This window comes from Herbaspirillum sp. AP02 (genome assembly GCF_015767275.1).
Lineage (GTDB): Bacteria > Pseudomonadota > Gammaproteobacteria > Burkholderiales > Burkholderiaceae_D > Herbaspirillum.
The window spans coordinates 285,472-513,495 of record NZ_JADWMY010000002.1 but is presented as its reverse complement, the minus strand read 5'-3'; the positions used below and the strand labels follow the sequence as shown (position 1 = coordinate 513,495).

Below are 228,024 nucleotides of genomic sequence, written 5' to 3'. Positions count from 1 at the left end.
CCAGACCATGTAACAGTTCGCTCATGAAGGCCGAGACCAGCCCCGAGGCCACGCGCGGGCGCGCCACGATGCCCGGCAGCCGCAAGGACCGACCATCGAGCCGGCCACGGCGCGTGGCGTCGGCCAGCAGGATTTCACAGGCACGCTTGTGGGCGCCGTAGACCAGCGCCGGCCGCGTGGGCGTGGACGGGCTGACCGGGTCGGGCAAGGTGCCATAGACGGCGATGGTGCTGGCGTACACCACCACCGGCGCAGCGGCCGCCGGCCGGGCCGCCAGCACCTCGAACAGATCCAGCGTGGCATCCAGGTTGACGCGACGGCTCAATGCGGGATCCGCCTCGGCCGCCCCGCCGGGCACAGCGGCCAGGTGAAAGCAGAGATCGGCGCCGAAGCGGGCGATGCGCTCCTGCACCGCGGCGTCCTGCAGTTCGCCTTCGATGCACACGATCTCATCGGACCAGGGCGGCAACTGCCGGTCCATGGCGGCCAGCTGGGTGATGCGCTGCGTGCCGATCTGCCCCACCTGCTGCAGCAGTTGCATCAGGGTCGCGCCGATGAAGCCGCCGGCACCAGTCACCAATACCTTCATGGCGCCGGCACCACGCGCTGCTGCAGGATGCCGAAGGGACCTTCACGGCCGTCGGCGTAGCGGGCCTGCATGCGCACCTCGTCACCGAAACGCATGAAACCGGTGCGGATCTCGCCCAGGTCGATCTTTTCGATCACGCGGCGCTCGGCGATGCAGGCTGAACCTGCGGCGCGTGCCACATTGGAGACGGTACCGGAACCGATGATGCAGCCTGCCGTGAGGCGACGGCTATGGGCAGCATGCGCGATCAGCTGGCCGAAAGAGAAGTTCATTTCGCCGCCATGCGGCTCGCCAAACCGCTCACCATTCCACTGCACCTGCAGGCGCATCTGCACCCTGCCATCGCGCCAGGCCTCGCCCAGTTCGTCGGGAGTGACTGCAATCGGCGCAAAGGCGGTGGAAGGCTTGGCCTGCAGGAAGCCGAAGCCGGTCTTCATCTCATGCGGGCCAAGCGCGCGCAGGCTCCAGTCGTTGAGCTGCAGTACCAGCCGCACGGCCTGCAGCGCCTGTTCCGCGCTGGCGCCCATGGCCACCGGACCGACCACCACACCGAACTCGCCTTCGAAATCGATGCCTTCGGATTCCGTACACAGGGGTACATCCTGATGCGGGCCAAGGAAGTCATCGCTGGCGCCCTGGTACATCACCGGCACCGTATCGAAATGCGGAATCGGGGGCGTCTTGAAGGCTTCTTCCATCAGCCTGCCGTGGTTGAGGAAGGCCGAGGCGTCCAGCCATTGCGGCGCGCGCGGCAGCGGCGCCATGCACTGGCGGGGGTCGAAGGCAATGACACCCGCGGCATGGCCTTCGTTGAGGGCCCGATAGCACGCTTCCAGGGGCGCACGCACTTCTTCCCAGCGCGCCATGGCATCGATCAGGGTGGGGGCGATCTGCGGCACTGGCAGGGCACTGCGCGCATCCCGCGCCACCAGGACCAGGGTGCCATCGGCGCTGCCGTCCTGCAGGGTGGCAAACTTCATGGCTGATCCCCCCGACCGAGTTGCGCAGCGATGGCCGGGTCATACCGGCCATCCACCAGGATGAAGAGCATGCGGCAAGGCTTGCCCGAGCGATTGGCCCAGGCATGGTTGGTGCCACGCTGCACGACCACGCTGCCGGGCTTGAGGTCGACTTCGCCACGCTCCAGCACCAGGGTCATCTCTCCTTCGATGACGATGCCGTAATCCACCGATTCGGTCCGGTGCATCAGTGGATGGGGGGAGTCGGCCTGCACGGTGGAGGCAGCGGCTTCGCCGATCTGGCTGAAGGCATCGTGCATCCTGCTGCTGGCACTGGCCAGGAATTCTTCGGTGTCGGGCGGGATATCGACGAAGCGCATGCGCGTGCCATGCGCCGGGGGCGAGAGCGCCAGAGCGCCCAGGGTGGGATCAGGGCCGTTGTCCACGGGCACGGGCGTGGCGCCGGTACTCCACACTTCGTGGAACAGCGTGCCGGGAATGGCAGCCACTTCCACCACCGTGGGCAGCGGTCCCTCGCTGTTGACGATGGAATGGCCTTGCGCATCGTGGCCGGTGACCACGCGGTAGATGGGAGGAAAATTCATCCGGGTTCCTTCAGGAGGCGTCAAAGATCGCCACCGCCCGCGTCCAGCCGGCGCTGGCGCCCCGGATCTTGTGCGGGAAGCAGCTGATGGTGAAACCGTGTGGCGGCAGGGCTTCCAGGTTGTGCAGCTTTTCCAGATGGCAGTAGCCGATGTCGCGTCCGGCCTTGTGGCCTTCCCAGATCAGGGACTTGTCGCCGGTCTCGGCCACCCGCTGGGCGGTGTAGGAAAACGGCGCATCCCAGCTCCAGGCATCGGTGCCGGTCAGGCGCACGCCACGTTCGAGCAGGTACATGGTGGCTTCATAGCCCATGCCGCAACCGGCGCCGAGATAGTCGCGTTGACCATAGCGCGAACCGGCGCGGGTGTTGACCACCACGATATCCAGCGGCTGCAGCACATGACCGATGCGCTTGAGTTCGGCTTCCACATCGGCGGCGCTGGCGACGTAGCCATCCGGGAAGTGCCGGAAGTCCAGCTTCACGCCCGGCTGGAAGCACCATTCCAGCGGCACTTCATCGATGGTGATCGAAGGACGGGCACCACCATTCTTGGCATCCTGGGTGGAATGGAAATGCCAGGGCGCATCCAGGTGGGTGCCGTTGTGGGTGGTCAGCGTGACCCATTCGGCAGCAGCCGCCTCGCCGTCGGGATAATCCTCGGGCCGGGTGCCGGGCAGCATGGCCATGAATTCGGGCAAGGTGTCGGCATGCTTCTGGTAGGTGATCTTGGGCGCCAGCGGCGGCGGATCGGAGAGCACGTCGTTTTCGAGGTAGATGGACAGGTCGACGAAACGATGTCGGCGACGCGGCTGCAGGGATGCGGTCATGCCAGGGCCTCCTGGGGTTGGATGGCGGCTGCGCGCGGCAGCCGCGAGAAACAGAACGAGGCGCTCACGCCCAGCACCACCGCCACCGGGCCCAGGCTGGCGTAGCTCCAGCCCTGCACCAGCGTGCCGCCGAGGATGGGACCGATGGCCGCGCCCGTCATCAGCATGGCGGGCGTGGCGGCCATGGCGCGGCCACTGCGGTCCAGCCGGGCCATGAGGCCGAAGGCGAAGGTGTGGGTAAAGATCATCACGGCGGCAAACACCGAGGCGGCAGCGGCGTAGGGCAGGAAGCGCGCAGACGACATGATCACCACCACCAGCAGCGCCTGGACCAGCGGACCGGCCATCAGCACGCTGCGGGCGGGCAGGCGCTTCTCCAGCAGGGCCGCCAGCGGCGCCGGCAAGAGATTGACGAAGCCCAGCGCGATGAGCACGCCGGTCACCGCCTGCAAGCCGAAGCCGCGATCACTGCCGACGCGTTCCAGAAAACTGAAGGTCATCGATTGCACCAGCCCCATGCAGGCAATGCCGGCAATGCCATACCAGACCTGGCGCGGTACGGGAATACGGGGAGCGGCGACGCGCGCCGTGCCATCGGTTTCGGCACGCGGAAAAGCCAGGGCACAGGCCAGCGCGCCCACGGCCATCACGCCGGCGAAGAGATAGAACAGCGCAGGACCACCCAGGCTGGCGATGATCGGCGGCGCACTGCCCAGGAACACGATGGCGAACACGCCCAGCGCGATGCCGACCAGTGCAAAGCCGCGATGCGGGTTGCTGCCTCGCGCGAGGGTGCCATGCGTGACACTCAAGGACAGCCCGGTCGTGATGCCGCACACCGCATGCAGCAAGGCCAGCAGCAGATAGTGCTGGGTCTGCGCGGCCACGGTGAACAGCAGCGCCGAGAGCGCGAAGCCGATGGCCGCCTTCCAGCGTGCCGTGTCCGGATCAAAGCGCGGTGCCAGCCAGGCGCTGGCCAACACGGCGCCGCCCAGGAACAACGAGGCCAGCAGGCCGGCCTGGCGGGCATCGAAGTGGTAATGCGCCACCAGCGTGCCGACCCAGACCGGCAGCGCGACCAGGTCGATCATGCCGGCGCAGTGTGCCAGCATCAGCGCAGCCAGGGCGCGCTTGGAATAGGTCGTGATCATCTTGTCTCCTCGCGTCGTACGCGGATTGCAAAGCCGTTCATGGTTTCTATTTTTTTGGTGATGGTGGCATTCAGATGGGTTGCACCAGTGCCGCGTGCGATTCGCGCATGATGCGGGAGTGCTCGTCCTTGTCGCCGCCCTCCACCTCGATCTCGCCCAGCCGTGCCGAGTTCTCCACCACCATGCGGCAGCGTTCCCAGCGACGCTCTTCGAAGGCCGACAAGGCCAGCGGCACGCTGACGTTGCGCGCCAGTTCGTCGGCCAGCACCAGGGCATCCTCGATGCCGATGCAGGCGCCCGAGGCCAGGTGCGGCGTGGTGGCATGCACGGCATCGCCGATCAGCACCACGCGGCCCTGATACCAGGGACGCGGAAGCAGCAGGCCTTCCAGCGGACGGAAGATGATGCGGGCGCGGTCATCGAGCTGGTCGCGGATGGTCTTGAGGGCCGGGGCGCTGAAGTCTTCCAGCAAGCCGCGCAGGCGCGCCACGAAAGTGGATGGATCGATGTGGTCGTTGACCGGACGGGGCTCGGTCACGAAAAGGTACATCTCGTCCCGGGAGACCGGATTGACGCCGGGCTTGATACGCGGGCCCATCCACATGGTGCAGGTATCGATCTCGGCCGGACGTGGCAGGATGGCACGCCACACGGCCTGGCCGCTGTAGCGCGGCTTGGGCGCGTTGGGGAAGAGCTGGGCGCGCAGTTTGGAGTACAGGCCATCGGCGCCGATCACCAGGTCGTAGCGGCGGGTCTGGCCATCGGTGAACTCCACCTCGACCTGGTCGCCCTGCTCACGCAGGGCGGTGAAGGTGCAACCCAGGCGGACATCGGCACCCGCCGCGCGGGTGGCATCGGCCAGGATGCGCGCCAGTACCGGGCGCAGGATGGCACCGCCACCCGGCACATCGGGTGCTGCCAGGCGCGGCGTGGGCAGTTCGGCGATCTGCGGGCCGTGCGGCAGGCACAGGCGTACGCCGTCACCGGCCGCGCCTTCACGCAGGAAGGCCTCCAGTACGCCCAGTTGCTTGAGTGCACGCAGGGTGGCCGGGCCCAGGCTGATGCCGGCGCCGTAGTTGCGCCACTGGGCATCGAGTTCCACCAGATCGACCTGGGCGCCACGGCGGCACAGATCGATGGCGGCGGACATGCCGGAAAAGCCGCCGCCGATGATGAGGATGCGTTGGGCTGCGAGTGTCATGGTGTCTCCTGAATCTTTTTCTTGATGAGTTAAACGTGATCGTCGCCGGCCAGGTGCAGGCCACCGTCGTCATCGATACGCAGCGCGACCGGTGTGAGCGTGTCGCCCAGGCAGGGGCCGAGCGTGCACAGTCCGGTGAGCGGATCGAACAGGGCGCCATGGGCGGCACAGACGACGTGCTGCCCGCTGGCGTCGAGATAGGCGTCGCGCCGCCACGGCAGCGGTGTGCCGTGGTGCGGACAGCGGTCGCGCCAGGCGCGCACCTGCTCGCCCCGGCGCAGCAGGAAGATGGTGGCCTGCCCTGCCCCGTCGGTATCGAAACCGCGTGCGCCGTCCTCGGGCAATTGCGTGACGTGACACAGGTACATGGCCGTCTCTCCCGGTGGGGTCAGCGTGCGGCGCCCGGCGGCGGCGGACCGCTGGGTGCCCATTTCTCGCGATACTGGAACAGGAACAGTTGCGAGGCATCCGCGCCCATCGGCACTTCGCGGGCGGCCCAGGCCTCATCATGCAGGTCCATGTCAGCGTCGTATTCGACGTGGCAGCCCAGCGGCGAATTGAAGTACCAGAACCAGTTGCTGCCGAAACGATGGCGGCCAGGCCCCCAGAAGCTCTGGTAACCCTTTTCGACGAAGCGGGTGCCGGCCAGCAGCACTTCGGTCGGGCCGCCCATGTGGAAGGTGAAGTGTTCGCAGCCTTTCATGAAGGGCGGGGTCTGGATCATGAAGAGGGTATGGTGGTCCTGGGTGCCGGCCGGGCGCAGGAAGGGCCCCACGCCGGTGAAGCGGTCGGTGCAGACGAAGCCCAGGCGCTGGTAGAAGGCCTCGGCCCGGGCGGCGTCCGGCACGAAATACACCACGTGCGAGAGCGTACGCGGCAGGGCCGGCAGTTCCGGCGGCAGGCCCAGCTGATTGGGCGCGCGCTGCGGGTCGCCCGGACCGTTGACGCGTTCGGCGGGCATGACCAGAGGGCGGCGTACGGTCAGCTGGAAGGCCAGCGCAAAGCCCATGTCGTCCACGCTGCGCACCACGCCGTCATGACGACTGACTTCGCGGTCGCGGCGCAATTCGGTTTCGATGGCATCCAGGGAGGCGGCATCGGCCACCCCGTAGACGGTTTCGCGCAGCAGGCTGGCGGTGCCCATGGCCGGCGGGAGGGTAGCGTCGTCGCGGGCACGCAGCGCGATGGCAGAGCCATCCAGGGCTTCGAAACGGTCGCCGCCGGCGTCGCTCAGGCCATAGTCGAGCAGGTACTGGCGGCAGGCGGGCAGATCGTCCACGCCAAAGACCAGGGCATCGGGTCCAATGATGTTCATGCGGATTTCCTTATGATTCAGTCTGTGTGTCATCGGTGATCGTTCTGCCTCAGCCCCGGGTGCGACCACCCAGGGTCTCGGCCACCCAGTCGGCAATGACGTGGCCGGCATTGATGGAGTTGTCGAAGCTGGCGTGTTGCACGCCGCCTTCGCGGTCGGTGAAGATCTTCAATTCGCGCTTGGGGCTGTTGACCAGTTGTTCGTAGGTGCGATGCGCCCACTTGAGCGGAATCTGGCTGTCCTTTTCGCCGTGGGTGACCAGGAAGGGCACGCGGATCTTTTCGACCACGCCATCCAGGTGCACGTCTTCGGCGATGCGCATGAAGTCGTCGACGTCCTTGGCGCCCCACACCCAGCACACGTGCTGCCAGTAATGCGGCACGGGGAAATCGCCCTCCTTTTCCAGGCGACGCTTCTGCACATCGCGCCAGTCGTGATTGGCGCCCCACACCACGCCGCAGGCAAAGCGCGGCTCCATGGCCACCACGCGCGGGCAGTAGTAGCCGCCCAGCGAGACGCCTTCGCAACCGATGCGTTGGGGATCCACGTCATCGCGCTGCTCCAGCCAGTCGACCACGTGAGCTGCCCAGTGCTCGGCATCGAAGCGCGCGGTCATGCCATGCAGGCGCAGCGCTTCGCCGGTGCCGGGCTGGTCAATCACCAATGAAGACACGCCGCGCTCGGCCAGCCAGCCGGGCAGGCCGACCAGGTATTTCATTTCCTTGGTCGAATCCAGGCCGTTGAGCTGGACCAGCACCGGTGCCGGTCCCTGCACACCGATGGCGCGGGTATAGAGGCCCGAGATCACCCGGCCTTCATAGGGGATCTCGACGCGCTGGCAGTTGTCGCCGGCCAGGGCGATGCCGCGCTGGAACACTTCCAGGAAGCGCCGGTACAGTGCCAGCCGGCCCGGCGCACCGTGGCCCTGCAGGCGTTCGCAGGTCAGCAGATAGCTGGCGGCGCGCTTGTATTTGGTGCCGGCCGAGAGCAGCCGGCCGCGCACTTCGTCCTCGGCGGCCAGGCTGCACAGCTTTTCCGCCATGTCCGCCCAGGTGGCGCGAAAGGCGGCCGTGCCTTCGGCGTCAGGCTGCTTGGCCGCCTCCTGCAGAGGTGCGCACATGGCTTCGATCTCGCCGATGCGCGCCCCCATCTCGATGGCAAGGTCGACGGATAGATTCCAGACATAATTCGTCGGGAAGTAACGGAACATGGTGAAACTCCTTTGATGATGAGTGATGCTTGGGGTGGACCGGACCCAGGTCCTCAGTGCGGGCCGCCCAGCCACAACGGCATGGCGAAGTTGATCCAGATGGCATCGCTCTTGGCCGTGTTGGCGGCGTACAGACCGCGCTGGACATTCATGTTGATGCTGAAGGGACCGGCGTTATAGGCGACGGTCGGGCCCATGGCGAAGCTGCGCATGCGATTGCCAGGGATGTCGCTGCCGTTCTGGCGGTCGTCGGTGAACTGGTTCAGGTAGGAGCCGGTCACGCCGACCTTCCACTTCCCGAAGTTCCAGCCGCCGATGAAATCGGCCACGTAGGCGGTGCCGGAGCGGTAATTGGTATCGCTGTTCTTGTCGTTGAAGAGCAGGCGGTTGGAGATGCCCAGGTCCAGCCCGTCAGGATCGTTGTGGCGTATCGCCAGCACCGGCTGGTACGAGGTATAGCCCGCTGCCACGCTGGGGCGGGCGGGATTGTAGGAGCCGGTCTTGAGCGCGAAGTCGAACCCGAACGTGACATTGGTATGGGCCGCCACATCCCAGCGCAGCAGCAGCGGCGTGACGGTGACGTTGGACAGGCCGTTGTGGTTCTCACCGTGGCCAGCCACTTCGGTATGCAGCGACACCACCGGCAGCACCAGTTGCGAATACACCTTGGCGCCGAACCATTCCACGCCATAGGAGGCCAGCAGGCGCGTGGTGGCGGAGAAGGCTTGGGACTTGAAGGGAATGGGCAGCTTGTTGCCCTTGTTGTCGTACAGACCGTCGGCACTGCTGTAGTTGAATTGCTCCACCGCAAACAGGCCCGGGATCGGGGGCAGCGCGGCAATGTATTCACTGGTGGACCCGGTGGGGAATGGCGAGACGCCCCCTTCAAAAGCCTGCGCAGACTGCATGCCGGCCATGCCCAGCATGCCCAGAACGGTGCATGCGGCCAGCCGCTGGACTGGTACGTATCCTCTCTTCACTTCGGTCTCCTTGTCTCCTACCCTGCCTGGCTTGTTGTCTCGCCATCGCGGCGTCTTTTCGGGGCCAGGCCGAAAGCAGCGCGCAGATGGCGCCGCCGGCTTGCCGTGCCGGCCCTTTTTCTGATTTGCGAGGCCGTGCAGCGGATGAGGGAAGCTTAAGTTCGAGGTTGATATTGATCAAATGGATTGTTTTGATTCATGATATGGACAGCATCAATACATGACCGCGCCCGCACGCCCTGCGTACAGAAGGCCGGCACACCCGAACAACGGAGACACGCCCATGCGCTTCAACAAACTCGACCTCAATCTGCTGGTCGCCCTGGATGCCTTGCTGACCGAACTGAGCATCAGCCGCGCCGCCGAGAAGATTCACCTGAGCCAGTCGGCCATGAGCAATGCGCTGGCACGCCTGCGCGAATATTTCGACGATGAATTGCTGATCCAGGTCGGGCGCCGTATGGAGGCCACGCCACGGGCCGAAGTGCTGCGCGATGCGGTCAATGATGTCCTGCGGCGCATCGAGGGGTCGATCGCCGCCAAGCCGGCTTTCGTGCCGGCGCAATCACAACGGGAATTCCGCATCTCGGTCTCGGACTTCAGCCTGAGCGTGCTGGTGCCGCGGGTGATGGCGCGTGCCTACGCCGAGGGGCCAGGCATCCGCTTTGCGCTGATGCCGCAGGTGCAGGACCCGCCCCGTTCACTGGACCGTGCCGAGGTGGATCTGCTGATATTGCCGCAGGAATTCTGCACACCCGACCATCCCGCCGAAGAAGTCTTTCGCGAACGCCACGTGTGCGTGGTCTGGCGCGACAGCCCGCTGGCCGACGGCGAACTGACGCTGGAACGCTACATGAACGCGGGCCACGTGGTGATGGTGCCGCCGGGCGCCAATGCCTCGTCGGTGGAAGCGTGGATGACCAACAAGCTGGGCTTTGCCAGGCGGGTGGAAGTCACCAGCTTCAGCTTTGCCTCTGCGGTGGCGCTGGTACAGGGCACGGACCGGATTGCCACCGTGCACGGCCGGCTGGCGCGCAAGCTGGCGCCGCAATGGCCGGTGGTGATCAAGGAGAGCCCGTTGGCGCTGGGCGAGATGCATCAGATGATGCAGTGGCACCGCTATCGCACCAATGATCCGGGCATCGAGTGGCTGCGGCGGATATTCCTGGAGAGCGCGCGGGAGATGGATGCGGCACCGGCCTGATGCGCCTCAGTGTTGAACGGCCCTGATCCCGCAGAAGATGGCATCGATATAAATCGTATAAAAAATATTTTCCATCGGACCAGAACAGGCGCAAGAAAAAAGCCCTGCCGCCGGGGGGCGACAGAGCTTTTCTGCAGGCTTGGACGCTGCGCCTGACGGCGCAAGCGGGTGAGGTCAGAAATCGACCTGCGCCGACAGCACCAGCGTGCGGCCGGACGAGGTACCCACATACCCGTTCTGCATCAGCCAGTAGTTCTTGTCGAACAGGTTTTCGATATTGGCGCGATAGGTCACGACCTGCCCTGCCGCCTTGGTGATGTAGCGGGCACCGATATCAACGCGGGTCCAGCCCGGCACCTTGAGCGTGTTTTCATTGCTGTACCACATCGAACCGGTGCGGGTCACGCGGGTATTGAGCGCCAGACCTTGCAGCCAGGGCGCGTCCCAGTCCAGTCCGAGGTTGAAGTTGCTGCTGGGGATGGCGCCGACGTCCTTGCCGTCGTTGGTGCCATTGTCGGTGTGGTATTGCTTGGCATCGAAGAAGGTGCCGCTGGCATTGAAGCGCAGGCCCCGCTGCAGTTCGCCATAGGCCGCCAGCTCCAGTCCGCGCACGCGGTTGCGGCCATCCTGGGTGGTGGTGGTGATGCCGTTGACGAGGGTGGTGCTGGAATTGGCCTGCTCGATCTGGAACACGGCGGCAGTGGTGGTCACGCGGCCCCAGTCGATCTTGGCCCCGGTCTCGATCTGCTTGGACTTGTAGGGCGGGAACAGCTGGTTCGGGTTGCCGTCGCTGGCCGAGGTGAAGCCGCCCGCGCTGAGCGCGGCCGTGTAGTTGGCGTAGAGGGAGACATTCTCCAGCGGCTTGACCACCACGCCCAGCACCGGGGAAATGGCGGTCTTGTTGGAGGTCTGAGAATCATCCACCAGGCTGTGCGAATAGACCTGCTGGCGGCGCAATCCGCCGATCAGGCGCAGGCGGTCATCGGCCAGCGACAGGGTATCGGTCAGGGCCACGCTGGTCAGGCGTACCTGGCTTTGCGGCGTGGGCTGGCCGCGGCTGCCGGTGACGGTGGGCAAGGCTACCGGGTTATACAGGTTCGAGGTGACGCTGCTGGCTTCGGAGAGATAGAAATAATCGGTCTGCTGGTCCAGCATGTTCACACCCAGCATCAGGGTGTGCTTGATGCCGCCGGTATTGAAGCGCGCCCGCATGCCGACATCGGCGGAGGTGGAGGTCACCTTCTGGTCGTAATAGCCGTTGTACAGGGAGGCCGTATCGCCACGCGCATTGAGGATGGTGGCACCGGGCCAGGTCTGGGCGGAGCTGGCAACGTGGTAGCCGACTGCACCATAGGCAGTGAGCTGGTCGTTGATGTCATATTCCAGGCGGGTGGTGGCGGCCTTGTCGTCCGATTGCAGCGTGGTACCGGGATACAGATTGGTCTTGCCCGAGGGCGCGTCCGGCATGACCAGGCTGCTGATGCTGAATTGCGGGCGGAAGTTGCGGGCATCTTCGTGCTGGGTGTAGGCGTCCAGACTCCAGCGCACGCGGCCGCCGTTGTAGTCCAGTCCAACCGAACCCATGCTCTGCTGTTGATTGCTGCCGGACAGGCCGGTATTGCCGTCGGCGTAGAGCGCATTGACGCGCACACCCCATTCCTGGTTCTCACCGAAGCGGCGGCCGAGGTCGGCCTTCAGACCGAACTGCGAATTGGAGAGATAGGTGGCCGTCACGCTGGAAATCGGGTCTTCATGCGCGCGCTTGGGAATCAGGTTGACCGCGCCGCCGACGCCGCCGGCCGGCCCCATGCCATACATGAGTGTGCCCGGGCCCTTGAGCACTTCGATGCGCTCGACCATCGAGATGGGCATGCGGGTCAGCGGCACCATGCCATACAGGCCATTGAAGGCCACATCGTTGGCCGACATGGTGAAGCCGCGAATCTGGTAGCTATCGCCAAAGCCACCGTTGCCATTGGTGTTGCGCACCGAGGCGTCATTGGCGATGACGTCGCCGATGGCACGCGCCTGCACGTCTTCGATGCCTTGCGACGTGTAGTTGGTGGTGCTGAACGGGGTATCCATGACACTGGCGGTGCCGAGCACGCCAAGGCTGCCGCCCCGCGCCACCAGGCCGCCGGCATAGGGGGCGGTGGGGTCGGCGCTTTCGGTGATGGTCACGGTGGGCAGGACGGCATTGGCGTTGCTGCCCACGGACGGTGCCAGCAGCGTGTAGCCACCGTCGGCATTCTTGACGGCCTGCAGGCTGGAGCCGCTCAACAGGGCGGCGAAGCCCTCGTCCACGGTATAGCGCCCGGACAGGCCGGCACTCTGGCGCTCGCGGGTCACGGCGGGGTCGAACGAGAGCAGCACGCCGGCGCGGCGAGCAAAGCTGTTCAGGACCTGGTTCAGGGGGCCGGCAGGCAGCTCATAGGCCTGGCGCTGGGCGTCGCTGGCCTGCGCCTGGACGGTGGCCATGGGCGCTGCCAGGGCAGCCAGTACGGCCAGCCTGGAGAGGGTGGGACGGGAGGGAAAGCGGGTCGAATTTGTCATGTCGGTTTTACGGTGATTGGCGAGCTTGCTATCAGGTAAACCGAACGAGCCGCACAAAACTGCAGAGGCTGGCCGAAAAATCTTTACGTCGTGCTGCGTGGGGCTGCTGCCCGTGGACGCAGGGTGATCCAGTAGGCAGTCCAGGTATCGATCTGCACCGGCAAGGTACGCGCGATGGCGGCCAGGATGCGCGCCGGCTGGTCCAGCGGGAACACGCCCGAGATGGGCAGCGACGCAACAGCCGGATCGCAACGCAGCCGGCCGGGCAGGTAGCGGTCCAGCTCGGCCACCAGTTCTCCCAGCGGCATGCGGTCGGCGACGATGACGCCGTCGACCCAGCCCAGTGTTTGCTCATTGGCGGGCGACAGCCTGCCGACCAGGCCTTGACGGTCGAACAGGCCTTGCTGCCCGGCGTCGACCCGCACAGCATCGGCTGCACGGGCGGCGCCCGCTGCCTCGAAGGCCACCGCGCCTTGGTAGACGGCCAGTCGCATGCCGGCCGCGCTATCGCGCAACTGGAAGCGGGTGCCCAGCGCACGTGCCTGGCCCACACGGGTGTGGACCATGAATGGGCGATAGGGGCGACCCTCTTCGCCGGCGGTGGTGATGAGCACTTCGCCGCGATGCAGCTTGATCAGGCGGCGCTGGTCGTCGTAGGCGGCGTCGATGGCGGTGGCGCTGTTGAGTTCCAGGACGGTGCCGTCGGCCAGCAGCACACGCCGCCGCTCGCCCACCCGGGTGGAATATTCGGCCATCAACGCCGGCCAGGGGGTGGCCATGCCGGCGCCGGTGGCCACCAGCCCTACCCCTGCGACCAGGCACAGGGCTTTGATGGCGAACCGGCGGTTGTGACGGCTGCGGGTTTCACCATCGCCGATGCTGCCATGCGCCAGGGTGCGCGGCAGCGTAGCGACACGCTCGCTCAGCGTCTGCAGCCGCTGCCAGGCCAGTTCGTGCTGCGGCTGTTCGGCGCGCCAGCGGCGGCAGGCTTCGTGTTCCTGGGCGGTGGCGGCACCCGATTGCAGCCGCACCATCCAGTCGATGGCGGTCCTGACGATGTCGTCGGCGGGAGCGGTGACGTCAGCCGCCATACTGGACGCTGTAACAGGCGGCGAAGGCACGCTTCATGTATTGCTGTACCGAACTGAGCGAAACCTGCAGGCGCTCGGCGATCTCGGCATAGCCCAGGCCGTCCAGTTGTGACAGCAGGAAGGCACTGCGCACCTTTGCCGGCAATGCGGCCAGCATGGCATCGATTTCGTTGAGTGTTTCCAGCACCAGCAGTTGGGCCTCGGGTGATGGCAGGTGCTCCGGCGGCAGTTGCGCCAGCATCTCCAGGAAGCTGGCTTCCAGCGCGCAACGCCGGAAATGATCGATCACCAGACCGCGCGCGATGGTCGCCAGCAGGGCACGCACTTCCTCCAGATAGAAGCTGCGACGCGACACCATGACCCGCACGAAAGTGTCCTGGGCCAGGTCGGCGGCCAGCTCCGCGTTGTTGGTGCGACGACGCAACCATCCCAGCAGCCATTGGTGATGGCCGGTGTAGAGGCCGGCGATGTCTGGGTGACGCGGAGCGGGATGGACGACGTCGGTCATGACGGCGAAAAATAATGAGAACTGTTCTCATTATAATCCGTAAAGGCCGGTCCGCCAACAAACCTTCATTTGTGGATGCTACCTTGTGAAGTAAATAGATGGGAAAAACGACAAAGCCCCGGCGCACGGCCGGGGCTTTGACTAGGCTTGTGCCGCCCTGGCATCCTGCCGGCCACCGTAACAGTGGCCGGCAAGAGCAGAACTGCAGCTTCCCTGTTTACTTGACCACGCTCAGCAGCGAGCGCTTGCCACCCTTGTAGGTGTACAGGGTCAGGGTACCGTTGAGGATGTCACCCTTGGCATCGAAGGCGATTTCGCCGGTCACGCCCTTGTGGTGGATCTTCGCCAGTTCCGGCAGGTAGACCTTGGGATCGGACGAACCGGCCTTCTGCATGGCATCGGCCAGGGTCATCAGCGCATCGTAGGTGTACGGGGCGTAGATCACGACGTCCTGGTTGAACTTCTTCTTGTAGGCAGCCTTGAAGTCTTCCAGCGGCTTCTTGCCGGCTTCGGTCACGCCACCTGCTTCGGCGCAGACCACTTCGCCGTCCTTCAAGCCAGCGCCGGCCAGGTTGGGCAACTCGGTGGTGCAGATACCGTCACCGCCCATGAACTTGGCAGCCACGCCCAGCTGATCCATCTGACGCAGCATCGGGCCGGCCACGGCGTCCATGCCGCCGAAGAAGACCAGGTCAGGCTTCTTGGACTTGACCGAGGTCAGGATGGCGTTGAAGTCGGTGGCCTTGTCGGTGGTGTACTGGGTCGCCACCACGGTGGCACCGGCAGCCAGCGCGCTCTTGCGGAATTCCTCGGCTACGCCCTGACCGTAGGCGGTACGGTCGTCGATGACGGCGACGTTCTTGCCCTTGAGTTCATTGACGGCGTAGCGACCCAGCACGCCACCCAGCTGACCATCGTTGGCCACCACGCGGAAGGCGGTGTTGAAGCCTTGTTGGGTGTACTTGGGGTTGGTGGCCGACGGCGAGATTTGCGGGATGCCGGCATCGAAGTAGATCTTGGAAGCGGGGATGGTGGTACCCGAGTTCATGTGGCCAACCACACCCTTGACCTTGGCATCGACCAGGGCCTGGGCCACGGTGGTCGCTTGCTTCGGATCGGAAGCGTCATCCTGGGGAACCAGCTGGAAAGTCACTTTCTTGCCGCCGATCATGAAGCCCTTGGCATTGAGTTCGTCCACGGCCATACGGGCGCCATTTTCATTGTCCTTGCCGATGTGGGCGTTGGGACCGGTCAGGGGAGCGACGTGACCGATCTTGATGACCTCTTGTGCCTGCGCAGCCCCTGCGAATGCGAACGCTGCCACGATGGCGGTGGCGACAGGAATCCCTTTAATTTTTTGCATGAAATGCTCCTATTACTTCCGATAGAGTGATTGAAAACGCAGTTCGTTGTGCCATTTGTTATATGCGCTGACCAACCCTGACATCCGCGAACGAAGGCCCGGACGATCAACACCGCAGCACCCCCAGTTGCTGACTGGATGTTGCTTGCGGACTCTGCTACTGCAAAAAACGAGCCATGCCCCACAGCATCACGACTCGGGAGCCCTCCTCATGGTGTTTCCCGCTTAAAAAGGGACGGAGCCAGCTCAGGTAAGCGGCCCGGACGAAACGCCAGGCCAGGCGGGGCATTTCCTACGACGTGACCCACCCCGCTGGGCAGAATACACCGTAATGGTGCGGCTGGGAGCGGCGTATGGAGACCAGTACAGTTCTTCAGACAGATCGCACGTTTTATGCACTTTTTTAATACGCGGCACTGGGTTTCGCACCAAATGGGAACGCGAAACCGAAAAAAACTGCACGCTCGCACAAGGGGTCGCAGGGGGAGCGCATTTCTCACCAAAGCATCCATCCCGCAAAATGAGAAAATCGGTTTGTCCGCAGCCACCCCGCCCCCACGCTGCCTCGCGTTTGAAGGTGTAAGCACGACTTGCGCCAGTCAATTGACGCCTTGAAAAATCCAAAGCCCATCCCTATACTTAGCACTCGTCTCGGTAGAGTGCTAACAGCCCGCTGGACGCAATCCCCCTTTTTCATGCGGTGAGGTTCGCTGCATTTGGAAGAAAAACGTTGCAGGCTTTGCCGCAATCAATGCTAACTAATTGAAAATTAAGGAGTTCTCATGAATCTTCGCCCTTTGCACGATCGCGTCATCGTCAAGCGCCTCGACCAGGAAACCAAGACCGCTTCCGGTATCGTTCTGCCTGATGCAGCGACCGAAAAGCCGGACCAAGGCGAAGTCCTGGCCGTCGGCAATGGCAAGATCCTGGAAGATGGCAAGGTCCGCCCACTGGCCGTGAAGGTCGGCGACCGCGTTCTGTTCGGCAAGTACTCCGGCCAGGCCGTGAAGGTCGATGGCCAGGAACTGCTGGTCATGCGCGAAGAAGACCTGTTCGCCGTCGTCGAGAAGTAATTCGGCATCCGGCCTGACTATATCTTCATCTATATAACAGGCCATCGGCAGCAAGAATCCCGCCGGAATGCTCACTTCTGAGCCCGGCGACATGAACTGAACCGAATTCTGGAGAATCCAACATGGCAGCAAAGCAAGTTATTTTCGGCGATGAAGCACGTGCCAAGATCGTCAATGGCGTCAACATCCTGGCCAATGCAGTCAAGGTCACCCTGGGTCCCAAGGGCCGCAACGTGGTCCTGGAACGCAGCTTCGGCGCCCCGACCGTGACCAAGGACGGCGTGTCCGTCGCCAAGGAAATCGAACTGAAGGACAAGCTGGAAAACATGGGTGCCCAGCTGGTCAAGGAAGTCGCTTCCAAGACCTCCGACAACGCCGGTGACGGTACCACCACCGCTACCGTGCTGGCACAAGCCATCGTGCGCGAAGGCTTCAAGTACGTCGCCGCCGGTTTCAACCCGACCGACCTGAAGCGCGGCATCGACAAGGCTGTCACCGCCATCGTCGGTGAAGTCAAGAACCTGTCCAAGCCCACCACCACCTCCAAGGAAATCGCCCAGGTCGGCTCGATCTCGGCCAACTCCGACGCGGACATCGGCGACATCATCGCCAAGGCCATGGAAAAGGTCGGCAAGGAAGGCGTGATCACCGTCGAAGACGGCAAGTCGCTGGAAAACGAACTGGACATCGTCGAAGGTATGCAATTCGACCGTGGCTACCTGTCGCCGTACTTCATCAACAACCAAGAGAAGCAGATCGTCGCCCTGGACAATCCCTTCATCCTGCTGTTCGACAAGAAGATCTCCAACATCCGTGACCTGCTGCCGGTGCTGGAACAAGTCGCCAAGGCTGGCCGTCCGCTGCTGATCGTGGCTGAAGACGTCGAAGGCGAAGCCCTGGCCACCCTGGTGGTCAACAACATCCGTGGCATCCTGAAGACCGCTGCCGTCAAGGCCCCTGGCTTCGGCGACCGCCGCAAGGCCATGCTGGAAGACATCGCCATCCTGACCGGCGGCCAAGTGATCGCCGAAGAAGTCGGCCTGACCCTGGAAAAGGCTTCCCTGGCTGAACTGGGTCAAGCCAAGCGCGTTGAAATCGGCAAGGAAAACACCACCATCATCGACGGCAACGGCGATGCTGCTGGAATCGAAGCCCGCGTGACCATGATCCGCACCCAGATCGGCGAAGCCACTTCCGACTACGATCGTGAAAAGCTGCAAGAGCGCGTGGCCAAGCTGGCCGGCGGCGTTGCACTGATCAAGGTTGGCGCTGCCACCGAAGTCGAAATGAAGGAAAAGAAGGCTCGCGTCGAAGATGCTCTGCACGCTACCCGCGCTGCAGTTGAAGAAGGCGTCGTGCCTGGCGGTGGCGTTGCCCTGCTGCGCGCTCGCGCCAACGTCAAGGACCTGAAGGGCGACAACCCCGACCAGGAAGCCGGTATCAAGATCGTGCTGCGCGCCATCGAAGAGCCGCTGCGCCAGATCGTCTTCAACGCCGGCGATGAGCCGTCGGTGGTGGTGAACAAGGTGCTGGAAGGTACGGGCAACTTTGGCTACAACGCTTCCAACGGCACCTACGGTGACCTGGTGGAACTGGGTGTGCTGGATCCGGCCAAGGTGACCCGTTCGGCACTGCAGAACGCTGCCTCCGTGGCCAGCCTGATCTTGACCACCGACGCCCTGGTGGCCGAAGTGACCGAAGACAAGCCGGCCGGCATGCCTGGCGGCATGGGTGGTATGGGCGGCATGGGTGGCATGGACGGCATGATGTAATTTGCCTCCTGCTGCGGGCCATGGATGACATGGTCCGTGCTGCAAGAAAAAAACCCGCATCGGCGACGATGCGGGTTTTTTATTGCGCCTGCGCTGCTCAATGTGGCTGGGTCATTGCAAAGACCCGCATCCTTGTGGAATGCGGGTCCTCGAACATGGCGCCCTTGCGGGCGCGGCGTTGCCCGTCTTAGAAGCTGTGGACCAGACCGGTATTCAGACCGGTCTGGCTACGATTGGCGCCCGGGATACGGTCGCCGGCCAGACCGACGTTGTACATGTCGTTCGAACGCAGGTTACGTACGACCGCATAGGTCGTGGTGCGCTTGGACAGGTCGTACTTGGCACCCAGGTTCAACTGCATCAGGCGACCGTTGGCGCCCTTGACGAACTTGGCACTGGTGAGCTGCACGCTGCTGATCAGCGACAGGGCGGGCATTACCTTGTAGTTCACGCCCACGTCCAGGGTCTGACTGGAATCATGATTGGTTCCTCCGATGGTGTAGTCGGCATGCTTGCCTGCATCGTAGACCGGGCTTCGCTTGGGATCGATCATGGAGGCAAAGGTGTAGGTCTTCGGGTCCATGCCGGCCTTGAACTTCGCCAGCGGCAACTTCACGTGCGAATACGAACCGTAGACCTTGGCCGGGCCGAATTGATAGGACGCGGCCAGGGTCCAGGTCTTCAGGCAGGTATCGCCACTCTTGCCCATGCCATTGCAGGCCGCGGCCATGTTGACGTCGCTGGCCTTCTTTTCTTCACCCTGTTTGCTTTGAAAATAACCCAGTCCGATATTGAGCGGGCCATTGGCGTACATGCCGCCCAGGCCAAAGGATTGGCCAGAGCCGGTCTTGCCGGCTTCTTCGCCAAATCCGTAGATCAGACTGCCGGTGAAGCCATTGAAATTGGGGGAGTTGTAGCGGATGGAGTTGTTGACGCGCTCGCCGTTGGTGCGATCAAGGTCCAGCGAGTGCACACGGCCTACCGCGCCGCCGAAGTCGCCAGCCGAAGCGATGCCGCCAATATCGTTGAGGACGTCATTCTGGCGACCTGCCAGCAGGGTACCGAAACTGCCGGACAAGCCAACGGTGGCATGGCGCCCCCACAACAGGCCGTCCTGCGCAGCTTCGCCAGTGTCAAGCTTGAAGCCGTTCTCGATATTGAAGACGGCCTTCAGGCCACCGCCCAGGTCTTCGACACCCTTGACACCCAGGCGCGAGCCCTTGCTCGCGCCAGAATCGAGTGCCATCTGAGCGCCAGTTTCCTTGCCGGAAGTGATGATCTTGTTGGTGTAGGACAGGCTTGCATCGACTGCACCATAGACGGTGACGGTGCTTTGCGCGTACGCCGCGCCGGCAAAGGTAGCCAGCACGGCCAGGGCCAGGATGGACTTTTTCATAGAGTACTCCGTAGTGGTTTGATTGCTGTTGATTGGCGGGTGCCGGTCGCGATCTCGCGTGGCCACCCCCACACTTCCAGGGAACAACTTCAAGAAGTCACGGCAAATCTAAACGTTATTTATTTTCTCAATATATTCATAATTTGAATTTCACTCATTTATAAGACTATTCCGTCTCTTTATCACAACCAAAATGGCAAAAAGGAACGCTGCTCCATCGACGAGTCAGTAATGAAATCGACACTGATGCACGACGACGAACCCTGACATCCGCTCGATCACGATGCGGTGTTCCCCGCGCAGCCGGAAAGACCACAGGCCCGGCGGGCACAGCGGCAATCGGGTCAGGCGCAGCGTCGGCAACGGGGTGTCATCCTGCAACCGTCGCAGCAGGCCCAGCACCTCACGGGCTGTGCCACGGTCGTGGCGACGCCACCAGGCCAGGTCCTGCCTGGCCAGCGGGGTCAGCCAGAGTCTGTTCACGCAGAGGATTGTCCGGACGACAACCCGGCCCGCATCTGTTGCAGACTGCACAGGAGGCGTTCGGCGTTGATGTCGTTGCCCAGCAGATGCAGGGCTTCCTGGACGCCTCGCCAGACCGATTCCCGGACCAGCACCAGGCTCTCGGCACTCTCGCGGGTGAGGATGACTTCGTCGATATCGGCCAGCTCCAGCAACTCGTCGAGTCGCTGGATCAGTTCGTTGGCGGGATAGGCATACATGGGGAGGAGGTGTTCGCAGAGGCAGACGCCAATGCGCAGCATCGGATCGGGAAAACGCGAAAAGATATGTCGGACCGACATGGCCGCGCAGATCCGTGCAGAAAATCCGGTGACAGCCCGCACTTATTCGAAAACTTCCTCAAACAAACACGGAAACCAGCGCGCCGAGACAGCCCAGGCCCTCCCCGCAAGCCAGTCTCCAGGCGGCTTCCCGTCGCATGCTAAGACGCGATGGTTATATGCATAGGCGAAAATTTGTTTTCCCTATATAACCTTGCCGCCTTAAAATAGCGGCTTCTTATAAAAAATATCAATGGCAGTGGAGACCTGTGATCCGGCGACCGCCCGCGCGTCTCCCTGAGGGGCTGTGCCGGGATGCCGGCACCCGGGGTGCCCGCTGCCATTTCCGTTCCCATCATGATCGAAATACAAGCTGTCACCCAGCGATTCGGCAATGTCGAAGCGGTGCGCAACGTCGAACTGTCGATCCGCAAAGGCGAGGTGTTCGGCATCATCGGCCGCAGCGGCGCCGGCAAGAGCACGCTGGTACGCACCCTGAACCTGCTGAACCGCCCCACCTCCGGACGCATCATTCTGGACGGCCAGGACCTGACCACCTTGTCCTCGTCCCAATTGCGCGAAGCCCGCCGTGGCATCGGCATGATCTTCCAGCACTTCAACCTGCTGTCCTCGCGCAGCGTCTACGACAACATCGCCCTGCCGCTGGAACTGGCCGGCAAGAGCAAGTCCGAGATCGCCGCCAAGGTCGAACCGCTGCTGGACCTGGTGGGCCTGACTGCCCTGCGCGACCGTTTCCCGGCCCAGATCTCGGGTGGCCAGAAACAGCGCGTGGGCATCGCCCGCGCACTGGCCAATGATCCCAAGGTCTTGCTCTCGGACGAGGCCACCTCGGCGCTGGACCCGGAAACCACCCGCTCCATCCTCGAACTGCTGCACAAGATCAACAAGGAACTGGGCCTGACCATCGTCCTGATCACCCACCAGATGGAAGTCATCAAGGACATCTGCGACCGCGTGGCCGTGATGGAAGCCGGCCAGGTGATCGAACAGGGCGAGGTGCTGGAGGTGTTCCGCCAGCCGCGCCATGAAGTCACCCGCGCACTGATCGGCGACGTCATCGCCCACGAACTGCCCAAGGGCGTGCTGGCGCGCCTGCGCGAGCGCCTGGCCCGCGCCGACGCCGGCCAGGGCACCGACCACCTGTTCCGCTTCGCCTTCACCGGCAATGACGTGGACCAGCCGCATCTGTCGGAAGCGGTGCGCCGTTTCAACCTGAATTTCAACATCCTGCACGGCCAGATCGACGAGATCCAGGGCCAGGCCTTCGGCTCGCTGGCGATCCTCGCCAACGGTTCGCAGGAGAACATCAACCAAGCCATGCACTACCTGCGCGAGCAGGGCGTCGTCGTCGAGGAGCTCAACCATGTCATCTGAACTGATCGATCTGTTCGTCAGCTCCTTCGGTGAGACGCTGATGATGGTGGTGATCTCCGGCGTGGTGGGTTCGCTGCTGGGCATCCCGCTGGGCATTGCCCTGCACATCACCGAAGACAAGGGCGTGCTGCCCAATGCGGTGTTCAACCGCATCGCCGGCCTGCTGGTCAACGCGGTGCGCTCCACGCCCTTCATCATCCTGCTGGTGGCGGTGATCCCGATGACGCGCTTCTTCGTCGGCACCTCCATCGGTACTGCCGCCGCCATCGTGCCGCTGACCATCGCCGCCGCGCCCTTCATCGCCCGCCTGGTCGAGACGGCGCTGCGTGAAGTCGATCACGGCCTGGTCGAAGCCGCGCAAGCCATGGGCGCCACCACCTGGCAAATCATTTACAAAGTATTGGTACCGGAGGCATTTGCTGGTATCGTCGCCGGTCTCACGATCACCTTCGTCAGCCTGGTCGGCTACTCGGCCATGGCCGGTGCGATCGGTGGCGGCGGCCTGGGTGACCTGGGCATCCGCTACGGCTATCAGCGCTTCCTGCCGGAAGTGATGCTGGCCGTGGTCCTGATCCTGATCGTATTCGTGCAGTTGGTGCAATCCCTGGGAGACCTGCTGGTGCGCAAGCTCAGTCATCGCTGAGCACGCCAAGAGCGCCACGCGCAACCGGCATCGATAACACCGCGCAGCTATCCGCTGTGCATTTCAAAAAAGCTTGAAAGGAAAGTCATGAAGCGTCGTCAGTTGATTCAATTCATCGCAGGCCTGGGCCTGGCCGCCGGCCTGGTGTCGGCCCCCGCATTCGCCGAAGACCAGATCAAGGTGGGCGTGACCGCAGGTCCGCACGCCGAGATCATGGAACAGGTCAAGAAGCTGCTGGAAAAAGACGGCGTGCAGATGAAGGTCATCGAATTCACCGACTACATCCAGCCCAACGCAGCCCTGGCCGCTGGCGATCTGGACGCCAACTCCTACCAGCACCAGCCCTACCTGGATGCGCAGATCAAGGACCGCGGCTACAAGTTCATCAGCGTGGGCAGCACCATCACCTTCCCGATGGGTGTGTACTCCAAGAAGATCAAGTCGCTCAACGACCTGAAGCAAGGCGCCCGCGTCGGCGTGCCCAATGACCCGACCAACGGCGGCCGTGCGCTGCTGGTACTGCAGGCCAAGGGCGTGATCAAGCTCAAGGCCGATGCCGGTCTGAAGGCAACCCCGCTGGACATCGTCGAGAACCCCAAGAAGGTCAAGATCATCGAACTGGATGCGGCCCAGCTGCCGCGTTCGCTGGATGACTTCGACGCCGCCGTCATCAACGGCAACTACGCTGAATCGGCCGGCCTGTCGCCGACCAAGGACGCCATTGCCGTGGAAGCTTCCACCGGCCCCTACGCCAACGTGATCGCCATCCGCGCTGCCGACAAGGACAAGCCCTGGGTCGCCAAGCTGGTCAAGGCCTACCACAGCCCGGAAGTGAAGAAGTTCGTGCTGGAGAAGTACAAGGGTTCGGTGATCACCTCCTGGTAATCCGCACTCCTGCAAGATCCTTGCAGCAAACGAAAAGGCCAGCTTCGCGCTGGCCTTTTTGCTTTTCCGGAGAGGAAAATCACTGATACGATTTAGCCACACCGGATGGAACCGACAGGCATGTAAAAGCGCACAGGCGCACTCAGTCCCTGCGCTCCCGGTGATCCGGCGCATTGCGCCAGTCATCGTCCTCTTCCTCGTCTTCCTCATCCTCGGCCTGGAGGGCATCGGGATTGTCGGTAGACCGGTAGGTCGCCAGCAACTCGGCGCGCGATGCCGGGGTTTCCAGCGAGATGCGGCCCAGCGCGCCACTGCGGTAATCCTGCAGGAAGACATGCGCGGCCTTCTCGAAATCGTAGTCCCCGCCCTTGAGACGGAAACCGCGCTTGGCCGCCACGCCCTCCACCACGGCCACGCCATCCATGCCCTCGGTATCGAAGCCATAGCGCGCCTTGAGCAGGTGCGCATAACGCTGCAGCAGCAGGTCCGCCAGGAAGGTAGCCACCTCTTCCTCGATCAGCGCATTGCTGCCCACCGCATGGCTGGCGGCCAGCATCAGACCATCGCTGGGATGCTCGATCTTGGGCCACAGCATGCCGGGGGTATCGGTCAAGACCATGTTGTTGCCCAGGTAGAGCCGCTGCTGGGTCTTGGTCACGGCCGGCTCGTCGCCCACTGCCGCCACGCGCTTTTTCAGCAGCGCATTCATCAAGGTCGACTTGCCCACATTGGGAATGCCCATGATCATCATGCGCAGCGGTTTCAAGACCGTGCCGCGATGCGGCGCCACCTGGATCGCCAGCTTGGGCACACGCGCCACGTCCGACGGTTTCTTGCACGACAGCGCTACGGCGGTGACGCCCTTCTGGCTGTTGTAGTAGTCGATCCAGGCTTGCGTGGCCACCGGGTCGGCCATGTCGGTCTTGTTGAGGATCTTCAGGCAGGGACGCTGACGCGCATTGCGCAACTGCTCGATCATCGGATTGCAGCTGGCCTGCGGCAGGCGGGCATCGACCACTTCGATGACCATATCGACTTTTTCCATGCTCTCCGCTGCCTTGCGGCGGGCGGAGTTCATGTGACCGGGGAACCATTGGATGGACATGCGGGATTTCTTTCTGGTGCGTATTTCGTTGAAGGCGCTATTTTACGGCCCTGCCCCGCCAATCCCCAACAAATCCCCAATAAAACAGCCTGCCGCGCACAAGTCGGGGCAGGCTGTTGGACGAGGAACAACACCGCTCAGGCGCGCCGCGTCACCCATTGCTCCTTGACAACACCCACGAAGCGCCACACCAGCCACAGCGCCAGCCCATAAGCGGCGGCCATGACGCCAAAGGCCAGCCCATTGCGCAGGCCCCAGCCATCGACGCTGTGCAGGATGGCTCCCATCAAGGCCACGCCGACCAGGGCGCCGATCTGGCGATTGGCGTTCAGGGCAGCGGCCGCGCTGTTGGCGTGCGTCTTGCCGGCCACCTGCATCACCACCGTGGTCATGGCCGGAATGGCAGTGCTGATGCCCAGATTGGCTGCGGCACAGACCACGGCCAGTATCCAGTAGGGCGTTTCCGGGCGGAAGCTCATCGCCACGGCAGTAAATACCGTACCCACCGACAAACCCAGCAACAGCGGCACGCGCGGCCCCCAGTGCGCGGCCATGCGGCCCGACATCAGGTTGCCGAAGAACACCACGGCCATCATCGGCACCAGTTGCAGGCCGGTCTGCAGGGCATCGGCACCGCGCCCCTGCTGCAGGAACAGCGCCAGGTAGAACAAGTTGCCGTAGATCCCGAAGTTGATCATGAAGCCGATGCCATTGGCGGCCGCAAACTGCGGCGTGGCGAACAGGGCCTTGGGCAGCAGCGGCGCCACGCCGCGCAGTTCATGGCGCACCAGGGCCACGGCGGCCAGCACGGCCACCGCCAGGCCGGCCAGGATACGCGGCGAGCTCCAGCCGTAGACCGGCCCCTGGATCAGCACGAAGGACAGCCCGGCCAGCATCACCACCCCCGCCAGGTGGCTGTACAGATGCAGGGCACGGGCCTGCCCGGCCACCTGCGGGATGAGCTTCCTGGCCATCAACAGGCCCACCAGCCCGACCGGCACGTTGATGAGGAAGATACTGCGCCAGCCCAGCCAGTGGATCAGCACGCCGCCCACCAGCGGGCCAACGGCGGCGGCCAGGCCGACGGTGGCCGACCACACGCCCAGCATGCGGGCGCGTACGCGATCATCTTCGTAGACGTGACTGAGCAGGCTCAGCGAACTGGGCATGAAGAAGGCCGCGCCCAGCCCCTGCAGCAGGCGCGCCGCCACCAGGAGCGGGCCGCTGGGCGCAGCGCCGCACTGCAACGAGGCCAGCACGAACAGGAACAGACCGGCCAGATACAGCTTGCGCGCACCGAAGCGGTCGGCCAGCGCGCCGCCCACCAGCAGCATGGCGGCGAAGGTCAGCGTGTAGCCATCCACGATCCAGACCAGGGTGGACAGCGGCGCATCGAGACTGGTGGCGATATTGGAGAGACCGACGTTGACCACCGTCACATCCAGCATGGCCATGACGAAACCGATGGCCAGCGCTACCAGCGGCAGCAAGCCAGCCCGATGGGGTAAAGCGGTGACAGGGGGATGGCCGGCGGGTGCCGGGCCAAGGGGACGAGGAACGGAAGACATGACATTCTTTCTGCGCGAACGGCGCAAGGGAGAGCGGCAGACCCGCTGCCGGTACCCCCGGGGCGAGTGACGATGGATGGATTCTAGGCGTTCGCTGTAATGCAATAAAGAGGTATAAAATCAGCGGGCTGATGCAAATCTGCATCAGCTCATCTTCCAGGAAAGCACATCCTCATGGACTGGGACAACGCCCGCATCTTTCTCGCCATCTACCGCGTAGGTACCCTGCGCGGTGCAGCCGAGCACCTGGAGATCGACCAGGCCACGGTCGGCCGGCGCCTGGTCGCGCTGGAAAAATCGCTGGGCGCGCGCCTGTTCCTGCGCACCCCGGGTGGCTACGTCCCCACGCCGGCCGGCGAACTGGCCGCCACCGCCGCCGGCCAGATGGAGCAAGGCGCCGAGCAACTGCAGCGGCAGATGCAGGGAATCGACGAGCGCCTGTGCGGCGTGGTGCGGCTGGCCGCCACCGACATCACGGCGCGCCATTTCCTGTTGCCGGCCCTGAAGCGACTGCGGGAATCCCATCCCACCATCAAGGTAGTGCTCACCACCTCCACCCAGTTGAGCAACCTGACCAAGCGCGAAGCCGACATCGCCGTGCGCACGGTGCGCCCGGACGCGCCGGACCTGATCACGCGCCATCTCAAGCGGCTGCACAAAGGCATGTATGCGTCCAGGGCCTATGTAAAAAAGCGGGGGCGGCCCGAATCCGGCAGCGGTTTGAAGGGGCATGACGTCGTGATCTACCCGTACAGCGTCTCGCCGAACAAGTCCGAACAGATCTGTGGTGAATCCATCGTCCATGCCAACGTGGCCATGGAAGTCAGTACCGGGCTGGTGATGTACGACTGCCTGCAGGCGGGATTCGGGATCGGCGAACTGCCCATCCATGTGGGCGACGGTGCCAGCGGGCTGGTGCGCATCTGGCCGGAACGGGCCACGCCCTACGACATGTGGTTGGTCCTGCACAGCGACCTGAACCGTACCGCCCGGGTGCGGGCGGTGGCCGATGCGATCATTGCGGCCTACGAGGCCTATGAGCCCCATGAGGTCCATAAGGCCCAGGAGGCCCGACGGGCCTAGCGCAACACCACCTTCACTCCAGATCGGCCAGCACCTTCAGATGCGCCACCACGCTACGCCCCAGCGCCGAGAGGCTATAACCGCCCTCCAGGCAACTGACGATGCGCCCCTGGGCGTACTGGTCGGCGATCTTCATGATCTGCCGGGTGATCCAGGCGTAATCCGCCTCGACCAGCCCCATCTGGCCCATGTCGTCTTCGCGATGGGCATCGAAACCGGCCGAGATGAAGATCATCTGCGGCTGGTGCGCATGCAGCGCCGGCAGCCATTTCTCGGTCACCACCTGGCGCACCGCATTACCGTCCGAATAGGCCGGCACCGGTACGTTGACGATGTGCGACTCGGTCGGAGCATCGCCGGAAAAGGGATAGAAAGGATGCTGGAAGAAACTCGCCATCAACACCCGCGGGTCATGGGCAAAGATGTCTTCGGTGCCATTGCCGTGATGCACGTCGAAATCGATCACCGCCACCCGCTGCAGCCCGTGCACGTCGATGGCATGCCGGGCCGCCACGGCCACGTTGTTGAACAGGCAGAAGCCCATGGCCTTGGTGCGCGTGGCGTGATGCCCGGGCGGCCGGACGGCGCAAAAGGCGTTGTCCAGTTCACCGGCCAGCACCGCATCGGTCGCCGCCACGGCCGCACCGGCGGCGCGCAGGGCGGCCTTCCAGCTGTGCTTGTTGATCAGGGTATCGCCGTCGATGGAGTGATAGTGCTCGCCCGACAGGCTCAGGGCATGACTATGCTCGCGCACGTAATCGACAGCGGCGGCCGTATGCACCCGCTCCAGCTCGACGGGATCGGCCAGCGGCGCTTCGCGGCGGTCAAGGAATTGATCGATGCGGCTCAGGATCAACTGGTCTTCGATGGCCTCCAGACGTGCGGGAGCCTCGGGATGCCAGTCGCCCATTTCGTGGCGCTGACAGTCGGCGTGCGTATAGATGGCGGTGGTCATTATTGCTCTTGTTACTAACAGGCAAGCCGTGGCCGGCCGGGTTGTCTCATCGGGCTAGTGTACATCCGCTGTCGCGTATCGTGTACGGGACGCAGCACCCAGCATGCACCAGCACGGGGCAAGGGGGCCGATGCGGTATACTTGCAGGCTTGTCCTGCCCCCTGCTCCGCTGACCAGATCGCTTCACCGCTTGCCGCTCATGCCCATCTCCCTGCCTCGCCTGACCTCGTCCCTCTCCACCCTGTTGCTCGCCGGCCTGTGCGCTCTGGCGCCGGCAGCGCATGCGCAGGACGGCAAGCCTGTGGAAAAGAAAACCCAGAAGAAGCCGGCAGATAAAAAAGCCGGCAGCGACAAAGCCAAGCCCAAGGCCAAGCCGCCAGCAAAGTCGGCAGCGAAGAAGAAAGTCGTGGCAGACGACCAGGGCGAGTTCGTCAACTTCAATGACTGGAAGGATGTCGGCCGCTTCATCGACGAGATGGTCGAGCGCAACCAGTTCCAGCGCGGCGACCTCAACGATCTCTTCGCCAAGACCCGTTATGTGGACAGCGCCATCCAGCTGATCAAGCCGGCCCCCAGCACCAAGCCCAAGAACTGGGGCGCCTACCGTGCCCGCTTCGTGGAACCGGTGCGCATCAATGCCGGGGTCGAGTTCTGGAATACCTATGGCGTGGCGCTGGCGCGGGCCGAAGCGCAATACGGCGTGCCGATGGAAATCATCGTCGGCATCATCGGCGTGGAAACGGTCTACGGCCGCAACACCGGCAACTTCCGCGTCATGGATGCGCTCACCACGCTGGCCTTCGATTACCCCAACACGCCCAATCGCGACGCCCGCATGGCCTTCTTCCGCGGCGAGCTGGAAAACACTCTGCTGCTGGCACGCGAGGCCGGCATCGATCCGCTCTCGCTGCGCGGCTCCTATGCCGGCGCCATCGGCTGGCCGCAATTCATGCCCGGCAGCATCCGCGAATATGCGGTCGACTTCGATGGCGATGGCAAGATCGACCTGCGCAACTCGCCGGTGGACGCCATCGGCAGCGTGGCCCACTACCTGTCCGTGCATGGCTGGCAGCGTGGCGAACCGGTGGCCTTCCCGGTGACCGTCTCGGCCGACAACCTCCAGTGGCAGGCCATGCTCAACCAGGGCCTGGAAGCCAAGTACAGCGAAGACCAGTTGCACGCGGCCGGCGTCTCCACCCCGGCGCTGCCGGCCGGCCAGCGCTTCGGCCTGGTCGACCTGCAGAACGGCACCGGTCCCACCGAGTACTGGATCGCCACCAATAACTTCTACGCCATCACACAGTACAATCGCAGCTACTTCTATGCGATGTCGGTGGCCGACCTCGGCCGCGCCGTGGCTGTTGCCCGCAATCGCTGAGCCGGCGACCACGCTGGCCGATACGACGGAGCGCCCGGCGCTCCGGCTCTCCTACCCTCCACGATCAGAACCACCATGAAACGCATTGCACCCCTGGCCTCCACGCTGATGCTGACGCTGGCCGGCACCTCCCTGGGCCTGTCGGCCACTGCCCGCGCCGCCGATGTCGGCGACGACAAGGGCGAAGCGCTGCCCACGGTCAACGTCACCGCCAGCGGTGCTGCCAGGGATGAAACGCGCGCACGCTCGGCCGCCGTGGCCGGCTTCGACGATGCGCCGCTGCTGGACACCCCGGCCTCGGTGGCGGTGGTCACGGCCGCGCAGATGCGCGACCAGCAATCGCGCCTGCTCTCGGACGTGGTCAAGAACGATGCCGCCATCAACGAGAACTACGCTCCGGTCGGTTACTACGAGAACTTCAGCATCCGCGGCGTGACGCTCGACCCGGCCAGCGCCTATCGCATCGATGGCCTGACGGTGACCGGCGAACAGAATATCGCGCTGGAAAACAAGGAACGCGTCGAATTCCTCAAGGGCGTGGCCGGCCTGCAGGCCGGTGTCAGCAGCGCTGGCGGCATCGTCAATTACGTGACCAAGCGCCCGGCCGATGTGCGCTCGATCACCCTGGGTACCGATTCCTACGGCTCGCGCTACCTGGCCACCGACCTGGGCGTGCTCTTCGGCGAACAGAAACAGTTCGGCCTGCGCATCAACGCCGCCCATGAAGACATCCATTCCTACGTCGACCACGGCGATGGCTGGCGCGACTTCGCTTCGCTGTCGGCGACCTGGGCGCTGTCCTCCAAGACCCTGGTGCAGTTCGATGCCGAATACCAGCAGAAGGCACAGCACTCGGTGGCCGGCTACCAGTTGCTGGGTGGCACCACCCTGCCCTCGGGCGTCTCGCCCAAGACCATGCTGACGCCGCAATCGTGGGCGCAACCGGTGCGCGACAGTTCGCTGAACTACCGCTTGCGTGTGGATACCGAATTCAATGCCGACTGGCGCGGCTACGTGCAGGCCGGTCGCAGCCGGGCGGTGATCGATGATTACCTGGCCTTCCCGTATGGCAGCGGCAGCTTTGCCTCCACCACCTTCGGCGCCAATGGCGACTTCGATGTCTATGACTATCGCGTCCCCAATGACGAGCGCCGCAACGACGAAGCGCAGGCGGTCATGATCGGCAAGTTTGCCACCGGCTGGCTGCGCCATGAGTTGACGCTGGGCCTGGCGATGTCGCGCCGTACCGTGGACAAGCCCGATGGCATCAGCGTGCTGGTCGGTAGCGGCAATATCTACACCGGCACGCCCGAGCTGGCACCGGCCACCGATGTGCCCGGCCCGGCCTATCGCAACCTGGACAGCCGCCAGAAGGCGATGTTCTTCAGCGACCGTCTGCAGTTCTCCGAGCGCTGGCAAGCCATCGCCGGCGGTCGCCAGGTGTGGTTGAACGAGCAGGCCTTCGGCGCCGATGGCAACGCCACGCGCACCACCTCGCGCAACCTGTTCCTGCCGCAACTGGCACTGATCTTCAAGCCGCTGCAGAACCTCTCGGTCTATGGCAGCTATGCCGAGACGCTGACCCTGGGCAGCTCCGCGCCGTTCTGGGTCAGCAACTTCCCGACTACCTTGCCGCCCTCGGTGGCACGCCAGCTGGAAATCGGCGTGAAATGGGATGTCTCGCCTGACCTGGCACTGACGGCCGCCCTGTTCCGTATCCGCAAGGCCTACGAATACCAGCAGCCTGATTCCAGCGCCAGCGGCTTTACCTACGTCCAGCAGGGCCGTCAGACCAACACCGGCATCGAGCTGGGCGCCAGCGGCAAGCTCAGCCCGCGCCTGGCCGTTGGTGCCAGCGTGGCCGCCACCCGCGCACGCGCCAGCGATACCGGCACCGCCGCCTACGATGGCCAGCAGGTGGTCAACGTGCCGCGCCTGCGCAGCAGCGTCTATGCCGATTACGCGCTACCCGGCGTGGAAGGCCTGAACCTGATGGGCAACTGGCTCTACAGCAGCAGCAAGCCGGCCACCCGCGATGGCAGCGTCAACCTGCCGGCGGTACATGTCTTCAATGCCGGTCTGCGCTACCGCATGCGCATGGGCGGCCATACCGCCACCCTGCGCGCCAACATCGACAACCTCTTCGACAAGCGCTACTGGAAGGATGCCGGCCAGTACCTGGGCGACGGTTATGTGCACCTGGGGGCGCCGCGCACGGCGCGCCTGTCGCTGCAGTACGATTTCTGATCGATTGCCGCGATCATGCAAGCCGCGTCACACCATCTCACCCGCGTCATCAGCCATGGCATGGGCGCCGAGCCGGTCATCTCCGACTGGCCGGCGCTGACCTCCGCCGAAGTGGCGCGGGTGCTGCGCCATTATCCCGAGGTCGGCCAGCCGCTGCGGCTGGAGTGGCATAGCCCGCGCCCATTCTCGGCGGCCTGCGTGATGCAGACCGCCAGCGGCCCCGTCATCGTCAAGCGCCATCACGCGCGGGTACGCGACGTCGTCGCGCTGGCCGAGGAACATCGCTTCGTGGCGCACCTGCAGGCGAACGGATTGCCGGTCAGCCCGGCGCTGGCCACCGCCGACGGCCCGACCGCGCTGGCCGACGAATACTGGACCTACGAAGTGTTCCCGTTGGCACCGGGGGTCGACCTGTACCGCGAGGCGATGTCATGGACGCCCTTCAGCAGCAGCCACCATGCGCATTCGGCAGGCCGGATGCTGGCGCGACTGCACCAGGCCTCGGCCGGCTACGACGCTCCGGCGCGCCCGGCACGTCCGCTGGTGTCGAGCTTCACCATCTTCTCGCAGGAAGATCCGGTACGGCCCTTGCAAGCCTTTATCGAACAGCGTCCAGCCATCGCCGACTACCTGCAAGAGCGTCCGTGGCGGGGCGAGGTAGCGCAACATCTGCTGCCCTGGCACGCCGGATTGAAACCGTATCTGGATGAATTTACGCCGCTGTGGACCCACAACGACTGGCATGCCTCCAACCTGCTGTGGAGCGATGCCACGGGCCAGGCGCAGGTGCAGACGGTGCTGGACTTCGGCCTGTGCGACCGCACCTGCGCGCTGCACGACCTGGCTACCGCCATCGAGCGCAACATTGTCGAATGGCTGGCCATCCCGCAACGCCAGGTGCAGCTGGTGCATCTGGATCTGCTGGATGCGATGCTGGACGGATATGCCTCGGTGCTACCACTGAACGCGCGCCAGACACGTGCACTGGCGGCGCTGCTGCCGCTGGTGCATGCCGAGTTCGCGCTGGCCGAGCTGGATTACTTCCACGGCGTGACGCAGTCGCCGCAGAATGCCTCGCTGGCCTATGACACCTATTTCCTGGGCCACGCGGCGTGGTTCCACACCAGCGAAGGACAGCGCCTGCTGACGCATCTGCAGCATCGTGCCGATGCGCTGGAGCACAAGCCGGATAGCGCTTCCGCTGCGGTCAATCAGGCTGCGCGCTGAGGCACAGGCGTCTCGCAGCAGAAACCCGGTGGAGAATCAGGCAAAATCCTTGATCGTCTCCGGCTCGATCAACACCATGTTTTCATTGGCGCCCAGCCAGATCTGGCCATCCTGGATCGTGCATTGCAATTGCATGGAGCGCTGGGCCAACGCCGCCAGCGCCTGGCTGGCCTCGGCCGGGATATTGACCACCTTGAGGTTCTTGGCACGCTCCACGCGGCTGCCGGTCTGGTTCCACCAGATGTTGGAGACGCTGCTGTAGCTGTACACCAGCACCCGGTCGGCACGGCCGCAGGCCTTGAGGATGGCGCGGTCATCGGGCTGGCCGACTTCGACCCACAGTTCGATGGCGCCGGTCAGGTCCTTCTGCCACAGGTCCGGCTCGTCGGTATCGGAGAGTCCCTTGCCGAAGGCCAATGCCTCGCTGGCGTTGAGGGCGAAGGCCAGCACCCGGATCATCATGCGCTCGTCAGTCTCGGAGGGATGACGGGCAATGGTCAGTGCGTGTTGCTGGTAGTAATGCCGATCCATGTCGGAGATCTGCAGGTCAGCCTTGAAGATGGTGGATTTGAGCGCCATGGGATGTGTTCTTGCAAAGGAAACGCGGACCGGCCGTGCATGGCCGCCGCCAAAGGTTGGCAAGCATAGCCGATCTGGCCGGCGCGTGGGCATTTGTGGCGGCCAGGGCTGACCCGCAGCTGCCTGTGCCCGCCTGCCCATGCGACAATGCCGCCCCATGAACTCCACCTCACCCGCCGCTCCTGCCGCCGAGCCCCCCTTCAGCGACGACGAAGTCATCGCCCTCACCCGTGCCTGGTTGGAACAGGCCGTCATCGGGCTCAATCTTTGTCCGTTTGCCAAGTCGGTGCATGTGAAAGACCAGATCCGTTACCACGTCAGCCAGGGGCAGGACTGGGACAGCCTGGCCGCCGATCTGGAACAGGAACTGGTCCTGCTGGCAGACACCGACCCGGAACAGGTGGATACCACCCTCTTCATCATCCCGCTCGCATTAGCGGAGTTCCTGGAATACAACGACTTCCTGGACTGGGCCGAGCGCATCCTGGAAAGACTGGAACTGGATGGCATGCTGCAGATCGCCAGTTTCCATCCAGCCTACCAGTTTGCCGATGCGCAACCCGACGATATCGAGAACTACAGCAATCGCTCGCCTTTCCCCATACTCCATCTGTTGCGAGAAAACAGCATCGACAGGGCGGTCCAGGCCTACCCGGATGCCGCTGCGATCTTTGAGAAAAACATGGCTAGCTTGAGACAACTGGGCCTAACGGGCTGGAACATGCTGCCATTTGTCGTATCAAAACGGCAACGCTAGCAATTCTTCGAGGAATCCTGTTAATATCTGTTACAAATTCGGGCATGAGTTTCTGCAACTATTGTGGAATAGAATTTTCTGACTGCATGAAAAATGTGCAATTATTTCTATATAGACATAGAATTATTGTTGTGCTGCCTCAAGCGCACTTGGTCAGAGAACAGAGAACTTGATAAGCGTTGTTTTGAAGTCGTTCTTTGATAGGGCTTTCGTTATCCTGCAGAAAAAGGCATCGCCTTGGTCCTCAGATACCGTCAGTCGCGTTTTGCAGTTTTACAAACAATTAATGCATAGGCGCAAAGCCTTCCACAAACATCTGCATAATGGAACGTCCCGATCATGACTACCAACGATACTGCTGAAACCAACTCCATTTCCGATCATGTCAACTACGATCCGAACCATCTGCTGGATGCGTTGATCGAGAAGCTGCACCTGAAGAACGATGCAGCCCTGTCACGCGCTCTGGAAGTGGCGCCGCCGGTGATCAGCAAGATCCGCCACCGCCGTCTGCCGGTGGGTGCGTCGCTACTGATCCGCATGCATGAAGTGAGCGAGCTGTCCATTCGCGAGCTGCGCGAGCTGATGGGTGATCGCCGCGAAAAATTCCGTATCAGCGACAAGCAGTTCAAGCCGAAGCCAGGCGCCGCCCCTGGCGCCGCGCCGACCGCCGGCTCGCCCGAGTAAGTGCTGCACCGGGACCCTGGTCCGGGCTGCACGACAAAAACAAAACGGAGCCGTCGGCTCCGTTTTGCATTGTGCGTCATGCGCCGGCCGACAGGGCCCGGCACTCCTGCCTGGCGTCAGGCCGGGAACACGCCGGTGGATAGATAACGGTCACCGCGATCGCAGACGATGAAGACGATGGTCGCGTTCTCCAGCTGGTGCGACAGTCGCACCGCCACCTCACAGGCGCCTGCGGCCGAGATGCCGCAGAACAGGCCCTCGGTCACGGCCAGCTTGCGGGCCATGTTCTCGGCATCGGCCTGGCTGACCGACTCGGTCTGGTCCACGCGGGAGCGATCGAAAATCTTGGGCAGGTAGGCCTCGGGCCATTTGCGGATGCCGGGGATGGAGGAGCCTTCTTCCGGCTGGGCGCCGACGATCTGCACCTGCGGGTTCTTTTCCTTCAGGTATTGCCCCACCCCCATGATGGTTCCGGTCGTGCCCATGGCACTGACGAAGTGGGTGATGCTGCCCTTGGTATCGCGCCAGATTTCGGGCCCGGTGGTCTCGTAATGGGCCAGCGGATTGTCCGGATTGGCGAACTGGTCCAGGATCAGGCCCTCGCCGTTCTTCTGCATCTGTTCGGCCAGGTCACGGGCATATTCCATGCCGCCGCTCTTGGGGGTCAGCACGATCCGGGCGCCATAGGCCGCCATGCTCTGGCGGCGCTCCTCGGAGAGGTTCTCCGGCATCAGCAGCACCATCTTGTAGCCACGCATGGCCGCCACCATCGCCAGCGCAATACCCGTATTGCCGCTGGTGGCTTCGATCAGGGTGTCACCCGGCTTGATCTGGCCGCGTGCCTCGGCACGGGTGATCATGGAATAGGCGGCGCGATCCTTGACCGAACCGGCCGGATTGTTGCCTTCGAGCTTGCCGAGGATGATGTTGTTGCGGCGCCGTGCTTCGTCGCCGCCGATGCGCGGCAACTGGATCAGCGGGGTATTGCCGATGGTGGATTCGATGGTCGGATAAGACATCTGCTTGGCTTCCTTGCGCAGCCGTGCACACGCACGGGGCGATCTTTGTCGAAAAGGGCATTCTAATATGACTGCAGCGCATGTGCCGGCAGGGCTACCTAACAAGATGCTTATAAGGATATAGCCAAAACATCGAAGGGAGGCCCATGCACAGTCCCGGCGGAGGCACGCCGCAGGCAAGCAAATGCGCCCGCACCGGTTCCCAAGTCCGGCAAATACGCGCACACTGGCACGCATCGAAGTGCACAAAAAAGACGGCGGTCCACCGCCATCACAACATCTGTGCGCGCTTTCGGAGACGCCATGCACACCCACGAGATCCTCAACCAGGTCCCGGACCTGCGTGACTACAACCTCTACCGCAGCGACGCTGCGCTGGTCGAGGCCGTCCAGCGCGAAGGCGCGCACTGGCACGACTGCACGCTGGCCAGCCAGGGCGAAGCCCTGGGCAGTGGCGAGATGATACAGCTGGCCGAACTGGCCAACCGACACACGCCGGTGCTGCAAACCCACGACCGCACCGGCCATCGCATCGACGTGGTCGAGTTCCACCCGGCCTGGCACACCTTGCTGGACCAACTGCGCCGCGCCGGCCTGCATGCCCTGCCCTGGATGCAGCCGGGCGACGGCGCCCACGCGGCACGCGCCGCCGGCTACTTCCTGCATGCGCAGATCGAGGCCGGTTCGCTCTGCCCGACCACCATGACCTTCGCCGCGATTCCGGTCCTGCAGCAGGAACCGGCCCTGTTCGAACAGTTGCGCACGCGCCTGTTCTCGCGCGAGCACGATGCCCGCGACCTGCCGATCACGCACAAGCGCTCCATCCTGATCGGCATGGGCATGACCGAGAAACAGGGCGGCTCCGACGTGCGCAGCAATACCGCCATCGCCATGCCGGCCGATCCGCTCAACGACGGCCGGGGCGCGGCCTATCTGCTATCCGGACACAAGTGGTTCTTCTCGGCCCCGATGTGCGATGCACACCTCATGCTGGCGCGCACCGAGAACGGCCTGTCCTGTTTCTTCGTACCGCGCTGGCTGCCCGATGGCACACGCAACCCCATCCTCATCCAGCGTCTCAAGGACAAGCTCGGCAATCGCTCCAACAGCAGCAGCGAAGTCGAGTTCGAGGAAGCCATGGGCATCATGGTCGGCGCCGAGGGGCGCGGCATCACCACCATCATCGAGATGGCCAACCATACCCGCCTGGATTGCGTCATCGGCAGCGCCGCGCTGATGCGCCAGGCCCTGGTGCAGGCAATCCACCACACCCGCCATCGCAGCGCCTTCGGCCGCCTGCTGGCCGAGCAGCCGCTCATGCGCAACGTGCTTAGCGACCTGGCCCTGGAAAGCGAAGCCGCCACCATGCTCATGCTGCGCCTGGCGCATGCCTTCGATGCCCCGGACGACCCGCTGCAGCGGGCCTGGAAACGCATCGTCACGCCCGCTGCCAAGTTCTGGATCTGCAAGCGCGCCCTGGAATTCAGCGGCGAATGCATGGAAGTCTGGGGTGGCAACGGCTACGTCGAAACCGGGCCGATGGCGCGCCTGTACCGGGAGGCGCCGGTCAATTCGATCTGGGAAGGGTCGGGCAATGTGATGTGCCTGGATGTGCTGCGCGCCATCGGCCGCGAGACGCAAGGCTTCCAGCTGCTGTTGCAGGAACTGGAGGATGCGGCCAGGGGGCATGCCGGGCTGGCGCAGCGCGTGGACGCCCTCAAGCAGATGCTGATGGCCCCCGAGGAAGAACGCGAAGCCTGCGCCCGGCGGCTGGTGCAGCAACTGGTGCTGGCCCTGCAGGGCATGCTGATGCTGCGCCACGCCCCTTCAAGCTCGTCCGATGTCTTCCTCGCCAGCCGTGGCGAGGGCGATGGCGGTCGCGTCTACGGCACGCTTGCGGGCCACAGCATCGTGGCCCAGCAAGCCATCCTGCAGCGTGCCTGGCCGGGCTGACAGCGGTGCCGCCGTGCGTGGGCGTCAGCCCGGCACGGAAGGCAACGAGGGCATCAGGGGACTGCGTTCCCCCCAGGCCACGAACAGCTTGCCGCGCCGGGTGCGCACGCGGCGCTGCTTCATCGCCGAATAGACCAGCTCGGACAAAGTGCGCTGCTCGGCCACACTCATCGTCAGCGACATGCGGTACATGCGCAGCAGCAGCAGGGCATTGTTCATGAAGGCGTTATCGGCGGCATCGCTACGCGCCAGCGCCGCCATCTGCGCTGCCAGGGTCAGGGTGCGGGCACTGTCGCCGGCCAACGCAGGCAAGGATTGCCGCGTCGACGGCGCATCCTGCAGGGCGATGCGTTCCAGCACCATCCGGTAGCTGGCTTCCAGTTCGCTGCTGGCCCCGGCACTCTCGCCCAGCGTCACGCCAGCCAAGCCGGCCAACAGTTTTTCGAGGGCGCTGAAACCGGTCGCATGACCGCTCAGGTCACCGTCGCGCCAGCCACCGCCGGCCGGATCGAGCAACCAGGCCAGGAAGCCATGATCGAGCCGGGTCACGCTGGCGGCGCGGCTGGTCAACAGGCGCTGGGCGATGGCGGCTTCTTCGCTGCTCATGCGGGCCGCGTGCGCCAATGGCGCCGCGCCAGCCTGCACTGCGGACCCGCCGACGTAGGAGGCCAGGCCACCCGCGCGCGCCTGCCGATAGGTCGCCAGATCCTGCGCCAGTGCATCCACCTCTTCCGGCGCCATCCCGTTGGCCTGGGCATAGGCATAGGCCTCGGCCAGCAGGCGCCGGTCGCCATAGGCCAGGAAATCGCGGCTGGTCACCCCCGCCACCGTGGCACGCCGCACCGGGGTGGGTTCGTCCTCGCGCCGCATCACCCCGAAGACCCGTTGCAGCAAGACCAGATAGGCGCTGTCCTGCACGCTGTGGGCAGCATTGTTGACCTGTATCAGGTCCGCCAGGCGCGGAGCGGCGGCAATCAGTTCGGCCAGCGATGGCCCCAGGCGCGGCAGCATCAGGCCACGGATGACACCGCCGGCCAGCGCCAGCGGTCCCATTGGCAGCACCAGTGTTTCCAGCATGCGCGCCAGGTCGATCTGCTGTTGCGGCGGCAGCGGCGCTTGCGGCTGCAACTGGTAGAGGTCCAGGTATTGCTGCAGCAACTGGGCGTAATTGTCGGGATAGGCGGTCTGCTCCAGGGCCGACAGGCTGGCATAGAACACCAGCGCGGCAGTGATGACCGGCTTCCAGTCGCCGCTGTCGAGGGCGCGCTGGAACACCGGCGCCCAAAACCGCTGGTCCAGCTCGGTGCGCTGGTTGGCGGCGGCATAGCGTTCGTTGATGGTGTAGGTGCCGCTCTCGTCATAGACAATCGCCGACAGCTCGGCCCGTGACCAGCCTGCAAACGGGTTGGGGGCGCGACCGTACAACGCTTCGGTGGCCTGGCGCGCCTGGCTCAGGCGACGTGGATCGGACGATGGCGGCAGCTCGGCATCAGCCGCCGCAATCGCATCGGCCCCGCGCCGCGCCGCCACCAGTCTTGCTTCGATGGCGAAGAGCGTATTGCGGGTGATCGGCAGCGTGGCGTCCAGCATCGCCTTCACCGCTGCCGGTGCACTGGCAGCGGCGCCCTGCGCCGCTTCGGTAGAGTCCACCGCCGCCGTGGTGACATGGTCGACCGCCGTGGCCAGCGCGGCCATGAGCTTGCCCTGCGCCGACAGTGTCAGCGTCACGCCCTCATCGGGCGGCGCCAGCAGTACCGTGGCGCTGGCAGCCGTGCTCGCCGGTGGCGTGTCGCCCCGGGGATGTTGCTGCGTGGTCAGTTGCGCGACGGCTTCGCGCGCCATGATGGCCAGATCCGTTTCCATCGCCATGTCCGCTCTCCTGGTTCGGAGTTCTCATGACTTGGTTACGGTAGAAAATCGACAATCTTTACACTTGCAAAGCGGCATCATCCAGGCGGGACGCGGCGTCTCGGTCGATCACGGTGGGGATGGGGAGGCTTCGGCGAAGGGCAAGGCCTGCTCATCCTGCCCTTCGGCCCGCATGCCGAAGGTGTTGAGCGTCATCGCCACCAGGGCGTAATACCCCAGCAGGCCGACCAGGTTCACCACCACCTGCAAGCCGAACATCTCACAGGCCTTTGCATAGGTATCGTCGGCGACCCGCTTGTCGCGATACAGCGCGCTGGCGAAACGCCAGACCAAGGCTTCGTCGGCGGCCACGAAGGACGGTGTCGCCCCGAGGCGGATCTGCTCGGCCAGTTCTGGCGCAATGCCGGCCTCGATGGCGATGGGCAGGTGGATGAACCACTCCGCCTGGGATTGCCAGCATGCCGCCGTGACCAGGATCGCCAGTTCCGACAGGCGCAGGGGCAGCCCCGTTTCGTATCGGCAGAACGCCCCCAGGCGCTGCGCCAGCTCGCCCAATGGCGGGCTGTGAATCCAGGCCACGAAGGGGCCGTTGAGATTCTTGCGCGGACCGGCCAGGATGGCGTCGAGCATGCTGATCTGGTCAGGCCGCATCTGTTGGCGGGTGATGGGGGGCAAGCGGTTGGGGGTGGTCATGCGCGTTCCTGTCGTAATGGCAAGTCAGAGATAAGGCCCCCAGTGTGCCTGCATTCCAGTACCGACGGGCGTACCCGTTCAGGATTTCTCCGATGCACTGGACGGGCGGCAAGCGCTACAGTCATTGCGACAGGAGAATTCCATGAACAAGACCAGGACCTACCCCCTCATCGCCATGATGACGCTCATGCTGGTGCTGCAGACCCAGCGCAGCGAAACGGCAACGGCGGCCAACGTCGCCGCGCTCGATATTTCGGTGGTGGTGGCGGAGAAATGCCGGATCGATTTTTCCGAGGGCAGCGCCGACTTCTTCCAGGTCTGTTCGGTGGGTCCCGACGCGGACAGCGAGCGGAGGCAACAGGTCACTGGCGCCGCCATCGCGCTGGCGCCGCAAGATGACCCCTATTTCCTGGAACGCGACCCTGAGCAGTCACAACGGCAAGCCGGCGCATCGGCCAGTCCGACGGGGGCAAGCACATCAGCACAGGCCCGACGCGGGCCGCGTGTGGTCGTCATTCCCTATTGAGCATTGGTGTGCGCTCTGTCTCGGGCAGGGGGATGCGCCGCCTTTCCTGGCGCGGCTGATAATGATTGGGTGAGCTGCGCAGGGCCTTGCGGAACATGTTGGAGAAGGCACTCTGGCTGCGATACCCCAAGGCCTGCGCCACCAGCCCCACGGCATCGCCACGCGCCAGGCGCACCAGTGCTTCGCTCAGATGCACCTGTTGCACCCAGTGCCGGAACTGCAGACCGGTTTCCCGCGGAAACAGGCGGATCACCGTACGTACGCTGGCCCCACCCAACCCGGCCCAGTCGGCCAGCGCGAACTGCCGGCCGGGATCGGCCAGGATGGCTTCGCAGATGGCTTGCAGGCGGCGGTCCTGCGGCCAGGGGATGGCCACCGGAATGGACGGTGCCCGCGCCAGCTCCGACATGATCAGGGCCGCTACATGACCGGCGCGACTCTCCGGTTCATATTCCCTGGGCTCGGCCAGCGAAGCCAGGATCAGTTCGCGCAGCAACACCGAGACCTCCAGCAGCCGACACCGCTCGCCAATTTCGCGCCCCTCGGCCTGGCCGATGTAGAGGGTGCGCATGCTGACCTTGCTCAGCATGCGGATCTCGTGCTCCACCATCGGCGGCACCCACAAGGCGCGTTGCGGCGGCACCAGCCACACTCCCTGCGGCGTGCGTACCTGCATCACGCCCTCCACGGCGTAGAGCAACTGGCCGCGCTCGTGCGAGTGGGCCGTCAGCAGGTCGCGATAGGCCAGTTCACGGGCGAAGGCCACCACTGCACTGCGTGCATGCTGGAAGGCATGGACTTCGGCACTGGGACTGACAGGCTTGAGCTGGGCAACCATGGCACTTAATCGCTAACTATTGGCATCATCATCAATAGATGCCAATGATACGCTTCGCTCCTCCCTTTTGTTCACTCCACCTGCTCATGTCATGACAAGTGCTACCGATCCCAATACGTCAGCCGCCTCCACCGCGGCCCCTGCGTCCGCCGCCATCACCGCCCCGCCACTGGTGATGAGCATCCTGCTGGCCTGCGGCGGCGCGCACCTGATCAACGACATGATCCAGGCTCTGCTGCCCTCGATCTATCCCATGCTCAAGACCGGCTACGGGCTCAGCTTCACCCAGGTCGGACTGATCACCCTGACCTTCCAGGTCACTGCTTCGCTGCTGCAGCCCTGGATCGGCATGTATACCGACCGCCATCCGCAACCCTGGCTGCTGCCCAGCGGAGCGGTGGCAACCCTGATCGGCATCGTGCTGCTGGCGCTGGCCGGCAGCTTCAGCGCCTTCCTGGTGGCGGCAGCGCTGATCGGCATCGGCTCCTCCACCTTCCATCCGGAAGCCTCGCGCATTGCCCGCATGGCCTCGGGTGGCCGCTTCGGCCTGGCGCAATCGACCTTCCAGGTCGGCGGCAATGCCGGCTCGGCCTTCGGCCCGCTGCTGGCCGCCGCCATCGTGGTGCCCTACGGGCAAACCCACGTGGCCTGGTTCGTGCTGCTCTCGGTGCTGGCCATCCTGGTGCTGTCGCGGGTCTCGGCCTGGTATCGCAGCCACCTGGCCGCCGGCAAGGGCAAAGGCAAGGTCCTGGCGCGCCACCAGTTGCCGGCCTCCACCGTGCGCCGCGCCCTGGTGGTACTGGCCCTGCTGGTGTTCTCCAAGTACTTCTACATGGCCAGCTTCACCAGTTATTTCACCTTCTACCTGATCGACCGCTTCCAGATGTCGGTGGCGTCCTCGCAGCTCTACCTGTTCCTGTTCCTGGGGGCGGTGGCGGTGGGCACCTTCGTCGGCGGCCCCATCGGCGACCGCATCGGCCGCAAGCGGGTGATCTGGATTTCCATCCTCGGCGCGGCGCCGTTCGCCCTGATGCTGCCGCATGCCAACCTGTTCTGGACGGCGGTGCTGTCGGTGGTGATCGGCCTGATCATTTCCTCGGCCTTCTCGGCCATCGTGGTGTACGCCCAGGAACTGGTGCCAGGCAAGGTGGGCATGATCGCCGGGGTGTTCTTCGGCCTCATGTTCGGCTTCGGCGGCATCGGCGCGGCGCTGCTGGGCCACCTGGCCGACCTGTACGGCATCGCCTGGGTCTACGGCCTGTGCGCCTTCCTGCCGCTGGCCGGGCTGCTGACGGTGTTGCTGCCGGACGTGCGGGAGCACTGAAGCCCAGGCTGTTTACCGGTCCCCGACTGAAGAGGCGCTGGCCCCCAAAACCAGCGCTTTTTTCATCATTTAAGTCTCGCTTAATTTTCGGCGCCTACAGTGTGCACATCGGGATCTCCTCTTTCCCCTTGTCCGCTGCGACGACATCCAGCGGATCTTTCAGGCCCGTCCATCCCCCGGACGGGCCTTTTTTTGTCGACAATTTCCTCCCCCGCAGTGTGGCATCTTTGCCCATTGCCAGCTCCAGACGGATGTGCAGCGAGCTCAACCGTTCACTTATGGCCTTCCATATGAGATGATTAACAACCGGCAATCCTGACCAGCGCTGCGCGGCAAGGCAATACAGCAGCGCTTGGACAGGGGCGGCCAAGCTAACCTGTTCCCCCGGCGCGCCGGAGAGAAGTACGAGAAATGTTAAAAAAAATCAAAACGGAGGATCTGGTCCTCGGCATGTACTTCTGTGGCTTCGAGGCTGCATGGCTGGACCATCCGTTCTGGAAGAACAAGTTCCTGCTCAAGAACGAGAGCGAGCTCAAGCAGGCCCATGCCAGCGGCATCGCCTACTGCTGGATCGATATTTCACGCGGCCTGGATATGGCCGAATCGGCGTCAGGGAATGAGAACGACCAGGACAGCGATGGCCAGGACCCGGCCGAACCCGCGCCGCCAGCGCATGAGCCGCCGGCAGCCCCGGCCATCGATACCACGCTGATGGATGCCATGGCCCTGCGCGAGACGGCCAAGAAAGCCACCAAGGCCATGTTCAGCGAAGCCCGCATGGGCAAGGTGCTGGACATGGAGCGCTGCGTATCGTTGGTGGAAGAGATCGCCAGCTCGGTGGTCAAGAGCCCCAGCGGCATGCTCAGTGTGCTGCGTCTGAAACTGGTCGATGAATATACCTACCTGCACTCGGTGGCGGTGTGCGCCCTGATGGTGGCGCTGGGTCGCACCCTGGGCCTGGACGAGGCAGCCTGTCGCGAAGCGGGGCTGGGCGGCTTCCTGCATGACGTGGGTAAGGCCTTCATCCCGCATGAACTGCTCAACAAGCCCGGCAAGCTCACCGACGAAGAATTCACCCAGATCAAGAAGCATCCCGAACTGGGCTACAAATACCTGAGCCAGGACCCCAACGTTCCCGACTACGCGCGTGACGTCTGCCTGCACCACCACGAAAAGATGGACGGCAACGGTTACCCGCAAGCCCTGCGTAGCGGTTCCATCAGCCTGTATTCGCGCATGGCGGCGATCTGCGACGTCTACGACGCCCTCACCTCGGACCGCCCCTACAAGCGCGCCTGGGACCCGGCCGAAGCCATCTCCACCATGGCCACCTGGACCGGCCACTTCGACCGCGCCATGTTCCTGGCCTTCGTCAAGACCCTGGGCATCTACCCGGTGGGTTCCATCGTCAAGCTGGAATCGGGCCGCTCCGGCTTCGTGATCCGGCAGAACGCCCAGGATCTGACGCGTCCGGTGTTGAAGGTGTTCCGCTACAACGACGACATGGAAATGAGCGATACCGAGATTCTCGACCTGATGGCCACGCCCGAGGCCGACACCATCGTCGCCCGAGGCGGCGAGGAATGGGCGCGCCTGAGTCATCTCGATTCCATGCAGTTGCTCAGCACGGGTGCGCCCGGCTGATACCTTCCTTCTCGGCTCAGGCCATGCCCAGTGCTGCCATGAAATGGCGGCCGTGGGCCTCATGCGAGGCATCGGGCACGCCGATATCGCAGGCCATCACCAGGGTGGAGGCGGCATCGAAAAGGCCAGTGGCGAGGTGCATGACGTCCAGCAGGATGGCTTCCATGATCATTCTCCTTGAGAAGCCCGGTACCTGATTGCACCGGGCTTGAGAACATCATGCAAGGCCATCGTATCGATTCGATGTCAGATGGCGGGGCCTGGATTTCAATTGCAACATTCCCCGCCCCGCCCTCTCCGTCATCCGGTCACGCCGCGCTGACCTGGCGGATCGCCGCTTCCCAGGCGTGGATTCTTTCCTGCGCCTGCTCACGCGTGAAGCGCGGCTCGAAGGTGCGCTCCATGCGCCACTGCGCAGACAACTCCGACAGATCCCGATACACCCCGGTGGCCACGCCGGCCAGATAGGCCGCACCCAGCGCCGTGGTCTCGGTGACCTGCGGGCGGATCACGGGAATGCCCAGCAGATCGGCCTGGAACTGCAGCAGCAGGTTGTTGGCCGCGGCCCCGCCATCGACGCGCAGTTCGGTGATGGGCGAGACCGCATCCCGCACCATCGCATTGAGCAGGGCCGTGCTCTGGAAGGCGATCGACTCCAGCGCCGCGCGGGCGATATGCGCCACCGTACTGCCCCGGCTCAGGCCCACGATGGCACCCTTGGCCGACGGGTTCCAGTAGGGTGCACCCAGTCCGGTGAAGGACGGCACGAACACCACGCCGCCCGAATCCTCCACCGAGCAGGCCAGTCCTTCGACATCGGTGGAGGTCTTGATGGCTTTCAAGCCATCGCGCAACCACTGCACCACGGCGCCACCGATGAAGACGCTGCCTTCCAGCGCATATTGTTTCCTCTCATCGACCTGGCAGGCGGCGGTGCTGATCAGGCCATTGTGCGAGGTCGCGCACTGGTCGCCGGTATGCAGCAACATGAAGCAACCGGTGCCATAGGTATTCTTGGCCATGCCGGGACGCACGCAGGCCTGCCCGAACAGGGCCGACTGCTGGTCACCGGCGATGCCGCCGATCTTGACCGCTGCGCCCAGGTGTTGCGCATCGATCTCGCCATAGACATGGGCCGAGGCATGCACCTGCGGCAGCATCGATGCCGGGATGCCGAGCCACTGCAGCAGTTCCTCGTCCCAGGTACCGGTATGGATGTTCCACAGCATGGTGCGCGAAGCATTGGAAACATCGCTCACATGCAGGCGGCCGCCGGTCAGGTTCCACACCAGCCAGGAGTCGACCGTGCCGAACAACAGTTCGCCACGCTCGGCGCGCTCGCGCAGGCCGGCCACGTTATCGAGGATCCAGCGCAGCTTGGTGCCCGAGAAATAAGGGTCGAGCACCAGTCCAGTCTTCTTCTGGATGGCTTCGCCCAGGCCGCGTTCGCGCAGCGCCGCGCACACTACCTCGGCGCGCCGGTCCTGCCACACCACGGCGTTGTAGACCGGCTTGCCGGTGGCGCGCTCCCACACCACGGTGGTTTCGCGCTGGTTGGTGATACCCAGGGCAGTCAGTTCACTGGCCTTGATGCCACTTTGCGCCAGCACCTTCTGCGCCGTCTGCAACTGGCTTTGCCACAGGTCCATGGGGTCGTGTTCGACCCAGCCCGGCTGGGGAAAGATCTGCGGGAATTCCTGCTGGGCGGTGGCCACGATGGTGCCGCTCTGGTCGAAGATGATGCTGCGCGAGCTGGAGGTTCCCTGGTCGAGGGCGAGCAGATAGGCCATGCTGGTTCCTTGCTGACGTACTGAAAACGGCGGGTTGAAAATGAAGCCTTGAAAACGGAAAAACTGAATCAGACAAGCTGAAAAAACGGGACGCCAGAAACACGAAGACGCCATCCCGACACAAGCCGGGATGGCGTCATCCTACGCGTGATGCGGATCAGATTGCACGATCAGACTGCATCAGCGTACGCGGCCATCCTTCCAGGCCTGCAGCAGCTTGTCGTAGGGGATGGTCTCGCCCTTGGGCTTTTCGTTGGCCAGCTTGGCCCACGGCGCCCCCTTGTCGGACAGCCAGGAGGCCGGGTCCTTCTTCGGGTTCAGCTTGGGCGCGCACTGCTTCATGCCGGCGCGTTGCAGGCGGGCCATGATACCGTCCATCTCGTCGGCCAGGTTGTCCATCGCACCTTGCGGGGTCTTCTCGCCGGAGATGGCCGAGGAGATGTTCTTCCACCAGAGCTGCGCCATCTTCGGATAGTCGGGCACGTTGGTCCCGGTCGGGGTCCAAGCCACCCGCGCCGGGCTGCGATAGAACTCGATCAGGCCGCCGTACTTGGCCGCGTTCTTGGTGAAGTAGTCGGAGCGGATGTCGGAGTCACGGATGAAGGTCACGCCGACGATGGACTTCTTCAGCGAGACGGTCTTGGCCGTGGTGAATTGTGCATACAGCCAGGCCGCAGCCATCTGGTCCGGTGGAGTGCTCTTGAGGAAGGTCCACGAGCCTACGTCCTGGTAACCGTTCTGCATGCCATCCTTCCAGTACGGGCCATGCGGGCCGGGGGCCATGCGCCACTTGGGCGAGCCATCGGTGTTGACCACCGGCAGGCCCTGCTTGGTCATGCTGGCGGTAAAGGCGCTGTACCAGAAGATCTGTTGCGCGATGTGACCTTGCGCGGGCACCGGACCGGCTTCGGAGAAGGTCATGCCCAGCGCTTCAGGCGGGGCATACTTCTTCATCCAGTCCAGGTACTTGGTCAGGGCATAGACCGCTGCCGGCGAGTTGGTCGCGCCGCCGCGTGCCACCGATGCGCCCACCGGGGTGCACTTGTCATCCGCCACGCGGATGCCCCACTCGTCCACCGGCAAGCCGTTGGGCAGGCCCTTGTCGGCGGCGCCGGCCATCGACAGCCAGGCATCGGTGAAGCGCCAGCCCAGCGAGGGGTCCTTCTTGCCGTAGTCCATGTGACCGTAGATCTTCTTGCCATCGAGTTCCTTCACGTCGTTGGTGAAGAAGGCCGCGATGTCTTCATAGGCCGACCAGTTCTGCGGCACGCCCAGTTCATAGCCGTACTTGGCCTTGAACTTGTCCTGCAGGTCCTTGCGCGCGAACCAGTCGGCACGGAACCAGTACAGGTTGGCGAACTGCTGGTCGGGCAACTGGTAGAGCTTGCCGTCCGGCGCGGTGGTGAAGCTGGTACCGATGAAATCCTTCAGGTCCAGGCCGGGGTTGGTGTATTCCTTGCCGGGGCCGGCCATGTAGTCGGTCAGCACCACGGTCTGGCCGTTGCGGTAGTGGGTGCCGATCAGGTCGGAGTCGTTGACCCAGCCGTCGTAGATGGACTTGCCGGATTGCAGCGAGGTCTGCATCTTCTCGACCACGTCGCCTTCCTGGATCACGTCGTGGATGACCTTGATGCCGGTGATTTCCTCGAAGGCCTTGGCCAGGGTCTTGGATTCATAGGCGTGGGTGTCCAGGGTCTCGGAGACCACGTGGATTTCCTTGACGCCCTTGGCCTTGAGCTTGGCGGCAGCGTCGATGAACCATTGCATCTCGCTGACCTGCTGCTGGCGCGACAGCGTGCTGGGCTGGAATTCCGAATCCACCCACTTCTCGGCCGCCTTGATGTCGGCCCAGGCATTGCCGGCGATACCGGCCATCGCCATGGCGGCCACCAGCACGGTTAATTTGATTTTCCGCATGTTCTGCATCATGTCTCCTCGTCACCTTCCCCTGAATTGGCGTGCCGGGTAGGGAAGGAGTATCCCCGGACGTCCGTTCCGATTACAGATCTGTTGCCTGCTGCTTTCTGGAAAACCTGGCTCAGCCCTTGCGCATGATCAGCACCAGGGCAAGCAGACCCAACACTGCCGCGTACCACTGGTCCAGGTCGGTCAGTGCGACCCAGGCCAGGTTGATGTAGGCCGCGGCCAGCAGACCGATGAAGAGGCGGTCGCCCCGGGTCGTGCGCATGGGCAGGAAACCCTTGCGCTCGATGGTGGGGGAACGTACTTCCCACACCGTCATGCCCACCAGCATGAGCGCCACGCAAGCGAAGAAGATCGCCACCGGTGGCGTCCACGACATCCACGAAAATGCATTTACCATGATCACACTCTCCCCATCGCGAAGCCCTTGGCGATGTGGTTGCGCACGAACCAGATCACCAGGGCGCCAGGAACAATCGTCAACACGCCGGCCGCCGCCAGGATGCCCCAGTCCATGCCCGCCGCCGAGGCGGTGCGGGTCATGATGGCGCTGATCGGCTTGGCGTTGACCGAGGTCAGGGTACGGGCCAGCAGCAACTCCACCCAGCTGAACATGAAGCAGAAGAAGGCCGTCACGCCCACGCCGGACTTGATCAGCGGCAGGAAGATGCGCAGGAAGAAGCGCGGGAAGGAGAAGCCGTCGATATAGGCGGTCTCGTCGATCTCGCGCGGCACGCCCGACATGAAACCCTCCAGGATCCACACCGCCAGCGGCACGTTGAAGAGCATGTGCGCCAGCGCCACCGCGATGTGGGTGTCGGACAGGCCGATGGTGGAATAGAGCTGGAAGAACGGCAGCAGGAACACCGCCGGCGGCGTCATGCGGTTGGTCAGCAACCAGAAGAACATGTGCTTGTCGCCCAGGAAGCGATAGCGCGAGAAGGCATATGCCGCCGGCAAGGCCACCAGCAGCGACATGACCGTGTTCATGGCCACGTAGATGATGGAGTTGATGTAACCCGAATACCACGAGGGATCGGTGAAGATCACCTTGTAGTTGTCCAGAGTGGGCGCGTTGGGCCAGAGGGTGAACACCGACAGGGTTTCCTCGTTGGTCTTCAGCGAGGTATTCAGCAGCCAGTACAGCGGGATCAGCGTGAAGGCGATGTAGACCAGCATCACCAGCACGCGGGTGAAGGTCTTGTCCTGGTTTTTTCCCTGGATTTTATTCATGTTGGCCACCCGAAGCATTGGCGTTGTTGCCGGCGCTCTGCATCCAGTTGTAGAGCACGAAGGACAACAGCAGGATGATGAGGAAGTAGATCAGCGAGAAGGCGGCGGCCGGACCGAGGTCGAACTGGCCCACGGCTTTCTGCGTGAGGTACTGGCTCAGGAACGTGGTGGAGTTGCCGGGGCCGCCACCGGTGAGCACAAAGGGCTCGGTATAGATCATGAAACTGTCCATGAAGCGCAGCAGCACCGCGATTACCAGCACACCACGCATCTTGGGCAGCTGGATGAAGCGGAACACCGCCCAGCGGCTGGCGCCATCGATCTGCGCGGCCTGGTAGTAGGCATCCGGAATCGAGCGCAGACCGGCAAAGGCCAGCAGCGCCACCAGCGGTGTCCAGTGCCAGACGTCCATCACCAGCACGGTCAGCCAGGCATCCAGCGGATTGGAGGCGTAGTTGTAGCCGATGCCCAGCAGGTTGAGCACGTAGCCACCCAGGCCGATGTCGGCGCGGCCGAAGATCTGCCAGATGGTACCGACCACGTTCCATGGGATGAGCAGCGGCATGGCCAGGATCACCAGCGTGGCCGAGGATTTCCAGCCCTTGTGCGGCATCGCCAGCGCCAGGCCGATGCCCAGCGGAATCTGTACCAGCAGCACGCAGAAGGAAAAAATCAGCTGGCGCAGCAGGGCCGCATGCAGCTCGCTGTCGCGCATGACGTCCTTGAACCATTCCAGGCCGACGAAGACCTTCTGCTCGGGGCTGATGATGTCCTGCACCGAGTAGTTGACCACCGTCATCAGCGGGATGATGGCCGAGAAGGCCACCGTCAGGAAGACCGGAAGGATGAAGAACCAGGCCTTGTTGTTGTAGGGCTTGTTCATGGGCTTAGCGTCCTATTCTCTCGTCATTGCTGAAGTAGATCGTCTCCGGCTTGGCCAGTCGCAGCCATTGCGGTCCGGTGACAATCTTCATCTCCGGCGCCACGCGCGCCTTCACGCTCATGCCCTCGAACTGCGCCGTCACCAGCTGGCTGGTGCCCAGATGCTGGACCTGGGTGACCTCGGCGCTGATGGCACCGGCCGTGCCGGGGGTTGCCAGTTCGACGAACTCGGGACGGATGCCCAGCTTCAGCTCGCCACTGCTGTTCTTCAGCGCCTGCAACTGCGCCGCATCCACCTGCACTTGCTGCCGGCCCAGCAGCACGGCGTCGCCTTCGATGCGCAGCGGGCAGAAGTTCATGCCGGGGCTGCCGATGAAGTAACCCACGAAGGTGTGGTCCGGACGCAGGAACAGCGCTTCCGGCTTGCCCTGTTGCACCACCTTGCCTTCGGTCATGACCACCACTTCATCGGCGAAGGTCAGCGCCTCGACCTGGTCGTGGGTGACGTAGATGAGTGTCAACTTCAGCTGGTGATGGATTTCCTTCAGTTTCTGGCGCAGTTCCCACTTCATGTGCGGATCGATCACCGTCAGCGGTTCATCGAACAGGATGGCGGCCACGTCCTTGCGCACCAGGCCGCGACCCAGCGAAATCTTCTGCTTGGCATCGGCCGACAGGCCGGCAGCGCGCTGCTTGAGGTCGCGGGTGAGGTCGAGCATCTCGGCGATCTCGCGCACACGCGCCTGCACTTCGCGCTCAGGCATCTTGCGGTTGCGCAGCGGGAAGGCCAGGTTGTCGAACACGCTCATGGTGTCGTAGAGCACCGGGAACTGGAACACCTGGGCGATGTTGCGATCGCGGGTCGCCATGCGGGTCATGTCGACGTCGTCGAACAGTACCTGTCCTTCGGAAGGCTGCAACAGCCCCGAGATGATGTTGAGCAGGGTGGACTTGCCGCAGCCGGAGGGCCCCAGCAAGGCATAGGCGCCGCCGTCCTCCCACACCATGTTCATCGGTTGCAGGGCGTAGTCCTTGAGGCTGGCAGGCTTGCCGCCGTAGGCATGGCCCAGGTTCTTGAATTCGATGCGGGCCATGTCAGTGCGTCTCCAACGGGGCGCTCAACAGGCGACCCTCTGTGTCGAACAGGAAAGCCTTGGCGGCGGCGATGCTGACCTGCACCGTGCTGCCGATGGCAATGTCGTGCACCCCCGAGAGCTGCGCCACCAGTGGCACCTCGCCATGGCGCAGGTGCAGGTAGGTCTCGGAACCGGACAGCTCGGCCAGGGTGACGCTGCAGCCCAGGCTCACGCCCGGCGCGGCCAATGCCTGCAGGCGCACGTCGTTGCAGCGGATGCCCAGCTTGCAGCGCTGACCATCGGCCAGCGTCAGCGCGCGACCGGCAATCTCCAGCAGGCTGCCATCATTCATGCGGATGGCGGCCACGCCATTGGCCGAGGCCACGGCCGTGGCATCCAGCAGGTTCATCGGCGGATCATTGAAGATCGCCGCCACCTGGGTGGAGGCCGGCGAATTGAACAGTTCCAGGGTCGGCGCGAATTGCAGCAACCGGCCTTCGTGCATCACCGCGGTATGGCCGCCCAGCAGCAGCGCTTCCTGCGGCTCGGTGGTGGCATAGACCACAGTGGTGTCGCCGGTGGCGAAGAGCGAGATCAGTTCGCTGCGCAATTCCTCGCGCAGCTTGTAGTCCAGGTTCACCAGCGGCTCGTCCAGCAGCACCAGCGGGGCGCGCTTGATCAGCGCGCGCGCCAGCGCAGTGCGCTGCTGCTGGCCGCCGGAGAGTTCGCCCGGCAGGCGTTGCAGCAGATGGGCGATGTGCAGCTTGTCGGCGATCTCGTTGACGCGCCGGGTAATTTCCTGCTCGCCCTGCTTTTGCAGACGCAGCGGCGCGGCGATGTTCTCGAACACCGTCAGGCCGGGATAGTTGATGAATTGCTGATAGACCATCGCCAGGTTGCGCTCGCGCACGCCCACGCCAGTAACGTCCTGGCCATCGACCAGCACGCGGCCGGCGGTGGGCTTGTCGAGCCCGGCGATGATGCGCATCAGCGAGGTCTTGCCGGCCTGGGTGGGGCCGAGCAGGACGTTGATGCCGCCTTTGGCGAGATTCAGGTCAAGCGGATAGAGGTGCGTTTCGGCACCGACCGTCTTGGCCACTTGTTTCAGTTCCAGGGTCACGCTGTCTCCTCACTGCATTTTTTTGATTGATGGTGGACGTCGACCTGGGATCAGCTGGCGGCGTGATCGGGCAGACTCGCCAACCACGCCTCCAGGCGTCCTCTGTGCTGTGGCCCGCAATGCAGGCCCAGCTTGCTGCGGCGCCACAGGATATCGTCGGCGCTACGCGCCCATTCGTGTTGCACCAGGTAGTGCGCCTCGGCCGCGTACAGGCCCGGGGTCAGCTCCTCGCCCAGCGCGGCCAGGCTGTCGGCCTGTCCGATGATCTGCTCTACGCGCGAACCATAGCTGCGTGCATAGCGATGCGCAAGCGCGGCCGGCAGCCAGGGATGACGTGTCTGGAACTGGCGCAGGAATGCCTCGAAGTCATAACGCGCCACCATCTTGCCGGGCTGTTCCAGGTCACCGCCGGGCAACGGCGCACCGGCCGTCCAGGCCTGCGTCGAAGCGCCCAGGTGCGGCGCCAGCATCGCCAGCGCCTCTTCGGCCAGCTTGCGATAGGTGGTGATCTTGCCGCCCCAGACATTCAACATGGGCGCGCCGGCATCGTCGCATTCCAGCAGGTAGTCGCGGGTGATGGCCGAGGCGTTCTCGGCGCTGTCGTCCAGCAATGGACGCACGCCCGAATAGGTCCAGACCACGTCGTCACGGCCGATCTGGCGCTTGAAGTAGCGGTTGGCCATTTCGCACAGGTAATCGATCTCTTCGGCATCGATCTCGACCTTGCCGGCGTCGCCGTGGTATTCGAGGTCGGTAGTGCCGATGAGGGTGAATTCTTCCTGGTAGGGAATGGCGAAGATGATGCGCTTGTCGGGGTTCTGGAAGATGTAGGCGTAGGGATGGTCGAACAGGCGCTTGACCACGATGTGGCTGCCCTTGATCAGGCGCAGGCTGCGCCCGGTCCGGGCCTGCGGCACCGCCTGGGCGAAGCGCGCGGCCCACGGGCCGGCGGCGTTGACGATGGCGCGGGCGCGTACTTCTTCCTGCTGCACGCCATTGGCATGCTGATGTTCCAGCACCGCATGCCAGATATCGCCTTCGCGCCGGGCGCTGATGCACTTGGTGCGGGTGAGGATGCGGGCGCCGCGCTCTTGCGCGTCCATCGCGTTCAACACCACCAGGCGCGCATCGTCGACCCAGCCATCGGAATAGACGAAGCCACGACGATAGTCGCCCTTCAAGGGCTGGCCGGCGACGTGGCGGGTCAGGTTGGCACCCTCGGAAGCAGGCAATATCTCGCGCTTGGCCAGGTAGTCATACATGAACAGGCCGGCGCGGATCATCCAGGCCGGACGCTGGTTGGCATCGTGCGGCATGACGAAACGCAGGGGCCAGATGATGTGCGGCGCCGAGCGCAACAGTACTTCACGCTCCTGCAATGCCTTGCGCACCAGCTTGAATTCGTAATATTCCAGATAGCGCAGGCCGCCATGGATCAGCTTGGTACTGGACGAGGACGTATGCTGGGCCAGGTCATGCTGTTCGCACAGCAGCACCCGCAGGCCGCGCCCGGCCGCATCCCGCGCAATGCCTGCGCCGTTGATGCCACCGCCTACCACCAAGAGATCGTATTCGAGCGCCATTCGCCTCTTCTCCAATTTTTCCGCTTTTCCGCATTTTGCTGCGTTTGCTGCACCCAATCCCGTATTCCCGGGAGTTGGCAATGCACAGTAAGATAAGCGACATCCCGAAAGTAAATCAACAATTATTTGTTGTTTTAAGTTCGTTTATGTTTTTTAATGTTCATATCTGATCAATACCATTACGCATTTTTCAACGACACCATGCTCAATCCCAGGCAACAAACGCTGCTGGAATGCGTGCGCAAGCACGGCACGATCTCGGTGGAGGAGCTGGCGCAACAGCTCAACGTGACCACCCAGACCGTGCGGCGCGACGTCAAGGCGATGGTCGACGACAGCCTGCTGGCGCGCTACCACGGTGGCGTCGGCCTGCTGTCCTCGACCGAGAACATCGCCTATCCGCAGCGCCAGGTCATGCATGCCGAGGCCAAGCGCCGCATCGGCCGCACGGTGGCCGCCCGCGTGCCGGACGGTTGCTCCCTGATCCTGAACCTGGGTACCACCACGGAAGAGGTTGCGCGCGCCTTGCAGCAGCACAAGAACCTGCATGTGGTCACCAATAACCTGAATGTCGCCAGTTCGCTGGCCAGCAACCCCGAACTGGAAGTGATCATCGCCGGCGGCGTAGTGCGGGCACGTGACCACGGCATCGTGGGTGAAGCCACCATCGATTTCATCCGCCAGTTCAAGGTGGACATCGGCATCATCGGCATTTCCAGCATCGAGATGGACGGCGTGCTGCGCGACTTCGACGCCCGCGAGGTCAAGGTCGCCCAGACCATCATCGAACAGTCACGCCAGGTCTGGCTGGTGGCCGACGCCAGCAAGTTCGGCCGACAGGCGCTGGTGAAGATGGCGCACCTGTCGCAGATCGATGTGCTCTTCACCGATGCACCACCACCGCCGGAACTGGCCAAGTTGCTGGCCGAGACCGATGTCGAAGTGGTGATCGCGAAGTAAGTGCAAAGAGTGGCGATCCGGAAACTCCTGTGGCCGGTGAGGCTGAGCTGGCGCCCGCAGGGACGGACTAAAGCCCCTCCTTTCTGCGCAAAAAGTTGGTCGATGCGGCTGCGGAAATTGCCCAACGATCTTCTTTCAACCGCATCAAGCGGGTCATCGTGAGTACGACCTTGCCTCATATATCAGGGAATTGATCCAAACAAGAATCTAGCCGCTGCGGTATTGCTGGAGAAAGCAGTCGCTCTATTCCAGCTTGAGTTTTTGGTTTGAATTGTTCTTCGTGGGGCGTCCCTGCTCCAGAGACGCTCGTGCCACTCACTTAGCCGGACCTGGTTGGAATGTCTGCATTTGGAGGGCTTAGAACTGCGGCGTTCTACGAGCTTCTGGCGACGGCTGGTACCAAGTATTTCCTCTCCTTTTCCGATCAGAAAGCTGTGCTCATTATTGGCTTTCGGGTCGCATCCGCCGTTGCGTTGTGGTTGGCACCTAAGATGCCGAACATTTGCGGTATATTCCAAGAAATATTAAATCAAAGCGGTGACCCGCTGCCCGTCGATTGTGATGGCGACTACCGCGGATGCATTGGCGAAATCGAGGCTGACAGGAGGGAGCGTTATGGCATTAGAAAAGATGAGGCGAGAATCTTTTCTAGGGCGCCGACCTTAGTGGCAAGAACCGATAATTCAGAAAACCGTTCTTGGCAATGTCCAGAATAAGCCGGAGTCGCTCCCTCAAGACACACTAGAAAATATGGATGAAACCCATGGTAAAAATAATGAACAAAAACCTGATCTTCCTTTTACTCATTTCCCTTAGCGCATTTCCTCTGACAGCCACAGCAGACTGGTTCCTTTCTGAAGAAACCAAGGCACTGATCGTCAAAGCCGAAGCGGGCGATGCTGAAGCGCAGATTCAGGTTGCCCTGGCTTACGATACCGGCAAAGGTGCGCCGCAAGATAGAAGTAACGCGATGAAGTGGTATCGCGTGGCTGCCGAAGGGGGTAATGTCGAAGCGCAGAACAGTCTGGGAAGCATGTTTCAGGAGGGAAAAGAGTACAGGGATGCACTTTTCTGGTACGAGAAAGCAGCATTGCAAGGGCATGCCCAGGCAACAAATAGCGCAGCTTATCTTTACGATATGGGGCTCGGCGTTCCGCAAGACAGAAATAAAGGTTTTGAACTCTATTCCAGAGCTGCAGACCTAGGCTGGGCCGAGGCAATGTGGAACATCGCCAATATGTACGGTGCTGGACAACTTGGAACGATAGATGCGCGCATGGCTTGCGTATGGATTGTCCGAGCGTCGCGATTTGCTGGGCCAAGAGAGAGACGGCTTTCGGTCCATTTGGCTAACATCCTGCCAAGACTGGAGCGCTCCATGACACCAGACGATCTCGCTTCGTGCCGGGATCAGGGCAACGCCTGGTCCCCAGCATCGATTGCCAAAGCCCAATGAACTGACATCAATTGGCAACGTACCGGTCGAACCTGCGCATAAGAAATGCTCAAGGTTCTAACTGGAGACCGCAGCGGATCCGGGATATCTTGACCAATGCGGCTGGGAGCGGACTTACTCTACCCATGAGCCGGTGGAAAACCTTCAAAGAATAATAGGTGTCCCGTCAATGAAATATCTAAGAACTTTTCATTCTTGGCATCTCCCTTTGCCCTTGCCCATCCTAGGCTCTCCCACATGCTTGAATCTCTTGTAGAACTTGGTATTTTCTTGGGAATGCCAGCTATTTTGGTCGGTATTTCTGCTTCAGTTGCGTGGTCTCAGTTAACGAGGCCCTGGCTGTTTCTTGTTGTATGTTTGCTCGTACTTTATGCGCTCTATCTCGCAATGTTTTACTTCGCCGCTCCAGCCAGTGTCATCTCGATGGATTCGATTGTCCGGACCGATAATCTGCAGGCCAGCGGCCACAGTACCATCACTGTTGAATTGCATTGAAATCTGACCCACTTTCTCAGGAATTTTGCATCCTAAGTTGACCCATGTTTAGACCACAATCCTGCTCATGACAGCGAGCGGGAGAACGGAGTGATAAACGTGGCCCTACTTGGAATTATTCGACGCTGGTACATCAGAGACCATATCTCAATCCGGGAAATCGCCCGCCGCCTGGACATCTCCCGCAATACGGTTCGCCGTTATATCCGGTCGGACGCGATCGAACCAGCATACCCAGCAAGGCATTCGCCTAGCTCTCTTGATGAGTTTGCTCCCAGGCTCTCCGCTTGGCTGAGCTCTGAATCCGTTAAATCTCGCAAGCAACGACGAACCCTGAAACAGATGTTCCTGGATCTAAAAGAACTGGGATATGAAGGGTCGTACGACCGTGTGGCCGCCTTTGGTAGACGGTGGAAGGTGGGTCAAATGGAGAGGGTCAAATCTGCGAGCAAATCAACAGCCCGTCCATCACGACACTGATTCTCTCTGCGTTCATACTTTTTTCATCTGCCTACGCACAGAATTTTCCAATAAAACCAGCAGCCTTTAATGGCAGATTTGAAGGATATCCAAATGCCTGTGTTTCCTTTGAGCGCCAGCGGATAGAGGCCGAAATACAAGTTCTTGCCACAAATCATGAACCGGCGCTTGCCTCTCGTCTGGCGCATGAAATGCTATGCGGAGACAATTATCAATCCTACGAGTACGTAATTTCGCATACTGCCGAAACAATCCGTAGTGTAGACACTGAAAGATATGATGAGCATGGGCACTTTGCAGCGGTTCAGGTGGCCGGAGCCGCTATTGTTCTTGCGAGGAGAAAAGCTTGGAATGTTCATGTCTCAGGTCTATACGCAGGAGGAATTGGGATTGAATTCTCCGATGGTGGACCGTGCATTTCCAACTTTGAGATAGGTAGACCGTCAACGCATTGGGTAATTGTCGCTGCTGGCGTTATATGCGATTAGGTCCATATTTACAGGCAGCCATGTCTGCTACCGGCCGAGGCTGTGTAAAAACGTAAACATTGGAAAATTCATGGGTAGGGAGACCCTTCCCGACATCGAGAAAATTGAATGCAGGCCGATCTGAGAGGTCAATTTTTCGATTGATTAAGAATTCCTACGTTTTTACACAGCCTCGGCCAGAAGCAGAATTCCTATATCCATGAGCCGGTAGAAAACCTAAAAAAACAGTAGGGGACTCGTCGGGATCTTGTCGAAATCGGGACCCAGAATGGGTTGGCGTATGCGCAGTACACACGCCATCACAAGCATCAAGGGGCTCTACTAAGGGTATTTAGCGAGATCTTCACTACTCGGCCGGAGAATTTCCCGGAACGCGTAAAGCTCGATCCCATGCGGCTTGCACCACCGACCCTCCAAATTTTTCAACGATGAGCGACTTGGATCAACCCATGTCCAATCATTGATTGTCGTCCCCGTGTGCCCGGAGGATAGTGGCCTCTGCAGGCAGGCACAACAGTTGGCCAACGCAGCAGAACGGCCATCACCCTGCCCTCGCATCCCGTTGATCCCCCCGAGGAGTGCATATGACGCAAATGATGAAAGCGGCCGTCGTCCGCGAATTCGGCAAGCCCCTGTCCATCGAGGAAGTCCCCGTTCCCACACCCGGCCCAGGTCAGATCCTGGTCAAGTTCGAGGCCAGCGGCGTCTGCCACACCGATCTGCACGCCGCCCATGGCGACTGGCCCGTCAAGCCCACCCCACCCTTCATCCCCGGCCACGAAGGTACCGGCTATGTCGCTGCGCTGGGCGCCGGCGTCAAGCGTGTCAAGGAAGGTGACCGCGTCGGCGTGCCCTGGCTGCATACGGCCTGCGGCTGCTGTTCGCCCTGCCGTACCGGCTGGGAAACCCTGTGCGCCGAACAGCAGAACACCGGCTATTCCGTCAATGGCAGCTTCGCGCAATATGGTCTGGCTGATCCCGATTTCGTCGGCCACCTGCCGGCCGGCCTGGAGTTCGGCCCGGCCGCTCCGGTGCTGTGCGCGGGCGTGACCGTCTACAAGGGCTTGAAGGAAACCGAGGTGCGCCCCGGTGAATGGGTGGTGATCTCCGGCATCGGCGGCCTGGGCCACATGGCGGTGCAATACGCCAAGGCCATGGGCATGCACGTGGTCGCCGCCGACATCCACGAAGACAAGCTGGCGCTGGCCAAGAAGCTGGGCGCGGACCTCACCGTCGATGGGCGCGACATCAATGCGGTGGCCGACGTCCAGCGCATCATCGGCGGCGCCCATGGTGCCCTGGTGACGGCGGTCTCGCCCAAGGCGATGGAACAGGCCTTCGGCTTCCTGCGCGCACGCGGCACCATGGCCCTGGTCGGTCTGCCACCGGGCGACATCAGCCTGCCGGTGTTCAACACGGTCTTGAAGCGCATCACCGTGCGGGGCTCCATCGTCGGCACCCGCCAGGACCTGGAAGAGTCACTGGTCTTCGCCGCCGAAGGCAAGGTCGCCGCGCACTTCACCTGGGACAAGTTGGATAACATCAATGCCATCTTCGCCCGTATGGAAGAAGGCAAGATCGATGGTCGCATCGTGCTGGACCTGAAGTAGTCATACACGTGGCAGACAAGAAAATGGCGACGCACATCAGTGCGTCGCCATTTTCATGGGCGCCCTCCAGATTCAGGCGGAGGGTTCTTCCCTGGGCTGCCACTGCCGGATGCCGGCTTGCCGCTATCCTACCAATACCCCAACACCTTCCACCATGCCGTCCCGACGGTCGCGAACACCAGCAGTTCCACCACCGCCATCACCAGCCCCACGCCCCACCACTTGCCCATGGAAACATAGCCACTGCCGAAGATGATGGGCGAGGTGCCGGTGGCGTAGTGGGTCAGCGTCATCATGATGGCCGAGCCAGCGGTCATCATCAGCATGAAGGGCAGCACGTACTGCTGCGGCAGCAGTTGCGCACCCACCATCAGGAAGGCCAGCAGCATGGCGCTGATGTGGGCGGTGGTGCTGGCAAAGAAATAGTGCGACAGCACGAACACCAGCAGCAGCACCGCCGCCACCGCGAACCAGCCCATGCCACTGGCGACGATGGCCGCTTTCATGCCCTCCGAGAACCAGGCCACCACGCCGGTCTTGTTCAACTGCTCGGCCAGCATCACCAGTGCGCCGAACCAGACCAGGGTATCCCAGGCGCTCTTTTCGGAAAGCACATCATCCCAGTCGATGGTGCCGGTGATGATCAGCACGAACAGGCCGACGAAGGCCACCACCGTGGGGTCCAGCGTGAAGGCCGCACCCAGCAGCATGGCCGGCACATTGGCCCACAGCAGCAGCAACAGGGCGAAGGTCCCCAGCATGACCTTTTCACTGGCGCCCAGGCGGCCCATCTTGTCCAGCTCGCTGCGGGCGTAGTCCACCGCATTGGGCGTGGACTTCAGCTCCGGCGGCGAGACCAGGTAGATCACCATGGGCATGATCAGCAGGCATACCAGGCCGGGCAGCAGCATGCACAGCGCCCAGGTGGTCCAGGACAGTTGCAGCGCCTGGCCAGTCGCCTTGGCGACGTAGTTGACCACCAGCGGATTGGGCGCGGTGGCGGTGAGGAACATGGCAGAGGTGATCGGATTGGCGTGATAGTTGACCAGCGCCAGGTAGCTGCCGACCTTGTTCTGCGTGCCCTTGGCGGGGTCGGAGTCGAAGGCGTTGGCGATCGACTTCATGATGGGGTGGACGATGCCGCCGCCGCGCGCGGTGTTGCTGGGCGTGAAGGGTGCCAGCACCAGTTCGCAGATGGCCAGCCCGTAGCCGATGCCGATGGTGCGCCGGCCCAGCAGGGCGATGAACATCAGGCCTACGCGCCGTCCCAGTCCGGTCTTCTTCAGGCCACGCGAGATCAGGATCGCCACCACGATGAGCCAGATCAGCGGATTGGAGAAGCTGGCCAGCGCATCTGCAATGGCCCCCTTGGACGAAGTCGAGGTGACCTGCGAGAGCGAGACGATGACGATGGCCATCATCGCCATCACGCCGATGGGCATGACTTTGAGGATGATGGCCACGATGGTGGTGAGGAAGATCGCCACCAGTGCCCAGGCCTTGGGTTGCAAGCCGGGGGGACAGGGCGCGAGCAGCAGCAGGATCAGGACCGCCGTGGCGATCAGCGCGGGCAGCAGCCTGAAGGGAACGGCATCGTTGAAGTACTTGAAGGTGGCTTTGAGTTGATTGAACATCGCATCATCCTGGAAAACTGAACTGGAAAAGCACGATGGCCGCACAGCCTGTTGCCGTGCGGCCATCCTTGCGCCAAGTATAGTCATCCCGGCCGGCGCGTAGCTGCGATCATTGCCGATGGTTTGATCTGGGCCAGCAAAGCGCCGGTTTTATTGCCCTTCAGTGGAAGATCTCGGCCACCAGCGTGGCACCAATGAAGGTGCCTGCATTGGCTGCGAAGGACACCAGCACGATGCGCCAGCCCAGGCGGCGGAAGGCCGGGATATCCTTGGCCAGCGACAGGCCGGCGAAGGTCAGCATCACCGGGGTCACCGAGAGGAAATTGATCTTGCCGGTCAGCGCCACCAGCTGCGCGGCCCAGGGACAGATCGGCGAGGTCAGTGCCATGGCCACGATGGAGACCCAGCACACCGCCGGAACCTTGCGCCCCGTCAAGCGGCACAGCAGGTCGCCCACGGCCACCGCCGCCACGATCACCAGCATGCCCGGCAAGGTCTCCATGGGCTTGCTGCCATACAGGATCCAGTCGCTCACCAGGGTCAGCACCGCCGCCACGCCCCACGCGCCCCACTTCTGCAGCTGGCCCAGTTCCGGCACCTCGGCATGATCACCGGCACTGACCTGGCTCTGCTCGGTGGAAGCGCGGGTGGTGCGGCCCAGGATGGGTTCCAGTATCCGATAGCCATACACCGCCAGCGGCAGCGAGATGAACAGCGTGAAGTAGGTCCCCAGCGTGGTGGTGATCAGGTTGCTGGCGGCGGCGAAGGTCATCACATCCTTGGCCACTTCGGCTGTCTGCTGGGCAGCGATGGCGCCGGAGGCTGCGGCCATCATGCTGCCCGATCCCACGCCCGCCCCCATGGCCAGGGCATAGGGATGGAAGATGTTGAGGCTGGCCAGGAAACCCGCCAGGATGGCGATGAACACGGCGCCGAACAGGGTGCCGGTCAGGTACTCGGCCAGCACGCCGCGTCCCTCTGGAGAATCCATGCCATAGCGCTCGCCGATGATGGCCAGGCTGGGTTCGCGTCCGACCGAGAAGGTGGCGCCGATGGCTTCGCGCTTGATGCCCAGCAGCAGCGCCAGCGGCAGGCCGATCAGGATGGTGCCCACGAAGTGGCCCAGTTCCTGGAACGCCAGTGCCCAGCCGGCAGCAGCCAGCTTGGGCAGCGAGCTGCCCACCATCAGGCCGAGCTTGGCGATGAACAGCAGCAGCGCCGGCTGCAGTACCGAGGCGGCGCGAAACTGCATGGCCGTATCCAGCCGCAGGGGCGCCGGCATGGACTTGTGCAGCAGACCCAGCATCCCGCCCATGATGATGGCCCACACCATGGGCAGCAACACCACCTTGCCCGGACCGACATTGAGCGTGACCGAACCGATCCAGTCGGCCAGCAGCATCACGATGGCCGTCAGGAAGTACAGCTTCAGGAAGGGAAAGCGGGTCCGCTCTCCCTGTGGTTGCGCGACATGACTGGCATAGCTTGTTTGCATCTTGCTTCTCCCTCGAGACGTGGGCCGCCTCGCCCCGGCGAGGCGGCCTCTTGTGATGGTGGATCGGTCAGCCTGGTGTTGCGTGGAACCCTGCCCTTCAGCCGGCGTAGCCGAAGGGAGTGGCCGGGCTGGCCGAGGTCTCGACCCACACGCTCTTGGTCTGCGTATAGTCGTAGAGCGCTTCCATGCCGCTGGAGCGCCCGTAGCCGCTGCGGTTGAAACCACCGAAGGGCGAGGCCACATTGATGGTCTTGTAGCTGTTGACCCAGAAGGTCCCGGCATTGACGCCGGCGGCGACCCGATGCGCCCGCGCCACGTCACGCGTCCAGACGGCACCGGCCAGGCCGAATTCGCTGTCATTGGCAATGGCGATGGCCTCGGCCTCATCCTCGAAGGGAATGGCAACGGCCACCGGACCGAAGATCTCCGAACGCGCCACCTCCATCGCATTGTCGGCATGCGCCAGCAGCGTCGGCCGCACGAAGTAGCCTTCCTCGCCATAGTTCGACTGGCCCGCCGCCAGGGTCGCGCCTGCTTGCAGGCCACTGGCCACCATGCGCTGGATATGTTCATACTGCCGGCGGTTGTTGATGGGACCGACTTCGGTACTGTCTTCCAGCGGGGCACCCAGTTTGATCTTCTCCGCGCCCGCGGCGACCGATTCGACGAACTGGTCATAGACCTTGCGCTGGACCAGCAGGCGCGAACCCGCCACGCAGCTCTGCCCGGCGCCGGAGAAGATGGCCGCCTGCGCGCCGAAGGCCGCCAGGCGCAGATCGGCGTCATCGAAGATGATGTTGGCCGACTTGCCGCCCAGCTCCAGTACGCAAGGCATCACGCGTTCGGCAGCGGCCTTGGCGATGAGCGCGCCGGTGGCGGGTGAACCGACGAAGATCACCTTCTTCACCGACCACGTCGCCATGGCCTGCGGCACCATGCTCTGGCCCAGTCCGGCCAGCACGTTGACCAGGCCGACCGGCAGGCCGGCTTGCTCGCCCAGGCGGGCAATGGCCAGCGAAGAGAACGGCGTCAGTTCGGAGGGCTTGAGCAGCACCGCGTTGCCGGTGGCCAGTGCCGGGCCGAGCTGCCAGCCGCAGGTGAAGGCCGGTGCGTTCCAGGGCGTCATCTGCAGCACGGTGCCGTAGGGCTCACGGCGGGTGTAGTTCAGGTGCGCGCTGGGGACGGGAATGACTTCGCCGTAGAATTTGTCGGCCCATCCTGCGTAATACTCGAACATCTCGGCGACCTTCTGCATCTCGGCACGGCAATCGCGGATGGGCTTGCCGGACGAGATCGCCTCCAGCCGCGCCAGCGCCTCGGCCTCGGCACGGATGACGGCACCCACCGCATACAGGGCACGGCCACGCGCGGCGTGACTCAAGGCCCACCACTGGCGTTGCGCTCGCTGGGCCGCCGCGGCCGCCGCTTCCACCGCGGCGGCACCGCCGTCGCGGTAGCTCAGCGAAGCACGGCCGGTGGCCGGGTTGTAGAGCTGGATGTGTTCGCCCTCGCCGGCGATCAGTTCGCCGTTGATCCAGGAACCGACCTCCTTGGCACCGGGGAAGAAATGGCCAAAGGCCAGCATCAGATTGTCTGCGTCATGAAGTTGCATGAGGTGCTCCGGAAATCAGTGTTCGGAAGGGTCGATGTAGGTCACGATGCGGTTGAAATCTTCCGCATCGGCCAGGCGCTCCACGCTCCTGGCCCAGAGCCGGCCGGCTTCCTTGGCCAGGGGGGTGGTGCTCTCGGTCTGTTCGATCAGGTTCATGGCCAGGCGCAGGTCCTTGCGCATGAGTTTCATGGTGAAGCCGGAATCGAAGGCTTCATTGAAGATCCAGGTGGGATAGAAGGTGTCGATCACCTTGCTGTTGGCCGAGCCGGCGGCCAGCCCCTGGAAGATCTGGCGCGCATCCAGTCCGGCTGCGGCAGCGACGCGCGCGGCCTCGCCGGCGATGAGCAGATGCGTGCCCGTGACCAGATTGTTGAGCAGCTTGGCCACGTGCCCGGCGCCGACCGGGCCGACATGCACGCGCTTGGCGCTCATCACCGCCAGGACCGGTTCGATGCGCGCCACGATCTCGGCGCTGCCGCCGATGACCATGCCCATGGTGGCCGTGGCCGCGCCCTTGGGACCGCCGCTGACTGGTGCATCCACCAGTTGCATGCCCGCAGCCTGCAATTCGGCGGCCAGGCGCCGGGTACTGTTGGGGTCGGCGGTCGTGGTATCCACAATCACCAGTCCGTCAGTACCGCACTGCAACAGACCGCCCTCCCCCAGCACCACCTGCTCCACGATGTCCGATGTCGGCAGCGACAACACCACCATGTCCACCGTCCCCGCCAGGGCGGCAATCGCATCCACGCAATGCAGCCCCTTCTGCCTCAGGTCCGTGCGGGTCGCCTCCAGGGCGTCATATCCCACGACCTCATAGCCCCCGCGCTGCAGGGAAAACGCCATGCCACGGCCCATGTTGCCCAGGCCGATCACTCCGATCTTCTTCATCCTTGTCCTCTGTGTTCTCTGACGATCCACGCATGTTCACCAAATAGAGGCAGCCCTGCGCCAGCTTGATGCGCACTCCGCACCGATTTTGCGCATCGCAGCAAAATAACGGATATACTGCACAAGATGCATGGCGTTCGCCGCGTGATGAACGAACTTGCCTCTGATGAGCGTTGAGTTTGGCGGCTTTGATCACTACAATCAATCCGCACAGATCATGTTTATTGTTCTAATTTCGAGAACACGGAGATTGCATGGGCGAGACCCTCAATGACCACCGCATTGCCTATCTGTATGAAGCGGTGCGCAGCGGCAGCGTACGCGCGGCCGCCGATGCGCTCGACATCGCGCCCTCAGCGGTGAGCCGCCAGATCAGCCTGCTGGAGCAGGAACTGGCGGTCCCGCTGATCGAACGCCACAAGCGTGGCGTCAGTCCGACCGAAGCCGGCGCCCTGCTGCTGGAGTATTACCGCGAGCAGCGCTCGCACCAGTCCGATGTGCTGGCCAAGCTGCAGGAGATCCGTGGCCTCAAGCGCGGATCGATCAACATCATCATGGGGGAAGGGTTCATCTCGGATATGGTGAGCGGGCCCATCAAGCAGTTCTGCAAGAAGTATCCGGAGATCTCACTGGTGCTGGACCTGGCCGGCACCAACGAAGTGGTCAGTGCGGTGGCGGCCGACGAGGCCGAGATCGGACTGGTCTTCAATCCGCCGGTGGAGGCCAAGATCGTCAGCCGCGCCGTCGCGCGCCAGCCCATGTATGCCATCGTGGGACGGCAGTTTCCCTTGCTGGGCAAGGTGGAATCGGTGACCCTGCGCGAACTGGCCGCCTATCCGATGGCCTTGACGCACCTGGCCTATGGCACGCGGCAACTGGTGGAAGCGGCAACCTTGATCGAGAAGACCCGCCTGACGCCCACCATCACCACCAATTCGATTGCCATCCTCAAACATTTCGTGAAGTCCGAGCTGGGCTTCACGCTCTTGCCGCTCTTTGCGGTGACCACCGAGCTGGCGGCCCGCGAACTGTTTGCGATCCCGGTGCGCAATACGCTGCTGGCACGCTCCGAGGCGCATCTCATCACGCGCACCGGGCGGCAGCTCTCCACCGCAGCCAACCGCCTGCTGCAACACCTGAGTACGCGCATGAAAGCCTTCCAGGACTGACGATCATTGCGCACGTCAGGCTGCATGCGCGACCCGGCCCTCGCCAAAATAGAAGGATCGGATATCGGCACGCTCGCGCAATGTCTGCGCCTGGTCGCTCAACACACTGTGCCCATGCTCCAGCACCGTAGCCCGATGCGCATACTGCAGCGCCACCGCAGAATTCTGCTCGGCCACCAGCAAGGCCACGCCCTCTTCGCGATTGAGTCGGCTCAGTTGCGCAAAGATATCCGTCACCACTTTCGGCGCCAGCCCCATCGAAGGCTCATCCAGCACCAGCAGGCGTGGCCGCGAAATCAGCGCGCGCCCGATGGCCAGCATCTGCTGCTCGCCGCCCGAACATAATCCGGCCAGACTGCGGCGCCGCTGATGCAGCAGCGGGAAGAAGACATAGATGCGCTCCAGTGCCTCCCGCAGCACGGCAGGCCGCGTGAAATGCGCGGGCCAGCCGGTGAGCAGGTTTTCTTCAACAGTGAGCGAAGCGAAGCAATGCCGACCTTCCAGCACCTGCGCCAATCCCCGTCGCACCAGTTCAGCGGGACTGCTGCGTGAAACATCCCGTCCATCGAAGAGAATGCGCCCCGCCCGCACCTGCCCGCGCTGCGCCGGCAGCAGATTGGAGACGGCCTTGAGCGTGGTCGACTTGCCCGCGCCATTGGCGCCCAGCAGCGCGTGGATCTCGCCGGGCTGCACCGCCAGGCTGACATCCTGCAAGGCCAGCAGCGCGCCCTGGTAGCGCACTTCAATGGAGGCAATCTCCAACAGCGGCGCGCTCACATCAGCTCCAGGCGTGGAAAGGCGGCTTCACGCCGTTGAGGTAGTAGTTGCCGACGATGGCGTACTTCCAGCGCACCGGGTCGTGCAGGGTGTGGGTGCGCGCATTGCGCCAATGGCGATCCAGGTTGTACTGGCCCAGGGTGGAGCGCGTGCCCGCCAGTTCGAAGAGCTTGTTGGTGGCATGGATGGCGATCTCGGTGGAGAGCACCTTGGCTTCGGCGGTGAGGATCTGCGCCCGCGCCACGCTCTCGGCATCGGGTGCGGCCACCGCCGCATCGATAGCGCGACCGGCGCGTTCCAGCAGGGCTTCGCTGGCATGCAGGCGGATCTGCAGGTCGCCCACGGCCTGGATGGAATACGGATCCTCCCAGGCATGGTCGCGCCCGCTGTCGATCCACGGACGCGACTTGGTGCGCACGAAATCCTGGGTATCGGCGATGGCGGCGCGGCCGATGCCTATGTCCACGGCGGCCTGGATGATCTGGAAGATGGCGCCATCGGCGGAGGGCTCCAGATAGCCCTTGTAGGCCGGGATCAGATGTGTCTTGGGCACTTTCACCTGGTCGATGATGACGGTGCCGCTCAGGGTAGTACGCTGACCGAAGGCAGACCAGTCATCGATGACGGTGAGACCCGGCGCATTGCGCTCGGCCACCACGTACCAGGTACGGTTCTCTTCGTCATTGGCGACGATGGGTACGTAGTGCGCCAGCAGTGCGCCGGTGGAATAGAACTTCTTGCCGGTCACGATGACATGCTCGCCTGCATCGACGAAGCGTGTCTCGAAATCCGCCGCCCGCTTGGATCCCGACTCGGAGAATGCATTTCCCCAGCGCACCCCGCGCAGGAAATCGGCAAAGAAACGTTGCTGCTGCTCCGGATCGGACACGGTGCGCACCGCCGCCACGAAGCCCAGATGGTTCTGCGTGATCTGCCCCAGCGACGGATCGGCGGCGGAAATGATGGAGATCACTTCGGCCAGCGTGGCATAGGAGACTTCGGCTCCGCCGAAGGCACGCGGCACGTTGATGGCCCACAGGCCGCTCTGCGAATAGGCTTCGATCTCTTCCACCGGCCAGCGGCGCAGCTGGTCACGTTCGGAGGCGCCCTGCGCCAGGCGCCTGGCCAGCGCGTGCGCCACGGCGATGGCTTCGGCGTCATCACGGATCACGTGGGCCGGTTGCGCAGCGCGCGGCAGGCCGGGCACCGGGCCCGTGGCGGGAGAATAGGAAGGGGCAGAGGAAGCGAGCACGGCAGACATGGTCAGGTCTTTCAAAAAATGAGGAAGTCAATAGAGAACGCCAGCGGTCCCGCATCAAAGCGGGACCGCCCGGCCATCAGTCATCGATGCTCTTGCGCACCTTGATGTTCTTTTCCTTGGCATAGGCCAGGGCGGACTTTTCGATGATGGGGCGCAGCAGCTTCCAGTCCGGTGCGATCCAGTCGGAGACCACGTTCCACTGCTTGCCATCCCATTGCTGGAAGGCCACCAGGCCGTCGCCTTCGTGGTTGTCCCACGTGACGTGGATGGAGTGGAACAGGCCCTTGGCACCGAGGGCGGCCGTACGTGCCTGGTCGATGTTGAGGTTTTCCAGACCCCAACGGATTTCATCACCGGTCAAGGTGCGCTTGCCGAACTTCGCCTGGGCGATGCGGATCGCTTCCACGTTGAGGATGCCGTTGAGTACGCCCAGGTTGTGGTAGACGCTGCCGATACGTTTGGGGTCCTGCAGGTTGCCCTTGCCGGCGCCATAGACGGTCTTCTGGATTTCCTGCAGCACCGGATACTGCGCACCTGCCGCTACCGTGGTGATGGCCACATAACCCTTGGCGGCATCGCCTGCGGGAATCACGTCCTCTTCCGAATTGGACCAGACATTGCCGATGATGTGGTCCGCCGGGAAGCCCGATTTCTGCGCTGTCTTCAAGGCCACCGGATTCATCACCCCCCAGCCGCGCAGCACCACGTAATCCGGCTTGGCGCGGCGGATCGCGAGCCACTGGGCCTGCTGATCATTGCCGGGGTGCGGCACCTCGATCTGCTGCAGCGAGAAACCATATTTTTCCGACAGCAGCTTGTAGATGGGGATGGTCTCCTTGCCATAGGGCGAACCGTGATAGAGCACCACGATCTTCTTGCCCTTGAGCTTGTCGCTCCCGCCTTCCTTGCTGGCGATGTAGTTGACGATGCCCGAGGTCTCGCTGTAGGGGTTCAGCAGCAGCGGGAAGATGTACTTGAAGACGCGGCCATCGGTGGTATCGGTGCGGCCATGGTTGATGGTCAGGAGCGGCACCTTGTCGGCCGTCACGCGGTCCAGCAGGGCGTAGGCGATGCCGACTGACAGCGGATTCCAGGTGGCGATGTTGGGACGCTGCTTCAGGCGCTCGTAGACTTCCACGCCGCGCTCCACTTCGTACTGGGTCTCGCCCTCTTCCCAGGTCAGCTTGACGCCGCCCACGCCGCCATCGCGCAGGTTGACCAGATTCAGGTAATCGATGAAACCGCCAAAGAAACCGGTTCCGCCTGCAGCGTAGGGACCGACCCGGTAACTCTGCAGAGGGAAGAATTGTTCATCGGCACGGGCATGTTGCAGGCCTGCAGACAACAAGGCCGTTGCGAGGATGAAGGTTCTTATTAATTTTGTATGCAGCATGGTGAGCGAGCTTCTCCGTAGTGAGGGTGGAAGTGAAGGTAAGAAGTTATGGTGCGGACCGGCGCGTATGAAGGCGGCGCCATGTGCGTTCCCACAGCGCGGCCAACCCCTGCGGCTCGACGATGAGGAAGAAGATGATCAGCGCGCCCAGCACGATGCGCTGGCTCATCTCCAGCACGCCCGAGTCGAACCACCGTCCCAGCAGCAGGCTGCCCAGGCGCGACAGCAGCAGCGGAAACACGACGATGAGCGCCGCGCCCAGGAAGGCCCCGCGTATCGTCGCCAGGCCGCCGAGGATGACGATGAAGAGGATCTGCAGCGAGCGATCCAGGTTGAAGCCCGCCGGTTCCACCGTGCGCAGGTAGACGAAGCCCCACAGCACGCCAGCCACGCCGATGACGAAGGAGGAGATGGCGAAGGCCAGCAGCTTGGTGCGCAGCACTGGTACGCCGATCACGCGGGCGGCCTGTTCGTTGTCGCGCACGGCGATGAAGTGATGACCGGTCTGGCTCTGCACCAGGCGCCAGCACAGGAAGGTCAGCACGGTGACGATGGCCAGCGCGAACAGGTAGCGTCCCGCCGGCGTATCGAAGGCGATGCCACCCACCACCAGCGCCGGTGCATCGATCACGCCGGAGGGATTGTCATTGCTGAACCAGCTGAACCTGACCAGCACCCACTGCACGAAGAACTGCGCCGCCAGCGTGGAGACCGCGAGATAGAAACCCCGCAGGCGCAGGCTGGGCAGTCCGAACACCAGTCCGATGGCCGTGGCGGCCAGCCCCGCCAGCACGATGGAGACCAGCAGCGGCAGGCCGGCCACGCGCAGGTTGAGGTTGTAGGCGGCGAAGGCGCCGACGGCCATGAAGGCCGCGCTGCCCAGCGAGAGCTGGCCGGCATACCCGGTCAACAGATTCAGCCCGACCGCTGCCAGCGAGAGGGCCAGGAAGGGAATCAGCAAGGCATCGATCACATAGGCCGAGGCGAACCAGGGCAGTACCCCATAGGCCAGCAACAGCAACAGCAGCCAGGGTGCAACGCGGCGCAACGCGCTGCCACGCTGGAGCAGTATGCGGGAGGGAGCGGCAAGCGACGTCCTCATCTCAGGCCCTTTGCAATGCACGCTGGCCGAACAGGCCGCTGGGCCTCGCCAGCAGGAAGGCCAGCGCGGCCACATAGGCGAACCAGCCTTCGATGCCACTGCCCACCAGCGGGCCGAGGTAGACCTCCGCCAGTTTTTCCAGCGCGCCGATCAACAGGCCGCCGACGATGGCACCCAGCACCGAATCGAATCCGCCCAGCACCAGCACCGGCAAGGCCTTCAGCACCACCAGCGACAGCGAGAACTGCACGCCCAGACGCGCGCCCCACAACAGCCCGGCGATCAGTGCGATCAGTCCGGCGGTGGCCCACACCGCCGCGAGGATGCGCGGCAGGCGCAAGCCCACGGCCAGCGCAGCAAAGCCGTCATCGGCCAGCGCCCGGAATTCCAGCCCGAGACGGGTAGTGCGGAAGAAGAGCGAGAGCAGCGCCACCATCAGGGCGGCGGTGGCGGCAGCGAAGAGATCAAAGGAAGAGATCATCATCCCGCCCAGCTGCAGCGGCGTATCGGCAATGCCCAGTTCCAGCGCATGCACCTGGGTGCCCCACAGCAATTGCGCCGCGCCCTCGATCACATAGGACAGACCCAGCGTGGCCATGAACAGGGTCATCGGTGACTGGTTCTGTAGCGGCCGCAAGACCACCCTTTCGATTGCAAGGCCCAGCAGGATCATGACCGCCAGTGTCAGCAACAGGGCCAACACGAAGGGGATGCCGTGCTCCACCAGACTCACGAAGGTCAACGCGGCAAACAGCAGCTGCGCGCCCTGGGCAAAGTTGAGCACGCCCGAGGTCTTGTAGATCAGCACGAAGCCGATGGCCACCAGTGAATACATCACCCCGGACAGCAGGCCGCCGGTGAGCACCTCGGCAAAGAACACCCAATCGAAGTCGGCCATCATGCGGCCTCCGGCAGTGGATGTCGCTGTGGCGGCTGCTCGGGCGACGCCACGCCCAGATAGGCATCGATGACGGCGGCATCCTGGCGCACCTCGGCGGGCTTGCCATCGGCAATCTTGCTGCCATGCTGGAGTACCGCCACACGGTCGGAGAGTCCGAAGACCAGGCCGATGTCATGCTCGATGAGCAGAATGGCCGTCCCGAACTGCGCACGAGCGGCACGCACGAAATGCGCCATCTCGCCTTTCTCGGTGACGGTCATGCCTGCCATCGGCTCATCCAGCAACAGCAGCCGGGGTCGCGCCACCAGCGCCCGTGCCAGCTCGACCCGCTTCTGCAGGCCATAGGGCAAGCCGCCCACGGTACGCTCGGCATGGGTGCGCAGGTCGAGGAAATCCATCATCTGGTCTGCCTGTGCGCGGGCCTCGCGGCGTTCGCGGCGGGCGCGACCGAGGCCGGCGATCTGTTCCACGAAGCTGGCACGCATGGCATCGACCAGGCCCAGCGCGATGTTGTCGCGCACGTTCAGGCCCTTGAACAGCGCCAGGTTCTGGAAAGTGCGCGCCACGCCCAGCCTTGCCAGGCGGGCCGTCGGCACCTGCCGGAAACGGCGTCCGGCGAGGCTGACCGTGCCTTGCGTAGGCCGATACAGTCCGCTCATGACATTGACCAGCGAGCTCTTGCCCGCTCCGTTGGGACCGATGACGGCCAGGATCTCGCGTTCGTGCAGGGACAGATCCACCCCGCGCAAGGCCTGCACGCCACCGAAGGACAGGCTGATGCCTTCCAGCTGCAAGACCGGCGCGGCTACGGCCGGTACGGCACGCTCGGCCGCTGCAGCAGCGGGCGCGCCGATACCGCCCTGGGTCAAGCCGGGCAGCGCGATATCGAGTGCGCTGCGCGTGCTCATGCCACCGCTTCCAGTGCCGGCGCCGGTACCGGCGCAGCCGCAGCGGTGGGTTGGCGCGCCTCCAGTTCACGCACCAGCGGCAACACTTTCTGGCCGAAGTATTCGACTTCCTCGATGAAGTGCAGGAAACCGGTCAAGACCAGGTCCACGCCGATGGCCTTGAGCGCGACGATGCGCTCGGCGATCTGTTGCGGCGTGCCGATCAGGTTGGTCTTGAAGCCGTCGTTGTATTGGACCAGGTCGTCGAAGGTGGACTTGGCCCAGTTGCCCTCCCCCTCCGGCGAGGCCTTGCCGGCCTGCTTGACTGCGTCGCCGAAGGCATGCACGGCTTCCACGTGGGCATGGTCGATGATGTCCTGCAGGACGGCTTGCGCTTCTTCTTCGGTATCGCGGGCGATCACGAAGGCATTCACACCGATGCGCACCTTGTGGCCGTTCTGCGCGGCCTTGGCCTGGATGTCGTCGATCTGCGCCTTGAGTCCTTCGACCGTATTGCCGTTGGTGAAGTACCAGTCCGACACGCTGGCCGCGTTGTCGCGTGCGGCGCGCGAGCTGCCGCCCTGGAAGATTTCCGGATGGGGCTTTTGCACCGGTTTGGGACTGAGCGTGTAATTGTTGAAGCGATAGAAATCCCCCTTGAAGGTGAAGTCATCCTGGGTCCAGATGCCCTTGAGCGCGCGGATGAATTCATTGGAGCGGCGATAGCGTTCGTCATGTTCCAGCCAGGGTTCGCCGATGGCCTGGAATTCGCCCTTGAACCAGCCACTGACCACGTTGATGGCAATGCGGCCATTGGAGATGTGATCGATAGTGGCGATCTGCTTGGCCACCACGGCTGGATTCCAGGGGCCCGGCAAGATGGCCGCCAGTACCTTGAGCCTGGTGGTGGCGTGCAACAGGGCCTGACTGAAGGAGACCGATTCATGCTGGTATTCGGCACCGTAACCAGCGGTGAAACGGATCTGGCTGAGGGCATACTCGAAGCCGGCCTTTTCGGCGGCCACGGCCAGACGCTGGTTGTATTCCAGGCTCCAGTCGGTGCGTTGCGGGATCGTGCTCACGACCAGGCCGCCGCTGACATTGGGGACCCAATAGGCGAACTTGACGGCATCGGTGCGGGCGGTGGTGGCGGCGGATGGTGTTTGGCTCATGAAAAATCTCCTGTGGAAATGGCGGCAATCGAGAGAGAAAGATGGAAGGGCCCGGTGTATTACCTGTGCGCGGGCGTTGGTGCCGGCGTGGCTGCAAGGACCTGCAACACAGGCAGCGCATGCTGTACGGCCAGAGCGATACGCTCCTGCAAGGCCGGACTGATGATGGTTTCGTTGTCGAATTCCAGGGCATTGGCATACACGCCCAGGGGCAAGGCCAGCGCCTGGAAGAAGGCGAACAGCGGGCGCAGCTGATGATCGATGGCCAGCGCATGACGGTCGCTGCCGCCGGTGGCGGCCAGCAGTACCGGCTTGCCCGACAGCGACTCCTGTGGCACCAGATCGAACAGATGCTTGAACAAACCCGAATAGGAACCGCGATAGACGGGACTGCCGGCCAGCAGTACATCGGCTGCTTCGATGGCGGCGATCTTCTGGCGCACGGCATCGGGCAATTGCGCCAGTTCGGTGGCACTGAGCAACTGGCCGCTGAGTTCGGACAAGGCCACCACTTCCGTGTTGATCGCGATGTACCGGCTCAACTGCGCTGAGAGCGCATTGAGCAGACCAAGCGTGCGGGAAGGACGGCGACCACTTCCGGCGACGATGACGACTTGCAGGGGACGGCTCATGAAAAAGGTTCTCCTTGGAGGGCTAGAGGGGATTCGACTGCATCCTCCCCTTCTTCCAGCGAAGAACGTGCCACCCTGCAAAGTCTTTTAAATCAATGACTTGTGGAAATTCTCGCTACTGCTGCAGCAGCAATATGCTCGTGCGCTGCTGCTGGAGCAGCAAATTTTCTGTTCCGGAATAACTAAGTTTTCGATGATGTATGACGGTATTTCTTCACCACATCCACCTTGTCGCCCCATGGCGACGCATCATCGTCATCTCCTTGTCAGAACAGCGTTTACGAGCCATGGGCCAACGTATTCGGAGCATGCTTATGCTGAATTGGTCGTTAATTCACTCTGTCGCTATTGTTAGAATCAGATCACCTCTTCTTCCTGCATCTCCCCCGATGCAGGGACTCCCCAAGTCCGGAGCCTGCCATGCATGCCAGCCCTCGCTCTACCCATCTGTATGCGCTGCCCTCTTCGCTGGAGGGTGAAGGCGACCTTGCAGCGCGCACGTCGCCACCGCTGCTGACCTTGCCGCATGCGCGCAAGCTGGGCACGTCCATTCGCGCCACAGCGCAGGTCTTCCATGACCCGGTGTCACTGGCCTTGCTGGAACGTGTACAGCGTGTGGCGCCCAGCGATGCGAATGTGGTCATCATCGGTGCCACCGGCACCGGCAAGGAACTGATCGCGCGCCACGTGCACGACTTGAGCCGGCGCCGGGATGCGCCTTTCGTGGCCGTGAACTGTGGCGCGTTTTCGGAGAGCCTGGCCGAGAGCGAATTGTTCGGCCATGAGAAAGGCGCCTTCACCGGCGCCATCGCGCACAAGGCGGGATGGTTCGAGGCGGCCAATGGCGGCACCTTGTTCCTCGATGAAATTGGCGACCTGCCGCTGACCATCCAGGTCAAGCTGTTGCGGGTGCTGCAGGAGCGCGAAGTGGTGCGGCTGGGTTCACGGCGCAGCATCCCCATCGATGTGCGTGTCATCGCGGCCACCAATGTGCGCTTGCAGGATGCGGTGGCGGCCGGGCATTTCCGCCAGGATCTCTACTATCGGCTGCAGGTGGTGCAACTGGCCATCCCGCGTCTGCGCGAGCGGCCTCTGGATATCCTGCCGCTGGCCTATCACTTCCTGCACGAATACCGGCAGCGGCTGGGGTATGGCGCGGCCCGCATCAATGCAGAAGGGGAGTGCAAGCTGCGTCAGCACGACTGGCCGGGCAATATCCGCGAGCTGGAAAATGCCATCCACCACGCGCTGCTGATCTGCCAGGATGACAGCCTGCACGCCGAGCACTTCCATCTCTCGCACGTGGAGCGGCGCGTGGATCATTCCAGTCAAGCTGCGCCCGGCAGCCACGGTGATCCCCTGCAGGCGCTGGAACAGGTTTTGCAGAACCTGTTCAACCAGTCTCAGGCGGGCCTGTTCGAAAAGATCGAGGACACCGTCTTCCGCACCGCCTTCGAATTCTGCGAACGCAATCAGGTGCAGGCCGCACGCCTGCTCGACATCAGCCGCAACGTGCTGCGGGCGCGGCTGATTCGCAATGGGCAGATCTCCGCTCTCAAGTGAGGACATTGCAAAAAAACAACTTGTAACCCCGGTCATTCCCCGCACAAAAGACAACGCCCCAATCCGCAACAGCGCATTGGGGCGTTTTTCATGCATGGAGAAAATTCATGCTTGCCTGTGTATCCATTGCTCGTGTGCCTGCTTCAGACGGGCCACACCGTCGATGATTTCCTGCGGCTGGGCATTGGCGAAAGAAAGTCGCCAATGGCCCGGATCGGCTTGCGTCGCATAGAAGGCGCTGCCCGGCACGTACATCACGTTGTGCCGCACCGCCGCCTGCAACAATGCGGTGGCATCGGTGCCATCCTGCCAGTTGGCCCAGATGAACATGCCGCCTTCCGGCGCGATCAGCGAGAGCCGGTCATCGAAAGCCTCACTCAGGGAGGACAGCATGATGGCGCAGCGTTCGCGATAGGTGGCGATGATGTGCGGCAGATGCGCTTCCAGATGACCGGCCTGAAGATACTGTGCGGCCACCATCTGCATCCAGGGCGCAGTGCACAGGTCGCCGGTCTGCTTGGCGATGACGGCGCGGCGCAGGATTTCCGACGGACCGCACATCCAGCCGATACGCAAACCCGGTGCCACGATCTTGGACAGACTGGACAGGTACACCATCCAGTCACGCGCACCCTCGATCTCCTGGGCCACCTGCAGCAGCGGCGGCTCGGCCTGTCCGGAGAAACGCAACTGGCCGTAGGGATCATCCTCGATCACGATGAACCGGTAGCGTACCGCCAGCGTGAGCAGGTGGCGACGGCGCGCCAGCGGCAAGGTGGCACCGGTCGGATTGGCGAAGCTCGGCACCAGGTACAGCAGCTTGGGCCGGGCGCCAGCGTGCAGCAGGGCTTCCAGCGCGTCGGTATCCATCCCCTGGGCATCGCCGGGAATTTCCAGCAGGTCGGCCTGGGCCAGGCGCAGGGCCTGGATGGCCGCCGGATAGCAGGGACGCTCGATGACCACGCCATCGCCCGGTTCGAGCAGGATGCGTAGCAGCAGCTCGAAGCCCTGCTGCGAACCAGTGGTCACGATCAGCGCGCCCGGATCGGCACCGCCGATGCGCTCAGCCGTGACCTGCCTGAGCACCTGGGTCAGCTGTGCCGCCCCCTCGGTGGCACCGTATTGCAGGCTGGCCGCCGCCGCGCTGCCGAGCAGGTTGGCGGCGCTGCTTGCCAGCCCTTGCGTATCGAACAGCGCAGGCGCCGGATACCCGCCGGCGAAGGAAATCATGCCGGGTTGCTGCGTGTACTTGAACAGCTCCCGGATGGGCGATCCCTGCGGCGACTGGAAGGCCGGGTGGAAGCGATAGGCAACGGTCATGATGGGTGCAGGCTTATTGCTCGATCATGCGGTTCCAGCGGTTGTTCCATTCGGAACGCTTTTCGTTGACCACATCCCAGTCCACGGTATTGAGGTTCTTGGTCAGCACTTCGCTCTTGCCCAGCTTGGCCTGTGCAGCTTCCGACAGGGGCACGTTGCGGTTGACCGGGATGGAATTGGCCAGCGCCATGCTCTTGGCCTGTACGGCCGGCGTCAGCAGGTATTCCAGCAGCTTCTGCGCCAGTTCCGGCTCGCTGTTGCCCTTGATGGGGCAGGCGCCGGTCATCAGCAGCACGCCGCCTTCCTTGGGCGTGGCGAATTCGGCGGGGATGCCCTTGTCCTTCAGGTTGGCAATGCCGGTCACGGTCAGCGGGAAGATCGCCGCTTCGTTGGTCTGCACCATCTCGGAAATCTTGGCCGAGCTGGACAGGTATTCGACCACGTTGGGGCCGACCGTGCTGCCCCACTTCTTGAAACCGGGGTCGACGTTCTTGTCGGTGCCGCCCACCAGGCGGTTGAACATCATGAAGCCATACAGGCCGAAGGTACTGGCGGAGATGGACTGGAACACCACCTTCTGCTTGTACTTGGGATCGGCGAAGTCCATCCACGAGGTCGGTGCCGGCCAGCCCTTTTCGGCGAACAGCTTCTTGTTGTAGCCGATGCCGAGCACGCCCATCTCGATGGCCACGGCCTGGTCATTGGCCAGGCGTGCGAAGGGATAGACATCCTTGAGCACGGCAGCGTCCTTGACCTTTTCGCACAGGCTCATGTTGATGGCGCGGTACATGATGCCGTCGTCCAGGAAGGCCACGTGCATCTGCGGCTTGTCGCGCTGTGCCTGCATCTTGGCGATGATGTCCGAGGAAGTGCCGGGCACCACCACCACCTTGACGTTGTTGGCCTTCTCGAAGTCGGGGAAGATCGAGGCGGTGTAGTTCTTTTCCATCGTGCCGCCGTTCATGCCGACGTAAATGGTCTTGCTCTGCGCCTGCGCGCCGGAGGCGGCCATCAGGGTTGCACCGATTGCACAGGTCACTGCCAGGGTCTTCATCTTCATTACTGCACTCCTTGCCGGTTTGCCGATGTGGGTCCCGCTTGCGCGGGTGTGGGTACGTGGGATGCCGCGCCGGTCCCTTGCCGGGCCGGCGTGGTTGCTGCTGTCGCTGCTGTCGCTGCTGTCGCTGCTGTCGCTGCTGTCGCTGCTGTCGCTGCTGTCGCTGCTGTCGCTGCTGTCGCTGCTGTCGCTATTGCTGCTGTTGACGCTGTTGCTGTTATTGCTGTTATCGCTTCAGGCCCTGTGCGGGCCGCCGTGGAGGGCGACCGCCGGTGACTCAGTCGATATCGAACTTCACGCCCTGCGCCAGCGGCAGGGTCTTGCTGTAGTTGATGGTATTGGTGGCGCGACGCATGTAGTTCTTCCAGGCGTCCGAGCCCGATTCGCGGCCGCCGCCGGTTTCCTTCTCGCCACCGAAGGCGCCACCGATCTCGGCGCCGCTGGTGCCGATGTTGACGTTGGCCAGGCCGCAGTCGCTACCGACTGCGGAGACGAACAGTTCGGCCTCGCGCATGTCGTTGGTGAAGATGGCCGAGGACAGGCCCTGCGGCACGGCGTTGTTGAGCGCGATGGCTTCGCTGAGTTCTTCGTACTTGACGATGTAGAGGATGGGCGCGAAGGTCTCGTGGTGCATGATCGCCGTCTGGCCGGGCATGACCACCACGGCCGGACGCACGTACCAGGATTGCTCGTCCATCACCGTCACGCGTTCGCCACCGGTGACGTCGCCACCCTGGGCGCGGGCCTGCTGCAGCGCAGCCTGCATGGCGTCGAAGGCGCCCTTGTCGATCAGCGGGCCGACCAGGGTGTCACCCTGCAGCGGGTCGCCGACCTTGACGCTGGCATAGATGCGCTTGATCTGCGCCACCACCTGGTCGTGGATGCTGCTGTGGACAAACAGGCGGCGCAGGCTGGTGCAACGCTGCCCGGCCGTGCCCACGGCAGAGAAAGTGATGGCGCGCAGCGCCAGGCTCAGGTCGGCCGAAGGCGCGACGACCATGGCATTGTTGCCGCCCAGTTCCAGCAGGCTGCGGCCCAGGCGCTCGGCCACCACGGTGGCGACCTTGCGGCCCATGCGCACGCTGCCGGTGGCGCTCACCAGCGGCACCAGCGCCGAACGCGACAGGCTCTCGCCCAGATCGGCGCCGCCGATCAGCAAGGGGCACAGACCGGCCGGGACCAGGTTGGGGCGCTGCGCCGCAAAGCGCGCGACCGCCTTTTCGAAGATGGCCTGCACCGCCAGCGCGGTGACGGGGGTCTTTTCCGACGGCTTCCACACCACGGCATTGCCGGCGACCAGGGCCAGCGCGGCATTCCAGGCCCACACCGCGACCGGGAAGTTGAAGGCGGTGATCACGCCCACCACACCCAGCGGATGCCAGGTTTCCATCATGCGGTGACCGGGACGCTCGGAGGCGATGGTCAGGCCATGCAGCTGGCGCGACAGGCCCACGGCGAAGTCGCAGATATCGATCATTTCCTGCACCTCGCCCAGTCCTTCGGAGAGGATCTTGCCCGCCTCCTGGGTCACCAGTGCGCCCAGTTCCTCGCGATGCTCGCGCAGCACTTCGCCCAGCACGCGCACCAGTTCGCCACGCACCGGGGCCGGTACTTCGCGCCAGGCCAGGAAGGCCTTGTGCGCACCGGCGATGGCGGCCTCGGCGTCGGCCGGCGTCTGCGCCTTGAGTTGCGCGATGACTTCGCCATCACGCGGCGAACGGATCACCAGATCGTTGCCGGCGTAGGCCGCGAGGTCAGCACCCAGAGTGGAGAAGATGCGTGGAGAAGACATGGAATTCCCTTGAAAAGTGGAGTGGGATGGGTCTGGAACGGTGCAGTATAAGGACAGCCAGGACAATTCTTAAAACCAAAAAATTTCACGACATCATGAGTTTTTGGAATGCACCGTCGTGGCGCGCAGGAATCCGCGAGGATGCGCGAGGATGGTGCGGCGCATCACGGGCATTTTCGCCGAGAGCCTTTCTGATATTGGGGTAGCGCCCTGCCGGCCAGAGCCCGGCCAGCCCAGTCCTACGGCCATGCGCGCCCCGGGCGCAACCGCTCATGGCCGAGGCCCGTCAGCCCTCGGCCATGAGTTTTAGTCAGCCAGGAGATCAAACGGCCCGGTGGCATGCGCACCGAAGCAATGCAGGGCCGTGCCAGTGCCGGGGCTCAACCGCCCTGCGCTTCACCCAGCAGCCATTCGCGGAATTTCAGGATGGCCGCCTTGCCGGCGTTCTTCTCGGGATACACGAGGTAATAGGATTGCGGACTCTTGACCGCGAAGGGGAACGGCACATGCAACTGGCCCAGGCTGATCTCGGTCTCGACCATGAACTTGGGCATCAAGGCCACGCCCATACCGGCGACAGCCGCCTGGATGACCATCGCCAGCTGCTCAAAGCGCGGCCCCGACAAGGCATTGGGGCAGTCCACGCCGACATGGCGGAACCAGTCCTGCCAGGCCTGCGGGCGGGTGGTGTGCTGCAGCAGGGTGACGTTGGCCAGGTCTTCAACGGCGTGAATGCGTTCGCTCAGGGCCTTGCTGCACACCGGCACCACCTCTTCGCCCATGAGACGCACCATCACCGTATCGGGCCAGTCGGGTTCGCCGAAGTGGATGGCCGCGTCCACCTGGCGGGTACTGAAATCGAAGGGCAAGACCTCGGTACTGAGGTTGAGCAGCACATCCGGATGGGCGGCGGAAAACTTGGCCAGGCGCGGGATCAGCCACTTCACGCCGAAGGTCGGCAGGATGGCCAGGTTCAACACGCTGGCCAGGCTGTTGTAGGTCATCACCTGGAAGGTCGCCATCTCGATCTGCTTGAGGATGGTGGAGACCTGGGCCGCGTAGTCGCGCCCGGCCTCGGTGAGGATGAGTCGGCGGTTGATGCGCTCGAAGAGCTTGACGTTGAGATAGTCCTCCAGGATCGCCACCTGCCGGCTCACCGCTCCCTGCGTCATGTGCAACTCGTTGGCCGCCTTGGTAAACGACATGTGCCGCGCCGAGGTATCGAAGGCGATCAGGCATGACGTCGACGGGATGAAACGGCGCATGGGACGGGTTCCGCTGGGTGAATGACCCCGCACTATAGCAAAAGCCGCCCCCTCCCCTCCAGCGTGACCGGCCCCGCTCATGGCGATGGTGGCGATGGTGGCGACAGTGACGGTAGTGGCGGCACTGGCTGCAGTGCCGCCCGGCGGGAGGCGTTCATGCAAAGCGCGTATTGCCCAGCAGGCAATCTGGATCAAACACCGACTGCACCCGCGCCGCCAGTGCACGTTGCGCGGGCTGGGTGTAGCGCTGGTAGTAGTGCTGGTTGAACGGCCCGATGCCATGCTCCGCACTGAAGCTGCCCTGATAGCGTTGCACCACCAGGTCATACAGGGCCGTGCGCAGGGCCTCGATACGCTCGGCCGGGAAATGCGACTGCGCGGCGGGGGCGATCGCCAGGTTGAAGTGCACGCCACCGTCACCCCAGTGCCCGAAGTCATACACGTCGGCACCGGCGAAATCCCGCGCCACCAGCGCCAGCGCCTCGGCACGGAAGGCCGGCAGGCGCGAGCGCGAGACCGAGATATCGAAGGCCACGATCTTGCCCTCCTGCTTGACGCTGTCGCTGATGGCGTGGCGCAGGCGCCAGAGGGTATCGGGCTTGTCGACCACGGCATCGACGATGGCATCGTCGAAATGGCGCTCCAGCCAGGCCATGAAGAGCTTGTCCAGATCGAAGTGCTCGCCTGCTTCAGCCGAGGAACTGACTTCGACCAGCAGGGCATAGTCCGGCAACGGATCGAAGGGTGCGGCGACCTGCGGCAGGTGGCGCAGCACCGAGGCCAGCGCATTGCGGGAGATGCCTTCGAAGGCAGTGAGGAAATCGGCGAACTGCGCCTGGGCATCCTGCAGCAGGCGCAGACCGGCCTCCAGCGACGAAGGCACCACCAGTGCCGTGGCACGCTGGCGCGGCAGCGGATGGGCGCGCAACACCGCCTGGGTGACGATGCCGTAGCTGCCGGCGGTACCGATGAAGAGTTGCTTCCAGTCGGGGCCGGTATTGTTCTTGTGCAGGCGATTGCCCATTTCCAGCAGTTCGCCGGGGGGCTGCATCAGCAGCGCCTGCAGGCCCAGTGTGTTGTGGCGCACATCGCCATAGCGGATCAGACGCGCGCCACCGGTATTGGCGGCCAGCATGCCGCCCACCGACGGGTCCGCGCCGAGATCGATGGGAAAGCACAGCCCATGCGGCGCCAGCGCCTGGTTCAAGTCCGACAGCCGGGTACCGGCCCAGGCCTGGATCACGCCATCGATGGGATCGATATCGATCACGCCCCGGATGCGTTCCATGCTGAGAATTACCTGCAGGCCGGAATCATCCGGGGAAGCCGCGCCGACCAGCCCGGTATTGGCACCCTGCGGCACCAGGCGCACACCCTCGGCGGCGCACAGGCGCATCAGTTCTGCGGCCTGGGCCACATCGGCCGGGCGCGCCACGCACAGCGCCTGGCCGGCGCCATAGCGCGGGCCATGTTCATAGGGCGTACGTTCGGCGGCGGCAGTGATCAGGCCGCCGCTGCCCAGCAGCGACTGCAGCTGCTGCAGGGCCTGTTCAGCAGACACTGCCAGCCTCGTCGCCAGCAGGCCCGGCGGCGGTCATCTTGAAGATGCCCTGGGCGTTGCCGCTGTCGAAGGTGAGGTCCAGCTTGCGCTGACCGGCCTCGTCGAGGTAATGGTCACGTGAAATGAATTCGTAGAAGGAGCCGGGCACCGTCATGGCGACCGGCTGGCCGTCCTCGCCCTGCAGCTGGTAATCGACCTTGACGGCACGGAAGGCGGTCTGGCGCACGCGGCCATTGCGCGAAACCTCGACCTGATCCTTGATCGGACGCCCCAGCTGACGCTGGCGCTCGGCCGTGGCGACCACGTCACCCACACGGTCGGTGGCGTGGTTGAAGGCATTGCCTTCGGTGGAGATCCAGGCCATCTCGGCGGACTCGGCCTTGAGGGTCTCGTACTGCGCCACGGTGGGCAGGTCGTGATGCCGGGCGAAGCAGGCCAGCATCGCCGGCAGCAGCCGCTTGGCCTGGTCCAGGGCCAGCTCGCCCTGCTGTTCCAACTGGTTCAGGAGCGCCAGTACGTCGTCGGAGAGCGGGTTGCGCGAGCTGGCCAGCACGGCATCCACGGCCTGCTGGAACTGCGGTGAGAATTGCTCGGGATGCAGTTCGCTGACGAAGAACTGGGCGATGTTCTCGGCGTCATCGGCATGGGTATAGACGCGGCCGGTCATCTTGATGCGGGCCAGCGGATAGGTACCGGTCTGCTGGTAGCCCAAGGGCAGCAAGACCTTGGTGAACAGGGTTTCGCCATCGGGAAAACCGCCGTCGCGGCCACGCCGCACGGTGCGCACGGCGCCGTGGTCAAAGCAGATCTTCACGCCGTCACGCTCGGCGTCGTCCACATAGTCGCGGCCGCTGGCGACCTCTTGCAACAATTGCTGGAAGAGCAGCATGTTCAGTGCCTGGGCCAGCTCCAGGCGCGACACCGCGTGCGAGGCCGGCTTCAGGGTCGATGCCGGAACCTCCAAGCGCACGAACTGGCGCTGGACGATGGCTTCATCGCCGTAATGGGAAAGCAGGAGTTGGTAGAGGTTGCTGTGCTGCGCGGAAGTCGTCATTTGCTTGCCTTTGACCATGGGACAATGAGATAGCCTCATGGTAACGGCAGCGCAGGGGAGGAATAAAACGATAATTTCTGAGGTATGCCCGCTTTTTTCTCATGCAAACCGGATTTTGCCATGGGGCAACCCAGAGTGAAGCATGTCAATGTCGATCACGATGCCGAGCAGATGCCTGACCTGTCCATTGACGACCGTCCCGCAAGCCAAAGTCACGGTGCATCCTGCGATTGTCGGCATCGTTCCCTTCCTTTGACCTGTTGCGCGTACAGCCGGCCCCCCCCCTCCATGACTGCACGACGTCGGTGCGGGCTTGCGCCCGCCGTGCCCCCCGACACGGCACCGACGGAATCGGCAGGACTAATGTATTACAAGCGGCGCGATTTGATTAGCCGTCGTTTTGCGAAGGAACTCGTTAGCACAACTTAACAATGCTGGAGCAGAGCCGCGCTGGCAGAGGCTCGCGGGCAATTGCACAAAATGAGTGATCACACTGTTTAATCCTGGACGTCTAATCAATTTTCCCGGGATGTAATACATTGTGCGGCATCCGGCATCAGATGCCCGCCACGCGGGCGCTCACCCACATGGCTATCGGCATTGGTGTCGGCCGCCAACCCGCCCCCGGCTTCACCGCTTTTACCCCTCGAACGGACCCGATGACCCGCCTGAAGAAAATCCATGTCAACCAGCTCCGCACGGGAATGTACTTTTCAGGCTTCGACGGTGCATGGATCGCCTCCCCTTTCTGGCGTGCCAGCTTCCTGATCCGCACGGCGCGCGAAATCGAACTGGCGCAGCAGACCGGTCTGGAGTATTGCTGGATCGATACGGACAAGGGTCTGGATCAGGGTGCCAGCGCCGGTACCCCGCCCGATGAGCCCGCACCGGCCGGCACCAACCCGCCTGACGAAGACAGGCTCGATCCCCACATCGTGGACGCCCTGCATCTCTACGAAAAGGCGCGGCAGACCACGCAGCAGGTCTTCACCCAGGCGCGCCTGGGCAAGTCGCTGGACGTGCAGAAATGCAAGGACCTGGTGGAGCAGATCGCCGTGTCGGTCGCGCACCATGCCGACGCCCTGCTCGGCATCATCCGCCTCAAACGCGCCGACGAATACACCTACCTGCACTCGATTGCGGTCTGCACCATGATGGTGGCGCTGGGACGCACGCTGGGCCTGGACGACACCGCCTGCCGGCAGGCCGGACTGGCGGGCTACCTGCACGATATCGGCAAGGCGTTCATCCCGCTCGAACTGCTCAACAAGCCGGACCGCCTGAGCGACCAGGAATACAAGATCATCCAGCGTCACCCGGCACTGGGCCACGCCTACCTGAACGGCCTGATGGGCGTACCCGATTACGTGCTGGATGTCTGCCTGCACCATCACGAGAAGATGGATGGCTCAGGTTATCCCGAGCGCCAGCAGGGCCAGCAGATCAGCCTGTATGCACGCATGGCCGCAGTGTGCGATGTCTACGATGCCGTCACCTCGCACCGCGCCTACAAGAGCGCCTGGGACCCGGCCGAATCGCTCTCGCGCATGGCCTCGTGGCAGGGGCATTTCGACCGCGCCATCTTCCTGGCCTTCGTCAAGACGCTGGGCATCTATCCGCTGGGCTCCATCGTCACCCTGCAATCGGGACGCACGGCGCTGGTGATCCGCCAGAATCACAAGGACCTGACACGGCCCGTGGTGAAGGCCTTCACCACCACCAGCACGATGGAGATACTGGAACACGAGGTCATCGATCTTTCCGCCCCGGACCAGTGCGAGACCATCGTCGAACGCAGTGGACAGGACTGGCTCAGGAGCCACGGCCTGGTGATTGGATCGCTGCAGGCCATGCTGGCGGTATCGGACGCCAGCGCATCGGCCCACACCAGCGGCGATGCACCGGATCAGCCTGAGCGGGACACACTGGCGCCAGGCGGATGGCAACGCCTGAAATAGGCCTTGATCTGTTCGATGCAGGCCAGAATCTTCTGCGGAACAGGCGCCCGGTGCTTGGTGGTGACGAAGGCGCAGTAACTCTCCAGTGACCAGTCCGGCAGCACGACCACCAGCCGACCTGCATCGAGGTCTTCCTGCACTTTGCTGCGCAACAGTCGCGCCACGCCATGGCCTTGCAGCGCCAGGCGTCGCAGCGAGCGGGCATGGTTGGCAGTGATGTGGGGCGTCAGACGCATCTGCATGCACTGTCCGCCGCGATCGTGCAGGGCGACTTCCACGCTGGCGCCGTGCGGCGTGAAGAAAAGGAAATGCTGTTGCATCAGGTCTTCGGGCTTGCGGATCGGTGCGCGCGCCTGGAGATAGGACGGTGCCGCACACAGGACCGCCTCCAGCTGTGCCAGGTGGACATCCTCGGCACCGGGCGCCTTGCCCACGCGCAGCGCCAGGTCCACGCTCTTGTCCATGAGATCGACGTTATGGTCATTGACGTCGATGTTGATACGCAGCCTGGGATTGTCGTGGATAAAATTCTCCAGGGCCGGCACCAGGTACTCGGAGGCCATGAAGCTGGAGGCGGCGATGCGCAACTCCCCGACCAGTTCATTGTGCAGGCTCTCGGTATTCTGCTTGGCCTCGTTGGCCAAGGCCACGATGCGTGCGCAATTGGCGTAGAAGGACTGACCGGCTTCGGTCAGGCTGAGCTTGCGGGTGGTCCGGTGCAGCAGGGTGGTGCCGAGCATGGCTTCGAGCGCACTGATGTGCTGGCTCACCGAAGAGGAAGTCAGGCCAAGCTCGCGGGCGGCCTTGGAAAAGGCGCCCAGTTCCACTACCCGGGAAAAGATCACCATGCGCGGCAGGTAGTCCATCGCGTTGTTTTTCATCTTGCGCTGTCGTTGTCGTCTGTCGGTTCCGGGGCAGGAAGCACCGGTCGCATTGATTGCGATTCGTCCATGGTCTACCGTCGGGCTCGACTATAGCCGGAATAGAAAGTCAGACAACTTAGAAGCTGGGCGCAAGAAATGGTTTAATTTCCAGTTTGGCAAGACAGACATTTTCAGGTAATGGGCGCCCGCCTGAAGTGGCAGCTTCAACCTGGGCGCAGCGTCCTACCAGAGCCAGGACGCCAGTTGTACCTCCAGCGAGCGTTTTGACATGGCGCCGCCGAAGGACTTGACCACGTTACCATCGACGAACACCTTCAACTCAGGAATCGCCGTGACACCATAACGTTGTGCGAGAGCAGGGCATTGATCGACGTTGACCTTGTAGACCACCAGTTTTTCATCATGCTCCCCCGCAATGGCATCCAGGTTCGGCGCAATGCTGCGACATGGCGCACACCACGGCGCCCAGAAGCCGACCAGGACCGGTCTGCCGCTATGCAGTACATCCCGCTCGAAGTGTTCTACCGTCGTATGCCTGGCGCTCATGGAATGACTCCTACGCAGTGATGGCACTAAGGGCCGATACAGATGAAAAAGAGGAAGGTAGATTGCCACGATGGCAATCTACCTTCCTGAAAGGGACTACCCACGTCCCCTGACCTGGCTATCCGATCAATGGCCAACTCCGCGGCTCGGCGTTGGCCTCCAGCACGAAACCCGCCACCGCGCCGGCCAGCTGCTGCGACTGTTGCTTGAGGGAGATGGATGTGGCTGAGGACTCTTCCACCAGGGCCACGTTCTGCTGGGTGGAGTGGTCGATCTCCTGGACCGCCTGGCTGATGTCGGCAATGGCCATGTCCTGCTCGCGCGAGGAACGCAGGATTTCTTCGGTGATCTCGCTCACGCGCCGTACCTCGGTCACGATCTCGGTCATGGTCGATCCGGCGTTCTGCGCCAGCCGGGCGCCGTTTTCGATCATGTCGACCGAATTGACGATGAGTACCTTGATCTCCTTGGCAGCATCGGCGGAACGACGTGCCAGCGAACGCACTTCGGACGCCACCACTGCAAACCCGCGCCCCTGCTCACCGGCCCGCGCTGCCTCCACTGCGGCGTTGAGTGCGAGGATATTGGTCTGGAAAGCAATACCGTCAATGAGTCCAATGATCTCTGCGATCTGCTTGGAACTCTGATTGATGGCGTCCATGGTATGAACCACTTCCCCCACCACGGTACCGCCTTGCTGCGCCACGCCACTGGCAGCGGACACCAGCGAGTGCGCCCGCGATGCAGCCTGGGTGCTTTGACTCACGGCGACGGTCACCTGCTCCATGGCCGCGGCAGTCTGTTGCAGCCGCTCGGCGGTGAGCTCAGTACGACGCGACAGTTCGTCATTGCCATTGGCAATCTCTTGCGAAACATGGTCAATGTCGTTGGCCATGCCACGCAACCGCTGCACGATGGTCGCCAGTTGGCCCCGCATGGCAAACAGCGAGAACAGAACGCTTCCGTTGGTAATCTTCCCGACCTGCCCTGCCTGGCTCAGGTCACCATTGGCGACGGCTTCTGCGATTGCTGCCAAGGCTTCGGGTTCGGCCCCCAGGAAGCGTTGCACCAACCGCCCCATGACGATACGGGTGACGGCAAATGCCAGCACGACGATGACCACGGTGCTGCAAATCAGCCATAGCAGCAACTCGTTCAAGGCCTGCGAAGGAGGCGGATGCGGCAGATCCGACACCAGCCACCATCCCTTGCCGGCGGGTCCTGTGTGATCAAAACGGCTGGCGGCCTCGAAGCGCCCCAGATCGGCGCCCACATGCAGATAGGAAACGGCACTACCGGCAGGATGCTGCACGTTTGCGGTAGTGGCGCCCATGCGCGCCACTGCGGCACCTGCGCCATCATAGAGAGCTGCGCTCACATCCGTGGTGGGGCGCAGGATCACCGACGACTTCATACTCAGCACCAACGTACCCAGATGCTTGCCATCTCTGATGACCGGTACTGCCGCATCGACCTGTCCGTCTTGTAGTCGACCATAGAAGCGCACGTCATCGGCACTGAGGAACTGTTGTCGTATCGCCGGTGCCGGGGGAGCAGCCACCTTGGTCCCGGCATCACGGGCGGCGGCGAAAAGCACGCGTCCGTCAGAAGCCATGAAGATGGCGCTGTCGTAAGCCGGGCGCACCCGCATCAACCCACGCAGATTGGTCTCACCGCGCGCCGCCCACTGGGCCTGGGTGCTCTGATCGGCGGGATCGATGCCGTCGTTGGCCAATGCCCTGAGTGCGCCCTGGAAAGGCGGGGTCATCACCACAAAGCGGGCATCAGAGCCAATCTGAGCCATCGCGCTGCGCGCCGCTTCCACCAGCATTTCCTGTTGCTGGCCCGCCCCTTGCATTGCCTTGCCACTCTCGGCCGAATCGACCTGGAAAGCTGCAACCGCTCCGATTACAAGGGTGGAGGCCAGCGCCACCGAAAGCACCACCAACATCAATTGGGTCTGGAATCTTAATCTCATCTCTACCTTTGCGTGAAAGGGCGGAACCGTCGCACGTGGTCATTGATCGGCCAGCCGCCCGGTCTGTGTGATCGCCCCGGTTGCCACTTACTGGATATCGGAAAATGCGCACAGCAGCTTGCGCACCGCCATCAGAGGCGCCAGCAGGGCATCGCTGATTTCGTAGTCGGCCCGCAAGGACTCACTGGGATCGGCATAATCAAGGTAGGTGCGACCATCGGCGGTTTCCCAGATCACCACTTTCAATGGCAATTCCAGTGCAGCACGCGGGTTACTGAGCATGATGGGTGTCCCCAGCGCTGGATTACCGAACAGCAGTACGCGGGTGGGACGCAAGGACAGGCCCTTGTGCGCAGCAGCGGCTTGCTGGTCGATATCAGCAAAGAGCGTGAGGCCGCGATCACGCAGCAATGAGATCAGCAGGCCATGGGTTTTCTTGAAATCCAGCCGGCTGCGGATCGACAATACGTTGGCCGGGGCGTAGCACACCCCCTCGAGTCGGGCATTCATAAATAGCAGTTCAAAAAGTGTTAAGCGGAATCTTCAGGTAACGGATGCCGTTGTCGCCTGCAGCCGGTAGCTCGCCGGCATGCATATTGACCTGCAGCGCGGGGATGAGCAGTTGCGGGAGGGACAGCGTGGCATCGCGCCGGGCTCGCATGCACACAAAGTCGGCCAGTTCGACACCATCACGCAGGTGGATATTGCGTTCGCGCTGCTCCTGCACAGTGGTATGCCAGACCGGCGCACGTCCATCAGGCGGATAGTCATGGCACATGTAAAGCGCAGTCTGCGGTGGCAGTGCCAGCAGCTTGCGCACCGAGCGATACAGTAGCTGCGCGTCTCCTCCAGGGAAATCACAACGCGCCGAACCGATGTCGGGCATGAACAGGGTATCGCCCACGAAAACGGCCTGCTCGCCAATGCGGTAGGCCAGGTCGGCTGGCGTATGGCCTGGCACCGATATGACCTCGGCGTTCAGCCGTCCGATCAGAAAACGCTCCCCATCCTCGAAGAGGTGATCGAAGTCCGTCGCCTGCAAGGATGCCGGCGCCAGATCGAAGGCGTGCGAAAACGCCTGTCTGACATCGGCGATGCGAGCACTCATGGCAATCTTCCCGCCCAGGGACTGGCGCAGGTAGGCGGCAGCAGAGAGGTGATCGGCATGCACATGGGTCTCCAGATGCCATTGCACCTGCAAGCCGCCTTGCCTGACGTAGTCAGCGATCTGATCGGCGCCGGCAGCAGAAGTGCGGCCGGAGCGTTGATCGTAGCCGAGCACTGAATCGATGATGGCGCATGCTACGCCACCCTCTTCATGGACGACATAGCTGAAGGTCCCGGTGGTAGCATCGAAGAAAGGTTCTATCCGTGGTGTCATCTCATTGGTCCTGAACGCCAGGTCCTCAAGCAAATACACGCCGCGTTGTCAGCGCGATCATGTCCTGTACCGGCCCCGGCCCCGGCCCTTCAATAGCTCTTGTACGGCAAGTACTTCCCGGAAAGCAGTACATTGACGCGATCGCCATTCGGATCGGCCTGGCGCTGGATATCCATCTTGAAATCGATGGCACTCATGATGCCGTCGCCAAACTCCTCGTGGATCAGCTCCTTGATGGTGGTGCCATAGACATTGACCATCTCGTACCAGCGATAGATGAGCGGATCGGTCGGCACGGCCGTAGGCAGGGAGCCCTTGTACGGAACGATCTGCAACCACGCGACGGCTTCATCACTCAGGTCGAAGAGCCGGCCGACGGCTTCCGCCTGGCTCTTGTCGAGGGTCATCTGGCCCAGGCAGGCCGCCGTGCTCCATTCCTTGGAAAGGCCAGTAGCGGCGGTGACCTGGCTCCACTTGATGCCCTTCATTACCTTGGCAGAAAGGATCATCTTGGTTACTTCTTCACGACTGGAAATCATTTGATAGCTCCGAATTGACGGGTTGAAAAAAAGCGGTGATCGGACTCACGCCGAAGCGCGTATGTCGAGCACAGAGGAGATGTCAGGCACGGCGTCGGACTCCAGGCCAGGCCGTACGATGCGCGTGACGGCCAGCTCGGCCACCTCGCCCGACATCTGGAATGTCTTGGATCGGTGCACCAGGAAATCGACGAGGTGGTTGCGTATCCGGTAGAACTGGGGATCACGATGAATGGTGGCCCGGGTGCGCTGCGGCGAGAGTGTGTTGATCACGATCTCGGCGATACGCGCCTTGGGGCCGTTACTCATCAGGAAGATGCGATCGGCCAGCAGGATGGCTTCGTCCACGTCGTGGGTGATCATGAAGACGGTCTGTTGCGTCGCCTCGCAGATGTTGAGCAACTCGTCCTGGATTACGCCACGCGTGAGGGCGTCGAGCGCGCCGAAGGGCTCATCCATGAGCAGCATCTTGGGCTCGATGGCGAAGGCACGGGCAATGCCGACGCGCTGCTTCATGCCGCCGGAAAGCTCGGCGGGCTTCTTTTTGGCCGCGGCCGACAGGCCGACCATCTCGATGAAACGCGCAGCGTGGGCCGCCACCTTGTCGCGGCTCCAGTCGGCGTAGCGCGAACGCACTGCGAAGGCGATGTTCTCTTCCACGCTCAGCCAGGGCAACAGGGCGTGGCTCTGGAACACGACGCCTCTATCCAGGCCAGGTCCGGCCACCTCGCGGTTGTCCATGATGACGGTGCCGGTGGTGGCCGCCTCCAGCCCGGCCAACACATTCAGGATGGTGCTCTTGCCGCATCCTGAGTGGCCGATGATGCAGATGAACTCGCCACGCTCGATGCCGAACTGTACCTGATTGAATACCGGCGGCAGGTCGGGCCGGTACTGCTTGGACAGGCCGTCGACCTGGACGAAGGGCCGGCCGGCGGGGGACCGGGAAGTATCCCGGGTGCGATCATTCAGCATAGGTCACCTTCTTTTGCAGGGCGGCGAAGAGGATGTCGAGCAGCATGCCGACGACGCCAATGACGAGGACGGCAAAGATCACGTTCGACAGCGAGAGGTTGTTCCATTCGTTCCACAGGAAATAGCCGACCCCGTTGCCGCCGATGAGCATCTCGGCGGCAACGATGACCAGCCAGGCGATCCCCATGGAGATGCGCATGCCGGTGATGATGGTGGGAGCGGCAGCCGGCAGGATCACCAAAAAGGCCTTGCGTAGCGGTGAGACTTCCAGGGTACGTGCCACGTTGAGCCAGTCACGGCGGACCCCGGCCACGCCGAAGGCGGTATTGATGAGCATCGGCCATACCGAGCAGATGAAGATGACGAAGATGCCCGAGACCGAAGAATCCTTGATGGTGTAGAGCGCAATGGGCATCCAGGCCAGCGGCGAGATCGGCTTGAGCACCTGGATGAAAGGGTCGATGGCTCGATATAGAAGTGGGGACATGCCGATAGCAAAGCCCAGCGGAATGGCGACCAGCATGGCCAGCAGATACCCGAGTGCCACGCGCAGTAGGGAATGCGCCAACTGGATGCCGATGCCCTTGTCGTTGGGGCCATGATCGTAGAAAGGATCGCTCAGGTGCCGTGCCGCGATATGCAGGAACTGCCCAGGCGTAGGAAACCCGTCGACCTTCGCCGGCGTGTCTCCGGTGGCAGACGGGGCCTGCCCCATGAGGGCTGCGTACTCGGCATCCTTGGCGCTGACAGCGGTGGGGGCCGAGGCACGCGGCATCGTTGCCAGTTGCCAGATACCCAGCAGAAGCAACAGCAGCAACACCGACAACAAGGCCGCACGCAGGTTGAGTTGATGGTTCATGTTCTTTCCTCGCTGCGGTCAGGTTCGCTTGATGGCGAAGCTGTTCAGGTAGCCCTGCGGATTGGTCGGATCAAAGGTCTTGCCCATGATGCTGAACGAACGGTAACCATTGCTGGCCGCCGGCACCTGCATGCCCAGCGCTGTCATCTGGCGACGCGCGTCAGTGAGCAGGAACACCTTCTCCGCCAGCGCCTGGTAGTTCATATCCCCCTTGATGTAGCCCCAGCGTTTCATCTGGGTCAGCATCCAGGTCGCCATCGAGTACCAGGGCATGGCATCGAAGTCCGCTCGATCCGGTTCGTTGCGCACATTACCCAGACCGTCGGCATAGCGACCGCTGAGGGCTTGCAGTACCACCGTCTCGGGCTGATTCAGATAGCCCGGGGTGCAAATGGCCCGCGCGATGGCCGCCCGGTTCTCGGCCTTGTGCGCCATGGCGCTGGCGTTGAGAATGGCCCGGTAGAGCGCCGCGAAGGTATTGGGGTTGCGGTCGATGAAGGCCTGCGTGGTGCCAAAGGCACAGCAGGGATGACCGTTCCAGATATCCTTGGTCAGCAGATGGATGAAGCCGATCTGGTCGTATACCGCACGCTGGTTGAAGGGATCGGGGCCGAGAAAGCCATCGATATTGCCGGCCCGCAGGTTGGCGATCATTTCCGCCGGTGGCGTCACCCGCAGTTGCACATCGCGGTCGGGATCGATGCCATGCTCGGCCAGGTAATAGCGCAACAGGAAGTTGTGCATCGAATACTCGAAGGGAATGGCGAACTTGAATCCCTTCCAACGACGCGGATCACGGTTGTCCTTGTGCCGCAGCGCCAGCGTGATGGCCTGACCATTGATGTTCTGGATCATGGCTACCCGCATCGGTTGCGCTGCCGCACCAAGGCCGGCGGAGATCGCCAGCGGCATGGGCGCCAGGAAATGCGAGGCATCCAGTTCGCCATTGATCATCTGGTCGCGTACCAGCGCCCAGCCTGCGGTCTTGCTGAGGGTCACATCCAGGCCCTGCTCCCTGTACATGCCCATCGGGTCGGCCATGATCAGTGGCGTCGCGCAATTGATGGGAATGAAGCCGATCCTGAGGCTCTTCTTTTCCAGACTGCCCTGTTTTTCCAGCGCTTGCGCCTGCAGGCTTCCCAACGGCAGCACCGACGCCACTGCGGCCATCAGTGCGTGGGAACCGATCGCCTTGATCAGGTTGCGGCGTGTGGCATCGTGAGGAAACAGCGCACGCACGGCGGCCGCTTCGACGAAGTCACATGACAGCGCCTCGACGTCGCCAGCCCGGGCCAACCGGGTCGCGCTGGCCGCTGTGGTCTGGTTCGCATGCTCCTCCTCGGAGGCATGCTGGCCGCATGAACAGGCCGCCAACGAGGTGTCGAGGGAATACGGACGATAGAGATTTTTATCGGTCATGCAAGGCCCCTGGTTGGGAGTGGAAGGATGAAATATCGGCAGAGAAGTGGCGATATCAGGCGGCCAGGCGTTGTCGCGGGACGCTCATGTCCAGCGTGGCAACGATGCTGTCCTGGTAGAGCTGATGCATTCGGAGGACATCCGGGTTGTCCTCCAGAACCAGCCATTGGCCATTGGCGCAGGGCTGGCCGTGCAGCACCACCGAAAGCGATTTGGTCTTGAGGCGGATGACCGGCGGCCGGTGCTCGTATTGCGGCCCGGCCAGGCCGAGCAACTGGGCGGCGATCACTGCAGCCTGACGCGCCAATGGTTCGATGAAGCGACAGGGGGTGCCGGCGATGCTGATGCAATCGCCCAGCGCATAGATGTGCTCGGCGCTGGTGCGCAGGGTGCCGGCATCGACTGCAATACCTCGCTCGAACGCCAGCCCCGCACCGCGGGCCAGGCGGCTCTCGGTATGCAGGCCGGTGGCGACCACGATCTGGTCGCAACTGAGGCTAAGGCCGTCGGCACCGCGGATTTCCTTGATGCCTTGCGGGCCGCCAGCGATGTGGCTGATCCTGGTCTGCCCGTAGAAGGCAATGCCCTGGGACTGGAAACTGGCACGCATGCGCTCAGCGGCTTGTGGCGGCAGCAGTTGCGCCAGTGGCAGCGCTGCTACGTCAAGCAAGCTGACCTGATGCCCTGCGCGAGCAAAATCCTCGGCCAGCTCGCACCCCACCATGCCGGCACCGATGATGGCCACGCGCCTTGCAGCTCCTGCAAGACCCGCTTGCAGGCCACTCCAACCTGCCAGATCGTTGACGCGCCAGCACAACGCAGGCGGCACCTCGGCCGGCAGGTAGGGCTTGGCTCCCTGGGCCAGCACGAGGTCGGTATAACGCAGGGTGCCGCGCGTGGTACGCAGTTGTCGCAGGCCAGGAGCGATGCCGATGGCATAGGTCCCGCTGAGTAGACGCACCTGAAGACGTCGGGACGATTCGGATGCCGATTCGCGTACCAGGGCAGCGGGGTCAAGCTTGCGGCTGAGCGCGATCGACAACTCCGGTTTGTGATACCGGTCCCCGGCGCAGGCCGTCACCAGGGTGATGGGAATATCGGCATCCAGCTTGCGCAGCGCCTCGACCACCGACCAGCCAGCGATGCCGGCACCGACGACGACGACCCCGCGGCGGTGCGCCGAAGCCTGCATCGTTGCGCCCGACGCTGGCGTCGTCGCCTCCGACTGCGGTGCATAGGGCTCGAAGTCCGCCTTGACCACACCGCACAGGGGGCAAACCCAATCGTCGGGTATGTCTTCAAAGCGTGTTCCCGGCGGCAGGCCGCTATCGGGATCGCCTTCCTGTTCGTCGTAGATCAGGCCGCAGGCGCGGCACAGGTATTGGCGCCACTTCACGACGGCGAGGCTCATGCCGGCACCTCTTCGCGGGACAGGCGCGCCATTTCCGAGCGCAGATGCTTGATGGCGGGTGTGACGATGGCTGCGAAATGCGCCTCGCGTACGCGCCGTTGCGGGGCCGAGTTGATCAGGTAGCCGCGCGCGCCCTGATGCAACAATGCCGACTGGGTCGCTCGCAGCGCCAGCTCGGCCCCCTGGGCGCGGGCGTCGAGCACGTCCAGCATATAATCCTTGCTGCCGTCGAAGGGTGAGCTGACAAGCCTGGCGACGCGGCCAGCCAGTTCGAGGTATTCGGCTTCCAGTTCATCGGGGCGGTCGTCCAGGAACTGGTTGACATGCCCCAGCAACGGTTCCACGTCGCGCATGGAATCGAGCGCTCCCTGGATCAGCCCGGTGGCCATTCCTATCTGCAGCAGGATGAAGGCAGCGCGGATCTTTTCGATAAAAGGCCGGGCCGGATCGGCGATCATATTGTCTTCGCCGACGAAGTAATCCTCCAGACGCACACCCCAGGTACTGGTGCCTTCCATCCCGGAAAACTCCGGACATTGGCGCAGCACCACCTGTTGGTCGCAGCGAACCAGAAAGATGATGTCATGCGAATGCGACTGGTCATCGCGATAGACCGAGGCAATCGCGCCGAAGTACTGACCCGGCCCGATATGGCTGACCCAGGGCAAGGCACCGCTGACCCGGTAACCGCCGGCTACCCGGCGCGCGCGCAGCAACATCCGTTCGATCCCGGCGAAGGCCTTCATGGGATTGGACAGGCCGGTGCCTCCGAAGCTGCGCCCTGCCACATGGTCGTCCAGCAACTGGCCGTCGAGGGCGGGGTTGCCGGATTGTTCAAGGTACAGCGCGCAGACGTCATGCGCCCAGGTCAGGAAACCGGTCGAGCCGCACTGCCTGCTGATTTCATGCATGGCGCCCAGCGCCAGCCCATAACGCTCGCCGTTGCGCCGCAAATGGCCGGCAAACGCCCCCGCGCGCGCCAGCGACGCCATGACCTCCAGCGGATAGTGGCCCTCATGGTCGATCCTGGTCGCCAACGGCGCCAACTGGTCGACCGCAACACCGGCCACGGCGGCCACCACGGCGGCATCGCCAAGGGCCGGATCGAGTTGTGCACTACGGATATCTATGATGGTCATGACGTTCTCCTCAACAAGCTGATGGCGGGGACTGGCGCGACGAAGTCAGTCGGCCAGGCCGATGCTGAAGGGGATGGGGTTACGCATGGTGTTGGCCACTGGCGAGTAGAAGTTGGCCTGTTTGACGATCTCGTCAAGTTCTTCGCGGCTGGCATCGCCTTCCACCAGCACCTTGACGCGGATTGCCCGGAAGCCCATCTCGGAAGGCTGCATCTGCGCGCCACCGGCACCCCAGGCAGCGGGGTTGCCGATATCGCCCTCCACGAACAATTCCAGACGCGACAGCTTGACCTGCTTCCAGGTCGCCACGGCGGTGATGCCCACCGCCAGGCAGCCACCCAGCGCAGACAGCACGATCTCGCCCGGGGCTGGCGCGGTGTCTTCTCCGAACAGATGTAGCGGCTCATCCACCACCACGGCGGCGTGGTCGCCGACATAGCTGAGGGTGCGGTACTGCCCCTCGACAACGGTATGGACCTTGTTCGTGCCGCGACGCGCGGGGTTGTCACGGCCCTGTTCGGCGAATTTCATCAGTCCGTCGCGATCGATCGGACGCAGATAGGTCTGGACGGTCTGGGGTGTGGCGGTAGTCACGGAACGCTCCTTGGGAAATAACGGCTTTTGGCGCCGTGCCAGCCAGAAGATCTTTCTCCGGCCCTTCCCTAATGGCAAAAGCTGTGCCAAGACGATTTACCACTCCAAGTCATTGATTTAAATCATAAAAACTATTTTCAACGACAATTTTGGCCACCCACCAAATGTCCAACAATGTTTACAATTTGTAGACATTGTTAATCTTCATGGCGATAATTGCCCGGTCCATTCTTCTGCCTCACCACGACCAGCCTCCATGACCCTTGACACCGAAATCGACATCGATTCCGATAGCTCGCCCTCGTTTTGGCGCCAACAGGAAATGCTGTTGTTTGAACAGGTGATGTCCCTGGTCGGCAAGAGCCTTTCTCCCGAAGTGGTCCTGCGCGAGATGCTGCATCTGCTCTCCGAACTACTGGGATTGAACCGGGGCCGCGTGGTCCTGCGCGACGAGGGTAGCGAGACGGCGCGCATCCATTACGCATATGGTCTGACGCGCCAGGAGATGGCACGCGGGGTGTACCAGCCTGGCGACGGCGTGACCGGGCGCGTGCTGGCGACCGGGCAGTTGACCATCGTCCAGGATATTGACCAGGAACCGCGCTTCCTGCTGCGTACGGTGCGGCGGGAGGACCTTCCCTCCGGCCCGGTTTCCTTCATCGCCATGCCGATCAAGATCGACCGCCAGACCGTGGGCGTGATGGCCTGTCACCGCATCCGCAGCCGGATGCGCACGCTCAGTGACGACCTGACGGTGCTGCGCATCCTCAGTACGCTGGCGGGCCAGTTACTGCAACTGCAACAGAGTCTTCTGGCCAAGACCAAGGTGCTGGAACAGCGCAATGAAATCCTGACCAAGGCGTTACAGGCCGAGGCCACCCGCTATGGGATCGTCGGTACCGCCCCTTCGCTGCTGAAGGCAATTTCTGAGCTTGAGCGGGTTTCCGACGCTACAGCCAGTGTCCTGCTGATGGGCGAATCCGGGACCGGCAAGGAACTCTTCGCACGCGCGCTGCACCTGGCCAGCCCGCGGCGCGACAAGCCCTTCATCAAGATCAATTGCGCTGCCATCCCCGACACGCTGTTCGAATCGGAACTGTTCGGGCATGAGCGCGGCGCCTTTACCGGCGCAGCTGCTGCACGTGCTGGATGGTTCGAGCAGGCCAATGCAGGCAGCATCTTTCTCGATGAGATCGGTGAGATGCCGCTGGCAATGCAAACCAAGCTGCTGCGTACCTTGCAGGAAGGCACCATTACGCGCCTGGGTGGCAAAAAGGAAATTGCCATCGATGTGCGGCTGGTCGCCGCCACCAACAGGGATCTGGCGCGTGAGGTCGAGGTCGGCGCATTCCGGCAGGATCTGTACTACCGGCTCAATGTGATCCCCATCCATCTTCCCTCGCTGGCCGAACGGCGTGAGGACATTCCAGCGCTGGTCCTGCATTTCCTCAATCACATCAACCAGGCGCACCAGCGCAATGTCAATCTCTCCCAGGATGCGCTGGACCTGCTCCAGCAGCAGGAGTGGCCTGGCAATATCCGCGAGCTCTCCAATCTCATCGAGCGCGCGATCCTGCTGGCAGAGCGCCCTATCCTCGATGCCCGCGACATTGCGCGCTTCCTGCCGGACAAGCGCAAAAGCTCTGGCATGCCGCAGCCAATGCCGCCACAGCATCAGGCGGCGGCGATGCGGCCGATGGACAGTGCTTCCTGGGGCCAGGACGTGGCATCGACTGCTGTTGCGGTCAGGCCGTATGCCCCAGTGGCCTCGCACTCCGCAGCGCAACTGACGGCGGCGCTGACGCAAAGCGCCGGCAACAAGTCGCGCGCCGCGCAACTACTGGGCCTCACACCACGACAGTTTTCCTACCGCTGGGAGAAGCTGGGGCTGGAATAAGCTGCGCGACCGTGCGCATCGCGGTCCGGACATGCATGGCCGCCGCACCGGACCACCTCCCCATCCCGGATTTGACAGCGAGGCATCGGCGCGGTATTCTCTTAAAAAGGTCATAAGTATGACCTAATGATTTTAATGATCCGCCCCCTCCCCTTGCATGAGACACGCGGCAGGTGGCCGGCGCATCCAACAGCATCGATAAAGAACAATGAACGAGGAGACCCGATGAGCAACGCTGATTCCCCATCCCTGGGGCAGGCCGGCCACCAGTCCATGGCGCCGGACCGCGCCATGCTGGCCGATGCCACCTACCGCAAGATCCTGTGGCGCATCATGCCCTTCCTGATGCTGGTGTACGTGGTCTCTTTCATCGACCGCTCCAACGTCGGTTTTGCCAAGCTGCACTTCCTGGCCGATCTCAATTTCACCGATGCCATCTATGGCATCGGCGCCGGCATCTTCTATGTCGGCTACATCATCTTCGAAGTCCCCAGCAACCTGTGGCTACAAAAGATCGGTGCGCGCAAGACCCTGCTGCGCATCATGGTGTTGTGGGGGCTCTTCTGCGCCGCGCTGGCGTTCATGCAGACCGCCACACACTTCTACCTGATGCGCCTGCTGCTGGGCGCAGCCGAGGCGGGACTGTTTCCAGGCATGCTGCTCTATCTCACCTATTGGGTGCCGCTGTCGCGCCGCGCGCGGTTCACGGCCCTGTTCACCGCCTCGATCCCACTGGCCGGACTGATCGGTGGTCCGCTCTCGGGTTGGCTGATGCACGCCTTCGAGGGCGTGGCGGGCATGCGCGGCTGGCAATGGCTGTTCATCATCGAAGGCCTTCCGGCCTGCGTGCTGGGCGTGGTGGCCTATTTCTACCTGAATGACAAGCCGGATCACTGCCGCTGGCTCAGTCCCGAAGAACGCGCTCTGGTGACGGCCGACATGCAGGCCGACCAGGCCGCCAAGCCCAAGGCCGGCGGGCACTCCTTCGGCGACGCGTTACGCAATCCTCAGCTGTACTGGCTGGCCGGCATGGGCGTGGCCGTGCTGGTCGGTACCGGTGGCGTGTTCTTCTGGCTGCCCACCATCATCCGCAAGGCGGGCGTGCATGACATCGCCACCGTGGGCCTGCTCTCGGCCATTCCCTTTGCTGCGGCCATCGTCATCCAGTATCTCAATGCCCGTCACTCTGACCGCACCGGCGAGCGCCGCTGGCACGTGGCCATCCCGGCCATCGTCGCCGGCATCGGCTGGATCGCTCTGCCTTCGGTGCAGAACAGCATTCCCCTGTCGCTGGCGATGCTGACCCTGGTGACCGCGGGTACCTTCAGCCTGACCGGACCGTTCTGGATCCTGCCGGCGCAATTCCTTTCCGGCACCGCACTGGCAGCCGGCATCGCCCTGCTCAGCACCCTGGCCGGTATCGGCAGTGTGTTCAGCCCGATGCTGGTGGGCTGGCTCTCCAGCACCACCGGTAGCCTCGCCACCGGCCAGTATTACTTTGGCGCATGGATGCTGGTGGGTGCGTTCACCCTTCTGTTGGGCGTCAAGCCCAAGCCCCGCATCGCCGCAGCCTGACCACGTCATGACCTCTTTGCATACCCACATGAACGCCTTGAAACCAGACACCCTCATCGGCATCATCGGCGCCGGCGCCATGGGCAGCGGCATCGCCCAGGTGGCTCTCGACGCCGGTCACCCGGTGGTCTTGCACGATGCCGCAGCGGGCGCACTGGAACGTGGCCTCGATGGCATCCGCACCCGCTACGCCCGACTGCTGGCCAAGGGCAAGATAGACCAGGCCCATCACGACGACTGCCTGGCCCGCCTGCGCGGCGGCAGCCTGCAGGAGCTGGCCGGCGCCGCACTGGTGATCGAAGCCATCGTCGAACGACTGGACGTGAAGATCGCCGTACTGTCACAACTGGAGCAACTGCTGCGCCCGGACGCCATCATCGCCAGCAATACGTCCTCCCTGTCGATCACCGCCATCGCCGCCGGACTGGCGCGGCCGCAGCAGGTGGTGGGCATGCACTTCTTCAACCCGGCACCGCTGCTGCCGCTGGTCGAGGTGGTCAGCGGCAAGGCCAGTGCCGAGGCAGTGGTGCAGACCATCTTCGAGACCGCCCTGGCCTGGAAAAAGGTCCCGGTGCATTGCCGCTCCACACCGGGCTTCATCGTCAATCGCATCGCCCGCCCCTACTATGGCGAGGCACTGCGCCTGCTGGCCGAGGGCGCTGCCGATGCCGCCACCCTGGATCGTGTGCTGCGCGAGACGGGCGGCTTCCGCATGGGCGCCTTCGAGCTGATGGACATGATCGGCCACGACGTCAATTACGCGGTCACCCAGTCGGTCTACGACGCGCTCTACCAGGATCCACGCTACAAACCCTCATTGCTGCAGAAGGAGCTGGTCGATGCCGGCTGGCTGGGGCGCAAGAGCGGGCGCGGCTTCTACCGTTATGACGCGGATGCGCAGACAGGCGACGCGGTCACCTCTGGCGCCGACACCCCTTCCGGCTACACCATAGGCAGTGTCATCGCCGAAGGCGAACTGGGCCCCGCCGCCGCACTCATCGACTTGGCGCACGAACACGGCCTGCCAGTGCGCGTGACCGACGGCGCTGGCGTACTGCACATCGATGGCGTGACCCTGGCCCTGAGCGACGGCCGCAGTGCCAGCGAGCGCTTTGCCCGGGATGGCGTGCAGGTGGTCTTCGACCTGGCCCTGGACTACCGTCAGGCGCGCAGCATTGCGCTGGCGCCGGCCGACCAGACGGATCGCCATGCACTCACCGTCGCCCAGGCCTTCTTCGCCGGTATCGGCAAGTCGGTCGTCGTGCTGGATGACTGCCCGGGGCTGGTGGTCATGCGCACCGTGGCGATGCTGGCCAACGAAGGCGCCGACGCCGTGCAGCAGGCGATTGCCACGGCCGCCGATGTGGATCTGGCGATGCTCAATGGCGTGAACTATCCGCGTGGACCGCTGGCCTGGGCCGACCGCATCGGCATTGCCCATGTGGCGCGCGTGATCCGTCATCTGTCACTGAGCTATGGCGAGGACCGCTACCGTCTCTCGCCGCTGCTGGCGCGCATGGCATTGACGAATCGCGCCTTCTTTTCCGAGAGGGCCAGCGCATGAGCCAGGCCCCCGACAGGACAGCGCCCGTCCGCTGCGAAATCTCCGACGCGGTGGCCGTCATCACCATCGACCGGCCGGAGCGCCGCAATGCCCTCAATCTGGAGGTCAAGCAGGCCCTGGCCGAGTTGATCGACGCGGCGACGGCGGACCCGGCGGTACGCGTGATCATTCTCACCGGCTCGGACCGCTATTTCGTCGCCGGGACCGATATCGGCGAGATGGCGACAATGACGCCGACCTCGCATACCTTGCAAGCCACCGACCGCGTCTTCAATGTGCTGCGCCGTGTGGACAAGGTGCTGATCGCGGCAGTGGAAGGCTATGCCCTGGGCGGCGGCTGCGAGCTGGCGCTGTGCTGCGACCTCATCGTCGCCGGTGAGACTGCCAGGCTGGGCCAGCCGGAAATCCGCGTGGGCATCATGCCAGGTGCCGGCGGCACGCAACGGCTGGTGCGCACCATCGGCAAGTACCAGGCCATGAAGCTGGTATTGACCGGCGAAGCGGTCAGCGCACGCGATGCCCTGGCCATGGGCATGGTCTCGGAAGTCTGCGAAGATGGCCAGGCGCTGGCGCGCTCGCGCGAACTGGCAACCACCATTGCGGCCATGCCGCCGCTGGCGGTGCGGGCGATCCGGGAGGTCATGCAGCAGGGTCAGGATATGGCGCTGGACAGTGCGCTGGCGCTGGAACGGCGCGCCTTCCAGATGCTATTCGACACGCAGGACCAGAAAGAGGGCATGCAGGCGTTCCTGGAAAAGAGAGCAGCGCGCTATCACGGGCGCTGAGCCGCCAGGCAGCGGGCAAAGGCAGTACGGACGGGTATCAGTCAAAAGTTTGAGCTAACGGATAATTCGGGGATAATTCGTCAATAAACGGCCGAATTATCGCCCAGTGTACCGCCCCCCGGCGGCCGCCAAGCTCCCGAAAGCTTTTGATGAAAAACCCGTCCTCCCGCCCCTCCCTCCCTGACCTGGCCGACCCGCGCAAGCTGGCCATCGATTTCAGCCGTAGCGCCGTACCGCGCTACGTCCAGCTGGCCAGTCTGTTCCGCAATCGGGTGGAATCGGGCGATTGGGCGGTCGGCACGCAGATTCCCACGGTCGATGAACTGGCCGAGGAATGCCAGGTGGCCCGCGCCACGGTACGCCAGGCGCTGGACATGCTGGAAGAGGAAAAGTTGATCGCGCGCTACCGTGCCAAGGGCACGTTCGTGATCGGCAAACCGCAGGAGCAGTTCTGGTGCGAGGTGGCCACCGACTGGTCAGGCCAGTTGCTGGCGCCGGAAGGTGCCACCATCGAGGTGCTGACCGAGCGCGAACGGCTGGCGCCGGCGCCGGTGGAGCCGTCCCTGGGCCAGATGGCCGAGGCCTATGAGCACTGGCGGCGCCGCCACTGGCGCAATGGCAAGCCATATTACCTCGGCGATGTGTATATCGATGCGCGCGTCTGCGCCCGCATCCCGAAGAAGTCCTTCGAGACCAAGACCTCGATGCGCATCTTGCGCGATCTGCCGGGGCTGGAAATCAAGGAGGCACACCAGACGCTGACGCTGGGCTCGGCTGATCCGCTCATTGCGGAACTGCTGCAGATCCCGCTCAATGCGCCGATCGCGTATGTGACGCGCTCGGCGGTAGACCAGGCCGGCCGCGTCGTGTTCGTGGGCCGGGGCATTTACCGGGGCGATGTGATTCGCCTCGACATACGACTGAAGTAACGGTGCACTGATTGCCGTTGCCAGTCATCGACAGATGAGGAAACGGCATGAAACTCCATTGGTCGCCACGCTCGCCCTTCGTGCGCAAGGTGGTCATCCTGCTCAAGGAAACCAGTCTCGAATCGCGCGTGCAGCTGGTGCGTTCGGTGGCCGCCATCGCCACGCCCAATCCGGCCATCATGGCCGACAATCCCCTCTCGCAGATTCCCACGCTGGTACTGCCCGGCGGTGAGCCGCTGTACGACTCGCCGGTGATCTGCGAATACCTCGACAGCCTGCACGACGGTCCGCAGTTCTTCCCTGCGGCCGGTCCGGCACGCTGGACTGCGCTGCGCCGCCAGGCACTGGGCGACGGCATGCTGTCGGTATTGCTGATCTGGCGCCAGGAACGCATGAAGACGCCCGCCCAGCAACTGGATAGCTGGCTGCAGGCATTTGCACTCAAGATCAGCACCGCCCTCGACCGACTCGAAGACGAGGCCCCGGCCCTGGCCGACAGTGGCTTCGACATCGGCCACCTCACCCTCGGCTGCACGCTGTCCTATCTCGATTACCGCTTCGCCGATCTCGACTGGCGTACCGGCCGCCCGCAGCTGGCGAGCTGGCACGCGGGATTCTGCCTGCGTCCCTCGGCACAGGCGACGGTGCCGGACGACGCTGCGGCCTGAACACGGCTGCCCTTCTTTTTCCGCTTTTTGGTTTGATATCGGAGTTCTCATGGCAGGTCCGCTTTCCCACATCAAGGTGCTCGATCTTTCCCGCATCCTCGCTGGTCCCTGGTCGGGCCAGATCCTGGCCGATCTCGGCGCCGACGTCATCAAGGTGGAGCGCCCGCGCGTGGGCGATGACACCCGCAGCTGGGGCCCGCCCTTCCTGCGTGACGCAGAGGGCAACGAAACCCGCGAAGCCGGCTACTACCTGGCTTGCAACCGCGGCAAGCGGTCCATCACGGTGGATCTGAACACGGCCGAGGGCCAGCGCATCATCCGCGATCTGGCGGCGCGCTCGGATATCCTCCTGGAAAACTACAAGGTCGGCACCCTGGCCAAGTTCGGCCTGGATTACGCCAGCCTCAAGCAGATCAACCCCGGCCTGATCTACTGCTCGGTGACCGGCTTCGGCCAGACCGGCCCCAAGGCCGACAACGCCGCCTATGACTTCATGATCCAGGCCATGGGCGGCCTCATGAGCGTCACCGGTGAACGGGATGACCTGCCAGGCGGCGGCCCGCAGAAAGTGGGCGTGCCCATCGTCGACCTGATGACCGGCATGTACACCTCGGTGTCGGTACTGGCGGCGCTGGCGCGACGGGCAGAGACCGGCCTGGGCGACTACATCGATATCGGCATGCTCGACGTCATGGTGGGTTCGGTCGCCAACCAGGGGATGAACTACCTGATCTCCGGCAAGACCCCGCAACGCGCCGGCAACAAGCACCCCAACATCCAGCCCCAGGACGTGTTCGCCTGCGCCGATGGTTACATCGTCCTGGTGGTCGGCAACGATGGCCAGTTCGCCAAGTTCTGTCAGGTGATCGGCCAGGCCGGATGGCCGACCGACGAGCGCTTCGCCACCAACGGCAATCGCGTGCGCAACAAGGATGTGCTGCTGCCCATGATCACCGACGTATTGAAGACCCGTGGCATGCAGGAGTGGGCGGCGCTGCTGGATGCCGCCGGAGTCCCGTGCAGCCCGATCAACACCATCCCGCAGGTGTTCGAGGACGAACAGGTGAAGCACCGCGAAATGCTGATCCAGATCCCCCACCCCACTGCAGGGTCGGTGCCGCAGATCCGCAGCCCGATGCGCTTTGCCGATGCCGCCTTGCGCTTCGACAAGGCGCCTCCCCTGCTGGGCCAGCATACCGACGAGGTGCTGACCGAACTCGGCTTTGATGCCGCCCAGATTGCCGCGTGGAATGACGCTGGCGTGATCTGAAATCGAACCACGACAAGAACCTGACCGAAACGCCATGCCAAGAATTTCCTTCCCCTCCCCGGAGACCATGAACGCCGAACAGCGTGCGGTCTACGACGACATCGTCAGCGGCCCGCGCGCGCGCCTGGTCGGCCCCTTGAAAGCCGCCCTGCACAACCCGGCACTGGCTGACCGCTGGCAGAAGATGGGCGCCCTGCTGCGCTTCGGCACCAGCATTCCGCCGCGTCATAGCGAACTGGTGATCCTGGTGGCAGCGCGGCGCTGGAACAGCCAGCTCGAATGGGCCATCCATGCGCAGGCAGCACAGGCCGCCGGCCTGCCACAAACGGTGATCGATGCGCTGTGCGCATGCCAGGCCCCCTTGTTTGCCGACGCCGCCGATGCCCACGTCTACGAATATGCCCGGCAACTGCAGCAGCACGGCAATGTCGACGAGGAGGTGTATCAACGCGTGCTGGGTCTCTACGGCGAGGCCGGCATCGTCGAACTGGGTGCCATCCTGGGCTACTACACGATGGTGGCCATGACGCTCAATGTGCACCAGATTCCGGTGCCGGAGGAATATGCCGAGCCGCGCCTGCAGGTCGCCACGCAACAGGGCCGGCCGCAGTTGGCCGACTTGCCACCCGGCCAGCTGAGCCCGGTCAAGGAGCCGCTATCGTGACGACCTCCGGCTTCATCCCTACCGAGACCGAGACACCGCGCATGCCCACGGCGCCGCGCCCCCCCTTGCCGGCCCAGGCTTGCGACAGCCATGCCCATGTCTTCGGTCCGTATGCGGCATTTCCGTTATCCACTGCATCGAACTATCCGCCGCCGTTGGCCCCAGCCGAACTCCATGCGCAGATGCTGGCCACGGTAGGTGCAAATCGCGGCGTGCTGGTGCAACCCGCTCCTTACGGTAGCGATCCCGCCTGCATGCTGGCAGCCATCGCCGCCAGTGCCGGACAGGTACGCGGCATTGCCGTGGCCAGCGCCGACACACCGCTGGCCACTCTGCAGGCCTGGCATGCCGGCGGCATCCGTGGTCTGCGTTTTGTGGAAATGCTCACCCCTGCCGGTGACAGGTTTGCCGGCAGCGTGGGCGTGGACGATCTGCTGCAGCTGGCACCGGCCATGCGCGAAGCGGGCCTGCACGCGCAACTGTGGGCGCCCTGCGAGGCCTATGCGCAGCGGTTGCCGCAGCTGCGTGCGACCGGGCTGACACTGGTGCTGGATCACATGGCTTGCCTGAAGGTCGAGCGCGGCGTCGATGATCCCGCCTTCCAGACGGTGCTGGCCGCGCTTCGGGACGGTGACGTATGGGTCAAGCTGTCGGTCTGCCGGGTCTCCGGTGCGGCCCCCGCCTATGCCGATCTCAAACCCTTCCACGACGCCCTGGTGGCGGCCAATCCGGCGCGCCTGCTGTGGGGCTCGGACTGGCCCCATGTACGCATGGGGGAGAAGGCGCCGGATGTGGGCGCACTCATCGACCTGTTCCACCAGTGGGTGCCGGATGCCGCGGTGCGGCAGCAGATCCTGGTAGACAACCCGCAGGCACTGTATGGCTTTGACCAGGCCGGCCGCTAAATTCATGACGAGGGATTCCATGTTCGACTTCACCCAGCTCAATGTCAGACTCGATGGCCATGTCGCCACGCTGACCCTGAATGCGCCGCCGGTCAATGCGCTGACCCGCACGCTCAATGATGAACTGACGATGGCACTGGACGCCATCTCCGAGACCGATGACATTCGCGCCGTCGTGCTGACGGGTGCCGGCAAGGTGTTCTGCGCCGGCGCCGACCTCAAGGGCCGTGCCGATAACATCCGCCAGCCGGGCGACTTCATGGCGCACTCGCGGCGTACCCGGGAGTGCTTCCATGCCGTGCGTGAATGCGCCAAGCCAGTGGTGGCCGCCATCAACGGCGCCGCACTGGGCTCGGGGCTGGCACTGGTGGCCTCTTCGGACATCCTGGTGGCGTCCGAGCAGGCCAGCCTGGGCTTGCCGGAGGTCGATGTCGGCCTGCTCGGTGGCTGCCGTCATGCCATGCGCCTGTTCCCGCATTCGCGCCTGCGCCGCATGGCCCTCACCGGCTACCGGGTCGGCGGCCAGGAGCTGTACCGGCTGGGCATCGTGGAAGCCTGCGTGGCGCCCGAGGCCCTGCTGGAGACGGCACTGGAGATCGCCCATCTGATCGCTTCCAAAAGCCCGGTATCGACGCGCATGGGCAAGCACACCATGAACGTCATCGAAGACCTGAGCCTGCGCGACGGCTATCGCTACGAACAGGACATGACCGCCGCCATCGGCAAGACCGAGGATGCGCGCGAAGCGCAGCTGGCGTTCAAGGAAAAGCGCGCACCGGTCTTCACCGGCCGCTGATTCTGCCGGTGCCATCCCACCGCTGCGCACCCACGTAGCGGCCGGCCCGGAACACCTTCACAAGATTCCACCGCTGCGACCTCGCCGTCGCAGTGGAAGGGACACGTCTTGCCTGCGCCCGGCATCGGGCCGGGCAGCAGACACATATCAACCACAAGGAGGAGCATCCATGTCTTACCCATTGCCATCGCAGTTTTCACCGTCGACAAAGCAGTCCGACACCCGCACATATGCCCGACAGCTGGCCCTGGGCGCCGCCCTGCTGCTGTCGACCAACGCCGCGTTGGCGCAGTCCGGCGTGACCATCTACGGTATTGTCGATACCGGCTTCGTGCACGAATCCGGCGGCCGCAACGGCTCTGTCAACAAGATCACCGGCGGGATAGGATCGGGTTCTCGACTCGGCTTCAAGGGGACCGAAGATCTCGGTGGCGGCATGGCGGCGCTGTTTGTACTGGAGTCCGGATTCCAGAGCGACACCGGGGCAATGGGCCAGGGCGGCCTGCTGTTCGGGCGCCAGTCCTATGTGGGCCTGTCGGGTTCGCAAGGCACGCTCACGGTGGGCCGCCAGTACACGCCGCACTACACCGGCTTTGTACTGGCTGATCCGTTTGCAGCAGGCTTTGCCGGTAACGCCGCCAACCTGGCGGCGAATTCGGGCAGCCGCATGGACAACACGGTCAAGTATGTGTCACCTGCCTTCGGCGGTGTCTCCGCCGAAGCGGTCTACGGCTTCGGCGAAAACGCCGGTTCCAATGCCATGGGCCGCGCCTGGGGTGGCGCCCTGGCCTATGCCAATGGCGGCCTCTCGCTACGCCTGGCGCATCACAACCGCAACATGGATACGCCCACCATTCAGCGCAGCGAGAACGCCAAAAACACGCTGCTCTCCGGCAGTTATGACCTGAAGGTGGTCAAGTTCAACTTCGGCTATGGCATCAACAAGGGCTATGGCAGCTCGGCGCTCAACAATGCCAATGCCTACGGCCTGGCGGTGGCCCCTACCCCGACCACCGACAGCCGCGACATGATCCTCGGCGTGACCCTGCCCTTGGGACAGCACAAGCTGATCGCCTCCTACATCCGCAAGGATGACCGCACCCGCTTCAACCAGGATGCTTCGCAACTGGGACTGGGCTATCTGTATGCGCTCTCCCGACGTACCGAACTGTACACAACGGTCGCCAGGATCTGGAACCGGAACGGCGCCGGCTACACGGTGGGCAGCGCCATCGAGACTGGCTCGGGCGACATGGCCTGGAATGCCGGGATCAGGCATACGTTCTGAGCAGCACCTGCCTGAGCGCATGCGTGGATACGAGTGCGCAGGCACGGCAGGCTCCGACCTGCCGTGCCGCCCGCGCCAAGACCATGACTAGAAAAAGGATTCCCCATGAAGATTGCGATGTTGCTGGCTGCCGTAACGGCATGGCTGGCGTGGAGCACGCCACTGGCGGCAGCCAATGTACGCAACCATGCCATTGTTCAAGAGGGTGAAACGTCGATCGAGGTAATCGTCGATGAAGCCTCAGGCCCCGATGCCCGGGAGCGCAAGGGAGTGATCGTGCTGCTGCCCTCCTCACAACGTGGCAGCGATGATTTCGACACCGTCGCTGAACTCCTGGCCCAGGCCGGTTACCGTGTACTGCGGCCGCAACCGCGTGGCATCGGTGCCAGCCGGGGACCACTGGCAGGCATGAGCCTGCACACCCTGGCCGGTGATGTGGCGCTGGCGATCCGGCTGTTGGGACAAGGCCGCGCCGTCGTGGTGGGCCATGCCTACGGACATTACGTGGCCCGGGTCACGGCGCAGGATTATCCCGCACTGGTACGCGGCGTGGTCGTGGCGGCTGCCGCAGCCAAAGGGCGGCTCCCGGCGCAATTGAGCGCGGCGCTGGATACCGCTGCTGACCAGCGCAACTCGCCCGCGCAGCGGATTGCGGCGCTCAGAGAAGCCTTCTTCTCCGGACCGTTCGTGCCGCAGTCCTGGCTGGAGGGATGGCATCCAGAACTTGCTTCGGCCTATCGGCAGGCCAGTCGGACGACACCGCAGTCGACGTGGTGGCCGTATTCGACCGTACCCATCCTCGACCTGCAAGCGCAGCACGACCCCTGGCGCCCTGCGGCCACCCGCGATGAACTGCGCGACGCACTGCCCGGCATGGTGGAGGTGCGGGTGATTCCTGATGCCAGTCATGCGCTGTTTCCGGAACAGCCGCAGGCGGTTGCTCGGGAGATTGTGGACTGGGCCGACAGGCTGGCTCGCTAGGGCCTGTTCGCAACGCGCCAGGTTCAGCCCGGCAAGGTCGCCATGATGAACATGCGCTGGAACGGCAACAAGGTGCTGCCGTCACTGCGTGGCGGATAGGCCAGACGCATCCTGCGCGCATAATCGGCGCGAAAGGTCTGCAGCTGTTCGCCCTTCATCTTTTCAAGGTAGGGCCGCAGGCTGCTGCCGCTGGCCCATTCCAGCACCGGGTCCTCGCCCTTGAGCACATGGAGATAGGTGGTCTGCCAGATATCCAGGCTCGCCACCCGTGGTCGCAGCAGGTCGTGATAGCCGCCCATGTCCAGCACATTGCGCCGTTCCGACACGTCACCCAGAACCTCTGCATAGGCCGGCGAGCGTGCCAGTTCCACCTGCGCCAGTCTCAACGGCGCATCGTGCATGACCGGCATCTGCACCGCCAGGCAACCACCGGGATTAAGGAAGGACAACAGCCGTGGGAACAGCTGTGCGTGATCAGGCAGCCATTGGAGGGTCGCGTTGGTGTAGATCAGGTCAAGCTTGTGCTCCGGCGTCCAGTGGTTCAGATCGGCTTGGATGAAGCGGCCATGCGGAACGGTCGCGCGCGCCTTGGCCAGCATGTCCTCCGAGCCATCCACACCCAGCACCTCAGCCTCTGGCCAGCGCTGCTGCAGCAAGGTTGTCAGGTTTCCGGCACCGCAACCGAAATCGAGAATACGGGCGGGAGCCGGCAAGGGCAGATGCAACATCAGGTCCAGCGCCGGACGCAGGCGTTCGCCGCCGAAGCGCAGATACTGGGCGGCGTCCCACGGAACCTGGGGTTGTTGCGGGTCTTGAAGGTTTGGCATGCCTTGCTCCTGATGGGGGCCTTGGATGGGTCACCATCGTATACCTGCGTGCGTGATCTTGCCTGGTAGTGGGTGGGCGTTGGCTTGGGCGGCTTTGCGTGAGCTGGATCCGCAAAGTCATGACGATTGCCTGTAGCCTTAAATGAAAAAGGAACTTCGATTTCTCGAAATCTCTTTCAGGTACTGGTGCCCCCCCCGTGAGTCGAACACAACACCAATGGATTATGAGACTGGGCAGCAACAAATAGACAAAAAAAGAAAGTGCAGTCAATTCAACGACTTGCAGCGGAAGCCATCCCATAGACAGGCTGCACTTTCGTCTCTATTTTGCCCGATTCAGGCCTAGTTTGGGCAGGTTTTGGTCATAGCGTGCAACACCGATTCCCCAATCTTCTTTACCTGAAGAGCCTTCAATGTCACTCTCCCTAAAGCTGACGATAACCTGAGGAGGATGCGTATGCAAAAATTTGCGCTAATCATCACCGCTGCAGCCCTCACAGGGTGCGCCACATGGGGGCAGCTTGACGATGGGCTGAAGGGCTTGCTTGGTCAGCCCATTGACGTGGCCATCAACAAGATCGGCTACCCGAACAGCGAGCAAACCATCGCCGGCCGCAAGCTATACCGTTGGGGATCCTCAAGCCAGCAAATGGCATACATGCCGACAACCACCACCACGAATGGCTATGCTGGTGTGGGCAGCGGGTTCACGCCCTATTCCAGCACCACCACGGGTGGCACGTTCGTTCCACTGAACTATACCTGCCAGATCACCTTGGAAGTGGACGCAAAGCAGATCATCCAGCGCTACCAGGCCGACGGCAACCTGGGGGGCTGCGAGCCTTACATCAAAGCTCTGAAAAAGTGACCGTCGGAGAGATTGTGATGACGAAAGTAAAGGTCTATCAGTTCGAATGCTACGACATTATGTCTGACCAGTTCATCCGATCCAAACGCTGGGCGACAACTGCAGCGATTGCCAGGATTCCAGGCGCTACCCAGATCCTAGAGTCTGGAATTGAAGTGGATGAACGCGTCATCGAAAGCGACATTGAGGGCATGACACAGATCGGTTTCAATCCGGGCACAGCAAGTGGGTTTCAGCGCGAGATAGAGGACTGACGCCCTTACAGACAAGGGGTGTGAAGGAAGTCAAAGAGGCTGTTCAAATCGGCATAGAGCTGCAAAATCAGGCTCTGTCCTCGATGGCACCTCACCGAGGTCTGCCTCTCCAGACATCCGCGCATCGTGATAGCGCCTCCACACCTGCGGAAAGCCGCGGATGTTCTCCACATAGGGCCATCCGTTTTTCGTGAGCCAGCGTTTCATGCAGGCAAGACTGTTCGGCCGGCAGCCGATGAGCGACGCCAATTCCGCCGCGCTCAGATATTCACTGATCATTTTCTTCAGCCCGGTGCTTTGTAATTGGATCGATTGCGTCTGCTACCGCCGACGCCCAGGTTGCCCATCGCTCTGAGAGGTCTTTTTCTTCCTGCGTCCCATCCTTATCGGCCCGCAACCGAGCATCAATAAAGGTTCTGATTTCCTGGGCCTTCTTCCATTCGGCCACCTCTTGCAGAAGGTGTGTCCGCCGCGCCTCCTCGGCCTTTTCCCAGCGGGCCACCTCTTCTTGAAGCCGCTCCTGCTTATGGCGCTGAATCGTGGCGTCCAATTCAGCCTTCTCTTCTTGCAGTCTTTCGATTCGATAAACTTCTCTGTGCCTATACAGAAGTTCAGCGATGATCAGGAAGCCAGCGACGATTTCCCTCATCTGCTCTTCCAGCGGCTTGGAAGGCAAGTCGCGCCATTCTCTCGTGAGGCCATGCCCCGGTTTGTGACAAATCACCAGCTCAAGATCCCCGGAGCGCTCATACTCCGCCATGCGCCGTGCAGTTTCATCTTCCGGCGCACCCACATTTCGCAGCTCGAAGTGCAGCCCGGTATCCCAAATGCAAATTCTCCAATTGAAGGCGTGATCTGTCGTTTTGGCTGAATTTCCACCACAAGACGCCAAGGCATGAAGCAACGTATTGAGGATCAAAAGCCGGCGCTTGCCCTGCTTGGTCGATGAAATGATGGGATGGAAGTGCACATCAAGCGATGTCCCGGTCAGCTTCGGCTTCCTTCTTTCATCTCTCGCAAGCAGCTTGGAAATCTCCCTGTGGGTGCGAGAGAGAGTTTTCCTGATAGGTGCGGCTGCTGCTAGCGCATGTGCGCGAGACTCAATGACTGGCCGGTCGTCGGGAAAGACAGGCATGACCAACGGTGGCCCCTCAAGAAACATCCGGCGCAGCGCACCGGACACCATTCGGGATTCCTCAATGAGCACGATATGATCTGCCTGGCCGAGCTGCCGTTCCGGCAATTGCACTCTCTTGGGCTTCCCGCCACCACTCACATGGGTCCAATATCCGCGATCTGGACGGGGAATATTGGCAGTTTCACAAGCAGCCCTGAGCTGCTCTGGCGACATGCTAAGACGTGCCGCAACGTCCTTCGCTGGCTCCGACCAAATAAGGTCGTACAGATCGGATCGTGTAATGCGAGTCATGAACGTGTGATCCCCTTGGGCAGATCTAATCTACTAGAAAGCCATTGCGCAGTATGGCTCCGAATTCTCACACAGAGATATCACCCACAACTACCCATACTCGAGTGGCTTTTAGCCCGCAGCTTGCTTTTTAAGAAATTTCGCTACCATTGCATCCCATTGACTAAAATCTGTGGCGTCGGGTTTTTCGAGATCCATTTCAATTTTTTGCTTCAGCAAATTGAAATTCATGCTCATCATCGGTGTACTGACAAAAGTAATGCACTCTCTAAGGGGGAGTGTCCCAACTTCCCTTTGCGACGATAGCTCCAAAAGTTCAATGAGAGCTTGCCAGAGATTAATTACAGTTTCGCGAGCAGGATGCTTTCCAGAATGGACCAAATCATTGCGGGCCTTTCTAGCTCCATTGAGATAAACAAAGGCGGTCTCACTGAATATGGATTTTTGCCACAACATTTCCTGTTTTATCGATGTGCTCCACGTCCGATTATCCTCGGTCATCGATTTCTGACGAGATTTCCTAAGCTGCTGCGGATGGAACCCATCTTTTGATACGCAAAATTTTTCCCACATATATGAAGTGATCTGTTCAACGGAAATCCAGAAACTACCAAGAGCCTCGCTGAAATTTCCAAAAATCATCGACGTATAGCCGTGCAATAGGAAATGCGGAGAGAAAGTGGGGATCGCGGAAATCACATGTGCGCCTAATTGATAGGCGCCCAACAGATCTTTGACGCTAATAAATCGACAATTCTGCAGCCATTGCATCTGCACCAGAAGATCGAGCTGATAATGGCGAAGAAGGACGTTTGGTACGGGATTAAAAACATGCAAATTATCTGTGTTCTCGGCCAATTGTCCGCCAACCAAATCTTTTCGATCAACAAGCACAGTATGTTGACCTCCTATCAAAATCGCACAGAGGACTCTGTTGAAGTAGTCAATTATCTTCGGCGACTGCGTAGCGAAATTGTTTCGCTGAATAGCTATAGCGCCATCGTGAGTGACGATCGCATTAAACTCAAATCCAGGCAAAGTAGGCAGCACACATACAACCTTTGCTAAGTCTTCCTTACTCATCCCTTTTTCAATAAGAGAAGAAATTGAAAAGTGTGGTAACTGCATCTCTGAGGGGACGACCAATGTGTAAGGCGCCCCCAGGAAAACTGCCCACGCCGGGTCATAAGACGGAATCGAGAATTTAGGCGCGCGGTAGCCTTCAGGCACATCTGCCTCCAAGGCCCAATTTCCTTGATACCAGACATATGGTCCCTCAGGACGAGGGATGATATCTCTTGTAAGAGTCTTCGGAATATTTCGATTTGTTTTGCAGAGTTCAAAAGGGTCCACTTGATCGTCAAATGAATGAATCGCGCCTGTTACAGTATCTTGATAATCTCTCATGAGACCTCCAATTCTGCCTTTCATACAATGAGCAACATCGTGCTAATATTTCCCAACAGGAAGCAACAAAAGGCATGCAATGGTAACTTATCGCATCACACTATCTAACGTGCAGCTCGTACCGAAAAGAGAAATTGCTGCATCTATCGACGTTGATATTTCACAACTTGAGGATCTCGGCGGCAACCTACTTACATTCGATGTGCACGCTCAGGAGGATGCAGAGGAAGAGGACGTTAGAGCGCTGATAGTCCCGTCTCTGCCAATAGGGGTAACACTACATGGGGTTCAACGAATCAGCTTCGTTTCTAAGCAAAATGTGAGCAAAAATATTCACCAGATTCGTCACTCAGCAGTAACAAACCAGGTCTCGAAAGCAGATTTAGACGCGGCGCTCGCAGCTTGGAGCTCAGCCAAGCAAACAGCGGCCGCGGAGTTTGATGCTTGGGGCGAAGTGCTTAGAAGTCATCAAGCGCTCATCGATTCCATGCAAAAAGAAGGCTGGACATACTCCCAAGCTAAGAGAGATGTGGATATGATTTCAGAAGACCATAAGGAACGCATGGCCAGAGCTTGGCAGGCCATGGAAGAGAGATGTAAAGAAGCCGCTGCAATAGCAGCTCAGCTAGAAATTCAAAAGAATAAGAGGTAATTTATTTCTTGGTGGTTGATGGCTGCCAGCCACACAGCCGCTGCCCGGTCATGTTATGCGCCAGGATCTGGTCGACCGTGCCCTGGCTCAGCTTGTCGGCCTTGTCGATGAAGATGGGACGGGTCCAGTTGCAGCCATTATCCACGATGGCCGGGCCGCCAGCCACCGGATTAGTTACGCGTCCAGTCATCTCGCAGCCGCTGCTCACGATCAGCAGCAGGCATAGCAGCAATCTCGTTTTCCACATTTCCGCGTTCTCCTGTGGCCTGAGCAGCCTTCTGGGCGGCTGCAGTGTTTCGTTCGGCAACTTCTTGCTTCGTTTCCGCAACTTCTTGCGCAGCCTCGGCTTTGGTGGCCTTGGCTTGCTGGCGCATGAACAGGCCGGCGACGATACCGACCAGGCCGGCCAGCCATGGCCCGATCTTCAGCAGCAGCGCAATCATTGGGCCTCCCGGATCTCGATCGTGACCGGCTCAGTGGTCAGGCGCAGTTTGGTGAACAGGCGGTCAAAGGCCACCTTGCTCTGCCCCAGCCAGTCCGGTGCCGGCGCATCGCCCACCAGGATGCAGCCGTCTGTGTCCTCGGCCTTGTTGCCTGGATGGATGCGGATACCTTCGAAGCCCGGCACGTTGAGCAGCAGCGGCAGCACGCGCTTGAACCGCGGCGACTGCGTGAGCAGCACCTGATAGGTGCCGGCCGGGATAGCCGTCTGGCCGTAGACCTTTACGCCACGGGCGCGCACGCTGTCTTCCAGCGTGTAGCACTCGAAAACGCCATCGATGAAGAGCTTGCCCGCCGTGCTCTTCTTGGTGCTGGGCTCACGCTGCAGGAGGAGTTTCATTGTCCTGTCCTTTCTCAGCCGGCTCCGGCTGCTTGAGGTAGGCGGCGCCGCAGATGCACACCAGGATGAGGCCTGCCACCGCCTGGGCCACCCAAATGGGCAAGGTGCTGCCCAGGCCGGCCGAGGTGAGTGCGGCCCAGCCGGCCATGACAGCGGCGCCGATCTTGGCCAGGCGCACGCTCCACCGGCGATGGATGAGACCCTTGTCGTCTACCAATTGGATTTTCATTTCGTCCACTTTCCTAATGGCGGTGGCTTGGCGCCAACGGCCTTCTCCAGGTTCTCGATGCGGATGTCCTGCCGCGCATCGTTAAGCTTCACCTCTGCGATAGCGGTGATCTGAGCGGCCTTGAATGCTTCGTCCCGCTGGTCCCGGGCTCCCATCTGGGCCTTCATTTCGCGCTGGGTCTCCAGCAGCGTATTGATGGTGCTGGTCTGCTGGGCCGCCATCCAGACAAGGGTGACAAGGCCGGCGACGATGGTGACGCCCAACGGTGCCAGCCAGGCCAGAGCCAGCTTCGTGTCGATGACTTTGGTATCGCTCATTCGCCGCCTTCCGCCGGCGCGACCCACTGGCCCCCGTCTGCATCGTGGCCGTCGAACTGCCAGTCGTCATAGGTCGGGCGGTCGGGGTTGGGCGACCAGGTGTATTCAGCAGAAGGACGACGAGGAACCGCCATATCCTTCCAGTGCATGTGATCCCCTTCGTAGTACATACCGCGCGGCGGAAACTCTTGCGCACCGAAAGCAATGTAGTAACCAAGCATAAATCCCCCCTTATTTCTGAATGCCCCAGCGGCGCTTGACGCGGATGCGATAACTCCAGCTGGCCTGCGTAAATCCGACAAAACCTGCGGTGGACTTGCTCTGGGTGCTCAAGCCGCCGGCCGTGCCAACTGCGAACCCGAGCGCGGTACGCGAGCGCCAAAAAGAGACTGGTGCCGCGTTGGCTTGGCCGAGATTGGTAACGATGTCACCGACCGAATGCCCGATGTCAGCGGTTTCGCAGCGCGCTTCCATCGTGATGTCAACGTCATCGCTTCTGACTGCATTTGTCCTCAACAAGATGGTAGAGCCAGCAGGAAGTGGTCCCGCGAACACCGGCACGTCTTCACCGTTGTAGGAGCGCACGCGAATGCTGGTGACTGCGCTACCGCTGGTATCGACCTCGGCCACGATCAGGCGATTGACTTGGCTGGCTGTGGTGCCATTGCCCAGGTACATTTTCATGCCCACCGTGTCGAAGGTGTACTTGTTGTTGGTCACAGGAATGGCGCCGCCGGGCTGGTCGGCATCGGCCACAGTAACAAAGCCTGCAGTGCGCGCCACCGTGTCCACCCAGATGTAATTGGTGGAACCTGCCGTGAGATTTGCCACTGGGATATCGGCAGAAGCAAGCCAATTCAGGTTATTGGCCGAACCGTCCGCATTGTTGCCATTGGCCACCGAGAAGAGCGTGGCCGCCGTACCGCACTTGAGCGTAACGCCGGCCGCCAGCGTATTACCGATCTGGCTCTGTGGAATAAGATCGGGCTGGGCGGGCTGACCTGCTGCGGGCGTGGTCATCGGCCCATACTGCACGGCCTGGCGCACCTTGATCGTCGCGCGCGGCACAGCATCGGCCAAGGCATCGGCAACGAATTTGGTGTTGGCCCCTTTGGTGGATGAGTCGCCCAGCGAGACATTCGGTACCGCAGGGGATTGGTTGAAGGTCTTCGCGCCAATGATGGTCTCAGTACCGGCGATGTGCACGATGTTGGCGGGATCGACCGAAGCGGCGGCCGCTTCAGCGGCAGCAGCTGCTTCCTGTGCAGCAATGACATTCTGCGCATCGGTGGTGCTGGTGGTCAGGTTGCCAGCTGCGTCGAAGCCGATGAGCGTATTGGCGCGCTGTGCTGCTGATAGCTGCAGGGTCTGGTCACCGGCAGTATCGAACGGCAGCTTGATAGACGAGTTGATAGACTGTTCCATCTGCTGCAGGGCCAGCCAGGGCCGGTCGAAATCCTTGTTCACGATGTCAGCAGGGAAATCGCCGTTCTGCTGATAGTCCGTGCTGCGATCGAGCACGATATTCGAGCGCAAGAGAACCTTTTCCCCGCCGACCAAGGGCGAAACAAGGGCAACATCACCGCCCGCATTGTCGCCAATGCCCGAAATCGAATAATCAATGCCCAGTGTCTTGGACACTCCATCCACCGTTACCAGAAGATCGTCATCGCGCAGCACCTTGAATTGATAGGCGAACAGCGTGGCGCCGGGCGCTGCGGTGTAGGTGTTAAAGGGAGTTTGAATGCTGACAGTCACGGCGGCCTCATAGTCTGGCGCGCCGCTGCCGGCGCTCAGGAATCGAGCGTCACCTCATAGACGCCCGTAGATTGGCGCCAATCTTCACGCCTATCCGGGGTCGGTTTCCCGACTAATTTGTTGATGCGCACCGGGGCTTGCTCCACCGCACCCGCACCGCTGTCCAGGAAGTCGTCCGGCTGTTCTTTGACCTCGGGCTTCCAATCCTTCATCTGGTCCCACAGCGGGCCGTTGAGGACATCGATATGCGCCCACAGCACACCGGATTTAATTGGGCCTTCCAGTGCACCAAGAATTCGCTCGTTCTTGTTGGTGCCCTCTTGAATCTCGGTCACGCCCGCGGCAAGCCCGCGCTGCTTCAGAGCCCGCTGCAGCAGCTTTCCGGCAAAACTGCCGACGCCATTGGTTTCCACGTAGACATGCAGGATGTTGGCCTTGGCGATGATGTCGCAGGCCTGCAGTACCTGGCCTGATTCGATGACGGTGTTGCGGGAATCGTTGAACACAGCGAAGTCACCGGTCAATTCCTGGCAGACGTGCCAGTAGTGATTGCCCAGGCTGTCGTCGTAGACCACGGAAAATGCGGACGCATCGCTCTTCTTCTTACCCAGCGACGGGTCCCAGTAAGCCCGCCCACTGACAACGTGTGTCTTGCCCAGCATCATGCGCACCGCACGGTTCGCATACTCCAGACGCGGCTGCACGTCATAGGCCTTGATGGCTTCAGGATCAAGACGGCTTTCATTGATCGGCTTGGCTTCCAGCATATATTGGCTGTCCCAGTAGTTGATGGTCCGGGTCTTCTTCCGGCGGCGCTCCACGTCGTCCCGGGTGAAGCGTTCCGGCCAAGCGCAGTGCGCGTAGATATCCAGCAGCTTGCCGGGCGGCCTGGTGAAGACGATGTCCTGGCCGTCGATGGTGAAATCCTGATCCTGCACCAGCAAGCGCGCATGCTTATGGATGCCGACGAACACGTAGAGACCGTCGTCACCGGGCTTGAACGGGAAGCGGTAGCGCAGGCGTGAACCGGTATCCTCGTAGCGAATGGCCGACTCAAACAGGGGGATCTTCAGGGATGCCGCGCCGTTCTCGATCAGCTCGGGATAAATGGAACTGTGCGTGTGCGGCGTGCCGATGTAGGTTTCTTGCCCACCTGGCACCAGAATGAAGGTTGCCTCCTGGATCTTGTCGCGCAGGTTCTCGCGGGCCTCCGCCGTCTTGATGTTCTTCGGCACCTCCACATCGTCATAGTCGATGCTCTTGGCGCGGGCAGAGGTCACGTTCTGATTTACGCCGGTCGCGGTCATGCTAGCGTTTCGGGCGTCTTCCGAGTCTTTTACCCAGAACATTTGGGCTCCAGGCTTGGTCGGCAGCATGCCACCACACAATGGGTGCCGACGCAGTACATTGATGGTGTCGCGCGTGAGCTTCGTGGCCAGCTTGCCATCGGCCGCCCAGATCAGCGATACCCAGGTGCGGTCGCAATACAACTGCCATGCCTTGTACACCGCGAAGATGGACGACTTGGCCGCGCCACGGAAGACCTGCAGCACGCGCACAGGATCGTCCGTGAACTCCAGCCAGTGGCAAACCCGGACGTGTAGCGTCGGGACCTTCCATTTCATCACCTTGGCCCACAGCAAGAAGAAGGCTAGGAAGCTGATTGGCTTATTGTCCATGTACCTTCTTGCTGGATGTTTTTCTCGCGGTGCTCTGGATCTTCTCCAGCATCCTTTGCGCCTCCTTTTCAGCAGATGCTATCTCGCCTTCGAGACTAGCATCTTCCTTTCCATCGGGGTCGACAACATCATTTCCACCTGATGGCGGCTTGATCACTCCAAGCAGATTTGCAGTCTTCATCATCACGGTCAGGGTGGCTGCCGCATTCTTTTTGCACCAGTACCGATCCCCGCGCGTCTGCTGATCCATGGCCGCCACCTCCATGCCAGCGCCTGGCCACTTGTCGGGATCGGCCTCCTGAATGAAGGCATCCGTCAGTTTCTCGGTGAGCTCCTGCAGTCGCAGGTATTGGTCTTGCCGCATTATCGTCCTCCGATCATCGAAAAGTCAGGCGCACGGTCCGGCGCGCCGGTACCAGGCTTCCACCAGTAGTCTTGCCCCCAGTCCTTGTGCGCGCGCTGCTGCATGCGTGACAGGTAGCCTGGCGACAGATTCTCTTGCAGGGCATGCAGCCCAGCATGATCCAGCGCCGCCTTGGCGTACCACAGGTTCACATATGGAATGTGTGACCGCGCCAGGGTCAGGGCCTCGGCGCCAGCGTGCGTCTCCTTGCCGGCGGCGGCCTTGTCGATGTTGCCCTTGATGACCTTAAGGCTCAGGTCGGCAGCCGCGCCGATGGTGGGACCGGCCAGGCCGCTGATGGTCTTGGAGGCGTACTGACCAGCCTCCTCGGTGGAATCGGCCAGCAGGATATCGCCCATGATCGAGAGGACGCCGCCCTGCGCAATGGCCTTGACCCAAAACTTGGCGGTGGTCATGTCAGCAGGATCTTTCCCCGAGACGATCTGCTTGGTCTGGTAAGCAATAGCGCCCAACACGCCGAGCGATGCAAACAGCGCGCCGGCATAGGCCACGCGGTTTGCGGCAATGGGAGCGCCTTCCAGGCCCTGTGGCGTCTCCATCATGCGCCGCCAGTGGCGCGAGACCATGGCGATGGGGAAGGACTTGAACTGCATGACCGACCTGGCCAGCTCGCCGCGCATCGTCCCGCGCTGTTCCCCGCTGCCACTGGACAGCGTGCGCGTGGCCAGGTCCGGATTCAGCACCGCATATTCCGACTCGTCGGTGATCATGCCCAGCACCTTGGCCACCACGCGGTCAGCCTCGGACGACCCGCTGGCGCGGATGGATTCGGGCGTCAGGAACTCGGCGCCGCGGTACTGGGTAAGCTGGGCCTGCTGGATCACCGCCCAGTCAGCATCCGTGATGCCCTTGCTGGTCATGCGCCAGCGGTCATACTCGGACAGCTTGGCCCAGTCAGTTTTGCTCAGCTTGGCCAGGCCGTTCATCATGGTCATGGAGAACGCACGGCGCAGCGTGTCGGTCCAGGCGTTCATCAGCGACAACTTCATGGTGCTGTTGGCGATGCGGCCGGACCAGTTGTTCTTGATGTTGTCGCCGCTCCATCGATTCAGGTCAGACACCATCGTCTCGGCGATGATGCCGTGCATGGTCAGGAAGTCCCGAGTGTCGCTGCTGGCCTGCGCGGCCAGGTTCTTGAGCGAATCCCAGTAGGAAAGCTTGTTGAAGCCGGTGGTGATGAAGTGGGTTCCCAGGTCGGTGACGCTGGTCAGCACTGCGCCCTGCAGCTTGCCGAAGGTCTGGATGTTGCGCAGATCCTGGCCGATCTGGGCGATGTTGCCGTTGTCGGCCATACCGGTCTTTCCGCTGACCACATCCCAGTAGGACTGCGGCCGCAAGCCGAATGCACGCTTGGTACCGTTGTCTGCCATCTCGGCAAGATCGAACTGCAGGCGCATCTGCTGCTCGGGGTTGGGGCCGTAGCGCTCCACCAGGCCGATATCGCGGGACATGCCGCCCACGTGGCCCAGCATGGCGTCATACATGCTGCCGCCCCCGTACTGGCTCAGATAGGTGAGATAAGCGTCAGCGTCGCGGAAATGGATCTGGCGGCTTTCTGCTCCAGAGTTCGCGCGCGCGCCGCGCCCGACGCCCTGCCCCGGCTTGATCTTGTTGATGCCGCCGCTGGCCAGGGTTTCCCATGCCTTCCACAGCAGCGCGGACACCTCAACGTCATTCATCAGGGCGCCGTTTTCCAGGACATACTGCCGGCGGTCCAGCAGGGGCAGCGTCTTCTGCACCCAGTCAGCCTGCGCGCCCGGATCTCCCTTGCCGCGCACGCGGGCCTGATCGTGCGGCTGCGGCAGGTAGCCGTAATCCAGCCGGCCGACGTCGCCGCCGGCGCCGTTGAAGCGCTGGCGCATGCCCTCGATGGTGTCCAGCCAGGCCTTGGCGCCCTGCTGCGCCAGCTTGTTGCCGGTGACACCGGTGGCGTTGTTGAAGATCTCGCGCGCCAGGTCTCGGCTCATGGTCGGGTTCTCGGCGTCGAACAGGTACATCAAGCCTTGCCGGCCCACGCCGGCACCCTGCTTGCTGGTGGCGGCTTCCATCAGGTCGACCAGGCGGGACATGCTTTCCCGCTTGATGCCCTCGATGTACAGGCTGGTCTGGTCAAGTTCGTGCACCAGCGCCCGGTTGCGGCCGCTGGCATAGTTGGCCATCAGATCGCCAATGCGGGTTTCCATGCCGGCGGTGCGCAAGACCTGTAGTTGCGCGCGTTGCACCTTCAGTGCGGCGGCACCCATGATGTCCTGCATGCCAGCCGTGGCCGCCTCCAGCACGCGCTGGTCATTGGACTTTGCGGCCCAGCCGGATGGATCCTGACGCGCCAGCCGGCGCATGTTGGAGCTCATGGCGTCGTCAATCTTCTGGATCTCGCTATCGGTCAGAGTGCGGCCGGCGGCCTGCTGCACTGCCTGTCTGCATTTCGGGTGCATGGTTTCCTCTCGTTAAGAATTGCGCAGGAAGCATTCGGCGGCCACCTGCAACAGGCCGGCGTCCTTGATCTCGGCGGCGGCCTCTGCTTTCACCTGGGCCAGCGCCTCGGCCAGCGGCAGCGGTGCGTCCATGCCTTCTAGTTGGACCATCATGTCGGGTGACAGGCGGGCGATTTCGGCAGTCTGGCCATCGAGCACGGCGGCAACGGCATCAGCCTGGCCGCCCGATATTCCAGTTTTTCCGGTGGATGTTCCACCTGGAGCCGCTTCTGTTGCAGTTTTCGGGGCTAGTGGTGCAGCTTCTGGGGCTTTTGTTGCGGCAGATGCACCAGGCTCGGCGGTGCCAGACTTGGCACTTTTCGGGGCTGGCTCAGCCAGCGCCTGCTGCACAGCCAGCGCGCCGCGCTTCGGGGTAGGCGCATCAATGGCGGCGCGCTGCTGGCGCACCTGGGCAATCTGCTGGTCGATCTGGGCAATCTGCTCATTGGCACGGCTGGCCTCGGCATTGCGGTCGATCTGCTGCTGCAGGGAGTCGATGCGCTGATTGATTTCGGCGGCCCGGCCATTGAGTTCCTTGGTGGCCGTGGCCAGAGCCTGCTTGTAGCTGCCGCCCTCGGCCTGTATCTCCTTGGCACGGACGCGCAGCGCTGCGTCGTCGACGGCTGGAATGGTTTGGCGCAGCGCGGTGATTTCATCGCGCATCGAGCGGATAGAGCCTGGCTCGGACACATTGCCGGCATCTTCCAGAAGGCTGGCGCGCACGGTCTCCATGCGGCTGCCGAAATCGTCCAGCAGGCGGGCCTGCGCCAGGTTGTCCAGGTTCAGGGTGTCGCTCACCGCTACCCGCTCGCCAGCGCCCAACTGGTCGGCCGCACGGCTGAAGGCGGCCAGGTGCTGCTCGGCACCGGCGATATCGGCGGGATCCTTCAGGTTCCAGGAATTGACGGTGTCCCGGATCAGGCTCACGCGTGCGGCGGCCACGGCCTCGGGGTCTGCTGCGGCGGCGCGGCCGGCCTCGGTGCCCTGGCGCTCGGCAATGAACTTGTCCGTGCGCTCCAGATAGGCTCTGGTCTCGGCGGCCGGCGGCGCCTTCGCGGCCTGCACGGCCTTGCCCGCCAAGGTGCCGCCGTTATAGTGCGCCAGCACGGCCCGCCAGTCGCCACCGTACTGCTTGCCCAGGTCGGCCAGATACGCGGCGCCGGCATCGATCGAGGCCACCGGGTCGCGCACGTTGCCCTTACCGTACTGCTGCCAGGTGGCATCCATGAACTGCATGATGCCCTTGGCGCCCACCGGCGAGGTGGCAGCGCTGCTACTGGAACGCTCGCCGGCATTCTTCGCCGCAAGCAGCACCTCGGGCGGTACGCCTGCGCGCTGGGCAGCGGTCACGGCATAGGCATCGAGCCGCGCATCGTCATAGCGCAGCGCCTGGCGCTCGTTCATGCCCATCTGCACCAGCTCACGGGAAGCGGCTGCATCCATCGGCGCGGCCACCGGGCGGGCATTGCGCATGCCGCGCGAGGCATAGGCACCGAAGCCTGCAGGGATCAGGGTGGCGACGGCCAGCCCTACCGGGTCGAACGGGTCATACTGCTCCGCGATCTTGTCATATCCAGCGTTCTGCAGGATTGCGCGCGTGGCGGCCTGCTGGGCAATGAAGCCACCGGGACCGCCAGCGGCAACCAGGCCCACGGTCTGGCCTACGGTCTTGCCGGCCACGGGGAGTGCCGTTGCCAGCGCAGCAGCACCGCCCGCCACTGCGCCGGCTTTGGTGCGGGTCTGGAAGTCCACACCCTCCGCTTTCAGCTTCTCGGCTTCCACGAAGGCCTCATCCGTGCCTGTGAGGACTGCGCCAGGGATCGGCGTTCCCAGGACCGAATAGGCGATTGCCTTTACACCAAAGCGGCCCAAGCCGAAAAGGATGTTCTCGGCCACGTTGCTGGTGGTGGAATCCGGCATCATCGTGCGCGCGGTAGCCCGCAGTCCGGTACCGGTCTGACTGGTGAAGGCGGCGCCTGACTGGACATCCTCGCGGGCCTTCTGCCCCTCCGCGCCCGCCACACGCTGCTGCATATCGCTGTCGAACAGCATAGCCGGATCGGCCTGTACGCCATATCCAGCCTGAACCGAACCGAAGGCCCCCAGAAGATCGGAGCCAAACGCGGCCGATTCCGTGGCACCGGTGGCAATGCCCTTGGGTAGTGCCTTGGTGGTATTCCACAGGCTCAGGCCAAAGGACGGGCGCGCCGGCGGCTCTGCTACTGGGCGCGCGACTCGGTCATCCAGAACCTTGTCGGTACCGTCTTGGAACATGTTCTCGATCATGGGGCGATCCTGATGGTGATGCGCTGGCCCTGGCTGTTCGTCACCAGCGTGCCGCCGGCCTTGACGTTGTATCGACCCTGGCCAGCGCTGATAAGAGCAGCATTCGGCAGCTGCTTGATGAAGTCGGCAATCTCGATAGGTTGGCGGCCGGCATAGACCTTGTCAGTGGTCTGGGCCGCAATGTCTGCTGGCGTGATGGCCTTGAGGCGCTTTTCGAAATCGCCCTCTTCCATGCCACGCGGCAGGGGCACCTTCACGCCGTTGCGCTCCACGATGCTGCCTACGGTCAGGCGCAGGGCCCGTGCAGGGTCAGAGCTGCCGCCGTCAGCGACCATGCCGGCATTGATCAGGTACGCAGAATCGATCACCTGCTGGCGCACCTCCTGATTGGAGAAGGCATCCCCAACCAGATTGGCGATGCTGCCGCGCCAGCCGGTTTCCTTGGCGGGATCGATCATGATGGCCTTGTCACGGATGGCACGCTCACCGCGCAAGAGGAGTTCGCTGCTGTATCGGCCCTGCGTGGTGCGGTCGCCCGCCAGCATCATGGCCAGGCCCAGCGTGTTGTCCTTGTCGTGCATCTGCTTGGCCAGGGCGGCCAGGCGGTCGCTGTCGGGAACAATCGTACCGATGGTAGCCAGTGCGCTGGATTGCTGGTCCGGGGGCAGCATACGGACCACGCGCGCGATCTGGCTGGCTTCCTCCGGCTGAAGCGGCGAGACCTTGCGGCCGGCAGCAATCTCGACCTGGCCGATCTGGCTCATACGTTGGGCCAGCACCTGCTGCGCGTCCTGGATGCTGTTCATCTGGATGGTCGGCGCATCCTTGATCACGCCGCGTTCCTGGGCGGCCTGCCAGGCATTATCTGCATAGGCCTTTTCGCTGGCGGTCAAAATGCTCTTGAACTGCTCCGTGACTTTCTGGTCTTGTGGCGTGACGCCGATCGAGGGATCGGACCCTGCCGCGTTCATCCGCTCCACGGTCGCGCGCATCTGGGGGAGTGGCAGCGAGGCGAACCCGGCCACCTTGCTCTGCGACTTCACCAGCTCCTGCGCCTGCTTGGCCATCTTGGTGCCGGCGGTGGTCTCTGCCAGGTCATTGATGGCCTCGGTGGAGAGATACCGGCCCTTGCTCACCAGGTCGAATACCGAGTTGTAGGCATCCACCGCCTTGTTCTCGCGCGCATCCTGCTCGCGCTGCGCACGGTCGGCATCCCGCTGGGTGGCCGCATCGATGCCATTGAGGTAGCCGTAGGCCTTGGTAATCAAGCTGGTGCGCTTGTGAGGGTCGATCACCTCGCCGTCCGGACCTTGGATCTTGTCCAGTGCAGCCTGCACCATGGCCTTATCGCCGGTCTGAGCGGCTCCCTCCAGCGTAGCGTTGGCAAAATTAAAGGAGGCATTCTCCTTGAATCCCTGCTTGGCCTTGGCAATCTGGATATCGTTCCATCCTGCTTTCGTGCCCACGGTGTCGACCAGGCTGTCGTACTGATTGATGGCGCCGGGCAGGTCGCGCATGGCCTGGCGCTGCAAGGACTCGCCCGTATCCAAGATCTGCGCGCCGATGTCCGATTCAGTCTTCTTGATGGCCACGCCCTGCAGATTACGGGTGAGGCTACCCACGGCGGTGGTGATGTGGGAATCGATCGTCTCCTGCTGGAAGGGATTCAGGCCATCGGTACGCACCTTGCGTGCGTCGGCGGCACGCGCATTGAAGGCGTCCAGCGCGTTCTCCGGCTTGATGACGCCGCCGGCCACGTCACGTGCAACGGAGTCATGGATATCGTGCAGATCGTTGTTCAGGTTGGCCAGCGAGGAAACAGCCTGCATGCGCTGCTTCTGCTCATCGACTTGCTGGAAGGTAACCGCCAGTTGCTGGCCCGCCTGCGCTACATTGGCCAGACCCTGATTAGCCGCCTGCTGTGGGACAACCTGGGCGGCCTGCTGCGGCTGCGCGATAGAGTTGCCGAAATTGCCGAGTTGGATTTGCATGCTGGCCCCTATCAGTACACACTCAGTGCGCCGGTCGGCACCTTGACACCGCTACCTAGCGCAGACCCGGAAGCCGTGGGAGAAGTGGATGACCACCCCTTCCCGATCCGTGCCGCGCTGCTCAGCACAGTGGCCCCGGCGGTGAGATACCCTCCCGTCAGCGCATCACCTGCGGCGCTACTGTAGGACGCGGCGGTATCGTTGAGCGAGTTGGAGCGGCGGCTACCGGTGAGCAATGCAGTCTGCGCATCGTTCTCGGCATTCAGGTCGATGGTGTCATTGATCGTGACCGCAGTGCCCTCGCTCACGGCCACACCCGACCCGGCGAGCTGGGCACGTGCAGCGGACTGCTGCTGGGCAGCCGCCTTGCGGATCTTCTCGGCCTGGGCCACGGCAGCGTCCTTTTCATACGCCGCCTGGTTGGACTGCTGCTGTGCCTGCGCCTGCAGCTGGCGAGACTGGCTCTGCCCGGACTGAATGGCGGAGTATGCGCCGACTGCCGCAGTAGCGGCCAGGGCAACAGTGGTTGCGGAAATTCCTCCGGACATAGGTCACTCTCCTGTGATGATGGTGGTGGTGAATTCGGGCTCGCGGTGCGACATCAACATGTCGGTGTCGTCGGTGAATTCGGCCTCGGCCTCTTCGACCGTTTTGGCCTGTGTGGGAAAGCACATCACCACAGTGGTGTCGGCGTGCGCGATGAATGCCTGCTTGCGGCCAGCGCTGGCCGGCATGACCGCCGTGCCACGGATACGGACCACATCGCCGGGGCCTCGGAAGACCTCCACATCGCCGCTGATGGTGAGCATGGTGGCGATCTTGATAAGCGCGCCGGTCAGTACCACTCCAGCCGGAATAGTGATCATGCGGGTGTAGAGGCCGGCATGTAGGATGTGCACGGTGCGAATTGGGACCTGTGGGAGCGCGAGGGTATGCCGCTCAATCTCAGTCACGGCAGCGATGGCCTGCGGCGACATGGCAGGAATGCCGTCCTGGCGAGCGCGGATGTCGTTCATGCCAGCCCCTTGAAGAAGACGTGCGAGGCATCGTGATAGCCCATGCCGGGCAGCACCTGCGCCAACTGGCCGCCGTTCGGCGCGCTGACCATGATGCCGACTGCGCCAGCGTCACGCGCCAGGCATTCCGCCGCGCGCAACAGCCGCAGACCTGCGCCAGTACTGCGGTGAGCGGTGGCCACAAAGAAGGATTCGCTGACCGCGACGCGGCGGCCGAAGTGCGGCAGTACAGGGGTCAGCACCAGCATGAAGCCCACCAGCTGGCCGTCTTCCAAGCGTGCGGACAGAGCATGCAGCACGCCGGCCGTCTCCATGGCCAGGTAGGTATCGAACTGCGGATTGACCGGCCCGATACCGTCATTGCCGGATTCCGCACCGTATTCGGCCAGCAAGGCAGGCAGCTCAGGTGCTGCAACGATGTCAGCGATGGCACAGCGCTTGATCTCAATTCCCAAAATAGGCCTCCAGTCCCACCGCGCAGCGGGTGAAGCCGAAGCCCTCATACAGCTGCGCAACACGTTCATCATCAACACCGGTAGAGGCGCCGGCATATGCCCAGGACGCGCCCCGCAGGCGCGCCCACTCCTTGAAGCTATTCACCAGGCGCGCGGCGGCCAAGCTGCCGCGATGTTCGGGGAGCATGTAGAAGCTGACTTCTTCGGCCACCAGGTCGGTGGCGCACCAGGCACGCTGCACCACGGCGGCAATGGCCCCGATGGCCTGGCCGTCACGCTCAGCGATCAGCACTAGCCCCTGCGGCGACTCAATCAGCCCGATGAGCATGGTTTCGATCTGGTGCTCGGAATATTTCAGCCGGCGCCAGCGCGGGCTTTCCGCATGCATCGCACGGCCCATAGCCAGCAGCACACCCATGTCTCCGATGGTGGCGGGCCTGATCATGGATTCACCGTGAATTTGCGGATGATGGACAGGACATGGAACGGCAGCGGCTCGGACTGCTCCAGCACGATGGGCGAATCACCGTTGTGCCAGTCCGTGATGCCCACGTAATCCAGGCCGGAATAGACTTGCAGCTCCTGATCCAGCAGCTCCGATCCGAAGGCGCGCTGCGTCAGCTTCTGTCCGTTGATCATGCCGCCGATGCTTTCGTGCAGCAGCACGCTCACCTTGCTGGTGTTCATCTTGTTGGCCTGGGCAGTGCCAGCGCCAGTCTGGATCTCGGGGCGCAGCGGGATGATGCGGGCGGTGTACGGCAGGCCAATCTGGACCGTCTTGGCGCTACGCGGCAGAGTGATCTTGCCGCCGGCCACCGTGAAGGCACCGGCGAAGGTACCATCAGCGCGCACATGCACCTGCTTGCCCTCCAGGTGGGCCAGGCCGGTCCATTCGGTCTTCCCGGTGGCATCCGTGTCAGTGATTGCGCTATCGGTCAGCAGCGAGTCATCGAAGCGCTCGATGTAGCGATAGTCCACGCCGCCGATGGTGCGCTTGACGCTCACCCATACCTCATCGATGCCCCCGTTGGGGATGCAGGCGACCGATTCGTAGACGCCATCCGTGGACTGCGGAGACCAGGCCGTGACGCCCTCTTCCCGGTCGATGGTCAATACGGCCAGCTTCCCATCAGCGCGCACGCACCATAGGCGGCCGTCAGGCTCCTGCTGGTATGCCATGTCCACGATGCCGGGGCTGGTGATGTGCTCGGCCAGCGTGGTGACGTTGGGCGAAGGGAAGCTGTCTGAGGTGTACGAGTAGGACATCGCCCTGACCTTCTTGCCGGTGCGTGTCACGTAGAACAGTTCCTCGCCCACCTGCAGCGGCTTGACCGAGTTGCAGCCGTAGCGCGTGCGCGGCTTCAGCTGGGGGTTGGTGGGCGTCAGCGGCTTCTCCACGCCACCGGTGGCCGTATATTCGCCGCCATAAGTCAGCATGATGAGCACACTGACCGACGACATGCGGGTAATCGGGTTGATCTTGCCGGTCGATGGCAGCGTGAACGCATAGGCATCATCATCATCGGTGCCCATGGTGAAATCGAAGAATGCGCCGGTCTTGCTGCCCCACAGCGTCTGCGGGTAACCGGTAGAGCCGGCCACATTGAGCCGCTGTTCGTAGAACTCGCCGGTGCGCGGATAGCCGTCGAATTCATTCCAGGCAGGCCCCAACAGCTTCCATGCACCGGCAGGCGCCGCCACTGCGGAATCCAGCTCCTTGATGATCTTGCAAACGATGGCCTGGGCGGAGCTCACGCTGTCGACATGCAGCAGTCCGCCATTGATTTCGATGAACTTGCCGACATCAATTGCGCGGAAGGCATCCGTGGTGCAGGTCACATTGATACCGATGCCCACCGGGCTCTTGTCGCCTGGCGTAATCGAGACCTGCGGCGAGTCGTCCAGCACCCACTGATTGGCCGCGATGACCGTGCTGCTGAACTCGGAAGTGATTTGCATGGTGACCTGCGTGCCAGAATTCACCGCCGTGATCAGGCCGGAGCCACCCTCGAAGGTGATGCGTCGGCCAACGTCAGCCGCAATAAAGGACGCAATCGTGCTGGTGGCCGTGCGGCCGGTGCCCACGGTGGCCGCGCTCAGGGTCAGCGTGCCGTTGTAGCGGTGGCCGACCTCATCGAATGGCAGCGTGGTGAACGGCGCCGCGCCAATCGACCAGGCACCACCAGACAGCCGGCGCAGCGTCTGCGGGTACACCGACTGATGAAACAGCAGCATCGTGTCGGCGCCCTGCGTGAAGTCCATTTCACGCAGCATGTCTTCGCTGTAGGGGGTGACCAGCTCATAAGGCACACCACCGTTCATCACCTGGCCGCCGCCCTGGTTGTAGATCCGCAGATACAGGTGCCCGAACTCCAGAATGTAAGCCTGCGTGGTGCTGAAGACGAACGGCACCAGGCGCACGAAGCGGCCCAGTGTCTTGGCCGTGGCCTGGTAGCTGCTGGCATACCGGCGATATGCGCCGCCGTGGATGGTGACAAAGCAGTTTTCCAGAGAGGCAGCGCCATTCAGGTACCGGGCGATATCGACGCGGCCATAGCAGCGAGGGGTAATCTCGCCGGATGTGAAATTGGTCTGATTGAGGTCTACGCGGGGCATTTCGACTCCCTATCAGCTGAAACGGGATTCAACGAAAGAGCCCTCTTCGAATTCCTCGGGCGGATCGTCCTGGCCGTCCACCGCCTTGGCGATCTTCAGCTTCTGCTGCAGCTCTGCATTCATGCTGTCGCGCAGCGTGGTCGACGCCGTCACTGCATAGCAGACGCGTGCGGCCATGGCGAACTCCATCAGCTCAATCAGGTTTGTGCTCCAGGTCGCCGGCTGATCGTTGCGGAAGATGTAGACCAGCGGCAGCGCGGCCGCATCAGCCAGCAGTGCGCGGCCTTCCGACCGGAACGGGATCGAATTGCCCTTCCTGCCCACCTGCACGGTACGCAGCCAGTCACCAGGTAGCGCGAACTGGGCGGAGAAGTCGAAGGCCGGGGTATCCACCATGGGCGACAGCAGCACACGCTTGGTCGCACATTTCCATGGATGCGCCCGCAAGATGGAATCGCGCACCGTGGGGAAGAGGTTGCTGCACAGGGTCACGTGGTCCCGGTTCTCGGAGAAGTCGGCAAACGGCTTGGCGCCGAGGCTCAGGAGTGCGTTAGAGCAGATCGAAACAGCAGTAGCCATAGATCACCATGAAAAAAACCGGGAGCACATGCCCCCGGTTTGTGGAACCCGCACGGGGCGGGCAATGCGCACGACAAGGAAATCAGTCGTTGACGTACTCGATTTCGAACTTCAGCGCCTGGTTGGCGGCCAGCACTGCGCCGGTGACGGTGGCATAGACATCCACCTCTTCCGTGGTGACATACTCGGCACCGCTGGCGATCAGGGCACCAGTATTGGCGTCCTTCTGTCCAGCGGCATTGGTATTCACCGAGGCGGCGAGACCATCCGCGTCGATGACGGTGCCGCTGGCGGTCGAGCGAATGCCGATATCGAGGGTCGAGCTGGCAGTACCAGCAGCGCAGCCCACCTTGCTATTCAAGGTGAAGCGACTGCCCGCCGGGACGCGACCGATGAAAATGGTGTCGTTGATGGCCAGTTGGGCATAGGCCGCCGGCATCTTCGACGCCAGGATGCGCTTGCGGCCGAACGACTCATGCGGCAGCAGCTTGGGGGTGCGGTTCACGATCTTCGCGCCCTGGGTGGTGTTGACTTCAGCCATGGAAGGCTCCTTTCAGATGATCAATGAGGTTGGGCCAGGGCCGATTAGACGAAGTCGAGGGCAACCACGCCGTATTCCCAGACGCGCACGGCGCCTACGGAACCGGCTGCCGACAGCTGCAGCGTGTCCTTCTTGTCGCCACGGCGTTGGGCACGGCCTTCGAAGAAGCCGGTACCGAAGTGGATCGAGGACTTGGCCCAGGCCATGGTGCGCAGCACGCCGGACGTGTTCTGCACCCTTTCATAGGGCACCCAGCTGAAGCCCATCCACTTGCCGGACACATCGCCCGACTGCAGCATCTTCACGGCCATGAAGTCGGCCGAGGTCAGAGTGGTATCCGACAGGATGTCTTCCAGCATGTCGGAGGTGTACGCGATGTACAGCTCTTCGGGGACGTCGGCCTGTTCGTCGGCTTCGTTGGCACGGAAAAGCTTCTTTGCGGTGATCAGCTTGGCCTTGGTGAAACCGGTACCGCCGTTCAGGATGATCTGGCTGGAAGGCAGCGGGACCAGAGTACCGTCCTTGGTCTGGGCATTGCCGATACCAGCAGCGAAGATGATGCTGTCCTTGCGACGGTTCCAGGCTGCATTGAGCGAGTCCATGTAGGAACCGCTCGGGTTGGCCAGCACCTTGGGTTCGTCGGCGCGGTCCACCGGCAGGGCCTGGTAGAAGTCGCGCATCAGGGCCACGCGGGTGGTGTGGTTGGCGTCGGACCAGACGGTATCGCCATGGCGGGTGGTGTTCTCCGGGGTGTCGGCAATGGCATCCAGTCGGTTCGCAGTGAACGACTCGCCGGTGATGTTGCCGCGATCGGTGACGCGGGGTTCGAAGCGGGCGCGCTTCTGTTGGGCCTGCATGCGGATCGAGGTGTCGAACTGCTGCACGAAGGCCTGGGTAATCGACTGGGGCATGTGAATCTCCAAAAAGGTGACTGGGAATTCGCCTTTCAGGTTGTCCGGATGCCCGGGCCTGCATTGCATTCGCCTTGCGCGCACCGGCTACCGTGTGCAAGGAGGGTGACTTTGCAGGTTGTCCGCGCACCACCACGGGCCTGTATCTGCCCGCAATGGTCGCGCTGGGTGGGGGTCGGTTTCCCGACTAAATGGAGGGGGTGTTACGCGGCGGCTTCGGTACCGAATTTCTTGGCGAAGTAGTTGCGGACCTTCTCGCTGACGCGGGCGTGGTCTTTGTGGCTGGAGTTGGAATAGGCCTCGGATGCCATGAGGCTCTCGACTTCATCGCCCGAGGTGATATTGCCTTCGCTGTTCGGGTTCTTGTCCTCGGCCAGCTCCGGCCCCAGCGCCGCCATGAGCTGCAGGAACTGCGGATTGTTGCCCAGCGGACCACTCATGATCTGCTGGACATCGATGCCGGCCTTGCTGGACAGCGCGGTGGCCGCCGAGAACGCCAGGCCGACATTCCGGTTGAACGTCGCGGGCGTTGCCCAGGCCTTCTCCAGCTCCGCCTTGCAGGTGTTGGCATCGAGGACGCCAGCTGCGGCCACCAGCTGCGGCGCCATTTCGAAGTAGCGATCCATCACCAGGTCCAGCTGCTTCTGTGTCATGCCCGCTTCGAAGGCCTTGGTGCGGAAATCTTGGAAGCCTTGATCTTCTTCGGGCTTGAATGCGTCCTTGAATGCTTCCGGGATCGTGACCGTATATTCCTCTGCAGCCTTCGGGCGCACATCGCCAGCGCCGATGCGCTTTTCGGCATTGGTGTAGGCCTCGGCCATCTTCCGGCTGGATGCTTCCAGATCCAGGGAGCCGTCGTCCTTGAGGACTCGGAGCTTTTCAGGGATGTAATCCGGGCCGCCAGCTTCGCCGCTCGCAGCTGCAGCACCGGCGGCAAGAACGCTGGCCGCTCCTGCACCCGCATCACCTGCAGCGCCAGCCCCTGCACCCTGGCCTGCACCAGCATCTGCGCCACCTGCTTCGCCGCCCGTGGCCCCGCCGGCACCGCCACCACCATCACCTGCTTCTTGCATGAAGACATACCAGTTTCTCCGGGTGAGTTGCATGTTTGTTTCTCCTGTGAAAATTGATTGATAGGGATAGCTGCTGGTGCACTGCGTTCAACTCGGTGCCAGGTCCATGAACGTGAGATTTTCGTAAGTGCCTGGGTTCGCCACCACGGTGTCCACGATGGCCTGGAAGGCTGCAACATTGGCGTCGGTCAGTGCCTGGTTGTTGTTGAATGCGTTGTCCAACTCGCCATGCAGGGCGTAAATCACTGCTCCCTTGGATGCGCCGGCCTTGGTCAGGCACCCCATCGTGTTGGCACCGACGTTGGCAGCGGAGCTATTGCCGAACGCATTAAAGCCACACCGACGGACTGCCATCGGATCGCCGAAGGGCCAGGTCTCGGTGACCGAAAGCGGATTGAAGTAGTAGCCGCTGATCGTCCGGAAAAGGCGCTGGGCGTACCGGCGCTTGGCAATCAGGGTGTCCGTGGTGCCGTTGTTGAATGGATTAGCCGCACCGCCGTACCACGATCCATCCTCGCCACCGGGCCAGCCCATGCTGCGGCGCATGTTCAGGTTGGCTTGTTGATAGGCCAACCACTGCTCATTGCTCATCGCGGCGTTGTCACCTTCGATGGAGTAGCGCTGCGATGCCACCTGCCAGCCGGACGCGACGAATTGGTCAATGTCCGCAGCGGACATGCGTTGGATGGCCTGGGTGCCGGTGAACGACATCGAGAGCGGATCGGGAAACAGCACACCGACCAGCCCGGCCTTGTCCAGAATCCGCTTGGCGACCAGATTGCTTGCCAGATAGCCGTCGTCGAAGGTGAGCACGACGGGCGCCTTGGTCTTGGCATTTGGGACATAGTCGATGGCACCGAGGGCCATCTGGCCGCCGATGGAGCCGGCCGCATAGGTCACACGAAGCATCGCAAACAGGACGGCTTGCTTGTCGGTGAGAACAGCGCCACCGTTCAGGGTGTTGATTTCCGCGACCGAGATACTGAAGCAGCCGAAACAGCCTGGCGTGGAAATCTTGGCCAGCAGCTCCGCACGAATATCGGCTGAAATGAACTTGGTGCCAGGCGATGCAGGCGTGCCGGCCGAATACAGCTCCAGGATCATCGCGGTCGGCGTGGCCGCGACCAAAGCATTCACGGACGGGATCATGCTAATGTGAATCTGCCCGTTGGTCATGTCCAGCGGAGTGGACAGTACGGCGGACTGCGAAAACCGGAATGTGCTGGCAGACGGGACGGTGAATACCACACTGGTATTGCCGGTGAACGGATAGTAACGATCCAGCGCGATGTCCGAGCAATTGGCAGCACTGCCGCCGCCCACGTTCGCCGCCTTGTCGAAGAACGCCAGGCGCTGCAGGCCCGGCTTCTTATGGCGCTTGGGAACGCCACCACCGATGGGGAAAGCAATCGGTGGGCCGCCGGCAGGATTGATCAGGCCAATGGTATTGGTCTGGGGGTCTTTCCCTGCTGACAAAACGCCCGCATTGATAGGCTGGACCACCCAGCCGTCTTGCGTGAGAGTTGCATCAATGGTCACTTAGGCCTCCCCTTCTTCGCTAACGCCATTGGCGCGGTTGATCTGACTGACGATGTGTTCCAGCACGCGGCGGGAGCCATCGCGGTGATAGGTCTGCAGAACGGCGTCGATGCCGCCCTGCACGACGGCCGGGCGTGCAAACACCCGTGTGAGCTGTTCCAGGATGGCGGCGCCGACCTTGTGATCCTCGAAAATCAGCTTGTAGTCGGACGGCTTGGGTTCGTAAGGCTGGGTCATTTGTTGGCCTGCTGCATGGCAATGGGTACGGTCTTCTGGGCCAGCTCATGCTGCTGTTGCTGCTGCTGGGCCTGCTGTTGCGCCTGGGTACGCTGCTCGCGCAGCTGGGCCACGGCCTCGGGCGGCCGGGATATCGAGGCTGGTGCGCCCCGGCCTTCCATGATCTGGCGGGCGGCCTCGTCCATGTCCACGGTGTCCAGCACGGTCGGATCCACGGCGGCAATGGCGTTGATCGATGCCAGGGACGATTCGATGGCGGTGACCTCCTCCAGCTTCTGGCTCTTGGCCATGGGCGAGTTGAACACCACGGTGATGGTGCGCTGGGCCAGCGACTGCGGCGGGCGTCCGAGAACACCGGCGCGCAGGGCCAGGCCGAAGCAGCGGGCCACCATCGGGCCGTACCACTCCGGCTGCAGGCGGCCGAAGATCGGGCCCAGCACCTGGCGGATCTGCTGCACGCGGAGCTGGAACTCGGTGGCCGAGCGCACCGGGCTATCGATGGGCGGCAGCTGATCGGCCATCAGGATCTTTCGGATCGAGGCCTGCAGCGCGTCCTTCTTGGTGAACGACAGATTGAAGTTCGCGCCCGAGGCCAGCGACTTCATGCTGTCCACCGAGTTGGCCACAATGATCTTGCGCGGGCCGATCTTCACAGTGCGCGGGTTGAGCACGCCATCGTCCTCGGCAATCCACATGCCCGAGATTGCGATATCGGCGTTCATGTCCTCCAGGTACACCAGGCGGTTGAGCTGCTTCACGTCCGGCATGGCGCGGTACATCGGGCCGACCGGATAGACCGTGCCCGGCAGCTTGGAATAGCGCGGCGCCCAGAACGGACACTCATGAAAGCCGGACTCCTTGACCACGGCCTTGCTGTCCATCTCCACATGAATCGAGGCGAACGGCAGATTCTTGGCCGTGATGCCGGCCTGGTCGGCACTGCTGCGCGGGTAGATCGACCACACGAACTTGAATTTCTCGTCCGGGTTGCCGTTGTCCTCCATGCACTTGCGGATTTTCTCGCTGACGTTGGACTCTCCGAACTTGTTGACCGCCTGCTCAGCGGTCAGGCAGTACTCATGCACCAGGATGTCCGGTGCGCCGCCGGGCTTGGATGCGGCGATGTAGCTGGTGGCCATGGGCAGCAGCTGGAAGTGATAGCCGCCCTCTTCCGGCGAGTCGCAGAACATCACAAACCAGCCGGCCGCGACCAGGTCCAGGCATGCGTCGATGCCCTCGGAATCGTAGTTGGATGCGTGGATGTTGTGCCAGATCAGCTGCGCGGAAGCGTCCAGCCAGCGCTTTTCCTCGTCGGTGTCATTGCCGGTGGACAGGCCGACCCAGCGGGAATTGCTGGGCGTGCCACCGGTCATGATCGAGGCGGCGAGGATCTGGCCCGAGTCGGTGGCCGTGGAATCGAACAGGCGGGCGCGCTTGGCGGCCAGGGCGGCACCGTCGCTCTGCTCCCCGTAGAAGCCGTCACCACGTTCCGGGAACGAATAGTCGTAACCATCCTTCCAATTCTGCTCATAGATGGAGCGCGCCGACCGCATCGACTCCCGGCGCCGGATGATGGCTGATGCACGATCCATGGCTTAGAACGCTCCCAGTTTGCCCTGGCCCGAGGCAAGCACGGACATGGCCGCGCCGCTGCCGGTACTGGCTGCGCCGCTGGTGGTATTGCCGGCACCGCTGGCCAGAACGGTCTGCGCCTGCCGGGCTTTGTAGTTGGCCGCCAGCTTGGCATTGCTGGCCTGGCGCGCGGTATCTGCCGCTGCCTGGCGCTCTGCTGCTGGATCGACCGTTGGTGCCGGGGCTTGGCCGCCCCCTCCGCTGCACATGGATCAGCCCTTGTCGTTCTGGGTGATCTTCTCGGGCACCAGCCAGCCGTCGCGGGTCTCGATCGGGCGTTTCAAGGTCGCGACGTCGATCTGGCTGGCGCTCACGTGGGTGAAATCGCTGCGGCCACCGGGGCCAGGGCGCAACGGCCCGGGCTTCTTGGTGGCATCAGCTTTGGCCAGCGCTGCCTTCAGCTCGGCCAGCTCGGCATCCTTGGCATCCAATTGGGCCTGCAGCGCATCGGCATCGGCCACGCCGGCGCCCTCGCTGTTGCCAGCCGCCGGATCGTCAGCCGCCTGGATCTGCTCGCCATCCTGGCCAGCATCATCGCCAGCAGCACCCTGCTCCAGCGCGGTGGATTGGTCATCTGCGGGCGCAGCGGCCTCGCCGGGAACTTGGACTTTGGTGACGTTGGTCTTGGCCATACTGGGCTCCTTGAACGTTGATCGGTGGTGATAACGTCCGGAGTATCCGGCGGCCCGGGGGTCGGAATCCCGACTATCGGCGGGACTGGAATGCAGAGGGCATGCGCCGCTCCACGGGCAGCTGCTCGCGCTTCTGGCCTGTGACATCGGTCCAGAGCTGGATGAGGCGCTCACCGTCGAAGTGCTTGGGCTCGGCACCATCCTTCCAGCCCAGCAGCGTGGTCTTGGGGATGTGCAGCTGGCTTTCGATGCGGTACATGCTCCAGGCGGAGCGCTTCAGGTCAGCGAAGACGCTGAACCAATCGATGCGGACCTCGGGGGCGGGATAGGCTGGCAGCACTCGCTTCGGCCTTACCAGCCGTGGCACAGGCGTGGGAATAGCGTCACTGCTGGCCCCGGGGAAATCGAGTGGCAGCTGTGTGATGGGCTTAGGTGGGATGGGTGCTGTCATGTCCACCCCTCATTCGGCTGCTGCGGTGGGGTCGGCCGCCGCTGCCGGTGGCGCAGGGCCAAGTTCCTATGCAGAGATGCAAGAAAGTATTTCGAGATCAGCGGCCGGCGGTGTACATTGACCTCTGTCGGCTGCGACCGAGCTCCGACGCTCCAAACAACAACCATAACAAGGAGAAATTCATGACTATTGACGCCCGCTTTTGCTGCCAGCGCTACCGTAACGCCAAATCTGCCATCGCGCCCACCTATCCGATGACGCAGCAATATAAACACGATCCAGGTGCGGTCACCGCAGTGCTGAAGGCCGATTGCCCAAAGAAAGATCTGTTTATGTGCAGCTGCTGCAAGACCTACTACAAGCGGTACCCGCAGGTCAATTTCAGGAATCGAGGAGGATGGGTTCAGCTGTAGAAGTCGACTGCCCATCAAGCCCTGATAAAATCCGTCAAACGCGCGCGCGTGCGCGAGGAACCGCATGGTCGCGCGTCCAAAAATCCTACATCCGGAGGGCATTCCATGAAGCAAGACAAGAATCTGCTGCAGAAAATACTGGTCGCTATGGTCAACTCGGATCACGCACGCCTTGGTCCGAGAGACGTATACGGATTGATCGGTGCAGAAGACAGTCAATTCGACACTATCAACTATCACCTGAGACTTCTGGAAGACGACGGATATATCGTTATGGAGGGATTGGGAGTATTGACTGGCTATCGCGTAACCTCGGCGGGCCAAGCCCGCTTCGATTGGTACGAGAGCAATCGCGACCCGTTCGCCACAGCTTAAATCCGGCCCGCGAAAGCGGGCTTTTTCTTTCCACGAGCTGTTCATGCCCGCACTCGGCTGGTTTGCTCCATCTGAAGCCGAAGCACGCTGATATCGAACCCAGGCGCAAACGGATCCCCAAATCCCTCTTCTTGGCACCATGCCTGCAACCGGATATAGCCGTTGGCGGCGCACTGCTCATAGCCGGCCCTATGGGCAGCGGCCAGGACCGTGAAGAATTGGACCATCTCCGGGCAGTCGGTGAAGGCGGCGCGCACCTCGGCCTTGTCCTCGGCGTTCCACTCGTAGCGCTTGGCCAAGTACTGCAGGTCGGCGGGTAGGCTGGCTGGATAGAGCATGGTCAGAACTCCACTTGGGCGGCGGTGAGGGCGGGCTCGATGCGGTATATCTTTGGCCGGTCCAGGCGCGATTCCAGGTACTGCATGGAGTTCGGATCAAACCAAAAGCCGTAAGAGCCCTCCGTCTCGCCGTGGCGCTGCTTCTCCAAGTTCACCATGCAGTCCGGTGCATCCACGTTTTCGTGATTGCCCTTCCGGATCTCATCCTCTTTGGCTTTGTTCCGCCAGACAATAAAAATGTTGTCGACCAAATCGGCGATGGCTCCCGAACCCTTGATGGCAAACTTGCCGGGCATCTTGTGTTCGCTGTCACCCTTCTTCACGTGCAACACCAGGTGCACATGGACACCCGTATCTTTCGCGATCGTGCAGAGGCTGTTCACGAAAGCTTTCTGGCCGTTGTAGTCGTCTTCCAAGGCAATCACCTTGGCCAGGTTGTCGACCACGAAATGCTGCACGCCGAATTTCTCGATCGCATAGCGGATCACCGCGAGGATAGTGCGGGGATCGCTGCTACCCACGTGGTCGTAGATCCACAGGCGGTTGTCGGTCCAGCGATGGAATGCCTTCAGGAAGGGGACGGTCACATCACGGCGGCCGCCTGCCTGTCGTGCCATGCGGGCCATCACCTTGGGCGGTGGCATTTCCAGAGAGGCGATGCAGACGCGTTGGTGCTGATCCATCAGGTCCAGGCTTACCTGCCCCACCACCTGGCTTTTTCCGTGGCCGTTGATGCCAGCCCACAAGCTCACCTCGGCAGGCCGGAACTCGAAATCGCCATGCGTCTTGCGCCAGCCCATCTGGATCTTCGGCGCATCAGCCGGCTTGAAAAAATGATCGATGACGGCATCCAGCATGGAGCTAGCCGGCACCACCCTGTGCTCGGCTGGCGGCTCATCCATGTAGGCCGAAAAATCGATGTCATCGGGAATGGTGTGCATCAGGGGCTCCATGCAAAATTTTCGTTATCGAAGTCCGACCATGGTTCGGACTCCCTCGCCCAGCGCCAGGCGGACCGGGGCTTTTCGATGTCGGCGGGATTGGGTAGCACCACAACGCGCGCACCCTTGAACTGGTCCACGTTCCAGACGTGGAGCTGGGCTGGAGAGTCCTTGCCAATGGCCAAGAGCATGTCCCAGGCCGCCCGGCGCGTCTGTGCGTTGACCATGAGGCACAGCTGCAGCCCGATCACCCAGCGCCAGTCGTAGGACCCGTTGGGGTTCGCGAACACGGTGTGGTTGGCCTCGGCCACGGGCCCGATCAGGGAGACCAGGATCAATTCGCAAGGCTTCTGCCCGCGCAAGCGGGCTTCGATGATGGGCTGCGCGCCCTTGGGGATCGGGATCATTTGGCACCTGCGAAACGTGGATCTCGACGCCAGGATTCGCCATCAGCCTGCGCGGCAGATGCCGGGTTCCCGGGTGCAATGCCATCGTGGTACGTCCCCTCCAGCGTCTTGGCAAAGCCACTGGGCGAAAACAGGAAATCGAGGCCGGCACGGAAAGGCTTCTTGCCATCACGGCCAGGAACGCCGCCTGTCAGGAAGTCTGACTTGGCGCAGTACCCGAAGAACGATCGCCAAGCTTCCAGGCCCGCAGTCTTGGTCTCGTAGCCGAACGGCGACGCTTCCAACGAGGCCGCTTCAGTCCATCGCGCACGGATCGATTTTTTCCGCGCTTCGGTGACCTGCAAAACCTTCGGATTTTTCGGTAAAAGTTCGTGGTACAAGTTGACCAAAGAATCGACCGGGCAGAGCCCCACGTCATCGCCAGATGACGAAGAGGTTTTCTTTTGTTTATTTTCTTTTGGAAGGTTTTCTTTTGTGTGTCCCAAATCAGGACTAGCGACCTGTCCCAAATCAGGACAGGTATCTACCCAAATCGGGACATGTCCTGATTCAGGACACCCCTGTCCCGATTCAGGACTACCAAAATTCAGTTCCGGCGCGGCTTCCGAGGAAGGCGCCCCATCTTTATATGCTGAAAAACTTGATTTTTCGCGCTCTTCGTCCCCCTGTCCTGAATCAGGACACCCCCCCTGTCCCAAAGCAGGACACCCCTGTCCTGAATCGGGACTAGCAAATGCGGATTTGAAAAAGTCGGCTCCAATCCATTTTCTGTAGTTTTTTTGGACGCCGATGATGGAGCCATATTTGCCTGGCGTCTTCGAAATTACATTCCGGGCAGCTAGGTTAACTAGGGTGGTCGCCACATGCTGGCGCGGCACGTTGCACAGGGCCGCAATCTGGCTGGCCGACATGTCGTCAGTCTTCTTGCCGTAGCCGTAGGTTTTGCGTATCACCGACAGGATTACGGACTGCTCTCGCTGGGTAAAGCCGCCGGCCAAGATCGCTTCCAGCAACTCATTTGCGATCATGGTGAAGCCGTCTTCGACCCGTGGACTGTTCTGTGCTCTCGGCATTTATCCGGCCTTCGGTTCCGAAGAATTTGCTAGCTTTGCGGCCTGGGCCAGCCACTTAATCAACAATGGAATCTGCTCAGGATGAAGCCGGACGATGTCTTGTCTTTCGCTGCCATCGTCGCTCTGCCCGATCCATACTTCTCCATCGTCAATGAACACTTCAAACTGTTTTGCGGTTGGCATACGAGCCTTTCATCGAGCCTGATTGAAGGGTCGAGGCGTGATGCGGTGGGCTCGTATCACCACATCGCGGCTGCGCAGCCGCTGCCTCGTTTGAAGGGCGCGCGTCCGCAGTCGTGCCACAATCAAGGCTCTCACCCCTATCAACTGTGCTCACGAAAGGAACGCGCATGGGAAACGAAGAACTGAGCGACATGCTGCGGCTCGAATGCCAGATCGACGCTCTCAAAAAAGTCAATGAGGCAGCCTGGAAACTGCTGAATCCAGAGCAGAAAGACACTTTGCTCAAGCAGTTGAATTCCCAGTTGCGATATGCCGCAGACATGGCTCCCGCGCAGCAGGTCAGCGATGCGGTTCTAGAGGAGCGCGAGTTCCAACTAGCTGCGTTAATAGCGCGGCTCATATCCACCAGTCATTGAAAAAGCCGGGGTCGACCGGTGCGGCCTGCGTCCGGTTACGCCAGGCAATCAGATGCTGCTCAGCGCGAATGCGGGTGGGCCGTCTAGATGCCTTTTCCCGTATACGCCGCTCCCGCTCTGCTTCTTGAGCGGCATACGCCTCAGCGCTCTGGATCTCTTCGGGAGATCGTTGCGCAAGATATTCCTCGCGCGCCAACCGCGAAGCCCAGCGATACAGGATTTGGTTCACATAGGCTGATGCCTTGCGTGAGGGACGGATTTTGTGGCGCTTCACTCGCCCTCCCCGGCGCCACCCGCCAGCTCAATCTCGGAAAGGTAGTCAGTAACCGGTCGCAAAGTCTCCGGTCGCATCCGCAACTGGCGGTCGCGCTCAATCGCGGCCGCCCTCTTCTCCTGCGCTGCATTCAGCCGGGTAGCCTCTTCCTGGGCGCGTTCCTTCGCCATGCCCGTCGATACGACAGTCATCACCGAACAGCCAGGTGTGGGATAGCCGACGGCATATGAGCCGTTAGGCAGTGGGCCGATGGGGGTGTGGGTGAGCATAGCGCCTCAATGAGATTGAGGCGGCCAGATGTCCGGCCTGAGCTCATGGAGCGTCAAGCGAGGCTCTTCTTCGACCAATCGTTTGGCCAAGTTGGGACCAACATTGCGCTTTCCTCTCGCCGCCAAGTAGAGATAGTTGGCACTGGTCTCGCATCGGGCAGCTAGAGCATCTCGCTCAGCCGGCTTGGTAGTTTGGAAGTAGGTTTTGAGGTCCATGCCTCAATATATCAATTTGATCTAATTAAATCAATCATTTTGATAGTATATCATTTTGATTTCTTTTATTACCCTTAGAACATGAAAACTACCGCCGAAATCCGTCTTGCCAATGCTCGCCAATTGGCTTCCCGCTTCGAATCGCGGGCCGACTTTGCGCGCGAGCTGGAAATGAGCGACGCATACATGTGGCAAATTTTGGGAGATGTGCCGAAACGAAATATTGGCAATTCCATCGCGCGGCGTATGGAAAAAGCATGTGGCATGAATGAGGGCTGGCTAGATGTGCCTCACGATGAGGCTGAAGTATCGACAGCAAATAGGCCGGAAGCGCAGGACGCTCTGTCGGCAGATGCTCTTCGTGTCGCCAGGGCATTTGACAATCTGGCATCGTCGGCCCAAAAGCGCGCGGTTATCAACTTCCTCAAGGCATTCACAGATCCTAATGATTGAGCTTTTACATCTGGCTTTGCCCCTTGGAGCTGACATATGAGCCGCCTGATTGAATATCGACAATGGCTCCGCATTGATGAGGCGGCAGATTACATAGGGAAGAAATGGGGCGAGCGAATACTCGAAAAGGATGTGCTTCGTTTGGCACTAGATTCCCGCCTGCGCTTATCGGCGATTTTTGGCGTGGGACAGTATGCGCGTGCCTACAAGCTAGTAAGCGAAGAGGTTGCTTCCAACAAGAATTACGAGGGTATTTTTTATTCTCCCTCGGGAGAAACACTCGCCTTGGCCTCAGATATTTTCGAATTGGAAGACGATACACCCTACGATCTGCTGCAAATGAGTGGAGACGCGGTTTCGCTTATAAAGGAATACTCCACACTGAGCGGATATCCACCTCTTCCTCATAACTTATACACCGAAACCGTTGTTTCCGACGGCTACAACTTTTTTCAGCTAACGGAGTTTCCCGATCTCAGCGGGGGTGAGACCCCTTCGCTTTCTGAGTTACCGCGATCAGCTTTGCTTGTGGTTCGTACCAATGAGCTTCGACAATTTCTAAACGAAGTTTCTGTAGAGCCAGGTATAGCTACTCAAACTCAAACGGCGAGTTCCGCGCCTCATCCCACGTCGAAGCCACTAGGAAACAGGGAGCGAGAAACCTTGCTTAAAATAATCTTGGGGATGGCAATCAAAGGGTATGCCTACGACCCAGACGCCAAAAGAAGTTCCATCGCCAAAGAGATATCAGAAGACCTGCAAAAGTTAGGGATGTCGATTGATGATGACACAGTTAGAAATCATCTGAATCGTGCCAAAGACATCTTCGGCAAGCCGAATTCGGAGAAATAAAACCGAATTCGGCCACATGTAGGTCCTTCGCCCCCAACATCTGGCCGTGTTAAAAAGACGGCCAGGAAATTCCCCGCAGAAACCAATTCCCTGGCCGAATATATCTTTTTGATTTACTTTTATAAATCATTTTGATATATTTTCCTTGCACTCAACCCGGCCAGAGGAATTTATGCCCCAACTTCAACAAGATCACATCCTGTCGACAGGCATGAGCACCGTCTCTGACCTCAGAGACATCCTGCGTGCCATCAGCCGACTCGCAGAGCTTTCCGGCGACTCCGTCATTTCCAAGCTGGCGGAAATCGGCATTCGTTCTGCTACCGACGCCCACAACACCCTCGAATCCGCCGCCGAGAGCGACAAATGAAAAAGCCGCCAAGTGTTCGAGCACTTGGCGGCTTGATGAAACCCACCCTGTCAGGAGTTAATTTCATGAGCAGAAATAGTAACACAGGCGCGCCCGGCGTCAAGGCAGTAGCGATTGCCACCGGCTCAACCAAACCAGAGGCACGTCCCAAAGACGCCGGCTATCTGGCCCACCAGGCGGAGACGCTTGCTCAGCAACTGGAAATCCTCCATGTTTTTGCGTTTCAAAACCCGGAATCGTGCAATCCCGCCCTGGCGGGCGCCATCGGTCTGGCTCTCAATGCTGCTGCCAGCTTGAGCCACGAACTCGACGTGCTGGAGGCGGCACAATGAAAACCTCCGCTGCCATCCTCTCCCATCCTGCATTCGACCGTCCCAAGGTGGTCAATCCAGTTTTCCGAGGCAAAAAGAAAGGCTGCATCAGTCTGGGTACTGAGCGCCGTCGGCGCCGCGCCATTGCTCTCTGGGCACTCCGTGCGTCCGCGATTTCGCTGGGAGCGGAAAAATGAAGCAGCCACGTGCTCATACCAATTCTCGCGAGCTGCAGGACGCCATCTATCAAATCCGCGTCGCGCTCGAAAACATTCAGCCAGAGGCGCCTGTCACGCCCGAAGATTCCAAGGCGCTGGACGATCTGCTCCCTCTGATCGCCCGGGCCCTCCCCGGCACGCTGAATATCGTCATCACCGGTGAGCGTGCCAAACGCTTCCACTGGACGCTCAGCGACATGACCGATATCAACGTCTCGCTCGAATCATCGGTCACTATGTTCCCCGACCAGCACAGCCTGGAGCCAGGCCAGATCCATCCTGCCATTGCGGTCGAAGCATTTTCGGCTGGCATGTCCAAGCGACTTGATCTGCTGCTGGCGATCCTTGCGAACGAGGAAAAGCCGGAAGTTGCCAATGGCCGCTGATCGTGCCACCAACTTACCCAAGTGCCTGCGATTTCGCACCGTCAAAGTGTCGACTTACGCTGACGCCAGGGAGGAGAGGAAATACATATGGCGCGAACTACTCACCAGAATTTTGTACGAGCTTGGTGTGTGCTCGCAGCAGCACTTCCAATTCGTTTTTGCTTGTGACCACAGAACCTACGCGCAGATGAGCTTTGCGCACCCGGTCGATGGATGGAATGTGCCTCGCAGCGTTGTATTCCTTCAGGGCTGTGAGCGTATATGCTACTTCCCGCTGCAACGGAAAAAATTGCTCAAAGAGCTTCGGAGTGAGCTCCTTTCGTGTGATGGTGCGAATCATGTCCAAAAGGGTTTCCGCTCTTTCAGTTCCAATGCGCTGAAAGTACTTCTCGTCATGAGCCTCCTCAAGCTTTCTAGCGATATCGCTCAACGAACTGTAAACGTAGCAGGCCATATTGAAGCAGATGGATGCCATTTCGGCATTCGCGACCAGTTTGTCCCTGTTTCTCGTACGTTCAGCACTCCGAATTTGATGTCGGGTTCCAAACCATGCACCAATAATTGCAGCGATCGATCCGACGGCTTGAATCCACGCGGCACCAACTTCGGATTTCATCCTGGGAAACAATCCAAATATAAGAAGCGCTGTCCCCAACAAAATAACCGCGACAACGCATGCTTGAAGCACGCGCAGAAAATCCTTTTCCATAATTTCCCCCTGTTTTTTGAAGTGATCGTAGCATGTTGCGATTTTCACCACAGAAAATCCTCGCCTTGCCAAAGATGGACCTTCCATGGACCGCGATGAAGCGGCCCTGACCCTACAAGAGGTGGCCACCCGCCTGAAGCTGTCTTACAGCACCGTCTTCGCCATGCGCGAACAAATTGGATTCCGCCTTCCGGGATCTCGTGTGTGGCGCGTCTGGCCTTCCCGCCTTGCAGAACTCAGCGAGAAACGCAACAATGTGACCCGGCTACCGCTGCGGGTTGCAGGAGAAAACAATTGCCAATCCGCAAAAATCCCTCTTCCGGCATCTGGTGGATTGATATCCGCACGCCAGGCGTCCCGCGAATTAGACGCTCTTCTGGCACGACGGACAAACAAGCCGCGCAAGAACTCCACGACAGAGTAAAGGCCGACCTGTGGCGTTCCACCAAGCTGGGCGAGGAACCTGACCACACCTTTGACGAAGCCGCACTGGGCATGCTGAAACTAGCGGAAGGCCAGAGCGACTATGAATCAAAAGTGAGGCACGTGCAGTATTGGCGCGCCGCCCTTGGGGCTTCGACCCCGATCCGCTCTTTAACCGCCGGCAACATCCTCCAGAAGCTGCCAACGCACACCACGCACAAGCACCGCAAGGCCAAGCCCGTATCGGCCGCCACGAAGAATCGGTACCTGGCCACCATCAAGCGGATTTTGACGCTGGCCACAGAGTGGGGATGGATCAGCCGCCCACCGAAACTGAGCAAGTTCCAGGAGCCAGACAAGCGGGTACGCTTCGAATCCAAGCCAGTCATCAAGGCTCTGATCGACGCGATTTCCATTGAATGGATGCGCGACATTGCACTTGTGGCGGTGACCACCGGCATGCGCGCGGACGAACTACTTTCTTTGGAACCAAAGAGCGTGGATCTGCCGAACCGCAATGCCTGGGTGATCGCTGAAGAGGCCAAGTCCGGATATGCCCGGGCCGTGCCGCTCAATGCCGACGCGCTTGCAGTGATTGCGCGCCGGCTGAAAACGGCACAGCAGTATGTTTTCGAGCGGGCAACGAAGGACGGCAAACCCGCCAAAATCAGCCAGATCGATGACAGGTGTTTCAAGCGGGCCTGCTCCTCGGTGCAGATCACGGACTTTCGGTTTCACGATCTTCGCCACACCTGGGCATCGTGGCACGTCCAGGCCGGGACGCCTCTGCTGGCGCTCAAAGAGCTGGGCGGATGGGAGACATTGGACATGGTGCAGCGCTATGCCCACCTGGCTCCCTCCCACCTGGCGCACCACGCAGAAACGGTCACGTTTTGGTCACAGCAGGAGGCAGAAACAAAAACACCACTCCGAAGAGTGGTGTAAATGCCTGATTTCTCAGTGTTTTTTGGTGGCCCCCCCGTGAGTCGAACACGGCACCAACGGATTATGAGTCCGCTGCTCTAACCAAGCATGAGCTAGGGGGCCAAAAAATCAGCCGGCGATTTTAACATCTTCGCCGGCCAATTCTGACACCCTTCTATCAGTTCCCTTCGAGGAAGCTCTTCAGCTTGTCCGAACGGGAGGGGTGACGCAACTTGCGCAATGCCTTGGCTTCGATCTGGCGGATACGCTCGCGGGTCACGTCGAACTGCTTGCCCACTTCTTCCAGCGTATGGTCGGTCGACATCTCGATGCCGAAACGCATGCGCAGGACCTTGGCTTCACGTGGGGTCAGCGAATCCAGGATGTCCTTGACCACGTTGCGCATCGAGGCGTGCAGCGCTGCATCGGCCGGGGCCAGCGTGTTGTTGTCCTCGATGAAGTCGCCCAGATGGGAATCGTCGTCGTCACCGATCGGCGTTTCCATGGAGATCGGCTCCTTGGCGATCTTCATGATCTTGCGGATCTTGTCTTCCGGCATTTCCATCTTGATCGCCAGGGTTGCGGGATCCGGTTCGGCACCGGTTTCCTGCAGGATCTGACGCGAGATGCGGTTCATCTTGTTGATCGTCTCGATCATGTGCACCGGGATACGGATGGTGCGCGCCTGGTCGGCGATGGAGCGGGTGATGGCCTGACGGATCCACCAGGTCGCATAGGTCGAGAACTTGTAGCCGCGACGATATTCGAACTTGTCCACTGCCTTCATCAGACCGATGTTGCCTTCCTGGATCAGGTCCAGGAATTGCAGGCCACGGTTGGTGTACTTCTTGGCGATCGAGATCACCAGACGCAGGTTGGCCTCGGTCATTTCACGCTTGGCCATGCGCGCCTTCTTTTCACCGGCGCCCATCTTCTTGTTGATCGCGCGCAGGTCCGGCAGCGGCAGTACCACGCGTGCCTGCAGGTCGATCAGCTTCTGCTGCAGTTCCTTGATGGCCGGGACGTTACGGCTCAGCACGGTGCTGTAGTCGTGGTTGGCGGCGACTTCGCCGTCCACCCAGTCCAGGTTCACTTCATTGCCGGGGAAGACCTTGATGAAGTGGGTACGCGGCATGTTGCACTTGTTGACGGCCACATCCAGGATCTGGCGCTCGACGGTACGCACTTCGTCCACCTGCGCACGCAGGGTGTCGCACAGCTTCTCGACGACCTTGGCGGTGAAGCGGATGCCCAGCAGTTCGTTGGAAATGATTTCCTGCGCCTTGACGTAGGGCTTGGAGTTGTAGCCTTCCTTCTCGAAGGCCTTGCGCATGTTCTCGAACTGGGTGCCGATGACGGCGAACTTGCCCAGCGCGTCGCGCTTCAACTGTTCCAGCTGTTCGGCGGAGAAGCCGGCTGCACCGGAACTGCTGTTCTCGGCTTCCTCTTCTTCGTCTTCTTCCTCGTCTTCTTCCTCTTCCTCGTCGTCCTCGTCGGAGTCGGAAGCGGCGGCGTCGACCTGTTGCTCGCTCTCGTTGGGATCGACCAGGCCGTCGACGATTTCGTCGACCTTGATCTCGTCCTTGGAGATGCGGTCAGCCGCGACCAGAATCTCGGCGATCGTGGTCGGGCAGGCAGAGATGGCCTGGATCATGTCCTTCAGGCCGTCTTCGATGCGCTTGGCGATCTCGATTTCGCCTTCGCGGGTCAGCAGTTCGACCGAACCCATTTCGCGCATGTACATGCGGACCGGGTCGGTGGTGCGACCGAAGTCGGAATCGACGGTGGACAGCGCCGCTTCGGCGGCCGCTTCGGCGTCGTCATCGCTGGCGACGTTGGCCACGTTGTCCGACAGCAGCAGGGTTTCGGCGTCAGGGGCGTGCTCGTAGACCGAGATACCCATGTCGCTGAAGGTACCGATGATGCCTTCGATGGCTTCCGGATCGACGATGTTCTCGGGCAGGTGGTCATTGATTTCCGAGAACGTCAGGAAACCGCGTTCCTTGCCCAGCTTGATCAGGGTCTTGAGCTTCTGGCGACGACGCTCCAGCTCTTCTTCGCTGGCTTCGGTGTCGGAAGAGAAGGCATCCTTCAACAGGGCCTTTTCCTTGGCCTTGCGGTCCTTGGCCTTGGCCTTGTCGGCGGCCTTCAGTTCAGTACGCTCGATGGTATTGAGCGCGGCGACTTCGTCGCTCTCCGGCTGGAATTCCTTGGGCTTGCGGCCACGGCGGCCCGGCACCTTGACGCTCGGCAGCACATAGCCGGACGTGTCGATGGCTGCCAGGGCGGCAGCATCAGTGGTTTGACTTACGCTCGACGCGGCAGTCGCGCTCACGTCTTTGCCTTCGACCTGTGCGGCTTTGGTGGTCTTGGCGGTCTTGGTTTCGGGTTTCTTGGTGGTCACGGAGGTCTTCGTCGCTTTCACAGAAACCGCTTGTTCGGCGGCTTGAGGTAACTTGTTGGCTGGCGTTGCAGTACCCTTGGGGGCTGCGGCGCGGGCCGGCTTGGCGGCAGTTGTCTTGACTGCCGTCTTTTTCGGCGTCGCTGCTGCTGCAGTCTTTGCCGTGGGTTTTACGGTGCTGGCTGCCGTCGCAGTCCCCTTGACTGGCGATTTGGCGGCCACCGCCTTGGTAGGCTTGGCAACGGCGGTCGGTTTTACCGCCGTTGCCGGCTTGCTGCTCTTTGCCGACACTGCTGGAGTTTTCGCGGGTTTCTTCATTGCATTTGCCATAGAATCAACTGCCAATTGAGAATTCACTCATTGCGCCAATCAAGTCATGCTAATGATGCAACTCCGGTACCGGTTTCCCGGTAGACTCCGGCTGCACGCGCAACGTTCCTTTTTACCGGCGGGCCATCGATCCTGGAGGGCAGGCAGTCTTGCCACTCCCGATCCGGCAGTCGATACCGCTGTCTGCCGGCCTTCATCCCGATGCGCCGGGCGAAGGCATGGTGCCGCAGGGTGGGGATGCAAGAGCCATCCGGCGGAACTAAAGCCCTATAGTATAGCACAGATGGGGCTCTTTTCTCCGGGATCAAGCCGCGATATTCGGCTGTTCACCGGCCATCCGGCGGGCAAATCACGGCAATTTGCATGGCTTTACCGTGTTTTCCAACTACTTGCCCTGTCAGCTCCTGCCTACCTTCCATCGTTGACCAGGGTCATCGATGTCCATCCTCCTGTTTCAAGCGCGTCGCCTTTGCCGGCAACGGCTGCCTATCCTCATCCTGCCACGGCGGCACCGCCGGTCTGACGCTTGAGCCATTCCTTACGCTGCATCAGCTCACGGTAGCGGTTGCGCTCTTCCTCGGTGCGCAGGTTGGAGGTCACCAGCATCTGCATCTCCTCGTCGAGGGCGCGGATCCTGGCCTGGCGGATGGCGCCGGCCATCTCGGCCCGCACCACGTCGAATTCGGATTCCGATTCGGCCGCGATTTCCGCGATCATCGAATCGAACTCGGGGCCACCCTCGCGCAAATGCTCGACCAGGGCAGCGAAATTGGCCTGCTCGCCCATGCCCTGAGCAACGCCGACCAGGTGACCGAGCATCTCGGCCTGGTCCGGGGCGATGCGGGCGATGGCTTCCAGCGCACCGGCATCGAGATCGGCCGACAGCTGCGGATGGGCCACCAGCAAACGCATGATCTGGCGCTCCAGGCCCACCGGCGCAGTGCGCTTGCTGCGCGGTGGCGCAGCGCGTACGCGGGCAACCGGCTTTTCCAGTTCAAACAATGCTTCCAGCTCGGCCGGGGTTGACTGCGTGGCCTGGGCAACGCTGCGTACGATCTGCAAGCGCAAGGACGAGGCCGGCAGCGCCTGCAGCATGGGCTTGGCCGCAAACTGGGCGTGGGCACGGCCCTCCGGGGTGCGCAGGTCGTTCTCGCCGATGATTTCCCGCAGCAGGAACTGCGACAGCGGCAGCGCTTCGCGGATCTGTTCCTCGAAGGCCGGTGCGCCCATCTCGCGCACGTAGCTGTCGGGATCATGCTCCTTGGGCAGGAACAGGAACTTGATGATCTTGTTGTCCGAGGCATGCGGCAGACAGGCTTCCAGCGCACGGCGCGCGGCACGGCGGCCGGCATTGTCGCCGTCGAAGCTGAAGATCACCTGGTCGGTCTGGCGCACCAGCTTTTGCACGTGGATGGGCGTGCAGGCGGTCCCCAGCGTGGCCACGGCCTGCGGGAAACCCAACTGGGCCAGCGCCACCACATCCATGTAGCCTTCGGTGACCAGTGCATAACCGGCTTCGCGGATCGCCTGGCGTGCCTCGAACAGGCCGTACAGTTCGCTGCCCTTCTGGAACAGCGGGGTTTCGGGCGAATTCAGGTACTTCGGTTCGCCGCCATCCATCACGCGGCCGCCAAAGCCGATCACCTGGCCCTTGGTATTGCGGATGGGGAACATGACGCGACCACGGAAGCGGTCGTAACGCTTGCGATGCGCCCCACCCTCTTCACTCTTGTCGATGACCAACCCTGATTCGACCAGGGCCTCGTTCTCGTAGTCGGGGAAGACCTGGCGCAGGCTGTCCCACTCGTCCGGCGAATAGCCCAGGCCGAAGCGGGCAGCGATCTCGCCGGTCAGACCCCGCCCCTTGAGGTAGTCAATGGCTGGCTGGGCGCCGCGCAACTGGTGCCGATAAAAATCATTGGCGCGCGTCATCACATCCGACAAGGCCATGCTCTTGGCCTGCTTTTCCTGGCGCTGGGCCAGGGGAATGCTGTCTTCGCGCTCGGGCACCACCATGCCCACGTTCTGGGCCAGATCCTTGACCGCTTCCACAAAGCCCATGCCGGAATATTCGATCAGGAAACTGATCGCGGTACCGTGCGCGCCACAGCCGAAGCAGTGATAGAACTGCTTGGTCGGGCTGACGGTGAAGCTGGGCGACTTCTCGTTGTGGAACGGGCACAGGCCCATGAAGTTGGCGCCCCCCTTCTTCAGTTGCACGTAACGTCCCACCACGTCGACGATGTCGACGCGGTTGAGCAGGTCCTGGATGAACGACTGTGGAATCACCTGGGCGACGGGACGAGTTTACGGGGCGAGTGGCAAAAAGACCGGCAGTGCGATCAGGCAGCCAGCGCGGCCTTGACCAGCGCGGACACCGCCGTCATGTCGGCGCGACCGGCCAGCTTGGGCTTGAGCACGCCCATGACCTTGCCCATGTCCTGCGGACCGGCAGCACCGGTGGCAGCCACGGCGGCCTGCACCTCGGCCTTGATCTCCTCATCCGACAGGCTGGCCGGCATGTAGGTGGCCAGCACCGCCAACTCGGCCTTTTCGATGTCGGCCAGGTCCTGGCGACCACCGGCTTCGAACTGGGAAATGGAATCCTTGCGCTGCTTGACCATCTTGTCGATGATGGCCAGCACGTGGGCGTCGGTCAGTTCGACGCGTTCATCGACTTCCTTCTGCTTCATCGCGGCGGTCAAGAGGCGGATGGTGCCCAGCTTGCCCATTTCCTTGGCGCGCATGGCGGCCTTCATGTCTTCCGTGATCTGCTCTTTCAAACCCATGGGGTACTCCGAAGATGAGGTGGATGAGTATTCTGCAATCTGGCGCCATCCCGCATCCAGTGTTCCAGGCGGCAACTGCGACGGCCTGTCATAGGATCGTAGAACATGGATGGGCTTATCGCCAGCCCGAATCGCTGCCTTTGCTTCATATCTGGGGTTTCGAAGAAGAAAATCCAGGACAGGCAGACTCAGACGGCAAACCAGAGAATAAATGAGAAAAAATGCGAAAACCCGCTGCGGACCAACACCGGAGCGGGTTTACACATCGGCCGCACGAAGGCGCGGCAGAAAATTCTTAGTACAGCTTCTTCGGCAGCTGTTGGCTACGGATGCGCTTGTAATGACGCTTCACGGCAGCAGCCAGCTTGCGCTTGCGCTCAGCAGTCGGCTTTTCGTAGAACTCGCGTGCGCGCAGTTCGGTCAGCAGACCGGTCTTCTCGATGGTGCGCTTGAAGCGACGCATTGCAACTTCGAACGGCTCGTTCTCTTTAACGCGAATAGTGGTCATGTAAATTCAAACCAAAAAGGTTAGGTTGGATTAGCAAAGAAAGCGATTGTAGCAGTACTGGCACCCGATTGGAAGGCCAAACGTGGCATTTTTTCCACCCTCCCCGTAAAAAACGGATAAGAATCAGACACTTATCACAGTCAAGATGATGCTTCACCTGAAGTCAAGGCCGGGGGGCGAAAATTCCACCCGAACCTGCTCTCCCCTTTGCTTCCTCGCTCATACCGCGGACCCGGCCGCCACTCCCGAGGCCCAGGCCCACTGGAAGTTGTAGCCGCCCAGCCAGCCAGTGACATCAGTGGCTTCGCCGATGAAATGCAGGCCCGGTACCTTGCTGGCCATCATGGTCTGTTGCGACAACTCCCGGGTATCGACCCCGCCCAGCGTGACCTCGGCCTTGCGATAGCCCTCCGAGCCGCTGGGGACAATCACCCAGCGGTTGAGTGAGTCACCCAGCTTCTTGAGCGCCTTGTCGGGCATGTCGGCAATGCGCGCGCCGGCATCGAAGCCATGGATCTGGAGCCAACCCTCGGCCAGGCGGTTGGGCAGCCATTGCGCGAGCAGGTTGCCCAGGTTCTTCTTGAGCGCCCCCTTGCCTTCGATCAGGGTCTCGGCCACGTCCAGTTGCGGCAACAGGTTCAGCGTCAGCGGCGCGCCTGGCTTCCAGAAGCTGGAAATCTGCAGGATGGCCGGACCGGAAAGACCGCGATGGGTAAACAACAGGTCCTCCAGGAAATAACCACGCTCCTTCTTCACGCCGGTCTCCACTTCCACCTCCAGGGCGATACCGGCCAGTTCCACCAGCGATTGCCAGCCCTTGCCATCGAAGGTCAGCGGCACCAGCCCGGGGCGCGGCTCGATCAGCTTGAGATCGAACTGGCGGGCAATGCGATAGGCGAAATCGGTGGCGCCAATCTTGGGAATGGAGAGTCCACCGGTGGCAATCACCAGGCTCGCCGCCTGGATCTCGCCGGCGCTGGTGGCGATGCGGAACAGCTCGCCGCTCTTGCCGACCTCATGCACCGTGCAGGGCATGCGCCAGCTGACGTTGCCGGTCTCGCACTCGGCCTTGAGCATGGCGATGATGTCTTCGGCCGAATCGTCGCAGAACAGTTGGCCCTTGTGCTTTTCGTGAAAGCCGATGCGGTGGCGCTTGACCAGCCCGATGAAGTCCTGCGGGGTGTAGCGCGACAAGGCGCTGCGGCAGAAATGGGGATTCTGCGAAAGATAATGCTGCGGTCCGGCGCCCACATTGGTGAAATTGCAGCGCCCGCCCCCGGAGATGCGGATCTTCTCGGCCAGCTTGCCGGCATGGTCGATCAGGACCACGCGCCGGCCACGCTGGCCGGCCACGGCGGCGCACATCATGCCGGCCGCGCCGGCGCCGATGACGGCGACATCAAAATGCTTGGGGGAATGGTTGCTCATGCTGGCTCCGGCACGCATCTCGGTGCAGCCCGAGGTCGCTTCAAAAGCCGTGATTGTCGGCGATCCAGCCCCTTCCGCACAAGGCCCGCAATACAACGACCACAACGCAATGACCACAAAGACAAGAGGCCGGCATCTTGCGATACCGGCCTCCGGCCTTCTTGCCGCCCTCCCGCGTGCTCTGCAATCACCCGGGAGGACAGACACCTCAACATCAGCTCCTTGCTGCGGAATTCATGTACACCGGTTATTGGAAATACGGCGGCGGCTCGACGCCCATCCACAACTCCGAAGACAGCCGCATCATGTCATTGAGCGAGCCGCGCTGGGCGAACATCTGGCGCAGCCAGTTGGCGTCCGAGAGCCGGTCATGCGCGATGCGGCGCAGGCGCACGATGGTCTGATGCTCGGCCTCGTTGGCCACGTAGGGCTCCAGCAATTGCAATTGCTGCAGCAGGTGTTCAAAGATGGGCAGCTTGCGCGATTGCGACGGTGTGGCGCCGTGCAGTGCCAGTTGGCCGTTCAGGCCAAATCGGCTGGCCTCGAAACGGTTGAACTGGTACAGCAGGTAGAAATCGTCGCCCACCACGAACGGCCGTTCGGTCAGGATCCAGCGTGCCAGCAGTTGGGCATAGGCACCCAGGTGCGCCGCATGCTCGATGGTCAGGGGCGTATCGCAGACGCGGATTTCCACGGTGCCGTATTCCGGCTTGGGACGGATGTCCCAGTAGAAGTCCTTCATGCTGGCGATGATGCCCATCTGGTGCAATTCATCGTAGTAGGTCTCGAACTCGGCCCAGCGGGTGTGGACCGGGGCCGTACCCGACAACGGGAAAGCGCGTACCACATTGCTGCGCGAGGAATCGAACTTGGTATCGGCACCCTGGTAGAACGGCGAAGCCGCCGAGAGCGCGATGAAATGCGGCACGTAACGCGAGAAGCCGTGCGTGAGGTACAGCGCATCGTCGCCATTCTCCACCCCGATGTGGATGTGCTGGCCGAACACCGTGAAGGTCTTGGCCAGGTAGCCGTATTTCTCGTGCAGGTAATGGAAACGCTCGCTGGGCGTGATGCGCTGTTCATTCCAGTGCTGGAAGGGATGCGCACCACCGCCGGAGACGTCGATGTTGAGATATTGCGCCCCCTTGTTCAAGGCGGCGCGCAAGCCCTTCAACTCCTCGATCAGTTCATCCACACGGGTATGGATACCCGAATTGAGCTCGATCATGCCCTGCGTCATTTCCAGCTTGATCTGCTTTTGCAGGTCGCGCGGCTCGATCCAGTTCAGCAGATCGACCGCGTCGCTGGCCAGGTTGTAGTTGCGGCGGTTGACCAGTTGCAGTTCCAGCTCGATGCCCATGGTAAAGGGCGTGGAGGAACCGAACGGCAGGATGCCGGCGCTGCTCTGCGGACCGGCCACATGGGCCTGGCCGGCAGCGGCGTCTTGTTCATTGCGGATCAGTGTCTCGGTATTCATTCGCGTCCACTCTCTCCAGATTTGATCAGGGCAAACTGTGTCGCCACCGGCCCCAGGAATTCCAGGACCACCATGCTGCCCGCCAGCAGCGGCAGCACATTGGCCGTGGTGTGCGGGTACAGCGAGGACACCGTCTGCATCAGGCCCACGCCGACCTCGGTCATGGGCAGGGTACCCAGCGTGAGCAGCCCGGCCTGGCGCCAGTTCATGCGTGCAAAGCGGGCGAACAGGAAGATGCCCAGCCCCATCGCCAGGAAGCGGGCGGCGATCAGGATCAGCACCGAGAAGCCCAGCAGGCCCAGGTCCGACAGCTTCATCGAGGCCCCCACGGTGACGAAGAGCATCACCACGAACAGCTCATTGGCAACGCCGAATTCCAGCTCCATCAGATCGAACTGGCGATCCAGGTTCTTGGAGAGGATGGCGAAGATCAGCATGGTCAGCATCACCGGCAGGTGCAGCGCATGCGCCACGCCGATGGCCAGCGCGATCACCGAGATCACCAGCACGAACTGCGAGCTGTTCTCGCGACCCAGCAGGCGTGCCAGCGGCATCATCAGCCAATAGGTCAGGTAGGCCAGGACAGCCGAGCCCACCAGCGAATACAGGGTGTGCTGGATCAGCGTGGCCACCGGCGTGCCGGCCTCGTGTGCGATCACCGGCAAGAGCGCATAGGCGGCCAGCACGGCGACGAAGTTGTTCAAGGCCGTCATGGCGGCGAGGCGGCGCGTGACCTGGCCTTCGGCCTTGAGGTCGCGCAATACCACCAGCACCACCGCCGGCGCGGTAGCGATGGCCATCACGCCGCCCAGCAGCGCCATCACCGAATCGGTACCGAACCAGGTCAGCGCGATGCTGACGAAGCCGAAGCACAGCACCGCCGACACGGCCACGGTGATCATCAGCCACTTCTCGCGACGCAGCCAGCCGATGTCGACATAGCGACCCAGCTGATACACCACCAGTGCCACGGCGATGTCGGCAAAGATGTTGGTGACCTTGAGCACTTCGCCCGAAAGCAGGTTGAAGCCGCCCGCACCGAGCAGGAAACCGACCAGCAGATAACCCGTGATGCGTGGCACCCATGGGGACTTGGAAACTACGTAGCCCGCGATCAGCCCGAACAGCAGCAGTCCGCCGAATACCAGCAAGGCATTCCATTGCAGCGTCTGTGCGAGGGTGAAAGACGGAAGAGCCCACTCCATATCTCCTCCTGTGTAACGATTAGGTTTTTTGGAACCGCGCCAGGTGGGGGACCGGACGAGGACCATGCGTGGATCGCATGAGCGTGGATAGCAGGGTCCGCTTGGTTGATGCGAGACTACCCGGCGCCATCGGATCCGGATCGAGCAACGAGAATTTACTAACAAAAAAATCGTCGTCAACAATCACGGAGCACCGAAGATATCACTCTTGCTCTTTGCGATGATCTTTTTTATCTTACAACGGAAAATTTAAACTTCCTGATTTGATGTTTATTGAATTTCTGGAACTTATCCGAAGCGCATGGAGGTGATGACGGTAGTTGGGGGAGCCTCAATGCTCCACCAGCGTACCGTCTGCGGTAATCAGCGCAGACCTGATTCGCATGTCAGAAAAGACCGACACGAGGGCGCTGCGATAGCGCGCCAGTTGCGCGGCGTAATCGGCGCGTTCGCTCTCGAGCAGGCGCCGCTTGTAGTCAAGGACCCAGACTTCATCCTCGAACATCACCACCCGGTCCAGACGCATTACGCCGCTGGTGGAAACGATCTCCATCTCGTTGCGCGCCCAGCGGTGCAGGGCCGGATTGAAGAAACGCTCCAGTAGTGGCTGCGCCAGCACCTGGCGCGCCTGCGCATGCACCACCTGCGCCATCTCCGCCGATACACCGAGCCAGCGCACCAGCACCGGTGGCGCCGGCAGCACCAGGGGCCAGGCCTGGGCATGGGTCAGGCGTTCCAGCAGCGCATGCAGGGCCACGCCTTCGTCGATGGCTTCACTGGCCACCAGGGTGCCGTCCTCGGCCACGACAGCGGGCGTCTCAGCCTCGCCGGAGCCGGCACCGAACAGCGTCAGCGGAACCGGTCGCGGTTCGAACAGCGCCAGCTCGAAGCGTTCTTCCAGCGCTGCCGCCTGCGCACCCTGCACGGCCTCCTCGCTGATCTCACGCACCGGGGCATCGCTGGCGAACAGGCGCTCGTACCAGCTGCCGGCCACCACACCGCCCTCCCCTGCGCCACGGGTGCCGGCCACGCCTGACACCAGCAGCAATTGCTTGGCGCGGGTGACGGCGACGTAGAGCAGGTTCCAGTCTTCCTGCTGACGCAAGGCATCTTCCTCGTCGAACAGGCGCTGACGGGCCGCGCCGCGCTCGCTGCGACGGCCGAAGGCGGAGAAATGCGTCGGCGCGTCCTGGTCCTGCGGCCATTCGCAGAGGACGCCCAGATTGTCTTCCACCGATTCGCTGTGGTTGGCATCCAGGATCGCCACCACCGGCGCCTCCAGCCCCTTGGCGCTGTGTACGGTGAGGATGCGCACGGCATCGGCACTGGCATCCACGCTGGCTTCGTCAGGCGCATCGCCACCAGCACTGCGCTGCAGTACGCGCAACGCGTCGATGAACTTGGGCAGGCTGGGATAACGCCCGGCATCCATGTTCAGCGACAGTTCCACGAAGGCGGCGATATTGCCCAGGGTCTGGCTGCGTGTCAGCGGCGAAGCGTACTGGGCATAGCGCGCGACCAGGTCGCCCTGGTGCAGGATCATGTCCAGCAGATCGTGCACCGGCAGGTGCGGCGCCGCCTGCAGCCAGCGGTGCAGCATGCCCGCCGCCCGCACCAGCGCGGCCGAGGCCACGCCTTCCTGCTGCATGCCCAGCATATGCTGCCACCAGTGGCCACCATCGGCCTGTGCAGCACGACGCGCGATCTGCACCAGATCATCGTCGGCCGCACCGATGATGGGACTCTTGAGAACGTGCGCCAGCGCTCGCGTATCGTTGGGCGTGATGAGGAAGGTCAGCAGCGCGATCAGGTCGGCGATCTCCAGGGACTCCAGCAGACCGCCGCGCTTGTCCGAGATGAAGGGAATGCCGGCTGCGCGCAGGGCGCTTTCGTACGCCGTCAGGTGGCTGCGCTTGCGCACCAGCAGCATGATGTCGCTCCAGCGCATGGGGCGGGTCGACTTGCCGTCCACCACTGGCACCTCGCGGCTGGCCTTGAGCAGCGCCCGCGCCAGCGCCTGTCCCTCCAGCAGGCGACGGGCATCGTCCTCCTCGCCGCGGGCGGTGGTCAGCGGATTGCGCCAGGCGATCACCGGCATCTGGTCGCTTGCAGCGGCTTCTTCCTCGTTGACGTTTTCCGCACCCTCCTCTTGCCGGACCAACGGCAAGCGCCATACCTCGCCCCCATCAAGGCCCAGCGTGGTCTGCTGGGCGAACAGCGGGTTGCCGCCGCGCACGAATGAGCGATTGAGCACCTCGACCACGGCGCTGGCATTGCGTCGCGTCTGGTTGGCGCGCAGCACGGCCGCGCCCTGCGCGCGCAGCAGGTCACGCGCCGCCACGAACACCCGGGGCTCGGCGCGCCGGAAGCGATAGATCGATTGCTTGGGGTCCCCCACCACGAACACGCTCGGTTGCGCCGCATCGCCGCCATAGGCGCGCAGCCAGGAGCGCACGATGCTCCATTGCAGCGGGTTGGTGTCCTGGAATTCGTCCAGCAGGATGTGCTTGTAGCGGGCATCCAGCCGGGTCTGCAGGTAGGCGGCACTGGCCTCGTCGTTGAGCAGGCGATAGGCTTGCCATTCGAGGTCGGCAAAGTCCAGCACGCGCTGTTCCGATTTCACTTCCTGATAGCTGTCCAGATAGGCAGGGCCGGCGCGGAAGAGGGCGCGGTTGAGCTGCAGCACCTGCTTTTCCTTGCTGCGTCCCTGCAGCGTGCGCAACGCGCCGCCGACCGCGTTGAATTCGCTGTCGAAGGCCTCCAGCGCGGCATCCTCGCCCACCTGAAAATGCTGCACCAGTGCCGCCAGCAGGGATTTCACCTTGCCGTTCTTGCGCGGCTTTTCCTTGTCGTCGAAGAACTGGCTGTACAGCGCGTCGAAGTGCGCCAGCGCCGGGCCGGCCGTCAGCGCCGATTCGATGGCCACGGCCCGGGTCTTGTTGGCGGCGCCGCCCTGCCCCAGCAGGATGGCGATGCGACTGGCGCGTTCCACCAGGGCAGATTCATCCCACAATGACAGTCGCGCATCGCGCAGCGCATCCTCGCCGCACAGGGCTTGCAGCCACAGCAGCGGGGTCGGCACGTCGATCTCTTCACTGTCGTCGCCATCGTGCTGGGTCGCGGCCCACCATTCGGCGCGCTTGTCGATGAAGGCATCCAGCAACTGACGGGCATTGAAATCGCCCGCCAGCTCATACAGCTCCAGCAGCGCAGCCTTGATGCGCTCGCCCTCGGGGTTGCGCAGCTTCTGCATGAAGCGGCGATAGGCTTCGTCCAGCAGCTCACCATTCTTCTCGGTCAGGGTATAGCCATGCGGCACGCCCGAGGCCAGCGGTGCGATCTGCAACAGGCGCGCAAACCAGCTATGGAAGGTGTCGATGGACAGGCTCTGTTCGGACGACAGGATGCGCTCATACAGGCCGCGCGCCACCGGCAGCAACCGCGGCAGATCGACCTCGGCCACGCCGCGTTCGCGCAGCAGCGCAGTGGTCCCGGCCTCATCGGCCAGCGCCAGTTCATGCAACAGTTCCATCAGGCGTTCGCGCATTTCCTGCGCGGCCTTGCGGGTGAAGGTGATGGCCAGCAGTTCAGGCGCCTGGGCGCCGGAGAGCAACAACCGCAGCATGCGCGCCACCAGCAGCCAGGTCTTGCCGCTGCCGGCGCAGGCCTCCACCACCACCGAGTGACGCGGATCGCAGGCGGCGCGGGTGAACTGGGCGGCCTCGACGGCACTGCCGTCGATCTCGTAGGCCGCCGGTACGGGCTTGCTCATTTCGCCGGCGCTCACAGCCAGGCTCCCTTGCGGCACAGGCCGCGCATGTCACAGTACTGGCACACCGATTCGATGCCATTGGCCGGTAGCGGCGCACCCTGCGCCACTTGCTGCAGGGTGGTGGTGATCTGTTGCTTGAGCATCTCTTGCTTGCGTAGGAAATCGGGCGCGGCGGCGTCGCCGGTCTTCTTGTCGGCACCCAGTTCAAGGGCCACGTAATGGGCGTGCTCTATCGCGCCGCCGGCCAGCAGGCCATAGAAGGCCAGTTGATGATCGTCCTCTTCCTTGACCTTCTGCCGGAGGCTGGCGACGCTGCGGGTCTTGTAGTCCAGCAGGGCGCGCTCGCCCTGCGCATTCTGATCCACCCGATCCAGGCGACCATACAGTTCGATGCCGCCATCCTGCCAGGACAGCGCTTGCGACTGCGACTGCTCGCCGAAGACGAACTGCCAGCCATCGGCCTCGCGTTCATTGGCCCAGAGCAGGTAGGCCGGCATCACCTTCTGCCAGCGCGCGTGGAAGGCCAGTGCTGCCGGGTGACGCTGCATCTCGCGCTGGAACACCTCTTCCGAGATGCCGGCCAGCAGACCGGGGCGCGCCACCAGTGGCGTGGCGTGCTCGCGCAGGTGGGCATGGTAGCGATGCAGGATCTCGTGCAGCCAGCTGCCGTAGTCGCGTTTTTCGGGCAGGTCGGAGAGCTCGTCCATCACCGCCACGCGCAACATGCGCGCCGCGAAGAACTGATAGGGGCAAGCCAGGAAACTGCCGAAGCCGCTGGCCGACAGGGTGGACGGCAACAGCTCCGGCGCGCTCGGGGCCGGCATGGAGGAGCGCTGCGCCTGCAGCTTGCGCAGCGGTGCCTGCCAATGCACCCTGCGCAACGGCGCCATGCCCTGCTGCGCCAGCTTCAGTTCCAGGCGCTGTATCCAGGGGCTGACCGGATTGGGTTCGCCGTCCTGGTGGGTCTGCCAGCACAGCACGACTTCGGGATTCACACATAGCAATTCGGTCAGGTCGCGCAGTTGCTGGCGCTGGCGCTCGGCGCGCGTGACCAGGCTCAGCTCGCGCCGCACGGCATTGGAAAAGAACAGCGTTTCCTGCGGCGGCGATGGCAGGTGCGCGGCATCGGCACCGATCACCAGCACCGCATCGAAACGCCGCAGGCGGGCGCCGTTGAGCGGCAGCATCACCACCCGCCGGTCCTTGATGGGCGGCATGTACGAGGTCGCATCCAGGCGCAGGTTCAGCAGAGCGCGCCATTCGGCAAAGGAGAAACTGTCTTCCAGGCCGCCTTGCCCGGCGGCGATATCGTCCAACATCAAGAGGCATTGTTCGCCCGCGCCATCGTCGCGTAGCGCGCTCTCCATACCCAGGGCCTGGCACAGGGCGCGCTGTGTGTCACACCATTGCGCCAGGGTCTTGCGACCGCCGAAACGGGCAGCCTGGCGCGCCAGCAAGGTGATGCATGCGAGGTCGGCGCCATCCTCCGCCTGCGCGAAGGCCGATTGCAGGGCCTGCCAGTCGCCGGCGATGTTGGCGCGACGCAGGCGGGCTTCGATGCGCATGACCTGATCGGCGCGACTGGGGTCATCAGGAAAGACGAAGGGCGACTTCAGCAAGTCCAGCAAGGCATTGGTCTCGCCACGGGCCGATACCAGATCGTTCCAGGCTGCCAGCGCGGCAGCGGCGCGGGTGGTCGAAAGCTTCCAGCCGGTCTCGTCGGCCACGGCCACTTCGGCGCGTTCCAGCAGTGCCCGCAGGCGACGCGCAGTGACCCGATCCTGGGCGACGATGGCGATCTCGCCCTTGCCCTGCTCCAGCCAGCGCAGCACGATCTGTGCACTCTGCACGGCCGCGCTCTCCAGGTCCGGCGCCGGGCATAGCAGCGGTAGGGGGAGCGGCAGCGCGGGCCCATCGGCCGGCGCGGCGGCAGGCTCCGGGAAGGGTGGTGGGACACCCTCATCGTCGGCCACCAGTTCGTCCCATGCCGACAGATAAACCGGATGCAATGGCGCGATGGCCTGGCGACTCCAGTCCAGGGTCACGATGCGTACCGGCTGGCGCTTGGCATAGGTGTTCAGGAAGGCCGCATCCAGCGGCTCCGGTGCGGTCGGACTGACCCACACCAAGGGCAGGCTGGCACGTTCGGCGAGGGCCAGCATGGCATCGAAACGCTGCACGATGCGGTCATTGGCATCCAGCTGGGTCTTCCAGACCTGCCACACCAGCGCGGCCTCGTCAGACAACATGCCATGCGCCGACGGTGCCAGCGGCTCCAGCAGTTGGGCCAGGGCCTGCGCCCAGCGGCCGACGGCAGCCTGCTCGCCCTCGGCGCTGGCGCGAATCTCGGGCAGCAGCGCCAGCGTCAGCTCGTCCGACAGCGCCAGCAGGGTATGGGCCAACGGCAAGAGATCGGCATTGCGGCGCGCGGAAAACATCTTCTTCAGCCAGCCGTGCTCACGCAACTGGGCGTAGAGCTGCATGAGGCGTTCACTCTCGGACGGCGGTACGCTCTCGCCCGGGACCTGCATGGCCAGCAAGCCCGCGAGGGTATTGATGCGCGGCGCGATAAAGGGCCGGCGCAGTTCACGTGCCAGCGCGGCCTTGAAGTTCTGCGCATGGGAAAACGCCGGCACCATCAGTTGCACATCCGAGAAATCCAGTGGCGCAGCGGCCTGCGTCTCGATGCCCAAGGCCTGGCCCAGTGGCTGGCCCTCGCGCAGCAGCAGGCGCACGGCCTGTTGCCAGAAGTCGGGAGTGGGAGCGATCGGGACGGTGGCTGACAGCATGCGTTCTCGAGATGGGATCATGGCGATTGGAAGGACAAGGGCGCCAGGTCAGGCCAGGTCGGCTCAACAGGAGGCGCCTCCCAGGGCTGGCAGCGATTGTATTTTTCTCTCGAACCAAGAGGTATTTTCAATCGTGGCATGCCCTGGACTGCTGCGCATTGTATGCCAGCAGGTGCTGCCGCTCCCGCATTTTTTGCTGCCTGATCGCCTGCAAAGCCGCGTCGGTACTCGACGGCCAGCCTGTGACCAGCGTGAGGACGAGACACAACAAGGCCAGGCTCCTGCGCCTACACATTCCCTCAAAATGGGTTATGATTGTTCCTGTACCCCGCCGCTTACCCCTGCCGCGCTTCAAATACAACTTGAATCGGCGCGCAACGACTCCACGTAGACCAAGCAACTCCGGAAGCGTTGATGGCTCACGCCAGGCATGATGGTATGTGTCCACCGGCGCTAATTGACTACTTACTAGACCTCCCTCATACCGAGGAAATGCCATGAGCGAACATATCAAACATATTACCGACGCCTCCTTCGAAGCCGACGTGCTGAAGTCCGACAAGCCCGTGCTGGTTGATTTCTGGGCCGAATGGTGCGGTCCCTGCAAGGCTATCGCCCCGATCCTGGAAGAAGTCGCCAAGGAATACGACGGCAAGCTGCAGATCGCCAAGCTGGATGTGGATTCCAACCAGGCCATCCCGGCCAAGTTCGGCATCCGCGGCATCCCCACCCTGATCCTGTTCAAGAACGGTGCAGCTGCAGCCCAGAAGGTCGGCGCACTGGCCAAGGGCCAACTGGTTTCGTTCATCGACAGCAACATCTGATGTAATATCCGACGGCGGCGCGCTCGCGCTGCCGTCCGCCCGACAGGCCGGGCTTGACCCCAGACTCACACCACGCAATTCCCTCCCCCACCTTTATTTATCCCGTCCCGGGACACTCATATGCACTTATCAGAACTAAAAGCGATGCACGTCTCTGCCTTGCTGGAAATGGCAATCAGCCTGGACATCGAGAACGCTGCGCGCCTGCGCAAACAGGAGTTGATGTTTGCCATCCTGAAGAAGCGCGCAAAATCAGGAGAACAGATTTTTGGCGACGGCGCCCTGGAAGTGCTGCCTGACGGCTTTGGCTTCCTGCGCTCGCCCGACGCCAGCTACATGGCGTCCACCGACGACATCTATATCTCGCCTTCGCAGATCCGCCGCTTCAACCTGCATACCGGCGACTCAATCGAAGGTGAAGTGCGCACGCCCAAGGATGGCGAGCGCTATTTCGCCCTGGTCAAGGTCGACAAGGTCAACGGCGAACCGCCGGAAGCCTCCAAGCACCGCATCCTGTTCGAAAACCTCACGCCGCTGCACCCCAACAAGCTCCTGCAGCTTGAGCGCGACATGCGCGGCGAGGAAAACATCACCGGCCGTATCATCGACCTGATCGCCCCGGTCGGTCGTGGCCAGCGCGGCCTGCTGGTGGCCTCGCCCAAGTCGGGCAAGTCGGTGATGCTGCAACACATTGCCCACGCCATCACCACCAATCATCCGGACACCGTGATGATCGTGCTGCTGATCGACGAACGTCCGGAAGAAGTGACCGAAATGCAGCGCTCGGTGCGCGGCGAAGTGGTCGCCTCCACCTTCGACGAACCGGCCACGCGCCACGTGCAGGTCGCCGAGATGGTGCTGGAAAAGGCCAAGCGCCTGGTCGAAATGAAGAAGGATGTGGTCATCCTGCTGGACTCGATCACCCGTCTGGCACGCGCCTACAACACCGTGATCCCGGCCTCCGGCAAGGTGCTGACCGGCGGTGTCGACGCCAACGCCCTGCAACGCCCGAAGCGCTTCTTCGGCGCCGCGCGTAACGTCGAGGAAGGCGGCTCGCTGACCATCATCGCTACCGCCCTGATCGAAACCGGCTCGCGCATGGATGACGTGATCTTTGAAGAATTCAAGGGTACCGGCAACATGGAAGTCCACCTGGAGCGCCGCCTGGCAGAAAAGCGCGTCTACCCGGCCATCAACCTCTCCAAGTCCGGCACCCGCCGTGAAGAACTGCTGATCAAGCCCGACCAGCTGCAAAAGATCTGGGTACTGCGCAAGCTGATGTACGACATGGATGAAATCGAGGCGATGGAATTCATCCTCGACAAGATGAAGTCCACCAAGAACAACGCCGAGTTCTTCGACATGATGCGTCGCGGCAACTAAGCGCATCGCTGCAATACCCGCTGAAACGGCATGCCTGTTCGCAGACATGCCGTTTTTCATTGTGCCGCGAGCAACAGCATCCTCGCCAATGATCCCGAAAAACCACGCCGGGACCCGCCAGGGCTACGCATACCTTGACCCAAGCCCCTGATTTGATTGTATAATTTCGGACTTTTCCAAACCGGCAAGTGATCATCAATCGGGTCAAGAAGCAGGGCGACCGACGAAGTGGCGATTGGCTACCAAACTACTCTTGAGGCAATCATGAAAGAAGGCATCCACCCGGATTACCGCGAAGTCCTGTTCCACGACATGTCGAACGACTTCAAGTTCGTTACCCGCTCCACCATCGGCACTCGCGAAACCGCTGAGTTCGAAGGCAAGCAATATCCCCTGGTGAAGATCGAAGTTTCCTCCGAATCGCACCCGTTCTACACCGGCAAGCACAAGATCGTCGACACCGCTGGCCGCGTCGAGAAGTTCCGCCAGAAGTTCGGTTCCGTCGGTTCGAAGACTGCTGTCTCGAAGGCGTAATCAGCACTTCCCTCAAAAAAGGCAGCTCCGGCTGCCTTTTTTGTTTTGCATGGCCGTGGTGCCGGCCCACTGCAACGGGTGAGTTGTTCGCCACACGCCCGCAGCGCCACGCACCAGGATGTAGCAGTCAGAAACAACTATTTACTGTGATTTCCTGCACAATAGGGCCTGCAAAAAATATCCGCCGTCCAATGCAACGGCGAGCGCACTGCCAAGGCCGGCGCCCACCCCAACATCGCAGTACAGAACAAGAGCAACAACATCTTGATGAAGCCCGTCCGTCTTCCAGCAGCAGCCACCCATGCGCTTCCGCGCATGGCCCTGCTTGCGCTCGCCCTCCTGTATATCCTGCCCGGCCTGATCGGCCGTGATCCCTGGAAGAACGAGGATGCCACCAGCTTCGGCATCATGTGGACCATGGCGCATGGCGTGCTCAGCGACTGGCTCACGCCCAACGTGGCGGGCCTGCCGCTACCGGCAGAAAGCCCGCTGGCCTACTGGTTCGGTGCCATCTGCATCAAGCTGTTCGGCTGGCTGCTCGGCGACCCGCTGGCGGCGCGCATTTCCACCATCGGCTGCTTCCTGGTCGGTTCGCTCTCGATCTGGTACACCACCTACCTGCTGGGCCGTCGCTCCGAAGCCCAGCCGCTGAAACTGGCCTTCGGTGGCCAGCCCGAACCCAAGGACTTCGGCCGCACGCTGGCCGATGGCGCCTTCCTGATCTATCTCGGTTTCCTCGGCCTGCTGTTGCATAGCCACGAGACCAGCCCCAAGACCCTGCAGATCGCGCTGGTGGCTTACGCCATGTACGGCGCGGCCCGCGTGTTCGACGCCGGCAAGCTGCGCCACGCCTTCTGGCTGGGCCTGGCGCTGGGCATGCTGGTGCTGACCTATGGCTGGCTGCTGCCGGCCGGCGTGCTGATCGCCCTGCTGATCCTGGCGCTGTTACGCAAGGATGCGCGCGCACTGCGCCTGGCGGCGCTGGTGTCGCTGCCGCTGGCCCTGCTCATCAGCGCCGCCTGGGTGCTGGCGCTACGCCGGCTCATCGGCGATGACGCTGCCGGCCAGTTCGATCTCTGGATGAGCTGGAACATCTACCAGTTGAACCGCCCCACCCTGGCGACCCTGGCCTTCCTGGGCAAGTATGGCGTGTGGTTCGCCTGGCCGGCCTGGCCCTTTGCCGGCTGGGCACTGTATGCCTGGCGCCGCCAGTTGGGTTCGCTGCACATCGCACTGCCGCTGGCCTTCCTGATCCCCATCACGCTGCTGGTGCTGATGAACGTGCATCACGAAGAAGGCATGTTGCTGCCGCTGCTGCCGGCACTGGCCATCCTGGCCGCCTTCGGGCTGCCGACCATGAAGCGCGGCGCCATCAATGCCGTGGACTGGTTCTCGGTGATGACGCTGACCACCTCCGCCGCCTTCATCTGGATCGGCTGGATCGCCAAGGAAACCGGCTGGCCGGCGCAGATCGCACGCAATGCCTACAAGCTGGCACCGGGGTTCAAACCCGGCTTCGCCTGGATTTCGCTGGCCATCGCCATTGCCGCCACCGTCGCCTGGATCGTGGTGGTGCACTGGCGTATCTCGCGTCGTCCCTCGGTACTGTGGCGTGCCGTCGTGCTGTCCTCGGGCGGGGTGATCCTGTGCTGGGTGCTGCTGATGACGCTGTGGCTGCCCTGGGTCAACTACGGCAAGAGCTATGCGGGCGTGGCTGCGCAGATCGAATCGAAACTGACCTCCGTGAAACAGTGCGTGCAGAGCAACGTCGGTCCGGCACAGCGCGCCTCCTTCGCTTATTTCGGCAGCGTGCGCTTCGCCGATGAACGCGACCAGAGCTGCGATTACCTGCTGCTGCAGGACGACATCAGCAACCAGGATGCCTCGCTCATGCTGCGCCAGTATCCCGGCTCCTGGCGCATGGTGTGGGAAGGCCGCCGGCCTTCGGACCGCGACGAACGCTTCCGTCTGTATCGTCGCAACGGTCGGTAAGAGCGGCCTGATACCGCACCCCTTGCATACCTGCCCCTAGCCAGCGCGTGACGACCGAACTGCCCGCCCTCTCCTCCCGCCACCATGTCGGCCGCATTGCGCGGCTGGCCTGGCCACTGCTGGTCGGACAGCTGGCATTGATCGCCAATGGCGTGATCGATACGGTGATGGTGTCGCGCTTCTCGGCGCTGGACCTGGGTGCGCTGGCGCTGGGGGTGTCGATCTACGTAAGCGTCTTCGTGGGCCTGTCCGGCGTGCTGCAGGCCCTGCAACCGACCATCGGCCAACTGTTCGGCGCCGGGCGCCTGGGCGAGATCGGCAACGAGGTCAAGCAGGGCATGTGGCTGGCCGTATTGCTGTCCATCGTGGGTGCACTGGTGCTGATGTTCTCGCCGGTGTTCCTGGCCTTCGCCAAGGCCTCGCCGGAACTGGTGGAAAAAGCCACCCTGTACCTGCGCATCGAGGCGCTGGCGCTGCCGGCGACGCTGTTCTTCCGCGTCTATTCGGCGCTCAATACCGCCCTGGCGCGACCCAAGATGGTCATGGCCATCCAGCTCAGCGGCCTGCTGCTGAAACTGCCGCTGAACGCCCTGCTGATCTTCGGCGGCCTGGGTCTGCCCGCTTTCGGCGGCCCCGGCTGCGCCATCGCCACCACCCTGATCGCCTGGCTGATGATGATCGCGGCCTGGCTGCTGGTGGCGCGACTGCCCTTCTATCGTCCGCTCAAACTCTTTGGCAGCGGCTTCGTCACACCGTCCTGGAAGGTGCAGGCCACCCTGCTGCGCCTGGGCATTCCGATCGGCATGTCCTACTTCATCGAAGTGACCGCCTTCACGCTGATGGCGGTCTTCATCGCGCGCCTGGGTGCAGTGCCGGTGGCCGGTCACCAGATCGTCGGCAACGTCGGCACCGTGCTCTACATGCTGCCGCTGTCCATCGCCAGCGCCACCAGCACCCTGGTGGCCCAGGCCATCGGGGGTGGCAACATGCAGGAAGCCAGGAAGATAGGACGCGCCGGCATTCGCCTGGCGGTCTCGCTGTCGGTGGTGATCGGGGTGATTGTCTGGTTTTTGCGCGAGCACATCGTGCGCGCCTATACGCCCGATCCGGTGATCGTGGGCGCGGCGTTGCCGCTGTTCGTCTACATCGCCTTCTACCAGTTGTTCGACTCGATGCAGGTGACCACCGCCTTCGTACTGCGCGCCTACAAGGTCGCCGTGGTGCCGACCGTGATCTATGCGCTGACCCTGTGGGGCGTGGGCCTGGGCGGCGGCTACCTGCTGGGCCTTGATCCGCTGGGCTGGACCCCGGCCGTGCTGCGTGGACCGGCCGGATTCTGGGCAGCCAACAGCCTCAGCCTGGGCCTGGTGGCGGTCGGCCTGCTGGCCTACCTGCGCGTGATCCAGCGCCGCGCTGCCCGTGGCGAACTCAGGATCTGAACGCGCCGCCGGCAAACAGATCATCGTTGCTGGCATTGACCAGCCCCGGCACCGTGGGTGCCTCCGCCGGACGCCCCAGCAGGAAGCCCTGCACCTGGTCGCAATGCAGCAACTGCAGCTCGCGCAATTGCCCTTCCGTCTCCACCCCTTCGGCCACCACTTCCATCTGCAGCGCATGTGCCAACGCGATGATGGCGGCCACGATGGCGCGCCCGGAGTGATCTTCCAGGTCCAGGCGTGAGGTAAAGAAGCGATCGATCTTGACCTGGCGGCAGTGGAACTGCGCCAGATAGGCCAGGCTGGAATAGCCGGTACCGAAATCATCGATGGCGATGTCAAAACCCAGCGACTGCAGTTCGCGCACCACTTGTGTGGTGCGCTCCACATCCTTCATGGCGGCGGTCTCGGTGATCTCGAACATGAGCCTCTGCGGTGCGATGCCGGCAGCGCCAACCATGGCGATGATGCGCTCCACCAGATCGGCGCGCATCTGCAGCGGCGACAGGTTCAACGCCACCTTGACCGGCTTCATGCCCGCACCGTCCCAGCGGGCGATCTGGCAACACACCGCCTGCAGCACCCAGTCACCGATGGCGATGATCTGACCCGAACGCTCGGCGATGGGAATGAATTCCGAGGGCGCCATCTCGCCCAGTTCCGGATGGTACCAGCGCAGCAGCGCCTCCAACCCGGTCAGCTCCTTGCTGGCACCGCGATACTTGGGCTGGAAATGCAGGCGGAACTGCTGCTGTTCGATCGCCTGCTGCAGGGCCTGGCGTACCTGCAGATGCCGCATCGCGCTGGCATGCATGGCCGGTTCGAAGAAGCGATAGGTATTGCGCCCGCTCTGCTTGGCTTCGTACATGGCGGCATCGGCATTCTTCATCAGGGCATCGGCCGATTCGCCGCTGTTGGGATAGACCGCGATGCCGATGCTGGAGGTCACGCGCAGGGTCGCATCCTCGATCTGGAAATCCAGGCGCAGTGCGGCCAGGATGTTTTCCGACAATTGCTCCACCACCTCGGGCGAGGACAGGTTGCTCATCACCACCACGAACTCGTCGCCGCCAATGCGCGCCACCATGTCCTCGCCACGGATGCAGGCACGGATACGCTGCGCCACCGCCACCAGCAGACCATCACCCACCGCATGCCCGAGCGAATCGTTGATGGCCTTGAAGCCATCCAGGTCCATGAACAGCACCGCAAAGGGCCGGCCATTGCGCCGCGCCACCTCCACCGCATGCTGGATGCGGTCGGCCAGCAAGGCGCGATTGGGCAGGCCGGTCAATACGTCGTGGGTGGCGAAATGCAGCAACTTGTCGTTGGTGCGGCCGACGATCTTCTTCAGGACCTGGTTGCGCTGCACACCGCTGACCACCAGCGCCATGGCCATGGCCAGGAAAGCCAGGAACACCAGACCATTGACCAGGTGCTCGCGGGTGATGCCCTCCAGCGCCTGGCTCTGCACCTGCGGACCGATCATCACCGCGCGCAATCCGGCCGCGGCCGAGGACACCAGTCCGGCCCCCACCAGCAGCGCAGCCAGCACCCGTCGCGTCTGCTGCGAATTGAGCGAACCGGTCATGGGCTTGCGGCCATTGCTGGCCGAAAACAGGGTCACGATGAATACCGCCACCACCTCGGTCACCACCAGCGCCACCACCAGCAGGATCGTGTGATACAGCAGCGGCGGCTGCAGCATCATGGCCTTGAGGGCGATATGGAAGGCCGCATTGAAGGCAGCACCGATGGCCAGGCCGCCGATGACCAGGCGGGTCGCGTGCGGACGGCGTAGCCCCGTCAAGTGCATCAGGTAGAAGGCACTGCCCATGCACAGCAGCAAGGACAGCACCACCAGCCGGGCATCGAAATTGATTGCGATGCTGATCTCCAGCGAGGCCACCGTCAGCAGCATGGCACCCCAGACACCGATGCCAAACACGGCCGCGCCGACCGACAGCCACAGCCGCCGGTGCTGGGCCTCCTGCAGCACGATGCGCTCGGAAACCTCCAGCGCGGCATAGGCAGAAAGACTGGCGACCAGCAAGGCAAAGGCCAGCAGCAGGAAATGAAAGGAACCTGACATCGTCGAACCTGGGCTAGGTTGCGCGTCTTGCATGCGGGCGATCGCTGGGAGCCCGCAAGCATCGGCGCCTGCACGGTATCGCGGCCATTCCGCCCGCCACTGCAGCCGCCGGTGCAAAGCACATGGCGGGCGGCGGAGCGTCAGTCGATCCACCGTTGCATGCCAACGGGTCGCCGCGTTCCATTCCGGAGCGGCTCCTGGTGTTGCCTCAGGCGCACAGCAATGGCGCCGGCAAGGCGACGGGAGCCGACCGGAAAATCTCAAAAAGTTACGTAACCAGAACGTACCACAGGGATGCTGCTGACTTCTTTGTTTTATTCGTCTTGTTTCAACCAGCGTGCTGCTTGTCTGCCTGCCCGGGGCTACCGGGCCCATGCCACGCCCCATCGGAGGGAGCATATTTTCAACCTGATTACCATCCCCACCTGATGGGAAGTTAATTGGTTATTCACCACCGTATTGAATTTGTTTTTCGGTGAGGCGCTATTCTAACGCGCTTCCGTGCCGATGTACCGCGCTGCGACATGAGCGGCGTTTCCGAGGCGCTGTCTCGCGGCGGACACATCCCCTGAAAAAATCCGGCTGCACGGCTCACGCGCGATGCATCTGGGCTGACAATAGGCGCCGTAGATCATCGGCGTACAGCATGGCCGACCAGGCTGCAATTTGGGTGCGATGCCTCGTGACAGCGTCCGGAATACAGGCCCAGGCACGTACCTGAAGTGACCTGATGACCTGACATCTGCATGCGCCCATCGCGCCGTGATCGACGATACGGTTGTCCCAGCATCGCATCGGAGACCTGCGCATGGCCCGCTTCCCGTTCGGCGCAAAGCCGCACCCGACCTGCTTCCCCGACTTCCCGCGAGGACCTCGCGCAGGTCGATGGCGAGACTTTCCCGTCCAGTGAGCATAAATCACGTTTGCTGCGTAACTCACCCCAAATGCAAACGTACCCCGGAAAGCGCTACGTCAAAGTACCTTCGAAACCATGGAAACCGCCAATCAAAAATTCGCAAAGCGCTTGCGCACCGCGATGGAAAAAGCTGGATACGAACCCAAACCCGCCGTTCTGGAACGGGAATTCAATCTGCGATACTGGGGCAAGCCGATGACCCTGCACGGCGTACGACGCTGGTTGCTGGGCGAATCGATGCCCAAGCAGGACAAGCTGGAGACGCTGGCCGAATGGCTCATCGTCACGCCCCAGCACCTGCGCTTCGGCGAAGAGATCGGCAAGCGCATCGACAAGCGCCGCGCCCGCTGGGAAGAAGCCATCGGCTACCGCGAGCGCGAAGCTTTCGAGGCCTTCATCAATCTGCCGGCGCCCCAGCGCAAGATCGTCAAGGAAGTGATCTTCGCCTTCGCCCAGATTGCCGCCCACGCACCGGAAAAGGTCGTGGCAGCCACCAAGACCGTCACCCGCCGCCGTCCACGCAACTGAGCACAGCGCTCTACCAGGTCCCTCCGAATCACGATCCCGACTCCCCAGGGATCTTCATCCGGACCTTCTCCTGCCTTCCCTCATGGCCGCATCGCCGGCATTTCTTCCCGAAATTTCCTGACCATTGCTGACCGGCCGCACTTCGTTTGCATCTTGTCGACGGGCTGTCAATCCGTCAGCTTCCCGCCCTGCAGGAGCCGCTGTGGTGAAACGTCCACGCCGCAGACGATGTCAGGAAATATTTTTGCGCACCCGCGCCGCCACGTCGACGCAGTGATCGACCTGCTCGGCGATGGCCTGCGGCACAGGGCGACGGCCATCGAGCACTTCGCTGATCCAGCGCGCCGTGGCCAGTGCATCGCTCCCCTCGGGCAACTCCGGCACGTCCTCGGCCACACTCTGCTTTTCCACCAGCACGCTACGCGTGCCATGGCTGAACCAGTCGATGCGCTGGGCGCGCCGCGCATTGGCCACGGTCTCGCCTTCGGTACCGCGCATCAGGAAAGCATCGCCGCGATCATGCGGTGCAGCGTTGCCAAAATAGTCACTCAGCATCTCCAGATACTCGGGATGGGTGTACGACGTCAGACGCAAGGCCGGCTGCGCAAACGGTTGCATGATCTTCACCAGGGTATGCGTGGAGTTGCGCACGCCCAGGATACGGCGCATCTCCAGCAGTCGCGCGATGGACGGGGCCAGCGCGGCAATCGGGATGAAGGCCGGCTGTCCGGCGGCCATCAGCGCTTCAGCCTGGGCGCCCGAGGCCGCGTGGGCAATGCCCAGTGCACTGAATATCTCGGCGCTGGTCAGGCGCTGCGGGTCGCGAGTCACACCGTGCATCAGCACCGGCACGCCACGGCGCACCAGCAGCATGCACAGCAGCGGAGTGAGGTTGGCCATCTTGCGCGAACCGTTGTAGCTGGGCAGGACCACCGGTGCGTAATCGCCAGCGGGGGCGTGCAGCGGCGTGAAGGAAGCCTCGGCTGCGGCAAGGAAACCGGCGATCTCCTGGACCGACTCGCCCTTGATGCGCATGGCCAGCAGGATCGCGCCCAGCTCCAGGTCGCTGACGCGGCCCTCGAGCATGGCCTGGTACATCGCCTGGGCATCATCTCGGGAGAGGCTGCGCGCACCATCCTTGCCACGACCGATCTCCTTGATGAAGGGCGCGGCCAGGAACGGGGTCGCGCCAACCGGCGCAGCAACAACCGGGACAGCACTGGCAGGCTCGACGGCCGCAGCCGGAGCAGGAATGTGGGCATCGTTTTGCATGGCCGAAGGGTACACCAAAAGCGGCGCCTGCCGCAGCCCGAAGGGCCGGCGGCCGGGCTTTCCATTACAATAGCGCCTTTGCCGCGCACCCCACCCGTCGGGTGCCGGCCGCTTCATTGAGTCCATCCCCATGTTAGTTCTCGGCGTCGAATCCTCCTGTGATGAAACCGGCCTCGCTCTGTACGACACCGAGCGCGGCCTGCTGGCGCATGCCCTGCATTCGCAGATCGCCATGCACCAGGAATACGGCGGTGTCGTCCCCGAACTCGCCTCGCGCGACCACATCCGGCGCGCCATTCCGCTGCTGCGACAGACGCTGGAGGACGCCCATGTGCAAGCACAGGAGATCGACGCCATCGCCTACACCCAGGGACCGGGACTGGCCGGGGCGCTGCTGGTCGGTGCTTCGGTGGCCTGCGGGCTGGGTCTGGCGCTGGACAAGCCGGTGCTGGGCATCCATCACCTGGAAGGCCACCTGCTCTCGCCGCTGCTGGCCAGCAAGCCACCGCGCTTTCCCTTCATCGCCCTGCTGGTCTCTGGCGGGCATACGCAATTGATGCGGGTCGATGGCGTGGGACGTTATGAGCTCCTGGGCGAGACCCTGGACGACGCTGCCGGCGAGGCCTTCGACAAGTCGGCCAAGCTGCTGGGCCTGGGCTATCCAGGTGGTCCGGCGATCTCGCGCCTGGCCGAGTTCGGTGACCCTGCCGCATATCAGCTGCCGCGCCCCATGCTACATTCCAAAAATCTGGACTTCAGCTTTTCGGGCCTGAAGACCGCCGTATTGACCGTGGTCAAGCAGCACGGCAGCAACGGCGCCAACATCTGCGAACAGGACAAGGCCAACATTGCACGCGGCTTCGTGGACGCCATCGTCGATGTACTGGTAGCAAAGTGCATGACCGCGTTGAAGCAGACCAACCTGAAGCGCCTGGTGATCGCCGGCGGCGTGGGCGCCAATGCCCAGTTGCGCGCTGCGCTTGATGCCGCGGCCGCCAAGCGCCGCTATGAGGTGTTCTATCCCGAGTTGCAGTTCTGCACCGACAACGGTGCAATGATCGCCTTTGCCGGTGCCATGCGCCTGCGCGAGCAGCCCGATGCGGCGCGCAAGGAATATGGTTTTGGCGTGCGCCCGCGCTGGCCGCTGGACGAATTGCGGCCCCCGCAAGGCTGACATCTGAACGGCCACATCGGCCGCAACATGCCCTGCAATGTGCGTGACATGATGCCAGGTGTCGCTCAGGCCTCGACAGCGAGCGGCGTGATGGATCTGGCGATGGCCTTTCCCGCTGAAATTTCAGCCATCCGCAGGTCATAGGCGGTCTGAAGATTCAACCAGCCCTGCGCCTCGCTTCCAAAATAGCGTTCCAGACGCAGGGCCGTATCGGCGCTGACTCCGCGCTGCCCCTTGAGAATTTCGCTCAGCCGCGAATAGGGCACATGCAGTGCCATCGCTACAGCGCGCACGCTCACGCCCAAAGGCTTGATGTAGTCTTCAAGCAAGACCTCGCCAGGGTGGACGGGTCGCATGCCATTCTTGAACATGATGCACTCCAATACGTTAGCTCAGAACCCGATGATCGCGATCAATCCGGATCTTCGATCAGGACGTCATAAGGCCCATGTGGCCCCCATCGGAAGGTAAGGCGCCATTGTTCGTTGATCCGCACATGCCAGGCGCCGCGATACTCCTTCAGGTCATTGCCGGGCGGTGCTTTCATGAAGTTCACCGACGGCGCCGCATCCAGTTGCGCCAGCTTGCGCTCGGCGACGGTCTTGATGTTGGCGAATCGACGACTCTTGCCTGTGATGAACAGGGCCTGCGTATCAGGGCAAGAGAAGGATTGGATCGACATCTGAAAATGTTATCTGTTAACCGGATAACAGTCAATTTCTGCCGGGATTGACAGGCATCTTTGAGCACGACCCGCTGGCGCCGATAAAGTGCAACAGGCCCTCGCATCGCAAAAACAAGAAGGGCCGCAATCTCCATTGCAGCCCTTCTTGTTTTCAGGAAGTGGCAAGCAGCATTGCCCGCCTTATTTGCCCGGATGACTTGCCCGTCCTACTTGCCCACCTTCTTCTTGCTCCCGATCTTGCTTTCCTTGCCAGCCAGCAGGTTGCCGATGTTCTTGCGATGACGATAGATCAGCAGTGCCGCCATGGCGACCACGGCCAGCAGGATGCCGTCGGTGGTGCCAAACAAAAGGCCATAGTAGAACGGTGCGAACAGTGCCGCCACCAGTGCCGCCAGTGAGGAATAGCGGAAGGCGAAAGCCACCACCAGCCAGGTCGCCAGCGTGGCCAGGCCCAGCCAGGGGTCCAGCGCGAGCAGGATGCCCAATGCGGTGGCCACGCCCTTGCCACCGACGAAGCGGAAGAACACCGGCCACAGGTGGCCCAGGAACACCGCCAGCGTGACCAGGGCGATGCCGGTGTCATCGACGCCATATTGCGGCCCGAACCTGTGCGCCAGCCAGACCGCCAGCCAGCCCTTGAAACCGTCGCCCAGCAGGGTCAGGGCTGCCGCCTTCTTGTTGCCGCTGCGCAGCACGTTGGTGGCGCCGGGATTCTTGGAACCGTAGGTGCGCGGATCAGCCAGGCCGAAGACCTTGGACACCACCACCGCAAAGGAGAGCGAGCCGATCAGGTAGGCCGCGATGGCGAAAAGGATGTTGTACATGAATGCGTTCTTTCTCTTGTCTCTGGGTTCTTGTCAGGGCGCATCAGCCAGGGCGCATTGCACCGCCTTGGCCGGCAACACCTTCAGGATGACGGCAGGATCGATGCCCACCAGGAAACCGCGCCGGCCACCGTTGATGTAGATCTTGTCGAGTTCCAGAATGCTGGCTTCGACATAGACCGGCATGTTCTTGCGCGTGCCGAAGGGCGAGGTGCCGCCGATCAGGAAGCCCGAGTGGCGGTTAGCCACTTCCGGCTTGCAGGGCTCGACCGACTTGCAGCCGATCTGGCGCGCCAGGTTCTTGGTGGAGACCTTGCAGTCGCCATGCATGAGCACCAGCAGCGGCTTGGCGGCCTCGTCCTGCATCACCAGGGTCTTGATGACCGCATGCTCCGCCACCCCCAGCTCGCGCGAGGAGACCGAGGTGCCGCCATGCTCCTCATAGTCGTAGGGATGCTCGGTGAAGGCCACGCCCTGCTTGCGCAGGAATTGCGTGGCGGGGGTTTCGGAGATGTGTTCTTTCTTGGCGCTCATCAGTGTTCTTCCTGACGGCTGCCTGACCGGCCAAGCAGGCCGGCCGGGCCGTCATGGGCGCACATTATGCCGCAAGATCAGCCGCGGGGGTGATGTGCGGCATGCAGTTGCTTGAGCCGTTCCCGCGCCACGTGCGTATAGATCTGGGTGGTGGAGATATCGGCATGGCCCAGCAGCAGCTGCACCACGCGCAGGTCGGCGCCATGGTTGAGCAGGTGGGTGGCAAAGGCGTGGCGCAGCGTGTGCGGCGACAGGCGCACCGTGATGCCGGCCTGCAGTGCATGCTTTTTGATCAGGGTCCAGAACATCTGGCGCGTCATCGGCCCGCCGCGCGCAGTGACGAACAGGGCATCGTCGACCTGGCCCTGCAGGATCTGCGGCCGCCCCTCGGCCAGGTAGCGGGCAATCCAGGCGCCGGCTTCCTCGCCGAACGGCACCAGCCGGGTCTTGCCACCCTTGCCGGTCACCCGCAGCACGGCTTCGTTCATGCCGACTTCAATACTCTTCAGCAGCACCAGCTCGGACACCCGCAAGCCGCTGGCATACATCAGTTCGATCATGGCCCGGTCGCGCAGCCCGAGTGGCGTGGAGACATCGGGTGCGGCCAGCAGGGCCTCGACCTGGCCTTCCGACAAGGTCTTGGGGAAACGTTGCGGCTGGCGCGCCGAGCGCATCTTCAGGCAGGGATCGGCGGCGATCCGGTTCTGGCGCAGCGCCAGCTGGAAAAAGCGCTTCAACACCGCCAACCGACGATTGGAAGAACTGGGCTTGGTCTGGTCATGGCGTGCCGCGAAGTAGGCATGCAGGTCATCGGCCTGCGTTTCATATAGCGACTTGGCGTGCTCATGGTGCAGCCAGTGCGCGTACAGGGTCATGTCGCGCCGGTAGGCCTCCAGCGTGTTCTTGGACAGGCCATCTTCCAGCCACAGGCTGTCGCAGAATTCGTCGATGGCCTCGCGACTGGCGGCGGGTGCTTCAATCTTTGGTGTGGTGCGTCCCATGCGAGTCCGTCAGTATCCGCTCACGCCCTCATGGCGCAGCAACCAGCGCTTGACCTCCAGATGGAAGCCGTCGACGTCGTCATGATGCGAAAACCCACCCAGGCCACCGGCGGCGGTGACACGATGACAAGGAATCACCAGCGGGTACCAGTTGGCACCACAGGCCTGTCCGACCGCGCGCGGGGCGGACTGGATGTGCTTGGCAACCTGGCCATAGGTCTGGACCTGGCCGCAGGGAATGGCAGCGATGGCCTGCCAGACGCGTTGCTGAAAGGCGCTGCCGACCGGCGCCAGCGGCAGGGTGAAGCGAAAGCCCGGATCCGCCAGATAGCGCCGGATCTGCTGCACGGCCTTGGCCGCAACCGGATCGGTGGCGTCCTTCTCGGCGTAATGCGGCGGCAGGTAGACCATCTCGACCAGCGCCCCGGCCTGGCTGCGGATGCCCATGCCGCCGAAGGGCGTGTGCACCACGGCGGAAAACAGTGCGGTCAGGGGGGATTCGGTCTGGGTCATGGGACGGTGGGTCAAATGCGACGGAGGCCTATTTTAAGCAATTCGGGCCTGGGCTTGATACCATCGGGCAAAACATAAGGCAACCCTTCAGGAGACCACATGATGCAGGCATCGCTGCACACCGCACCGGACCATCTGGTGATCACCGCGCCCACCCTCGAATCCGGCATGGCCTGGGTACAGCAGCAGCTGGGCGTATCGATGGCGCCGCGTATCGGCGGCCAGCATGCCCGGCTGGGCACGCACAATGCCCTGCTGTCGCTGGGCGCTGGCTTCTATCTGGAGGTAATCGCCATGGATCCCGACGGCGCCACGCCTGCTCGCCCGCGCTGGTTCGGCCTGGACGAGCTGCCCGCGGATGCGCCGCCGCGCCTGGCGCACTGGGTAGCCCGCACCGATGACATCGAAGCGGCGGTCGCTGCCAGCCCCATCGCCATCGGCGAGATCACGCCCATGAGCCGGGGCGCACTGGCCTGGCTCATCACCATCACCGCCGACGGCCGCCTGAGCCGCGCCGGGCTGATGCCATCGTTGATCCAGTGGCACAGCCAGCCGCATCCGCCCAGCGTCCTGTCCGACCTCGGCTGCCGCCTGCAACGACTGGTGCTGAGCCATCCGGCGCCGGCCGAACTGGGGGCCGCCCTGGCGGCCGTGGGGATTGACGATGCGCGCATCGTACTGCGAGAAGGAAGGCAGACGACCATCGAGGCCGTGATATCCACGCCGCAAGGAGAACGGGTCCTGCCGGGCTGAGACCGCCCGCGGAAGGGATGTGGAAAAAATATAAACCGTATAAATCCTATACGGCCGGCACAAAGAAAAAAGGCGCATCCTCGGATGCGCCTTCAAAATACTCCTGATGCATTCCCGGCCGTTTGAACGGCTTCAATCGAATGCACGTCTCCTCAGTTTCCCGGTATCGATACCGTTTGTTATGCACCACCCGCTTTGTATTCGGTGCTGCCCGCCTGCGCCCGCGCCGATGTGTCGGTGGGGTCGCCGATGAGGCGCGTACATCAACAACTCACTAGAAAAACATCACTGCAAAACTCGATTGCCAGGACGGCAAATGCATGCTGCCGATTCAGCAAAGCCCGCACTTTAGCAGCACTCGCCGCCGTTTCAAAGCACTTTTTCAGGGCAAGACCAACATACTTTCGAGCAACTCAACAGACATCCGACAAAATCGGCACCATCCTAGTGCATGGTGCCGATTATTAGTCATATATCAGTTGTAGATCAGGTTGGGCAGCCACAGCGACAATGCCGGCCAGTAGGTCACCAGCATCAGGAAGCCGAGCATGGTCAGCAGCCACGGCATGACCGCGATGGTCAGTTCGGTGATGCCCATCTTGGTAATGCCGGAAGCCACGTACAGGTTCAGGCCCACCGGTGGATGGCACATGCCCACTTCCATGTTGACCACGATGAGGATGCCGAAGTGCACCGGGTCGATGCCCAACTTCATGGCCACCGGGAACAGGATCGGCGCCAGGATCAGCACGATCGAGGACGGCTCCATCACGTTACCGGCCAGCAGCAGCAGGACGTTGACTACCAGCAGGAAGGTGATCGGACCCAGACCGGAATCGGTGATCCACGCCGCCATCGCCTGCGGGATGTTTTCGCTGGTCACCAGGAACGAGAACAGCACCGCGTTGGTGATGATGTAGAGCAGCATGGCCGACATCGAGGCCGAGTCCAGCAAGACCTTGGGGACCTGCTTCAAGGTCAGGTCCTTGTAGACGAACACGGCGATGAAGAAGGCATACACCGCTGCCATGGCGGCCGCTTCCGTGGGCGTGAACACGCCGGTGTAGATGCCGCCCATGACGATGACGATCAGGAACAGGCCCCAGCCACTCTTGCGGAAGGCCGCGAAACGCTCAGCCCAGGTGGCCTTCCGCAGGCGCGGATAATTGTTCTTGCGCGCCAGGTACCAGGTGGTCACCCCCAACAGGAAGGCCAGCAGCAGACCCGGCACCACGCCGGCCATGAACAGCTTGCCCACCGACGTATTGGTCGAGACCGAATACATCACCATCACGATGGAAGGCGGGATCAGGATGCCCAGCGCACCTGAGGTGGTGATCACCCCCGCGCCGAAACGGTTGGGGAAGCCCTGCTTGACCATCGCCGGCAGGATGATGGAACCGATCGCCACCACGGTGGCCGGCGAGGAGCCGGACACCGCGGCGAACAGCGCGCAGGCCAGCACGCCGGCCAGCGCCAGGCCACCATGCCAGTGCCCCACCATGGAAGTGGCGAAGTTGATCATGCGCCGCGCCACGCCGCCATGGGTGAGGAAGTTGCCGGCCAGGATGAAGAAGGGGATCGCCATGATCTCGAACTTCTCGATGCCGGTGAACAACTTCAGCGCCACCGACTGGATCGGCACGTCGGTCATGGTGAAGAGGAAGGTCAGTACCGTCAGGCCCAGCGAGATCGAGATCGGCATCCCGGTCAGCATCAGAGCGAACAGCAGGACGAAAATGATCAATGCATTCATGCTTTACCTCCGCTGGTTTCTTCGTCCAGACCTTCCACGTGGGAATGGTCATGCTTGGGCAATTCGCCGGTCCGGTGGAAATTCCACGCGACCTGGAGGAAACGGAAGCACATCAGGTAGGAACCCAGCGGCACGGCCAGGTAGACGATCCACATCGGCACCTCCAGCACTTCGGAGGTGCTGTCGTGCTGTGCAATGTCGTAGACGAACTCGGCGCCGAAGGTGCCGACGATGCCGGTGAAGAGCGCGCCGGCGAACAGGCCCAAGAGCACGAACTTGTTGCGCCACGGGGTGTTGAGGCGGTTGATGAGCACATCGACGCCCACGTGGATGCCGGTCCGCACGCCATAGGCGGCGCCGAACTTGGCCATCCACACGAACATGAAGATGCACAGCTCCTGCGCCCAGCTCATGTTGATCTGGATGAGCTGGTCCTGTAACCAGGGAATGTCGAGGCCGGAGGCGTAACGATGCACCACGGCCACGAAGATGATGAAAGTGGCCGCGGCCATGAGGAACGCGATCAGCCACTCTTCCAGATGGTCGAGTAACTTCATGGAATCTCCTTGCGCCGGCAGGCCGCTCCCTTGTTGGTAGCGGCCGCTGGCTTAGCTTGTTCTGATTGTTTTAGAGGATGGCGCGGCGCACGCCGCAGGGGCGCGCCGCGCGCAGCTACCGGACGTGATTACTTCTGGCCCAGCGCCGCCGACTCCTTGTTGACGGCGTCGATCAGGTCCTTGCCGATACGGCTGGCCATCTGCTGCTGCACCGGCAGCAAGGCCTTGCGCCATTCGGCCTTCTCGGCATCGGTGAGACGGTAGACGGTGGTCTTGCCGGTCTTTTCCACAGCAGCCAGGGCCGCATCGTTTTCCTGCTGGGCGATGGCATTGGCGTACTTGGTCGCGTCCTTCATCGCGCCTTCGAGCTGGGTGCGAACGTCGGCCGGCAGGCCATCCCAGAACTTCTTGTTGACGATCACCGCATAGCCCAGGTAGCCGTGGTTGGACACGGTCACATGCTTCTGCACTTCATGCATCTTCTGGGTATAGAGGTTCGAAGGGGGGTTCTCGGTACCATCCACCACGCCGGTCTGCAGCGCCTGGTAGACCTCGGAGAAGGCCAGCACCTGCGGGTTGGCGCCCAGTGCGCGCATCTGCGCGTCCAGCACCTTGGAGGACTGGATGCGCATCTTCAGGCCGCGGAAGTCGGCCGGATGATGCAGCGGCTTGTTGGCCGACATCACCTTGAAACCGTTATCCCAGTAGGCCAGGCCAGTGATGCCCTTGGGCTCCAGTTTCTTGAAGAGGTCCTTGCCGATCGGGCCTTCAGTCACGCGATAGAGCACGTCCTTGCTGGGGAAGATGTAAGGCAGGTCGAACACCTCGAACTCCTTCACGCCCAGTGGGCCGAACTTGGCCAGCGACGGGGCCAGCATCTGCACGGCACCCAGTTGCAGGGCTTCCAGTTCTTCCTTGTCCTTGTACAGGGTGCTGTTGGGATAGACCTCGACCTTGACGCGGCCCTTGGTGGCCTTCTCGGCCAGTTCCTTGAAGCGCTCGGCGGCCTTGCCCTTGGGCGTGTCGTTGGCCACCACGTGGCTGAACTTGATGATGATGGGCTGCTGCGCGAAGGCGCTCGCAGTCAGGCCGGCGTTGACGATGGCAGCGGCCGACATGGCCAGCAGGATGGACTTCAGTTTCATGCGTGTCTCCCCAATGAGATGTAAATCGTTTTGATGGTGTGATTGTTCTAGTTGTAATGGCTCTGCTTGGCGCGGCCAGATTATGCCCGCGCATTTTGCTCGGTGTCACCAAAATGGGGCAAGTGTGGATAACCACAATGCTCCCCGGACCACACTTCCCTGTATTTTCCTGCCAGCCGGGATGCTGGCGCTCGCCCCGGCCGGCGGCTACACTGGCGGCGACATGAAAACCATCCCGCCTCCGCCGATCTCGCCCCAGCCCAATGCCGCCTCGCAATTGCAGGCCTCGGGGCGCAAGACCACCATGCGCTGGCTGATTCCCTTCCTGCTGCTGTGCCTGTTCCTGGCCACCCTGATCTGGTTGCCGCGCCAGGCCCAGCAGATGGAGGCCAGCGAACGGCTGGAGCAGTTGATTGCCGATTCGCTGTGGGTGGAACAGGCGATCCGCTTCCAGTTGAGCCGCGACGACGAAAGCATGCGCATCATCGGACGCGAGATCATCACCGCCCGCCTGAATCAGGACCACTTCCGCAGCCGCCTCAATGCGCTGCTGCGCAACAACCGCGAGTTCTATCGCGTGACCTGGTTCAATGCCGAAGGACGGCCGGTGGCCTCCACCGACGACTTCCCGATCAGTCGCAACGATCTCTCGCAGTCCTCGCTGATGACCGGCGACCGCGCGCACCAGATGCACCGCCCGCTCTACAGCCCGCCTGCCGTGCCACCGGGGATCGCCGAACCGATGCTGATGGATTATCACGTGCCGCTGTTCCGCGACAATCATTACGTCGGCAGTCTGGTCGCCAGCTACGCGGTGGCGCGCATCCTCAACGAGATGGTGCCGTGGTGGTTCGCCCAGGACAACGAGATTTCGCTCACCGACACCGACGACAACGTAGTGGCACGCCGTACCTCCGGCGGACCCGGCCTGAATGTCTACACCCACCGCCGCGAACTCGAACTGCCCGGCCTGACCCTGGTGCTGCATACCAATAGCACAAAGAGCGCGCCCAAGCTCCTGCCCAACCTGCTGGTGGGGTCCGTGATCGTGCTCTCGCTGGGCCTGCTGTGGAGCCTGTGGGCACTGTGGCGGGACATCACCCGCCGCACCAAGGCCGAGAAGGCCCTGCTGAACGAGGCGGTGTTTCGCGCCGCGATGGAAAACTCGCTGGTCACCGGCATGCGCGCACGCGATCTGGAGGGGCGCATCACCTATGTCAATCCCGCCTTCTGCAAGATGGTCGGCTTCGCCGCCGAGGAGCTGGTGGGCAAGATCCCGCCCATGCCCTACTGGGCGCCGGAAGCCATGGACGAATACCAGGAGCGTTTTTCCAACGTCCTGGCCGGACGCGCCACACCGCAGTTCGAGACCATCTTCCAGCGCCGCGACGGCGAGCGCTTCCCGGTGCTGATCTTCGAATCACCGCTGGTGGATCAGGACGGCCGGCAGACCGGCTGGATGGGCTCCATCCTCGACATCTCCGAACGCAAGCGCGCCGAAGACCTGAACCGCACCCAGGAAGAAAAGCTGCAGGCCGGCGCCCGCCTGGCCAGCATGGGCGAGATCGCCTCCACTCTGGCGCATGAACTGAACCAGCCTCTGGCGGCCATCTCCAGCTTTACCACCGGGGCACTGAACATGATGCAGCAGGGCCAGGCCGACCCCAAGGCGCTGCAGCCGGCCCTGGAAAAGATCCACGCCCAGGCCCAGCGCGCCGGCCATGTGATCCGCAGCGTGCACCAGTTCGTCAAGAAGCGCGAACCGGCGCGCCAGCGCCTGCAGGTGAGACAACTGATCGACAACGTGACGCCGCTCATCGAACTGCAGGCCCAGCAGTTCTTCGTGGTGCTGCAGTTGCAGGTATCCCGCTCCCTGCCGACTATCCTGGGCGACCAGGTGCTGCTGGAACAGGTGATCCTGAACCTGACCCGCAATGGCATCCAGTCCATGGCCGCCGTACCGTCGGCGCGCCGTATCCTGCGCGTGACGGCCGAACTGACCCGCAACGACGATGGTGCGGAATCGGTCACTGTCTCGGTGATCGACCAGGGCCACGGCATTGCCGAGGATGTGGCCGCGCGCCTGTTCTCGCCCTTCTTCTCGACCAAGGCCGAGGGTATGGGCATGGGCCTCAACATCTGCCGCACCACCATCGAATTCCACGGCGGCACGCTGACTTACACCGATAACCCGGCAGGCGGTACAATCTTCCGGTTTTCGCTGCCCGCCCAGAGCGGCCAGCCACAATAAAGAGACAGCCGCCCCACGGCCCTACTGACCCGGCCTCATCCCGCACACCGATGCTGCACATAGTCGACGACGAAGAAATCATCCGCGATTCACTGACCTGGCTGGCGCGTTCCCGCAATATCGCCACCACCGCCTATGAAAGCGGTGCTGCGGTCCTGGCCGCCCTGGGTGCGGCGGCCGGCATCGATGCCGAGGGCGAGTGCCTGCTGCTGGACGTGCGCATGCCCGGCACCAGCGGTGTGGCGCTGTTCAATGAACTCAAGACCAAGGGCCTGCTGCACCGCCGCCCGGTGATCTTCCTCACCGGCCATGGCGACGTGCCCATGGCGGTGGACATGCTCAAGAACGGTGCCTTCGATTTCTTCGAGAAACCCTTCAACGACAACCAGTTGATGGACCGCGTGCTGGAAGCATTGGCCAGCTCACGCGCCGGCGGCGCCGAGGATGCCGTCCAGGGCCGTCTGGCGGCGCTCTCCGCACGCGAACGCGAGGTGCTGGACCTGATCCTGGCCGGCAAGATGAACAAGGTCATCGCCGATGAACTGGGCATCAGCATGCGCACCGTCGAGGTCCACCGCGCCCACATCTTCGACAAGATGAACGTCAAGACCGCCGTCGAACTGGCGCGGCTGCTCAAGTAAGGTGGAAATCCTCAATCTCCTGCTGCCGGACTTCAGCCTGATCGTGCTGGGTGTGCTGGTCTATCGCATCTCCAACTGGGGCGACGAGTTCTGGGCCGGCATGGAAAAGCTGGTGTACTTCCTGCTCTTTCCGGCGCTGCTGTTCTATTCCACCGCACGCCTGAAGGTCGACCTGGGGGTCACCGGCGGCCTGGTGCAGACCGGGGTGCTGTCGTTGCTGGCCGGCATCGTACTGACCTGGCTGGGCAAACCCCTGCTGCGCGCCACGCCGATGACCTACGAGTCGGGCATGCAATGCGCCTATCGCTTCAACTCCTACATCGCGCTGGCGCTGGCCACCCGCATGGCCGGCGAGGAAGGGGCGGGCCTGATGGCGATCCTGCTGGGCTTTGGCGTCCCGCTGTGCAATATCGCGGCGGTCCATGCGCTGGCACCGAAGAACAGCAACCTCTTGCGTGAACTGGCCAAGAACCCGCTGCTGGTGGCCACTGCCGGCGGCCTGACGTTTTCCGCGCTGGGGCTGCATCTGCCGGAGGCGGCATCGGTAGTGCTCTCGCGCCTGGGCGCGGCCTCCATCGCACTGGGCCTGCTGATGGTGGGCGCCGGCCTGCGCCTGTCGGGGCTCAAGGAAAGCAAGCTGGTGGTGGGCTGGTTCATTCTCATCAAGCTCTTCGCCGTGCCGCTGGTGGCTTACCTGATCGGCCGTCATCTGCAACTGCCCCCGCTGCAGTTGCGTATCGTGGTGCTGTTCTGCAGCCTGCCCACGGCCTCCAGCGCCTACATCCTGGCCGCGCGCATGGGCGGCAACGGGCCCTTCACGGCCTTCCTGATTTCCTTCGGCACGCTGCTCTCGGCGCTGACCATTCCGTTCTGGCTGGCGCTGGTGCATTGATCCTGCCGCACCAGACCCGCCCGGCGGCTTATCGCAGCGGCTGCATGATGATGCGGCCCTCGGTCACGTTCTCGATGGCCCCGTGTGAATACAGCAGCGAGAAGCAGCGCGCCGTGCAGGTGGACTGCTGCGCTTACTGCGCCGGGACCACGATCACGACCCGGCGATTTTCCGCCCGGCCGGCCGCGGTGCGGTTGTCGGCGATCGGCTTGCTCTTGCCCAGGCCACGGGTGGCGATGTGATCCCGGGCGATCCCGATGCTGGCCAGCGCATCGGCGACGGCGTCGGCCCGCTGCTGGGACAAGCGATTGTTGTAGGCATCGGCGCCGGTATTGTCGGTATGACCGTCCACCCGTAACTCGGTAATGTCCACCGAAAGCAGCGCGCGCCCGATCTTCCCGACCGCCGTGCGGCTCTGTTCGGTCAAGGCGTAATCATCCACCGCAAAGAGCAGCTTGTCGGCGAAACTGAGCTCCCAGCCGTCGTCGGTGAGATGGAAACCCTGCTGCAGCAACAGGGCGACCTGGGACTGCGTGAGGCCAGCCTGGGGCGCGGGAGGTGGCGTCTGGCATGCGCTCAGCAGCAGGGTACTCCCCAGCAGCATGGCTGCCAGCAGGCGTGCGGAGAGGGAAGAGGTAGAGAGCGTCATGACTGGTTTTCCTTGTTCATCTGATCTTGGGTGGCGAGCTGATAGGTGCCACGCTGCGTGTTCTTGGCCTGGTACATCGCCTCGTCGGCCACTGCCAGCACCGTCTGCGCGGTGCTGCCGTGCTCCGGGAAGATGGCGATACCGATGCTCAGCGACGTGGCGATCACCTCGCCGCCCGGCAGGACGATGGGCAAGCGCATCTCGGCCAAGATCTTGGCGGCGATCTGCAACGCATCGTCGCGCTGCCGCAATTGTCGCAACAGCACGGCGAATTCATCGCCGCCCAGGCGCGCGACCAGGTCGTCTTCGCGCAACTGGCTCTTGATGCGGGTGGCGATGGTCACCAGCACATGGTCGCCGGCGGCATGGCCGTAGGTATCGTTGATCTGCTTGAAGCGGTCGCTATCGATGAAATACACCGCCGCCAGGTTGCCGGTCAGCCGGGCCAGCTGTACTGCGCGCTCCAGCTGCTCCTCCAGGAAGGCACGGTTGCACAGGCCGGTGAGACTGTCGTGACTGGCCTGGTAGGACAGGCTGGCATGCTCCTGCTGCACGTGGGTCTGCCAGGCTTCCAGTTCATCGAGCAGGGCGTTGAAGTCTTCATTGAGATCGTGGATCTCGGCGATGGCCGCCGGCCCGGCGCGCAGGGCGAAACTGCGTTCGCGCCGCACGCCATGGGCGATGCGCGCCAGCTCGTGCAACGGTCCGCTGATGCGGTGCTGCATACGGCGCGCCAGGCGCAGCGCGATCACGGTACTGATGACCAGGCTCAGCAGCACGCACAGCAGGCCGGTGCTGATGAACTGCAAGGGACCGCTTCCGCGCGGCGCCAGGTGGATCTGGCCTATCCTGGCCTGCTCCCGGATGATGGGGTAGTCCAGTGCTGGCGGCAGGATCCAGCCCGCCAGCATCTGCTCCAGCAGCGGCACCGTGCCGCCCGCATGACGCGTCCAGTGCGCCAGCGGCTGGCCGTTGCGACCGGTGAGCACGACTTCGTCGATATCCTCGTTCCGGCCGATCAGGGCGATGGCCTCCCGGGCCGCCGCGGCATCCCCGAACACCACGGCCGCCTCCACCGTGTAGCTCATGGAACGGGCGATGAGGCGCAGGTTCTGCTCGGAATAGAAGCGCAGCGCGAACAAGCCCGCCACCGTAATGGTGAGCCCGACCATGAGCGCCGTCACCAGTGCCACGATCAGGTGGGCTTTGCTCAGGACGCTGTCCAGGGCAGGACGCGCCATCGGAATGGGCTCGGAATTCATGGCGACGGTTTGCGGCGGGCGAGTTGGAGAACGCTGGGATGGACGCGCAGTCCGCTACGCGCGATGGCATCCAGGTTTGCATCGAAGGCGATCTGCTTGTCCCGTGACTTGAGGCAGAACATGGAACCGGTGTCGCACGACACGTCCGCCTCGGTAAAGCTCAGTACCGGATGATCCACGACCTGCGGTAGCAGCTTGCGATAGTCGGCTTCGGACAACTTGCCGATGTAGACCAGCCGGCAGCCCTCCAGTGCGGCGACGGTGAGTTCGGTCACCAGGCGCGGCGTGATGCGCTGACCGGGCGTGGACAGACGCTCCGCGGTGAGCTCCTGGGCATACCGCGTGAGACCGACCAGGCATAGTTGCAGCTGCGGCTGTGGCTGCGGCCAGCGCACGTAGCTGATGATGCCGGCCACCACCCGGGCAGTATCGGCCGCACGACCTGCGTCATCGGGATCGCCCTGGGCGTGACACGGCAAGGCGCCGGCCACCATCAGCCACGACAACACGGCCAGCAAAAACCGCCACACCCGGAGCAAACCCGGCTGCACGGCATCGGCCGTGCGGAGGAAGGGGGCAAGCCTGTTTGCGAGCGCTGTCATCGGCATCATGGTGTGGGTCGGGATGATGAGGGGGCAGAGGCGCATGGATGGACTGATCAGTCACGCAGATTGCTTGATTTCCGATAAAGAGGGTATTGTCAATTCAATAATTAAATTGGACCTCATCAGGACAAGCTCGTCAATGACTAATTAGCGTGAGCGCCTCGCTGCCGGGGGATTGACTGAAGGAAAGACAGGGACCAGAGAGCCCTTGCAGCCAGCCACGAAGGCCCGTCATGCATGGATGGGCCTGATGGCAACAGCCTTGCATGACGGGCAGCGGCGGGCAATATCGGGAATCGACCGGATTCCCTCAGCGTGGAAATCCGGGGACAATCAGGCCGCTCCATGCCGGGCCAGCGCCCACGCCACATGCTCGACCACCAACGCCGAAGGATGAGACAAGCGCGTCCGCAAGGCCGCCACGATGGCCGCATCGCCCCGGTGCGAGGGTGAATCGGCGGCATTGCCCAGGCCTACGGCCAGGTTGCGCAGCCAGCGTTCATGGCCGATGCGGCGGATCGCGCTGCCCTCGGTGTTCTTCAGGAACTGCTCTTCGCTCCAGCCGAACAGGTCGACCAGGCTGGCGCTGTCCAGGCCATGGCGCGGGTCGAAGTCGGGCAGGCTGGCGCGCTGGGCGAACTTGTTCCAGGGGCAGTAGAGCTGGCAGTCGTCGCAGCCGTAGATGCGGTTGCCGATCAGCGGTCGCAGGTCGGCCGGGATGCTGCCCTTCAATTCGATGGTGAGATAGGAAATGCAGCGCCGCGCATCCAGTTCATACGGGGCGACGATGGCCCCGGTCGGGCAGGCCGTGATGCAGGCGCTGCACTGGCCGCAGTGCGGGGTGACCGGGTCATCCACCGGCAGCGGCAGGTCGGTCAGCATCTCGCCCAGGAAGAACATGGAGCCAGCCTCCCGGTGCAGCAACAGGGTGTGCTTGCCGCGCCAGCCCAGCCCGGCCTTTTCGGCCAGGGCCACTTCCATGACCGGTGCCGAATCGGTGAAGACGCGATAACCGAAGCTGCCGATGCGCCCCTCGATGCGCGTGGCCAGTTGCTGCAGACGGGCGCGCAAGACCTTGTGGTAGTCGCGCCCCCGTGCATAGATCGAAACCTGGGCCGCCGACGGGTCGGCGCTACGGGCCTCTTCCCGGGCACGCCAGTCGGCCTGGTCCGGGTCGGTGGCGGCCGGCAGGTAGGGCATGCGCACGCTGACCACGCGCACCGTCCCCGGCACCAGTTCGGCCGGCCGCGCCCGTTTCAGGCCGTGGCTTGCCATATAATCCATCTCGCCGTGATAACCCTTGTCCAGCCAGGCCTGGAAGCCCGCCTCCCGGTGTGACAGATCGACATCGGCGATGCGCACCTCGGCAAAGCCCAGCGCATGGCCCCAGTCCTTGATGGCAACGGCCAAGGCCGCCAGGCTGGCGGGGTCGGCAAGATCGACAGGGGTGGCGTGAGCGGACATGAAGCGATTGAACCAGTGAACAAGTCATCTCGGATGACGTAACAAACCAGGATGTATATGCAGCGACTCCACCTCCACCTGCCCGATGAAACCGCGACCGCGCGTCTGGGCGCCGACCTGGCACAGGTGCTGGCACCGGGCCTGGCGATCTACCTGCATGGCGACCTGGGCGCCGGCAAGACCGCGCTGACGCGCGCATTGCTGCATGCGGCGGGCTATTCCGGGCGGGTCAAGAGCCCAACCTACACCCTGGCCGAACCCTATGAAGTGACACTCGCAGGGCGCATGGTAACAGTCATCCACTTCGATCTGTACCGCATGGCCAGCCCGGAAGAATTCCTCGATGCCGGTTTCCGTGAACATTTCAACGAAAACTCCGTCTGTATCGTCGAATGGCCAGAAAAAGGCGATCCGGTGTTGCCGCCGCCGGACATCCACGTCAACCTGTCTCTTGCAGGGAACGGTCGTGATGTAGAATTGCGTGCGTTGTCCGACAAGGGTCATCAATGCCTCGCTCGACTGAAATTCGCCCCCAACCTGTGAAATCCAAAACCCGCCGCACCATCCTCAAAGCCGGCGGTGCGCTGTTCGTCTCCGTCGTCACTCCTTTGCCCGCCCTGGCCTCCCAGATCCTGGCCGTGCGCGTCTGGCCGTCCGACGACTACACCCGCGTCACGCTGGAAAACGACAGCGACCTGAAGGTCACGCACTTCGTGGTCAAGAACCCGGAGCGGCTGGTGGTGGACATCGAGGGCATCGACCTCAATAGCACCTTGAAGGACCTGGTCGCCAAGATCCAGCCCAACGACCCCTATATCAAGCAGGTGCGCGTGGGCCAGAACCGGCCCAGCGTGGTGCGCCTGGTATTCGACCTGAAGGATGAAATCAAGCCACAGGTCTTCACCCTGGCCCCGGTGGGCGAATACAAGTATCGCTTCGTGATCGACCTGTATCCGTCCAACCCGCCGGACCCGATCGCCGCCCTGATCCAGAAGGGCGACTGGAACAAGGAAGCCCCGGCCTCCCCGCCGCTGGCGCAGGCACCGGCACCCAAGCCGGACCCGGTACCGCTGGCAGAAATCAAGCCGCAGCCGGACGACAAGAGCGATCGCAATCCCCGGGTGGTCCCGGAAGAGCCGCGCATGCAGCTCACCCGCATGATCACCATCGCGCTGGACCCCGGCCACGGCGGCGAAGACCCCGGCGCCACCGGCGCGCGGGGCAATCGCGAGAAGGACGTGGTGCTCTCCATTGCCAAACGCCTGAAACGCAAGATCGAGCAATACCCCAACATGCGCGTCATGCTGACCCGCGACGCCGATTTCTTCGTGCCGCTGGGCCAGCGCGTGGTCAAGGCGCGCAAGGTGCAGGCCGACCTGTTCGTGTCGATCCATGCCGATGCCTTCGTGCAGCCCACTGCACGCGGTTCGTCGGTGTTCGCGCTGTCCGAGAAGGGCGCCAGTTCGACGGCGGCGCGCTGGCTGGCCAACAAGGAAAACTCGGCCGACCTGATCGGTGGCGTCAACATCAAGACCCATGATCGCCAATTGGCCAGCGTGCTGCTGGACCTCTCGACCACCGCCCAGATCAACGACAGCCTGCGGGTGGGCAATGCGGTGCTCAAGGAAATCGGCGGCATCAACAAGTTACACAAGGGTGCGGTGGAACAGGCCGGCTTCGCCGTGCTCAAGGCCCCGGACATCCCCAGCATCCTGATCGAGACCGCCTTCATCTCCAACCCGGAAGAAGAAGCCAAGCTCACCGACGAGCGCTACCAGGACCAGATGGCCGATGCCATCCTGACCGGCATCCGCAACTACTTCGCCAAGAACCCGCCGCTGGCCAAGAACAAGCTGACCTGAACCCGGCGCCCGCCGCTGATGCCGTTCAGTCAGGCACTGGACGGCATTTTTATTTCATATTTGTCATTGCGGGCGGAAAAACGCGGCCCGCTACCCCAGCGGCCGCGACACCCGTGCCATTCGGGGCGGAGTTTGCCTGCGCATTGGATCACCACCGGATGGGCGATAATAGCGCCCTCTCCCGTTTCTCGTTTCAGCCGCTTTTCGGCTCTTTATCGGAATTCCGCCATGGAAATCAAAGTCAACTTCCTCGACAAGCTACGTCTTGAAGCCAAGTTCGACGACTTTACCGTCATCGCCGACCAGCCCATCCGCTACAAGGGAGATGGCTCGGCGCCGGGTCCCTTCGATTACTTCCTGGCGTCCTCGGCCCTGTGCGCGGCGTACTTCGTGAAGCTGTACTGCAATACGCGCAATATTTCCACCGAGAACATCCGCCTGTCCCAGAACAACATCGTCGACCCGGAAAACCGCTACCAGCAGACCTTCAAGATCCAGGTCGAGCTGCCGGCCGACATCAGTGAGGCCGACCGCCGCGGCATCCTGCGCTCCATCGAGCGCTGTACTGTCAAGAAGGTGGTACAGGAAGGGCCGGAATTCATCATCGAGGAAGTCGAGAACCTGGACGCCGATGCCCAGTCCCTGCTGACCCTGCAGCCCGAGGCCGGCGCCAGCACCCGCATCCTGGGCAAGGACCTGCCGCTGGAGCAGACCATCGCCAACATGTCGGGCCTGCTGGCCGCACTGGGCATCAAGATCGAGATCGCCTCGTGGCGCAACATCATTCCCAATGTGTGGTCGCTGCATATCCGCGACGCCCATTCGCCGATGTGCTTCACCAACGGCAAGGGCGCCACCAAGGAAAGTGCGCTGGCCTCGGCCCTGGGCGAGTACCTCGAACGCATCAGCAACAACCACTTCTACGCCGGTTCCTACTGGGGCGAGGACATCGCCAATGCCGAGTTCGTGCACTACCCCAACGAACGTTGGTTCAAGCCCGGACGCGGCGACAAGCTGCCCAAGGACATCCTCGACGCCTACTGCCTGGATATCTACAACCCCGACGGCGAGCTGCGCGCTTCGCATCTGGTCGATACCAATTCGGGCAACGCCGAGCGCGGCATCTGCTCGCTGCCCTATGTCCGGCAGTCGGATGGCGAAGTGGTGTATTTCCCCTCCAACCTGGTCGAAAACCTCTTCGTCAGCAATGGCATGAGTGCCGGCAATACCTTGCCCGAAGCCCAGGTGCAGTGTCTGTCGGAGATCTTCGAGCGCGCGGTCAAGCGTGAAATCCTGGAAGGCGAGATCTGCCTGCCCGACGTGCCTCATGACGTGCTGGCGAAGTACCCCGGCATCCTGGCCGGCATCCAGGGGCTGGAGGAGCAAGGCTTCCCGGTGCTGGTCAAGGATGCCTCGCTGGGCGGCGTCTATCCGGTCATGTGCGTGACCCTGATGAACCCGCGCACCGGCGGGGTCTTTGCCTCCTTCGGCGCCCACCCGAGCTTCGAGGTGGCGCTGGAGCGCAGCCTGACCGAACTGCTGCAGGGACGCAGCTTCGAAGGCCTCAACGACCTGCCCCAGCCGACCTTCGAGAGCAACGCCGTCACCGAGCCCAACAACTTCGTCGAGCACTTCATCGATTCGTCGGGCATCGTATCGTGGCGCTTCTTCAGTGCCAGGTCGGACTACGAATTTGTGGAGTGGGATTTCTCCGGCCAAGGTGAAAACTCCAACGCCGACGAGGCGGCCACCTTGTTCGGCATCCTGGAGGAGATGGGCAAGCAAGCCTATGTCGCCGTGTACGACCAGTTGGGTGCCACGGCCTGCCGCATCCTGGTGCCGGGCTATTCCGAGGTGTATCCGGTGGAAGACCTGATCTGGGACAACACCAACAAGGCGCTCCTGTTCCGCGCCGACATCCTGAACCTGCATCGCCTGGACGATGACGCCCTGGCCGCCCTGCTCGACCGTCTCGAAAACAACGAGCTGGATGACTACTCGGACATCGCCACCCTGATCGGTATCGACTTCGATGAGAACACCGTGTGGGGCCAGCTGACCGTGCTCGAACTGAAGCTGCTGATCCATCTGACCCTGCAGCAGTTCGACGAGGCCCATGACCTGGTCGGCGCCTTCCTGCAATACAACGACAACTCGGTCGAGCGCGGTCTGTTCTACCAGGCCCTGAACGTCGTGCTGGAAGTGGAACTGGACGATGCGCTGGCGCTGGAAGACTACGAAACCAACTTCCGTCGCATGTTCGGCAATGAGCGCATGGATGCGGCCATCGGATCGGTGACGGGCGACGTGCGCTTCTTTGGCCTGACGCCCACCAGCCTGAAGCTCGAAGGCCTGGACCGCCATCAGCGCCTGCTCGACAGCTATCGCAAGCTGCACAAGGCGCGCGCCCGGTTCGCGCAGGCGGCCGCTGCTGCCTGAGACGATCGGCCGGCATCATGAAAAATGCCGTTCAGTCTTCACTGAACGGCATTCGTGACGCTGCCAACGCAGGTTCCTGCTTGTCCTGCCGCCTGGGTCTCAGGCGCTGCGCACCTTGCGCTTGCCACGTACCTTGCGCCATAGCTGCCACAGAGCTCCCAGCACAATGGGAATGATGGCCGCGACGATGCCGATCAGGACCAGGGTATTGAGGTTCTGCTGTACCACCGGGATATTGCCGAACAGGTAGCCCAGCACCACCAGCCCCACCACCCACAGCAAGGCGCCCAGCACATTGAACAACTGGAAGCGGGCGAAGCTCATGCCCGACACGCCGGCGATGAACGGTGCGAAGGTCCGTACGATGGGCGTGAAACGGGCGATGACGATGGTCTTGCCGCCGTGTTTCTCGTAGAAGGAGTGGGTCTTTTGCAGGGCTTCGGGGTTGAGCCAGCGGTAATTGTGGGTGTAGACGCGGTGACCGACCCAGCCGCCTATCCAGTAGTTGAGGGTATTGCCCGCCACCGCCGCGACCACCAGCAAGGTCATCAGCAGCCAGATATCCATGGCGCCCATGGCACAGAAGGTGCCGGCGATGAACAAGAGCGAATCACCCGGCAGGAACGGCAACACCACCAGCCCGGTCTCGCAGAATACGATCAGGAACAACACCGCATAGATAAGCGTGCCGTACTGCTCGATGAGGACGCCCAAATATTTGTCCACGTGCACCAGCACGTCCAGCAACTGCAGATAATCCATAAAGCCCAATCGTTGGTGATTCATCGATGCCGGGGCGCCCCATCGCCACGCGGCGAGATATTTCCACAATGCAACACCAGGAAATATCCAGGAGGCGGGGCGATCCCCCCGCCTGCGAAGGCATCATACAACACTCACCCCGCGCCACACTCAAGAACACCGACCCGATGTCGATAAAAACCGCAGGCGCTCACTTGTACACCATGGAAATCCTCGCAGAACGTCACGACACCGTTGCACTCCTCGGGCCTGCGCAGGCAGCGGCCGCACAAGGCTGGCGATTTGGCATATGATCAAATCAGGTTGCTTCAGTTTTAAGGAAGTCCAGGTGTATTTGGGAACCTGCCAGCAGGGTGGGCACAGGCAAGAAAACTGAAAAAGCGTAACTCCGGACTGCATGAGGCAAGACGCGCGGCAGGCGTCATTACCGGGCCACAGGGGGGTGTATGGGGAGCCAGGAGTCGTTCACCGGCGGATGTGATCATCAAGGTGATCCGTCAGGGGATGTGGCGCAGGATTACCAGGGCCTGCATGGCCAAGAGCGCGATGCGCTGCTGGGTGCGTTGTGGCGTTCCATGGCCATCCTCGAATTCGCCGCCGATGGCACGATACTGCAGGCCAATGACAATTTCCTGGACATGCTCGGCTACCGTCGTGAGGAGCTGATCGGCCAGCATCACAGCATGCTGTGCGAACCCTTGTACGTCCAGTCCAACGATTACCAGCAATTCTGGCAACACCTGCGCCAGGGCGAAATCATCACCGGTACCCTGCAGCGATGTCGCATCGACGGCACCATCGTCTGGCTGGAGGCGCTGTGCAGCCCCATCCTGGACGAGCACGGGGAACTCAGCAAGGTGATCTCGGCGGCCGCCGACATCAGTTCCCACATCGACGATTCCCATCACAGCAACAGCGTACTGAGCGCCCTGAACCGCTCGCTGGGAGTGGTCGAACTCTCGCCCGATGGCCTCATCCTTGCGGCCAACCGCAACTACCTCAAGACCATGGAATACCTGGCCGAGGACCTGGTCGGCAAGTCGCACGCCATCTTGTGCGATCCCGAATACGCCAACGGCGAGGAATACGCCGCCTTCTGGCGCGACGTCTGCAATGGCCGCTTCTTCTCCGGTCGTTTTCCCCGTCGCACCCGCAGCGGCCGCACGATCTGGTGGGAAGCTACCTATTCGCCCCTGCTGGACCCACATGGCAAGGCCGAGCGCGTGATCTGCATCGGCAACGACGTCACCTACCGCGTGACCCGCGAAAAGAGCGACCGTGAACACCTGCACCTGCTCTCGCTGGGGATCAACGAAACCGACAACGCGGTCCTCATCACCGATGCCCAGAACCGCATCGTCTTCCACAACACCGGCTTTACCCGCATGCTCGGCTTCCAGAGCCAGCAGGCGATCGGCAAGCTGCCACGCGACCTGTTCGCCAATCACCCCACTTTCGTGAAGTCTATCGAACGCTGCCACGGCGAGCTGCTGCAGGGCCACAGTTTCCATACCGAGGAACTGATCCACGACTTCCACGAGCAACCGGTGTGGATATCGGCGGTGGTCAATCCTATCCTGGACGCGGCCGGCAGTCTCATCAATGCGGTTTGCGTCATGACCGATATCACCAATACCAAGGTGCATGAGGTATTGCAGTATCGCGTCCTCAATGCCATGGCGCGTGACTCTTCGCTCTCCGAGCAGATGAACCTGCTGTGCGAGGAAGTGGAACGGGTCGCGCCGGAGGTGATCGCCTCCATCCTGCGGGTGGATGAACAGGGACGCCTGCATACCCTGGCCGGCCCCAGCCTGCCGGAGGCCTACATCCGCGCCATCGAGGGCTTGTCCATCGGCCCGCTGGTCGGCTCCTGCGGCAGCGCCGCCTTTACCGGCCAGGAGGTCATCTCGGAAGACATCGCCAGCGATCCGCACTGGGCCGATTACAAGGAACTGGCGCTGGGCCACGACTTGCGTGCCTGCTGGTCGACCCCGATCAAATCGGCCGATGGCAAGGTGATCGGCACCTTCGGCTTCTATTTCCGTCAGCCACGCCAGCCCAGCGGCTTCCATCACTTGCTGGTCGATGCCGGACTGCACCTGTGCGCGCTGGCCATCGAGCGCGAAGCCTCGCGCGCGCGCATCCACCAACTGGCCTTCTACGATTCCCTGACCGGCCTGCCCAACCGCAGCCTGCTGCTGGTACAGGCCGGCCAGGCCATCGCCGCCGCTGAACGCAACCGCAGTACCATCGCTGTGATGTTCATCGACCTTGATCGCTTCAAGCAGGTCAATGACTCGCTGGGCCATCAGGCCGGCGATGAACTGCTGCGCACGGTGGCGACCCGACTGCAATCGCAGGCCCGCCGCTCCGACATCGTGGGCCGTCTCTCCGGTGACGAGTTTGTGGTGGTCCTGACCCAGTACGACACGCAGCACCTCACCGAAGTGGTCAAGCGCATCCAGGAACGGCTGGCCATGCCCTGCCATATCAACGGCACGCCGCTCAATCCCTCGGCCAGCATCGGCGTGGCGATCTTCCCCGACAACGGCAACGATATCGAAACCCTATTGCACCGGGCCGACATCGCCATGTACCAGGCCAAGGCCGTCAATCGCGGTCGCTTCAGTTTCTTCAGCGAAGAAATGAACAGCATGGCCCAGGAGCGCCTGGCACTGGAAGGCGCCCTGCGCGATGCCTTGCGCGGCGGCCTGTTCGAATTGCATTTCCAGCCGCAGATCAGACTGTGCGACCACAGCCTGCATGGGGTGGAGGCGCTGGCGCGCTGGCACGATGAACAACTGGGCCAAATCTCACCGGGCCGCTTCATCCCCATCGCGGAGGAATGCGGCCTGATCGGCGAACTCGGCAAGTGGGCGCTGGAAGAAGCCTGCTTCCAGCTGGCCGACTGGCGCCGGCGCGGCATCCAGGTGCCCTGCATTTCGGTGAACCTGTCCGCCACCAACTTCCACGACCTGGACCTGCCACAGTTCGTCACCGGGCTGCTACGCCGCTACAGCCTGGTGCCGACCGACCTGACCCTGGAAATCACCGAAACCGTGTTGATGGACACCAATCCCAGCACCAACCAGACCATCGCCGCCGTGCATGCACTGGGCATCCCGCTGGCCATGGACGACTTCGGCACCGGCTATTCCAGCCTGGGCTACCTGCGCAAGCTTCCCGTCTCGGAACTGAAGCTGGATCAGAGTTTCGTACGCGACATGGCCAAGGACGAGGCGGTCAGCGCCCTGACCAATGCCGTCATCCGCATTGGCGAAAGCCTGAAACTGACCGTGGTCGCCGAAGGGGTGGAAGATGCCGACCAGTACCGGCTGCTGCTCAGCCAGGGGTGTGACGTCGCGCAGGGCTACTACTTCTCGCGACCGATGGCGGCCGACGATCTGGAGCGCTGGGTCAGGGATTTCCGCGACAAAGAGAGCAAGGACCTCGACCGGGTGACCAGGGCCTGTTCACACTAAATCTGCGAGATGCGTTGCGCCTAGGCAGTCAACGCTTGACGACCTCTCGCACTCGCAGATTGAGTGGGAACAGGCCCTAACGCCGCTGGCACGATGGAGACGATGGAGGCACTCAAGGACAAGTGAGGCAAATTCCTCATGCCAAAAAAGCACTTTCCGGATAGAAAAACAACAGCACAGCTGGATGTGGGCGCAAACATTTGAAGTATTTTTTGATCAGGCTCAAAAGCTGACGATATACTGACGGCCTCCCCAGCGAGTACCGCGATTGCAGCGCCAGCAAGCAGGCTGGCGCTCTGGACTGACAAGGTTTTCGATCACGCGCAGGATTGCCGATTCGGCAATGGCGCCGGCGTGCCGCTCCATCGGCAGGTTGGCGTTCCGGCGTGAACGCAGCGTTGCAGGATTTTTCCGCGTGACGGAGAACAAGGAGGGACCAGCGGTCACAGCGTATTGCGCGCCTGTCGGCGCGGCCGACCTCCCGGGCAGTTTTCCGTTCGGTATTTGCGTTTCCACACCACGTTTTATTCAAAACAACAATAGCCATGGCTAATGATATGTCTGGTGCGCGCGGCGCATCCCTTTTCAAGCGCTCGGTCGGTGCAAAACTGACTGCCATGACGGTCGCCCTGGTGGGCGTCGTCTTCGTGATCGCGCTGATGCTGATCACCTATTCCGCCTCGCGCATGATGGAACATCGCTCCATCGAACAGATGGGCAACGATGCCCGTGGCGTGGCCCACATGGTCGGCATCTTCGACCGCTCGGTGAACAGCCAGGTCGACCGCTTCTCCAACATGTTCGACAACGAATTCGGCAAGCTCACCCTGGACGAGAGCCGCACCGTGCAGATCGCCGACCGCGCCACCCCGGTACTGCAGAATGACGGGCGCGAACTGAATCTGGACTTTTCCATCCCCGACCGCTTTACCGGCCGCACCGGCGTGACCGCGACCATCTTCGCCAAGACCGGCGAGGACTTCGTGCGCGTCTCGACCTCGGTGAAGAAGGAAAACGGCGAACGCGCCGTCGGCACCCTGCTCGACCGCACCCATCCGGGCTATGCCGCCCTGAAGTCGGACAAACCCTATAGCGGCCTGGCCACGCTGTTCGGCAAGCAGTACATCACCAAGTACGTGCCGATCAAGAACGATGCTGGCCAGATCATCGCGGCTCTCTACGTGGGCATCGACATTTCCGCCGACGTCAAGGCCTTGAAGGAGCAGATCAAGTCGCTCAAGATCGGCCAGACCGGCAATTTCTATGCGCTCAATGGACGTGAGGGCAAGGACCTGGGCGTGATGATTGCCGGCGCCCCGCGCGAGGGCAAGGAAGAAGGCGCCAGCCTGCTGGAACTCAAGGATGCCGCCGGTGAGAGCTACATCAAGACCGTGCTGCAACAGAAGGAAGGCGCACTGCATTACACCGCCGTCGATGGGCGCAGGAAGATCGTGGTCTTCACCCACTACGCACCATGGAACTGGGTCATTGCCGGCGAGGCCGCGGTTGACGAGATCACCAGCGAAGTCAATGCCATGCGCAATCTCTACATCGGCCTGGGCCTGCTGTTCCTGGCGGTGCTGGCGGCAATCCTGACGGTGATGATCAACCGCATGGTCACACGCCCGCTGGACGCCGTATGCGACGCCGCCGACCGCATTGCCGGCGGCGACCTGACCACCCGCCTGCACGTGCACAGCAGTGACGAGATCGGCCGCCTCATGGGCGCCTTCAACGGCATCAGCATGGGCCTGTCGGAAGTGGTCTCCAGCGTGCGCGCCGGCACCGAGGAAATCAACACCGCCGCCAGCGAGATCGCCGCCGGCAACCTCCATCTGTCATCCCGCACCGAACAACAGGCCGGCGCCCTGGAAGAGACCGCCTCGGCCATGGAAGAACTGACCTCCACCGTCAAGCAGAATGCCGCCAATGCGGTGCAGGCCGACGAACTGTCGAGCTCGGCCTCGGACGTGGCCAGCCATGGCGGCGAAGTGGTGGGCCAGGTGGTGCAGACGATGGACGCCATCAACAGCTCCTCGCAGCGCATCGTGGACATCATCAGCGTGATCGATGGCATCGCCTTCCAGACCAATATCCTGGCCCTGAACGCGGCCGTGGAAGCGGCCCGCGCAGGCGAGCAGGGACGCGGCTTCGCCGTGGTGGCCACCGAAGTGCGTACCCTGGCCCAGCGCAGCGCTTCGGCTGCCAAGGAAATCAAGGAACTGATCGATGCCTCGGTGCAGACCGTCTCCAGCGGCGGCCAGTTGGTGGGCCAGGCCGGCAACACCATGAATGACGTGGTCTCCAGCGTGCAGCGCGTCTCCACCGTCATCAGCGAGATCACCACCGCCAGCCGCGAACAGAGCGAGGGCATCGACCAGATCAACCGCGCCATCGCGCAGATGGACGAGAGCACCCAGCAGAACGCCGCCTTGGTGGAACAGGCTGCTGCGGCCGCGCAATCGCTGCAGCAGCAGGCCGAACGCCTGGCGGCGGCGGTCAGCACCTTCCGGGTGTAAGGCCGGAATCCGGGATACGGAGACCGGTCTTGCCGACCGGAAAATCCGGTCTCCATCAGCGCCGACGAAGCCGCCCCCGGGCGGCTTCGTCACATTCCGGCCGCCGCGTCGGCGGTATAATCGCCGGATGAACGCACCGCATTCCTCCCCCGTTTCCGATTCCGCCGCCACGCCCCATCGCCCCATCCAGGCCCTGCCCGATCAGTTGATCTCGCAGATCGCCGCGGGCGAGGTGATCGAACGCCCCTCGGCGGTCGTCAAGGAACTGCTGGAAAACGCACTCGACGCCGGCTCCACCCAGATCACCGTGCGTCTGGAGCAGGGCGGCGTCAAGCGCATCGCCATTACCGACAACGGACGCGGCATCCCGCCCGAGCAATTGCCGCTGGCCCTGGCGCGACACGCCACCTCCAAGATCGCCTCGCTGACCGACCTGGAGAATGTCTCCACGCTGGGCTTTCGTGGCGAGGCCCTGGCCTCGATCGCCTCGGTGGCGCAACTGACCGTCACCAGCCGCACCGCCGATGCTCCCCATGCGTGGGAAATCACCGGTTCCCAGTTCGGCACGGTCGCGCCAGCCTCGGGGGCACAAGGCACCACCATCGACGTCCAGGACCTGTACTTCAACACCCCGGCGCGCCGCAAATTCCTCAAATCCGACCAGACCGAATACGGCCACTGCGCCGAAGTCGTACGCCGCATTGCACTGGCGCGGCCGGACGTGAGCTTCTCGTTGTCGCACAACGGCAAGACGGTCGATCACTGGAACGTCGGCGAATTCGCCAAGCGCAGTGCCCATATCCTCGGTGATGAATTCGCCAACGCCCGCCTGCCGCTCGACGAGAGTGCCGGCCCGCTGCGCCTGCATGGCTTCGTCGGCCTGCCCACTGCCTCCAAGGCGCGTGCCGACGGCCAGTATTTCTACGTCAATGGTCGCTTCGTGCGCGACAAGCTGCTCACCCACGCGGTGCGTGCAGCCTATCAGGACGTACTGCATGGCGACCGCTATCCTGCCTATGCCCTGTCGCTGATGCTGGACCCGGCACTGGTGGACGTGAACGTGCACCCGTCGAAGATCGAAGTGCGCTTCCGCGACAGCCGCGCCGTGCACCAGTTCGTATTCCACGCCGTCTCGCGCGCGCTGGCACAGACCTCGGCGGTTTCCTTCGGCAACCTGCCGCAACAGGCGGGCGGAAGCGAAGGCGAAAGTGACAGCCAGACCGCCGCCCCGACAACTACCACCGGCACCAACGGCCCCCTGCCCTGGATCCGCGAACAGCAGCAGCAGACCTTCTCGGCACAGTTTGCGGAACAGCCGCGCCCCTACTCCTTCGGCGGCAACAGCGGCTTTGGCGTGCGCCAGAACACCGAAGCCTACGGCAACATGTTCCGCAGCGATTCCGCCGCCGGTGGAAGCACACCAAGCACACCAAGCGGACCTGCTGCCGGCTATCCGGGGAGCGGCGCCGCACCCGCCCCGGCGCCGCTGCCGGAAGGCGACTTCCCGCTGGGCTTCGCGCTGGCCCAGTTGCACGGCATCTACGTACTGGCGCAGAACCAGGCCGGCCTGGTGGTGGTGGACATGCATGCCGCCCACGAACGCATCCTCTACGAACAGCTGAAGACGGCGCTGGACGGCAACGAAATATTCCTGCAGCCGCTCCTGATCCCGGTGACCTTCTACGCCGATCCGGTCGAGGTCGGCACGGTGGAAGAACACCAGGAGACCCTCTCGGCGCTGGGCTTCGACATTGCCGTGATGTCGCCTACCACACTGGCGGTACGGGCGGTCCCGGCACTGCTCAAGAACGCCGACGCCCAGACCCTGGCCCGTGACGTCCTGCGCGACGTGCGCGAATACGGCGGCTCACGCGTGCTGCTGGAGCGTCGCAACGAACTGCTGGGCACCCTGGCCTGCCACACCGCCGTGCGCGCCAACCGCAGCCTGACCCTGCCCGAGATGAATGCGCTGCTGCGCCAGATGGAGGCCACCGAGCGCTCCGACCAATGCAATCACGGCCGCCCGACCTGGACCCAGATGGGGCTGTCGGACCTGGACAAGCTGTTCCTGCGCGGTCAATGACAATGGGGAAGCACTCGCCCCTGGCGGTGGCCATCATGGGCCCCACTGCCTCCGGCAAGACCGCCGCCGCACTGGAAATCGCGCGCCGCATTCCAAGCGAGATCATTTCCGTGGACTCGGCCCTGGTCTATCGCGAGATGGATATCGGCACCGCCAAACCCACTCCGGCCGAACTGGCCGAAGTCCCGCACCACCTGATCGACATCATCGATCCTGCCGAAGCCTATTCGGCCATGCAGTTCCGCCAGGACGCACTGCGCCTGACCCAGGAAATCGCCGCGCGCGGCAAGCTGCCGCTGCTGGTGGGCGGCACCATGCTGTACTTCAAGGTGCTGCGCGATGGCCTGGATGAACTGCCGCAAGCCGACCCGATCCTGCGCGCCCAGCTGGACGAAGAAGCCGCGCAGGTCGGCATGCCGGCCATGCACGCCAGGCTGGCGGCGCTGGACCCGGTCACTGCGGCCCGGCTCAAGCCCAACGACAGCCAGCGCATCCAGCGCGCACTGGAGATCAGCCTGTTGACGGGGCAGCCGATGTCTTCGCTGCTGTCGCAAAAACCGGCCGAGCCACTGCCTTTCACCCTGTTGCCGCTGGCGCTGGAACCGAGCGAGCGCGCCGTGCTGCATGAACGCATCGCCCTGCGCTTCGACCTGATGTTGCAGGGTGGCGCATTGGAGCGCGAAGTCACGGCCCTGCGCGCACGCGGCGACCTGCACCTGGGCCTGCCCTCGATGCGTTGCGTCGGTTACCGCCAGATGTGGGAATATCTGGACGGCAGCATCGATGCCACCGCCCTGCGCGAAAAAGGCATCGCCGCCACCCGCCAGCTGGCCAAGCGCCAGCTGACCTGGCTGCGCTCCATGCCGGAACGCATCAGCATCGACTGCAACCGGCCGGATGCCACCGCCGAGGTGCTGGCACGGGTGCGAGAGGCTGTGGATAACTAAATCACGGAAAACACCGAAAACGATTGACAGAAGCCGGACGGACAATTATAGTCTCGGGCTTGCCTCATGGTGATATAGCTCAGTTGGTTAGAGCACAGCACTCATAATGCTGGGGTCGGTGGTTCAAATCCACCTATCACCACCAGATACCCGTCGCTGCATGGACATTTCATGTGTATGCGGCGTCGTCCGAAAAACCCGCGTCTCTCACGAGACGCGGGTTTTTTGTTTTGTAGGCGAATCCCGATGATGAAGCAGTCGTCTCCGCCCGGCAAGCCGTCGACATCCACCTGCAATTGGCCGACGCTTATTTCAACCTGGCGCAAATCGAAATCTCGCGCATGCGCTATGCCGATGCGACGCGCTGGATCGATGTCCTGATGACCTTCGCGCCGCAGCACGTTGGCGCATTGACGGCGCGCCGGCACGACATCGGCATGACACCGGCACAATATCGGCAAGACCCCGTGCGGTAGCGGTCTGCCCCTCGCCGGCAACCAGCCGTGTCCAATATCCGCCCAAGTTCTGACGGCCAGGCAGGCTCATCTAACGACAGCAGGAGCGCGCAGTTCCTCCAGTCCTTTTCCGGTCCAGCGCTTGAGCGCCCGACGGAAATTGGCCGTATCGGTAAAACCCAACAGCATCCCGATATCGTCGGTACTCATCTTCGAGCTCTGCAGATACTCCAGCGCCAGCGTGCTGCGCACGTCATCCAGGATCTGCTGGAACGACGTGTCTTCGAGCGTCAAGCGACGGCGCAATGTCCGAGGCGTGGTATTCAATCGCTCGGCCACATCCTCCATCGAAGGAAAATTCCCGGGGACCGCCATCAACAAGCGATACACCTCACCGCTCGCCCCCTCGGATATCTTCGCTTGTCCCAACAGGCGGTCGCAGGTTTCCTGGACCAGGGATGCGGTGAGCTGGTGCGCCATCTTCGGTTTCCTGTCCAGGATCGCGCTGTCGTAGAGCAGCTGCGTTTCTGGCTGGTCGAATTCACAGCGACAACCGAGATATCTTTTGTAGAGCGCCGCATGCCCCGGCCGGGCATAGGGAATGCGTGCCGTCATGGGGGGACAATCGAAACCCGCCACCTCCTGCACATGCGTCACGGTAATGGCGAGCTGGAGTTCGAACAGGAACTGCCGCAGATCAGCTGACGGCGGTGCGACGAAGTTGTCCGGGAAGCGCCAGGTGACCGTCGTTGGGCCCTCTTCCCAGATCGCCGGAAATGGAGGTGTCGCCAACCGCCGGTATTTGACTGCCAGACGAAAATACTCACGCAGGGAGAGGCAGGACATCAATGCGTAGCCATACATCCCATAGGCCGACAAGTGCAGGCGACTACCGATCTCGAATGGCGTCGCCGGGTCCCGGCTGAGCGCAATCGCATTCTCGCAAACGGTCAGGAACTGCTTAAGCGAAGTCAGCGCATTGGGATCGTGCAACTGCCCGGCCGACAAGCCGCTTCCCGCCAGGGCAGATGGCGCCGCAATGCCCTGTTCGGCCAGCACTTCCACCACCGCGTTGATCTTGTAGGGCGCATAAATCCGCTCACTTGCCTTCGGCAGAATCTCCGACATGTGCGCCTCTTGAGGTTGTCCTTTGATGACCTGCATGATGACCGAAAATGACCTTCCCGCTCAAAGCGTATCTCACTACCATTCTGGATACAAGCTCAGGCAAGGCGGCGCGATGCGATGCGATGCGATGCGATGCGACACGACAGCCATTCAAAACGAGTCATCGGAGACAACCACATGAAACGACAGCCCCCCATCCACTTGTCCGGATAAGCCAGCCATCTGACCGGGCTCGGCGAATGATGCGCTTCGCCGCACGGCCACCCAGGTCCGGCTTCCATGCACCCATACATCGGCGACAGCTACCTGCGGCAGCCCGGACCTTTCTGTTTTCTTTTTCTGTGCCCGAGTCCGGAGCGACCCGGGCGGAACATTTGCCCCCCCTGCCGACGGCAGGCTGGCGCAATCGAGTCGCCTCATGACGACTTTTCACAAGGAGTAGCAATGCGGGCAGCCATCGTCGGTGCCGGATCGCTGGGCACCATTATCGGCGCCTTCATCAGCAAGGCCGGTCAGGACATTCATCTCATCGATAGCAACGCCGAACACGTCAGGGCCTTGAACGAACATGGTGCCACCGTCACCGGTTCGCTCGAGTTCAGTTCGCCGGTCTCGGCATTCACGCCCGACGCGCTATCGGGTCGCTATGACCTGATTTTTCTGCTGACCAAGCAAACCAGCACACAGCAGACCCTGGGCCTGCTCCAAGCGCATCTGCATGCCGACAGTATCGTCTGCACATTACAGAACGGCATTCCAGAACTGCTCGTGGAAAAGATCGTGGGGAGACAGCGCACCATCGGTGGCGCCGTAGGCTTCGGCGCCACCTGGCTGCGCCCGGGCGTCTCATCGCTGACATCGAGCAGGCAGGCACTGGAGCAATCCGCTTTCGAGATCGGCGAGATCGACGGCATCGACCGCCCCAGGCTGGCCGTCGTCAAGCGCTACCTGGAATGCGTGGGCAGTACCAAGGTATTGAACAATCTGATGGGTATCCGCTATTCCAAGCTGTTGATGAATGCGACCTTCAGCGGCATGTCGGCCGCCTTGGGCTGTACCTTCGGCGAGGTGCTGGACCATCCTCGCGCCATGACCTGCCTGGCCTTCATCGCCAACGAATGCATCAAGGTCGCCCACGCCCAGGGGATTGATCTGGTGCCCATGCAGGGCGAGGATTTCAACGCCTTCGAATTCGAGGGCGCTATCGACATCCCCGGAAAAATGCCGCTCTACAGGAAGATCTGGTCGCAACACGTGGCATTGAAAGCCAGCATGCTGCAGGACCTGGAAAAGGGACGGGCTACCGAGATCGACTACATCAATGGCGTGATCTGTCATCAAGGTCGACAGCACGGCATTGCCACTCCCTTCAATGACAAGGTCGTCGACATCGTTACCTCGGCCCAGCAACGGCAGGTGCTGACCTCCCTGAACAATCTCCAGCAATTCAACGGACTACTGGAACGCCATGCCTCGGTGCTTGCCGGTGGCGCCGCCTGGACGGCGTGATCCGACCGTCTTCTTTCCGCATTTCCACTACCGCCACTACGATCGGAGCCATGTCCATGTCCCGTCCAAAAAAGAAAGTCATCATCACCTGCGCCATCACCGGGGCCATTCATACCCCCACCATGTCGGACGCGCTGCCCTACAGGCCGGAGGATATTGCAAGGCAGGCCATCGATGCCGCAGAAGCCGGTGCGGCCGTGCTTCATCTCCATGCGCGCCACCCGGAAAATGGCGCCGTCTCGATCAATCCCGACCACTTCATGCAGTTTCTGCCGCAGATCAAGGCCGCGACCCACGCCGTCATCAATCTCTCCACGGGCGGCAGCCTGACCAATACGATGGAGGAGCGCATCGCACCGGCGCAGCGGGTATCGCCCGAGATGACGTCGCTCAACATGGGCAGCATGAATTTCTCCATGCACCCGCTGGCGGATCGCTACAAGGAATGGAAATTCGATTGGGAAGAAGCCTATCTGCGCAATTCCGATACCTACATCTTCCGCAACACGTTTCGCGATATCGCCTTCAGTGCCAGAGAACTGGGCGAACGACACCAGGTCAAGTTCGAACACGAATGCTATGACGTCGGCCACCTGTACAACCTGAAGTTCTGCATGGACGCCGGCATGTTCAAGGCGCCGGTGTTCATCCAGTTCATCTTCGGCATCCTGGGCGGCATCGGGGCCGATATCGACAATCTGGTCTTCATGAAGCGCACCGCCGACCGCCTTTTTGGTGACCAGTATCAATGGTCTGTGCTGGGTGCCGGCGCCGCCCAGATCAACTTCGCCACCATGGCCGCATCCATGGGAGGCCATGTCCGCGTGGGCCTGGAGGATTCGCTCTTCATCTCGCGCGGGAAGCTGGCCACATCCAATGCAGAACAAGTGACCAAGATCAGACGGATTCTCGAAGACCTCGGCCATGAAATCGCAAGCCCCGACGAAGCCAGGGAAATCCTCGGCTTGAAGGGGGCAGACAAGGTGTCGTTCTAGAACACCCCAGATTGACCCACAAAAAACCAAAGGAGACATGATGAAGCATTCCATTGCACGGGACGTCCAGCCCAAGCCACTCACCTTGGCCATGCGGCAGCTCATGAAAAATACGGTGCTCGCGGCGGGCCTGCTGGTGGCCGGCGCAGGTGCTGCGCAGGCGCAGATTTCGGACGACAGGATCAAGATCGGCTTCGTCACCGACATGTCGGGACCGCTGGCAGACAACGACGGCCCAGGCAGCCTGGAAGCCATTCGCATGGCAGTGGCCGACGCGGGCGGCAACATCAATGGCAAGCCCATCGAGATCCTCTCGGCCGATCACCAGAACAAGGCCGACAACGCCTCTGCCAAGGTGCGGGAATGGGCAGACGTGCAACATGTCGACATGGTCATCGGCGGCGCCAATTCGGCCGCCATGCTGGCGGTGAACCGGCTGGTGGAGAGCAAGAAGTTTGCCTTCCTGGTGGTCTCGGCGGGGGCTACGCAATTCACGAACGAAGAATGCACGCCCTATACCATCCAGTACGCCTACAACACGACGGCAGTCTCAAGGGCCTTGACCAGCGCGGCGATGAAGCAGGGCGGGAAGTCGTGGTTCTTCCTGACCAGCGACTATACCTTTGGACACTCGCTGGAGACTGAGGCCAGCAAGATCGTCAACGAACAAGGTGGCAAGGTACTGGGGCGCGTACGCCATCCGCTCAACACCGAAGACTTCTCCTCGTTCCTGCTGCAGGCGCAGGGCTCCAAGGCGGATGTCCTGGCGCTGGCCTCCTCCGGGAGCGACACGCTCAATGCCATCAAGGGCGCGCGCGAATTCGGCCTGACCAAGACCATGAAGATCGCCGGGCTGCTGCTCTTCATGAACAATATCGACAGCATCGGATTGAAGAATGCCCAGGGGCTGTTGCTGTCGGAAGCGTGGTATTGGGACCAGAGCGATGCCTCGCGCGCGTTTGCCAAACGCTACCAGGCCAAGACCAAGCGCATGCCCAACAGCCTGCAGGCAGCCAGCTACTCCGCCACCGCCAACTATCTGGCAGCGGTGAGGGCCGTCGGCAGCGATGATCCGGCCAAGGTGCTCAAGCACATGCGCTCGGTTGGCGTGAACGACATGTACGCGAAAGGCGAGATTCGTCCCGATGGACAGATGGTGCATGACTTCTATCTGTACGAAGTGAAGAAGCCGAGCGAATCCAAAGGGCCGTGGGACTACCTGAAGCTCGTCTCCACCACTCCCGGCAATGATGCTTATGCCCCGCTGTCGGAATCCAGATGCCCGGCGGCCAAGCGGCCGTAGCCTGACCAGCATAGATTCCGGCAGACCGCCACCAACGCACCCGGAGCCGGTGAACGCGCCTCCCGGTGTGAGGGTGGTGGCGGCGTCTGGTTTCGCCCGTTCAGACAGGCCTCGGCCCTGCCTGCTTCGCGCAGGCTCGTCGCAACGACGTAGTGTAAGCGCCATGGTCAGCGCATCAGTGCCACCATCTCGCCACTCGCCTGCTCGAACCGCGCCACCAGATAATCCAGCAAGACCCGCACCCGCGGCGCCATGTAGCGCGTGCGCTGGTAAAGCGCATGTACCGGCGCTTCCGGTGCGCGCCACTGCGGCATCACCACTTGCAAGCTACCGGCGCGCACATCCGCAGCCACGTCCCAGATCGACTTCATGACCAGGCCCTTGCCTTCGACGGCCCACTGACGGGCCAGTGCACCGTCGTTGGTTTCGCGCGCGCCGACAAGCGGGACGGTATGCGTCTGCATCACACCGTCACGCTCAAAGCGCCACTCATTGGCCGGACCGTTGGCCGTGAGCAGCACGATGCAATCCTGATACTGCAGATCGGCCGGCTGTTGTGGCGCTTCACGACCGGCAAGATAGGACGGTGCCGCGCACAGCACGCGGCGGTTCGCTGCCAACGGGCGGGCAACCATCGAACTGTTCTGCGGTACGCCGAAGCGGATGGCCAGGTCCAGATCGTCCTGCAGGAGATTGGCGACCGTGTCGCCCAGGATCAGGGCCAGCGTGATCTGGGGATACAAGGCATTGAACTCTTCCAGCCAGCCCTGCAGGACATGGCGGCCGAAGTCGGAGGTGGCGGCGATGCGCAACTTGCCGCTGACCGCACTGCGGCCCGCCTGCAAGGCAGCCTGGGCATCGTCCAGCGCCGCCAGCGCCTGCTGGCAGTCTGATCCTTTGGCTGCATTGGCTGCATGCCCCCCCTGCAGACAATCCTCATCAACACTCTTTGCGACCGTTCTGAAGAAGCAATTTAGCCGACATCAGCGGCAATTTCGCAAAACCGAACTGTTAGAATTTACTCCGCGCATCAGCCGACCAACCGGCTGATCATCATCATTCCAGCGGGAGGAAATTCCATGAGGCAGCATCATGCCTTGCCAACGCAATCAATCCTGCATGACGGGACGCAGCGTCAACCCGCCAGGGAGGCTGTGGGCGCATCCTGGCTCTCTCAACATTGAGCAGGGCATCCCCGTCGCGCAAGAACATGAATTTGCTCTCCAAGAATTCCCTGGCGGTTCACCTGCTGCGCATCATCTTCGGGAGCTACTTCCTGGTGACGCTGATCGTTACCTGCCTGCAACTGGGTGCCGAATATGAGCACACCCTGTCCGGCGTAAATGATGAACTGCGGGCCATGGACATGACTTTCGGTGCCAGCCTGGCCAGTTCCACCTGGCGTTTCCAGGGCGATGTGCAGAAAGCCACGCTGCGCGGCATCAGTAACCTGCCAGTGGTGACCGGGGTCAAGATCGAAGATCCTCAAGGCCGGCTGGTCATGGCACAGGGCAATATCGTCGATCACGACGGCCAGCAGATCCACGTCGATACCGAGGGACAACGCAGCCCGGTGCGGGCGGGTTTCCTCAATGCCGCGACCAGCCACCGCTTCCCCATCCTGTATCGCGATGAACACGGCGTGACGCACGACATCGGTGCCTGGACCGTCTACTCCAGCCGTCATGTGGTGATCCAGAAAGTGGCCTATGGCTTTACGCTGATCCTGATCAACTCGGTGATCAAGACGCTGGTGTTGTGGTTCATCTTTCTCTATGTCTTCAATCGCTGGCTGGGGCAGCCGATCTCACGCCTGTCGGGCTTCGTGCGCCGTCAGGACCTGAACCGGCCGGACCTGCCGGACTCGCCGCAGAGCATCGACCTGCCGGGCAAGAAGCGGCATGAGCTGCACTTCCTGGCCGACGCCATCAATGCCATGCTGGCCAACCTGCGCAGCCATACCATCCAGAATCGCACCCTCTATGCCCAGCTGGAACAGGAAAAGGAATCCCTGCGTGCACTCAACAAATCGCTGGAGCTGCGCATTGCCGAACGCACCCGCGATCTGGCCCAGGCCAATGAACAGCTGCGCTCGCTCAGTCTCACCGATGGCCTGACCGGCATTGCCAACCGACGCAGCTTCGATGACACCCTGGACCAGGAATGGCGACGTAGCATGCGGCAGGGCAAGCCGCTCACGGTGGCCTTCATCGATGTCGACTGGTTCAAGCCCTACAACGATCACTACGGTCACGTAGCGGGCGACGCCGTGCTGCGGCAGGTGGCGCAGACCATGCGCGATACCGTCTGCCGCGCCGGCGAGACCGTGGCGCGCTATGGCGGTGAGGAATTCGCGGTGATCGCAGCCGATACCGATGGCGAGCGCGGCGCGCAGATCGTGCAACGCATGTGCGATGCCATCCATGCCCTGGCGTTGCCGCATGCGGGCTCGGCGCTGGGACGCATCACCATCAGCGGCGGCGTGGCCTCCTGCCGACCGGCCCATCCCGGAGCACGCCTGGAGCCCCTGCTGCAGGCCGCCGACGCGGCCCTGTACCAGGCCAAGACGCAGGGGCGCAATCGCGTCCTGCTGGCACCACCGTGGGTGCAGCCGCCCCCTCCCCCTGCCTGAAGAAAGTAATGCATGCCCTCACGCATTTTCCGTCGCCTCGCATGCGGCCTGATTCTCGGCACCGCGCTGTCATCTGGGCCGTCAGCGACGCTGGCGGCCGACCAGATCGTCTGGGGCAAATACAATGTGCCGCCCTACATGATCCGCACCGGTGAATTCGCGCATCAGGGCATTTTCGACCTGACCCTGGACATCATCAAGAAGGAGTTGCCGCAGTACCAGCACGTGGAACTGGAAGCGCCCTTCCCGCGCATCAACAGCGAAATCCGCAAGGCTAGCCACTGGTGCTATAACGGCATGCTGAAGACGCCGGAACGCGAAAAGGTCGGCTACCTGTCACTGCCGACTTCGATCTTCCTGCCGCTACGCATCATCGTACGACGCGACCGGCTGGACGAATTCAAGGGCAAGCTCTCGCTGCAGGCCCTGCTGAAGAATCCACGGCTGACCACCTCGGTCATGCGCGACCGCTCCTACAGCCCGACCGTGGACAAGCTGCTGGCCGCCTATCCGCCCAGGGAAAACTATTCGGAACAGGTGGAATCGATCGGGATGCTACTGGCCGGCCGTATCGACTACATGGTCGAGCTGCCCTTGCTGGCCTTCGAACAGGCACGCGTCATGGGCCAGGCCGGCGCGCTGGTGGCGCTGCCGATGCAGGAGGCCAGCGAGGTGGTGTTCAATCGCGTGATGTGTCCGAGGAATGAATGGGGACGGCAGGTGGTGGAGCAGGTCAACAAGGTCCTGCGGGCCAAGCGTCCGCTGCCCGCCTACCGCGCAATTGTGGAGAAATGGCACGACCCCGAATCGGTAGCGGAGATCGACAAGATCTATGACAAGGTGTTCCTGAAGATACCTTGACGCCCTGATGCCTTCCCGCCTTGCATGCGTACCCCTGCAAGGCGGGAACAGCGACGCTGCGGCGCCGCCTATGCCCGCAGGCCACCAGTCTCCAGCACGTCCCAGCAGGCACCCATGGTGTGGTAGTCGACCTTGCCGGCGGGGGACTTGGTATCTTCCAGCTTTTTGCCATCCGCGCCGAGAATGCGAAACCAGGCGCCGTACTGGTGATCGATCAGGTGCTCCCAGCTCCACGCCCAGAGGGCGTGATACTGGCGGCGGAATACCTCATCGCCCGTCACCCGCCACAGGCGCCAGGCGCTGGCGAAGGATTCGGCCTGGACCCAGAAATACTTGTCGCTGTCGTAGGGCCGCATATCCGGATCGAACCCGTAGATCAGGCCGCCATGCTCACCATCCCAGCCATGCGCCCAGGCGGCCGTCTGCAGCTCGGCCGCGCGCGTGATGTAATCCGGGCTGGCCTCGATGGCATGGGCGATCAGCAGCAGCTTGGCCCACTCGGTCTGGTGACCGGTCTGGAAGCCCCAGGGCTTGAAGATATTGTCGCGATTGCCGCGGTTGTAGTCGTGGTCGGGCGTCCAATCCTGGTGGTAGTGCTCCCATACCAGCCCCTGCGACTGCTGCGCCAGGCCGAAGACGAAACGCTGGATCAGCAGACGCGCACGCTCCAGGTAGACAGCCTGGCCCGTGGCGGAGTAGGCCGCGAGGCAGGCTTCGCACATGTGCATGTTGGCGTTCTGGCCGCGATAGGGAAGCAACTCGCCAGACGGCGTGATCTCATCGGCATAGGCGCCGTGGGCAGGTTCGAAGAAGGCGTGTTCCATGCGTTCGAAGGCCTGTGCCACCCGCTGCGCATCGCACAGGCCGATGCGATGGGCGTGGGCATAGGCCAGCAGTACGAAAGCCTGGCCGTAGGCCATCACGGTGCCATCCTCGATCTGCCCGTCGCGCAGGGTCCAGGCATACAGCCCGACCAGTGCGCCCTGCGGATGTTGAAAGCGCTCCAGATGCAACAACGCGTGCCGCGCCTGCTCCAGGTAGCGCTCCTGGCGGGTATGCGTATAGGCCATGGCCTGCGTGAAGACCAGGCGCGTGGCACTGACCAGGTGACGGTGCGAACGTTCGTAGACGCTGCCGTCATCCTTGAGGTAATGGAAGAAACCGCCCTGCGGGTCGATGGCATGGCGGTCGTAGAAGGCCAGGGTATCGGCCACGTGCGACTGCAGGAAATGACGGCTTTCGAAATCGGGGTGCTGCATGTTGCGCTCCTTGTACGAGAGGCTGAGGTTCATTGGCTGGCATCCTTCTGGCGCCATTTGTCCAGGATCACCGCCAGCACGATCACCGCGCCCTTGGCGACGTATTGCCAGAACGAGGACAGACCCAGAATGGTCAGCCCGTTGTTCATGACACCGATGATCAGCGCCCCCACCACCGTCCCCCAGATCGTGCCGACGCCGCCCATCAGGCTGGTGCCACCCAGTACCACGGCGGCAATCGCATCGAGTTCGTAGCCACTGCCCCAGTTGCCGTTGGCGCCATACAGGCGACTGGCCGACATGGCACCGGCCAGTCCCGAGAACAGGCCGCTGATGGCGTAGACGAACAACAGTACCAGCCCGACGCGGATGCCGGTCAGCCTGGCCGCCTGCAGGTTGCCGCCGATGGCATAGATGTGCATGCCCAACACCGTCTTGCGCAAGATCACCCAGGACACCAACACCACTGCCAGCGCCACCCAGATCAGCCAGGGCACATGCAGGAAGTCGCCATTGCCGATCCACTCGAAGCTGGGAATGTCGTTGTTCAAGACCGTGGTGCCGTCGGCCAGCAGGTAGGCGGCGCCGCGAAAGGCCGTCATGGTACCCAGCGTGACCACGAAGGCATTGATGTTGAGGAAGGCCACCATGGCGCCGTTGAGCAGGCCCATCAACAAGCCGGAGAAGACGAAGACCGGAATCGACCAACCGGACGCCGCGCCCAGCGAGACCTGCATGCCCAGCACCGCCGAGACCGCCAGCACCGAGCCCACCGACAGGTCGATGCCGGCAGTCAGGATGACGAAGGTCATGCCGGCGGCCAGTACCAGGTTGATGGCGACCTGGCGCAGGATGTTCATGGTGTTCTCGGCACTGGCGAAATTGGAAGTGCCGTCGCCGCTGAGGTAGATCGTCAGTACGTAGAACAGCAGGTACAGCACCACCAGCACCGGCAACATGCCCAGCCGGTGCAGCAGCCATTGCGAGGTGCGGGAGGAGCGACGAGCGCGGGACGATGCGCGTGCGCCGGCATCGGTGTCATGCGTGGGATCGAGTTCAGCCATGGGAAGAAAGAAGGGAAGGGATCGGTGGATGGGGAGACGCAGGCGGCAGGCCGGCGGTATCGGTGGCCAGGCGCATGATGTTTTCCTGGGTGATGTCGACACCGGACAGTTCGCCGGTGATGGCGCCCTCGCGCATGACCAGCACGCGGTCGCAGATGCCGATCACCTCCGGCAGCTCGCTGGAGATGACAACCACGGCCACGCCCTGCTCGGCCAGCCTGTGGACAAGTTGATAGATCTCGCTCTTGGCATAGATATCCACACCCCGCGTGGGCTCGTCCAGGATCAGCACGCGTGGTGCGATTTCCAGCCAGCGCGCCAGCAGGACCTTTTGCTGGTTGCCGCCGGAGAGCTTGCCCACCGCTACCTCAGGATGCGCCACCTTGACGTTGAGACGATGTATCGATGCCTGTGCCACCCGGTCCAGGGCGCGACTGTTGAGCAATCCCAGCCGCGCATGGCGAGAGGCCACATTCATGGTGGCATTGGCCGCCACCGCCATCTGCAGGAACAGGCCCTGCCCCTTGCGGTCCTCCGGCACATAGGCGATGCCGGCCCGCATGGCCGCGCGCGGACTATCGATCTGCAGCACTCTCCCGTCCAGCAAGACCTGGCCGCCGCTGCGGGCATCGGCACCGAACAGCAGGCGCGCCAGCTCGGTGCGGCCGGCACCGACCAGCCCGGCAAAGCCCAGCACCTCGCCGGCACGCAGCGCGAAGGAAGCCGGCCTGACCTTGCCGCCGGCCAGGGCACGTACCTGCAACACGGTCGGCAAGGCTGCGGCCTGGTCCGGCATCATCCGGCGATGCTGGTAGAACTCGCTCAGCGAGCGACCAACCATCATCTGCACGATGCGCTCGGCGTCGATTTCCTGGCGGGTCAATTCACCGACGAAGCTGCCATCGCGCAGTACCGTGACGCGGTCGGCCAGGGCATGGACTTCTGCCATGCGATGGCTGATGTAGATGATGGCCAGGCCCTCGTCGCGCAGCCGGCGCACGACCTTGAACAGGGTCTCGGTCTCACGCTCGGACAGCGCCGCGGTGGGCTCATCCATGATGACGATGCGGCTGCGATGCACCAGGGCGCGGGCGATTTCCACCTGTTGCTGTTCGGCGATGGATAGGCGTCCGGCACGGTCTGCGGCACGAAAACCGGCACCCAGCTGCGCCAGCACGGCGTCGGTGCGCCGCCGCATCGCGGCGTGGTCGATCAAGCCCAGGCGCGTGCGCAATTCGCTGCCCATGAAGACATTGGCAGCCACGCTGATGTTGGGTGCCACCGCCAGTTCCTGGTAGATCAGGTTGATGCCGGCGGCGCGGCTGGCACCGGGGTCTCGCAGGGACAGCGGCCTGCCGTCGAGCAGTATCTCGCCACTGTCCGGCGCATGCACGCCGGACAGCACCTTCATCAGGGTACTCTTGCCGGCGCCGTTCTCGCCCATGAGGGCGTGGATTTCACCGGGATAGATGGTCAGGTGCATCGCCGACAACGCGCGCGTGGCGCCGAAGGACTTGCTGATGCCGGTCATCTGCAGCAGGGGTGTGGATGTCATGGGTCGGAAAGGAAACGGTGACGTCAGCCATACGCGGGAACAGTGCTCAACGCTGCCGAAGCGGACAGACCGGCCAAGGTGGAGGCAGGTCGGCGCGCTCGCGGCAGCCGTTGATCAGCTCATCAGTTGGCCGGGACCCAGCCCTTGTAGTCGGCCACGTTGTCGCGGGTGATCAACTTCACCGGCAGCAGCTTGACGTTCTTTTCCGGGGCGCGACCATTCATGAGCTGATAGCCGATGGCCACGCTCTCGGCAGCCATGCCATACGGGTCCTGCGCCGGCGAGGCGGCGAACAGCGACTTGCTATCCTTCAGGGCGCGCTCGGCATCGGGTGCGCCATCCACGCCACTGATGACCTTGATGTCGCTGCGCTTGGCCTGGCGGATCGCCAGTTCGGCGCCGATCGCGGTGGGGTCGTTGATGGCGAAGACGCCATCGATCTTGCCGTGCGCCGCCAGCAGATTGGACATGGTGGTCATGCCACCATCGCGGCTGCCACCGGCATTCTGGTTATCGGAAAGGATCTTGATGCCGGGCGACTTCTTGAACTCGGCCTTGCAACCGGTGACGCGGTCCATCACCGCCGAGACCGGCGGGCCATTGACGATGACCACATTGCCCTTGCCCTGCAACTTGTCGGCAATGAACCTGCAGGATTCGGCGCCAGCCATGGTGTTATCCGACATGACGGTGACATCGGCCCCTTCGGCGGCCACGTCCACCGCCACCACCACGATGCCAGCCTTCTTCGCCTTCTTCACCGCCGGGCCGACGCCCTTGGAGTCGGCCGCGTTGAGCACGATCATGTCAACCTTGTTGGCGATGAAATTCTCGATCTGGCCGACCTGGGTGTTGAGGTCGTACTTGGAGGACACCACGGTCACCCGGGCCTCGGGGTTGATCTTGTGGGCGCCGCTCTCGGCCCCCTTGGCGATGGCCACGAAGAAGGGATTGGCGAGGTCGCCCAAGGTGACGCCAACCGACTTCAGCGGCTTGTCGGCGGCCTGGACCTCATATGTGATGGATGCCAGCGAGAGCGTGGCACAGGCGATGGCGAGGGTTTTTCTGATCATGCTTGTCTCCGGTTTTTTTTAGAGAGGGGGATGGCTTGTTCTACGTCTTGCGTGCTGCTGACATTCACGCCGGGAGTTCAGTCCCAGCGAAAAATACGGTCGGCCCGATCCCGCGTGGTGGCGATCAGGGCGGCATTGATTTCATCGCTATTCATCACCCAGGCCTCGGCATCGGCCCGGCTGCGCCCGAACTGCACATGGCGGGCGATCAGGCGTTCCAGCCGCAGGACGGGATCGACCTCGACATACCAGATCTCGTCCAGCAGCGGACGCACGCGCGACCAGTGGCCGCGGTCGAGCAGCAGGTAGTTGCCTTCGGTGATGATGAGCGGGATATCGGCGCTGATGGCGATGCTGCCGGCAATGGCTTCCTCGATCTCACGCAGGAATCGCGGGGCGTAGACCATCTCGTCGGCGGCCTGACTGCGCAGGCGCGACAGCAGGTGGACGAAACCGGCGCTGTCGAAGGTATCCTCGGCGCCCTTGCGGGCAGCGCGCCCCAGGCGTGCCAGCTCGGCATTGGCGAGGTGATAGCCATCCATGGGCAGCACCGCAGCGCGGGAGCCGGCCTGGTCGAGCAAGGCCTGCGCCAGCGTGGACTTGCCACAGCCGGGCGGCCCGACCAGTCCAAGTATCGTGCGCTGGCCGCTGGCGAGCAGGGCGTCGAGCCTGTCGCGAAAGACTGCCGGGATCATGTTCGACTCATCCTTTTTCCAGGGAGCGTGGCGTCGGCGACCGAGCCGCCTTATGCAGCCACTTTAGTGAAATGCGGCAGTGCGAAACTGCAGTGGTTCTGTTCGGTACGTCTGTCACGCTTGCTGCGCCTGGCCTTGCAGCCGGGCATGGGGCGTGATGGACATTTTTTGACAGCCGACAAACTAAGCGATTCTGTCACGTGAATTTCAGTGCTCCTGAATGTTCTCCGGGAAATTCCAATTATTGCTAGTTCCACGTCGTCAACGTGATGAAATTTTCTTCAGAAAAATTCGATATCGATCAACTTATGGATAACACGACATAAAAGGGCCTTGGTGGGCAAAGCTTCTCCCCCGGTTATCCAGCGCCATTCATTCTCGGTCGCCTTCTTACCAAGCAAGATTGCTCCGGCCTTATTCCATACCTGATCACTCAGCAACGTTCTGATCACCTCGCTTCATTCGCGCGTAAAACACGATCCGCAAAAACATATTTCAGCAAACGTAGAGACCCAGATACAGGTTCGAAGTGAGCTGTAAAAAGACGGATTTCACGAGACGTAATCTCACGATCACGCCCACCTTGATTGCCCCGCTGATCATAAGTTTTGCTTGCTTGAAAAATTTTGGGCAAAGCAAGGCAAATAGGCTTGCATCTGTCGAACCCCCTGCCACCATGGCGATAGTCGAACACCGTGACGCCTCCCTTTCTGAATTTCAGCGTACGTCGTTTTTCTTCCATATGAATGTTCACATCAGGAAGAAAATCGATATAAAAAATTTACTTAATAAGGAGAAATAGCAGTGAAAACGATCCACAACGCGTACATCAGTGCCTTGCTTGCCGATGCAGCCTACATAGATTTAGACAGGGATTTGGATGTCGGAAAAATGGTCAACGCCCTCAAAAAGAGAATGGCCAAAGATCAAGCGAAATTCATCGCCGAGAACTTCGAGGTCATCGCATCAGAAAACAAACGCGACATCCCGCTGCCAGGATCCGGCTTTGACGCCACTGTATGGCGCGGCAAGGTTGGAAAAGTCTACGCCGGCGAGGTTTTTGTCTCCTTGCGTGGAACGCAACCGCAAGGCGGCCGAGCCGACATGGAGGCCGATGTCGATCTTGCCTCACGCGGCGTGGCCTAGATATTAAAGCAGAAATTGAACACTCATCATCTATGCTAAAAAATTACGACAAGCCGGTTATACGGGCTACGACCGTCAATTTTTCCGCAGGGTTTCTCAACTTTCCAGCGGGATCAAATGGGAAGTCGATGGCGTTGATACTGCCTGATCTATGTCCAAGTCGTCTTTGGAATATCACCAAATTTCAAGAAACACTTAAGCTGCTTGATCTCGTATTTGAACCTCGTCCAAACTCTTAAATTAAAAATAAATTATGACTATCATTAGAACCACCTACGTTAATGCCTTGCTTGCTGATGCTTCTTACGTAGCGTTTTTAGATAAATTTAATCAGCCTCTTTCAATTAATAAAATCCGCTCTAATCTCGCTGCTTCCTTAACTCAAATTCAGGCCGATTTCCTGCTCGCCAACTTCGAAACCCTGACTCAAACGCTCTCTGCGTCCGAAGGCTTCGATGCGGTAGTTTGGCGAGGAAAGTCTGGCACAGACTATGCGGGTCAGGTTTACGTTTCCCTGAGGGGGACGCAGGGTGCGCAGGATATCTTGGATGACGTGAGCCTCGCTTCTCGTGGGGTACCTTACGAACAACTGCGCGACATGGCCAATTGGTGGATGAGGGCCACGGCCAAGCCTGGCGAATTGGTCAGGCAGATCAAGGTCGAGACCATTGCTCGCTCCCCTCTCACAAATATCTACACCTTCACCGCCGACACTCCAGTGGTCGCCACCGGCGAACTCTACGGCCAGGTCAATGCCATCACCGGTGTCAATGGCCACAGTCTCGGTGGCTACCTTTCTACAACGTTCACGCGTCTGTTTGGCGCCAAGGTCTTGGCGGTCACTACTTCCAACAGTGCAGGTACTAGCGACGCTGCAAATCAAGATGCCTGGAAGGTGTCGGCATGATCGGATTGTTGTTCATCGTCGTGTTCGTTGTGTGGTTGGTATCCGCTTTTTATTTTGGCAGAGCAATCCCACGATGGCTGGGCCTGAAACCGGCGTGGTCTTTTCTGTTCGTGCCTTTGGCGTTTATCGCACCCATTGCCGATGAGTTGATCGGTCGTTGGCAATTCAAACGGCTTTGTGAGAAAGAGGCGGTTGTTTGGCTCAACCCGAACTGGAAAAGCGTAAAGACTGTACGAAACGTCAGCCCGGAACTTTTTTCGCAAGTTCCTGGAACAGCCATACCGATTGAGATTCAACCGGTCACCTACATAGATGCAGAAACGGGGCAACCATTTATGAACTACAACGCAGTACATACTAGCGGTGGCTTGTTGCTTGGAAAGTTAGGCTTTGGGCTCGGAGGTACTACTACCTGCTGGCCCAAAGATGAGCTTGAGATTCGCAAGAAAATCAATATGAAAAATTTACTTAATAAGGAGAAATCCCAATGAAAACGATCCACAATACGTACATCAGTGCCTTGCTTTCCGATGCAGCCTACATAGATTTAGACAGGGATTTAGATGTCGGAAAAATGTTCGACGCCCTCAAGAAACGAATGACTGAAAAACAAGCGCAATTCATCGCCGAGAACTTCGACGTCATCGCCTCAGAAAACAAAAGCGACATCCCCCTGCTGGGGTCCGGCCTTGATGCTACTGTTTGGCGCGGCAAGGCTGGGACAGCCTACGCCGGTGAAGTGTATGTCTCCTTTCGCGGAACGCAACCTGAAGATGGTGGAGCCGACATCGAGGCCGATGTCGATCTTGCCTCACGCGGCGTCGCCTACAACCAGGTGCGCGACATGGCCAACTGGTGGATGCGGATCACCGCCAAACCAGGCGACATGGTCAAACAGATTCGGGTGGATAGCGTAGTCACCCCTCTTCTGAATTCCTTCACCTTCGCCGCCGACACTCCAGTGGTCGCCATCGGTGAACTCTATGGCCAGGTCAACACCATCACCGGCGTCAATGGCCACAGTCTCGGTGGTTACCTCTCCACCGCGTTCACGCGTCTGTTTGGCGCCAAGGTCTTGGCGGTCACTACTTTCAACAGTGCAGGCTTTAGCGACGCGGCGGGCAACAACATCCGCGCCGAATTCAACAACATTGAGACCCTGTTAGGCACTACGGCGTTGGGTACGCGCAGCTTTGATGCTGCAGCCCTCAAGCAGACCAACTTCAGGGCTGGCAACGGCGTGAGCGTGACCACCAATGACTGGGGCGAGAAGTCTTATTGGACCCTGGGCTTCAACCAATATGGCAAGAAGATTTCGCTTTACCAAGAAGGCAGCCTGGTCAACCCCATGGCTAACCACTCCATGTTCAAGCTGACCGACTATCTGGCGCTGGGCGCGACCTTGGAAAAGCTTGCGCCGACGCTCACCTTTTCGCAGCTCAATACCGGGACAATTATCTGGCGGGTGCCGGGGTTGGCATTGATGCCTCGTTGCTACGCGGCACGGTCATTCTCGGGGGAGGCGTAGACACACTGATCGGCATCGAAAACCTGGGCGGCACCGATGCAGCCGACCGCCTCGTCGGCGACGCCAATGACAATCGGATCGAAGGCTATGGAGGCAATGACATCCTGTCCGGCGGGCGCGGGAACGATATCTTGATCGGGGGGAGCGGCAACGATACTTACTTGTACAGCGCGGGCGATGGGAAAGACATCCTTGTGGACCACGATAAGACTGGCCGCACCGATATGCTGATGTTGACGGACATTGACCGGACCCAGCTGTGGTTCCGTCACGTGGACAATGATCTGCAGATCGATGTGCTGGGGACGGCGGATCAGATCAGGGTGAAGGACTGGTACGTCGGCGGTGCCAGCGGGGCGGACAATCACATTGAGCGTATTCGCACGGCTGACGGCTGGACCCTCTACGACAGCGATGTCGACAAGCTGGTGCATGCGATGGCGGCCTTTGCGCCACCTGAGGCCAGCCAGACACGCTGGACCACTGGCCAGGTGTTCCTGGTGTGACGCACTGAAGGTCGTTTGCGCAGCCGGATTAGAGACCGGCTGCTCCCAAAAAAACACTACCGCATGGGTAGCGCTTGAGCGTGATTTTTAGAAGCAGCGAACTCCTCCGGTCATTGTCAGGCTGTCGCCAGCGCGTTCGCATCCGGTACCACGGTGGCGAAACGATCCGCCAGCTCGACCAGGGCCACGCGCTGGACATCGGCGGCGCTGACGGGCTGGCCACCCAGCGGGTCGGGCAGGTCACGCGTGGCGCAGGCGGCGGCGACCACGGTACTGGCATAGCCGTGGTCCAACGCCGAGCGTACGGTGGCACTGACGCACATGTGGGTGGCGAAACCGGCCACGATCAGGGCACGGCGACCGGTCTTCTGCAGGGCCTCGTCCAGCGTGGTACCGGCAAAGGAATTGGGCAAGCCCTTGTGCACGATCTGTTCGCCGGGCTCGGCCTGCAGGCCGTCGATGATGGCCACATGCGGCCCTTGCGGATCGAACATGGCGCCGCCGGGCTTGCCATGATGGACCACGTGGATCACCGGTGCCCCAGCGGCACGCGCCTGCGCCAGCAGGGTGGCGATCTGGCCGACGGCGGCATCGATGCCGGCCAGCGGGGCGCGGCCGATGGTGTATTCGGTCTGATGGTCGATGATGAGCAGGACGGCTTCCTGCCAGGT

217 protein-coding genes, 2 tRNA genes and 1 pseudogene (2 of these 220 cut by a window edge) are annotated in these 228,024 nt (G+C 62.5%); 83 read left to right on the top strand and 137 right to left on the bottom strand.

The window, feature by feature from the left end; translation table 11 throughout:
• The 10 genes from I5R65_RS08330 to I5R65_RS08285 form a co-directional block, all read right to left on the bottom strand.
• Nucleotides 1-589 carry the 5' portion of an NAD-dependent epimerase/dehydratase family protein gene (locus I5R65_RS08330; RefSeq protein WP_180666201.1) on the bottom strand. Its footprint begins 371 nt before the window's first position, so the window shows 589 of its 960 coding nt (coding positions 1-589); its start codon is at nt 587-589; its stop codon lies beyond the left edge, outside the window.
• Nucleotides 586-1,569: a fumarylacetoacetate hydrolase family protein gene (locus I5R65_RS08325; protein ID WP_180666199.1), complete on the bottom strand. Its 984-nt coding sequence runs from the start codon at nt 1,567-1,569 to the stop codon at nt 586-588. The genes I5R65_RS08330 and I5R65_RS08325 overlap by 4 nt, the downstream gene beginning before the upstream one ends.
• The gene (locus I5R65_RS08320) at nt 1,566-2,153 is read right to left on the bottom strand and encodes a cupin domain-containing protein (RefSeq protein ID WP_180666197.1); all 588 of its coding nucleotides are present in this window, start codon (nt 2,151-2,153) and stop codon (nt 1,566-1,568) included. Before I5R65_RS08320 ends, I5R65_RS08325 begins: the two co-directional genes overlap by 4 nt.
• A gap of 10 nt (nt 2,154-2,163) precedes the next feature.
• Nucleotides 2,164-2,979 (bottom strand): cyclase family protein, encoded by an 816-nt coding sequence (locus I5R65_RS08315; protein ID WP_180666195.1) that lies wholly within the window; start codon nt 2,977-2,979, stop codon nt 2,164-2,166.
• A complete protein-coding gene (locus I5R65_RS08310) occupies nt 2,976-4,130 on the bottom strand; it encodes an MFS transporter (protein ID WP_180666193.1) in 1,155 nt (384 codons plus the stop codon). Before I5R65_RS08310 ends, I5R65_RS08315 begins: the two co-directional genes overlap by 4 nt.
• Before the next feature lie 70 nt (nt 4,131-4,200).
• Entirely contained in the window at nt 4,201-5,331 is a 1,131-nt protein-coding gene (locus I5R65_RS08305) for an FAD-dependent oxidoreductase (protein WP_180666191.1), read from the bottom strand.
• Nucleotides 5,332-5,360: 29 nt separating this feature from the next.
• On the bottom strand, nt 5,361-5,699 hold the full coding sequence (locus tag I5R65_RS08300) for a Rieske 2Fe-2S domain-containing protein (protein ID WP_180666189.1): 339 nt from the start codon (nt 5,697-5,699) through the stop codon (nt 5,361-5,363).
• 20 nt (nt 5,700-5,719) lie between these two features.
• Entirely contained in the window at nt 5,720-6,646 is a 927-nt protein-coding gene (locus tag I5R65_RS08295; RefSeq protein ID WP_180666187.1) for a VOC family protein, read from the bottom strand.
• A 49-nt stretch (nt 6,647-6,695) separates the two neighbouring features.
• Nucleotides 6,696-7,856 carry a S9 family peptidase gene (locus I5R65_RS08290; protein ID WP_180666185.1) on the bottom strand — a complete coding sequence of 387 codons (1,161 nt, stop codon included), beginning with the start codon at nt 7,854-7,856 and terminating at the stop codon, nt 6,696-6,698.
• Between the two features lie 53 nt (nt 7,857-7,909).
• A complete protein-coding gene (locus I5R65_RS08285; protein WP_180666324.1) occupies nt 7,910-8,782 on the bottom strand; it encodes a transporter in 873 nt (290 codons plus the stop codon).
• A gap of 337 nt (nt 8,783-9,119) precedes the next feature.
• On the opposite strand from I5R65_RS08285, the gene I5R65_RS08280 reads away from it, so the two are divergent.
• Entirely contained in the window at nt 9,120-10,040 is a 921-nt protein-coding gene (locus I5R65_RS08280) for a LysR family transcriptional regulator (protein WP_180666183.1), read from the top strand.
• Between the two features lie 174 nt (nt 10,041-10,214).
• On the opposite strand, the gene I5R65_RS08275 is transcribed toward I5R65_RS08280, so the two are convergent.
• The 4 genes from I5R65_RS08275 to I5R65_RS08260 form a co-directional block, all read right to left on the bottom strand.
• A complete protein-coding gene (locus I5R65_RS08275; protein ID WP_180666181.1) occupies nt 10,215-12,593 on the bottom strand; it encodes a TonB-dependent receptor in 2,379 nt (792 codons plus the stop codon).
• A gap of 83 nt (nt 12,594-12,676) precedes the next feature.
• Nucleotides 12,677-13,684 (bottom strand): FecR domain-containing protein, encoded by a 1,008-nt coding sequence (locus I5R65_RS08270; protein ID WP_180666179.1) that lies wholly within the window; start codon nt 13,682-13,684, stop codon nt 12,677-12,679.
• Nucleotides 13,674-14,192, bottom strand: a complete 519-nt coding sequence (locus I5R65_RS08265; protein ID WP_180666178.1) for a sigma-70 family RNA polymerase sigma factor — start codon at nt 14,190-14,192, stop codon at nt 13,674-13,676. The genes I5R65_RS08270 and I5R65_RS08265 overlap by 11 nt, the downstream gene beginning before the upstream one ends.
• Nucleotides 14,193-14,409: 217 nt before the next feature.
• A complete protein-coding gene (locus tag I5R65_RS08260) occupies nt 14,410-15,555 on the bottom strand; it encodes a branched-chain amino acid ABC transporter substrate-binding protein (RefSeq protein ID WP_180666176.1) in 1,146 nt (381 codons plus the stop codon).
• A gap of 782 nt (nt 15,556-16,337) precedes the next feature.
• Between I5R65_RS08260 and groES the strand changes: the two genes are divergently transcribed.
• A complete protein-coding gene (gene groES / locus I5R65_RS08255; RefSeq protein WP_180666174.1) occupies nt 16,338-16,628 on the top strand; it encodes a co-chaperone GroES in 291 nt (96 codons plus the stop codon).
• 122 nt (nt 16,629-16,750) lie between these two features.
• Entirely contained in the window at nt 16,751-18,400 is a 1,650-nt protein-coding gene (gene groL / locus I5R65_RS08250) for a chaperonin GroEL (protein WP_180666172.1), read from the top strand.
• A gap of 187 nt (nt 18,401-18,587) precedes the next feature.
• Here the strand turns inward: groL and I5R65_RS08245 are convergent, their stop codons facing one another.
• The 3 genes from I5R65_RS08245 to I5R65_RS08235 all read right to left on the bottom strand — a co-directional run bounded on the left by I5R65_RS08245 (nt 18,588) and on the right by I5R65_RS08235 (nt 20,599).
• Entirely contained in the window at nt 18,588-19,796 is a 1,209-nt protein-coding gene (locus tag I5R65_RS08245) for a porin (RefSeq protein ID WP_180666170.1), read from the bottom strand.
• A gap of 225 nt (nt 19,797-20,021) precedes the next feature.
• Nucleotides 20,022-20,279, bottom strand: a complete 258-nt coding sequence (locus tag I5R65_RS08240; protein WP_180666168.1) for a type II toxin-antitoxin system YoeB family toxin — start codon at nt 20,277-20,279, stop codon at nt 20,022-20,024.
• Nucleotides 20,276-20,599 carry a type II toxin-antitoxin system Phd/YefM family antitoxin gene (locus tag I5R65_RS08235; protein WP_231395105.1) on the bottom strand — a complete coding sequence of 108 codons (324 nt, stop codon included), beginning with the start codon at nt 20,597-20,599 and terminating at the stop codon, nt 20,276-20,278. Before I5R65_RS08235 ends, I5R65_RS08240 begins: the two co-directional genes overlap by 4 nt.
• 336 nt (nt 20,600-20,935) lie before the next feature.
• On the opposite strand from I5R65_RS08235, the gene I5R65_RS08230 reads away from it, so the two are divergent.
• The 3 genes from I5R65_RS08230 (at nt 20,936) to I5R65_RS08220 (ending at nt 23,501) form a co-directional block, all read left to right on the top strand.
• On the top strand, nt 20,936-21,973 hold the full coding sequence (locus I5R65_RS08230; protein WP_180666166.1) for a methionine ABC transporter ATP-binding protein: 1,038 nt from the start codon (nt 20,936-20,938) through the stop codon (nt 21,971-21,973).
• Nucleotides 21,963-22,616, top strand: a complete 654-nt coding sequence (locus tag I5R65_RS08225) for a methionine ABC transporter permease (protein WP_180666164.1) — start codon at nt 21,963-21,965, stop codon at nt 22,614-22,616. Before I5R65_RS08230 ends, I5R65_RS08225 begins: the two co-directional genes overlap by 11 nt.
• 87 nt (nt 22,617-22,703) lie before the next feature.
• Nucleotides 22,704-23,501, top strand: coding sequence for a MetQ/NlpA family ABC transporter substrate-binding protein (locus I5R65_RS08220; protein WP_180666162.1), 798 nt, complete (start codon nt 22,704-22,706; stop codon nt 23,499-23,501).
• A 142-nt stretch (nt 23,502-23,643) separates the two neighbouring features.
• Here I5R65_RS08220 and ylqF read toward each other — a convergent pair whose 3' ends face one another.
• Together ylqF and I5R65_RS08210 are read right to left on the bottom strand one after the other, a co-directional pair.
• Nucleotides 23,644-24,606 carry a ribosome biogenesis GTPase YlqF gene (ylqF, locus tag I5R65_RS08215; protein ID WP_180666160.1) on the bottom strand — a complete coding sequence of 321 codons (963 nt, stop codon included), beginning with the start codon at nt 24,604-24,606 and terminating at the stop codon, nt 23,644-23,646.
• A gap of 137 nt (nt 24,607-24,743) precedes the next feature.
• Nucleotides 24,744-26,174, bottom strand: coding sequence for an MFS transporter (locus I5R65_RS08210; RefSeq protein WP_255493391.1), 1,431 nt, complete (start codon nt 26,172-26,174; stop codon nt 24,744-24,746).
• 174 nt (nt 26,175-26,348) lie between these two features.
• Between I5R65_RS08210 and I5R65_RS08205 the strand changes: the two genes are divergently transcribed.
• On the top strand, nt 26,349-27,257 hold the full coding sequence (locus I5R65_RS08205; protein ID WP_180666158.1) for a LysR family transcriptional regulator: 909 nt from the start codon (nt 26,349-26,351) through the stop codon (nt 27,255-27,257).
• Nucleotides 27,258-27,270: 13 nt separating this feature from the next.
• On the opposite strand, the gene I5R65_RS08200 is transcribed toward I5R65_RS08205, so the two are convergent.
• Nucleotides 27,271-28,212, bottom strand: coding sequence for a histone deacetylase family protein (locus I5R65_RS08200; protein WP_180666156.1), 942 nt, complete (start codon nt 28,210-28,212; stop codon nt 27,271-27,273).
• Between the two features lie 199 nt (nt 28,213-28,411).
• Between I5R65_RS08200 and mltB the strand changes: the two genes are divergently transcribed.
• The 3 genes from mltB (at nt 28,412) to I5R65_RS08185 (ending at nt 33,064) form a co-directional block, all read left to right on the top strand.
• Entirely contained in the window at nt 28,412-29,590 is a 1,179-nt protein-coding gene (gene mltB, locus I5R65_RS08195) for a lytic murein transglycosylase B (protein ID WP_180666154.1), read from the top strand.
• Nucleotides 29,591-29,665: 75 nt separating this feature from the next.
• Nucleotides 29,666-31,837 (top strand): TonB-dependent siderophore receptor, encoded by a 2,172-nt coding sequence (locus I5R65_RS08190; RefSeq protein ID WP_180666152.1) that lies wholly within the window; start codon nt 29,666-29,668, stop codon nt 31,835-31,837.
• Nucleotides 31,838-31,852: 15 nt separating this feature from the next.
• Nucleotides 31,853-33,064, top strand: a complete 1,212-nt coding sequence (locus I5R65_RS08185; RefSeq protein WP_180666150.1) for a phosphotransferase enzyme family protein — start codon at nt 31,853-31,855, stop codon at nt 33,062-33,064.
• Between the two features lie 36 nt (nt 33,065-33,100).
• Here the strand turns inward: I5R65_RS08185 and I5R65_RS08180 are convergent, their stop codons facing one another.
• Nucleotides 33,101-33,643, bottom strand: coding sequence for a YaeQ family protein (locus I5R65_RS08180; protein ID WP_180666148.1), 543 nt, complete (start codon nt 33,641-33,643; stop codon nt 33,101-33,103).
• Nucleotides 33,644-33,800: 157 nt separating this feature from the next.
• Between I5R65_RS08180 and I5R65_RS08175 the strand changes: the two genes are divergently transcribed.
• Together I5R65_RS08175 and I5R65_RS08170 are read left to right on the top strand one after the other, a co-directional pair.
• On the top strand, nt 33,801-34,400 hold the full coding sequence (locus I5R65_RS08175; RefSeq protein WP_180666146.1) for a DUF1415 domain-containing protein: 600 nt from the start codon (nt 33,801-33,803) through the stop codon (nt 34,398-34,400).
• Nucleotides 34,401-34,739: 339 nt separating this feature from the next.
• Nucleotides 34,740-35,087 carry a hypothetical protein gene (locus tag I5R65_RS08170; RefSeq protein ID WP_006713143.1) on the top strand — a complete coding sequence of 116 codons (348 nt, stop codon included), beginning with the start codon at nt 34,740-34,742 and terminating at the stop codon, nt 35,085-35,087.
• Between the two features lie 116 nt (nt 35,088-35,203).
• Here I5R65_RS08170 and cysM read toward each other — a convergent pair whose 3' ends face one another.
• Nucleotides 35,204-36,106 (bottom strand): cysteine synthase CysM, encoded by a 903-nt coding sequence (gene cysM, locus I5R65_RS08165; RefSeq protein ID WP_180666144.1) that lies wholly within the window; start codon nt 36,104-36,106, stop codon nt 35,204-35,206.
• A gap of 303 nt (nt 36,107-36,409) precedes the next feature.
• On the opposite strand from cysM, the gene I5R65_RS08160 reads away from it, so the two are divergent.
• Nucleotides 36,410-38,059: an isovaleryl-CoA dehydrogenase gene (locus tag I5R65_RS08160; protein ID WP_180666142.1), complete on the top strand. Its 1,650-nt coding sequence runs from the start codon at nt 36,410-36,412 to the stop codon at nt 38,057-38,059.
• Nucleotides 38,060-38,083: 24 nt separating this feature from the next.
• On the opposite strand, the gene I5R65_RS08155 is transcribed toward I5R65_RS08160, so the two are convergent.
• Both I5R65_RS08155 and I5R65_RS08150 read right to left on the bottom strand, forming a co-directional pair.
• Entirely contained in the window at nt 38,084-39,928 is a 1,845-nt protein-coding gene (locus I5R65_RS08155; protein WP_180666140.1) for a hypothetical protein, read from the bottom strand.
• 108 nt (nt 39,929-40,036) lie between these two features.
• Nucleotides 40,037-40,621 (bottom strand): carboxymuconolactone decarboxylase family protein, encoded by a 585-nt coding sequence (locus tag I5R65_RS08150; protein WP_180666138.1) that lies wholly within the window; start codon nt 40,619-40,621, stop codon nt 40,037-40,039.
• Between the two features lie 142 nt (nt 40,622-40,763).
• Between I5R65_RS08150 and I5R65_RS08145 the strand changes: the two genes are divergently transcribed.
• Nucleotides 40,764-41,147 (top strand): hypothetical protein, encoded by a 384-nt coding sequence (locus I5R65_RS08145; protein ID WP_180666136.1) that lies wholly within the window; start codon nt 40,764-40,766, stop codon nt 41,145-41,147.
• On the opposite strand, the gene I5R65_RS08140 is transcribed toward I5R65_RS08145, so the two are convergent.
• Nucleotides 41,134-41,985: a helix-turn-helix transcriptional regulator gene (locus I5R65_RS08140; RefSeq protein ID WP_180666134.1), complete on the bottom strand. Its 852-nt coding sequence runs from the start codon at nt 41,983-41,985 to the stop codon at nt 41,134-41,136. The genes I5R65_RS08145 and I5R65_RS08140 overlap by 14 nt on opposite strands.
• 91 nt (nt 41,986-42,076) lie before the next feature.
• On the opposite strand from I5R65_RS08140, the gene I5R65_RS08135 reads away from it, so the two are divergent.
• Nucleotides 42,077-43,309 (top strand): MFS transporter, encoded by a 1,233-nt coding sequence (locus tag I5R65_RS08135; RefSeq protein ID WP_180666132.1) that lies wholly within the window; start codon nt 42,077-42,079, stop codon nt 43,307-43,309.
• A 94-nt stretch (nt 43,310-43,403) separates the two neighbouring features.
• On the opposite strand, the gene I5R65_RS08130 is transcribed toward I5R65_RS08135, so the two are convergent.
• Nucleotides 43,404-43,679, bottom strand: a complete 276-nt coding sequence (locus I5R65_RS08130; RefSeq protein ID WP_180666130.1) for a hypothetical protein — start codon at nt 43,677-43,679, stop codon at nt 43,404-43,406.
• A gap of 41 nt (nt 43,680-43,720) precedes the next feature.
• Here I5R65_RS08130 and I5R65_RS08125 point away from each other — a divergent pair, with 41 nt between their 5' ends.
• Entirely contained in the window at nt 43,721-44,953 is a 1,233-nt protein-coding gene (locus I5R65_RS08125) for an HD-GYP domain-containing protein (RefSeq protein WP_180666128.1), read from the top strand.
• 16 nt (nt 44,954-44,969) lie between these two features.
• Here I5R65_RS08125 and I5R65_RS08120 read toward each other — a convergent pair whose 3' ends face one another.
• The 9 genes from I5R65_RS08120 to glpD form a co-directional block, all read right to left on the bottom strand.
• Nucleotides 44,970-45,119, bottom strand: a complete 150-nt coding sequence (locus I5R65_RS08120) for a hypothetical protein (protein ID WP_180666126.1) — start codon at nt 45,117-45,119, stop codon at nt 44,970-44,972.
• 142 nt (nt 45,120-45,261) lie between these two features.
• On the bottom strand, nt 45,262-46,743 hold the full coding sequence (gene glpK, locus I5R65_RS08115; RefSeq protein WP_180666125.1) for a glycerol kinase GlpK: 1,482 nt from the start codon (nt 46,741-46,743) through the stop codon (nt 45,262-45,264).
• A 180-nt stretch (nt 46,744-46,923) separates the two neighbouring features.
• A complete protein-coding gene (locus I5R65_RS08110; protein WP_180666123.1) occupies nt 46,924-48,672 on the bottom strand; it encodes an ABC transporter substrate-binding protein in 1,749 nt (582 codons plus the stop codon).
• A 109-nt stretch (nt 48,673-48,781) separates the two neighbouring features.
• On the bottom strand, nt 48,782-49,066 hold the full coding sequence (locus tag I5R65_RS08105; RefSeq protein ID WP_180666121.1) for a DUF2160 domain-containing protein: 285 nt from the start codon (nt 49,064-49,066) through the stop codon (nt 48,782-48,784).
• Between the two features lie 2 nt (nt 49,067-49,068).
• A complete protein-coding gene (locus tag I5R65_RS08100) occupies nt 49,069-49,899 on the bottom strand; it encodes a carbohydrate ABC transporter permease (protein ID WP_180666119.1) in 831 nt (276 codons plus the stop codon).
• Entirely contained in the window at nt 49,892-50,782 is an 891-nt protein-coding gene (locus tag I5R65_RS08095; protein WP_006464946.1) for a carbohydrate ABC transporter permease, read from the bottom strand. The genes I5R65_RS08100 and I5R65_RS08095 overlap by 8 nt, the downstream gene beginning before the upstream one ends.
• Before the next feature lie 4 nt (nt 50,783-50,786).
• Nucleotides 50,787-51,875: an ABC transporter ATP-binding protein gene (locus tag I5R65_RS08090; protein WP_180666117.1), complete on the bottom strand. Its 1,089-nt coding sequence runs from the start codon at nt 51,873-51,875 to the stop codon at nt 50,787-50,789.
• 1 nt (nt 51,876) lies between these two features.
• Entirely contained in the window at nt 51,877-52,977 is a 1,101-nt protein-coding gene (locus I5R65_RS08085; RefSeq protein ID WP_180666115.1) for an ABC transporter ATP-binding protein, read from the bottom strand.
• Between the two features lie 50 nt (nt 52,978-53,027).
• Nucleotides 53,028-54,560 carry a glycerol-3-phosphate dehydrogenase gene (glpD, locus tag I5R65_RS08080; RefSeq protein WP_180666113.1) on the bottom strand — a complete coding sequence of 511 codons (1,533 nt, stop codon included), beginning with the start codon at nt 54,558-54,560 and terminating at the stop codon, nt 53,028-53,030.
• 201 nt (nt 54,561-54,761) lie between these two features.
• Between glpD and I5R65_RS08075 the strand changes: the two genes are divergently transcribed.
• The 6 genes from I5R65_RS08075 (at nt 54,762) to adhP (ending at nt 60,049) form a co-directional block, all read left to right on the top strand.
• A complete protein-coding gene (locus I5R65_RS08075) occupies nt 54,762-55,520 on the top strand; it encodes a DeoR/GlpR family DNA-binding transcription regulator (RefSeq protein WP_180666318.1) in 759 nt (252 codons plus the stop codon).
• 338 nt (nt 55,521-55,858) lie between these two features.
• Nucleotides 55,859-56,236, top strand: coding sequence for a hypothetical protein (locus I5R65_RS08070; protein ID WP_180665366.1), 378 nt, complete (start codon nt 55,859-55,861; stop codon nt 56,234-56,236).
• Nucleotides 56,237-56,274: 38 nt separating this feature from the next.
• The gene (locus tag I5R65_RS08065; protein WP_180666111.1) at nt 56,275-56,976 is read left to right on the top strand and encodes a tetratricopeptide repeat protein; all 702 of its coding nucleotides are present in this window, start codon (nt 56,275-56,277) and stop codon (nt 56,974-56,976) included.
• Nucleotides 56,977-57,213: 237 nt separating this feature from the next.
• Nucleotides 57,214-57,471, top strand: a complete 258-nt coding sequence (locus I5R65_RS08060; RefSeq protein WP_180666109.1) for a hypothetical protein — start codon at nt 57,214-57,216, stop codon at nt 57,469-57,471.
• Between the two features lie 90 nt (nt 57,472-57,561).
• Nucleotides 57,562-57,951: an HTH domain-containing protein gene (locus I5R65_RS08055; RefSeq protein WP_370460913.1), complete on the top strand. Its 390-nt coding sequence runs from the start codon at nt 57,562-57,564 to the stop codon at nt 57,949-57,951.
• A gap of 1,072 nt (nt 57,952-59,023) precedes the next feature.
• Nucleotides 59,024-60,049: an alcohol dehydrogenase AdhP gene (adhP, locus tag I5R65_RS08050; protein WP_180666105.1), complete on the top strand. Its 1,026-nt coding sequence runs from the start codon at nt 59,024-59,026 to the stop codon at nt 60,047-60,049.
• Between the two features lie 128 nt (nt 60,050-60,177).
• Here adhP and I5R65_RS08045 read toward each other — a convergent pair whose 3' ends face one another.
• From I5R65_RS08045 to I5R65_RS08030, 4 genes are all read right to left on the bottom strand, one after another.
• Nucleotides 60,178-61,683: a DASS family sodium-coupled anion symporter gene (locus I5R65_RS08045; RefSeq protein ID WP_180666103.1), complete on the bottom strand. Its 1,506-nt coding sequence runs from the start codon at nt 61,681-61,683 to the stop codon at nt 60,178-60,180.
• A 160-nt stretch (nt 61,684-61,843) separates the two neighbouring features.
• Nucleotides 61,844-63,178, bottom strand: coding sequence for a DUF3100 domain-containing protein (locus I5R65_RS08040; protein WP_196872162.1), 1,335 nt, complete (start codon nt 63,176-63,178; stop codon nt 61,844-61,846).
• 97 nt (nt 63,179-63,275) lie between these two features.
• Nucleotides 63,276-64,790, bottom strand: a complete 1,515-nt coding sequence (locus I5R65_RS08035) for an aldehyde dehydrogenase family protein (RefSeq protein ID WP_180666101.1) — start codon at nt 64,788-64,790, stop codon at nt 63,276-63,278.
• Nucleotides 64,791-64,805: 15 nt separating this feature from the next.
• The gene (locus tag I5R65_RS08030) at nt 64,806-65,711 is read right to left on the bottom strand and encodes an NAD(P)-dependent oxidoreductase (protein ID WP_370460912.1); all 906 of its coding nucleotides are present in this window, start codon (nt 65,709-65,711) and stop codon (nt 64,806-64,808) included.
• 224 nt (nt 65,712-65,935) lie between these two features.
• Here I5R65_RS08030 and I5R65_RS08025 point away from each other — a divergent pair, with 224 nt between their 5' ends.
• A complete protein-coding gene (locus I5R65_RS08025; protein ID WP_180666097.1) occupies nt 65,936-66,850 on the top strand; it encodes a LysR family transcriptional regulator in 915 nt (304 codons plus the stop codon).
• A gap of 15 nt (nt 66,851-66,865) precedes the next feature.
• On the opposite strand, the gene I5R65_RS08020 is transcribed toward I5R65_RS08025, so the two are convergent.
• From I5R65_RS08020 to msuE, 8 genes are all read right to left on the bottom strand, one after another.
• The gene (locus I5R65_RS08020) at nt 66,866-67,627 is read right to left on the bottom strand and encodes an ABC transporter ATP-binding protein (RefSeq protein ID WP_180666095.1); all 762 of its coding nucleotides are present in this window, start codon (nt 67,625-67,627) and stop codon (nt 66,866-66,868) included.
• Between the two features lies 1 nt (nt 67,628).
• Nucleotides 67,629-68,888 carry an SfnB family sulfur acquisition oxidoreductase gene (locus I5R65_RS08015; protein ID WP_180666093.1) on the bottom strand — a complete coding sequence of 420 codons (1,260 nt, stop codon included), beginning with the start codon at nt 68,886-68,888 and terminating at the stop codon, nt 67,629-67,631.
• A gap of 76 nt (nt 68,889-68,964) precedes the next feature.
• On the bottom strand, nt 68,965-70,281 hold the full coding sequence (locus I5R65_RS08010; protein WP_180666091.1) for an ABC transporter substrate-binding protein: 1,317 nt from the start codon (nt 70,279-70,281) through the stop codon (nt 68,965-68,967).
• Between the two features lie 46 nt (nt 70,282-70,327).
• Complete coding sequence (locus I5R65_RS08005; protein ID WP_180666089.1) at nt 70,328-71,383, bottom strand: branched-chain amino acid ABC transporter permease; 1,056 nt, start codon at nt 71,381-71,383, stop codon at nt 70,328-70,330.
• Nucleotide 71,384: 1 nt separating this feature from the next.
• Nucleotides 71,385-72,281, bottom strand: a complete 897-nt coding sequence (locus tag I5R65_RS08000) for a branched-chain amino acid ABC transporter permease (protein ID WP_180666314.1) — start codon at nt 72,279-72,281, stop codon at nt 71,385-71,387.
• Nucleotides 72,281-73,192, bottom strand: coding sequence for an ABC transporter ATP-binding protein (locus I5R65_RS07995; RefSeq protein WP_180666087.1), 912 nt, complete (start codon nt 73,190-73,192; stop codon nt 72,281-72,283). The genes I5R65_RS08000 and I5R65_RS07995 overlap by 1 nt, the downstream gene beginning before the upstream one ends.
• Nucleotides 73,189-74,343: a dimethylsulfone monooxygenase SfnG gene (gene sfnG / locus I5R65_RS07990; protein ID WP_180666085.1), complete on the bottom strand. Its 1,155-nt coding sequence runs from the start codon at nt 74,341-74,343 to the stop codon at nt 73,189-73,191. Before sfnG ends, I5R65_RS07995 begins: the two co-directional genes overlap by 4 nt.
• Nucleotides 74,344-74,402: 59 nt before the next feature.
• Nucleotides 74,403-74,975 (bottom strand): FMN reductase, encoded by a 573-nt coding sequence (msuE, locus tag I5R65_RS07985; RefSeq protein ID WP_180666083.1) that lies wholly within the window; start codon nt 74,973-74,975, stop codon nt 74,403-74,405.
• A gap of 420 nt (nt 74,976-75,395) precedes the next feature.
• On the opposite strand from msuE, the gene I5R65_RS07980 reads away from it, so the two are divergent.
• Nucleotides 75,396-76,538 carry a sigma-54-dependent Fis family transcriptional regulator gene (locus I5R65_RS07980; RefSeq protein WP_180666081.1) on the top strand — a complete coding sequence of 381 codons (1,143 nt, stop codon included), beginning with the start codon at nt 75,396-75,398 and terminating at the stop codon, nt 76,536-76,538.
• A 105-nt stretch (nt 76,539-76,643) separates the two neighbouring features.
• On the opposite strand, the gene I5R65_RS07975 is transcribed toward I5R65_RS07980, so the two are convergent.
• From I5R65_RS07975 to I5R65_RS07950, 6 genes are all read right to left on the bottom strand, one after another.
• The gene (locus I5R65_RS07975) at nt 76,644-77,858 is read right to left on the bottom strand and encodes a PLP-dependent aminotransferase family protein (protein WP_180666079.1); all 1,215 of its coding nucleotides are present in this window, start codon (nt 77,856-77,858) and stop codon (nt 76,644-76,646) included.
• 13 nt (nt 77,859-77,871) lie between these two features.
• Nucleotides 77,872-78,912 (bottom strand): ABC transporter substrate-binding protein, encoded by a 1,041-nt coding sequence (locus I5R65_RS07970; protein ID WP_370460917.1) that lies wholly within the window; start codon nt 78,910-78,912, stop codon nt 77,872-77,874.
• 280 nt (nt 78,913-79,192) lie between these two features.
• A complete protein-coding gene (locus I5R65_RS07965; RefSeq protein ID WP_180666077.1) occupies nt 79,193-80,707 on the bottom strand; it encodes an aldehyde dehydrogenase family protein in 1,515 nt (504 codons plus the stop codon).
• Between the two features lie 380 nt (nt 80,708-81,087).
• On the bottom strand, nt 81,088-81,972 hold the full coding sequence (gcvA, locus tag I5R65_RS07960) for a transcriptional regulator GcvA (protein ID WP_039876716.1): 885 nt from the start codon (nt 81,970-81,972) through the stop codon (nt 81,088-81,090).
• Nucleotides 81,973-82,126: 154 nt separating this feature from the next.
• Nucleotides 82,127-83,533: an FAD-binding oxidoreductase gene (locus I5R65_RS07955; RefSeq protein ID WP_180666075.1), complete on the bottom strand. Its 1,407-nt coding sequence runs from the start codon at nt 83,531-83,533 to the stop codon at nt 82,127-82,129.
• Nucleotides 83,523-84,587: a DUF1338 domain-containing protein gene (locus I5R65_RS07950; RefSeq protein WP_180666073.1), complete on the bottom strand. Its 1,065-nt coding sequence runs from the start codon at nt 84,585-84,587 to the stop codon at nt 83,523-83,525. The genes I5R65_RS07955 and I5R65_RS07950 overlap by 11 nt, the downstream gene beginning before the upstream one ends.
• Before the next feature lie 704 nt (nt 84,588-85,291).
• Here I5R65_RS07950 and I5R65_RS07945 point away from each other — a divergent pair.
• On the top strand, nt 85,292-86,545 hold the full coding sequence (locus I5R65_RS07945) for an HD-GYP domain-containing protein (RefSeq protein WP_231395104.1): 1,254 nt from the start codon (nt 85,292-85,294) through the stop codon (nt 86,543-86,545).
• On the opposite strand, the gene I5R65_RS07940 is transcribed toward I5R65_RS07945, so the two are convergent.
• The 12 genes from I5R65_RS07940 to I5R65_RS07885 all read right to left on the bottom strand — a co-directional run bounded on the left by I5R65_RS07940 (nt 86,494) and on the right by I5R65_RS07885 (nt 98,270).
• Nucleotides 86,494-87,426 (bottom strand): LysR family transcriptional regulator, encoded by a 933-nt coding sequence (locus I5R65_RS07940; protein WP_180666071.1) that lies wholly within the window; start codon nt 87,424-87,426, stop codon nt 86,494-86,496. The two genes, I5R65_RS07945 and I5R65_RS07940, sit on opposite strands and share 52 nt — an antisense overlap.
• Before the next feature lie 225 nt (nt 87,427-87,651).
• On the bottom strand, nt 87,652-87,975 hold the full coding sequence (locus tag I5R65_RS07935; RefSeq protein ID WP_180666069.1) for a co-chaperone YbbN: 324 nt from the start codon (nt 87,973-87,975) through the stop codon (nt 87,652-87,654).
• A gap of 118 nt (nt 87,976-88,093) precedes the next feature.
• Nucleotides 88,094-89,953, bottom strand: coding sequence for a methyl-accepting chemotaxis protein (locus I5R65_RS07930; protein ID WP_180666067.1), 1,860 nt, complete (start codon nt 89,951-89,953; stop codon nt 88,094-88,096).
• Between the two features lie 87 nt (nt 89,954-90,040).
• Entirely contained in the window at nt 90,041-90,463 is a 423-nt protein-coding gene (locus tag I5R65_RS07925; protein ID WP_180666065.1) for a DUF302 domain-containing protein, read from the bottom strand.
• Between the two features lie 10 nt (nt 90,464-90,473).
• Complete coding sequence (locus I5R65_RS07920) at nt 90,474-91,334, bottom strand: MBL fold metallo-hydrolase (RefSeq protein WP_180666063.1); 861 nt, start codon at nt 91,332-91,334, stop codon at nt 90,474-90,476.
• An 89-nt stretch (nt 91,335-91,423) separates the two neighbouring features.
• Nucleotides 91,424-91,873 carry a cyanase gene (gene cynS / locus I5R65_RS07915; protein ID WP_180666061.1) on the bottom strand — a complete coding sequence of 150 codons (450 nt, stop codon included), beginning with the start codon at nt 91,871-91,873 and terminating at the stop codon, nt 91,424-91,426.
• Between the two features lie 45 nt (nt 91,874-91,918).
• Nucleotides 91,919-92,848, bottom strand: coding sequence for an ABC transporter ATP-binding protein (locus I5R65_RS07910; protein ID WP_180666059.1), 930 nt, complete (start codon nt 92,846-92,848; stop codon nt 91,919-91,921).
• The gene (ntrB, locus tag I5R65_RS07905; RefSeq protein ID WP_180666057.1) at nt 92,838-93,707 is read right to left on the bottom strand and encodes a nitrate ABC transporter permease; all 870 of its coding nucleotides are present in this window, start codon (nt 93,705-93,707) and stop codon (nt 92,838-92,840) included. Before ntrB ends, I5R65_RS07910 begins: the two co-directional genes overlap by 11 nt.
• An 18-nt stretch (nt 93,708-93,725) precedes the next feature.
• The gene (locus I5R65_RS07900) at nt 93,726-95,126 is read right to left on the bottom strand and encodes a CmpA/NrtA family ABC transporter substrate-binding protein (protein WP_180666055.1); all 1,401 of its coding nucleotides are present in this window, start codon (nt 95,124-95,126) and stop codon (nt 93,726-93,728) included.
• Nucleotides 95,127-95,181: 55 nt separating this feature from the next.
• Entirely contained in the window at nt 95,182-96,537 is a 1,356-nt protein-coding gene (locus I5R65_RS07895; protein WP_180666053.1) for an FAD-dependent oxidoreductase, read from the bottom strand.
• A complete protein-coding gene (locus I5R65_RS07890; RefSeq protein WP_180666051.1) occupies nt 96,534-97,676 on the bottom strand; it encodes an acyl-CoA dehydrogenase family protein in 1,143 nt (380 codons plus the stop codon). The genes I5R65_RS07895 and I5R65_RS07890 overlap by 4 nt, the downstream gene beginning before the upstream one ends.
• A 45-nt stretch (nt 97,677-97,721) precedes the next feature.
• Complete coding sequence (locus tag I5R65_RS07885; RefSeq protein WP_180666049.1) at nt 97,722-98,270, bottom strand: OsmC family protein; 549 nt, start codon at nt 98,268-98,270, stop codon at nt 97,722-97,724.
• A 343-nt stretch (nt 98,271-98,613) separates the two neighbouring features.
• Between I5R65_RS07885 and I5R65_RS07880 the strand changes: the two genes are divergently transcribed.
• The 12 genes from I5R65_RS07880 (at nt 98,614) to I5R65_RS07825 (ending at nt 111,592) form a co-directional block, all read left to right on the top strand.
• Entirely contained in the window at nt 98,614-100,167 is a 1,554-nt protein-coding gene (locus I5R65_RS07880; RefSeq protein ID WP_196872167.1) for a sigma 54-interacting transcriptional regulator, read from the top strand.
• Nucleotides 100,168-100,392: 225 nt separating this feature from the next.
• Nucleotides 100,393-101,742 carry an MFS transporter gene (locus I5R65_RS07875; RefSeq protein WP_180666039.1) on the top strand — a complete coding sequence of 450 codons (1,350 nt, stop codon included), beginning with the start codon at nt 100,393-100,395 and terminating at the stop codon, nt 101,740-101,742.
• Between the two features lie 28 nt (nt 101,743-101,770).
• The gene (locus I5R65_RS07870) at nt 101,771-103,306 is read left to right on the top strand and encodes a 3-hydroxyacyl-CoA dehydrogenase (protein WP_180666038.1); all 1,536 of its coding nucleotides are present in this window, start codon (nt 101,771-101,773) and stop codon (nt 103,304-103,306) included.
• Entirely contained in the window at nt 103,303-104,091 is a 789-nt protein-coding gene (locus tag I5R65_RS07865; RefSeq protein WP_180666036.1) for an enoyl-CoA hydratase-related protein, read from the top strand. Before I5R65_RS07870 ends, I5R65_RS07865 begins: the two co-directional genes overlap by 4 nt.
• A 149-nt stretch (nt 104,092-104,240) precedes the next feature.
• Nucleotides 104,241-105,020, top strand: coding sequence for a GntR family transcriptional regulator (locus tag I5R65_RS07860; protein ID WP_180666035.1), 780 nt, complete (start codon nt 104,241-104,243; stop codon nt 105,018-105,020).
• Nucleotides 105,021-105,067: 47 nt separating this feature from the next.
• Nucleotides 105,068-105,688, top strand: coding sequence for a glutathione S-transferase family protein (locus tag I5R65_RS07855; RefSeq protein ID WP_180666033.1), 621 nt, complete (start codon nt 105,068-105,070; stop codon nt 105,686-105,688).
• Between the two features lie 49 nt (nt 105,689-105,737).
• The gene (locus tag I5R65_RS07850; RefSeq protein ID WP_180666032.1) at nt 105,738-106,958 is read left to right on the top strand and encodes a CaiB/BaiF CoA-transferase family protein; all 1,221 of its coding nucleotides are present in this window, start codon (nt 105,738-105,740) and stop codon (nt 106,956-106,958) included.
• 34 nt (nt 106,959-106,992) lie between these two features.
• Nucleotides 106,993-107,622 carry a carboxymuconolactone decarboxylase family protein gene (locus tag I5R65_RS07845; RefSeq protein WP_180666030.1) on the top strand — a complete coding sequence of 210 codons (630 nt, stop codon included), beginning with the start codon at nt 106,993-106,995 and terminating at the stop codon, nt 107,620-107,622.
• A complete protein-coding gene (locus I5R65_RS07840; RefSeq protein ID WP_180666029.1) occupies nt 107,619-108,527 on the top strand; it encodes an amidohydrolase family protein in 909 nt (302 codons plus the stop codon). Before I5R65_RS07845 ends, I5R65_RS07840 begins: the two co-directional genes overlap by 4 nt.
• A gap of 19 nt (nt 108,528-108,546) precedes the next feature.
• Nucleotides 108,547-109,323: an enoyl-CoA hydratase/isomerase family protein gene (locus I5R65_RS07835; RefSeq protein WP_180666027.1), complete on the top strand. Its 777-nt coding sequence runs from the start codon at nt 108,547-108,549 to the stop codon at nt 109,321-109,323.
• 169 nt (nt 109,324-109,492) lie between these two features.
• Nucleotides 109,493-110,611, top strand: a complete 1,119-nt coding sequence (locus I5R65_RS07830; RefSeq protein WP_231395103.1) for a porin — start codon at nt 109,493-109,495, stop codon at nt 110,609-110,611.
• Between the two features lie 105 nt (nt 110,612-110,716).
• Entirely contained in the window at nt 110,717-111,592 is an 876-nt protein-coding gene (locus I5R65_RS07825; RefSeq protein ID WP_180666025.1) for an alpha/beta fold hydrolase, read from the top strand.
• Between the two features lie 23 nt (nt 111,593-111,615).
• On the opposite strand, the gene I5R65_RS07820 is transcribed toward I5R65_RS07825, so the two are convergent.
• Complete coding sequence (locus I5R65_RS07820) at nt 111,616-112,419, bottom strand: methyltransferase domain-containing protein (protein ID WP_180666023.1); 804 nt, start codon at nt 112,417-112,419, stop codon at nt 111,616-111,618.
• 457 nt (nt 112,420-112,876) lie between these two features.
• On the opposite strand from I5R65_RS07820, the gene I5R65_RS07815 reads away from it, so the two are divergent.
• Complete coding sequence (locus tag I5R65_RS07815; RefSeq protein ID WP_180666021.1) at nt 112,877-113,287, top strand: hypothetical protein; 411 nt, start codon at nt 112,877-112,879, stop codon at nt 113,285-113,287.
• A 17-nt stretch (nt 113,288-113,304) separates the two neighbouring features.
• Nucleotides 113,305-113,541, top strand: a complete 237-nt coding sequence (locus I5R65_RS07810) for a hypothetical protein (protein WP_180666020.1) — start codon at nt 113,305-113,307, stop codon at nt 113,539-113,541.
• Nucleotides 113,542-113,571: 30 nt separating this feature from the next.
• Here I5R65_RS07810 and I5R65_RS24475 read toward each other — a convergent pair whose 3' ends face one another.
• The 3 genes from I5R65_RS24475 to I5R65_RS07795 form a co-directional block, all read right to left on the bottom strand.
• Nucleotides 113,572-113,820, bottom strand: coding sequence for a DUF4224 domain-containing protein (locus I5R65_RS24475; RefSeq protein ID WP_180666018.1), 249 nt, complete (start codon nt 113,818-113,820; stop codon nt 113,572-113,574).
• The gene (locus I5R65_RS07800) at nt 113,810-114,970 is read right to left on the bottom strand and encodes a hypothetical protein (RefSeq protein ID WP_180666016.1); all 1,161 of its coding nucleotides are present in this window, start codon (nt 114,968-114,970) and stop codon (nt 113,810-113,812) included. The genes I5R65_RS24475 and I5R65_RS07800 overlap by 11 nt, the downstream gene beginning before the upstream one ends.
• 111 nt (nt 114,971-115,081) lie before the next feature.
• Nucleotides 115,082-116,377, bottom strand: coding sequence for a hypothetical protein (locus tag I5R65_RS07795; RefSeq protein ID WP_180666014.1), 1,296 nt, complete (start codon nt 116,375-116,377; stop codon nt 115,082-115,084).
• A 79-nt stretch (nt 116,378-116,456) separates the two neighbouring features.
• Between I5R65_RS07795 and I5R65_RS07790 the strand changes: the two genes are divergently transcribed.
• Nucleotides 116,457-117,029, top strand: a complete 573-nt coding sequence (locus I5R65_RS07790) for a hypothetical protein (protein WP_180666012.1) — start codon at nt 116,457-116,459, stop codon at nt 117,027-117,029.
• A 1-nt stretch (nt 117,030) separates the two neighbouring features.
• Here the strand turns inward: I5R65_RS07790 and I5R65_RS07785 are convergent, their stop codons facing one another.
• From I5R65_RS07785 to I5R65_RS07655, 27 genes are all read right to left on the bottom strand, one after another.
• On the bottom strand, nt 117,031-117,219 hold the full coding sequence (locus I5R65_RS07785; protein ID WP_231395102.1) for a hypothetical protein: 189 nt from the start codon (nt 117,217-117,219) through the stop codon (nt 117,031-117,033).
• Nucleotides 117,200-117,472, bottom strand: a complete 273-nt coding sequence (locus tag I5R65_RS07780; protein WP_180666009.1) for a hypothetical protein — start codon at nt 117,470-117,472, stop codon at nt 117,200-117,202. Before I5R65_RS07780 ends, I5R65_RS07785 begins: the two co-directional genes overlap by 20 nt.
• Nucleotides 117,469-117,870 carry a DUF5675 family protein gene (locus tag I5R65_RS07775; RefSeq protein ID WP_180666007.1) on the bottom strand — a complete coding sequence of 134 codons (402 nt, stop codon included), beginning with the start codon at nt 117,868-117,870 and terminating at the stop codon, nt 117,469-117,471. Before I5R65_RS07775 ends, I5R65_RS07780 begins: the two co-directional genes overlap by 4 nt.
• Nucleotides 117,848-118,099: a hypothetical protein gene (locus I5R65_RS07770; protein WP_180666005.1), complete on the bottom strand. Its 252-nt coding sequence runs from the start codon at nt 118,097-118,099 to the stop codon at nt 117,848-117,850. The genes I5R65_RS07775 and I5R65_RS07770 overlap by 23 nt, the downstream gene beginning before the upstream one ends.
• Nucleotides 118,096-118,416 (bottom strand): hypothetical protein, encoded by a 321-nt coding sequence (locus I5R65_RS07765; protein ID WP_180666003.1) that lies wholly within the window; start codon nt 118,414-118,416, stop codon nt 118,096-118,098. Before I5R65_RS07765 ends, I5R65_RS07770 begins: the two co-directional genes overlap by 4 nt.
• Nucleotides 118,413-118,637 (bottom strand): hypothetical protein, encoded by a 225-nt coding sequence (locus tag I5R65_RS07760; RefSeq protein ID WP_180666001.1) that lies wholly within the window; start codon nt 118,635-118,637, stop codon nt 118,413-118,415. Before I5R65_RS07760 ends, I5R65_RS07765 begins: the two co-directional genes overlap by 4 nt.
• Before the next feature lie 10 nt (nt 118,638-118,647).
• Entirely contained in the window at nt 118,648-120,174 is a 1,527-nt protein-coding gene (locus I5R65_RS07755; RefSeq protein ID WP_180665999.1) for a hypothetical protein, read from the bottom strand.
• Nucleotides 120,175-120,209: 35 nt separating this feature from the next.
• A complete protein-coding gene (gene terL / locus I5R65_RS07750; protein ID WP_180665997.1) occupies nt 120,210-121,853 on the bottom strand; it encodes a phage terminase large subunit in 1,644 nt (547 codons plus the stop codon).
• Nucleotides 121,843-122,217, bottom strand: coding sequence for a hypothetical protein (locus I5R65_RS07745; RefSeq protein WP_180665995.1), 375 nt, complete (start codon nt 122,215-122,217; stop codon nt 121,843-121,845). The genes terL and I5R65_RS07745 overlap by 11 nt, the downstream gene beginning before the upstream one ends.
• Nucleotides 122,217-124,712, bottom strand: a complete 2,496-nt coding sequence (locus I5R65_RS07740; RefSeq protein WP_180665993.1) for a hypothetical protein — start codon at nt 124,710-124,712, stop codon at nt 122,217-122,219. Before I5R65_RS07740 ends, I5R65_RS07745 begins: the two co-directional genes overlap by 1 nt.
• A gap of 12 nt (nt 124,713-124,724) precedes the next feature.
• Nucleotides 124,725-127,037 (bottom strand): transglycosylase SLT domain-containing protein, encoded by a 2,313-nt coding sequence (locus I5R65_RS07735; protein WP_180665991.1) that lies wholly within the window; start codon nt 127,035-127,037, stop codon nt 124,725-124,727.
• On the bottom strand, nt 127,034-129,028 hold the full coding sequence (locus tag I5R65_RS07730) for a hypothetical protein (RefSeq protein WP_180665989.1): 1,995 nt from the start codon (nt 129,026-129,028) through the stop codon (nt 127,034-127,036). Before I5R65_RS07730 ends, I5R65_RS07735 begins: the two co-directional genes overlap by 4 nt.
• Before the next feature lie 11 nt (nt 129,029-129,039).
• Nucleotides 129,040-129,576, bottom strand: a complete 537-nt coding sequence (locus I5R65_RS07725) for a hypothetical protein (protein WP_180665987.1) — start codon at nt 129,574-129,576, stop codon at nt 129,040-129,042.
• Nucleotides 129,577-129,579: 3 nt separating this feature from the next.
• Nucleotides 129,580-130,044, bottom strand: coding sequence for a hypothetical protein (locus I5R65_RS07720; RefSeq protein ID WP_180665985.1), 465 nt, complete (start codon nt 130,042-130,044; stop codon nt 129,580-129,582).
• Nucleotides 130,041-130,499, bottom strand: coding sequence for a GNAT family N-acetyltransferase (locus I5R65_RS07715; protein WP_180665983.1), 459 nt, complete (start codon nt 130,497-130,499; stop codon nt 130,041-130,043). The genes I5R65_RS07720 and I5R65_RS07715 overlap by 4 nt, the downstream gene beginning before the upstream one ends.
• Nucleotides 130,489-130,944, bottom strand: coding sequence for a GNAT family N-acetyltransferase (locus tag I5R65_RS07710; protein ID WP_180665981.1), 456 nt, complete (start codon nt 130,942-130,944; stop codon nt 130,489-130,491). Before I5R65_RS07710 ends, I5R65_RS07715 begins: the two co-directional genes overlap by 11 nt.
• Entirely contained in the window at nt 130,941-133,115 is a 2,175-nt protein-coding gene (locus I5R65_RS07705) for a hypothetical protein (protein WP_180665979.1), read from the bottom strand. The genes I5R65_RS07710 and I5R65_RS07705 overlap by 4 nt, the downstream gene beginning before the upstream one ends.
• A gap of 12 nt (nt 133,116-133,127) precedes the next feature.
• Nucleotides 133,128-133,694, bottom strand: a complete 567-nt coding sequence (locus I5R65_RS07700) for a hypothetical protein (protein WP_180665976.1) — start codon at nt 133,692-133,694, stop codon at nt 133,128-133,130.
• A gap of 82 nt (nt 133,695-133,776) precedes the next feature.
• Complete coding sequence (locus tag I5R65_RS07695) at nt 133,777-134,235, bottom strand: hypothetical protein (protein WP_180665974.1); 459 nt, start codon at nt 134,233-134,235, stop codon at nt 133,777-133,779.
• Nucleotides 134,236-134,279: 44 nt separating this feature from the next.
• On the bottom strand, nt 134,280-135,146 hold the full coding sequence (locus tag I5R65_RS07690) for a phage capsid protein (protein ID WP_180665972.1): 867 nt from the start codon (nt 135,144-135,146) through the stop codon (nt 134,280-134,282).
• 203 nt (nt 135,147-135,349) lie between these two features.
• Nucleotides 135,350-136,252, bottom strand: a complete 903-nt coding sequence (locus I5R65_RS07685; RefSeq protein ID WP_180665971.1) for a hypothetical protein — start codon at nt 136,250-136,252, stop codon at nt 135,350-135,352.
• A 54-nt stretch (nt 136,253-136,306) separates the two neighbouring features.
• Entirely contained in the window at nt 136,307-137,758 is a 1,452-nt protein-coding gene (locus I5R65_RS07680; protein ID WP_180665969.1) for a hypothetical protein, read from the bottom strand.
• Nucleotides 137,759-137,995: a hypothetical protein gene (locus I5R65_RS07675; protein WP_180665967.1), complete on the bottom strand. Its 237-nt coding sequence runs from the start codon at nt 137,993-137,995 to the stop codon at nt 137,759-137,761.
• A complete protein-coding gene (locus I5R65_RS07670; protein WP_180665965.1) occupies nt 137,992-139,587 on the bottom strand; it encodes a portal protein in 1,596 nt (531 codons plus the stop codon). Before I5R65_RS07670 ends, I5R65_RS07675 begins: the two co-directional genes overlap by 4 nt.
• A gap of 3 nt (nt 139,588-139,590) precedes the next feature.
• Complete coding sequence (locus tag I5R65_RS07665) at nt 139,591-139,836, bottom strand: hypothetical protein (RefSeq protein ID WP_180665963.1); 246 nt, start codon at nt 139,834-139,836, stop codon at nt 139,591-139,593.
• 3 nt (nt 139,837-139,839) lie between these two features.
• The gene (locus I5R65_RS07660) at nt 139,840-140,259 is read right to left on the bottom strand and encodes a hypothetical protein (RefSeq protein ID WP_180665961.1); all 420 of its coding nucleotides are present in this window, start codon (nt 140,257-140,259) and stop codon (nt 139,840-139,842) included.
• Nucleotides 140,260-140,332: 73 nt separating this feature from the next.
• Complete coding sequence (locus I5R65_RS07655) at nt 140,333-140,599, bottom strand: hypothetical protein (protein ID WP_180665959.1); 267 nt, start codon at nt 140,597-140,599, stop codon at nt 140,333-140,335.
• A gap of 293 nt (nt 140,600-140,892) precedes the next feature.
• On the opposite strand from I5R65_RS07655, the gene I5R65_RS07650 reads away from it, so the two are divergent.
• Together I5R65_RS07650 and I5R65_RS07645 are read left to right on the top strand one after the other, a co-directional pair.
• Nucleotides 140,893-141,123, top strand: coding sequence for a hypothetical protein (locus I5R65_RS07650; protein WP_180665957.1), 231 nt, complete (start codon nt 140,893-140,895; stop codon nt 141,121-141,123).
• Between the two features lie 105 nt (nt 141,124-141,228).
• On the top strand, nt 141,229-141,498 hold the full coding sequence (locus tag I5R65_RS07645; protein WP_180665955.1) for a hypothetical protein: 270 nt from the start codon (nt 141,229-141,231) through the stop codon (nt 141,496-141,498).
• 41 nt (nt 141,499-141,539) lie between these two features.
• Here the strand turns inward: I5R65_RS07645 and I5R65_RS07640 are convergent, their stop codons facing one another.
• Genes I5R65_RS07640 through I5R65_RS07625 form a run of 4 tightly spaced genes read right to left on the bottom strand, consistent with a single transcriptional unit; the run spans nt 141,540 to nt 144,257 of the window.
• Nucleotides 141,540-141,836 (bottom strand): hypothetical protein, encoded by a 297-nt coding sequence (locus tag I5R65_RS07640; protein WP_180665953.1) that lies wholly within the window; start codon nt 141,834-141,836, stop codon nt 141,540-141,542.
• A gap of 2 nt (nt 141,837-141,838) precedes the next feature.
• Entirely contained in the window at nt 141,839-142,777 is a 939-nt protein-coding gene (locus I5R65_RS07635) for an AAA family ATPase (RefSeq protein ID WP_180665952.1), read from the bottom strand.
• Nucleotides 142,777-143,184, bottom strand: coding sequence for a hypothetical protein (locus tag I5R65_RS07630; RefSeq protein WP_180665950.1), 408 nt, complete (start codon nt 143,182-143,184; stop codon nt 142,777-142,779). The genes I5R65_RS07635 and I5R65_RS07630 overlap by 1 nt, the downstream gene beginning before the upstream one ends.
• Entirely contained in the window at nt 143,181-144,257 is a 1,077-nt protein-coding gene (locus I5R65_RS07625; protein ID WP_180665948.1) for a replication protein, read from the bottom strand. The genes I5R65_RS07630 and I5R65_RS07625 overlap by 4 nt, the downstream gene beginning before the upstream one ends.
• Nucleotides 144,258-144,338: 81 nt before the next feature.
• On the opposite strand from I5R65_RS07625, the gene I5R65_RS07620 reads away from it, so the two are divergent.
• Nucleotides 144,339-144,626, top strand: a complete 288-nt coding sequence (locus tag I5R65_RS07620; protein ID WP_196872161.1) for a hypothetical protein — start codon at nt 144,339-144,341, stop codon at nt 144,624-144,626.
• On the top strand, nt 144,608-144,856 hold the full coding sequence (locus tag I5R65_RS07615) for a hypothetical protein (RefSeq protein ID WP_180665945.1): 249 nt from the start codon (nt 144,608-144,610) through the stop codon (nt 144,854-144,856). Before I5R65_RS07620 ends, I5R65_RS07615 begins: the two co-directional genes overlap by 19 nt.
• Here I5R65_RS07615 and I5R65_RS07610 read toward each other — a convergent pair.
• Together I5R65_RS07610 and I5R65_RS07605 are read right to left on the bottom strand one after the other, a co-directional pair.
• Nucleotides 144,837-145,130, bottom strand: a complete 294-nt coding sequence (locus tag I5R65_RS07610) for a hypothetical protein (RefSeq protein WP_180665943.1) — start codon at nt 145,128-145,130, stop codon at nt 144,837-144,839. The genes I5R65_RS07615 and I5R65_RS07610 overlap by 20 nt on opposite strands.
• On the bottom strand, nt 145,127-145,399 hold the full coding sequence (locus I5R65_RS07605) for a hypothetical protein (protein ID WP_180665941.1): 273 nt from the start codon (nt 145,397-145,399) through the stop codon (nt 145,127-145,129). The genes I5R65_RS07610 and I5R65_RS07605 overlap by 4 nt, the downstream gene beginning before the upstream one ends.
• Before the next feature lie 297 nt (nt 145,400-145,696).
• Between I5R65_RS07605 and I5R65_RS07600 the strand changes: the two genes are divergently transcribed.
• The 6 genes from I5R65_RS07600 to I5R65_RS07575 all read left to right on the top strand — a co-directional run bounded on the left by I5R65_RS07600 (nt 145,697) and on the right by I5R65_RS07575 (nt 148,205).
• A complete protein-coding gene (locus I5R65_RS07600) occupies nt 145,697-146,068 on the top strand; it encodes a hypothetical protein (RefSeq protein ID WP_180665939.1) in 372 nt (123 codons plus the stop codon).
• A 36-nt stretch (nt 146,069-146,104) separates the two neighbouring features.
• The gene (locus tag I5R65_RS07595; RefSeq protein WP_180665938.1) at nt 146,105-146,920 is read left to right on the top strand and encodes a hypothetical protein; all 816 of its coding nucleotides are present in this window, start codon (nt 146,105-146,107) and stop codon (nt 146,918-146,920) included.
• A 172-nt stretch (nt 146,921-147,092) separates the two neighbouring features.
• Nucleotides 147,093-147,290 carry a hypothetical protein gene (locus I5R65_RS07590; protein ID WP_180665936.1) on the top strand — a complete coding sequence of 66 codons (198 nt, stop codon included), beginning with the start codon at nt 147,093-147,095 and terminating at the stop codon, nt 147,288-147,290.
• Entirely contained in the window at nt 147,287-147,622 is a 336-nt protein-coding gene (locus I5R65_RS07585) for a hypothetical protein (protein ID WP_180665933.1), read from the top strand. The genes I5R65_RS07590 and I5R65_RS07585 overlap by 4 nt, the downstream gene beginning before the upstream one ends.
• On the top strand, nt 147,619-147,798 hold the full coding sequence (locus I5R65_RS07580; protein WP_180665931.1) for a hypothetical protein: 180 nt from the start codon (nt 147,619-147,621) through the stop codon (nt 147,796-147,798). Before I5R65_RS07585 ends, I5R65_RS07580 begins: the two co-directional genes overlap by 4 nt.
• Nucleotides 147,795-148,205 carry a hypothetical protein gene (locus I5R65_RS07575; RefSeq protein WP_180665929.1) on the top strand — a complete coding sequence of 137 codons (411 nt, stop codon included), beginning with the start codon at nt 147,795-147,797 and terminating at the stop codon, nt 148,203-148,205. The genes I5R65_RS07580 and I5R65_RS07575 overlap by 4 nt, the downstream gene beginning before the upstream one ends.
• Before the next feature lie 97 nt (nt 148,206-148,302).
• Here I5R65_RS07575 and I5R65_RS07570 read toward each other — a convergent pair whose 3' ends face one another.
• On the bottom strand, nt 148,303-148,962 hold the full coding sequence (locus I5R65_RS07570; RefSeq protein WP_180665928.1) for a hypothetical protein: 660 nt from the start codon (nt 148,960-148,962) through the stop codon (nt 148,303-148,305).
• Between the two features lie 246 nt (nt 148,963-149,208).
• On the opposite strand from I5R65_RS07570, the gene I5R65_RS07565 reads away from it, so the two are divergent.
• Nucleotides 149,209-150,282, top strand: a complete 1,074-nt coding sequence (locus I5R65_RS07565) for a site-specific integrase (RefSeq protein WP_180665926.1) — start codon at nt 149,209-149,211, stop codon at nt 150,280-150,282.
• Nucleotides 150,283-150,305: 23 nt separating this feature from the next.
• On the opposite strand, the gene I5R65_RS07560 is transcribed toward I5R65_RS07565, so the two are convergent.
• Both I5R65_RS07560 and rpoD read right to left on the bottom strand, forming a co-directional pair.
• Nucleotides 150,306-150,384, bottom strand: a tRNA-Ile gene (locus I5R65_RS07560).
• 55 nt (nt 150,385-150,439) lie between these two features.
• Complete coding sequence (gene rpoD / locus I5R65_RS07555; RefSeq protein WP_370460910.1) at nt 150,440-152,665, bottom strand: RNA polymerase sigma factor RpoD; 2,226 nt, start codon at nt 152,663-152,665, stop codon at nt 150,440-150,442.
• Between the two features lie 115 nt (nt 152,666-152,780).
• Here rpoD and I5R65_RS24470 point away from each other — a divergent pair, with 115 nt between their 5' ends.
• Complete coding sequence (locus tag I5R65_RS24470) at nt 152,781-153,011, top strand: hypothetical protein (RefSeq protein ID WP_370460909.1); 231 nt, start codon at nt 152,781-152,783, stop codon at nt 153,009-153,011.
• A 473-nt stretch (nt 153,012-153,484) separates the two neighbouring features.
• Here the strand turns inward: I5R65_RS24470 and dnaG are convergent, their stop codons facing one another.
• Both dnaG and I5R65_RS07545 read right to left on the bottom strand, forming a co-directional pair.
• A complete protein-coding gene (dnaG, locus tag I5R65_RS07550; protein ID WP_180665922.1) occupies nt 153,485-155,281 on the bottom strand; it encodes a DNA primase in 1,797 nt (598 codons plus the stop codon).
• A gap of 53 nt (nt 155,282-155,334) precedes the next feature.
• Complete coding sequence (locus I5R65_RS07545; protein ID WP_180665920.1) at nt 155,335-155,781, bottom strand: GatB/YqeY domain-containing protein; 447 nt, start codon at nt 155,779-155,781, stop codon at nt 155,335-155,337.
• 23 nt (nt 155,782-155,804) lie between these two features.
• Here I5R65_RS07545 and I5R65_RS07540 point away from each other — a divergent pair, with 23 nt between their 5' ends.
• Nucleotides 155,805-155,996, top strand: a complete 192-nt coding sequence (locus I5R65_RS07540; protein ID WP_180665918.1) for a hypothetical protein — start codon at nt 155,805-155,807, stop codon at nt 155,994-155,996.
• 80 nt (nt 155,997-156,076) lie between these two features.
• Here I5R65_RS07540 and rpsU read toward each other — a convergent pair whose 3' ends face one another.
• The 6 genes from rpsU to I5R65_RS07510 form a co-directional block, all read right to left on the bottom strand.
• The gene (rpsU, locus tag I5R65_RS07535; protein WP_006462949.1) at nt 156,077-156,289 is read right to left on the bottom strand and encodes a 30S ribosomal protein S21; all 213 of its coding nucleotides are present in this window, start codon (nt 156,287-156,289) and stop codon (nt 156,077-156,079) included.
• Between the two features lie 219 nt (nt 156,290-156,508).
• Nucleotides 156,509-157,717, bottom strand: a complete 1,209-nt coding sequence (locus I5R65_RS07530; RefSeq protein WP_180665916.1) for an NAD(P)/FAD-dependent oxidoreductase — start codon at nt 157,715-157,717, stop codon at nt 156,509-156,511.
• A gap of 247 nt (nt 157,718-157,964) precedes the next feature.
• Nucleotides 157,965-159,194: a YbdK family carboxylate-amine ligase gene (locus tag I5R65_RS07525; RefSeq protein WP_180665914.1), complete on the bottom strand. Its 1,230-nt coding sequence runs from the start codon at nt 159,192-159,194 to the stop codon at nt 157,965-157,967.
• Nucleotides 159,191-160,399, bottom strand: a complete 1,209-nt coding sequence (locus I5R65_RS07520) for a cation:proton antiporter (protein ID WP_006462946.1) — start codon at nt 160,397-160,399, stop codon at nt 159,191-159,193. Before I5R65_RS07520 ends, I5R65_RS07525 begins: the two co-directional genes overlap by 4 nt.
• A gap of 331 nt (nt 160,400-160,730) precedes the next feature.
• Entirely contained in the window at nt 160,731-164,171 is a 3,441-nt protein-coding gene (locus tag I5R65_RS07515) for an exodeoxyribonuclease V subunit beta (protein WP_180665912.1), read from the bottom strand.
• 11 nt (nt 164,172-164,182) lie between these two features.
• Nucleotides 164,183-166,960: a PD-(D/E)XK nuclease family protein gene (locus tag I5R65_RS07510; protein WP_180665910.1), complete on the bottom strand. Its 2,778-nt coding sequence runs from the start codon at nt 166,958-166,960 to the stop codon at nt 164,183-164,185.
• A 497-nt stretch (nt 166,961-167,457) separates the two neighbouring features.
• Between I5R65_RS07510 and trxA the strand changes: the two genes are divergently transcribed.
• The 5 genes from trxA to I5R65_RS07485 all read left to right on the top strand — a co-directional run bounded on the left by trxA (nt 167,458) and on the right by I5R65_RS07485 (nt 173,132).
• On the top strand, nt 167,458-167,784 hold the full coding sequence (gene trxA / locus I5R65_RS07505; protein ID WP_006462943.1) for a thioredoxin TrxA: 327 nt from the start codon (nt 167,458-167,460) through the stop codon (nt 167,782-167,784).
• A gap of 120 nt (nt 167,785-167,904) precedes the next feature.
• Nucleotides 167,905-169,167, top strand: a complete 1,263-nt coding sequence (rho, locus tag I5R65_RS07500; protein WP_180665908.1) for a transcription termination factor Rho — start codon at nt 167,905-167,907, stop codon at nt 169,165-169,167.
• A gap of 264 nt (nt 169,168-169,431) precedes the next feature.
• Nucleotides 169,432-169,701 (top strand): type B 50S ribosomal protein L31, encoded by a 270-nt coding sequence (locus I5R65_RS07495; RefSeq protein ID WP_017451417.1) that lies wholly within the window; start codon nt 169,432-169,434, stop codon nt 169,699-169,701.
• 267 nt (nt 169,702-169,968) lie between these two features.
• A complete protein-coding gene (locus tag I5R65_RS07490; RefSeq protein ID WP_180666308.1) occupies nt 169,969-171,693 on the top strand; it encodes a glycosyltransferase family 39 protein in 1,725 nt (574 codons plus the stop codon).
• A 47-nt stretch (nt 171,694-171,740) separates the two neighbouring features.
• Nucleotides 171,741-173,132, top strand: a complete 1,392-nt coding sequence (locus I5R65_RS07485) for an MATE family efflux transporter (RefSeq protein ID WP_180665906.1) — start codon at nt 171,741-171,743, stop codon at nt 173,130-173,132.
• Here the strand turns inward: I5R65_RS07485 and I5R65_RS07480 are convergent.
• Nucleotides 173,122-175,221, bottom strand: coding sequence for a bifunctional diguanylate cyclase/phosphodiesterase (locus tag I5R65_RS07480; RefSeq protein ID WP_180665904.1), 2,100 nt, complete (start codon nt 175,219-175,221; stop codon nt 173,122-173,124). The genes I5R65_RS07485 and I5R65_RS07480 overlap by 11 nt on opposite strands.
• A 991-nt stretch (nt 175,222-176,212) precedes the next feature.
• Between I5R65_RS07480 and I5R65_RS07475 the strand changes: the two genes are divergently transcribed.
• On the top strand, nt 176,213-176,665 hold the full coding sequence (locus I5R65_RS07475; RefSeq protein WP_180665902.1) for an XRE family transcriptional regulator: 453 nt from the start codon (nt 176,213-176,215) through the stop codon (nt 176,663-176,665).
• Between the two features lie 231 nt (nt 176,666-176,896).
• Here the strand turns inward: I5R65_RS07475 and ybiB are convergent, their stop codons facing one another.
• Nucleotides 176,897-177,937, bottom strand: a complete 1,041-nt coding sequence (gene ybiB, locus I5R65_RS07470; RefSeq protein WP_180665901.1) for a DNA-binding protein YbiB — start codon at nt 177,935-177,937, stop codon at nt 176,897-176,899.
• 130 nt (nt 177,938-178,067) lie between these two features.
• On the opposite strand from ybiB, the gene tsaD reads away from it, so the two are divergent.
• Nucleotides 178,068-179,111: a tRNA (adenosine(37)-N6)-threonylcarbamoyltransferase complex transferase subunit TsaD gene (gene tsaD / locus I5R65_RS07465; RefSeq protein WP_180665899.1), complete on the top strand. Its 1,044-nt coding sequence runs from the start codon at nt 178,068-178,070 to the stop codon at nt 179,109-179,111.
• Nucleotides 179,112-179,176: 65 nt separating this feature from the next.
• Here tsaD and I5R65_RS07460 read toward each other — a convergent pair whose 3' ends face one another.
• The 6 genes from I5R65_RS07460 to I5R65_RS07435 all read right to left on the bottom strand — a co-directional run bounded on the left by I5R65_RS07460 (nt 179,177) and on the right by I5R65_RS07435 (nt 182,668).
• Entirely contained in the window at nt 179,177-179,482 is a 306-nt protein-coding gene (locus I5R65_RS07460) for a HigA family addiction module antitoxin (protein WP_180665897.1), read from the bottom strand.
• Between the two features lie 41 nt (nt 179,483-179,523).
• Complete coding sequence (locus tag I5R65_RS07455; protein WP_180665895.1) at nt 179,524-179,793, bottom strand: type II toxin-antitoxin system RelE/ParE family toxin; 270 nt, start codon at nt 179,791-179,793, stop codon at nt 179,524-179,526.
• A 209-nt stretch (nt 179,794-180,002) separates the two neighbouring features.
• Nucleotides 180,003-180,620 (bottom strand): glycerol-3-phosphate 1-O-acyltransferase PlsY, encoded by a 618-nt coding sequence (plsY, locus tag I5R65_RS07450; protein WP_180665893.1) that lies wholly within the window; start codon nt 180,618-180,620, stop codon nt 180,003-180,005.
• A 33-nt stretch (nt 180,621-180,653) separates the two neighbouring features.
• Nucleotides 180,654-181,154, bottom strand: a complete 501-nt coding sequence (locus tag I5R65_RS07445) for an aminoacyl-tRNA deacylase (protein WP_180665891.1) — start codon at nt 181,152-181,154, stop codon at nt 180,654-180,656.
• 77 nt (nt 181,155-181,231) lie between these two features.
• Nucleotides 181,232-182,155 carry a site-specific tyrosine recombinase XerD gene (xerD, locus tag I5R65_RS07440; protein WP_180665889.1) on the bottom strand — a complete coding sequence of 308 codons (924 nt, stop codon included), beginning with the start codon at nt 182,153-182,155 and terminating at the stop codon, nt 181,232-181,234.
• A 9-nt stretch (nt 182,156-182,164) separates the two neighbouring features.
• Entirely contained in the window at nt 182,165-182,668 is a 504-nt protein-coding gene (locus I5R65_RS07435; RefSeq protein ID WP_180665887.1) for a methylated-DNA--[protein]-cysteine S-methyltransferase, read from the bottom strand.
• A gap of 99 nt (nt 182,669-182,767) precedes the next feature.
• On the opposite strand from I5R65_RS07435, the gene I5R65_RS07430 reads away from it, so the two are divergent.
• Nucleotides 182,768-183,421, top strand: a complete 654-nt coding sequence (locus I5R65_RS07430; RefSeq protein WP_180665885.1) for a VOC family protein — start codon at nt 182,768-182,770, stop codon at nt 183,419-183,421.
• A gap of 475 nt (nt 183,422-183,896) precedes the next feature.
• On the opposite strand, the gene I5R65_RS07425 is transcribed toward I5R65_RS07430, so the two are convergent.
• The 3 genes from I5R65_RS07425 to I5R65_RS07415 form a co-directional block, all read right to left on the bottom strand.
• Complete coding sequence (locus tag I5R65_RS07425; RefSeq protein ID WP_180665883.1) at nt 183,897-185,177, bottom strand: TRAP transporter large permease; 1,281 nt, start codon at nt 185,175-185,177, stop codon at nt 183,897-183,899.
• Nucleotides 185,174-185,734 (bottom strand): TRAP transporter small permease, encoded by a 561-nt coding sequence (locus I5R65_RS07420; RefSeq protein ID WP_102661783.1) that lies wholly within the window; start codon nt 185,732-185,734, stop codon nt 185,174-185,176. Before I5R65_RS07420 ends, I5R65_RS07425 begins: the two co-directional genes overlap by 4 nt.
• Nucleotides 185,735-185,862: 128 nt before the next feature.
• Complete coding sequence (locus I5R65_RS07415; protein ID WP_180665881.1) at nt 185,863-186,879, bottom strand: TRAP transporter substrate-binding protein; 1,017 nt, start codon at nt 186,877-186,879, stop codon at nt 185,863-185,865.
• 223 nt (nt 186,880-187,102) lie between these two features.
• Here I5R65_RS07415 and I5R65_RS07410 point away from each other — a divergent pair, with 223 nt between their 5' ends.
• Genes I5R65_RS07410 through I5R65_RS07400 form a run of 3 tightly spaced genes read left to right on the top strand, consistent with a single transcriptional unit; the run spans nt 187,103 to nt 190,663 of the window.
• Complete coding sequence (locus tag I5R65_RS07410) at nt 187,103-189,130, top strand: nitrogen regulation protein NR(II) (RefSeq protein ID WP_180665878.1); 2,028 nt, start codon at nt 187,103-187,105, stop codon at nt 189,128-189,130.
• A gap of 50 nt (nt 189,131-189,180) precedes the next feature.
• Nucleotides 189,181-189,771 (top strand): response regulator transcription factor, encoded by a 591-nt coding sequence (locus I5R65_RS07405; protein WP_180665877.1) that lies wholly within the window; start codon nt 189,181-189,183, stop codon nt 189,769-189,771.
• 1 nt (nt 189,772) lies between these two features.
• On the top strand, nt 189,773-190,663 hold the full coding sequence (locus tag I5R65_RS07400; protein ID WP_006462922.1) for an AEC family transporter: 891 nt from the start codon (nt 189,773-189,775) through the stop codon (nt 190,661-190,663).
• Nucleotides 190,664-190,796: 133 nt separating this feature from the next.
• Here I5R65_RS07400 and I5R65_RS07395 read toward each other — a convergent pair whose 3' ends face one another.
• The 4 genes from I5R65_RS07395 to queG all read right to left on the bottom strand — a co-directional run bounded on the left by I5R65_RS07395 (nt 190,797) and on the right by queG (nt 194,643).
• The gene (locus tag I5R65_RS07395) at nt 190,797-191,312 is read right to left on the bottom strand and encodes an OmpA family protein (RefSeq protein WP_180665875.1); all 516 of its coding nucleotides are present in this window, start codon (nt 191,310-191,312) and stop codon (nt 190,797-190,799) included.
• The gene (locus tag I5R65_RS07390; protein ID WP_231395101.1) at nt 191,309-192,574 is read right to left on the bottom strand and encodes a diguanylate cyclase domain-containing protein; all 1,266 of its coding nucleotides are present in this window, start codon (nt 192,572-192,574) and stop codon (nt 191,309-191,311) included. The genes I5R65_RS07395 and I5R65_RS07390 overlap by 4 nt, the downstream gene beginning before the upstream one ends.
• Nucleotides 192,571-193,176: a YfiR family protein gene (locus I5R65_RS07385; RefSeq protein ID WP_180665873.1), complete on the bottom strand. Its 606-nt coding sequence runs from the start codon at nt 193,174-193,176 to the stop codon at nt 192,571-192,573. The genes I5R65_RS07390 and I5R65_RS07385 overlap by 4 nt, the downstream gene beginning before the upstream one ends.
• Nucleotides 193,177-193,512: 336 nt before the next feature.
• Nucleotides 193,513-194,643 (bottom strand): tRNA epoxyqueuosine(34) reductase QueG, encoded by a 1,131-nt coding sequence (gene queG / locus I5R65_RS07380; protein ID WP_180665871.1) that lies wholly within the window; start codon nt 194,641-194,643, stop codon nt 193,513-193,515.
• A 57-nt stretch (nt 194,644-194,700) separates the two neighbouring features.
• On the opposite strand from queG, the gene tsaE reads away from it, so the two are divergent.
• From tsaE to I5R65_RS07365, 3 genes are all read left to right on the top strand, one after another.
• The gene (gene tsaE, locus I5R65_RS07375) at nt 194,701-195,186 is read left to right on the top strand and encodes a tRNA (adenosine(37)-N6)-threonylcarbamoyltransferase complex ATPase subunit type 1 TsaE (protein WP_006462917.1); all 486 of its coding nucleotides are present in this window, start codon (nt 194,701-194,703) and stop codon (nt 195,184-195,186) included.
• On the top strand, nt 195,150-196,505 hold the full coding sequence (locus I5R65_RS07370) for an N-acetylmuramoyl-L-alanine amidase (protein ID WP_180665869.1): 1,356 nt from the start codon (nt 195,150-195,152) through the stop codon (nt 196,503-196,505). The genes tsaE and I5R65_RS07370 overlap by 37 nt, the downstream gene beginning before the upstream one ends.
• Nucleotides 196,506-196,733: 228 nt before the next feature.
• Nucleotides 196,734-198,944 carry an OsmC domain/YcaO domain-containing protein gene (locus I5R65_RS07365; RefSeq protein WP_180665867.1) on the top strand — a complete coding sequence of 737 codons (2,211 nt, stop codon included), beginning with the start codon at nt 196,734-196,736 and terminating at the stop codon, nt 198,942-198,944.
• 99 nt (nt 198,945-199,043) lie between these two features.
• Here I5R65_RS07365 and I5R65_RS07360 read toward each other — a convergent pair whose 3' ends face one another.
• Nucleotides 199,044-199,706: a VTT domain-containing protein gene (locus I5R65_RS07360; RefSeq protein WP_180665865.1), complete on the bottom strand. Its 663-nt coding sequence runs from the start codon at nt 199,704-199,706 to the stop codon at nt 199,044-199,046.
• Nucleotides 199,707-200,152: 446 nt separating this feature from the next.
• Here I5R65_RS07360 and I5R65_RS07355 point away from each other — a divergent pair, with 446 nt between their 5' ends.
• From I5R65_RS07355 to I5R65_RS07330, 6 genes are all read left to right on the top strand, one after another.
• Nucleotides 200,153-203,188: a bifunctional diguanylate cyclase/phosphodiesterase gene (locus I5R65_RS07355; RefSeq protein WP_180665863.1), complete on the top strand. Its 3,036-nt coding sequence runs from the start codon at nt 200,153-200,155 to the stop codon at nt 203,186-203,188.
• Nucleotides 203,189-203,733: 545 nt separating this feature from the next.
• Nucleotides 203,734-205,707: a methyl-accepting chemotaxis protein gene (locus tag I5R65_RS07350; RefSeq protein ID WP_180665861.1), complete on the top strand. Its 1,974-nt coding sequence runs from the start codon at nt 203,734-203,736 to the stop codon at nt 205,705-205,707.
• A gap of 127 nt (nt 205,708-205,834) precedes the next feature.
• Entirely contained in the window at nt 205,835-207,790 is a 1,956-nt protein-coding gene (mutL, locus tag I5R65_RS07345) for a DNA mismatch repair endonuclease MutL (RefSeq protein WP_180665859.1), read from the top strand.
• 2 nt (nt 207,791-207,792) lie between these two features.
• Nucleotides 207,793-208,737: a tRNA (adenosine(37)-N6)-dimethylallyltransferase MiaA gene (gene miaA, locus I5R65_RS07340; RefSeq protein ID WP_180666297.1), complete on the top strand. Its 945-nt coding sequence runs from the start codon at nt 207,793-207,795 to the stop codon at nt 208,735-208,737.
• Between the two features lie 68 nt (nt 208,738-208,805).
• Nucleotides 208,806-208,882, top strand: a tRNA-Met gene (locus I5R65_RS07335).
• Between the two features lie 151 nt (nt 208,883-209,033).
• Nucleotides 209,034-209,213: a hypothetical protein gene (locus tag I5R65_RS07330; protein WP_180665857.1), complete on the top strand. Its 180-nt coding sequence runs from the start codon at nt 209,034-209,036 to the stop codon at nt 209,211-209,213.
• Nucleotides 209,214-209,279: 66 nt separating this feature from the next.
• Here I5R65_RS07330 and I5R65_RS07325 read toward each other — a convergent pair whose 3' ends face one another.
• Complete coding sequence (locus I5R65_RS07325; RefSeq protein ID WP_180665855.1) at nt 209,280-210,320, bottom strand: AraC family transcriptional regulator; 1,041 nt, start codon at nt 210,318-210,320, stop codon at nt 209,280-209,282.
• A 444-nt stretch (nt 210,321-210,764) separates the two neighbouring features.
• On the opposite strand from I5R65_RS07325, the gene I5R65_RS07320 reads away from it, so the two are divergent.
• The 3 genes from I5R65_RS07320 to I5R65_RS07310 all read left to right on the top strand — a co-directional run bounded on the left by I5R65_RS07320 (nt 210,765) and on the right by I5R65_RS07310 (nt 214,127).
• Entirely contained in the window at nt 210,765-211,829 is a 1,065-nt protein-coding gene (locus I5R65_RS07320) for a ketopantoate reductase family protein (RefSeq protein ID WP_180665852.1), read from the top strand.
• A 56-nt stretch (nt 211,830-211,885) separates the two neighbouring features.
• Nucleotides 211,886-212,824, top strand: a complete 939-nt coding sequence (locus tag I5R65_RS07315; RefSeq protein WP_180665850.1) for a 3-keto-5-aminohexanoate cleavage protein — start codon at nt 211,886-211,888, stop codon at nt 212,822-212,824.
• Between the two features lie 103 nt (nt 212,825-212,927).
• Entirely contained in the window at nt 212,928-214,127 is a 1,200-nt protein-coding gene (locus I5R65_RS07310) for an ABC transporter substrate-binding protein (protein WP_180666294.1), read from the top strand.
• 167 nt (nt 214,128-214,294) lie between these two features.
• On the opposite strand, the pseudogene I5R65_RS07305 reads toward I5R65_RS07310, so the two are convergent.
• Nucleotides 214,295-215,014: pseudogene (locus I5R65_RS07305) on the bottom strand (substrate binding domain-containing protein); the annotation flags it as partial.
• A gap of 323 nt (nt 215,015-215,337) precedes the next feature.
• Here I5R65_RS07305 and I5R65_RS07300 point away from each other — a divergent pair.
• Nucleotides 215,338-216,759, top strand: coding sequence for a GGDEF domain-containing protein (locus I5R65_RS07300; RefSeq protein ID WP_180665848.1), 1,422 nt, complete (start codon nt 215,338-215,340; stop codon nt 216,757-216,759).
• A 12-nt stretch (nt 216,760-216,771) separates the two neighbouring features.
• Nucleotides 216,772-217,620 (top strand): TIGR02285 family protein, encoded by an 849-nt coding sequence (locus tag I5R65_RS07295; protein ID WP_180665846.1) that lies wholly within the window; start codon nt 216,772-216,774, stop codon nt 217,618-217,620.
• Between the two features lie 68 nt (nt 217,621-217,688).
• On the opposite strand, the gene I5R65_RS07290 is transcribed toward I5R65_RS07295, so the two are convergent.
• From I5R65_RS07290 to I5R65_RS07270, 5 genes are all read right to left on the bottom strand, one after another.
• Entirely contained in the window at nt 217,689-218,879 is a 1,191-nt protein-coding gene (locus I5R65_RS07290) for an AGE family epimerase/isomerase (RefSeq protein WP_180666291.1), read from the bottom strand.
• A gap of 29 nt (nt 218,880-218,908) precedes the next feature.
• Nucleotides 218,909-219,943 (bottom strand): ribose ABC transporter permease, encoded by a 1,035-nt coding sequence (locus I5R65_RS07285; RefSeq protein ID WP_180665844.1) that lies wholly within the window; start codon nt 219,941-219,943, stop codon nt 218,909-218,911.
• On the bottom strand, nt 219,936-221,498 hold the full coding sequence (locus tag I5R65_RS07280) for a sugar ABC transporter ATP-binding protein (RefSeq protein WP_180665842.1): 1,563 nt from the start codon (nt 221,496-221,498) through the stop codon (nt 219,936-219,938). Before I5R65_RS07280 ends, I5R65_RS07285 begins: the two co-directional genes overlap by 8 nt.
• A 122-nt stretch (nt 221,499-221,620) precedes the next feature.
• The gene (locus tag I5R65_RS07275) at nt 221,621-222,571 is read right to left on the bottom strand and encodes an ABC transporter substrate-binding protein (RefSeq protein WP_180665840.1); all 951 of its coding nucleotides are present in this window, start codon (nt 222,569-222,571) and stop codon (nt 221,621-221,623) included.
• Between the two features lie 77 nt (nt 222,572-222,648).
• On the bottom strand, nt 222,649-223,266 hold the full coding sequence (locus I5R65_RS07270) for a nucleoside/nucleotide kinase family protein (protein WP_180665838.1): 618 nt from the start codon (nt 223,264-223,266) through the stop codon (nt 222,649-222,651).
• A gap of 804 nt (nt 223,267-224,070) precedes the next feature.
• Here I5R65_RS07270 and I5R65_RS07265 point away from each other — a divergent pair.
• From I5R65_RS07265 to I5R65_RS07245, 5 genes are all read left to right on the top strand, one after another.
• Nucleotides 224,071-224,412 carry a hypothetical protein gene (locus I5R65_RS07265; RefSeq protein WP_180665836.1) on the top strand — a complete coding sequence of 114 codons (342 nt, stop codon included), beginning with the start codon at nt 224,071-224,073 and terminating at the stop codon, nt 224,410-224,412.
• Between the two features lie 253 nt (nt 224,413-224,665).
• A complete protein-coding gene (locus I5R65_RS07260; protein WP_180665834.1) occupies nt 224,666-225,319 on the top strand; it encodes a hypothetical protein in 654 nt (217 codons plus the stop codon).
• Entirely contained in the window at nt 225,316-225,810 is a 495-nt protein-coding gene (locus tag I5R65_RS07255; RefSeq protein ID WP_180665832.1) for a hypothetical protein, read from the top strand. Before I5R65_RS07260 ends, I5R65_RS07255 begins: the two co-directional genes overlap by 4 nt.
• Nucleotides 225,807-226,847: a hypothetical protein gene (locus I5R65_RS07250; protein ID WP_180665830.1), complete on the top strand. Its 1,041-nt coding sequence runs from the start codon at nt 225,807-225,809 to the stop codon at nt 226,845-226,847. The genes I5R65_RS07255 and I5R65_RS07250 overlap by 4 nt, the downstream gene beginning before the upstream one ends.
• Entirely contained in the window at nt 226,811-227,353 is a 543-nt protein-coding gene (locus tag I5R65_RS07245; RefSeq protein WP_231395100.1) for a calcium-binding protein, read from the top strand. Before I5R65_RS07250 ends, I5R65_RS07245 begins: the two co-directional genes overlap by 37 nt.
• A 116-nt stretch (nt 227,354-227,469) precedes the next feature.
• Here I5R65_RS07245 and I5R65_RS07240 read toward each other — a convergent pair whose 3' ends face one another.
• Nucleotides 227,470-228,024, bottom strand: partial view of a cysteine hydrolase family protein gene (locus I5R65_RS07240; RefSeq protein WP_180665828.1) — the 3' portion only. The gene runs 54 nt beyond the window's last position; the window shows 555 of its 609 coding nt (coding positions 55-609); its start codon lies beyond the right edge, outside the window; its stop codon occupies nt 227,470-227,472.

Bases quoted from the DNA above. Each gene is read 5' to 3' on its own strand.
- I5R65_RS08325 (WP_180666199.1), bottom strand. From the start codon at position 1,569: ATGAAGTTTGCCACCCTGCAGGACGGCAGCGCCGATGGCACCCTGGTC.
- I5R65_RS08320 (WP_180666197.1), bottom strand. From the start codon at position 2,153: ATGAATTTTCCTCCCATCTACCGCGTGGTCACCGGCCACGATGCGCAA.
- I5R65_RS08315 (WP_180666195.1), bottom strand. From the start codon at position 2,979: ATGACCGCATCCCTGCAGCCGCGTCGCCGACATCGTTTCGTCGACCTG.
- I5R65_RS08310 (WP_180666193.1), bottom strand. From the start codon at position 4,130: ATGATCACGACCTATTCCAAGCGCGCCCTGGCTGCGCTGATGCTGGCA.
- I5R65_RS08305 (WP_180666191.1), bottom strand. From the start codon at position 5,331: ATGACACTCGCAGCCCAACGCATCCTCATCATCGGCGGCGGCTTTTCC.
- I5R65_RS08300 (WP_180666189.1), bottom strand. From the start codon at position 5,699: ATGTACCTGTGTCACGTCACGCAATTGCCCGAGGACGGCGCACGCGGT.
- I5R65_RS08295 (WP_180666187.1), bottom strand. From the start codon at position 6,646: ATGAACATCATTGGACCCGATGCCCTGGTCTTTGGCGTGGACGATCTG.
- I5R65_RS08290 (WP_180666185.1), bottom strand. From the start codon at position 7,856: ATGTTCCGTTACTTCCCGACGAATTATGTCTGGAATCTATCCGTCGAC.
- I5R65_RS08285 (WP_180666324.1), bottom strand. From the start codon at position 8,782: ATGCTGGGCATGGCCGGCATGCAGTCTGCGCAGGCTTTTGAAGGGGGC.
- I5R65_RS08280 (WP_180666183.1), top strand. From the start codon at position 9,120: ATGCGCTTCAACAAACTCGACCTCAATCTGCTGGTCGCCCTGGATGCC.
- I5R65_RS08275 (WP_180666181.1), bottom strand. From the start codon at position 12,593: ATGACAAATTCGACCCGCTTTCCCTCCCGTCCCACCCTCTCCAGGCTG.
- I5R65_RS08270 (WP_180666179.1), bottom strand. From the start codon at position 13,684: ATGGCGGCTGACGTCACCGCTCCCGCCGACGACATCGTCAGGACCGCC.
- I5R65_RS08265 (WP_180666178.1), bottom strand. From the start codon at position 14,192: ATGACCGACGTCGTCCATCCCGCTCCGCGTCACCCAGACATCGCCGGC.
- I5R65_RS08260 (WP_180666176.1), bottom strand. From the start codon at position 15,555: ATGCAAAAAATTAAAGGGATTCCTGTCGCCACCGCCATCGTGGCAGCG.
- groES (WP_180666174.1), top strand. From the start codon at position 16,338: ATGAATCTTCGCCCTTTGCACGATCGCGTCATCGTCAAGCGCCTCGAC.
- groL (WP_180666172.1), top strand. From the start codon at position 16,751: ATGGCAGCAAAGCAAGTTATTTTCGGCGATGAAGCACGTGCCAAGATC.
- I5R65_RS08245 (WP_180666170.1), bottom strand. From the start codon at position 19,796: ATGAAAAAGTCCATCCTGGCCCTGGCCGTGCTGGCTACCTTTGCCGGC.
- I5R65_RS08235 (WP_231395105.1), bottom strand. From the start codon at position 20,599: ATGTCGGTCCGACATATCTTTTCGCGTTTTCCCGATCCGATGCTGCGC.
- I5R65_RS08230 (WP_180666166.1), top strand. From the start codon at position 20,936: ATGATCGAAATACAAGCTGTCACCCAGCGATTCGGCAATGTCGAAGCG.
- I5R65_RS08225 (WP_180666164.1), top strand. From the start codon at position 21,963: ATGTCATCTGAACTGATCGATCTGTTCGTCAGCTCCTTCGGTGAGACG.
- I5R65_RS08220 (WP_180666162.1), top strand. From the start codon at position 22,704: ATGAAGCGTCGTCAGTTGATTCAATTCATCGCAGGCCTGGGCCTGGCC.
- ylqF (WP_180666160.1), bottom strand. From the start codon at position 24,606: ATGTCCATCCAATGGTTCCCCGGTCACATGAACTCCGCCCGCCGCAAG.
- I5R65_RS08210 (WP_255493391.1), bottom strand. From the start codon at position 26,174: ATGTCTTCCGTTCCTCGTCCCCTTGGCCCGGCACCCGCCGGCCATCCC.
- I5R65_RS08205 (WP_180666158.1), top strand. From the start codon at position 26,349: ATGGACTGGGACAACGCCCGCATCTTTCTCGCCATCTACCGCGTAGGT.
- I5R65_RS08200 (WP_180666156.1), bottom strand. From the start codon at position 28,212: ATGACCACCGCCATCTATACGCACGCCGACTGTCAGCGCCACGAAATG.
- mltB (WP_180666154.1), top strand. From the start codon at position 28,412: ATGCCCATCTCCCTGCCTCGCCTGACCTCGTCCCTCTCCACCCTGTTG.
- I5R65_RS08190 (WP_180666152.1), top strand. From the start codon at position 29,666: ATGAAACGCATTGCACCCCTGGCCTCCACGCTGATGCTGACGCTGGCC.
- I5R65_RS08185 (WP_180666150.1), top strand. From the start codon at position 31,853: ATGCAAGCCGCGTCACACCATCTCACCCGCGTCATCAGCCATGGCATG.
- I5R65_RS08180 (WP_180666148.1), bottom strand. From the start codon at position 33,643: ATGGCGCTCAAATCCACCATCTTCAAGGCTGACCTGCAGATCTCCGAC.
- I5R65_RS08175 (WP_180666146.1), top strand. From the start codon at position 33,801: ATGAACTCCACCTCACCCGCCGCTCCTGCCGCCGAGCCCCCCTTCAGC.
- I5R65_RS08170 (WP_006713143.1), top strand. From the start codon at position 34,740: ATGACTACCAACGATACTGCTGAAACCAACTCCATTTCCGATCATGTC.
- cysM (WP_180666144.1), bottom strand. From the start codon at position 36,106: ATGTCTTATCCGACCATCGAATCCACCATCGGCAATACCCCGCTGATC.
- I5R65_RS08160 (WP_180666142.1), top strand. From the start codon at position 36,410: ATGCACACCCACGAGATCCTCAACCAGGTCCCGGACCTGCGTGACTAC.
- I5R65_RS08155 (WP_180666140.1), bottom strand. From the start codon at position 39,928: ATGGCGATGGAAACGGATCTGGCCATCATGGCGCGCGAAGCCGTCGCG.
- I5R65_RS08150 (WP_180666138.1), bottom strand. From the start codon at position 40,621: ATGACCACCCCCAACCGCTTGCCCCCCATCACCCGCCAACAGATGCGG.
- I5R65_RS08145 (WP_180666136.1), top strand. From the start codon at position 40,764: ATGAACAAGACCAGGACCTACCCCCTCATCGCCATGATGACGCTCATG.
- I5R65_RS08140 (WP_180666134.1), bottom strand. From the start codon at position 41,985: ATGGTTGCCCAGCTCAAGCCTGTCAGTCCCAGTGCCGAAGTCCATGCC.
- I5R65_RS08135 (WP_180666132.1), top strand. From the start codon at position 42,077: ATGACAAGTGCTACCGATCCCAATACGTCAGCCGCCTCCACCGCGGCC.
- I5R65_RS08125 (WP_180666128.1), top strand. From the start codon at position 43,721: ATGTTAAAAAAAATCAAAACGGAGGATCTGGTCCTCGGCATGTACTTC.
- I5R65_RS08120 (WP_180666126.1), bottom strand. From the start codon at position 45,119: ATGGAAGCCATCCTGCTGGACGTCATGCACCTCGCCACTGGCCTTTTC.
- glpK (WP_180666125.1), bottom strand. From the start codon at position 46,743: ATGGCCTATCTGCTCGCCCTCGACCAGGGAACCTCCAGCTCGCGCAGC.
- I5R65_RS08110 (WP_180666123.1), bottom strand. From the start codon at position 48,672: ATGATGCAGAACATGCGGAAAATCAAATTAACCGTGCTGGTGGCCGCC.
- I5R65_RS08105 (WP_180666121.1), bottom strand. From the start codon at position 49,066: ATGGTAAATGCATTTTCGTGGATGTCGTGGACGCCACCGGTGGCGATC.
- I5R65_RS08100 (WP_180666119.1), bottom strand. From the start codon at position 49,899: ATGAATAAAATCCAGGGAAAAAACCAGGACAAGACCTTCACCCGCGTG.
- I5R65_RS08095 (WP_006464946.1), bottom strand. From the start codon at position 50,782: ATGAACAAGCCCTACAACAACAAGGCCTGGTTCTTCATCCTTCCGGTC.
- I5R65_RS08090 (WP_180666117.1), bottom strand. From the start codon at position 51,875: ATGGCCCGCATCGAATTCAAGAACCTGGGCCATGCCTACGGCGGCAAG.
- glpD (WP_180666113.1), bottom strand. From the start codon at position 54,560: ATGGCGCTCGAATACGATCTCTTGGTGGTAGGCGGTGGCATCAACGGC.
- I5R65_RS08075 (WP_180666318.1), top strand. From the start codon at position 54,762: ATGCTCAATCCCAGGCAACAAACGCTGCTGGAATGCGTGCGCAAGCAC.
- I5R65_RS08070 (WP_180665366.1), top strand. From the start codon at position 55,859: ATGTCTGCATTTGGAGGGCTTAGAACTGCGGCGTTCTACGAGCTTCTG.
- I5R65_RS08065 (WP_180666111.1), top strand. From the start codon at position 56,275: ATGAAACCCATGGTAAAAATAATGAACAAAAACCTGATCTTCCTTTTA.
- I5R65_RS08060 (WP_180666109.1), top strand. From the start codon at position 57,214: ATGCTTGAATCTCTTGTAGAACTTGGTATTTTCTTGGGAATGCCAGCT.
- adhP (WP_180666105.1), top strand. From the start codon at position 59,024: ATGACGCAAATGATGAAAGCGGCCGTCGTCCGCGAATTCGGCAAGCCC.
- I5R65_RS08045 (WP_180666103.1), bottom strand. From the start codon at position 61,683: ATGTTCAATCAACTCAAAGCCACCTTCAAGTACTTCAACGATGCCGTT.
- I5R65_RS08040 (WP_196872162.1), bottom strand. From the start codon at position 63,178: ATGCAAACAAGCTATGCCAGTCATGTCGCGCAACCACAGGGAGAGCGG.
- I5R65_RS08035 (WP_180666101.1), bottom strand. From the start codon at position 64,790: ATGCAACTTCATGACGCAGACAATCTGATGCTGGCCTTTGGCCATTTC.
- I5R65_RS08025 (WP_180666097.1), top strand. From the start codon at position 65,936: ATGGGCGAGACCCTCAATGACCACCGCATTGCCTATCTGTATGAAGCG.
- I5R65_RS08015 (WP_180666093.1), bottom strand. From the start codon at position 68,888: ATGTCTGCCGTGCTCGCTTCCTCTGCCCCTTCCTATTCTCCCGCCACG.
- I5R65_RS08010 (WP_180666091.1), bottom strand. From the start codon at position 70,281: ATGCTGCATACAAAATTAATAAGAACCTTCATCCTCGCAACGGCCTTG.
- I5R65_RS08005 (WP_180666089.1), bottom strand. From the start codon at position 71,383: ATGAGGACGTCGCTTGCCGCTCCCTCCCGCATACTGCTCCAGCGTGGC.
- I5R65_RS08000 (WP_180666314.1), bottom strand. From the start codon at position 72,281: ATGGCCGACTTCGATTGGGTGTTCTTTGCCGAGGTGCTCACCGGCGGC.
- I5R65_RS07995 (WP_180666087.1), bottom strand. From the start codon at position 73,192: ATGAGCACGCGCAGCGCACTCGATATCGCGCTGCCCGGCTTGACCCAG.
- sfnG (WP_180666085.1), bottom strand. From the start codon at position 74,343: ATGAGCCAAACACCATCCGCCGCCACCACCGCCCGCACCGATGCCGTC.
- msuE (WP_180666083.1), bottom strand. From the start codon at position 74,975: ATGAGCCGTCCCCTGCAAGTCGTCATCGTCGCCGGAAGTGGTCGCCGT.
- I5R65_RS07980 (WP_180666081.1), top strand. From the start codon at position 75,396: ATGCATGCCAGCCCTCGCTCTACCCATCTGTATGCGCTGCCCTCTTCG.
- I5R65_RS07975 (WP_180666079.1), bottom strand. From the start codon at position 77,858: ATGACCGTTGCCTATCGCTTCCACCCGGCCTTCCAGTCGCCGCAGGGA.
- I5R65_RS07970 (WP_370460917.1), bottom strand. From the start codon at position 78,912: ATGAAGACCCTGGCAGTGACCTGTGCAATCGGTGCAACCCTGATGGCC.
- I5R65_RS07965 (WP_180666077.1), bottom strand. From the start codon at position 80,707: ATGTCTTCTCCACGCATCTTCTCCACTCTGGGTGCTGACCTCGCGGCC.
- gcvA (WP_039876716.1), bottom strand. From the start codon at position 81,972: ATGCGCCGTTTCATCCCGTCGACGTCATGCCTGATCGCCTTCGATACC.
- I5R65_RS07950 (WP_180666073.1), bottom strand. From the start codon at position 84,587: ATGACGACTTCCGCGCAGCACAGCAACCTCTACCAACTCCTGCTTTCC.
- I5R65_RS07945 (WP_231395104.1), top strand. From the start codon at position 85,292: ATGTACTTTTCAGGCTTCGACGGTGCATGGATCGCCTCCCCTTTCTGG.
- I5R65_RS07940 (WP_180666071.1), bottom strand. From the start codon at position 87,426: ATGAAAAACAACGCGATGGACTACCTGCCGCGCATGGTGATCTTTTCC.
- I5R65_RS07935 (WP_180666069.1), bottom strand. From the start codon at position 87,975: ATGAGCGCCAGGCATACGACGGTAGAACACTTCGAGCGGGATGTACTG.
- I5R65_RS07930 (WP_180666067.1), bottom strand. From the start codon at position 89,953: ATGAGATTAAGATTCCAGACCCAATTGATGTTGGTGGTGCTTTCGGTG.
- I5R65_RS07925 (WP_180666065.1), bottom strand. From the start codon at position 90,463: ATGAATGCCCGACTCGAGGGGGTGTGCTACGCCCCGGCCAACGTATTG.
- I5R65_RS07920 (WP_180666063.1), bottom strand. From the start codon at position 91,334: ATGACACCACGGATAGAACCTTTCTTCGATGCTACCACCGGGACCTTC.
- cynS (WP_180666061.1), bottom strand. From the start codon at position 91,873: ATGATTTCCAGTCGTGAAGAAGTAACCAAGATGATCCTTTCTGCCAAG.
- I5R65_RS07910 (WP_180666059.1), bottom strand. From the start codon at position 92,848: ATGCTGAATGATCGCACCCGGGATACTTCCCGGTCCCCCGCCGGCCGG.
- ntrB (WP_180666057.1), bottom strand. From the start codon at position 93,707: ATGAACCATCAACTCAACCTGCGTGCGGCCTTGTTGTCGGTGTTGCTG.
- I5R65_RS07900 (WP_180666055.1), bottom strand. From the start codon at position 95,126: ATGACCGATAAAAATCTCTATCGTCCGTATTCCCTCGACACCTCGTTG.
- I5R65_RS07895 (WP_180666053.1), bottom strand. From the start codon at position 96,537: ATGAGCCTCGCCGTCGTGAAGTGGCGCCAATACCTGTGCCGCGCCTGC.
- I5R65_RS07890 (WP_180666051.1), bottom strand. From the start codon at position 97,676: ATGACCATCATAGATATCCGTAGTGCACAACTCGATCCGGCCCTTGGC.
- I5R65_RS07880 (WP_196872167.1), top strand. From the start codon at position 98,614: ATGTCCCTGGTCGGCAAGAGCCTTTCTCCCGAAGTGGTCCTGCGCGAG.
- I5R65_RS07875 (WP_180666039.1), top strand. From the start codon at position 100,393: ATGAGCAACGCTGATTCCCCATCCCTGGGGCAGGCCGGCCACCAGTCC.
- I5R65_RS07870 (WP_180666038.1), top strand. From the start codon at position 101,771: ATGAACGCCTTGAAACCAGACACCCTCATCGGCATCATCGGCGCCGGC.
- I5R65_RS07865 (WP_180666036.1), top strand. From the start codon at position 103,303: ATGAGCCAGGCCCCCGACAGGACAGCGCCCGTCCGCTGCGAAATCTCC.
- I5R65_RS07860 (WP_180666035.1), top strand. From the start codon at position 104,241: ATGAAAAACCCGTCCTCCCGCCCCTCCCTCCCTGACCTGGCCGACCCG.
- I5R65_RS07855 (WP_180666033.1), top strand. From the start codon at position 105,068: ATGAAACTCCATTGGTCGCCACGCTCGCCCTTCGTGCGCAAGGTGGTC.
- I5R65_RS07850 (WP_180666032.1), top strand. From the start codon at position 105,738: ATGGCAGGTCCGCTTTCCCACATCAAGGTGCTCGATCTTTCCCGCATC.
- I5R65_RS07845 (WP_180666030.1), top strand. From the start codon at position 106,993: ATGCCAAGAATTTCCTTCCCCTCCCCGGAGACCATGAACGCCGAACAG.
- I5R65_RS07835 (WP_180666027.1), top strand. From the start codon at position 108,547: ATGTTCGACTTCACCCAGCTCAATGTCAGACTCGATGGCCATGTCGCC.
- I5R65_RS07830 (WP_231395103.1), top strand. From the start codon at position 109,493: ATGTCTTACCCATTGCCATCGCAGTTTTCACCGTCGACAAAGCAGTCC.
- I5R65_RS07825 (WP_180666025.1), top strand. From the start codon at position 110,717: ATGAAGATTGCGATGTTGCTGGCTGCCGTAACGGCATGGCTGGCGTGG.
- I5R65_RS07820 (WP_180666023.1), bottom strand. From the start codon at position 112,419: ATGCCAAACCTTCAAGACCCGCAACAACCCCAGGTTCCGTGGGACGCC.
- I5R65_RS07815 (WP_180666021.1), top strand. From the start codon at position 112,877: ATGCAAAAATTTGCGCTAATCATCACCGCTGCAGCCCTCACAGGGTGC.
- I5R65_RS07810 (WP_180666020.1), top strand. From the start codon at position 113,305: ATGACGAAAGTAAAGGTCTATCAGTTCGAATGCTACGACATTATGTCT.
- I5R65_RS24475 (WP_180666018.1), bottom strand. From the start codon at position 113,820: ATGATCAGTGAATATCTGAGCGCGGCGGAATTGGCGTCGCTCATCGGC.
- I5R65_RS07800 (WP_180666016.1), bottom strand. From the start codon at position 114,970: ATGACTCGCATTACACGATCCGATCTGTACGACCTTATTTGGTCGGAG.
- I5R65_RS07795 (WP_180666014.1), bottom strand. From the start codon at position 116,377: ATGAGAGATTATCAAGATACTGTAACAGGCGCGATTCATTCATTTGAC.
- I5R65_RS07790 (WP_180666012.1), top strand. From the start codon at position 116,457: ATGGTAACTTATCGCATCACACTATCTAACGTGCAGCTCGTACCGAAA.
- I5R65_RS07785 (WP_231395102.1), bottom strand. From the start codon at position 117,219: ATGACTGGACGCGTAACTAATCCGGTGGCTGGCGGCCCGGCCATCGTG.
- I5R65_RS07780 (WP_180666009.1), bottom strand. From the start codon at position 117,472: ATGATTGCGCTGCTGCTGAAGATCGGGCCATGGCTGGCCGGCCTGGTC.
- I5R65_RS07775 (WP_180666007.1), bottom strand. From the start codon at position 117,870: ATGAAACTCCTCCTGCAGCGTGAGCCCAGCACCAAGAAGAGCACGGCG.
- I5R65_RS07770 (WP_180666005.1), bottom strand. From the start codon at position 118,099: ATGAAAATCCAATTGGTAGACGACAAGGGTCTCATCCATCGCCGGTGG.
- I5R65_RS07765 (WP_180666003.1), bottom strand. From the start codon at position 118,416: ATGAGCGATACCAAAGTCATCGACACGAAGCTGGCTCTGGCCTGGCTG.
- I5R65_RS07760 (WP_180666001.1), bottom strand. From the start codon at position 118,637: ATGCTTGGTTACTACATTGCTTTCGGTGCGCAAGAGTTTCCGCCGCGC.
- terL (WP_180665997.1), bottom strand. From the start codon at position 121,853: ATGGACAATAAGCCAATCAGCTTCCTAGCCTTCTTCTTGCTGTGGGCC.
- I5R65_RS07745 (WP_180665995.1), bottom strand. From the start codon at position 122,217: ATGCGGCAAGACCAATACCTGCGACTGCAGGAGCTCACCGAGAAACTG.
- I5R65_RS07740 (WP_180665993.1), bottom strand. From the start codon at position 124,712: ATGCACCCGAAATGCAGACAGGCAGTGCAGCAGGCCGCCGGCCGCACT.
- I5R65_RS07735 (WP_180665991.1), bottom strand. From the start codon at position 127,037: ATGATCGAGAACATGTTCCAAGACGGTACCGACAAGGTTCTGGATGAC.
- I5R65_RS07730 (WP_180665989.1), bottom strand. From the start codon at position 129,028: ATGCAAATCCAACTCGGCAATTTCGGCAACTCTATCGCGCAGCCGCAG.
- I5R65_RS07725 (WP_180665987.1), bottom strand. From the start codon at position 129,576: ATGTCCGGAGGAATTTCCGCAACCACTGTTGCCCTGGCCGCTACTGCG.
- I5R65_RS07720 (WP_180665985.1), bottom strand. From the start codon at position 130,044: ATGAACGACATCCGCGCTCGCCAGGACGGCATTCCTGCCATGTCGCCG.
- I5R65_RS07710 (WP_180665981.1), bottom strand. From the start codon at position 130,944: ATGATCAGGCCCGCCACCATCGGAGACATGGGTGTGCTGCTGGCTATG.
- I5R65_RS07705 (WP_180665979.1), bottom strand. From the start codon at position 133,115: ATGCCCCGCGTAGACCTCAATCAGACCAATTTCACATCCGGCGAGATT.
- I5R65_RS07700 (WP_180665976.1), bottom strand. From the start codon at position 133,694: ATGGCTACTGCTGTTTCGATCTGCTCTAACGCACTCCTGAGCCTCGGC.
- I5R65_RS07695 (WP_180665974.1), bottom strand. From the start codon at position 134,235: ATGGCTGAAGTCAACACCACCCAGGGCGCGAAGATCGTGAACCGCACC.
- I5R65_RS07690 (WP_180665972.1), bottom strand. From the start codon at position 135,146: ATGCCCCAGTCGATTACCCAGGCCTTCGTGCAGCAGTTCGACACCTCG.
- I5R65_RS07685 (WP_180665971.1), bottom strand. From the start codon at position 136,252: ATGCAACTCACCCGGAGAAACTGGTATGTCTTCATGCAAGAAGCAGGT.
- I5R65_RS07675 (WP_180665967.1), bottom strand. From the start codon at position 137,995: ATGACCCAGCCTTACGAACCCAAGCCGTCCGACTACAAGCTGATTTTC.
- I5R65_RS07670 (WP_180665965.1), bottom strand. From the start codon at position 139,587: ATGGATCGTGCATCAGCCATCATCCGGCGCCGGGAGTCGATGCGGTCG.
- I5R65_RS07665 (WP_180665963.1), bottom strand. From the start codon at position 139,836: ATGTGCAGCGGAGGGGGCGGCCAAGCCCCGGCACCAACGGTCGATCCA.
- I5R65_RS07660 (WP_180665961.1), bottom strand. From the start codon at position 140,259: ATGGCCAAGACCAACGTCACCAAAGTCCAAGTTCCCGGCGAGGCCGCT.
- I5R65_RS07650 (WP_180665957.1), top strand. From the start codon at position 140,893: ATGACTATTGACGCCCGCTTTTGCTGCCAGCGCTACCGTAACGCCAAA.
- I5R65_RS07645 (WP_180665955.1), top strand. From the start codon at position 141,229: ATGAAGCAAGACAAGAATCTGCTGCAGAAAATACTGGTCGCTATGGTC.
- I5R65_RS07640 (WP_180665953.1), bottom strand. From the start codon at position 141,836: ATGCTCTATCCAGCCAGCCTACCCGCCGACCTGCAGTACTTGGCCAAG.
- I5R65_RS07635 (WP_180665952.1), bottom strand. From the start codon at position 142,777: ATGCACACCATTCCCGATGACATCGATTTTTCGGCCTACATGGATGAG.
- I5R65_RS07630 (WP_180665950.1), bottom strand. From the start codon at position 143,184: ATGATCCCGATCCCCAAGGGCGCGCAGCCCATCATCGAAGCCCGCTTG.
- I5R65_RS07625 (WP_180665948.1), bottom strand. From the start codon at position 144,257: ATGCCGAGAGCACAGAACAGTCCACGGGTCGAAGACGGCTTCACCATG.
- I5R65_RS07620 (WP_196872161.1), top strand. From the start codon at position 144,339: ATGAAGCCGGACGATGTCTTGTCTTTCGCTGCCATCGTCGCTCTGCCC.
- I5R65_RS07615 (WP_180665945.1), top strand. From the start codon at position 144,608: ATGGGAAACGAAGAACTGAGCGACATGCTGCGGCTCGAATGCCAGATC.
- I5R65_RS07605 (WP_180665941.1), bottom strand. From the start codon at position 145,399: ATGCTCACCCACACCCCCATCGGCCCACTGCCTAACGGCTCATATGCC.
- I5R65_RS07600 (WP_180665939.1), top strand. From the start codon at position 145,697: ATGAAAACTACCGCCGAAATCCGTCTTGCCAATGCTCGCCAATTGGCT.
- I5R65_RS07595 (WP_180665938.1), top strand. From the start codon at position 146,105: ATGAGCCGCCTGATTGAATATCGACAATGGCTCCGCATTGATGAGGCG.
- I5R65_RS07590 (WP_180665936.1), top strand. From the start codon at position 147,093: ATGCCCCAACTTCAACAAGATCACATCCTGTCGACAGGCATGAGCACC.
- I5R65_RS07585 (WP_180665933.1), top strand. From the start codon at position 147,287: ATGAAAAAGCCGCCAAGTGTTCGAGCACTTGGCGGCTTGATGAAACCC.
- I5R65_RS07580 (WP_180665931.1), top strand. From the start codon at position 147,619: ATGAAAACCTCCGCTGCCATCCTCTCCCATCCTGCATTCGACCGTCCC.
- I5R65_RS07575 (WP_180665929.1), top strand. From the start codon at position 147,795: ATGAAGCAGCCACGTGCTCATACCAATTCTCGCGAGCTGCAGGACGCC.
- I5R65_RS07545 (WP_180665920.1), bottom strand. From the start codon at position 155,781: ATGGGTTTGAAAGAGCAGATCACGGAAGACATGAAGGCCGCCATGCGC.
- I5R65_RS07540 (WP_180665918.1), top strand. From the start codon at position 155,805: ATGAGTATTCTGCAATCTGGCGCCATCCCGCATCCAGTGTTCCAGGCG.
- rpsU (WP_006462949.1), bottom strand. From the start codon at position 156,289: ATGACCACTATTCGCGTTAAAGAGAACGAGCCGTTCGAAGTTGCAATG.
- I5R65_RS07530 (WP_180665916.1), bottom strand. From the start codon at position 157,717: ATGAGCAACCATTCCCCCAAGCATTTTGATGTCGCCGTCATCGGCGCC.
- I5R65_RS07525 (WP_180665914.1), bottom strand. From the start codon at position 159,194: ATGAATACCGAGACACTGATCCGCAATGAACAAGACGCCGCTGCCGGC.
- I5R65_RS07520 (WP_006462946.1), bottom strand. From the start codon at position 160,399: ATGGAGTGGGCTCTTCCGTCTTTCACCCTCGCACAGACGCTGCAATGG.
- I5R65_RS07515 (WP_180665912.1), bottom strand. From the start codon at position 164,171: ATGAGCAAGCCCGTACCGGCGGCCTACGAGATCGACGGCAGTGCCGTC.
- I5R65_RS07510 (WP_180665910.1), bottom strand. From the start codon at position 166,960: ATGCTGTCAGCCACCGTCCCGATCGCTCCCACTCCCGACTTCTGGCAA.
- trxA (WP_006462943.1), top strand. From the start codon at position 167,458: ATGAGCGAACATATCAAACATATTACCGACGCCTCCTTCGAAGCCGAC.
- rho (WP_180665908.1), top strand. From the start codon at position 167,905: ATGCACTTATCAGAACTAAAAGCGATGCACGTCTCTGCCTTGCTGGAA.
- I5R65_RS07495 (WP_017451417.1), top strand. From the start codon at position 169,432: ATGAAAGAAGGCATCCACCCGGATTACCGCGAAGTCCTGTTCCACGAC.
- I5R65_RS07490 (WP_180666308.1), top strand. From the start codon at position 169,969: ATGAAGCCCGTCCGTCTTCCAGCAGCAGCCACCCATGCGCTTCCGCGC.
- I5R65_RS07480 (WP_180665904.1), bottom strand. From the start codon at position 175,221: ATGTCAGGTTCCTTTCATTTCCTGCTGCTGGCCTTTGCCTTGCTGGTC.
- I5R65_RS07475 (WP_180665902.1), top strand. From the start codon at position 176,213: ATGGAAACCGCCAATCAAAAATTCGCAAAGCGCTTGCGCACCGCGATG.
- ybiB (WP_180665901.1), bottom strand. From the start codon at position 177,937: ATGCAAAACGATGCCCACATTCCTGCTCCGGCTGCGGCCGTCGAGCCT.
- tsaD (WP_180665899.1), top strand. From the start codon at position 178,068: ATGTTAGTTCTCGGCGTCGAATCCTCCTGTGATGAAACCGGCCTCGCT.
- I5R65_RS07460 (WP_180665897.1), bottom strand. From the start codon at position 179,482: ATGTTCAAGAATGGCATGCGACCCGTCCACCCTGGCGAGGTCTTGCTT.
- I5R65_RS07455 (WP_180665895.1), bottom strand. From the start codon at position 179,793: ATGTCGATCCAATCCTTCTCTTGCCCTGATACGCAGGCCCTGTTCATC.
- plsY (WP_180665893.1), bottom strand. From the start codon at position 180,620: ATGTACAACATCCTTTTCGCCATCGCGGCCTACCTGATCGGCTCGCTC.
- I5R65_RS07445 (WP_180665891.1), bottom strand. From the start codon at position 181,154: ATGAGCGCCAAGAAAGAACACATCTCCGAAACCCCCGCCACGCAATTC.
- xerD (WP_180665889.1), bottom strand. From the start codon at position 182,155: ATGGGACGCACCACACCAAAGATTGAAGCACCCGCCGCCAGTCGCGAG.
- I5R65_RS07435 (WP_180665887.1), bottom strand. From the start codon at position 182,668: ATGACCCAGACCGAATCCCCCCTGACCGCACTGTTTTCCGCCGTGGTG.
- I5R65_RS07430 (WP_180665885.1), top strand. From the start codon at position 182,768: ATGATGCAGGCATCGCTGCACACCGCACCGGACCATCTGGTGATCACC.
- I5R65_RS07425 (WP_180665883.1), bottom strand. From the start codon at position 185,177: ATGAATGCATTGATCATTTTCGTCCTGCTGTTCGCTCTGATGCTGACC.
- I5R65_RS07420 (WP_102661783.1), bottom strand. From the start codon at position 185,734: ATGAAGTTACTCGACCATCTGGAAGAGTGGCTGATCGCGTTCCTCATG.
- I5R65_RS07415 (WP_180665881.1), bottom strand. From the start codon at position 186,879: ATGAAACTGAAGTCCATCCTGCTGGCCATGTCGGCCGCTGCCATCGTC.
- I5R65_RS07410 (WP_180665878.1), top strand. From the start codon at position 187,103: ATGAAAACCATCCCGCCTCCGCCGATCTCGCCCCAGCCCAATGCCGCC.
- I5R65_RS07405 (WP_180665877.1), top strand. From the start codon at position 189,181: ATGCTGCACATAGTCGACGACGAAGAAATCATCCGCGATTCACTGACC.
- I5R65_RS07395 (WP_180665875.1), bottom strand. From the start codon at position 191,312: ATGACGCTCTCTACCTCTTCCCTCTCCGCACGCCTGCTGGCAGCCATG.
- I5R65_RS07390 (WP_231395101.1), bottom strand. From the start codon at position 192,574: ATGAATTCCGAGCCCATTCCGATGGCGCGTCCTGCCCTGGACAGCGTC.
- I5R65_RS07385 (WP_180665873.1), bottom strand. From the start codon at position 193,176: ATGACAGCGCTCGCAAACAGGCTTGCCCCCTTCCTCCGCACGGCCGAT.
- queG (WP_180665871.1), bottom strand. From the start codon at position 194,643: ATGTCCGCTCACGCCACCCCTGTCGATCTTGCCGACCCCGCCAGCCTG.
- tsaE (WP_006462917.1), top strand. From the start codon at position 194,701: ATGCAGCGACTCCACCTCCACCTGCCCGATGAAACCGCGACCGCGCGT.
- I5R65_RS07370 (WP_180665869.1), top strand. From the start codon at position 195,150: ATGCCTCGCTCGACTGAAATTCGCCCCCAACCTGTGAAATCCAAAACC.
- I5R65_RS07365 (WP_180665867.1), top strand. From the start codon at position 196,734: ATGGAAATCAAAGTCAACTTCCTCGACAAGCTACGTCTTGAAGCCAAG.
- I5R65_RS07360 (WP_180665865.1), bottom strand. From the start codon at position 199,706: ATGGATTATCTGCAGTTGCTGGACGTGCTGGTGCACGTGGACAAATAT.
- I5R65_RS07355 (WP_180665863.1), top strand. From the start codon at position 200,153: ATGGGGAGCCAGGAGTCGTTCACCGGCGGATGTGATCATCAAGGTGAT.
- I5R65_RS07350 (WP_180665861.1), top strand. From the start codon at position 203,734: ATGGCTAATGATATGTCTGGTGCGCGCGGCGCATCCCTTTTCAAGCGC.
- mutL (WP_180665859.1), top strand. From the start codon at position 205,835: ATGAACGCACCGCATTCCTCCCCCGTTTCCGATTCCGCCGCCACGCCC.
- miaA (WP_180666297.1), top strand. From the start codon at position 207,793: ATGGGGAAGCACTCGCCCCTGGCGGTGGCCATCATGGGCCCCACTGCC.
- I5R65_RS07325 (WP_180665855.1), bottom strand. From the start codon at position 210,320: ATGTCGGAGATTCTGCCGAAGGCAAGTGAGCGGATTTATGCGCCCTAC.
- I5R65_RS07320 (WP_180665852.1), top strand. From the start codon at position 210,765: ATGCGGGCAGCCATCGTCGGTGCCGGATCGCTGGGCACCATTATCGGC.
- I5R65_RS07315 (WP_180665850.1), top strand. From the start codon at position 211,886: ATGTCCCGTCCAAAAAAGAAAGTCATCATCACCTGCGCCATCACCGGG.
- I5R65_RS07310 (WP_180666294.1), top strand. From the start codon at position 212,928: ATGAAAAATACGGTGCTCGCGGCGGGCCTGCTGGTGGCCGGCGCAGGT.
- I5R65_RS07300 (WP_180665848.1), top strand. From the start codon at position 215,338: ATGAATTTGCTCTCCAAGAATTCCCTGGCGGTTCACCTGCTGCGCATC.
- I5R65_RS07295 (WP_180665846.1), top strand. From the start codon at position 216,772: ATGCCCTCACGCATTTTCCGTCGCCTCGCATGCGGCCTGATTCTCGGC.
- I5R65_RS07290 (WP_180666291.1), bottom strand. From the start codon at position 218,879: ATGCAGCACCCCGATTTCGAAAGCCGTCATTTCCTGCAGTCGCACGTG.
- I5R65_RS07285 (WP_180665844.1), bottom strand. From the start codon at position 219,943: ATGGCTGAACTCGATCCCACGCATGACACCGATGCCGGCGCACGCGCA.
- I5R65_RS07280 (WP_180665842.1), bottom strand. From the start codon at position 221,498: ATGACATCCACACCCCTGCTGCAGATGACCGGCATCAGCAAGTCCTTC.
- I5R65_RS07275 (WP_180665840.1), bottom strand. From the start codon at position 222,571: ATGATCAGAAAAACCCTCGCCATCGCCTGTGCCACGCTCTCGCTGGCA.
- I5R65_RS07270 (WP_180665838.1), bottom strand. From the start codon at position 223,266: ATGATCCCGGCAGTCTTTCGCGACAGGCTCGACGCCCTGCTCGCCAGC.
- I5R65_RS07260 (WP_180665834.1), top strand. From the start codon at position 224,666: ATGACTATCATTAGAACCACCTACGTTAATGCCTTGCTTGCTGATGCT.
- I5R65_RS07255 (WP_180665832.1), top strand. From the start codon at position 225,316: ATGATCGGATTGTTGTTCATCGTCGTGTTCGTTGTGTGGTTGGTATCC.
- I5R65_RS07250 (WP_180665830.1), top strand. From the start codon at position 225,807: ATGAAAACGATCCACAATACGTACATCAGTGCCTTGCTTTCCGATGCA.